The organism is Mesotoga sp. H07.pep.5.3 (genome assembly GCF_002752615.1).
In the GTDB taxonomy this organism is placed as follows: domain Bacteria; phylum Thermotogota; class Thermotogae; order Petrotogales; family Kosmotogaceae; genus Mesotoga; species Mesotoga prima.
In genome coordinates this window covers 173,015-386,103 of record NZ_AYTV01000025.1, presented here as the reverse complement: position 1 = coordinate 386,103, position 213,089 = coordinate 173,015, and the positions used below count along the sequence as shown (strand labels likewise).

At 44.6% G+C, this 213,089-nt stretch carries 185 protein-coding genes, 7 tRNA genes and 1 pseudogene (1 of these 193 cut by a window edge); 111 read left to right on the top strand and 82 right to left on the bottom strand.

What is annotated here, in order from left to right; genetic code table 11:
- Positions 1 to 189 precede the first annotated feature (189 nt).
- Genes V513_RS12890 through V513_RS12880 form a run of 3 tightly spaced genes read right to left on the bottom strand, consistent with a single transcriptional unit; the run spans position 190 to position 2,579 of the window.
- Positions 190 to 1,197 carry a M48 family metalloprotease gene (locus V513_RS12890; RefSeq protein WP_099773044.1) on the bottom strand — a complete coding sequence of 336 codons (1,008 nt, stop codon included), beginning with the start codon at positions 1,195 to 1,197 and terminating at the stop codon, positions 190 to 192.
- A 5-nt stretch (positions 1,198 to 1,202) separates the two neighbouring features.
- Positions 1,203 to 1,766, bottom strand: a complete 564-nt coding sequence (locus V513_RS12885) for a LemA family protein (RefSeq protein WP_006487112.1) — start codon at positions 1,764 to 1,766, stop codon at positions 1,203 to 1,205.
- 24 nt (positions 1,767 to 1,790) lie between these two features.
- The gene (locus V513_RS12880; protein WP_099773043.1) at positions 1,791 to 2,579 is read right to left on the bottom strand and encodes an HAD-IIA family hydrolase; all 789 of its coding nucleotides are present in this window, start codon (positions 2,577 to 2,579) and stop codon (positions 1,791 to 1,793) included.
- Positions 2,580 to 2,640: 61 nt separating this feature from the next.
- Here V513_RS12880 and V513_RS12875 point away from each other — a divergent pair, with 61 nt between their 5' ends.
- The 6 genes from V513_RS12875 (at position 2,641) to V513_RS12850 (ending at position 10,009) form a co-directional block, all read left to right on the top strand.
- Positions 2,641 to 4,242, top strand: coding sequence for a DUF2207 family protein (locus V513_RS12875; RefSeq protein ID WP_099773042.1), 1,602 nt, complete (start codon positions 2,641 to 2,643; stop codon positions 4,240 to 4,242).
- Positions 4,243 to 4,359: 117 nt separating this feature from the next.
- Positions 4,360 to 4,599, top strand: a complete 240-nt coding sequence (locus V513_RS12870) for a glutaredoxin family protein (protein ID WP_099773041.1) — start codon at positions 4,360 to 4,362, stop codon at positions 4,597 to 4,599.
- 114 nt (positions 4,600 to 4,713) lie between these two features.
- Positions 4,714 to 5,814 carry a galactokinase gene (galK, locus tag V513_RS12865; protein ID WP_099773040.1) on the top strand — a complete coding sequence of 367 codons (1,101 nt, stop codon included), beginning with the start codon at positions 4,714 to 4,716 and terminating at the stop codon, positions 5,812 to 5,814.
- 73 nt (positions 5,815 to 5,887) lie between these two features.
- Complete coding sequence (locus V513_RS12860) at positions 5,888 to 6,889, top strand: Gfo/Idh/MocA family protein (protein WP_099773039.1); 1,002 nt, start codon at positions 5,888 to 5,890, stop codon at positions 6,887 to 6,889.
- Between the two features lie 7 nt (positions 6,890 to 6,896).
- On the top strand, positions 6,897 to 8,039 hold the full coding sequence (locus V513_RS12855; protein WP_099773038.1) for a trans-sulfuration enzyme family protein: 1,143 nt from the start codon (positions 6,897 to 6,899) through the stop codon (positions 8,037 to 8,039).
- Positions 8,040 to 8,236: 197 nt separating this feature from the next.
- Positions 8,237 to 10,009, top strand: coding sequence for a glycoside hydrolase family 36 protein (locus V513_RS12850; protein ID WP_099773037.1), 1,773 nt, complete (start codon positions 8,237 to 8,239; stop codon positions 10,007 to 10,009).
- Positions 10,010 to 10,062: 53 nt separating this feature from the next.
- Here V513_RS12850 and V513_RS12845 read toward each other — a convergent pair whose 3' ends face one another.
- Both V513_RS12845 and V513_RS12840 read right to left on the bottom strand, forming a co-directional pair.
- Positions 10,063 to 12,087 carry a glycoside hydrolase family 13 protein gene (locus tag V513_RS12845; RefSeq protein ID WP_099773036.1) on the bottom strand — a complete coding sequence of 675 codons (2,025 nt, stop codon included), beginning with the start codon at positions 12,085 to 12,087 and terminating at the stop codon, positions 10,063 to 10,065.
- Positions 12,084 to 13,013: a DMT family transporter gene (locus V513_RS12840; protein ID WP_099773035.1), complete on the bottom strand. Its 930-nt coding sequence runs from the start codon at positions 13,011 to 13,013 to the stop codon at positions 12,084 to 12,086. The genes V513_RS12845 and V513_RS12840 overlap by 4 nt, the downstream gene beginning before the upstream one ends.
- Positions 13,014 to 13,133: 120 nt before the next feature.
- On the opposite strand from V513_RS12840, the gene V513_RS12835 reads away from it, so the two are divergent.
- Positions 13,134 to 15,602, top strand: a complete 2,469-nt coding sequence (locus V513_RS12835; protein ID WP_099773034.1) for a hypothetical protein — start codon at positions 13,134 to 13,136, stop codon at positions 15,600 to 15,602.
- On the opposite strand, the gene V513_RS12830 is transcribed toward V513_RS12835, so the two are convergent.
- Positions 15,591 to 17,840, bottom strand: coding sequence for a glycoside hydrolase family 31 protein (locus V513_RS12830; protein ID WP_099773033.1), 2,250 nt, complete (start codon positions 17,838 to 17,840; stop codon positions 15,591 to 15,593). The two genes, V513_RS12835 and V513_RS12830, sit on opposite strands and share 12 nt — an antisense overlap.
- A 90-nt stretch (positions 17,841 to 17,930) precedes the next feature.
- On the opposite strand from V513_RS12830, the gene V513_RS12825 reads away from it, so the two are divergent.
- The 4 genes from V513_RS12825 (at position 17,931) to V513_RS12810 (ending at position 19,583) form a co-directional block, all read left to right on the top strand.
- A complete protein-coding gene (locus V513_RS12825; protein ID WP_006487132.1) occupies positions 17,931 to 18,245 on the top strand; it encodes an SCP2 sterol-binding domain-containing protein in 315 nt (104 codons plus the stop codon).
- Positions 18,246 to 18,596, top strand: a complete 351-nt coding sequence (locus V513_RS12820; protein ID WP_099773032.1) for a hypothetical protein — start codon at positions 18,246 to 18,248, stop codon at positions 18,594 to 18,596.
- Positions 18,597 to 18,675: 79 nt separating this feature from the next.
- Complete coding sequence (locus V513_RS12815; RefSeq protein ID WP_099773031.1) at positions 18,676 to 19,317, top strand: lactate utilization protein; 642 nt, start codon at positions 18,676 to 18,678, stop codon at positions 19,315 to 19,317.
- The gene (locus V513_RS12810) at positions 19,314 to 19,583 is read left to right on the top strand and encodes an acylphosphatase (RefSeq protein WP_099773030.1); all 270 of its coding nucleotides are present in this window, start codon (positions 19,314 to 19,316) and stop codon (positions 19,581 to 19,583) included. Before V513_RS12815 ends, V513_RS12810 begins: the two co-directional genes overlap by 4 nt.
- A gap of 3 nt (positions 19,584 to 19,586) precedes the next feature.
- On the opposite strand, the gene V513_RS12805 is transcribed toward V513_RS12810, so the two are convergent.
- Positions 19,587 to 20,246 carry an HD domain-containing protein gene (locus tag V513_RS12805; RefSeq protein ID WP_099773029.1) on the bottom strand — a complete coding sequence of 220 codons (660 nt, stop codon included), beginning with the start codon at positions 20,244 to 20,246 and terminating at the stop codon, positions 19,587 to 19,589.
- Between the two features lie 97 nt (positions 20,247 to 20,343).
- Between V513_RS12805 and surE the strand changes: the two genes are divergently transcribed.
- The 7 genes from surE to V513_RS12770 all read left to right on the top strand — a co-directional run bounded on the left by surE (position 20,344) and on the right by V513_RS12770 (position 26,128).
- Positions 20,344 to 21,102 (top strand): 5'/3'-nucleotidase SurE, encoded by a 759-nt coding sequence (gene surE / locus V513_RS12800; RefSeq protein ID WP_099773028.1) that lies wholly within the window; start codon positions 20,344 to 20,346, stop codon positions 21,100 to 21,102.
- 2 nt (positions 21,103 to 21,104) lie between these two features.
- Positions 21,105 to 21,596 (top strand): peptide deformylase, encoded by a 492-nt coding sequence (gene def / locus V513_RS12795; protein WP_180274898.1) that lies wholly within the window; start codon positions 21,105 to 21,107, stop codon positions 21,594 to 21,596.
- The gene (gene fmt, locus V513_RS12790; protein WP_099773026.1) at positions 21,597 to 22,529 is read left to right on the top strand and encodes a methionyl-tRNA formyltransferase; all 933 of its coding nucleotides are present in this window, start codon (positions 21,597 to 21,599) and stop codon (positions 22,527 to 22,529) included. It abuts the gene before it with no gap.
- Between the two features lie 2 nt (positions 22,530 to 22,531).
- Positions 22,532 to 22,747 (top strand): heavy-metal-associated domain-containing protein, encoded by a 216-nt coding sequence (locus tag V513_RS12785; RefSeq protein WP_006487148.1) that lies wholly within the window; start codon positions 22,532 to 22,534, stop codon positions 22,745 to 22,747.
- 67 nt (positions 22,748 to 22,814) lie between these two features.
- A tRNA-Leu gene (locus V513_RS12780) sits at positions 22,815 to 22,903 on the top strand.
- A gap of 43 nt (positions 22,904 to 22,946) precedes the next feature.
- Complete coding sequence (locus V513_RS12775; protein WP_099773025.1) at positions 22,947 to 25,499, top strand: ATP-dependent DNA helicase; 2,553 nt, start codon at positions 22,947 to 22,949, stop codon at positions 25,497 to 25,499.
- On the top strand, positions 25,499 to 26,128 hold the full coding sequence (locus tag V513_RS12770; protein WP_099773024.1) for a ComF family protein: 630 nt from the start codon (positions 25,499 to 25,501) through the stop codon (positions 26,126 to 26,128). The genes V513_RS12775 and V513_RS12770 overlap by 1 nt, the downstream gene beginning before the upstream one ends.
- Positions 26,129 to 26,143: 15 nt before the next feature.
- Here V513_RS12770 and V513_RS12765 read toward each other — a convergent pair.
- Positions 26,144 to 26,218: transfer RNA gene (locus V513_RS12765), tRNA-Gln, on the bottom strand.
- A gap of 58 nt (positions 26,219 to 26,276) precedes the next feature.
- Between V513_RS12765 and V513_RS12760 the strand changes: the two genes are divergently transcribed.
- Positions 26,277 to 27,434: a glycosyltransferase family 4 protein gene (locus V513_RS12760; protein WP_099773023.1), complete on the top strand. Its 1,158-nt coding sequence runs from the start codon at positions 26,277 to 26,279 to the stop codon at positions 27,432 to 27,434.
- Here the strand turns inward: V513_RS12760 and V513_RS12755 are convergent.
- On the bottom strand, positions 27,418 to 28,428 hold the full coding sequence (locus V513_RS12755; protein WP_099773022.1) for a lysylphosphatidylglycerol synthase transmembrane domain-containing protein: 1,011 nt from the start codon (positions 28,426 to 28,428) through the stop codon (positions 27,418 to 27,420). The two genes, V513_RS12760 and V513_RS12755, sit on opposite strands and share 17 nt — an antisense overlap.
- Entirely contained in the window at positions 28,425 to 29,432 is a 1,008-nt protein-coding gene (locus V513_RS12750; protein WP_099773021.1) for a glycosyltransferase, read from the bottom strand. The genes V513_RS12755 and V513_RS12750 overlap by 4 nt, the downstream gene beginning before the upstream one ends.
- A gap of 495 nt (positions 29,433 to 29,927) precedes the next feature.
- Here V513_RS12750 and V513_RS12745 point away from each other — a divergent pair, with 495 nt between their 5' ends.
- On the top strand, positions 29,928 to 30,446 hold the full coding sequence (locus V513_RS12745; protein ID WP_099773020.1) for a nucleoside-triphosphatase: 519 nt from the start codon (positions 29,928 to 29,930) through the stop codon (positions 30,444 to 30,446).
- On the opposite strand, the gene V513_RS12740 is transcribed toward V513_RS12745, so the two are convergent.
- Together V513_RS12740 and V513_RS12735 are read right to left on the bottom strand one after the other, a co-directional pair.
- Positions 30,425 to 30,501, bottom strand: a tRNA-Cys gene (locus tag V513_RS12740). The genes V513_RS12745 and V513_RS12740 overlap by 22 nt on opposite strands.
- A 359-nt stretch (positions 30,502 to 30,860) precedes the next feature.
- Positions 30,861 to 32,147, bottom strand: coding sequence for a peroxiredoxin (locus tag V513_RS12735; protein WP_099773019.1), 1,287 nt, complete (start codon positions 32,145 to 32,147; stop codon positions 30,861 to 30,863).
- Between the two features lie 926 nt (positions 32,148 to 33,073).
- On the opposite strand from V513_RS12735, the gene V513_RS12725 reads away from it, so the two are divergent.
- From V513_RS12725 to V513_RS12700, 6 genes are all read left to right on the top strand, one after another.
- A tRNA-Asp gene (locus tag V513_RS12725) sits at positions 33,074 to 33,151 on the top strand.
- Positions 33,152 to 33,472: 321 nt separating this feature from the next.
- Positions 33,473 to 33,979 (top strand): crossover junction endodeoxyribonuclease RuvC, encoded by a 507-nt coding sequence (gene ruvC, locus V513_RS12720; RefSeq protein ID WP_006487163.1) that lies wholly within the window; start codon positions 33,473 to 33,475, stop codon positions 33,977 to 33,979.
- A complete protein-coding gene (locus tag V513_RS12715) occupies positions 33,976 to 38,214 on the top strand; it encodes a PolC-type DNA polymerase III (RefSeq protein WP_099773018.1) in 4,239 nt (1,412 codons plus the stop codon). The genes ruvC and V513_RS12715 overlap by 4 nt, the downstream gene beginning before the upstream one ends.
- Positions 38,215 to 38,222: 8 nt before the next feature.
- Positions 38,223 to 39,269: a hypothetical protein gene (locus V513_RS12710; RefSeq protein WP_099773017.1), complete on the top strand. Its 1,047-nt coding sequence runs from the start codon at positions 38,223 to 38,225 to the stop codon at positions 39,267 to 39,269.
- A 95-nt stretch (positions 39,270 to 39,364) separates the two neighbouring features.
- Entirely contained in the window at positions 39,365 to 40,711 is a 1,347-nt protein-coding gene (locus tag V513_RS12705) for an ATP-binding cassette domain-containing protein (RefSeq protein ID WP_099773016.1), read from the top strand.
- On the top strand, positions 40,702 to 41,706 hold the full coding sequence (locus V513_RS12700) for an alpha/beta hydrolase (protein ID WP_099773015.1): 1,005 nt from the start codon (positions 40,702 to 40,704) through the stop codon (positions 41,704 to 41,706). The genes V513_RS12705 and V513_RS12700 overlap by 10 nt, the downstream gene beginning before the upstream one ends.
- A 241-nt stretch (positions 41,707 to 41,947) precedes the next feature.
- Here V513_RS12700 and V513_RS12695 read toward each other — a convergent pair whose 3' ends face one another.
- Entirely contained in the window at positions 41,948 to 44,776 is a 2,829-nt protein-coding gene (locus V513_RS12695; protein ID WP_099773014.1) for an HD domain-containing phosphohydrolase, read from the bottom strand.
- Positions 44,777 to 44,937: 161 nt separating this feature from the next.
- Between V513_RS12695 and V513_RS12690 the strand changes: the two genes are divergently transcribed.
- Positions 44,938 to 46,131: an alpha/beta hydrolase family protein gene (locus V513_RS12690; protein WP_099773013.1), complete on the top strand. Its 1,194-nt coding sequence runs from the start codon at positions 44,938 to 44,940 to the stop codon at positions 46,129 to 46,131.
- Positions 46,132 to 46,677: 546 nt separating this feature from the next.
- On the opposite strand, the gene V513_RS12685 is transcribed toward V513_RS12690, so the two are convergent.
- The 7 genes from V513_RS12685 to V513_RS12660 form a co-directional block, all read right to left on the bottom strand.
- Positions 46,678 to 47,514, bottom strand: a complete 837-nt coding sequence (locus tag V513_RS12685) for an MBL fold metallo-hydrolase (protein ID WP_099773012.1) — start codon at positions 47,512 to 47,514, stop codon at positions 46,678 to 46,680.
- 627 nt (positions 47,515 to 48,141) lie between these two features.
- Positions 48,142 to 49,707 carry a tetratricopeptide repeat-containing diguanylate cyclase gene (locus V513_RS12680; RefSeq protein WP_099773011.1) on the bottom strand — a complete coding sequence of 522 codons (1,566 nt, stop codon included), beginning with the start codon at positions 49,705 to 49,707 and terminating at the stop codon, positions 48,142 to 48,144.
- Between the two features lie 14 nt (positions 49,708 to 49,721).
- Positions 49,722 to 50,912, bottom strand: coding sequence for a tetratricopeptide repeat-containing diguanylate cyclase (locus tag V513_RS12675; RefSeq protein WP_257212125.1), 1,191 nt, complete (start codon positions 50,910 to 50,912; stop codon positions 49,722 to 49,724).
- Positions 50,872 to 51,303, bottom strand: coding sequence for a tetratricopeptide repeat protein (locus V513_RS14290; RefSeq protein WP_257212124.1), 432 nt, complete (start codon positions 51,301 to 51,303; stop codon positions 50,872 to 50,874). Before V513_RS14290 ends, V513_RS12675 begins: the two co-directional genes overlap by 41 nt.
- A 100-nt stretch (positions 51,304 to 51,403) precedes the next feature.
- Entirely contained in the window at positions 51,404 to 51,739 is a 336-nt protein-coding gene (locus V513_RS12670; RefSeq protein ID WP_099773010.1) for a DUF4258 domain-containing protein, read from the bottom strand.
- Positions 51,740 to 51,777: 38 nt separating this feature from the next.
- Entirely contained in the window at positions 51,778 to 54,288 is a 2,511-nt protein-coding gene (locus V513_RS12665; RefSeq protein ID WP_099773009.1) for an alpha-amylase family glycosyl hydrolase, read from the bottom strand.
- Positions 54,289 to 54,307: 19 nt separating this feature from the next.
- A complete protein-coding gene (locus V513_RS12660; RefSeq protein ID WP_099773008.1) occupies positions 54,308 to 54,877 on the bottom strand; it encodes a 5' nucleotidase, NT5C type in 570 nt (189 codons plus the stop codon).
- 204 nt (positions 54,878 to 55,081) lie between these two features.
- Between V513_RS12660 and V513_RS12655 the strand changes: the two genes are divergently transcribed.
- From V513_RS12655 to V513_RS12640, 4 genes are all read left to right on the top strand, one after another.
- On the top strand, positions 55,082 to 55,750 hold the full coding sequence (locus V513_RS12655) for an ABC transporter ATP-binding protein (RefSeq protein ID WP_099773007.1): 669 nt from the start codon (positions 55,082 to 55,084) through the stop codon (positions 55,748 to 55,750).
- Positions 55,743 to 57,917: an ABC transporter permease gene (locus tag V513_RS12650; RefSeq protein ID WP_099773006.1), complete on the top strand. Its 2,175-nt coding sequence runs from the start codon at positions 55,743 to 55,745 to the stop codon at positions 57,915 to 57,917. Before V513_RS12655 ends, V513_RS12650 begins: the two co-directional genes overlap by 8 nt.
- An 8-nt stretch (positions 57,918 to 57,925) precedes the next feature.
- Positions 57,926 to 58,921, top strand: coding sequence for a P1 family peptidase (locus V513_RS12645; RefSeq protein ID WP_099773005.1), 996 nt, complete (start codon positions 57,926 to 57,928; stop codon positions 58,919 to 58,921).
- Between the two features lie 241 nt (positions 58,922 to 59,162).
- A complete protein-coding gene (locus V513_RS12640) occupies positions 59,163 to 60,431 on the top strand; it encodes an HD domain-containing phosphohydrolase (protein WP_257212123.1) in 1,269 nt (422 codons plus the stop codon).
- A 4-nt stretch (positions 60,432 to 60,435) separates the two neighbouring features.
- On the opposite strand, the gene V513_RS12635 is transcribed toward V513_RS12640, so the two are convergent.
- The 4 genes from V513_RS12635 to V513_RS12620 form a co-directional block, all read right to left on the bottom strand.
- Positions 60,436 to 60,801, bottom strand: a complete 366-nt coding sequence (locus V513_RS12635; protein WP_257212121.1) for a hypothetical protein — start codon at positions 60,799 to 60,801, stop codon at positions 60,436 to 60,438.
- A gap of 17 nt (positions 60,802 to 60,818) precedes the next feature.
- Positions 60,819 to 61,856, bottom strand: a complete 1,038-nt coding sequence (locus tag V513_RS12630) for an L-threonylcarbamoyladenylate synthase (RefSeq protein WP_006487187.1) — start codon at positions 61,854 to 61,856, stop codon at positions 60,819 to 60,821.
- Between the two features lie 14 nt (positions 61,857 to 61,870).
- On the bottom strand, positions 61,871 to 62,110 hold the full coding sequence (locus V513_RS12625) for a DUF2905 domain-containing protein (protein WP_006487207.1): 240 nt from the start codon (positions 62,108 to 62,110) through the stop codon (positions 61,871 to 61,873).
- A gap of 284 nt (positions 62,111 to 62,394) precedes the next feature.
- A complete protein-coding gene (locus V513_RS12620) occupies positions 62,395 to 62,853 on the bottom strand; it encodes a GNAT family N-acetyltransferase (protein ID WP_099773003.1) in 459 nt (152 codons plus the stop codon).
- 428 nt (positions 62,854 to 63,281) lie between these two features.
- On the opposite strand from V513_RS12620, the gene V513_RS12615 reads away from it, so the two are divergent.
- Together V513_RS12615 and V513_RS12610 are read left to right on the top strand one after the other, a co-directional pair.
- Positions 63,282 to 63,371, top strand: a tRNA-Ser gene (locus V513_RS12615).
- A gap of 15 nt (positions 63,372 to 63,386) precedes the next feature.
- Positions 63,387 to 63,463: transfer RNA gene (locus tag V513_RS12610), tRNA-Arg, on the top strand.
- Positions 63,464 to 63,474: 11 nt separating this feature from the next.
- On the opposite strand, the gene V513_RS12605 is transcribed toward V513_RS12610, so the two are convergent.
- The 10 genes from V513_RS12605 to V513_RS12555 all read right to left on the bottom strand — a co-directional run bounded on the left by V513_RS12605 (position 63,475) and on the right by V513_RS12555 (position 80,563).
- Positions 63,475 to 64,197, bottom strand: a complete 723-nt coding sequence (locus tag V513_RS12605; RefSeq protein ID WP_099773002.1) for a PH domain-containing protein — start codon at positions 64,195 to 64,197, stop codon at positions 63,475 to 63,477.
- A complete protein-coding gene (locus V513_RS12600) occupies positions 64,187 to 67,096 on the bottom strand; it encodes a UvrD-helicase domain-containing protein (RefSeq protein WP_099773001.1) in 2,910 nt (969 codons plus the stop codon). The genes V513_RS12605 and V513_RS12600 overlap by 11 nt, the downstream gene beginning before the upstream one ends.
- Entirely contained in the window at positions 67,089 to 70,166 is a 3,078-nt protein-coding gene (locus V513_RS12595) for a PD-(D/E)XK nuclease family protein (RefSeq protein ID WP_099773000.1), read from the bottom strand. Before V513_RS12595 ends, V513_RS12600 begins: the two co-directional genes overlap by 8 nt.
- Before the next feature lie 754 nt (positions 70,167 to 70,920).
- Positions 70,921 to 72,180 carry an MFS transporter gene (locus V513_RS12590; protein WP_099772999.1) on the bottom strand — a complete coding sequence of 420 codons (1,260 nt, stop codon included), beginning with the start codon at positions 72,178 to 72,180 and terminating at the stop codon, positions 70,921 to 70,923.
- 208 nt (positions 72,181 to 72,388) lie between these two features.
- Positions 72,389 to 73,753: a TRAP transporter large permease subunit gene (locus tag V513_RS12585; RefSeq protein WP_099772998.1), complete on the bottom strand. Its 1,365-nt coding sequence runs from the start codon at positions 73,751 to 73,753 to the stop codon at positions 72,389 to 72,391.
- A gap of 10 nt (positions 73,754 to 73,763) precedes the next feature.
- Complete coding sequence (locus tag V513_RS12580) at positions 73,764 to 74,831, bottom strand: succinylglutamate desuccinylase/aspartoacylase family protein (RefSeq protein WP_099772997.1); 1,068 nt, start codon at positions 74,829 to 74,831, stop codon at positions 73,764 to 73,766.
- 58 nt (positions 74,832 to 74,889) lie between these two features.
- Complete coding sequence (locus tag V513_RS12575) at positions 74,890 to 75,456, bottom strand: DUF6305 family protein (RefSeq protein WP_099772996.1); 567 nt, start codon at positions 75,454 to 75,456, stop codon at positions 74,890 to 74,892.
- A 23-nt stretch (positions 75,457 to 75,479) separates the two neighbouring features.
- A complete protein-coding gene (ggt, locus tag V513_RS12570) occupies positions 75,480 to 77,219 on the bottom strand; it encodes a gamma-glutamyltransferase (protein WP_099772995.1) in 1,740 nt (579 codons plus the stop codon).
- A 32-nt stretch (positions 77,220 to 77,251) separates the two neighbouring features.
- Positions 77,252 to 78,379, bottom strand: coding sequence for a succinylglutamate desuccinylase/aspartoacylase family protein (locus tag V513_RS12565; protein ID WP_099773057.1), 1,128 nt, complete (start codon positions 78,377 to 78,379; stop codon positions 77,252 to 77,254).
- 912 nt (positions 78,380 to 79,291) lie between these two features.
- The gene (locus V513_RS12555; protein WP_099772993.1) at positions 79,292 to 80,563 is read right to left on the bottom strand and encodes a fasciclin domain-containing protein; all 1,272 of its coding nucleotides are present in this window, start codon (positions 80,561 to 80,563) and stop codon (positions 79,292 to 79,294) included.
- Positions 80,564 to 81,093: 530 nt separating this feature from the next.
- Here V513_RS12555 and V513_RS12550 point away from each other — a divergent pair.
- The 11 genes from V513_RS12550 (at position 81,094) to V513_RS12500 (ending at position 96,266) form a co-directional block, all read left to right on the top strand.
- Positions 81,094 to 82,860, top strand: coding sequence for an ATPase (locus V513_RS12550; protein WP_099772992.1), 1,767 nt, complete (start codon positions 81,094 to 81,096; stop codon positions 82,858 to 82,860).
- A gap of 66 nt (positions 82,861 to 82,926) precedes the next feature.
- The gene (locus tag V513_RS12545; RefSeq protein WP_014731945.1) at positions 82,927 to 83,844 is read left to right on the top strand and encodes an ABC transporter ATP-binding protein; all 918 of its coding nucleotides are present in this window, start codon (positions 82,927 to 82,929) and stop codon (positions 83,842 to 83,844) included.
- Between the two features lie 9 nt (positions 83,845 to 83,853).
- On the top strand, positions 83,854 to 85,017 hold the full coding sequence (locus V513_RS12540) for an ABC transporter permease (protein ID WP_099772991.1): 1,164 nt from the start codon (positions 83,854 to 83,856) through the stop codon (positions 85,015 to 85,017).
- The gene (locus tag V513_RS12535; RefSeq protein WP_099772990.1) at positions 85,010 to 86,074 is read left to right on the top strand and encodes an ABC transporter permease; all 1,065 of its coding nucleotides are present in this window, start codon (positions 85,010 to 85,012) and stop codon (positions 86,072 to 86,074) included. Before V513_RS12540 ends, V513_RS12535 begins: the two co-directional genes overlap by 8 nt.
- 85 nt (positions 86,075 to 86,159) lie before the next feature.
- Positions 86,160 to 87,353, top strand: coding sequence for an FprA family A-type flavoprotein (locus V513_RS12530; protein WP_099772989.1), 1,194 nt, complete (start codon positions 86,160 to 86,162; stop codon positions 87,351 to 87,353).
- 613 nt (positions 87,354 to 87,966) lie between these two features.
- On the top strand, positions 87,967 to 88,830 hold the full coding sequence (locus tag V513_RS12525; protein ID WP_099772988.1) for a DUF4382 domain-containing protein: 864 nt from the start codon (positions 87,967 to 87,969) through the stop codon (positions 88,828 to 88,830).
- A 108-nt stretch (positions 88,831 to 88,938) separates the two neighbouring features.
- The gene (locus V513_RS12520; RefSeq protein ID WP_099772987.1) at positions 88,939 to 89,595 is read left to right on the top strand and encodes a hypothetical protein; all 657 of its coding nucleotides are present in this window, start codon (positions 88,939 to 88,941) and stop codon (positions 89,593 to 89,595) included.
- Positions 89,596 to 89,601: 6 nt separating this feature from the next.
- Positions 89,602 to 90,288, top strand: a complete 687-nt coding sequence (locus tag V513_RS12515) for a response regulator transcription factor (protein ID WP_099772986.1) — start codon at positions 89,602 to 89,604, stop codon at positions 90,286 to 90,288.
- Complete coding sequence (locus V513_RS12510) at positions 90,278 to 91,552, top strand: histidine kinase dimerization/phospho-acceptor domain-containing protein (RefSeq protein ID WP_099772985.1); 1,275 nt, start codon at positions 90,278 to 90,280, stop codon at positions 91,550 to 91,552. Before V513_RS12515 ends, V513_RS12510 begins: the two co-directional genes overlap by 11 nt.
- Before the next feature lie 103 nt (positions 91,553 to 91,655).
- Positions 91,656 to 92,774 carry an aminotransferase class I/II-fold pyridoxal phosphate-dependent enzyme gene (locus V513_RS12505; RefSeq protein ID WP_099772984.1) on the top strand — a complete coding sequence of 373 codons (1,119 nt, stop codon included), beginning with the start codon at positions 91,656 to 91,658 and terminating at the stop codon, positions 92,772 to 92,774.
- Positions 92,775 to 94,541: 1,767 nt separating this feature from the next.
- Positions 94,542 to 96,266, top strand: a complete 1,725-nt coding sequence (locus V513_RS12500) for an ABC transporter ATP-binding protein (RefSeq protein WP_006487248.1) — start codon at positions 94,542 to 94,544, stop codon at positions 96,264 to 96,266.
- A 423-nt stretch (positions 96,267 to 96,689) separates the two neighbouring features.
- Here V513_RS12500 and V513_RS12495 read toward each other — a convergent pair whose 3' ends face one another.
- Together V513_RS12495 and V513_RS12490 are read right to left on the bottom strand one after the other, a co-directional pair.
- A complete protein-coding gene (locus V513_RS12495) occupies positions 96,690 to 97,235 on the bottom strand; it encodes a hypothetical protein (RefSeq protein ID WP_014731954.1) in 546 nt (181 codons plus the stop codon).
- Between the two features lie 24 nt (positions 97,236 to 97,259).
- On the bottom strand, positions 97,260 to 98,453 hold the full coding sequence (locus V513_RS12490; RefSeq protein WP_099772983.1) for a hypothetical protein: 1,194 nt from the start codon (positions 98,451 to 98,453) through the stop codon (positions 97,260 to 97,262).
- Between the two features lie 172 nt (positions 98,454 to 98,625).
- Here V513_RS12490 and V513_RS12485 point away from each other — a divergent pair, with 172 nt between their 5' ends.
- The 3 genes from V513_RS12485 (at position 98,626) to V513_RS12475 (ending at position 102,763) form a co-directional block, all read left to right on the top strand.
- Positions 98,626 to 99,897 carry an MFS transporter gene (locus tag V513_RS12485; RefSeq protein WP_099772982.1) on the top strand — a complete coding sequence of 424 codons (1,272 nt, stop codon included), beginning with the start codon at positions 98,626 to 98,628 and terminating at the stop codon, positions 99,895 to 99,897.
- 53 nt (positions 99,898 to 99,950) lie between these two features.
- On the top strand, positions 99,951 to 100,907 hold the full coding sequence (locus V513_RS12480; RefSeq protein WP_257212120.1) for a phosphotransferase enzyme family protein: 957 nt from the start codon (positions 99,951 to 99,953) through the stop codon (positions 100,905 to 100,907).
- Between the two features lie 356 nt (positions 100,908 to 101,263).
- Positions 101,264 to 102,763: an aminotransferase-like domain-containing protein gene (locus V513_RS12475; RefSeq protein WP_099772981.1), complete on the top strand. Its 1,500-nt coding sequence runs from the start codon at positions 101,264 to 101,266 to the stop codon at positions 102,761 to 102,763.
- A 10-nt stretch (positions 102,764 to 102,773) separates the two neighbouring features.
- Here V513_RS12475 and V513_RS12470 read toward each other — a convergent pair whose 3' ends face one another.
- The 3 genes from V513_RS12470 to V513_RS12460 are packed head-to-tail and all read right to left on the bottom strand — an operon-like array spanning position 102,774 to position 104,907.
- Positions 102,774 to 103,868 (bottom strand): lysophospholipid acyltransferase family protein, encoded by a 1,095-nt coding sequence (locus V513_RS12470; protein WP_099773056.1) that lies wholly within the window; start codon positions 103,866 to 103,868, stop codon positions 102,774 to 102,776.
- A 4-nt stretch (positions 103,869 to 103,872) separates the two neighbouring features.
- On the bottom strand, positions 103,873 to 104,199 hold the full coding sequence (locus V513_RS12465) for a hypothetical protein (protein ID WP_099772980.1): 327 nt from the start codon (positions 104,197 to 104,199) through the stop codon (positions 103,873 to 103,875).
- 21 nt (positions 104,200 to 104,220) lie between these two features.
- The gene (locus V513_RS12460) at positions 104,221 to 104,907 is read right to left on the bottom strand and encodes an outer membrane protein assembly factor BamB family protein (protein ID WP_257212132.1); all 687 of its coding nucleotides are present in this window, start codon (positions 104,905 to 104,907) and stop codon (positions 104,221 to 104,223) included.
- Positions 104,908 to 105,366: 459 nt separating this feature from the next.
- Here V513_RS12460 and V513_RS12455 point away from each other — a divergent pair, with 459 nt between their 5' ends.
- Entirely contained in the window at positions 105,367 to 106,647 is a 1,281-nt protein-coding gene (locus V513_RS12455; protein ID WP_257212119.1) for an SLC13 family permease, read from the top strand.
- Between the two features lie 9 nt (positions 106,648 to 106,656).
- On the opposite strand, the gene V513_RS12450 is transcribed toward V513_RS12455, so the two are convergent.
- The 11 genes and pseudogenes from V513_RS12450 to V513_RS12400 all read right to left on the bottom strand — a co-directional run bounded on the left by V513_RS12450 (position 106,657) and on the right by V513_RS12400 (position 115,892).
- A complete protein-coding gene (locus V513_RS12450; RefSeq protein ID WP_006487263.1) occupies positions 106,657 to 107,100 on the bottom strand; it encodes a poly-gamma-glutamate biosynthesis protein PgsC/CapC in 444 nt (147 codons plus the stop codon).
- Positions 107,100 to 108,203, bottom strand: a complete 1,104-nt coding sequence (pgsB, locus tag V513_RS12445; protein ID WP_006487265.1) for a poly-gamma-glutamate synthase PgsB — start codon at positions 108,201 to 108,203, stop codon at positions 107,100 to 107,102. The genes V513_RS12450 and pgsB overlap by 1 nt, the downstream gene beginning before the upstream one ends.
- Positions 108,200 to 109,303 carry a poly-gamma-glutamate system protein gene (gene pgsW / locus V513_RS12440; protein ID WP_099772977.1) on the bottom strand — a complete coding sequence of 368 codons (1,104 nt, stop codon included), beginning with the start codon at positions 109,301 to 109,303 and terminating at the stop codon, positions 108,200 to 108,202. The genes pgsB and pgsW overlap by 4 nt, the downstream gene beginning before the upstream one ends.
- Positions 109,304 to 109,333: 30 nt before the next feature.
- Entirely contained in the window at positions 109,334 to 110,956 is a 1,623-nt protein-coding gene (locus V513_RS12435) for an OPT/YSL family transporter (RefSeq protein WP_014731958.1), read from the bottom strand.
- 95 nt (positions 110,957 to 111,051) lie between these two features.
- A pseudogene (locus V513_RS14385) lies at positions 111,052 to 111,318 on the bottom strand (hypothetical protein); the annotation flags it as partial.
- 387 nt (positions 111,319 to 111,705) lie between these two features.
- Positions 111,706 to 112,338, bottom strand: a complete 633-nt coding sequence (locus tag V513_RS12425; RefSeq protein ID WP_014731959.1) for a methionine ABC transporter permease — start codon at positions 112,336 to 112,338, stop codon at positions 111,706 to 111,708.
- Positions 112,338 to 113,327, bottom strand: coding sequence for a methionine ABC transporter ATP-binding protein (locus tag V513_RS12420; RefSeq protein ID WP_099772976.1), 990 nt, complete (start codon positions 113,325 to 113,327; stop codon positions 112,338 to 112,340). The genes V513_RS12425 and V513_RS12420 overlap by 1 nt, the downstream gene beginning before the upstream one ends.
- Before the next feature lie 11 nt (positions 113,328 to 113,338).
- Entirely contained in the window at positions 113,339 to 114,118 is a 780-nt protein-coding gene (locus V513_RS12415) for a MetQ/NlpA family ABC transporter substrate-binding protein (RefSeq protein ID WP_099772975.1), read from the bottom strand.
- A 249-nt stretch (positions 114,119 to 114,367) separates the two neighbouring features.
- The gene (locus V513_RS12410) at positions 114,368 to 114,742 is read right to left on the bottom strand and encodes a hypothetical protein (RefSeq protein WP_099772974.1); all 375 of its coding nucleotides are present in this window, start codon (positions 114,740 to 114,742) and stop codon (positions 114,368 to 114,370) included.
- A gap of 145 nt (positions 114,743 to 114,887) precedes the next feature.
- Positions 114,888 to 115,304: a secondary thiamine-phosphate synthase enzyme YjbQ gene (locus V513_RS12405; RefSeq protein ID WP_099772973.1), complete on the bottom strand. Its 417-nt coding sequence runs from the start codon at positions 115,302 to 115,304 to the stop codon at positions 114,888 to 114,890.
- 21 nt (positions 115,305 to 115,325) lie between these two features.
- Entirely contained in the window at positions 115,326 to 115,892 is a 567-nt protein-coding gene (locus V513_RS12400) for a methyltransferase family protein (protein WP_099772972.1), read from the bottom strand.
- A gap of 163 nt (positions 115,893 to 116,055) precedes the next feature.
- Between V513_RS12400 and V513_RS12395 the strand changes: the two genes are divergently transcribed.
- From V513_RS12395 to V513_RS12355, 9 genes are all read left to right on the top strand, one after another.
- On the top strand, positions 116,056 to 116,481 hold the full coding sequence (locus V513_RS12395) for a PPC domain-containing DNA-binding protein (protein ID WP_099772971.1): 426 nt from the start codon (positions 116,056 to 116,058) through the stop codon (positions 116,479 to 116,481).
- Positions 116,482 to 116,491: 10 nt separating this feature from the next.
- Positions 116,492 to 117,658, top strand: a complete 1,167-nt coding sequence (locus tag V513_RS12390) for a metallophosphoesterase family protein (RefSeq protein WP_099772970.1) — start codon at positions 116,492 to 116,494, stop codon at positions 117,656 to 117,658.
- Positions 117,655 to 120,492: an AAA family ATPase gene (locus tag V513_RS12385; RefSeq protein WP_099772969.1), complete on the top strand. Its 2,838-nt coding sequence runs from the start codon at positions 117,655 to 117,657 to the stop codon at positions 120,490 to 120,492. Before V513_RS12390 ends, V513_RS12385 begins: the two co-directional genes overlap by 4 nt.
- A gap of 16 nt (positions 120,493 to 120,508) precedes the next feature.
- Positions 120,509 to 121,867: an 8-oxoguanine deaminase gene (locus V513_RS12380; protein ID WP_099772968.1), complete on the top strand. Its 1,359-nt coding sequence runs from the start codon at positions 120,509 to 120,511 to the stop codon at positions 121,865 to 121,867.
- On the top strand, positions 121,867 to 122,178 hold the full coding sequence (locus V513_RS12375; RefSeq protein ID WP_099772967.1) for an antibiotic biosynthesis monooxygenase: 312 nt from the start codon (positions 121,867 to 121,869) through the stop codon (positions 122,176 to 122,178). Before V513_RS12380 ends, V513_RS12375 begins: the two co-directional genes overlap by 1 nt.
- Positions 122,179 to 122,214: 36 nt before the next feature.
- Positions 122,215 to 123,327: a M24 family metallopeptidase gene (locus V513_RS12370; RefSeq protein WP_099772966.1), complete on the top strand. Its 1,113-nt coding sequence runs from the start codon at positions 122,215 to 122,217 to the stop codon at positions 123,325 to 123,327.
- A 202-nt stretch (positions 123,328 to 123,529) separates the two neighbouring features.
- Complete coding sequence (gene smpB, locus V513_RS12365) at positions 123,530 to 123,973, top strand: SsrA-binding protein SmpB (protein ID WP_006487288.1); 444 nt, start codon at positions 123,530 to 123,532, stop codon at positions 123,971 to 123,973.
- 145 nt (positions 123,974 to 124,118) lie between these two features.
- Positions 124,119 to 124,682 (top strand): hypothetical protein, encoded by a 564-nt coding sequence (locus tag V513_RS12360; protein WP_006487289.1) that lies wholly within the window; start codon positions 124,119 to 124,121, stop codon positions 124,680 to 124,682.
- A gap of 21 nt (positions 124,683 to 124,703) precedes the next feature.
- Entirely contained in the window at positions 124,704 to 125,021 is a 318-nt protein-coding gene (locus V513_RS12355; RefSeq protein ID WP_099772965.1) for a hypothetical protein, read from the top strand.
- A gap of 26 nt (positions 125,022 to 125,047) precedes the next feature.
- Here the strand turns inward: V513_RS12355 and V513_RS12350 are convergent, their stop codons facing one another.
- The 15 genes from V513_RS12350 to V513_RS12280 all read right to left on the bottom strand — a co-directional run bounded on the left by V513_RS12350 (position 125,048) and on the right by V513_RS12280 (position 139,270).
- The gene (locus V513_RS12350; protein ID WP_099772964.1) at positions 125,048 to 126,130 is read right to left on the bottom strand and encodes an Ldh family oxidoreductase; all 1,083 of its coding nucleotides are present in this window, start codon (positions 126,128 to 126,130) and stop codon (positions 125,048 to 125,050) included.
- A gap of 2 nt (positions 126,131 to 126,132) precedes the next feature.
- Positions 126,133 to 127,236, bottom strand: a complete 1,104-nt coding sequence (locus V513_RS12345) for a M20 family metallopeptidase (RefSeq protein ID WP_099772963.1) — start codon at positions 127,234 to 127,236, stop codon at positions 126,133 to 126,135.
- Positions 127,233 to 128,408 (bottom strand): UxaA family hydrolase, encoded by a 1,176-nt coding sequence (locus V513_RS12340; protein ID WP_099772962.1) that lies wholly within the window; start codon positions 128,406 to 128,408, stop codon positions 127,233 to 127,235. The genes V513_RS12345 and V513_RS12340 overlap by 4 nt, the downstream gene beginning before the upstream one ends.
- A gap of 9 nt (positions 128,409 to 128,417) precedes the next feature.
- A complete protein-coding gene (locus V513_RS12335) occupies positions 128,418 to 128,717 on the bottom strand; it encodes a UxaA family hydrolase (RefSeq protein WP_099772961.1) in 300 nt (99 codons plus the stop codon).
- A 2-nt stretch (positions 128,718 to 128,719) separates the two neighbouring features.
- Positions 128,720 to 129,445: a GntR family transcriptional regulator gene (locus tag V513_RS12330; RefSeq protein WP_099772960.1), complete on the bottom strand. Its 726-nt coding sequence runs from the start codon at positions 129,443 to 129,445 to the stop codon at positions 128,720 to 128,722.
- Entirely contained in the window at positions 129,442 to 130,272 is an 831-nt protein-coding gene (locus V513_RS12325; protein ID WP_099772959.1) for a sugar phosphate isomerase/epimerase family protein, read from the bottom strand. Before V513_RS12325 ends, V513_RS12330 begins: the two co-directional genes overlap by 4 nt.
- Before the next feature lie 10 nt (positions 130,273 to 130,282).
- Positions 130,283 to 131,185: a phosphate acyltransferase gene (locus V513_RS12320; protein ID WP_099773054.1), complete on the bottom strand. Its 903-nt coding sequence runs from the start codon at positions 131,183 to 131,185 to the stop codon at positions 130,283 to 130,285.
- A gap of 10 nt (positions 131,186 to 131,195) precedes the next feature.
- The gene (buk, locus tag V513_RS12315) at positions 131,196 to 132,236 is read right to left on the bottom strand and encodes a butyrate kinase (RefSeq protein WP_099772958.1); all 1,041 of its coding nucleotides are present in this window, start codon (positions 132,234 to 132,236) and stop codon (positions 131,196 to 131,198) included.
- On the bottom strand, positions 132,233 to 133,486 hold the full coding sequence (locus V513_RS12310; protein ID WP_099772957.1) for a LeuA family protein: 1,254 nt from the start codon (positions 133,484 to 133,486) through the stop codon (positions 132,233 to 132,235). Before V513_RS12310 ends, buk begins: the two co-directional genes overlap by 4 nt.
- On the bottom strand, positions 133,467 to 134,732 hold the full coding sequence (locus V513_RS12305; protein ID WP_099772956.1) for a lactate racemase domain-containing protein: 1,266 nt from the start codon (positions 134,730 to 134,732) through the stop codon (positions 133,467 to 133,469). Before V513_RS12305 ends, V513_RS12310 begins: the two co-directional genes overlap by 20 nt.
- A 1-nt stretch (position 134,733) precedes the next feature.
- Entirely contained in the window at positions 134,734 to 135,450 is a 717-nt protein-coding gene (locus V513_RS12300) for an ABC transporter ATP-binding protein (RefSeq protein ID WP_099772955.1), read from the bottom strand.
- A 2-nt stretch (positions 135,451 to 135,452) separates the two neighbouring features.
- Entirely contained in the window at positions 135,453 to 136,211 is a 759-nt protein-coding gene (locus V513_RS12295) for an ABC transporter ATP-binding protein (RefSeq protein ID WP_099772954.1), read from the bottom strand.
- A gap of 12 nt (positions 136,212 to 136,223) precedes the next feature.
- On the bottom strand, positions 136,224 to 137,186 hold the full coding sequence (locus tag V513_RS12290; RefSeq protein WP_099772953.1) for a branched-chain amino acid ABC transporter permease: 963 nt from the start codon (positions 137,184 to 137,186) through the stop codon (positions 136,224 to 136,226).
- Positions 137,187 to 137,196: 10 nt separating this feature from the next.
- Positions 137,197 to 138,087, bottom strand: a complete 891-nt coding sequence (locus tag V513_RS12285; RefSeq protein WP_014731984.1) for a branched-chain amino acid ABC transporter permease — start codon at positions 138,085 to 138,087, stop codon at positions 137,197 to 137,199.
- Positions 138,088 to 138,151: 64 nt separating this feature from the next.
- Entirely contained in the window at positions 138,152 to 139,270 is a 1,119-nt protein-coding gene (locus tag V513_RS12280; RefSeq protein WP_014731985.1) for an ABC transporter substrate-binding protein, read from the bottom strand.
- 411 nt (positions 139,271 to 139,681) lie between these two features.
- Here V513_RS12280 and V513_RS12275 point away from each other — a divergent pair, with 411 nt between their 5' ends.
- The gene (locus V513_RS12275; protein ID WP_014731986.1) at positions 139,682 to 140,167 is read left to right on the top strand and encodes a hypothetical protein; all 486 of its coding nucleotides are present in this window, start codon (positions 139,682 to 139,684) and stop codon (positions 140,165 to 140,167) included.
- On the opposite strand, the gene V513_RS12270 is transcribed toward V513_RS12275, so the two are convergent.
- Entirely contained in the window at positions 140,168 to 140,899 is a 732-nt protein-coding gene (locus V513_RS12270) for an SPL family radical SAM protein (protein WP_014731987.1), read from the bottom strand.
- 113 nt (positions 140,900 to 141,012) lie between these two features.
- Between V513_RS12270 and V513_RS12265 the strand changes: the two genes are divergently transcribed.
- The 8 genes from V513_RS12265 to V513_RS12230 all read left to right on the top strand — a co-directional run bounded on the left by V513_RS12265 (position 141,013) and on the right by V513_RS12230 (position 152,128).
- Positions 141,013 to 141,390 (top strand): RidA family protein, encoded by a 378-nt coding sequence (locus V513_RS12265; RefSeq protein WP_006487325.1) that lies wholly within the window; start codon positions 141,013 to 141,015, stop codon positions 141,388 to 141,390.
- A 13-nt stretch (positions 141,391 to 141,403) separates the two neighbouring features.
- Positions 141,404 to 143,350 carry a threonine--tRNA ligase gene (gene thrS / locus V513_RS12260; protein WP_014731988.1) on the top strand — a complete coding sequence of 649 codons (1,947 nt, stop codon included), beginning with the start codon at positions 141,404 to 141,406 and terminating at the stop codon, positions 143,348 to 143,350.
- Positions 143,351 to 143,413: 63 nt separating this feature from the next.
- Positions 143,414 to 145,162 carry an adenine deaminase gene (ade, locus tag V513_RS12255; RefSeq protein ID WP_014731989.1) on the top strand — a complete coding sequence of 583 codons (1,749 nt, stop codon included), beginning with the start codon at positions 143,414 to 143,416 and terminating at the stop codon, positions 145,160 to 145,162.
- The gene (locus V513_RS12250) at positions 145,155 to 147,461 is read left to right on the top strand and encodes a xanthine dehydrogenase family protein molybdopterin-binding subunit (protein ID WP_099772951.1); all 2,307 of its coding nucleotides are present in this window, start codon (positions 145,155 to 145,157) and stop codon (positions 147,459 to 147,461) included. Before ade ends, V513_RS12250 begins: the two co-directional genes overlap by 8 nt.
- A 25-nt stretch (positions 147,462 to 147,486) precedes the next feature.
- On the top strand, positions 147,487 to 148,872 hold the full coding sequence (locus tag V513_RS12245) for a PLP-dependent cysteine synthase family protein (protein WP_099772950.1): 1,386 nt from the start codon (positions 147,487 to 147,489) through the stop codon (positions 148,870 to 148,872).
- Between the two features lie 169 nt (positions 148,873 to 149,041).
- Positions 149,042 to 150,352, top strand: coding sequence for an ABC transporter substrate-binding protein (locus tag V513_RS12240; protein WP_014731992.1), 1,311 nt, complete (start codon positions 149,042 to 149,044; stop codon positions 150,350 to 150,352).
- A gap of 60 nt (positions 150,353 to 150,412) precedes the next feature.
- Positions 150,413 to 151,279 (top strand): carbohydrate ABC transporter permease, encoded by an 867-nt coding sequence (locus V513_RS12235; protein WP_014731993.1) that lies wholly within the window; start codon positions 150,413 to 150,415, stop codon positions 151,277 to 151,279.
- Between the two features lie 9 nt (positions 151,280 to 151,288).
- The gene (locus tag V513_RS12230) at positions 151,289 to 152,128 is read left to right on the top strand and encodes a carbohydrate ABC transporter permease (RefSeq protein ID WP_006487334.1); all 840 of its coding nucleotides are present in this window, start codon (positions 151,289 to 151,291) and stop codon (positions 152,126 to 152,128) included.
- Positions 152,129 to 152,285: 157 nt separating this feature from the next.
- On the opposite strand, the gene V513_RS12225 is transcribed toward V513_RS12230, so the two are convergent.
- Positions 152,286 to 154,124: an LTA synthase family protein gene (locus tag V513_RS12225; protein ID WP_099772949.1), complete on the bottom strand. Its 1,839-nt coding sequence runs from the start codon at positions 154,122 to 154,124 to the stop codon at positions 152,286 to 152,288.
- A gap of 459 nt (positions 154,125 to 154,583) precedes the next feature.
- On the opposite strand from V513_RS12225, the gene V513_RS12215 reads away from it, so the two are divergent.
- From V513_RS12215 to V513_RS14375, 5 genes are all read left to right on the top strand, one after another.
- Complete coding sequence (locus V513_RS12215; protein WP_257212112.1) at positions 154,584 to 154,913, top strand: hypothetical protein; 330 nt, start codon at positions 154,584 to 154,586, stop codon at positions 154,911 to 154,913.
- A gap of 118 nt (positions 154,914 to 155,031) precedes the next feature.
- On the top strand, positions 155,032 to 155,184 hold the full coding sequence (locus V513_RS13915) for a hypothetical protein (protein WP_180274890.1): 153 nt from the start codon (positions 155,032 to 155,034) through the stop codon (positions 155,182 to 155,184).
- Between the two features lie 91 nt (positions 155,185 to 155,275).
- The gene (locus tag V513_RS12210) at positions 155,276 to 155,527 is read left to right on the top strand and encodes a hypothetical protein (protein ID WP_099772946.1); all 252 of its coding nucleotides are present in this window, start codon (positions 155,276 to 155,278) and stop codon (positions 155,525 to 155,527) included.
- Complete coding sequence (locus V513_RS14380) at positions 155,527 to 155,601, top strand: hypothetical protein (RefSeq protein ID WP_099773053.1); 75 nt, start codon at positions 155,527 to 155,529, stop codon at positions 155,599 to 155,601. Before V513_RS12210 ends, V513_RS14380 begins: the two co-directional genes overlap by 1 nt.
- 171 nt (positions 155,602 to 155,772) lie before the next feature.
- Positions 155,773 to 155,901: a diguanylate cyclase gene (locus tag V513_RS14375; protein WP_143752434.1), complete on the top strand. Its 129-nt coding sequence runs from the start codon at positions 155,773 to 155,775 to the stop codon at positions 155,899 to 155,901.
- Here V513_RS14375 and V513_RS12200 read toward each other — a convergent pair.
- The 5 genes from V513_RS12200 to V513_RS12180 all read right to left on the bottom strand — a co-directional run bounded on the left by V513_RS12200 (position 155,894) and on the right by V513_RS12180 (position 159,623).
- Complete coding sequence (locus V513_RS12200; RefSeq protein WP_014731997.1) at positions 155,894 to 156,322, bottom strand: hypothetical protein; 429 nt, start codon at positions 156,320 to 156,322, stop codon at positions 155,894 to 155,896. The two genes, V513_RS14375 and V513_RS12200, sit on opposite strands and share 8 nt — an antisense overlap.
- 242 nt (positions 156,323 to 156,564) lie before the next feature.
- Positions 156,565 to 157,068, bottom strand: coding sequence for a flavodoxin family protein (locus V513_RS12195; protein WP_014731998.1), 504 nt, complete (start codon positions 157,066 to 157,068; stop codon positions 156,565 to 156,567).
- A 42-nt stretch (positions 157,069 to 157,110) separates the two neighbouring features.
- Complete coding sequence (locus V513_RS12190; RefSeq protein ID WP_099772945.1) at positions 157,111 to 157,632, bottom strand: GNAT family N-acetyltransferase; 522 nt, start codon at positions 157,630 to 157,632, stop codon at positions 157,111 to 157,113.
- A 603-nt stretch (positions 157,633 to 158,235) separates the two neighbouring features.
- Positions 158,236 to 158,532 (bottom strand): hypothetical protein, encoded by a 297-nt coding sequence (locus tag V513_RS12185; protein WP_041928356.1) that lies wholly within the window; start codon positions 158,530 to 158,532, stop codon positions 158,236 to 158,238.
- Positions 158,533 to 158,699: 167 nt separating this feature from the next.
- The gene (locus V513_RS12180; protein ID WP_099772944.1) at positions 158,700 to 159,623 is read right to left on the bottom strand and encodes a GNAT family N-acetyltransferase; all 924 of its coding nucleotides are present in this window, start codon (positions 159,621 to 159,623) and stop codon (positions 158,700 to 158,702) included.
- A 267-nt stretch (positions 159,624 to 159,890) separates the two neighbouring features.
- On the opposite strand from V513_RS12180, the gene V513_RS12175 reads away from it, so the two are divergent.
- A complete protein-coding gene (locus V513_RS12175) occupies positions 159,891 to 160,532 on the top strand; it encodes a TIGR00153 family protein (protein ID WP_014732002.1) in 642 nt (213 codons plus the stop codon).
- On the opposite strand, the gene V513_RS12170 is transcribed toward V513_RS12175, so the two are convergent.
- The 4 genes from V513_RS12170 to V513_RS12155 all read right to left on the bottom strand — a co-directional run bounded on the left by V513_RS12170 (position 160,533) and on the right by V513_RS12155 (position 164,195).
- The gene (locus V513_RS12170) at positions 160,533 to 161,468 is read right to left on the bottom strand and encodes an inorganic phosphate transporter (RefSeq protein WP_099772943.1); all 936 of its coding nucleotides are present in this window, start codon (positions 161,466 to 161,468) and stop codon (positions 160,533 to 160,535) included.
- A 138-nt stretch (positions 161,469 to 161,606) separates the two neighbouring features.
- Positions 161,607 to 162,374, bottom strand: a complete 768-nt coding sequence (locus V513_RS12165; protein ID WP_257212111.1) for a metallophosphoesterase — start codon at positions 162,372 to 162,374, stop codon at positions 161,607 to 161,609.
- Between the two features lie 74 nt (positions 162,375 to 162,448).
- Entirely contained in the window at positions 162,449 to 163,606 is a 1,158-nt protein-coding gene (locus tag V513_RS12160; protein WP_099772941.1) for a glycosyltransferase, read from the bottom strand.
- Between the two features lies 1 nt (position 163,607).
- Positions 163,608 to 164,195 carry a glycerol-3-phosphate acyltransferase gene (locus V513_RS12155; RefSeq protein ID WP_099772940.1) on the bottom strand — a complete coding sequence of 196 codons (588 nt, stop codon included), beginning with the start codon at positions 164,193 to 164,195 and terminating at the stop codon, positions 163,608 to 163,610.
- Between the two features lie 208 nt (positions 164,196 to 164,403).
- On the opposite strand from V513_RS12155, the gene V513_RS12150 reads away from it, so the two are divergent.
- The 3 genes from V513_RS12150 to V513_RS12140 are packed head-to-tail and all read left to right on the top strand — an operon-like array spanning position 164,404 to position 167,266.
- Complete coding sequence (locus tag V513_RS12150) at positions 164,404 to 165,633, top strand: S41 family peptidase (protein WP_099772939.1); 1,230 nt, start codon at positions 164,404 to 164,406, stop codon at positions 165,631 to 165,633.
- Positions 165,634 to 166,752, top strand: coding sequence for a beta-aspartyl-peptidase (gene iadA, locus V513_RS12145; RefSeq protein ID WP_099772938.1), 1,119 nt, complete (start codon positions 165,634 to 165,636; stop codon positions 166,750 to 166,752).
- A 16-nt stretch (positions 166,753 to 166,768) separates the two neighbouring features.
- A complete protein-coding gene (locus tag V513_RS12140; protein ID WP_099772937.1) occupies positions 166,769 to 167,266 on the top strand; it encodes a flavodoxin family protein in 498 nt (165 codons plus the stop codon).
- Here V513_RS12140 and V513_RS12135 read toward each other — a convergent pair.
- Positions 167,159 to 167,812 (bottom strand): manganese efflux pump MntP, encoded by a 654-nt coding sequence (locus tag V513_RS12135; RefSeq protein ID WP_257212107.1) that lies wholly within the window; start codon positions 167,810 to 167,812, stop codon positions 167,159 to 167,161. The genes V513_RS12140 and V513_RS12135 overlap by 108 nt on opposite strands.
- Positions 167,813 to 168,410: 598 nt before the next feature.
- Here V513_RS12135 and V513_RS14285 point away from each other — a divergent pair.
- From V513_RS14285 to V513_RS12090, 7 genes are all read left to right on the top strand, one after another.
- Positions 168,411 to 168,545, top strand: a complete 135-nt coding sequence (locus V513_RS14285; RefSeq protein WP_257212106.1) for a hypothetical protein — start codon at positions 168,411 to 168,413, stop codon at positions 168,543 to 168,545.
- Positions 168,546 to 168,755: 210 nt separating this feature from the next.
- Entirely contained in the window at positions 168,756 to 169,583 is an 828-nt protein-coding gene (locus V513_RS12125) for an alpha/beta fold hydrolase (protein ID WP_099772935.1), read from the top strand.
- A gap of 2,223 nt (positions 169,584 to 171,806) precedes the next feature.
- Positions 171,807 to 172,757 carry a LacI family DNA-binding transcriptional regulator gene (locus tag V513_RS12110; RefSeq protein WP_014732013.1) on the top strand — a complete coding sequence of 317 codons (951 nt, stop codon included), beginning with the start codon at positions 171,807 to 171,809 and terminating at the stop codon, positions 172,755 to 172,757.
- Positions 172,758 to 172,773: 16 nt separating this feature from the next.
- Positions 172,774 to 173,991 carry an ABC transporter substrate-binding protein gene (locus V513_RS12105; RefSeq protein WP_014732014.1) on the top strand — a complete coding sequence of 406 codons (1,218 nt, stop codon included), beginning with the start codon at positions 172,774 to 172,776 and terminating at the stop codon, positions 173,989 to 173,991.
- 53 nt (positions 173,992 to 174,044) lie between these two features.
- Positions 174,045 to 174,917: a carbohydrate ABC transporter permease gene (locus V513_RS12100; protein WP_099772931.1), complete on the top strand. Its 873-nt coding sequence runs from the start codon at positions 174,045 to 174,047 to the stop codon at positions 174,915 to 174,917.
- A complete protein-coding gene (locus tag V513_RS12095) occupies positions 174,914 to 175,732 on the top strand; it encodes a carbohydrate ABC transporter permease (protein ID WP_099772930.1) in 819 nt (272 codons plus the stop codon). Before V513_RS12100 ends, V513_RS12095 begins: the two co-directional genes overlap by 4 nt.
- The gene (locus tag V513_RS12090) at positions 175,729 to 177,612 is read left to right on the top strand and encodes a beta-galactosidase (RefSeq protein WP_099772929.1); all 1,884 of its coding nucleotides are present in this window, start codon (positions 175,729 to 175,731) and stop codon (positions 177,610 to 177,612) included. The genes V513_RS12095 and V513_RS12090 overlap by 4 nt, the downstream gene beginning before the upstream one ends.
- Positions 177,613 to 177,851: 239 nt before the next feature.
- Here V513_RS12090 and V513_RS12085 read toward each other — a convergent pair whose 3' ends face one another.
- The 3 genes from V513_RS12085 to V513_RS12070 form a co-directional block, all read right to left on the bottom strand.
- Entirely contained in the window at positions 177,852 to 178,073 is a 222-nt protein-coding gene (locus V513_RS12085; RefSeq protein ID WP_099772928.1) for a hypothetical protein, read from the bottom strand.
- Between the two features lie 968 nt (positions 178,074 to 179,041).
- The gene (locus V513_RS12075; protein ID WP_099772927.1) at positions 179,042 to 180,028 is read right to left on the bottom strand and encodes a hypothetical protein; all 987 of its coding nucleotides are present in this window, start codon (positions 180,026 to 180,028) and stop codon (positions 179,042 to 179,044) included.
- A gap of 63 nt (positions 180,029 to 180,091) precedes the next feature.
- Positions 180,092 to 181,024 carry an NHL repeat-containing protein gene (locus tag V513_RS12070; protein ID WP_257212105.1) on the bottom strand — a complete coding sequence of 311 codons (933 nt, stop codon included), beginning with the start codon at positions 181,022 to 181,024 and terminating at the stop codon, positions 180,092 to 180,094.
- Positions 181,025 to 181,361: 337 nt separating this feature from the next.
- Here V513_RS12070 and V513_RS12065 point away from each other — a divergent pair, with 337 nt between their 5' ends.
- The 5 genes from V513_RS12065 to V513_RS12045 all read left to right on the top strand — a co-directional run bounded on the left by V513_RS12065 (position 181,362) and on the right by V513_RS12045 (position 185,585).
- Positions 181,362 to 182,504: a pyridoxal-phosphate-dependent aminotransferase family protein gene (locus V513_RS12065; protein WP_099772925.1), complete on the top strand. Its 1,143-nt coding sequence runs from the start codon at positions 181,362 to 181,364 to the stop codon at positions 182,502 to 182,504.
- The gene (locus tag V513_RS12060; protein ID WP_099772924.1) at positions 182,504 to 183,427 is read left to right on the top strand and encodes a hydroxyacid dehydrogenase; all 924 of its coding nucleotides are present in this window, start codon (positions 182,504 to 182,506) and stop codon (positions 183,425 to 183,427) included. Before V513_RS12065 ends, V513_RS12060 begins: the two co-directional genes overlap by 1 nt.
- A 32-nt stretch (positions 183,428 to 183,459) precedes the next feature.
- The gene (locus V513_RS12055) at positions 183,460 to 183,639 is read left to right on the top strand and encodes a ferredoxin (protein ID WP_006487411.1); all 180 of its coding nucleotides are present in this window, start codon (positions 183,460 to 183,462) and stop codon (positions 183,637 to 183,639) included.
- Positions 183,640 to 183,834: 195 nt separating this feature from the next.
- Positions 183,835 to 185,178, top strand: a complete 1,344-nt coding sequence (gene dnaA / locus V513_RS12050) for a chromosomal replication initiator protein DnaA (protein WP_099772923.1) — start codon at positions 183,835 to 183,837, stop codon at positions 185,176 to 185,178.
- A gap of 155 nt (positions 185,179 to 185,333) precedes the next feature.
- Positions 185,334 to 185,585, top strand: a complete 252-nt coding sequence (locus tag V513_RS12045) for a hypothetical protein (RefSeq protein WP_099772922.1) — start codon at positions 185,334 to 185,336, stop codon at positions 185,583 to 185,585.
- Between the two features lie 241 nt (positions 185,586 to 185,826).
- On the opposite strand, the gene V513_RS12040 is transcribed toward V513_RS12045, so the two are convergent.
- On the bottom strand, positions 185,827 to 186,306 hold the full coding sequence (locus V513_RS12040; RefSeq protein WP_099772921.1) for a hypothetical protein: 480 nt from the start codon (positions 186,304 to 186,306) through the stop codon (positions 185,827 to 185,829).
- A 186-nt stretch (positions 186,307 to 186,492) separates the two neighbouring features.
- On the opposite strand from V513_RS12040, the gene V513_RS12035 reads away from it, so the two are divergent.
- From V513_RS12035 to V513_RS11940, 20 genes are all read left to right on the top strand, one after another.
- Positions 186,493 to 187,479: a DUF1175 domain-containing protein gene (locus tag V513_RS12035; protein ID WP_099772920.1), complete on the top strand. Its 987-nt coding sequence runs from the start codon at positions 186,493 to 186,495 to the stop codon at positions 187,477 to 187,479.
- A 15-nt stretch (positions 187,480 to 187,494) separates the two neighbouring features.
- Positions 187,495 to 191,976, top strand: coding sequence for an MG2 domain-containing protein (locus V513_RS12030; protein ID WP_099772919.1), 4,482 nt, complete (start codon positions 187,495 to 187,497; stop codon positions 191,974 to 191,976).
- Complete coding sequence (locus V513_RS12025) at positions 191,973 to 192,530, top strand: hypothetical protein (RefSeq protein ID WP_099772918.1); 558 nt, start codon at positions 191,973 to 191,975, stop codon at positions 192,528 to 192,530. Before V513_RS12030 ends, V513_RS12025 begins: the two co-directional genes overlap by 4 nt.
- A complete protein-coding gene (locus V513_RS12020; RefSeq protein WP_099772917.1) occupies positions 192,514 to 194,310 on the top strand; it encodes a M3 family oligoendopeptidase in 1,797 nt (598 codons plus the stop codon). Before V513_RS12025 ends, V513_RS12020 begins: the two co-directional genes overlap by 17 nt.
- An 87-nt stretch (positions 194,311 to 194,397) precedes the next feature.
- A complete protein-coding gene (locus V513_RS12015) occupies positions 194,398 to 195,762 on the top strand; it encodes an MATE family efflux transporter (RefSeq protein ID WP_180274895.1) in 1,365 nt (454 codons plus the stop codon).
- 131 nt (positions 195,763 to 195,893) lie between these two features.
- Positions 195,894 to 197,351 (top strand): DNA polymerase III subunit gamma/tau, encoded by a 1,458-nt coding sequence (gene dnaX / locus V513_RS12010; RefSeq protein ID WP_099772916.1) that lies wholly within the window; start codon positions 195,894 to 195,896, stop codon positions 197,349 to 197,351.
- Between the two features lie 2 nt (positions 197,352 to 197,353).
- Entirely contained in the window at positions 197,354 to 197,719 is a 366-nt protein-coding gene (locus tag V513_RS12005) for a YbaB/EbfC family nucleoid-associated protein (RefSeq protein WP_099772915.1), read from the top strand.
- 12 nt (positions 197,720 to 197,731) lie between these two features.
- Complete coding sequence (gene gap / locus V513_RS12000) at positions 197,732 to 198,727, top strand: type I glyceraldehyde-3-phosphate dehydrogenase (protein ID WP_099772914.1); 996 nt, start codon at positions 197,732 to 197,734, stop codon at positions 198,725 to 198,727.
- Between the two features lie 61 nt (positions 198,728 to 198,788).
- The gene (gene tpiA / locus V513_RS11995) at positions 198,789 to 200,756 is read left to right on the top strand and encodes a triose-phosphate isomerase (protein WP_099772913.1); all 1,968 of its coding nucleotides are present in this window, start codon (positions 198,789 to 198,791) and stop codon (positions 200,754 to 200,756) included.
- 91 nt (positions 200,757 to 200,847) lie between these two features.
- Complete coding sequence (locus V513_RS11990) at positions 200,848 to 201,084, top strand: hypothetical protein (protein WP_006487445.1); 237 nt, start codon at positions 200,848 to 200,850, stop codon at positions 201,082 to 201,084.
- Positions 201,085 to 201,095: 11 nt separating this feature from the next.
- A complete protein-coding gene (zapA, locus tag V513_RS11985) occupies positions 201,096 to 201,377 on the top strand; it encodes a cell division protein ZapA (protein WP_006487448.1) in 282 nt (93 codons plus the stop codon).
- Positions 201,367 to 202,188: a glutamate racemase gene (gene murI / locus V513_RS11980; RefSeq protein ID WP_099772912.1), complete on the top strand. Its 822-nt coding sequence runs from the start codon at positions 201,367 to 201,369 to the stop codon at positions 202,186 to 202,188. Before zapA ends, murI begins: the two co-directional genes overlap by 11 nt.
- Before the next feature lies 1 nt (position 202,189).
- Positions 202,190 to 203,152: a gluconeogenesis factor YvcK family protein gene (locus V513_RS11975; RefSeq protein ID WP_099772911.1), complete on the top strand. Its 963-nt coding sequence runs from the start codon at positions 202,190 to 202,192 to the stop codon at positions 203,150 to 203,152.
- Complete coding sequence (gene whiA / locus V513_RS11970) at positions 203,149 to 204,075, top strand: DNA-binding protein WhiA (RefSeq protein WP_099772910.1); 927 nt, start codon at positions 203,149 to 203,151, stop codon at positions 204,073 to 204,075. The genes V513_RS11975 and whiA overlap by 4 nt, the downstream gene beginning before the upstream one ends.
- Positions 204,076 to 204,537, top strand: a complete 462-nt coding sequence (gene nrdR, locus V513_RS11965) for a transcriptional regulator NrdR (protein ID WP_099772909.1) — start codon at positions 204,076 to 204,078, stop codon at positions 204,535 to 204,537.
- Between the two features lie 17 nt (positions 204,538 to 204,554).
- Entirely contained in the window at positions 204,555 to 205,028 is a 474-nt protein-coding gene (greA, locus tag V513_RS11960) for a transcription elongation factor GreA (protein ID WP_099772908.1), read from the top strand.
- A 12-nt stretch (positions 205,029 to 205,040) separates the two neighbouring features.
- Positions 205,041 to 206,546, top strand: a complete 1,506-nt coding sequence (gene lysS / locus V513_RS11955) for a lysine--tRNA ligase (protein ID WP_099772907.1) — start codon at positions 205,041 to 205,043, stop codon at positions 206,544 to 206,546.
- A gap of 10 nt (positions 206,547 to 206,556) precedes the next feature.
- On the top strand, positions 206,557 to 207,018 hold the full coding sequence (locus V513_RS11950) for a GatB/YqeY domain-containing protein (RefSeq protein ID WP_180274894.1): 462 nt from the start codon (positions 206,557 to 206,559) through the stop codon (positions 207,016 to 207,018).
- The gene (locus tag V513_RS11945; RefSeq protein ID WP_099772905.1) at positions 207,015 to 208,385 is read left to right on the top strand and encodes a GlmL-related ornithine degradation protein; all 1,371 of its coding nucleotides are present in this window, start codon (positions 207,015 to 207,017) and stop codon (positions 208,383 to 208,385) included. The genes V513_RS11950 and V513_RS11945 overlap by 4 nt, the downstream gene beginning before the upstream one ends.
- Positions 208,386 to 208,456: 71 nt before the next feature.
- Positions 208,457 to 208,532, top strand: a tRNA-Gly gene (locus V513_RS11940).
- Between the two features lies 1 nt (position 208,533).
- On the opposite strand, the gene V513_RS11935 is transcribed toward V513_RS11940, so the two are convergent.
- Entirely contained in the window at positions 208,534 to 209,034 is a 501-nt protein-coding gene (locus tag V513_RS11935) for a dihydrofolate reductase family protein (RefSeq protein WP_014729960.1), read from the bottom strand.
- Between the two features lie 82 nt (positions 209,035 to 209,116).
- Here V513_RS11935 and V513_RS11930 point away from each other — a divergent pair, with 82 nt between their 5' ends.
- The 4 genes in view from V513_RS11930 to V513_RS11915 are tightly spaced (at most 5 nt apart) and all read left to right on the top strand, a layout consistent with a single transcriptional unit that may run on beyond the window.
- Positions 209,117 to 211,087, top strand: coding sequence for a hypothetical protein (locus tag V513_RS11930; RefSeq protein ID WP_099772904.1), 1,971 nt, complete (start codon positions 209,117 to 209,119; stop codon positions 211,085 to 211,087).
- Between the two features lies 1 nt (position 211,088).
- Entirely contained in the window at positions 211,089 to 211,766 is a 678-nt protein-coding gene (locus V513_RS11925; RefSeq protein WP_099772903.1) for a tRNA1(Val) (adenine(37)-N6)-methyltransferase, read from the top strand.
- A gap of 4 nt (positions 211,767 to 211,770) precedes the next feature.
- Complete coding sequence (gene tmk, locus V513_RS11920) at positions 211,771 to 212,400, top strand: dTMP kinase (RefSeq protein ID WP_099772902.1); 630 nt, start codon at positions 211,771 to 211,773, stop codon at positions 212,398 to 212,400.
- A gap of 5 nt (positions 212,401 to 212,405) precedes the next feature.
- Positions 212,406 to 213,089: the beginning of an ATP-dependent Clp protease ATP-binding subunit gene (locus V513_RS11915; protein WP_099772901.1), read on the top strand. Its footprint extends 1,806 nt past the window's final position; the window shows 684 of its 2,490 coding nt (coding positions 1-684); it begins with the start codon at positions 212,406 to 212,408; the stop codon falls past the right edge of the window.

Sequence of the window (213,089 nt, the reverse complement as noted above, 5' to 3'; positions counted from 1 at the left end):
TCATTCTTTTGAAACTCGCTGGATTGCTATCCATTTTTCAATGACCCTTCCTTCTCGCTCGTCTTTCCCGCTAACGCTAACTTCGCGTCAGCAATTCCTATACTACCAGTACCACTTCCTATTGTCAAGTTACAGGTTCGTTTCCTCTAACTCATCGCTTGAGTGAATTCATTGGAGAGTCATGGACGGTCAGATGTAGTCGGAGAGTTCATCCTCAATCTCTTTCAAAGATCTGTTTTCAAGGATTGAAATTCTCATTGCGATAGGAGGATGTGTACTCCACAAAGATGCAAAAAAGGAGCTCTTGTTGTTTATCCTTCTCTTCAAAGGATCGGAGATAAACAGATGAGCTGTTGCTACATTGGCGGTTTGAAGCTTCGCAGAACTGGTAACGATTTTTCTCAAAGCTCTGGAAAGTCCCGAGGGATTTCTGGTCAGCTCAACGGCCCGCGCATCTGCAAAGTACTCCCTCGTTCTAGATACCGCGAGGAGAGAAAGCCTTCCTATGAACGAGAATAACGCTCCTAGCCCTGCGACCGCGGCAAGAAAGGCGATTATCGCGAGGGCCGAATTGTCATTTTTCTTTGAGGAACGTTTTGTCCTTGATGTTGCACTGATCGCTCCAAATCTAAGATGAGCAATCAAAGCCCGAAAGGCTAGCGATTGAACGATAACCACTGCACCAAGAAGCGCGGAAATTAGAGTCATGAGTAAAATGTCTCTATTTACTATGTGGCTCAACTCGTGGCCGATTACACCGGAAGTCTCTTCACGATCAAGACTCTTCAAGAGACCTGTAGTCACACATACTACCGAGTTTTCCTGCTTCCTACCAGTGGCAAAAGCGTTGATCACTGAGTCGTCGTCTATCACGTAGATTTCGGGTGGCTTTGCCATTCCCGCCGCCAGGGAAAGTTCGTCAACAATATTTCTTAACTGCCGCTCTTCGGGATCGTCTGTTCTTGCTTCACGAGCCTTCACCGATTTAAGAACAATATCCTTTCCAGAAGAGAGCGAGATCAAAGTCTGTACGAGAGCAATGGCAAGAAAAACAAAAGTGAAGACAGGCAATATCCCAAATATCAGATCGATGATCAAACCGAAGGCAATCATCATAGCAAGGAAGACCATCACAAGGACGATGGTCTTCCTGACATTTTTCCTGCTTTCTTCGTAGAAATCTACGGTGAAAGACATAACTCTCAGAAGTTAATATCTACGTTGGGTGTTTCTCGTTCGGCTTCAGTAACTTCAAATAACGGAAACTGCTCAAACTTTCCTCCAAAGAAGCCTACGATGAGATTGTTAGGGAAGATCTCGATTTTTGTATTGAACTTGGTAGCAGAATCATTGAAGAACTGCCTTGCGTAAGAGATTTTGTTCTCCGTAGCAGTTAGTTCTTCCATCAGTTGTGAGACATTAGCGTTCGCCTTAAGATCAGGGTAGTTTTCGGCTATGGCAAGCAGTCTACCAAGCACACCGCCAAGTTCCTGCTCGGCCTTGATCCTATCTCCAACTCCTTGAGCGGACACGGCCTTTGCTCTTGCTTGAATTACTTTGTCCAGGGTTTCCTGCTCGAATTTCATGTAGCCCTTCACTGAGTTGACAAGGTTCGGAATCAGATCATGTCTTCTCTTGAGCTGAACATCGATCTGCGACCAAGCATTCTCTACTCTCTTCTTCAGGGTGACTAAATTGTTGTAAACCCCGATGAGCCAAAGAGCCAAGACAACAATAATTCCAATTACAATGAAAAGAATGACCATTCAACCACCTCCAACGTATGGCTATTATACAGTATTGCCTCTTTCAATTATCTCTATGATCGATCCAATGTTATTGACAACTTCGTAACTATGTGAATCAGGTACCATGTCCGCTGTTGTTTCTCCAGACAAAACGAGATATGTGTCTACCCCGGCACTAAGACCGCACTCGATGTCCGTGTAAATTCTATCTCCAATCATCACTGTTTCCTCCGGACCGTAGCCAAAGTCATCCATCACCATTTTCAGTATAGTCGGATCCGGCTTGCCTATAATGTTATCGGGCCGACGACCTGTGGAAGCTTCGAAAAGGCTCAAGAAGCTTCCAACATCAGGTACCGGTCCATCCTCCGTGGGGCAGTTGACATCTGGGTGAGTCGCTATGAAAGGAATGCCTTGCCTTATGAAGAGAGCAGCTTTCCGGATCCTCTCATAGTTTATTGTCGTATCGTATGCAAGAACTAATAACTCCGGGGAATTATCGTCTAAGTTCACTCCACTTTTTCTGAACATTTCCCTTACCGACGGCGTTGAGAGCAGAAATACTCTCTTATTTGGAAAATCTCGCTTCAAGAAGCTTATGGTAGCTTCGCCGGAGGTATAGACTTCGAAAAGAGTCCTATCAACTCCCAATTTGGTAAGTTTTCTGATATATTCTTCAGGTGTGCGTGATGAATTGTTGGTTAGAAACACGAGTTTGGAACCGAGACGATGAACAGCATTGGCAAATTCAAGACTGCCCTTAAGAAGTCCGTCGCCAAGGTAGAATGTTCCGTCCATATCCGAAACGAAGAGCCGTTTGTTTGTCAGCATCTCTTCCTCCATTTTTCAGGTTGTTTTCATAAGCAGAGTATAATACAAAGGGTGAGATGAAATGAAAAGGAAATTCGAAAGAAAGTACTTCTTTATAATATTCATGATAGTAAGCGGCTTCTTCATATTCATTGCCCTGGGTAACGGATTCTGGAGAGAATCTGCCCCTTACAAAATAGATTCAGTCGAGATAAATGCAAAGCTCGACGAACAAGGTGATCTTCACGTTGAAGAGCTTTCTGTTTACATACTTTCCCGCAATAATCGCACGGCATCCAAAAAACTACACCTATCTTACCCTTCGGTTCTGAAGTCTTATTCGGTTGAAATTCCTAATGATGCTGGATTTGTGAAAGAGATCTCCTCTTCTCCGGGAGGTTTTGACGCCAGGATCTTCCTTGAACAGGAAGTGAGTGAGTTTGTCATGAGTACCGAATACGTTATTTCGGGAGTCGTTGAGGTGGGTTCGGATATAGCTGTGTTAAGCTATAGATTCTGGGAACCGAATTCCGACGCTATGACAAGGGATATTTCTCTCGCTATGGAGCTTCCAGAAACGATAATTTCGAGACTTACAGAGGATGATATTTCTGTTAGACCATTTAAGGAAGCGAGTTTTGAAATCGAAGGAAACCTTGTCAAACTGCAAATGAAGTCGGTCCTTTCAAATGCTTCTGGCGAAATCAAGATCTCATTTCCGAAGAGCATTGCTAATACGATGCCAAATGCGGTCAATACAACTATAAGTAAAAGTGCATTGCGTAAGGAACATGAATCCGCTATGTTCCAGCAAGCCTTCCTTTCTGGTTTGATTGGCTTCCAAATAGCAGTTCCCTTCTTCGTGATCTTCTTCACATTCATACTTTTCGGGATCGAACCACAGGTGAAGTCTGAAATAGGCTACAGACTCTACGATGTGCCGGGTTACCTTCTCAATGCTGTAATCAAGAATCCCTTTCAGGAAATTGATCATAACGGGTTTCTATCTACGATTATGGAGATGCATAACAGTGGGGAGATACAGATTGGTGAGAACACAATTTCTCTCGAAACAAGTGAAAAAGGAATTCCGACACAGCAAAAATGGGCTTTGCAGACGCTGAAATCTCTTAGAAGAAATGAGGATGGATCGATAGAGATCCCTGATGCAGAGAGCGACGCCTTTTCGTTTGACGAGTTCAAAGAACAATACGGTTTCTGGCGGAAGCATGCTATGCGTGTGGTAAAGTCGGGGCGATTTTATGAGTATCTGGGTTCAACTGTAATGTCTGTGTTTTCTATCTTGTATCTAATAATATGGTCACTGATATTGAAATTCGTCTTTGGAAACTGGCAAGTTTATCTCTCCTTCCCCGACGAATCGCTGGCGATTTCAATAGTCCTTTACGCCGATTGGTGTCTCGGCTGGCTACTTCTCGTTCTTCCAAAGAATATTTTTGCTCGGTGGACGCCTTCTGGAAGGTTGTTCTACATGGAATGGAAAAAAACCGAGAAGGAGCTTCTTTCAAAACAGTCATGGACTAATGATGACATTGCAAAGCTAGTTGCTCTTGGTCACCTACAGGACCTTATTTCCAACAAGAAGAGAGTATCTGATCAACAGCTCACTTTGCTGCGCCAGCTACAAAGACTTGAGATGATTTTTAACAAGGTGAGACCTTGATTCCCACATTGAATTTGAGTTGATTAACCCGAAAGTGAACAGGGTTGACAATTGAAATTCTAATCCTTTATAATTAGTTTATGATACCCCTCGGGGGTAATGGAGGTGAAAAATCAAATGAACGCAAAGGTAACTGTGTATTCCACACCGTCTTGTCCTTGGTGTAAGAGAGCAAAGGACTATTTCAGAACCAATGGGATTCCTTTCAAGGACTACGATGTGAGCAAAGATAGAGCTAAAGCAGAAGAGATGGTAAAGAAGAGCGGACAGATGGGTGTTCCAGTCATAACTATTGGCAGTCAGGTAATAGTCGGGTTCGATAAGAATAGGATAGATAATTTGCTGGGAATCCACTAAGGTTAAATCATCAGACCATCTGCGGGCTTAGGCCCGCTTTGTTTTTTTACCGGGGTAGTGCTATTCTCTCAATATAGGACAAAAAGACATATGTGCGATGTTGGAGGTGTTGTGTTGAAGAGGTATTTTGTTGCGCCCGGTAGAGTTAATGTCATTGGTGAACACACCGACTATAACCAGGGATTCGTCATGCCTGTCGCGATTGACAAATATGTATTACTGTCGATTGAGCGGACAGACGAGAGCGTCATTGCTTTGAGTTCTGCTGGAAGGGAGCCAGTCTCATTTCGGGAGGAAAGCATAGAAAAGACCGGCGACTGGAGTGACTATCTAAAAGGAGTTTTCTGGGTTTTGAAGGATAACCTTGGTGTTGACTTTGGAGGGATGAAGATCAAAATCAGCTCTAGCATCCCTGAAGGTGCCGGCCTCTCAAGCTCAGCTGCTCTTGAAGTTGCTCTTATTCTAGCGTTGAATTCGGTGTATGAACTTAAACTGGGGGACAAAGAACTTTACAGTTTTGCTCAGCAGGCCGAAAATGAGTTTGTCGGTGTCCAGTGTGGAATTATGGATCAGTTTGCAGCCGTGATGGGGAAGAAGGACACGGCAATCTTCCTAGACACTCTCGAGATGCGCCACGAATATGTACCGTTAGAGCTCGGTGAATACACATTTGTCGTATTCGACTCCAAGGTTCATCATTCTCTCTCCAGTGGTAACTACAATACTCGAAGGGCCGAAGCAAATAAGGCTCTCGAAATACTCGGGAAGAACAGTTATCGAGAGGTCTCCATGATTGATCTCTTCCCTAACAGAGGTAAACTTGGTGATCTATACTACAGAAGAGCGCTACATGTTGTTTCTGAGAATATGAGGGTTCTAGAAGCCATGAAGATGATGTCGAACTCGAATTTCGAGAATCTCGGCCGAATATTGATTCAGTCCCACGAATCACTGGCTCTTGATTATGAAGTAACTTGCGAAGAGACTGATTTTATCGTTGACACTCTACGAGAAATTGGAGGTGTCTCCGGTGCAAGAATGATAGGAGCAGGATTCGGCGGTTCGGTACTCGCTTTATGTGAAAAGATTGAGATGAAAAAAATAGTTGAAGTCATGAAAATCAGATACAAAGAGAGATTTGGAATTGATCTCGACTCTTATGAAGTAAGACCATCAGATGGAGCGAGAGAAGTGGATGCCACCTTCTCGCTTTAGTATGTGTTTGGACAGTCGAGCAGAGAGTACTATTCCATCCATCTCTTTGTAGTTCTTTCTAAGGAGGAGTTGCATGAAAGTCAATTTGGGTATTGTGGGTGCCGGAATAGCATCTAGGGAGCTCCATCTGCCCGCGTTGAGAAGACTGACCGAGTTATTCAAGATTACGGCCGTGAACAGCAGGACTAGAAAAAAGGCTGAGGAATTTGCCAAAATAGCTGGTGGCGATGTTGAGGTCTTTGATTCGTATGAAGAAATGCTGAATTCTGATGTTGTGGACGCTGTTGTGCTTGCAGTTCCAATTGCTTTGAATCCACAAATGATTGAGGCGGCAAGAAAGGCAAACAAGCCGGTTATCTGTGAGAAGCCAGTAGCAGCCACTACTAAGGAAGCCATCCGATTGTTGCATCTTCCAGGTAATACTCCCATTTATATAGCGGAGAATTACAGGCATATCGAGGTTTACAGAAAGGCCGAAATACTTATCAAGGAGGGAAGACTTGGCAAGCCTCTGGCATTCAGCTGGTTGAAGTGGGTAGATTTCGGGCAGGACAACAAATACGTTCAGACTAAGTGGAGGCAGACGCCTCAGCACATCGGTGGATTCATCTCTGATGGAGGGGTACATGATGTGGCCGCGCTTCGCAAGATTCTTGGTAACGTTGAGGAAGTAAGCGGCTTTTCGGAGAAGAATTTCGACTATCTTGGTGCTGAAAACTCCGCGGTCTTCAATATGACTCTGGGTTCCAATGTGATTGGTAACTATTCCGTCGTCTATGGCGCCCCCGCTTCTCTAAATAGATTTGAAATAGTCTGCACAGAAGGAATAGTCCAAGTTGACAAAGACGAAGCTACTCTTGAGATATATTCCAGCGACAGGGAGAAACTCTTTCTTAATAAAACAGATGGTTTTGCCGAAGAGTTTACTGATTTTCACAGGGTGTTAGAGGGTCAGATTAACTCTCTGGGATCAGTTGAAGAGGCAGTTATGGATCTTGCCACCATAGAAGCGGGACTCATTTCCGCAAAAGAGAAGAGAGTTGTAAGAGTTGACTCTTTGCTAAACGAAAGCTGAGATATATATGCGGGGATTCAACACAAGAGCAATTCACGCTGGTGAAGAGAAAAAGATAAACGATGCGGTTAGCACACCCATCTTTCAAACATCTAACTTCTTGGCAGATGACGTGAAGTACATGGACGAAAGCTCGGAAGTTCTTTACACAAGGGTTGGAAATCCCTCTATTGGAGTCGTAGAAAGAAAGCTATCGGATCTGTTCGGCGGAACTGGCGGCGTCTTCTTCTCATCTGGAATGGGTGCCATAACTACTGTTTTTCTGTCCATTCTCAAATCCGGAATGAACCTGGTGATCTCGAGAAATATCTATGGAGGAACGCAAAGCCTTATCTCCGATCTGCCGGGAATGGGAATTGAGATAAGGAGATTTGATCATTCGCAAATGAAGGATCTGGAAGATCTTATTGACAATAAGACAGGCATTGTATATGTCGAGTCGATGTCGAATCCCGATTTGATGCTTTCAGACATTGAAGGAATAGCTCGTATTACGAGCGAAAAAGAAGCTCTTCTCGTGGTAGACAACACTTTCTTATCCCCGTATAATTTCAGGCCCCTCGAATACGGAGCAGACATAGATGTTCAGAGTCTGTCTAAGTATGTGAACGGCCATTCAGATGTCATTGCAGGGTTCGCCGCCTTCAAAGACTGTGAGCTGGAAAAAAGGGTAAGAAAGGCAATGATTAAACTGGGTACAAACGGAGCGCCGTTCGACGCTTTTTTGGTTGGCCGTGGAGTGAAAACTCTTGGTCCGCGCATGGAGTTGCACAACAGAAATGCAAGAGAAGTGGCTGTCTTTCTTTCGAACAGTCCAAAAGTACTTCGGGTTTCCTATCCTTCGTTGAAGGCAAGCCTACCGGCCTGTTTCTCTGAATGCAGGGGATTTGGAGGCGTAGTTTATCTCGAACTGGAAAGTTTGAGTGCAGCTAAATCGTTCATAAGAAGGAGCAAGTTGTTCCTTGAAGCTACGAGTCTTGCCGGTGTTGAGTCTCTTGCAACCATTCCTGTTTTGACAAGTCATGCCTCATTGTCTGCCGAGCAGCTTCGCGATGCAGGTCTCTTAGAAGGAGGCGTAAGACTCTCTGTTGGTATTGAGGATCTAGAGGATCTTCTGTCCGACCTAGATTTCGCTATGAAGGGAATTTAGTCGGTCTCGTTGCGACTTTTTGCGGGAAAGATCCGAAACTGAGAAAGAAAGGAACTGAGCGTGAGAAGAAGCAAAGAAAACTGAAAGATAGGAATAAGATTATAAACGGCTTTCCTTTTGAAGCTGCTGGTTAGACTGCGATTCAACTTACTTCTTCACCCGTCTATAATTGTCAACAAGCTGTGAGGTGATATGAAGTGCTGAAAATAAGGGTCTCTAGTATCGAGGAGTTCCTTCTGGCGGACAGAAAGGAATTCAAAATGGAGGCTGGCAATTTTGTTTATATATACGACTTCGAGAGACTTACCGATTCGACGGGGATTCTCCTCCAGATTTCAGTAGTGAATAGATCTGATGCTCCGAAGAAAGTCGGAAAGATAGATCTTCTTGAAATAGAGGACGTTAGCGAACCCGTATATTACAATGGTTGGCAATCATGGCTACCGTTCAAGGCTTACTGGGAACAACCGATTGTGGATCCTTTCGTTCAGTACGCCGATTCACACGAGATAAGTCTCTTCTCAGCAACACCAATTCCCGAAATCTTGAGGGAGGGAAGAAGACCGAGCGATTACTTCATTGCCACTGATGAGTTGGTTGTTGGATTCCTATCCAGCAGATTCTCGCATCAATACTTTCTCTGGAACGACGATCAGTGCGTCATCCGCGGCTCGGCAGATCTGTTTGGGGTTGAGCTAACTCCAGGTGAATCAGTTCAGCTAGAGAAGATGGTGATTTTTGTCAAAGACAGCTTGTGGAGTATGTTGGAGAATTATGCAAGTCTTATCAAGAAAAGCAACAAGGTTGAGTTCAACGATTTCAGCGGTGTCGGGTGGTGTAGTTGGTATCACTACTTCTCCGATATTACCTTCGAACAACTATCGAAGAATATTCGGCTGCTCGCGGAAATTAGAGATCGAGAGAAAATCGATTATAGACTGGTTCAGCTTGATGACGGATACCAGGAGGATATTGGTGATTGGCTCGAAACAAACTCCAAATTTCCTGAATTGAAGGAAATCGCTTCCGAAATAAGAAAGAGGAAATTTTCGGCGGGTCTCTGGATTGCACCGTTTTCTGCGTCTGAAACTTCGAAAGTCTTCAGGGAACATCAGGATTGGTTCGTGAGAAACGAAGACGGCTCACCGAGAATTGCCTACAGGAACTGGGGAAAGAAGATATTTTCCCTGGATACTACGAATCCCGAGGTGCTTGATCACCTGAGAGATTTGATTGTCTCGATAAGGAGATCTGGTTTTGATTATCTGAAGATTGACTTTCTTTTCGCCGGAGCCATTCCCGGAAGGAGATACAGAGAGGGCTGCGGTCCGATCGAGGCTTATAGAATAGGCATGAAGACTATAAGAGATGCCGCCGGAAAAGATTGCTTCATTCTTGGTTGTGGCGCGCCGCTTCTTCCTTCGGTAGGATTTGTGGATGGTATGAGGATTGGATCTGATACCTCTCCACAATGGAACGGTGAAGCTATGGATATCGGTATTCCCAGTGCAAGGTTTTCACTAAGAAATGCTTATACAAGAGCATTTATGCATAGAAGACTTTGGCTTAACGATCCCGACACGGTCATATTGAGAAAATGCGAAATGACTGAAGAAGAGAAGAGGATCTTTGCCTTGTCCGTGGGACTGCTTGATGGAATGATGATAAACAGCGACGATATGGAACTGGTAGATTCACAGGGGATCTCACTTCTAAAAGAAGCGATAATGCTAAAAGGAGGAGAACCTCGTGTCTTCCTTGACGGAATGAATAGTGTTTTTGCTACTTGCACTAGAAAGGCCAATTACTGCAATGTGACTTCACTTGTCAATCTTACTGACACGCCTAGACACTCAATAAAGCTCAAAGAGATGTATGAAAATTGGTCAGGGGTTAAGCCTCCGGTTAAGGAAGTCGAGCTTCCACCAAGGAGCATATGGATAGCAAAAAGTGATTCATGTGATATCTAGTACGAAAATTACATAAAGTCACAACGGGAAAATACCGCGAACTTCAAATGAAATCAATTATCGCTGTCTCTTGGAGTAAGAATCCACACCGTTAGGGGAGGGACTTTGATCTCCCCACCAAAAAATGAAATAGTCTCTCCAGTCAAGTATTCTGTGAATTCACCTTCCATCGAAGGGCTGAAGAATGCAGCCTCTCGTGAGGGATTGGTTATTACTATTACTTCGTCAGTGGCCTTCCATCTTCTAAAAGAGAAAACTGGTCCTTCAGCGGCAATGACCTCATACTCGCCAGTGCGGATCGATTCGTGCGATCTTCTAAGATCTAACAAAGCCTTATAGAAATCGTGAACATCATGATTCCAGCGCTCTTCATCCCAGATCATTGGCGCTCTGTTTTCAGGGTCACGACCTCCTTTCATTCCTATCTCATCTCCATAGTAGATCACTGGACTGCCAATGAACGTCATCTGGAGCGCCACAGCGACCTTCATAAGGTCGATCTGATTGAAAGCAAGAGTCAGGATTCTTTCGGTATCGTGACTGTTGAGAATATTCCATAGAGAATGAAGAGTCTGGGGCGGATAAGCATTCAGGTACAGATTTGTCATAGCAGCAAACTTAGCTGCGGAATTTCCGGCTCTGAACACGTATTCTACAACAGCATCCTTGAAAGGATAATTCATGACAGAATCGAAACTCTTACCTCTTAGCAGAGATCTAGCGTCACCCCAAAACTCAGCGACAAGTATCATCTCATCGTCTAAGCTCTTCAGAAGCGGTCTGAAAAAGTCGGTCCAGAATAGTGGGTCTACTTCTGTTGCGACGTCCAAACGCCAACCGCCAATTCCAGCGCAATCGTATTTCCTTACCAGTTTCTCAACGTATGATTGCCACTCTTTGTTAAGAGCGTTTATTTTCGGCATATATGCGTAGCCGTTCCACCCAACATATGTCATTGCCCTGTCCTGAACTTTTCTTATCGGAAAGCGTTTCACAAAATACCAGTCAACATAGGGAGATTCTTCTCCCCTTTCTCTTAGATCCTTAAAGGCGAAAAAGTCATATCCAGTGTGATTAAACACTCCGTCGAGAATGATTTTTACGTCGCTGTCATTGACAGCGGTTAGAAGTTCCTCGAAGAGCTGGTCGTCTCCGAAATTGTCATCGATTTTCAGATAGTCTTCGGTGTCATATTTATGGCTTGAGGGGCTCTCAAAAATGGGATTGAGGTATATTGCATCTACCCCCAGTTCAAGTAAGTGATCGAAATGATCCAAAATCCCTTTGAGATCGCCACCAAAGAAACCGTCTCCTCCAAGATTTGCGTAATCGGGATCGGCATTCCATTCCTGAACGTTTGGCGGATCATTTCTCGGGTCTCCATTGGCAAATCTCTCCGGGAATATCTGATAGTATATTGCTCCCTTTGACCAATCAGGGAGGTCGAAGTAGGAAATCGGAAGGCTCTCTTTCGAAAAACAGTAGGGAATTCGGGGCTTTCTGCAGAGTCCAAGAGAGTCGAGAAAGACAACTCCAGAATCGGTCTGTATTTCGAAGTAGTATTCAAGTTCTTCGACGCTTAATCTTTCTGTACGGTAGAAGCTCTGATTTCCAAAGTCCCGTAGATATTCAAGCGGGTAGCGTTCCCCAGCAATTACGATTTTGGCTTCAAAAGGGACATCGGTCGGAGCCGAGACTGCAAAATAGTATTCATCATGGTTTATCGGGTTTAAATAATCCCTGTCTCCAACACTGTGTCTGACAGAATCATGTAGGACCTCGAAATCCTCGACAATCATCACAGACATTTCCCTTTCATTCTCGTAAGATTTTTCATCGTTTCTTTCATCGGGGAAACTCGATTCCTCTGTGGTGAAATAGTAACGGTATCTACCAGGTTCAAGAGAAACCTCTGCTGTCCACCAATCGTTTTCCAGTCTCATCATTTCGAGTGTCATTGATTTTTCCACAACTACTACTGAAGGTGTGCTCTCCGATGTGGTCAAGAAAGATACTCCGCATCCTAATGTCATAACCGTTAAGAAAAGGATGATCATCATTTTCTTTACTAACATCATTTTGACTCCTCCCTTGTTTTTCTTCTCGCCAAGGCATTGGCACCCCAAACTCCCAGAAGAATTAGAGATATACCAATTACCTGAAGTGGACCGAATCTCTCACCTCTGAAGACAACTCCGGCTAAAAGAGATACGACAGTCGACAGATAAACGAATACCGTTGATCGCGACGCTTCAAGCTTAGAAAGCATGAAATTGATGAGGAAAAAGGCTCCGACAGATGACAAAGTGCCCAGATAAAGCGCTGCTATGGCAACCTGAGGTGTACCCAAGCCTAAAATGTAGAAAGAGAACTCTCCTTTTATCAAAGATGTTACCACAGCGATCAAAGTGAAAGAGATGAAACCCATAGTCATCATATGATATGTTATTTCCCATGCTTTAAACCTGACAGAAGCCTTTCTTGACAAAATATTGTAAAAGGCAGCTGAAACTGTGCTACCTAAGAGAATGATGGGTCCAAGGACACTGCCACCCGCTGAAAGACCCTTTCCGGCTGTTATCAGAACTATTCCCAGTAGCGCGGTCAAGACTGAGAACACTTGAGGAGCGGCAAGTCTTTCCTTAAGAAAGACCCTGGCGAATATCAGAACGAATATCGGAATTGTCGAAAGCAGGATACCAGCTTCGGACGATGTCGATAGTGAGACTCCAACGTTCTCGAAGATGAAGTACATGACCGGTTGAACAAGACTGAGCAAAAGCAAATCCTTGAAAACAGACTTGTATGGCCTTACTCTGATTACACCCAACGCTCTCAGGAGAGAAATCGTCACGAAAGCGACTGAAAACCGGTACGAAAGAAAGTACATCGGATTTGTGTATTCAAGAGCGTTTTTCGTAAACAAGAAGGAAAGACCAAATATCACCGAAGAACCAATGCCAGCAAAATAGGCCAGAAGTCTGTCCCTTTCTATCTCTGCCATAAAACACCTCAATCAATAATATCACCGGGAAAAACAAACCGGCAACCCGAGAACGTTGTCTGCTACACATAGTCTATAATAATAGTAGTTGTGCTTCGTTTTCAGAGGGCGGTGGCTTTTTTGTTCAGAAGATATTTCTTGATAACATTTCTCTTATTGTCGGCATTTCTTTCCGGGTATTCATTTAGGGATCTCGACTGGTTGAAGCATGAGTCCGATCACTTTGTATACTTGTACCATAAAGAAGTGGCTTCCTCTATTTTTCAGGTTGAGGCGTTGGCGGAAGATGCCTTTGATACTCTAAGTGAGTTGTTTGGTAATCCGTTTAAAGAGAAGATAACTGTGATCATCGGTGGCTATGAAGATCGTTCTAATGGGCTGGCAAATCCAGTTCTTGAATCGATTTATCTAATGACAGTTGGAATGGACTACCCATATAGAAACGACGGTTTTTGGCTGGAAGAGGTGATCACTCACGAACTGACTCACCTGTTTCAGATCACTTCGGTCACTGAGTTTGGAAACATACTGAGAAACTATGTCTCCAAAGCCTATTTGCCCAATGCACTTCAGCCTATGTGGCTTACTGAAGGCTTTGCTCAACTGGGAAGTGAACTAATCGGAGATCTTTACGAGTATGACTACAGGCGATTGCCTTTTCTGCTAGATCAATTAATGGAAAATGAGCCGTTTTCGGAGGAGACTGTAGTAACAGGGTTCAGCGGAATAGGCGGAGAGTCTTACTACAATTACGGCTATGCTTTTCTTTCTTATCTTTCCGAGACTTACGGAATCGAAAGTTTAATGGAACTTGTGAAAGTGAAGAGGGGACTTCTTGGTCTCACGGGGATAGAGCTTGCGATAAAGAAGGTATATGGAAAAAGCTATGAAGAGCTTAAAGGGGAGTTCATAGAATATCAATTCAAGAAATGGGAAACTGCGGAAATACCCTTCGTTTACGAATTCTCACGTGGCGTTGGCGAATTCGTCAATCATTTCAGACCAAAGATTTATGACGGGAAACTTTACTATCTTTCTCTTGATAGGCAGATGAAATGTTATTCTCTCAACATCGAAGGCGTTGAGATATTTAATTCTACAATGGAGATTGTGGATTTCGCAGTCTTTGAAAGCGAAATAGCGCTTATCCTCTTTGAAGAGGAGCAATCCGAAACCAGATTGTATTTCTTTAGGGAAGGCAAGTTAGAGAGAACAAGAACGGCTCATCTTCGTGAAATCGATTATTTGGGTAAGGATAGGCTTCTTGTTGTGAGAAACAATCTCGGCATTCCTTCGATAGAAATTCTTTCTTTGAGAACGGAAAGGGTAACCAGTATCTTCACGCCACTTGATCCTTCGACTCAAATTGACAATATAAGTGTATCTCGTGACGGCAGTTTAATTGCGTTCAGAATTAACAGTAAAGGCGACAAGTCACTGGCGATTTATAACTCAAGCACCGAAAAGCTCGGATTTTTCGACGTTACGAATGATTTCTCGATTGGTGGTTGGGCTTCCGAGGGATTTTTAATTTCTGTTAAGAACGAGTTCGGCAGCGATGTTTATGTTGTCACATCTGAAGGTGAGATGATCGGAAAGAGCTCCTTCACAAGATATGTTAGGGAACCAGTAATGATTGCAGACGGGGTGATTGCCGTAGGCCAGCTTCAGGGAAGGAAGCTGCTCTTCTCCTCCGACACAAAACCAACCGATTATAGTTTGGAGAGCGAAGAAATCAATTTGAGTCCTCCTCAAGAAATAGAGGGAGTCGTTTACAATGGCTTTTCAGACTGGAGATTCGTTTCGGTACTTCCCTTTAAGGGGATTTCGGTGCTATTTTCCGACCTAACTTTTCGCAACAAGCTTCTTGGAGGGGTGTCGTTCGACTTCGAGACGATGTTGCCCGGAATCAATCTTCAACTCTTCAGCGAAGACTATTTGCCGGTGGATTTCTCTCTGTCGCTCGAATATGTCAATCTTGAGCCGAAAGCCTTGTTAAACGTTTACAGGCGCTACAGGATTAATCCCAAGCTTTCTTTCGGTTGGAAAGCTTCGCTTGAGTATCCTTTGAGAATTGCCGGTTCCCTCAATGTGGCCCTTGAGGATTCCTCAGCACTGTACGGAGGTCAGGCCTCGCTCAATACACTGATAAATGTTCGTGACACACAGACGGCGACTTCTAATCTCGTAGATGTTGGAATAAACGTAGACTTCGATTGGAATAAGCACGGATTTACTATAGATTCGACAATTTACTCCAGAGTTACTTTCGGGGAAGAGCCTTCCATAGTCCCGGTGGAACTTTGGGGCTTTAGAGACGACACTAACATTGTAGTCGGCCTTTCCCTGGATTCGGATTATGTCATTTCGAGAAGGGGTCTCAATCTGATGAATCTTGTCCATTTCTCGGAGGAAGGTATTGGGGGAAAGATCGACTTTTTGATCGGTAGTCGGTTCTCCTGGAGAATAGCTATCTACAAGTTTGAAACAGCGTTTCTGTACGCTGCCTATCCCATGCACATAAGAGCAGGAATCATGCTTGAAAACACTAGACTGCTCCCTTATCTGGATTTTGAGCTAATATATTAGAAACTCACAACCATCCGGGGAATCTACAATCGATCTTTTATAAAGCTTTCTTCCATCGTGTATTTCGAACTCTATCCTTCTTTCTTCACACTTGAAGCTACCTTCTTGGGGTTTGACTTCGACCTTCATCCCGTTTGAAGTATTATCAACTATGATTGTTTTTAATGAATACTCGCCTCTCTTATATGCCTCTGTGAGGCCATCATCCTCATATAGGTAGAATTCGGCCCTATCTTTAACAAAGCCCAAGAACTTCAGAGTTTTCCAGGAGCCGCTTTTCACAAATTGCAGACCGTCCGTCATGGCAATGAGCGAGTCTTTCTTCAAAAAGTAAGGAATGATGTCGAGAGGTGCTTTTGCCCATGCATGACCGCTGTTGACCACTTTTCTGGTGTTGAGATCAAGCCACTCTTCGCCTGGAAGATAAACATGCCTTCCTTCGGAATTTCTTTGATAAACGGGAGCTACCATTATCGAAGGACCGATCATGAACTGGTCGTCGGCATTATACGTTTCGCTATCGCCGGGCCAAATCAGAGCGAGCGGTCTAAGCATAGTCATCTCCCCGTTTGCAGATTGTTTATGTACCGAATACAGGTATGGAAGAAGAGAATAGCGTAGCTCAATCGCTTCCCTTACAAGTTCCTCAACTTCCTTGTCGAAGGCCCAGGGTTCCTGATTCCTTGTCCCTATGGCGCTATGATTTCTGAAGAAAGGTAGAAAAGCCCCAAACTGAGTCCAACGAACTAGCAATTCTCCGGAGCAATCGTCACCGAACCCTCCGACATCGCATCCGGTAAAACAAACTCCTGCTAAGGAGATAGACTGAACCAGCCTAATCTCATTCAGAAGCTGCTCCCATTGACTTGCATTGTCACCAGTCCACAGGACTGCGTAACGTTGTATTCCAGGATACGAAGACCTGGTTATGTTGAAAGGTCTTAGATCAGACTTGCTCTTCCTGATTCCTTCGTATGCGGAACGAGCCATATTGAAGCCGTAGATATTTCTTACCTCTCTATGAGAATGAGTATTCCCATCGTCGTCCTTTTGAACGAAGTCTACTCCGTGATCGTAATACTTCTTCTTCGAAATAATCCTTCCAAAAAGGAATTCAGTTTCGATTCCAGAATCATGAAGCTCTTCGGCCATAAGCTTAAGTTCTAAAAGAGATTCCGGTGTATAAAAGATAGCAGGTTCGTTCATGTCGTTCCAGAATCCTGAGACTCCATTCTTTATAAGACGATCATAGTGTTGCCCCCACCACTCTCTTGCGGTAGAGTTTAGAAAATCTGGGAGCCTCGATTCTCCAGGCCAGACAGCAGCTCTAAATGGGCTACCGTCCTTTCTCAAACAGAACAAGTCTTTCTTCTGCCCTTCTTCGTAAATATCAAATCCGTCCTGAGCTTTGACCCCCGGATCGATTATTGCAACAGTCTTGATCCCCATGTTTGACAGCTTAGCCGTCAAGGAAGAAGGATTTGGGAAGCGATTTTTGTCCCACGTGAAGACCTTGAAATCATCCATGTAATCAATATCCAAATGAATTGCATCGCACGGAATGCGGCGTCTCCTAAAATTTTCAGCAATCTCTAAAACCGTTTCTTCGTTTGCATATGACCATCTAGACTGATGGTAACCTAAGGACCAGGCAGGAAACAACAATGGATTCCCTGTGAGCTTGAAGATGCGTCTAATTGTATCAGAAGGACTCCCAACGAAAATGAAAAGATCGAAACCGTCCCCCTCAATGCTTATTTTGATTGTGTCTCTATTTTCAAATCCAATGTCAAAACTCGAATAACCTGGATGGTCAAGAAAAAGAGCGAACTGCTCTTCGGGGGAAACAATGTGGAAAACGGGAAGAGATGAATACAGTCTCCTCTTTGATGGCGAGTGATCAGGTTCGTCGGTATTGTACATCTCAAAGATACTGCCTCTTTTGTTCAAAGGTCCCATTGTCTCTCCAAGCCCTAAGACAGCCTGGTTCTTCTGGAGCGTGATGTTCACGACATAACCGGCGTCATTCTCAGCGACACTCATCTCATTACCGGCTCTTGAAATAAATGTTCTAGCCTGTCCAAGATCTAATACGCCAAGAAGTTGACATGCACCCAGCTCGTCAAGTTCCTCTTCGGGTTCAATTATCACCGCGCCGCTCTTCAGCTTTGTCTTTCCCTCTCTCACAACACTGACCTTAACAACAGAATTCAAATAACGAAAGAAGCGTTTCTTCAATTCGTCACCCCCGGTTCTTAGAAATATCGTTCTCATTGTACAGCAAGATGGTAGACTTTGTATGTATTTTGGAAAGCTGGAGGTAGATCGATGACCGTAAGGGAGGCAGTCTGTAAGATAAAGAGCCTGAGAGCCGAAAGGCTTTCAGAAATCAGCGGCACATATATGTTTTTCATCGCGGGTGGGGAACCATCAAAATTTGCTGTCGAAATCTTGGATGGAAGACTTGAAGTGTACGAGGAAGACAAACCTTCAGATTGTTCCATAAGTACTGATCTTGAAACCTTCGAAGGAATTGTCGGAGGAGCTGTCAATCCTTTTGCTGCTTTTATGAGCGGAAAACTCAAGATTTCCGGAGATCTGACTTTCGCAATGAAATTGAACAAGCTGCTTGGGGGTGAATAGATGTCGGCTGAAGTGATGATACTTGCCTTTGAAGGCAAGAAAGCTTGTTTCTTACACGCGCTCCTAAATGCACTGGACATGTCTGAAAAGGGAATCGAAGTGTCTATCGTGATGGAGGGAGAATCACCCAGTCTCTTGAAGGAAATTGTAAACGAAACAGATGCTCTACATGGGCTTTACAGCGAGGCAAAGAGGAAAGGTTTGATCAAGGCCGTTTGTTATGGTTGTTCCAAGTTGATGGGTGTGCTTGAGATAGTTGAGAAGGAAGGTCTTCCCTTAAATGGAAGTATGAAGAACCATGTGCCTTTGGCTCCTTATGTAGAGAGGGGAGCGGAGATAATTACCTTTTAGTCTATTGAACGCAGCTGGCGCGTGATGCCGCTGAAGTATAGCAGATCAGAATAGTTTTTTCTTAGGAAAGGAGTCCTTTATGAGAAACAGTCTATGGTGTTGGAAAAACGAGAAACTCTCTGAAAGACTTGCGAAAGTTTTCGAGGGTAAGGCGATAAAATTCATGTACTTCCAGGATAGAGAGATGGTCGTAGATGCGGTTTCAAAGCTCGTCCCTGATGGAGCGACTGTGAGTGCGGGAGGTTCCCTTACTCTTATAGAAACTGGGGTATCCGACCTTCTGAAGTCTGGAAAGTACAACTTTCTTGATAGAGATTCTGTTTCTGGTAATGAGGAAAAGAAGAGGATCATGCTCAGCGCATTTGAGGCAGATTATTATTTCTGCAGTGCAAATGCCATTACTGAAAGTGGTGAGATACTTTTGCTTGATGGAAATGGTAACAGGGCTGCCGCTGTTACCTTCGGGCCCGACAAAGTGATTCTAATTGCTGGAGTTAACAAGGTAGTCAGCGATTTAGACGCGGGAATCAAGAGGATAAGATCAATAGCACCGATGAACGCTAAGAGATTGAATCTGCATACTCCCTGTGCTGAAAGTGGTCTCTGTACCGACTGCGACAGCGATGAAAGGATTTGTGAAATATACTCAATAATTGTTGATTCAAGAAGAAGACCCTGGAGATACACCATTATTCTGGTCGGTGAAGAACTGGGCTTATGAGGACAATAAGAATTAGAGTCTACGGACGCGTACAGGGAGTGGGCTTCAGATATTACGCCCTGTACACCGCCAGGTCTCTGGGCATAACTGGCTATGTCAGGAACGAACCCGATGGGAGCGTCGAGGTAGTTGGCTCTGGGAGAGATCCCGATATTGAGGCCCTTATTGAAAGCATTGATCGGGGCCCTAAGTATGCAAATGTAGCCAAGACGGAAACTGAAGAACTACCCTTCATGAGATTCGAGCACTTTGAAATCAGATACTGAAGTTCAGATCCCACCCCATTCTGAAAGAAACTGTTCCACGAATTGCACGACAAATCTGTAGCGGTTTTCTGCGATTTCCTTTGCGGTCTTTGTCCAGAAACTCTCCGGAGTTATTTTCAATATCTTCTCAAAGAAATGATTAATGGCAGTACTTGAGTACCCTTTGTATGAATCACCTGGCTTGAGCTTTGGTGAATGAAGAGGAGTTCCCGTTTTTCCCGAAAATGAAAAAACCCTTGCGACAGCAATAGCACCTATTGCATCGAGTCTATCGGCATCTTGCAGTATTTTTGCCGTCATGCTGGAAGGGTTTAATCCAGAGGAATATCGGTGTACCTTAATTGCTTCAGAGACTTCGAGAGTGAACTGAGATTCGAAGCCCATCTCATTCAGAAGCTGAAATGCATACTTCGCTCCGCTCTCTGCATGGTCCATTCCAGTGATATCCTCTTCGGGTCGTTTAATATCGTGAAGAAGTGCAGCAATGACTGCAATTTCGAGGTTTGCCCCTTCATGGATGGCTATTTCACTCGCACTTTCAGTAACTCGTAGAACATGAGAGATGTCATGAGCCGGGTCGTCGTAATTCTCAAAAGCCTTCTCGACAATGGCCAAAATTTCTTTTATATGCGGTATGCAATTGATGAGACGGTCAAACTCCACAGGATGCCCCCCTGAGTAAAAAAGAAAAGTTGCGACACATATTGTAAAATAAGTATACAAGATGATTAGTTCGAACAGTTTAGAGGAGGTACAAATATTGAATATCCTGGTTACAAATGACGATGGAATAATGTCGCCCGGAATTATAAAACTCGCGGAAGCGCTTTCAGAAGAACATGATGTTCTAGTTGTTGCTCCAGACGTTGAAAGAAGTGCAACTGGGCATGCAATAACAATCAGAACCCCGCTTTGGGCCAAGCAAGTAAGAGTTGGCAACAAAAACATCGGATATGCCATAAACGGTACGCCTGCCGATTGTGTCAAACTTGGACTTCTGGCAATTTCCGAAAAGAAGATCGATCTAGTCATCAGTGGTGTAAACAAGGGTCAGAACATGGGTGTAGATGTCCTTTATTCGGGAACGGTTTCGGGTGCTCTAGAAGGCGCCGTAATGGATACTCCATCGATTGCAGTTTCAAGTAGTGACTGGAGTAATCCGGAATTCGAGACAGCCGCAACGTTTATGGTAAGTTTTCTCAGAATCTTTGATGTTAAGATGATGCCAGACTTCACTGCGCTCAATATAAATGTCCCTTCTATCAAATCTGAGGAGCTCAAGGGTTGGAAGGTGACGAGACAGAGCAGAAGAAGATATAAGGACTATTTCGAAAAGAGAAAGGATCCATACGGAAATAACTACTACTGGATATTCGGAGAGGTAGTTGAAGATGAGTGCTCAACCGACTGTGATTATAATGCCGTAAAGTCTGGATTTGTGTCGATAACCCCTCTCCACGCAATAATGACAGATAATGATTACTTTGAGAAACTGAAAGAGATTTCAAGAGGGTGGTAAGAGTGACAGTGATTTACATAGGAAATCCTATATTGAGAGATGTTTCGGAGAAGGTAGAGGTATTCGATGATGAACTCAGACAGTTCGTGAAGGAATTAAGCAAGACAATGTATGTGGAAGACGGAGTTGGTCTTGCAGCACCGCAAGTAGCGATATCACAAAGGCTCTTCGTTTATGACCCCGGCGACGGACTAAGGGTTGTAGTAAATCCCGAGATCCTTTTTAGAAGCGATGAGAAGGTCAAAATAGAAGAAGGTTGTTTAAGCATACCCGGAATTTACGCAGATGTAGTCAGACCGGCCTCTGTTCGAATTCGTTATCAGGACGAGTATGGTCATTACCATGAAGACGACCTCACTGATTATCCCGCAAGAATAGTACAACACGAAACCGATCATCTGGACGGCATACTTTTCGTCGACTATCTCTCGTCAGCAAAAAGGGCAATCTTGAAACCCAAACTTGATCAGATAATTAAGGAAAGCGTTGGATAGATGAATATTGTCTTCATGGGTACGCCGGAGTTTGCTGCATCACATCTGAAAGCGCTTGTTGAGTCAGGTGTTAAGGTAACAGGTGTCTTTTCGCAACCGGACAGACCTAAAGGAAGGGGACGAAGAGTCTATCCTACTCCTGTGAAGTCAGTTGCAGAAATCTACGGATTGCCAGTCTTTCAACCCGAAAAAGTCAATTCTGGAGAAGGATTGGAAAAACTCAAAGAACTTTCTCCAGATCTAATAGTGGTTGTTGCGTACGGAAAGCTTCTCAAATCAAGTGTTATTGACCTTCCAACTTTAGGCTGTTTCAATGTCCACGCCTCACTCTTGCCGAAATACAGAGGAGCCGCTCCGATTCAAAGAGCAATCGAAAGCGGGGAAACGAGGACCGGTATAACCATATTCAAGATCGACGAAGGAATGGATACCGGTGAAATAGCTTTGAGGAGGGAGATCGAGATAGAGATTTCAGACAATTTTGGTTCCCTCTATGAAAAGCTTGAGAGACTCGGAAGGGAAGCTTTGCTTGATTTCTTGAAGATAGCTGAGGCCGGGAGAATCGAGCTTTCTGAACAGGAGGGAGCACCTTCCTACGCGCCAAAGGTCCAGGCTTCGGACCTGGTCATTTCGGATTTTTCGGATGCAGTTTATGTTTTGAACAAAGTGAGAGCTTATGATCCTCAACCTGGGGCAAGAACATCCCTTGACGGGAAGATGGTAAAGCTGTTTGGGGCAGTTTTTTCAGATCGAAGTTATGGAAAGAGCAGGGATGGAGAAATTGTGAAAGTGGAAGACCACGGTATGGTTTTAAGCTGTGGCACCGGAAATGTTATTATATCGTTAGTACAGTTACCCGGAAAGAGGCCGATGAGCCCTAAAGATGCGGTAAGTGGCCGGCTGATTCGTGAAGGGATGATTTTGGGGGGATAGAAATGCCCAGGGTGATCAGGCTATTTCAAATTAGGAACGAGATTACGGATTCTGATGCCGAACGAATTGTTTCGAGACTGAAGTCCCTCGACGGCATAACAAAGGCCCAGGTTGATGTCGCAAGCAGTGTCGTTGAGGTGGAATATGAGAACGCGATCATCGACAGATACATTATTCAGGAAGAGCTGTCCAAGCTCGGTTTTGATATGCTTATATAAACCATTCTCGCGATTTGCTTCTTGACAAAGGAATCCGGTCAAGTTATAATTTCTGACGTGTGACGTTGCCGAGGTGGTGGAATTGGCAGACACGCATGGTTGAGGTCCATGTGGGCAGTTTAGCCTATGCGGGTTCAAGTCCCGCCCTCGGCACCACAAAACCGGGTTTATAGCCCGGTTTTTTCTTTTGAGGTGCTGCTTGGGAGAAATTCTACTTGGTAAGGTTTTCAAAAGGAACAATGAAATTAAGATAGGCTTGAGGCGTCTCTTTGAGAGTGCTTCATTTGTTTCCATTAATGCAAAGGATCTTCCTTCCTTTTTTTCAGAAAGAGACGAAGACTGCCTCTTCATAGATGCTTCTGTAGAGGAGGTGTATCTAAGTGAGATTGCCGTAGATGAAAGGTTTTTGAATAGTTTCGTCTGCCAACCTGAATCCAGGGATCTTGAAAGCCGTATAGATAACTATATAAGAGTCATTAAGAAGTTGCCGATTGGACTCTCATCCTTAATCGAGAAAATCGTTCCTGATAGGGGACTTAGAAATTTTCTCCTTTTTGTGTTAAAGCAGAGTGAGAATGTCGATCCTTGGGAAGACTTCTTGCTTTCGGGGCTTACCAGGAGTGAAAGAAGAGAAAGCGGGAATTCCAGAATTGACATTAAGAAGGCAGTCAGGCTTGTCTTTAGTGAGGGAGGCCTTTTACAGGATTCAATGCAAGGGTATGAATTCAGGCAGGAGCAGTTCATGACCGCTCTCGAAATTGCTGAGTCTGTAGAAAAAGGTGGCAATCTCATGATTGAGGTTGGAACGGGGACTGGAAAGAGCATAGCATATCTTGCTCCAGTAGCATATGCTTGTGTTTCCAAGATGCATCAAGCGGTGATCTCGACTAGAACGAGAATCCTCCAGGATCAGCTGTTCAAAAAGGATGTGGAGGTTCTAAAGACCTTACCGAACCTCGATAATCTTAGAGTGTCCGTAATTAAGGGAAGGGAAAGATATCTATGTGTCAGAAAGCTATTTGAAGTTCTTAACATGGCTCTCAATAAGATGCTCGATGAGAGTTTGTCGAAAGAACTTGCCGGTGTGATTCTATGGTCAATGTTCACGAGAGAGGGAGATCTTGATTACTTACCTTTGAGTGATGATTTAAGGAGGATACTCTCGGGCAACAGGTTCGATTGCACCAGACGGCTCTGCCCTTTCTTCGAGATTTGTCCTTACTATGTTCAAAGGGAGAATGCAAAGAATTCCGATATTGTTATCACGAATCATTCATTCCTGTTCAGTGAAGCAAATATCCGGCTTTCCGATGGAGAACCGGAAGACGGCGAAAGTATTGGAACACTTCTACCGGCATTTAAATACCTTGTTGTGGATGAAGCTCACGAGCTTGAGTCTTCATTGACTCAGGCAATGAGTTACCGTTTTGAACCATATGAGCTAGCTAATACTGTTAAGAAACTGATAAGGCTGGTTAGAGATTGCTTTGGATTTCTCAAGAGGCATTTCAACGAGGATTTTTTAAGGAAGTTGTGGATTAAGCTTAAAGAAGCTGCAACTACTCTTGACAGGAAAATAAGACAGCTCGTGGTGGATCTGGATAGGGAACGTAATGGAGAGAAAACAATGTATTCTGGAAAAGGACTTGAAGCGCTTGTCTCAGCACTAACCGTAATCTCAGATATTCTTCAGGCGCATATCTATGTGGGCGGACAAACAGTACAAATGCTGGATGATGTTGAAGAAAGGGACTTGAAGATTGACGGCTTAGAATTTGAAGTTGCTAGGGTTCTGGCTGAAATAAAAGAATGGCTTAAGCAGATCGCGGGAATTACCGCTTCTAGAGATTCTAGGGTAGTTTTTGTGAACAGGAACGAACAATGCATTGAAAGCTTGAGTATAGTCTCTTCTCCAGTCGAAAACGATACTCTGATGTCCTCGATTTTCCCGGATGTGAGCGTAAAGATCTTCATATCTGCAACACTGTGGGTCTACAGCAGAGGTAGCGATGGTTTCAACTATGCGAGAAGAATACTCGGAGCCGGCGAAGAGACCGATGCCGTAAGGCTTGGAACCTCATTCGATTATACTCAGCAGCTGAGATTTTTCGTTCCCACAGACATTCCCGACTATCTGCCAAATTCCCTTCCATACATGCAAAGTGCATCGAAACTGACAAAAGACGTTTTGAAGATAGTCGGGGGAGGGTCCATGGTTCTCTTCACCTCTTACGAAGACATGAAATGGACTCTTTCGAAGATTCGAGGTGAACTTCACAACTTGTCTCTGAGAATCCAGGAAAGAGACGATAGCTTAACAACAATTCTTTCTGAACACAGGAATTCAGAGAAATCCGTAATATTTGGTGCCCGAGCATTTTGGGAGGGAATCGATCTCCCCGGAGAACAGCTGAAGCTGTTGATTGTCTACAAACTGCCTTTTGAAAGGCCGGACGAACCACTAATTGAAGCAAGAATCAAGCACTATGGAAAGCGGAGCTTTGCCGAAGGAATGAACAAGTATTACTATCCAAAAATGATAACTGCCTTCCGGCAGGGGCTTGGTAGACTTATAAGAACCAGGAACGATCGAGGCGTTGTAATCGTACTTGACAGGAGAATCATCGATCCGGCAAGAGTATATTCAAAGAAGTTGATTGCGTCTCTCCCTCCTGGAACGAATATTCAAGCGATAAACAGCAACCAGATACTTCGAGAGCTTAGAAGACTGAAGAAAGAGAGATGGCTGTGATGATGAAGAAGCTGATCTCTCATTTTTTCCCAAACCACTGTCTAGTGTGTGAAAAGGAGATAGATCCAGCCCAGTATTTGTGTGCAGACTGTCTTGGATCAATCAAGGGGCCAATCATGACTTCATTTGAGCTTAAATTTGTTGATTCGGCCTTTTCGTACTGGAAATATGAAAGTCCATTGAAGGAACTCATACGTGCCTATAAGTTTGAAGACAGACCCGGTATAGCCTCTCTCCTTTCAGAGATGCTCTTCGAAATGATTAATACGTTTTCTCCGTCCGCCGATGTGATAGTTCCTGTTCCCACTTCCATTCAAGCATTTGTCAAGAGAGGTTTTGACACAAATCTCAGAATTCTGAAAAGGCTTTCAAAGACTATTGACATAAGAATAGACAATGTGTTGACAATAGCAGGTAAGTCTATTCCTCAGTCAAGGCTTAAGATGGAAGATAGATTCCTGAATGTAAAGGATAAGTTCTATCTGAAGAGAAGTCCGAGGAGTACGTCAGTAATTCTTTTCGATGATGTCGTTACTACTGGCGCAACTGCAAGCCAGTGTGCTAGAGTTCTTAAAGAAGGCGGCGTTAAGGAAATCACTTTGCTGGCGATTGCCGGAGGGAAAAAATAAGGGCCTTGCGGCCCCTGGCTGGGAGAGGAGGACTCGAACCTCCATCGGCGGATCCAGAGTCCGCTGTCCTACCAATTGGACGATCTCCCAAGACAGTAAAGATTATAAAGCAGAAGGTAAGAGGTGTCAAGCCGTTTGGAGGCATAGGATGAACATAGCGATGTTCAGTGACACATATTCACCTCAGGTCAACGGGGTGGTGACCATGATCAAGATGCTTGAAGAGAATCTTCAGAAGAGAGGCCATAACGTATATATATTTACGGTTGACCACCCCGAAGCAGGCATCCAGGAGAATGTTTATCGTATACCATCTCTTAAATTTCCATGGGAAAAGCAACACCGAATAGGTTTGCCCACAAACTTCAAGGAACTAATAAAGATTGTGAAGAATCTTGAAATAGATATTATTCACTCGCACACGTCACTAATCGTTGGGTATCTGGCGAGTTATGTTCTAACGAATTTGCACATCCCAGGAGTAACGACCTATCACACAATGATGGAAGAGTACGTTCACTACATCCCATTCATGGAACCCATTCTGAGAGTTTACATCAGAGTTCAGGACAGAAGATTTTGCGACAAGAACAGGGCGGTAATTGCTCCTTCGATAAAAATCAAGAAGCTACTTCTTTCTTATGGAGTTTCGTCACATATAGAGGTTATTCCCAACGGTGTAGATCTTACTCCATTTAAGAGAAGCTTTGACAGAGAAGAGAAGAGAGCATTCAGGAAGAAGTACAAGATAAAAGATGACGATAAAGTGCTCATCTTTGTAGGAAGACTTGGAGAAGAGAAGAGCATAGACAAACTCATAGAGAATTTCGCAAGAATCTCCAAAGCTTTACCTGACTCCCATTTGTTGCTAGTTGGAGATGGTCCTCTGAAGGGTAAGCTGCAAGAATTAGCCAGAAGTCTGAGGGTCGGTGAGAAGGTCCACTTCACGGGATTCCTGAGATGGCCCGATGAGATATCATTAGCCTACAAAAGCAGCGATGCATTCATGATAGCTTCTCACACAGAGACCTTCGGTCTTGTTACCCTTGAAGCGATGGCCTCGGGATTGCCGGTCGTGGCATATAAGGACGATAGCATAGCAAATATGGTACTGGATGGAGAAAATGGCTTCATGTGCTCCTCGAAAGAGGAGTTATCGACTGCAGCTATCCAGATGCTAACTGATCATAATCTGAGAGAGAGGATGGCAAAACGCTCTGTTGAGATCTCAGAGAACTTCTCCGCTGAAGTTAATGTTGATAGAACATTGAACCTTTATGAAAGAGTGATCAAGAACGAGATCTAGATTTAAACCCTATTTCATGAGCGGAAAGTAATGCTCCGAAAATGATGTTAGCGTAGTAGCTGAAGAATCTCCAGATAAGAAGCGCAGCCCCTATCCCTGCGCCGAAAAAGGACTTGAAAAATAGCACATACCCACCTTCAGATACTCCACTCGCTCCTGGCGTTGGAATAAGAGAGACTACAAGGAACAAAATCAGTTGAACGGCCGAGATTTCGAGATAGTTTACAGTCGTTCCAATTGAAAGGGCGACAAAATACGGGATGGATATCATGCAAATCAGCTGGGCAAGGGTACTCAAGGACGCCGTAGTAAGGGCAAAGGGTCTCCTGACCAACTCCTTCATTGAAGAGTGAAAGAAGCGAAGCTCTCTCATTGCCTTCTCAGTTGACGATTCCTTCTCTTTTACTATTCTGATCTTGTAAAGAAAGCTGATCACAAAGTGGATGAGCTTATCAGTTAGTTTAGGACTGAGCGAAAATAGAACCAGTCCTACCAGGACTCCACTGTTCAGAGCAAATCCGAAAATAGATAGCACGGCGAGATTAGAAATCTTCTGTGAAACAAGCGGGTAAGCCTTGAAAACGGCTACACCTCCAAGCAATGTGATTACGGTTTGATAAATCAGAAATCTTGAAACGAGCATCGCGGTCGATTCACCTATCGAGATCCCTCTTCTCTGCATAAAGACTATCTGTGCCGGCTGTCCTCCCGAGGAGAAAGGCGTTATACCATTGAAAAATGCTCCAATAACCGTAATCTTTAAAAGAAATGAGAAGGAAATACTCAGATTTCGCATAGCTGAGAACACTTTAAGGGTGATTGCTTCGAATAACCATGTGCCGAACGTTAGACAGAATATCAGAAATATCCATCCGGGATGGGCAGCCGAAAGATAAGAAATCGATTTGCTGAAGTCGGTCGCAAAAAGAACTATCAGAATAATCAGCAAGCTGAGAGAAATTGCGATCATAGAGTTTCTAGTTGATTTTTTCATTTTTTCCTGTCAAGTACCTCTAGGTAGATGTTCTTAAGCTTCTGACCAATAATCGACAGATCCTTTTCCAGCGCAGTCCCCTTTCCACATGCCGATAGTTTCTTTCTAAGACTATCATTGTGAAGTAATCTATCTATGTTCTCCATGAACTCCTTGTTGTTCTTTGCCTTCAGACAGTTCTCTTCATGTTTCATCCAACCACTGTATACAGGTATATCTCTCAAAACGATCGGGGCTTCTGTAGCCAGGGCTTCTAGGACAACAATGCCTTCAGTCTCTTCATAGCTCGGGAAAAGAAAGACATCACATGCCGAATAAGGGCCGATAATCATCTCTTGCGGAATGAACCCGGGAAATTTCACATTGTCTGGAGGGTTCTTCAAAAGCTTTCGAATTTTGGCAGGCAGAAGACTGCTGATTTTTGCTCCGAACCAGTAGAAAACTAAATCAGTCCTCTTCTCAGCAATTTCGCAGAAATCTATTACTCCTTTCCTTTCGAAAGGGAGTCCAACTGAGACAATCAGGGGCTTTCGAATATTGTTTTCCAAAAGGAATTTCTCGGCCAGTACTATGTCCTTTGAAAATCTTGTATTATCGACGCCATTTGAAACGACTTTGATTGGGAGATCGATTCCATAACTCTTGATGAGATTTTTGGCATACTCCGTAGGTGAGATCAGAAAATCTGCTGATGAATAGAGCTTTATCAATCTTTTTTTCAGCCAGGGTGCGATCGCGTTTGACAGCGTGAACGAATTTCTAAAGTCCTCATAGGTTGTGTGTGTATGATAGATAACGGGAATGTTGGACTTCTTCGCTTTCTTAAGAATCCTCTCCGCTCCGGGCCCTACCGTGTTTATGTGAACAACGTCGAAACTGTCTTCCTCATTAGTTGTATACTCCACACCGACTTTCTCAAGGGCCGACATTTGGTGCTTCAAAGCGATTCCCACGCCTGACTTACTGAAGAGCTTCTTTCCTTCGGAATATAAAAGGACTCTCATTTCTACCTCCAGGACAGTTGTTAGTAGATCTTCGCAGTCGACTTTGACTAGAAAATGCCCGCTGAAATCTATAACAAGAAAGGATTGTCTACAAAAACGTCAAAAAGAAAATCTTGCTTCTTTCCTTATGTTAGAAAACAGTTCAGACATGAGTGGCCTTCTCACTCTCTTCAACGACTATTCTACCCTATCTAGAAATATTTATCACTTGAACTGCCTCCTATCAATGTTTGACACACCAATCAGAGTATCCGGGAAAACTGAGTCCCCTCCTTTGTTTTTCTTCAGGCTCAATTAACGGAAACTGAAAGAGCTTACAAGAGTCTAAATACTGGAAAATAACAATTAAGCGTTAAGTCATTGTCAGGAAATTGACTATCGTGGTCAATCAAATTATACTGAGTGAAGGAATACAAAAGCGAGTTGCTGTTTGCTGCAGAATATAAGATAACTGAGTTTTCTCAACTAACTGATTTTTCATATGGGGGAGTCACAATGAAATTCTTCATTACCGGAGAAAGGAATGTCGGAAAGAGTTATCTTGTGGAAAGAATAAAACCGGTCGTTAAGTATAGAGGCTTCGAAACACGTTTTGATAATGATCTGGAAAATCTATACATGAATTTCTACGAAGGGGACTCACTTCTTATAGGAACAAGGGAAAGCGGACGACTAAGAATTGTAGAAGAAGGGTTTTTATTTGCCACTAAGCTTCTGGGCTCGCTTGACATACCCAACGACAATCTCTTGATAATGGATGAGATTGGCTTTCTTGAAGAAGATTCTCCGGAGTTTCAGCAAGCGGTTGTCTCTTCTTTAAGACGTGCAAAGCATTGTCTTTGCATTTTAAGAATGGGTAACTTCTCATTTATTGACCACTTGAAGCGATCGATGGGAATCGGTAGCATTGAGCTTACTGCGGCAAACCGCGAGGACGTCTTCGGTAGGGTTGTAAGAGAGATAGAAAAAGAGAGGGCAAATCTACCCTCTCCTGGAGGCGACGAAGGGATTTGAACCCTTGAGTAGAGATTTTGCAGACCTCCGCCTTTGACCCCTTGGCTACGTCGCCCAACGAGAATTATTCTAGCATGTAAATGAGATCATTTCAACAAAAGGGCCGCTATTGGCGGCCCTCGGGGTGGAAAATTCTTCAGGAGGGAGGTTGGCTCCCTTAGTTCCTTGGGTCTGGAACCAACTCGCAACAGGACGCGGGGACATCCTTTGCAACTCAATGATATATCGTTATCTACCCAGAACCAAGTTCGAATTTATCCGACCTGAAACGAGCAAAGTGATTTAGCCCGCTTTTTCTACACTATGAACACCAATTTGAAAGTATGCTCTATTCTCTTGCATCCGTAATATCTGGAAATTGTCATGAAAGACAGAGTTCTTACGAACATTCTCTGCTGAATAAACAGGCATGAATCATTTGTCAAAAACGAATTCCCTGAACCAAATATAACTGGTAAGCCCGAAAGTGGGAATTCTGAACACCGGATGTATGGGAATCGAACCATCGCCCGCCTGAAGGACATAATCGTCAAGATACTCGATTCTACCTTCCTTCGAGATCAAGAACATGCCGTTCGACAACGGAGTGCTGTAAAGCTCCACCGCTGATTTATCGGCTATCAGGTGCAACCAGGAGTATTCGTCAAGAGAATCTGCAGAAGTGATTTCGTCGCCGGAGTAAAGCCATATGAGCTCAACTTCCGGTTTTGTGGAATACTCGTTCCAAGTGACAAGCTCGTTTAAAAGGCTTCTCAGCCTCTTCTCTTCTCTGCCGGTATCTTCGCAATCACCTGTAGCGCATGGAAATCCGCCGGCGAAAACTTCAAGCGGTGTCTTTGAAGTCACGACTACAATGATGGGATTTCCGAGATAATCTCTCATAGAAAAGCTCTTTCCGTGTACGTCTGTGGCTTCGAACAGAGGTGCGGCCGAACCTTTTTTCAACAGAGGCCTGTTCTGGGCATCTTCATCGACCTTCTCGAATGTGACTTTTCTGCCGTCCCTGCTGATCTCGCTAACTCTGTAGTTCTTATCGTTGATTCTTATGACGCTGGTCGCTTCGAAAAGCTCGTGATTCTTATGAACCATGTCTATAGTTCCATCTCTGTCTAGATCTATTCCGATGAACACTTCGTCTATCTTATTGGCCAGACCATCGGGCGCAGTAGGAAACAGGGCGATTTCGATCAGCTCTCCGTCGACTTCCAGCAAACCTTCTCTTCTACTCATGAGCAAGTAGTCGACTTCGACGCCTTCCTTTTTTGGAACGATTGCCTGAATCTCAATATCCTGGGTGATGTAGGAAGGGTTACCTTCGGAAATGTACTCAACCCTTAACTGATGACTGAATTTATAGGCGCGGCTTTCATTGATCACGGTCCCTCTATATTGTCCGCTTATCGGAATGTTGTTTAGAAAACAGCCGTCGTAATCGCTGTCGATCCAGAGGATCGGAGGCTCGACGTTCATGATCGCTATGTTGACAGTTGAATCTCCGATTGTGAACTGTCCATAGAAAATACGCTCATCTGCGATTGCGCTGACTCCTTCCGGTGGATAAACACTCATTTCGACATCGCTTCCGCTCGCGATGTATGTCCAGCCCATCCGTTCCGTAAGGTAACCGGACAGAGTACCGGCAAAAAGGATCGCCGACGAAATGGACAAAACGATAAGAAAGATAGTTACCTTTCTAGTCATACGAATCACCTCCTCAATTCATATGTCAAAGATCGGAGCAAAAACAACTTTCACTAACAGCTTCGGCTTCAAAATCATCTTCGATTTGGATGAAATAGAACATTATTGTGCATTTGTTGCAACTGGCCACGCAAAATCCTTCGCAGTCAATATCCATGTACGTCCAGTTACATGGACTTGCGTCAATCGAGTATTTGCATTCTCCGTAAGCGCTTGCATATACACTCAAAGGGTTGTTGTTTGCATCGTAATGATACGCCTCCGCCGAAACACAGCAGTTCATTGTGAAGGGAACTACGTCTCTACCATAACCTTCTGTCAGTGTGTAGCCATATGAGAAGTCTGTGTAAAGATAACAGTCACATTCATGCAGATTGCAGTAGGGTCCTTCACTCTTGTGATCACACGCCAGTTAATCCATATGTCAAAGCCGACAGGAATACGAAAGAAAAAATGAAGAAACACTTCTTCAACATCAGAACTCCCTCCTAGTAATTTAACGTATTGAAATAATATCACTATATATTTTATATAGAAAAATATTAATTAAGTAAATTAGATATGATAAGTACTAAGTATTCGCAATTAGCTGTCCTGTGTTACCTAAATCGCAGATTGTCACAGTAATATTGTAATATTACTGTGATTATTAAGAGAAGTACACGATAGAATGTAGTGTACGTGATATGTGTACGCATTGAATCATCAAAAGACATATGAGACCATATGTAGTTTTTCTCCAGAATTTGGTGGTAGCTCCCGGTGATGATAAGTTCTTCCATATTCTGGTTTGCTCTAGACTATTTACTACGGATCACTTCATTTGCCTGTAGTCATCACACGGTTTTCTATATGAACAGCAATATCATCATGGCATATCAGGCTATTGACAGATAGATTCGAGTAATGTAGAATCTTATCTGTTCGGGGACGTGGTGAAGTTTGGTTATCATGCCGGTCTGTCACACCGGTGGCCGCGAGTTCAAGTCTCGTCGTCCCCGCCAGAGAGAGTCCTAAGGGGCTCTCTTTTTAGTACATATTGGAAGCTTCAGACAATTCTCACACTCAAGATGACAAGCAAGTTCTTCCGGTCAATGTCTACTTAACTTCTTTCAGGTTGAGGACGGTTACAATATGTTCAGAGTGACTGTACTCGATACAGAGTCCTTGTGACTTAAAGATTAATTCCCGTCGGGTCGTTTTGACCATTGTCGTTGCTGTCAAGAATAGAAGCCTTTCAGACTTTTGACTTCTTTGAGCTGGACTTAGGGTGATGAGTGTTTTGTAATAGACTGGTTTCTACCGAGTTCTGGAGGTGTTCATAGTTGCCTGCCTGCGTTAGGGTTCTAGGTATCGATCCAGGTTTTGGAGCGGTTGGATATGGTGTAGTCGAGATGAGATCGTCGCGGATCGATCTAGTTTCATACGGAGCGATCAGAACTGAGCCGCAAGAACCTATACCTGACAGGCTTCTAAAGATTCATGATCGGCTTGAAGAACTTCTACTCGAGTTTCGCCCCGATGAATCTGCCGTCGAAGAACTTTTCTTCTTCAGAAATGTCACGACGGCGATTCAGGTGAGCGAGGCGAGGGGGGTTATACTTCTTGCAATGAGGAGACACGAAGTACCGATATTTGAATATACACCCCATCAAGTAAAACTTGCCGTTACTGGCTACGGAAGAGCCGAAAAGGGGCAGGTTCAGAGGACTTTGAAAACTTTCTTCCGAATGGAAGTTAACCCCAGGCCCGATGATGCGGCCGATGCGCTAGCAGTAGCTTGGTGTCACTTGACTTCAAGGAAATTCCCCGGAGGTGTTCGAAAGGCATGAAACTATTCATGAGAAATGTGGGACTCCCTTTATCAAGGCTTCTTTCGAAGACTTTGAGCATCGACTCATCTTTCGAGTGTGAAGGAATAGAGATTTCCGATATATCTGTGGACTGTAAATCTAAAGAGATCGAGTTAGCTTTCCAATGTGAGGTTAGCAACGAGATAAAGGAGTTTCTTGAATCTGTCTTTTGTGAGAAGGCTTCTCAACTTCTAGAGTCTTCCGTGACTCTTTCGTTTAAGTCTTTAGCCAGCGAGGATGAAATACCTGACGAAGACGCAATGAAAGTTACGGAGTCTCAGTTTAGAGAGATACTCCAGCTTACGAATGGTGCATCTTCTTATCTTAGATCCTCGGAGATGGAGTTCAAAGACAACAAAATAACTATCTCAGTTCACGACCAGTTCTCATTTCAACGAATCAGTTCTAAGAAGCATGACTTACGAAAGGCAATAGATAAGGTCTGCAAGAGAAGTATTCCTTTTGAGATAACACTGGACATTTCAGAGGATCAGGACTCAACACTTGAGGAAGTCTCTTTCAATAAAGGAGATGACCGAGAAACGGGGCTTTTGGAAGAAAGATCGGATTCAGTCTTGATGGGTAGATCGATTAGGGCAGTCTCTATGAAGATGAATGAAGTCCTCGGCAATGAAACTAATCTCGTTGTCAGCGGGAGGATCTTTAACCTCGAGTACAGGAATGGCAAGCTTTCGATTCTAACGTTCAATGTAACTGATTACACGGATTCCCTCACAGTCAAACTCATCGGTGAGAATGCGCGCTCTCTTTCCGAAAAGTTACGCGAAGGCGATGAGCTGACTATCAGGGGGAAGATGGAAACTGACAGCTGGATGAAAGAAGAGATTCTGATCCCGAGGGATATCGTTAGAACTAAACTGCCGAAACGCATGGACAATGCGCTAGAAAAGCGCGTCGAGCTGCACCTTCACACAAAAATGAGCTCTCTGGATTCTGTAGTAGATGTCAACGATTTGGTAAACACTCTAAAAGATTGGGGCCACGATGCCGCTGCGGTGACTGACCACGGTGTAGTTCAATCTATTCCGGAGTTCTACTTTGCAGCAAAAAAGAAGGGAATAAAACCGATCTTCGGGATGGAAGGTTACATGATAAAGGATTCGGAACAGATATCTATGAATCTGGAAAAAGAGAACTCATCTCTGGAAAGTGCGACCTTCATTGTGTTTGATCTTGAAACTACAGGTCTTAATCCGAAGGAAGACGAGATAATTGAAATCGGTGCAGTCAAGATGAGAGGCAACGAAATTCTCGAGACATTTTCTTCTTTTGTGAAACCTCAGAGAGAACTGTCGTCTCTTATAACAAGCCTAACGGGAATAACCGAAGACATGCTTTCCAGTGCGGGCTCAATCAAGCAAGTTCTTCCCGAATTCACGAAATTTGCTGAAGGAGGCATTCTAGTTGCACATAATTCATCTTTTGATTATGGTTTTATTCGCAACTCAGTGAAGAAATTCTTCGGAGGCGACTGGGAAATGCCATGCATCGATACCCTCGCCCTTGCAAAGAGCCTTTACAGAGCCAAGAGTTACTCTCTGGACAACGTGGTGAAGCGACTTAAACTGGGGCATTTTGATCACCACAGAGCTTATGAGGATGCTAAGGTTACGGCTGAGGTCCTTAAGAAATTTCTTCAGCAAGCTAAGAAGAGAGGAGTCGAGAAGGTTAACGAGTTGGAGAAACTGAGAAAGAACCAGAACCTCGACTCGCTTAAGCCTGTTCACATAAGTATTCTTTCAAAGAACAGGAAAGGTCTTGAAAATCTATACAAGTTGGTTACTGCATCGCATACCAAATACTTCTACATGAAGCCAAGGATACCTAAGAGCTTGCTTGCTGATTTCCGAGAGGGTCTTCTCATAGGTAGTGCTTGTATTTCGGGAGAGCTTTCGAAGGCATATATGGGCGGTGCGAGTGTAGATGAGCTCGAGGAAATCGCAAAGTTCTATGATTACATTGAAGTCATGCCGCTCGATAATATTGACACATCAGAGGGCGAGACAACTATGTCTAAAGAGACGCTGATAAAGATGTATCGAGAGTTCTATAAAGTTGGGAAAAAGCTAAATATACCAGTTGTGATGACCGGTGACGTCCATTTCATCAATCCATATGACGACATTTATAGAGCAGCGATAAACGCGGCCCAGGATTATGACAACTTCCAGAATCAACCTTCTCTTTATCTGCACACGACCGAAGAGATGCTTGGCAAGGCTCTGGAAATTTTTGAAGACGAGGGGATCGCTAAAGAAATCGTTGTTGATAATTCGAGATTCATCGCTTCAAAAATCGAAAACGTTGTCCCGATTGAGGGCAAGCTACACCCACCCGTAATCGAAGGTGCCGATGAAGAAGTAAGGAAGATGGCCATCGAAAATGCAGAAAGACTCTATGGGAAGCCTTTACCTGATATTGTAGAAAAGAGGCTGAACCGGGAGCTTGAGGCGATAATTGGTCACGGCTATGCCGTTCTGTATCTCATCGCGCAGAAAATGGTCAAGAAATCTAATGAGGATGGCTATGTGGTTGGTTCTAGAGGGTCGGTTGGTAGTTCGCTCGTGGCTAATGTTATCGGTATTACTGAGGTTAACCCTCTTCCACCACATTATCTATGCCCCGAGTGTGGTAAATCAGTATTCCCTGAAACCGATCTGGAATCCGGTTATGATCTACCCGCTATGAAGTGCCCTGGATGTGGAAATGAAATGTTGAAGAACGGTCAGAGCATACCATTCGAGACCTTTCTCGGATTCGAAGGAGACAAGGTTCCCGATATCGATCTTAACTTTTCCGGGGAGTATCAAGAGAAAGCCCATTCATTCATTGAAGAATTGTTTGGCAGAGACCATGTTTTCAGAGCAGGTACAATATCCACAGTTGCTGAGAGAACGGCTTTCGGTTTTGTCAGGGCTTATTCGGAGAAGAGCGGAAAAACTCTACGGAGAGCAGAGCAGGAGAGAATTGCCCGTGGAATAGTTGGAGTAAAGAGGACGACCGGACAGCATCCCGGTGGATTGATGATCGTTCCTAAGGACATGGATGTTCATAACTTTACCCCTGTGCAACATCCCGCAAACGACACAAAAAGCTCAATACTAACCACACATTTCGCATATGAAGTCATCCACGACGATTTGGTCAAAATAGATGCACTGGGACACGACGATCCCACCTTCATAAAAATGCTGAAGGACATCACAGGAGTGGATCCCGAGAAAATTCCGATGGACGATGAGGAAACCCTTGGAATTTTTTCCTCACTTAAGCCTCTTGGCTTGCGATTTCACGAGCTTGGAACGGATGTGGGGACACTTGGGATCCCTGAATTCGGTACTACCTTTGTTCGAAGCATGCTTTCAGATACGAGACCCTCTACTTTTGGCGAGCTTGTAAGGATATCAGGCCTCTCTCACGGAACTGATGTCTGGCTTAACAACGCGAAGGACATCATCACTTCGGGACAGGCTTCGTTGTCTCAGGTTATCGCCTGTAGGGACGACATCATGAATTATCTGATTGGCAAGGGGATGGAACCAAAAGAGGCCTTCAAGATTATGGAAAAGGTTAGAAAAGGGAAAGGTCTCACCAATGATGATGAAACAGAGGTAAGATCTTGTGGTGCTCCTGAATGGTTTTTGAATTCGTGTAAGAAGATCAAGTATCTCTTTCCCCGGGCACATGCCGCCGCTTACGTGAGCATGGGTTACAGAGTAGCTTACTTCAAGGTGCACTTTCCTCTCGCCTTCTACAGCACCTACTTTTCGATCAAGGGCGGGGAATTCGATATAGACATCTGTACTTCCGACATAAATTCAATCAAGAAAGAGATAGTTCGATTAAGATCCGATCAGGATAGAAATATCAAGGACAGAGCGAAGGAGACGCTTCTTGAAGTTGTAATGGAAATGAAACTGAGAGGATTTTCTTTTCTCAATGTGGATCTTATGAAGTCCAACCCTACGAGGTTCTTGATTGAGGGGAATTCACTCAGAATCCCCTTTAATAGGCTTCAAAACATGGGCGACAAAGCGGCAAGATCAGTTGAAGTTGAGAGAGAGAAAAGGCCGTTTTCATCGGTTGAGGATTTGATCCGAAGAACTGCTCTTAACAAGACAAGTGTTGAGATGTTAAGAAAATACGGAGCTTTGAAGAATTTGGCCGAGAAAGAACAGATCAGACTGTTCTGAGGACGAAAATGGATTTCAGAATAAGCGCTTCAGATTATGCAAAGCTGATCGACCTTTTTGGAAGAGTATCCGGTACTCTGGAACCCTCCTACAGATACTTTCAGATCTACTACAAGAGAGGACTGAAGTTTTTTGCTTCTGATGGTTGCATGAAGCTTGAGTTTTCCTCCGGCGTTGCTACCTCGCCTTTCAATGGAGTTTATACGGTACCGATCGATTACGCTCGAGCTTTGAAGAGTTCTGACCCAACCTCATTAATTAGCTTTTCTGCGGGTGAAGAAGACCTCGAGCTGAGGACGGCCTCAGAGACGCTTACTTTACAAAAGGCCCGCAGCAGCACTCTTCCGGCTATGGAAAGAAAGTTTGAGTTCTTCTCGCGTTTTCCCCTGAAGGAATTCAATAGTTCTTTGAACTTCGTTTCATCTGCGTCTGTTGAAGGAGAAACTGTCGAGATCTTCTCAAAGAAGAACGAGACTGTTCTTGCCGCATCGGCGGACAGAATGGTATTGGTTTCAGTTCTTGAATACGAGCCAAAAACCGAGTTCCGTTACTCTCTTCAATATGTAACCGTTAGGCATCTGGTGAAGGCCTTAGAGTTGCTCACATCGGAAGAACTCTATGCTGGAACAGGAATTTCCGAGCTGGGGCTGAAGATTGGTCCTCTATTGTTTTCAATATGTACTGATGAAGCAGATTTTTCCGAACCACCATCCTTCTTTTTCGGAGACATCGATGATGGAATTGACGTACAGAGAAAGGCCTTTCTTTCCGCTCTCAGAAAGATGACACGGTTATCAAAGCATGGATTTTCGGTTCTGATGATCTCCGACAAGGGCAAGCTAAAGTTCTTTCTGAAGGCCGGTGCTCTCCGTTATGAATGCGAGGTGTGTGATTTTGTTGGTGATGAATTCGTTGCGCAGGTAGATCCGAGAAGGCTGCAGTCTGTTATTTCAAGGATAAAAGATTCTAAGATTCGTCTGGTAACACGAAAGGGGAATCTGCTTATGGTGGGAAGGAAGAGCAAGATGTACCTTATGGTGCCCCTTATTAGATGATATGTGATATCCGCATCTGTTAGTATTGATATGACTGGATTCACTTATGTTCAGCGAAATTCAAGAAGGTACTTCAAAAGTCGGAGTTGAAAAATATGGGGATTCTTGAAACGAAAGGTCTTAGAAAAAACTTTGGTGAAAACAACGTCTTTAGGAACGCTGACATAGAGCTTGAAAGTGGGCAGCTTACAGTTCTTGGAGGGATTAACGGTTCCGGCAAATCTATTCTTGTAAAGACAATCAGCGGTGACATCCTGCCCGATTCTGGAAAGATAATATTTGAGGGCTCTCCAGTGGATTTGACATCGATCGCCGAGGCAAGACGTCTAGGCATAAGTGCCATTTATCAGGAGTACATGTTAGTTCCGGATCTCACGGTCGCTGAAAACATCTTACTTGGGAGTGACAAGTTCACGATTAGCAGAAGAAAGATGAACGATCAAGTCTCTCGTTTTCTTGAGCAGCTTGGCCTGGAGTTCGATCCTTCGTCGAAAGTCTCTTCTTTTTCATCTGATGATCAGGTTCTTCTCGAGTTTGCAGTTGCAGCGTTTTCCAGGCCGAAGGTTCTCATTTTGGATGACCTCTTTACTTTTGTACGTGGTGCAGCCCGGATGAAACTCCTTGAAATGATTGACTCATTTAAAAAAGGAGGAGTGGCCGTTCTAGTCACAACGTCCGATCCAGAAGTGATGATACTGGGCGATCGTCTATTCTTTATGGACTATTCTGGCATCAAACCTCTTCCACAGCAAACTAAGGAAAGTGATATATGGAAGCTGCTGGGTGTCTCACCTGAGTACTCAGTAGCACCAGTTGAAGGTGAACCGTTAATCGACATAGATAACCTGGCAGATACCGGGCTCGATCTGAGGTTGAAAAGGGGAGAGGTTCTCTGTATTTCCTGTGACAACGGAGTTTCGGTTAGAGAATTCACAAGGGCGCTTACAAGGCAGGACCCTTTCTCCGAGAACTCTGTGGCAATGCTTCGAGAAGCGAAGAACTTCTTTGAAAGATTCTCCTCCAGAGGTCATTCTAGCGAGGCCGAAAAATACTTCTCCTCAAATTTGAAGAACACTGGTCTTGTTTCGCAAATCATGTTGAAAAAGTCTCGTAAATTCACCTCAAATAGATCACTGAAAAAGAGTTTCATTTTAAACAAAGAAAGCTTGGTTTCCGTGAAGAGTTTTCTTGCTGGGTTGGGAAGAGCTCCCGGTTTCTCCGGTCTAATGCGCGAAGACGATACAAAACTTTCGCATTTGAGATTCGATGCTTGCGATCTCTTTATCTTTATTAGACCTTTAATGGGATTGGACCCAGTTTCGACGAGAGCCCTCGCAGAGGTTCTGCAGGAGATTGCTGACCGTTCCAAAGCCGCCGTGGTAATTTCCGACGAAATCATGAGCGGCAGGCTTTGCACAAGGATAATGAACAAATGCAAATGAACCCTGATTTCTCTTACGAGAAGAAGAAGATTGAGTTTTCCAGCGGGTACATTTTCAAAGGGAAACACTATAGATGTTCGATTATCAAGTATCCATCTCTCTACAGGAACAAGATCAGGGGAACAGAAAACGTTGAAATTTACAATTTCTCACCAAAAGAAAGAGCTGTAGGCTCGATAATCATTCTTCATGGACTGGGAACGGTAAATATCCCATTTTTGTTCTGGATGGGAAGCCATCTTGCAAGCGCCGGTTTGCAGGCTTCTGTGATGATCCTTCCGGGAAATTACACACGAACGGCAACCGGTTCAACCAGTGGAAAAGACTTCTTTTCTCCTGATCTCAGAAGGTTGATTGTTTTCTGGGAGCAGGCAGTTGTGGATACAATGACAACCATCGATCTCCTTCAACAAGAGAAACTCTGGTGGGATAACAACTGCCTTTTTGGTTACTGCCTAGGTGGAATGATCTCTACGATCGTAAACGCTATCGATCAAAGAATAAACGACATGATATTGATGACCGTTGGAGGTAATATTGCGAAAATAATATGGCAGTCACCGGTATTGAAATCAATTCGTAATTCACTTAGGAGCGGCTCGGGAAAGGAGGGCTATCTCAACGACGAAGCGAAGTTAAATGCTAGATTCGAAGAGGATGCTCGTGCAGTGAAGCTTATGAAAAGTGCAAACGAACTGATCGAGTCCGATCTTCATCCTTTGTTCAAGATAGATCCTCTCGCCTATGCCCGTTTCAGTGACAGAAAGAAAGTAACGATGATCGAGGCTTTTTTCGACAAAACTCTCCCCATAGAAACTAGAAAACAGCTTTGGGAAGCCTTCGGAAGACCAAAGAGGTATATTGTGCCTGTAGGACATGTATCCTGGTTTCCCTTTGAGTATGCTCTTGGTAAGTTCATACTCAAAGAACTGGGAATAAAGGAGGCCAGAAGAAACCTTAGGCTCTTGGAAAGTACTAAGCCAACTAATGAGTAGTCGCCAGGCAAATGGAAAACAATTTCTCTTCTTACTCAACTTTTGCTGACCAAAGCCGATACTTTTAATTAACCACTCTTGCCAAGCAGCGTGCGACTAAACTGTATTTTCCCTAAACTCTTCAACTGATTCAAGAGTAAACCTTCTGACTGGCAGTAGCACATGACCTATCTGTTGCTTCTTTTTCAGTCCATTCGGATAACCTACACACTCATTTTTTCGCCTTGGAGAAGACGAAAAATCAGTCTTGTTTCTCAGTATGACAGATTCCTTTCGAACAGCTAATCGAAATCTGTTTCTTTAGGCCCAAGAAACTTACAAAAGAATCTACAAGATTGGGATCGAACTGCTTTCCTGCGCACGTTCTTAGTTCTTCAACGGCCTCTTCAGAGGAAACGGGATGCTTATATGGTCTTCCGCTTAACATAACATCGTAAGCATCAATGATGGAGATTATTCTGGCGAGGAGTGGAATTGATTCACCCTTAAGACCCCTGGGATAACCTGAACCGTCCCACCACTCATGATGACTAAGAATTTCATCCGCTATCCCGATAAGTTCAGGTGAGGAAAGAGCTATCCTAAATCCAGCCTCCGGATGAGATTTAATCTTCTTCCATTCCTCGGCCGTTAAACTTCCGGCTTTGGTAAGGATCTCTTCGGGAACTGCAATCTTCCCAATATCATGGAGAGCGCCGAGGAGCAAGAGGTTGTCAAGTTCAGCTTCATTCAAACCGATAGACTTTCCGAAGTCTCTGCTTATTGTCTTAATTCTCTCATTGCGTTCTTCCGTTTCATAGCTCTTGTTGAGAAGACTCCTCTCAAGGACCTCAACTGTCTTGTTCCTCATCGATATGTTGTTCAAGAGCTTATCCCTGTACATCTTTTCTTCTGCCGACACAAGGGTTTCGCTGAAGTCCTGGTCGATGTCGGACTTGGTTCCTATACCAAAGGAGACACTGATTGGAAGGCTGAAACCAGTTACCTGATTCAAAGCCTTTTTAATCCTGTTAACCAGAGACTCTGCTGACTGAGCATCGGTTTGAGGAAGGAGCATTATGAATTCATCTCCTCCCCATCGAGCAATGATGTCGTCGGATCTTACAGAAGATTTAAGGCAGTCGGCAACCGCTTTCAAAAGTCGGTCGCCTTCGAGATGCCCGAAGGCATCGTTGACGATTTTCAGTCCATTTACATCGCCCATCACGATACTTATCGGCATCTGACGCTTCACGTTTAGCCTGTCTATCTCTTCCTCGAAGAATGATCTGTTGTACAGCGCGGTAAGCTGGTCGTGAAATGTCACATAATGAATCTCCCTGTCGGATCTGATTCTCCAAATCGCTTCAACCGCATGGGCCATCAAGGTCTCAACCATCTTGATTTCTTCCTGTTTCATTGGAGAATCATGGTAAGACACTAGGGCACCAATGCTTTTCATCGGAACAATTGAAACCGAGTCTTTACAGTCGGGAACAACTTTTCTTATAGATGAGCTTTCAATAAATGCGGATTTGCCAGTTTCAACGCAGTCTCTTAGTACCCCGCTCCTGAAAAGGTATCCCTGGACGGACGCCACCTCTCCTTGGCTTTCGAGTGTCACTAACTCCTGGTCATATAGGAGATATAGGCTGAACTTCTCCATGCCCAATATATTAACCGATGCATCGATTATTGAGTGATATATAGTGTCCTCTTCATTTGACTTCTCCATTTTGAGGGCGACAAAATGGAGTTTTGACACTTTGTCCTTTGTTCTTTCAAGTTCTTCCTTTGCCAGTTTCTCATCCGTAATGTCTCTAACTGCTCCACAGATCCCTTTAATTTTCGATCCTCCGCCACAGTACTTCGGCTTTGAAAACTCGCTAACCCATCTCAGAGCTCCGTCTCTTCTAATAATTCGGTACTCTATTTTTTCTTCTTTGCCCGACCCCACTTCTTCCAAATGCTGTTTGTAACAATCCAGATCTTCGGGATGAATTATAGTCTCCCAGTTGAATTCTCTAGGTTCCGGGAAATCAAGGCTGTATCCGCTAATCCTTTCGTATGATTCACTTCTCCAGATCTCAGGATCCTTTCCATCGCTCGGGAACTCAGTCTCGTAGTAGTAATCGGAAATCGTCTCCGACATCGATCTGTATCTTTCCATTGAAAGTGATAGCTGGGCTTTTACAGATCTTTCCTCTTCAAGCTTTGCACTCAGAGAAGCCGTCTTCTCCTTTACCTGTCTTCTCAGAGTTCTGTTCCAGAAGTACATTAAAATCAGCATCAGGAAAACAACGCTTGCCACGGGAATTGCGACGAAGAGCCAATAGAGCATATCACCGCTACTGTCTTCAGCATTAATATTGCCGAACCACTTGTTGAAGATCTGCCTGTATTCGCCCGTCGAAGAGATTATTGAGAGTCCTTCATTCAACAAAGAGAGCAGCTCGGAGTCACCCTGTTTCACGGCAAAACAGTATTCAAGACGTGTGACTGGATGTTCAGAAGCCATTACGTTCATCAGCGAGAGCTCTTCGATGAGAAATAATCCCTGAAGAGTATTCATAAGTACAGCATCGACCTCGCCGTTCTCAAGCATTCGCAATGCAATTTCAGGAGATTCAACCCTCACAACTTCGCTACCCACTCCCTCACTGGTTACAAGCTCATCCATCAAATCGCCCTTTTGCACTGACACCTTGGACTCTCTAAGATCACTTAAAGAAGAAAATCCCTCGGTTTGTTTGTTGTAAAAGATTGAACCATGAAGGATTGTGTGTGGATTGGAGAAATCTACGAGAAAACTTCTGCCTTCTGAGTAGTACATCCCCAGCAAACCGTCAATTTGACCGGATTCAAGTGCAGATCTAGCGCCTGCCCATGTTCTGAGTTCTATTTCAATCTCGAAATCGAGGGCCTTTGATATTGCCCGAATAATATCAACGTTGAAGCCAACGGGTATTCCTCTTTCGTTCTCATATTCGAAAGGCGGGTAATCGATATCGCCACTGAATATGTATTTCATCTGTCCAAACAAAGTCAGAGATAATACCATGAAGAAAACAATTGAAAATGCTTTTCTCATAACACACTCCCAGAAGAAGGCTATCTTCCTCAAAATTTACTATAACATTATGCGGCCTAAATCTGTGTGGAGAGACAAGAGTATTTGTCGACAAACGTTCGATCACACTGGGGTCTGTTTTGGCGCCACCAGTGTGTAATAATTGAAAAGAGGTGATTGTGTTGAGAAAAACTCATGGAAGTGTAGATATTGGTTTGATTATTGGATTATTCTCACTTGTGTTGATTGGTAGCCTTGCATACCTCTTTCCCACTTCGACGATTCCCGGCCCAGGTGGTAAGTACGAAGTCGGAGTCGAGATTATTGAGCTGGATGATAACAGCAGAATCGACCCATTTTCCGGCGGAGAAATGACCCGCAGGCTCGTGATTGATATATGGTATCCCTCGGATGATACGTTGGGTAAGAGAAGAAGCCCATGGTTCAGGAGCCATTCGCTTTTTGTGAACAGCCTCGCCGATAATTATAATCTTCCACCCATACTGTTTCAGCATTTGAGAGCCGTCAAAACTAATTCATTTATTGGCGCGGCTCCTTCGGCCGATGCAAATAATCTACCGGTAGTAATCTTATCTCCAGGGATGCCGGCTATAGTTCCCTTGTATTTTTCATTCGCGGAGTATTTGGCTAGCAGAGGTTTTGTCGTGGTAGGTATTGAGCATCCGTATGCCGCATCAGTCGTGGAATTTTCCGACGGTAGTCAGTTTCACTTCAGTAGAGATAGAGTGCTCGATCTTCCTGGAGCTGAGACATTTGAAGAAGGTGCCAGGCTTTCTATGGAGTTGATGGCTGATGATCTGTCTTTTGTAATAGACAGTTTGTCCAAATTGAACGAAAGTGAACATCAGCTGGCGGGTATATTTGATCTTGACAGAGTTGCTGCATTTGGTCACTCTGGAGGTGGCGGAGTTGTAAACTTTGCGTCATTTGATGGCAGTCGAATAAAGGCTTTGCTTTCATACGATCCAGCGCTTTTCATGCTCAATGACAATGAGATTGAAGAGGGTATTGGAATACCTTCACTTATTATTGAAACCGATGAGTGGAAATTCCGAGAAGAATCGGGAAGGATATCGGATCTGATTGAAAACAGTGTTTTTCCTCCCTTACATATAAAGATCTCCGAAGCCAGGCATCCGGATTTTGCAATGCTAGATCATCTGTCGCCGTTAGCTCATTTTCTTGACTTCACTGGTAGTTTTATGAAGAGCGGTGGCGAATACTATCTCTACGACATTATTCACAGCTTCCTCGAATATACATTTGGCAATTTGAGTGAAAGTGAATTACTGTCGAGACTTCTTCAAAGGGATGATGTGAGAGTATTCAAGGGGATCCATGAGATCCCTAGGTAATGTTTTCCTCTTTTAGCATCAAAGGTACGACTGAAATAGTGATTGCTGTATTCACTATCGTGCCCGTTGAGAGCATTCTGCTTAGAAGGAGAGAAGTCTCAGCGGCACGTTATTTGAGAGCCAAATTCCGCCGAAGAGTAAACTGTGTTCAAAAGAATTGTGGGACGTAATTTTGCATTTATTTCAATAAGACTTATATTGTCCTGGATCATTTGCGTAGTTAATTGAGGAGTCAAGCATTAGGCAAGGAGAGCTTCGGGCAATGTCAGGAGGTAGTTCTTCTTCTATTATGTTCCGCATAGCTTTGATACACGATCTCGGGGTCGATGACAACCGTCACTTTTCTTAGATTCACTCCCTGACAGGAGGTTACAAATACTGCTAGGAGAAGTCTCGGGAAGGCTGGCAAAAGGCCTGGATTGACTTCTCTCGAAGTCTTTACCAGAGGGCCTTTTGTTTGGTATCAGCTGAACAGATTGAGTATTATCTAAATTGAAAGAACGGAATGATTCGAGAGATCTTCTGTGATTCTTTGGGACATACAGTCTATATTTCCAATGAAAGACCATCATATGCGACAGCAATTCCGAAGCGAACGTAGAACTGTTCGAGTTCACTCTGCGTTGGATTAGGATAGTGGGAGAAGTGGTGCGCGTAAATCTTGGTTCTGTCGTCCATTATTCCGTTTCTTCTCATTGTTTCCACTGTCGAGACAACCTGTTCTGCAGTTTGATGATAGGGGAATGTGACCTCTTTCATGAATCCAAGGGTTGAATCTATCGCTACTAGATCCAAAGGAGAGTCCAAGAAACTCTTTATCAGTCTTAGTGAAAATTCATCTAAAGGGCCTGTATCTGTGGCATAGAAGAAGGATTTACCCTTCTTCTTAATCAAGAATAACAGAGCCTGTTCACCTTCCTTCACTTTGTGGACAGCGGGAATAGGTATCACGCTGTAATCGTTAAGCACAGTTTCTTTGTAAGCTTCTGCAATTAACAAAATAGTTTTGTCGGGATCAAAGTACACTGAATCCGAAATCAACGACAGAACAGTCGAATTCGCTAGCACACTCATCGGAGAAAGTCTTTCATAAGAAGCATTGTATCTGTCCATTCTGTAACCAAAGTTAGGCAGATATAGATGGTCTGAATGAGAATGAGTTATCAGAAGAGTTCTGACATTGAAAAGTGTGCTCCCGGTCTTTTGAGCGCCGGCCATAATGTTTGGCCCAAAATCAATCAACAGGTCATCATTAACAAGAACGGCCGAGGTCAAACGGAAGTTGTCTGGACCGGCCTCTCTGACCTTTCTGCAATTGTCGCAATCACAGAATACGTTCGGATGTCCTTCGTAAGCTGCAGTTCCAAGAAATAGGACTCTCATTTTTTCTCCTCCAAATTGGATGATTGTTGAAAATTATCATTGTGGATAAGTAACAAAAAGTCAATGCAGATTGGGGAAAAATCTTATCCCTGGCAAAAAAGCTTGCAATGTAAACACTCTTATGGAATCATCTGACTTTTCTTCGAATCAAGGGAGATTCTTTCCATAAAACTGGGCAAAGAAGACCCGCCAAAGGATCCCAGTATTTCTGGCTTCTCAATGCCCAGCATGGTCCTTCGAAATCGGTCGGCTTCAAAGAATAGCTTGAGCCTTACTTTATTACGCACTGTAGTTCCTGTCGGTCGTTGTCTTCATGGATTCTCTGCCTTTCAAATGGTATCTATATAACCAACGCTGACCAACCGTCGGCAGCTGAACAAATAATCAGAGCGAAGCGTCTCCAAGAGACTCCTCGATTCGTCTATGCAGAGTGACTAACCGATTTCATGGTAACTGGGGTTTTCAAAGAATCAAGTTCAGACTTTAGGAGATTCATGCACTTCTTTCTAAGTCGTTGAAACGCAAAACTCATTTTGATGAAACTTTCTGTCCCTCCTGCCCTATATCATGACATTTCATAAGCAGATTTCGCTTGACATCTCGCAAAGCAAAGTGCATTTCAGATCTTCAGCGGGACACGATCCTGTTCTTTCCTGTGTTCTTTGCTTCATACATCAAAGTATCAACTTCAAGCAAGAGATCATTAACCGATTCGTCACTCCATTCGGCAACTCCAATGCTAATGGTCACAGGTATTTCGTTAGTTCTCTTCAGTGACTCACTTATTCTCTGCGCAGTGGAAAAAGCTCCCTCAACTCCTGTTGAAGGAAGCAAAATAACGAATTCCTCTCCCCCATACCGAAAGGCATAATCAATCTTCCTGATACTGGATATAATAAGCGAGGAAAGAGATTCGAGAATTTCATCACCCTTCTGATGACCGAAAGTATCATTGATGACTTTAAAATCATCAATATCTAGCATGATTACGGATAACCTGTTGCCATATCTCTTGGCTCTATTGATCTCGTACTCAACTATTTCAAACATCTTCTTTTGATTCATCAGCCCAGTCAGCGAGTCGGTTTCAGCCCTTTCCTTCAACAACTGATTTGCCGATGAAAGCTGACTTTGCATTTCTAATAGTTCTTCGTTCTTTTGGACTATCAATCTGTTCGCTTCATCGAGTTGTCGATTTCTCTTTGCCATACTTTCGATTTCTTTGAGTTTTTGCATCGTGGAGAAGGATGATCGCAACTTTGCGACCATTCTCGCTTCCTCTTCTTTGAAAATCTCTGCGTTCAGCTTAGATATTTCTCTATGGGTTTCCAGAGCTCCTTCAACGTCACCTACAATCTCCTGTATCTCTGAAATGACTGTAAGTCTCTGAAGAATCTCCGATTTGTTGCCTTTTGATTTGTGATATTCGAGAGAAGTGTTAAGGGACTCTAGGGCCGAACCTAATTCACCAATAGCTCTGTAATAGTTCGCCTCATAACGGCAGACTTCTGCAAGAGAAAACTCATCTTCAATCTCGTTGGCAACCTCTCTAGCTCTTTTCAGAAGATAATGTGCTTCATCCTCTTTGCCCGTGTACGTATAAATATCAGCAAGATTCATGTAGCTGTTGGGTAGGTCACTTTTGAGTGAGTTCTCTTCTTTGAGCTCAATGGCCTTCTCGATAAATACCGCTCCTGAACCATCACCTTTAATATTCTCAACTGCGATTCCCTTGTTGTTGAGATATTTGGCGAGAGAGTGATTGTCATTATTTCTCTGAGAGAGATCGATAGCTTTATCAATATATTCGAGAGAAGTCTCGAATTCTCCCATTTTGAGGTATACGCCGGCAATGTTGTTATAGATCATAGGCAATCGTGAATCATCCCCAAGCTCATCAAAGACAGATATCGCGCTGGCAGCATACTCCAGAGCCTTCGAAAACTCGCCTGATTGACAGCTAATTCTTATCATTGAATTATAGACAAAGCCAAGTTCAGAACTGCATTGATTCCCGATTTTTTCCAACTCTCTGCCAACAATTTCAAACGCAATCTGGGTTTCTCCAGAATCAACGAGGGATCTCTGAATCCTTTTGAGAAGCGAAATTCTCGAATCAAACTCCGATTCATCTTTGGACAGATATTCTTCATACAAGTCTGCAAAACTCTTTTCCTGTTTTATATGATCCATCTCATCCACCCTTTTCAAGAAGTAGCCTGGCTTGTTTCCAATCTGTCCTTTCCCTTTGTTTTGGCTTCATAGAGTAGCTTATCCACAACGGCAATGTATTTGTCTGCCGACTCGCCATTCCACTCTCTTGCACCTGCACTGAATGAAACCGTTATCTCCAGTTCTTGGCGAAAGGATTCCTTCAACCTTGAATAGACTTCGGTTGCCTTGTCTAGATCAGCTAACGGCAGCAGAACGAGGAACTCTTCTCCTCCATACCTGAAGGCAAAATCATTTTTTCTAATAGAAGACTTGATGATTCTTCCAATTTCCGAAAGAACCTCATCACCCTTTAGATGACCATATGAGTCGTTCACGAATTTGAAGTTGTCCAGATCGATCATTATCATCGTAAGAGGAGTGCCGTATCTCTCTGCTCTTGCGATTTCGTTTTCCATTGTAGTCCGCATCTTTCTATGGTTAAGCAAACCGGTTAGCGAATCGGTTTCGGCCTGCCTTTCGAGAAGCTTATTGGTTTTCTCAAGCCTGCGTTTCATGTCATGCAGTTCGTTGTTCTTCTCTGAAATTTCTTCATTGACTTTTCTGAGTTCACTGTTCTGCTCAAGAAGAGAACGCATTTCTCTGAGGTTTTCTCTTGCTTCGAAAGATGACTCGAGTTGTGCTAATGAACGCGCTTGTTCTTCTTTGAATATTGTACGATTCAGTTCCGTTATCAGTTTGAATGTTTGCAAAGCTTCATTCGCATTACCCATTAACTCATGTATTGAAGAGATCTCATTCAGTACGTCTAGCAGCTCCGTATTGTTTCCGTTTTTTTGGTGATACTCGCTTACTCCTGTCAACAGCTCCAGTGCTGAGAAGAGCTCACCTTCGGCCTTCAAAAAGCGTGCCCTGTACTTCATTGTCTCTGTCAGAGCTCGCTCATCCCCGTTTTCCCTTGCCATAGTAGTTGCTCTTTGGAGTAATTCAGAGGCCTCTTTCTTCTTTCCCGAATCGTAATAGAGCTCTGCCAGATTCAAATAGCTGTTGGGCAATTCATCCTTCATGTTGTTCTTCTCTTTGATTAAAATCGCTTCTTCAAGATACGGAATTCCAGATTTACCAGTTTCCGAGTTCTCAAGAATCACCGCAATATTGTTCAAACAACAGGCTGTATTAGTCTCGTCACCATTTTTTTCTGGCCATTTGCAGCGCTTTGTTCGCATTCGAAAAAGCCTTATCATACTCTTTCATTTTGAAGTAGATCCCTGAGGTGTTAATCAAGACTCTGGTTAGCAATCCCTCTTCCTCTTTTTCTCTGCAGATTGTCTGAGCCCTTCTGGAATACTCGACTGCGCCCGCGAAATCTCCTACAAGCGCACTCAGTTTAATCATGGAGTTCAAAAGCACTGCCATTTCCAAAGAATCACAATTATCGAATCTTCTTATCTCCCTTTCAACGATTCCGTGGGCGGCAAGTGTATTTCCCTGATGATTAAGGCTGGAGATAGCTTTATTCAGATAAGTTATCTTTAGGGAAAGATCGCTTTCTGGAACCGACATGTATTCCGTCAGCAACTCAACAACTCTATCTTTGATTTCCGTATTGTCTTCCATCACTGTCTCCATTTCTTGTATTTCTCTGGATGTAAGTGCTTCTAATTATTCACGAGATAGAGCTAAAGCGCCTCCCTGAATATGGTAAGTGGAAGCTTAATCAAGGAATAAAGTCCGTATCTTCGTGATCATCATCATTCCAATATACCGTGATCACTTCAAAATTATTAAGCCTCTTTTCCAGTATAACCGTCATTTCATCGTCCGACACTTTCAGTCTGTTGTAGTTTGCTATCTGTACCCTTATGCCTTCTTCAAGGACTCTAATTACCCTATCCGTTTCGATTCCTCTTTCATCCATTCTTTGAACGGCATGCTGACTGAAAGAGATTTCCCGTTCCTCTTCTCTCTTTGCTACTTCATCTTTCTCGCTTAAACCTTTTATGAGAAATGCAACGACTATAACTGCAATAATCACCACTAAGGTGAAGAACATATCTGCCTCCAAGATGTTCTGCTCTGCGATTTTTAAATCTAGTCGCTTTCCCCTATCTTTAGCAGTATGTCATCCATTATATACGGATCCTCCTTACTACCGCCTCCGAAATGGTAGCTCTTAGGTTCTGGATAGATGTCCCGGTAAACGGCTTCGATACCATCGAAATCCCAGGTTGTTATGTATACTTTGAATCCATTTAGGCTTTCTGGTCTCCCGATGGTTTCACCGGGAATCCTTAGTACTACCTCGCTCTTCATTTTGTTTGTCTGTACAAGAGGAGTTGGAGATATTGCTGTGCCGAATGACTTGGGGCCGCTTCCTTCTGCAGAATACGCAACAATCGACCAACCGTTTGCAAAGATGAAATAATCCCAGTCAAGTCCGGCCGGCATAGTTGCATTCAAAAAAGGCAGGACCGTTGAACCAGTCTTGTGGGGATCATCGATGAATATCTGGAAAGTGACATGATCGAATCCGTTTTGTGGTCCCCACGTGTCAGTCAAATCCTTGATTCTCATGTTAAGAGAAAGCGATGCTCCTATCTGTCTCAATTCAACTCCCAACAGGTCCATCTGATTCTTGAAAGAGATATCCGTTGGATACTCGTATCTTCCCTCCGGTCCTTTGTCGTCTCCTTCTGGATCGGAAAGCGAAGACAAGAGCAGTTCCGGTATGTCGAGAACAACTGTATAGTCCTCACTGTAAATTGACTCCCTTTTCGTTCTTCCGTAAACTTTAAAGAGAATCGAGTGAATTCCAGGATCGAACTTCGATATGTCCCACTCGTAAGACCACTGTCCATCTTCGATTTCTATATCTTCGGCCTCCTCAATCCTTGCATCAAAGATTATCCTTGCAGAAGAAGCTCCTGAGGCAGTTCCTGTGATCGTATATGTCGAAGCAATCTTCTGAGCATATTCTAGATTTGCATTGAACTGGATTTCGGGGGAATCAACCGATTGATATTCCTCTGAAGCCATGCCAACATATACTGAGCGGGGATTCATTGTCATTAAGAGTTTTCCGTCCTTATCTACCGTATAGCTTTTCGAAAGCGAGTTGAAGGTGTAAACCGGCTGAATTACCTGACCCTCAGCCAAGCCTGACTCCATGTTTGCTAGAATCCGCCGCTCACCTGCAGTGTTCATTATGACGTAGATTTTTTCGTTGCCATGCTCCAGGCTGTAAGCAAAGATCCCGGGCCCATTGGGATCGGATTTCAGGACTTCAACTCTTCCGTATCTTAATGCAGGATGCTCAAGCCTGAGTTTGGCCAAATCGCTCGTGTACTTATATAACTCAGATTGCGTTTCAAAGTGGTTCAATCCGCCAGATTGGAAGCCGTCTTCAAACATTGCCTCTCTTGTTTCAACGAAGCCCTGTTCCGTACCGTAATACACAACTGGTATCCCAGGAACAGTGAAGATGAAGGCCAGCGCCTGCTTGAGGCTTGCTAATCCCGCTCCCTTAAGAAACCTCTCCATATCATGATTATCTATGAAGGTTAAGAGTCTAGTGTGGTTGAAATAACTCTGCCTTGTCTCGAGTCTGTACCCCAAATTGGCAGTAGGTTTTCCCTCCTTGAAAACACTTCGGAGCTCAATATTCAGCGGAAAATCGAGCATTGCATTCATGCCAGATTCGAAGAACTCCCCAATAACTCTTTCTCCAGTGTCTTCAAATGGGTCGCTTCTTACCCAGGCTTCACCAAATGTCAGGAAGTTCAATTTGCCGTTCTTGCTGGCGATTTCGTAAACACCAGACTCTCCATTCAAGAATTCCCTCCAGAATTCGTGGGGCACGTAGATCACGGTGTCTATTCTGAATCCATCGATGTCAGCCTCATCTATCCAGAAAGTATAAGAATCCTTCAACGCAGAGATTACTGAAGGGTTTTCCGTGTTCAAGTCATCGAGTCCCGACATCTGATAGTTGAACTTCTGATCCTGGTCGTTGAAATCAGATATGTCAGGTGTCCAGTGATATATGTTCTCGTCTCTGTGCTCCACAAAATTGTTCAGAGAGAAGGGGTATTGCTCCGGAGAATCCGATGGAATGCTTCCTGAATTCATTTCGAATTCGCCGTCCACGAATCTAAAATAGTCACCCACGTGATTAGGAACTATATCCTGTATTACTAGCAGACCTTTCTCATGGGCTTTTTCTACCAGCTCCTTATATAGAGCTATGTCGCCGAAATGTTCATCGATCCTTTTGAAATCTCTCGCCCAGTAACCGTGGTAGCCACCGTAGTTGACCCAAGGATTCCACCACTGGTTGGCAACGGGAGGCGTAATCCAGATTGCAGTCGCGCCGAGTCCTTTGATATAATCTAGCTTATCGATTATTCCCTTCAAGTCCCCACCATTGTATCTTGAGTTGTCACTACCAGCCTCTCCTAATCCCATGTCGTCGTTGGATGGGTCACCATTTGAAAACCGGTCAATCATTAAAAAATAGACTACTTGATCCTCCCAGACAGCTGACGAAAGGCAGATTGGTGTTACGAAAAGCATTAATAGAAGAGCGATGAATACTTTCTTCATACACTTAACCTCCTGAGTATTAGATCAAAACGCTATCGAGAAATTCGCCAAGGCTCTTGACCCGGAGTCTGTGGTCTATATGTCTGTTGTACGGCCAGTCCATTATGTATGTATTGATCCCGTGATCAAGTAGGTTCTCTATGTGATGAGGGGCGTCGTCGACCGCGAATTCAATGCCAAGTACTTCGCATAGTTCGCCCTTTCTTGAACTGACTATTACCGAAACTGGTTGACCAATCTCTTCCTGAATCCATCTTTGAGATTGGGTCTGAACATTTCTCCCTTTGGTGGGAAAGCGAGAAGTAATGAAGTAGACCTCATGCTGACCTTCGGCTATTAGTTCTCCTAATCTCCTAAGATCTTCATCGCTTGCGTATGAAGGTAGTGATTCGTAAAAGTTTGGTGTGTTTCTAATCCTTTCCCAGACCCTTTCTTCCATTTCAAGCGTCAAGTTGGGCACGCTTTTCCAGAAATCCCAGATCTTGACTTCGACTTCGATCGGTACTTCATCATACATTTCATGGGCAATTCTAAGAAATGCAAGATTGAAGTTTGTGAGAATATCATCTATGTCTATCATAATTTTCATCGCTTCACCTCCGCTTAGAAAAAGTATATATCATACAAGTGCCTCTTCTAGTAATCACCAAAGTACTCTTGCAACTTTAATCGTCAATACCTGCCGTTAATTTGTTTCGATTTGTTTCCGTTCATTCCGTATTCACCAAGCTTTGTCATCAAATGACGTTTGTGGGATAATCAAGACAAGGTCTTCTCTTAAGGAGGAAGAAGAATGTTCGAACTCAAGGAAGTCGCACTGATATATGAAACAAAGAAACAAGCTCTGGCAGCGCTAAAATCAACAAACCTAATTATAGAACAAGGAGAAGAGGTAGGAGTTTTCGGCCCTTCCGGTTCAGGAAAGTCTTCCCTTCTCTTCATCATGAGTACTCTGAAAGAGCCAAGTCGCGGCGAAGTTAAATATGAAGGTAAGGAAATCACCGCTCTTACTCCATCGGCAAAGGCGGAATTAAGGCGGAAGGAGTTTGGTTTTGTCTTTCAGGAACACTTCTTGATTAATCATTTAACTGTGAGAGAAAACATCCTGATCCCTATAAGAGATAAACGAAGAATCAAAAGGAGAGTCGAGGAGATTACTACTGCGCTTGGACTTGATGACTTGCTGAAGAGGTTTCCTTATGAACTCTCAGTGGGGCAGAGCCAAAGGGTAGCTGTAGCGAGAGCTTTGATAGGAAATCCTAAGGTCGTTTTTGCCGATGAACCGACCGCTTCACTCGACGATGAAAACGGTCGAAAAGTAATCAACCTGTTGAGATCTTACTGCTCGAAATCAGGAGCGACTCTAGTCTTGGTCTCTCACTCAGCGGAAATTATCGGTGATTTTAAGAGAAGGATCAAAGTTGAAAACGGGCAGGTATACGAGGATACTGTGAATGCTTAAGTACATTTGGCTTTATTTCAGGAGAAGGCCCGGGAGAATTCTAGTCTTCATATTTGTTGTTGCTTTAGGCGTCGCTGTAAGTATCGTTTTGAGCTCGATATTTCTCTCTTTTGGAGAGACCAGAAGCAGGATCTCGAAGATCAACGAAAACTGGATTACTGTGCAGTACCTTTCCGATACCGGTAGAAAAGAAGAGATCGATGACAGCCTCAAAGAGATTTTTGCAGACGTATCAGGCATTTCAGATGTAATCCAGGTGGATATCGCTTATCTTGGTTACAATCTTTTTGGAAGCGCAAGAGCGAATTTTCCTGTTTACGGAATAAAGCAAACCGACATTGCACGGATTTTGCAGCTGAGCCAGTCTTACATAGTAGACGGAAGGATTTTCTCCCCTAAAACAAATGAAATAATGGTTTCCGACTCGTTCTTAAAGGCCTCCGGAGTCGGTATAGGACTAGTGTACGAGGAGATCTTCGAGACGGCGAGCACAGGGCTGTATAATGTTGTTGCTGCACTTAAAGGCCCTTCGGTTTTTGGAATCGGTCCGTCCGAGATTTCAGGAGGAAAAGGGGCATATGGATTCATAGTGCTTTCGGAAAGAGGTTTTTCAATAGCGGTCGAAAGTGAGTTGAGGTCAAGAATAGCCGGTGAAGAACTCAAAGTAGGGGTTCAAGGTCCCATCTCTTCAAGAGAGAATATAGAAAGAAGTTATTCCGGTTACTACCTGGGAGTCCTCCTGTGCAATCTCTGCGTTGCTCTTGTGTTTATAATTGGACTTACAATGCTTAACTCGGTCAGCATTCGTGAAAGAAAAAAGGAATACGGTATTCTGGCCGCAATTGGCCATTCACCAGCGAGCCTCGGTGCGAGACTTTTCTTTGAATCCGTATACCAGTGTGCCGCCGGTTGGATTATTGGTCTCTTTGCGGGAAGGATTCTTGTTTCATATCTAGAGACTCGATTTTTCGAGCCCAACGGTCTGTTTGTCGGCGATATCTTTGTCTCTACGATATGGACACTAGTTATTCCAGCAGTAACTGTTGTATTCACTCAAGTTTTGATCGGGAGTCACCTGAGTCGAGATCTTGTGGGACTTCTAAAGAGCTCGGAAAAGAAGAAAGGGATACTAAAGAATAGATTTAAGAACATAAGTTTGCCGTGGCTTCGATTTCCGCTGAGAAGCGACGGCTATAGATCCCTATTTGTAAACATAATAGTTTTTGCCCTTCTCGTTACGCTTTTCGGATCATTGCTTTCCTCGCTTACCGATACTATCCGCGATAGTGGTCGGTTCTTCGATAGTTGTTCTTATGTCCAAACTACGGAAAGTGGTGATATTGAACTGCCAGAAGAGATTGTTTCCCGATCCAGGGCTGTACTTCCCGCTTCACTTTTAAACCTAGATGTGAAGCTTATCTTTGGAACCACAGAGATCTTCATTCCCGTTGTTTCATCGAAGGATTCAGAGCTTGTGCCGACACTTGTGGGAGGTACTTCAGAAAACGCATTCTATGTCAGCAAGGGCCTGTTCGATCTAATAAATAGCGGAGAGGTTAACGGCTATGGCAATTCTTCACCGGTTGTGCTTCCGTCCCTTTACGGTCTCTCCGGTATCGTTGTGGAAGAAGAAGTTGCTGCCGAGGGGCTATTGATTTTTCACGCTGGGGATGATCTGGTTGAGGAAATCAGGTTATTTGCTTCTGAAGCCGGTGTAGTTGAGGTTGTAGATCGTCGCTCATTCGAAGCTAAGATTCTCAAGGAGAGTCAGTTCATGAATCTCATAACCTCGATTATCATATATCTTCAATTCTTCGTAGTTGTCATTATTGCTATCGTCACTGTTACAAGGATAGTTCTGGGAAGACGAAAAGAGCTCGCTATTAGGAACATTATTGGTCAGGGAAGGGGTGAAATAGCTCTGCTGCTTTTCGGGGAGTTGATTTTAGTGCTATTTTCAGGAGCCACAATCGGGTTTCTCCTGGGAACAATGAGCTGGAGTATATTCGGGGCATTTTTCCTGTCTGGAGTGTACATTTCATCATTCGTGGCAGCTAAGGTTTTTCTTAGAATCTTTATAATGATACTAATTGTCTTGTTTTCTGGTCTTGCAATGGAAAGGTATCTGATATCCAGGCAGGATCCTTTGTCGATTATCGAAAGATAGGTGTAGAAATGAGGTTTAGAGAACTGGTTAGCCCACCCGATGCTTATGAGACAGGTCCGTTGAACAAGATTACTGATCTTGAAGGAATAGAGGTAGGACATTTCACTTTGATTGAAGACGCGCCAAGATGTTTGCGTACCGGCATAAGCGTCGTAAGGATTTCTGGGGTATATAGATCTCCGATTCCAGCGGCGTGCAGCGTTTTCAACGGTTATGGGAAATCGATGGGCCTTGTGCAGATAGAGGAGCTCGGGACTGTGGAGAGTGACATCTTTCTCACAAATACTCTGTCGATAGGGGCTGTCCAGCAAGGAGCAGCGAAACTAGCACTTGAAGACAATCCTGAAATGGCATCCTTAAATGTTGTTGTAATGGAGTGCAACGATGGGTTCCTCAGTGATATTCGCTCACTATCTATCAGAGAAGAGATGGTATCTAAAGCTGTAATGGATGCAAGAAAAGACTTTGCTCTTGGTAGTTGCGGAGCAGGAACTGGAATGATCTGTTTCGGGTATAAGGGGGGAATAGGATCTTCATCCAGGATTATTGAATTCGATGGGAGGAAGTACACCGTGGGGGCGATTGTCCTATCGAATTTCGGGAGATCTTCCGATCTTAGAATACCTTCGCTAGAGTTGTCTAACGACAGTGGTAGTTCAGCTCAAGGTGCCGGATCCCTGATCATGATTCTTGGCACCGACCTTCCCTTGATGCCCCATCAGCTGAAGCGGGTCTCGCGACATATGAGTCTTGCCATAGGTTTTCTTGGAGCTCCCGGACATCACGGAAGCGGTGATATCTCTCTTGCTTTCAGTACTGCGAGGGAGTACTCTTTGAGCGATCAGCGATTGATGAAAAATGAGAATACGATTAGCGAGATATTCAGGGCTTCCACATGGGCCTGCGTTGAGGCCATAGTTGATTCGATGCTTTCTTCCGACAGTATGACTGGCTTCAAAGGATCGGTCAAATCTTTGAAGAGCGCAGTGATTCGCAAACCTTGAAATTAATCTAGTTGAACTGTGTCGACCACTCTGCACGGTAACCTATTGATGTTAAGATTGAATATTCATTTATCGGGAGATGAAAATGAATGCTTAAAACTCGAGACCTAAAGTCGAAAGAAGTTCTGGAGAAGCGTTCGACAAGATTAGTTTCATGAATATCGATGGCTACCGTGATTTCTTATCGCTTTTAAGGAACGGAATTATTCTGTGTGAGTTGACATTCGAGGGACGCTGCAAAGTGATCGATGCAAATTCAGCTGCGCTTGAAACTGAAGGTCTTACGAGAGAAGCTGCCATTGGAATGGACCTTGAACACGTGTTTCCTCCGGCCCGGGAATTCAGTGTAATGGGCGGAGTTCGTAGAGTAAACGAAACGGGCATTCCACTTCACATTGGATCGAAACATAATCCAGAAACAAGAAGCGAGATTTGGAGAGATGTATCGATTTCCAGACTTTCTTCAAATGTTATCGCCATCGTCTACAATGACTTTGACGAATCATCTGAAGCGAGGAAGGACCTGAAGAAGAGCAAATTTGAGCTAGATAGGCTGTTTTCAAACCTTCCCGGGATTGCCTTCCGATGCAAGAACGACAAAGACTGGACTATGGAAGTTCTCAGTGAGGGATTGGTTGATCTTGCAGGCTATAGACCGGAAGAAATAATTGGAAACAAAAAACTGTCATATGCGGATCTCATCTTTTCGGAAGACAGAGAAAAAGTCTGGAAAAGTATACAGGAGTCTTTTACCAGAGACGATCATTATGAGATTGAGTATAGAATAGTGACCAAGTCAGGCATTGTCAAACACGTACTGGAAAGGGGGAAAGTAATCAAAAACCCAGCTGAAGATCAGTCGTTCGTAGAGGGTTTCATCTCCGATATAACGGATCTTAAGGCTGCAAAGATCGAGATCGAAGAAAGCAAAGAAAGACTCGAAAACACTTTCAAGAGTACTGTGAATGCTCTTTCGAAGATCACTGAAATCAGAGATCCTTATACCTCCGATCATCAAAGAAGAGTTGGACTCCTCGCTGAAGCAGTATCTAGAAAAATGGGACTTGAGAGAAAGCTTTGCGAAAACATCAGAATAAGCGGGCTCCTCCATGACATTGGTAAGCTTTGGATCCCTTCAGAGATTCTAAGTAAGCCAGGTAGACTCAATAAAATAGAAATGGAAATGATCAAGGAGCATCCACGACTTGGTTGTGAAGTATTAGGGGAGATCGAGTTCGGTTTCCCGATTGCAGAATATGTTATTCAACACCACGAAAGAATGGACGGTTCCGGTTATCCAAACCGATTGAAAGGTGAAGAAATATCTCTACCGGCAAGAATAATTGCCGTTTCAGATGTTGTGGAAGCAATTTCATCACATAGACCATACAGACCTGCTCTTGGACTGAATGTCGCAATAGAGGAAATCACATCCGGAGCCGGAACTCTTTACGATCCTTCCGTTACAAGGACTTGTGTTGATCTTCTGAAAAATGGTTTTTCCTTCTAGTAGATTACTGGGAGGGGATCGCCTCTATGATGTTTCTCTTTATAGAAAACAGGGGAATCCTTCTTCCTGTGACAAGAACCTGATACGTCCTTCCCACTTCTAGCATCCTGAAGACCTTAGACGCAGCATAAAAGCCCTGGCTTTCTGCGTTTCTCACTGTGAATTCCTCGCCTGACTCGGAGATTATTCTGTAGTCGGAATTTCCCGCGCTTGAATTGTCTATCTTTTTTATGACGGTAATCTCAGTCATCACTACCGCTTTGTCACCCCAGGTAAAGACCATAAAGAAGGCAAGCGCCACCAGTATTGTACCGAGTACTACAAAGATCTCTCCAGAAATATCTTTGAGTCTTCCTTTCAAACAAATCACTCTCCAACTTGCTACGTCTAAACTCTTTCGATTTTCCAGGCTGCTTTCCTGAGTCTATTCATTATTGCGAGACCGACTCCCGTTTCCGGGAAAGGCTCCGCTATAATTTGAGAGAAGCTCATGTTCTCCTTATTTCTGAGCTCTTTGAAGAGATTTGATGCGACTTCAAGAAGGTTACTTCTCGAACCGAGAACCACCTTCTTTACTTGAACGGGATAATAGTCCCGGAGCTCTTCGGAACAGAGCACAAGTGAGCTCTTCCTTCCGGCGATGATCCCCACTTTGCTGACTACCAAACCCAACTCGCCTTCCACAAGTATCAAAGGAATGTCAGGTGAGTAGTGACGATACTTCAAGCCAGGAGACAAAGGATCACCGAGATACTGCTCCCGGCCAGATGCAAAGCCCGGTATTTGTAGATCTGGAAGTACGCATTTGAGCTGATCTGGATCTATCGGCCCGGGTCTCAAAAGAACAGGTCTTTCCCTCGAAAGATCTATGATAGTCGATTCTAGACCGAAGACTGTCGACCCCGAAAGGATAATACAGCTGACTCTCCCATCCATGTCTTCTACAACATGTTCTTCTCTGGTTGGACTGGGCTTTCCCGACAAGTTGGCGCTGGGAGCAGCAACTGGGACACAAGAAAGCTCGATAAGCTTAGAAGCTACCGGATGAGACGGAAACCTGATGGCGACCGTGTCAAGCCCAGCCGTTACCGAGTCAGGGATTCTTTTTCTCTTCCTGAAAATGAGAGTTACTGGGCCTGGCCAAACAGTGTCCATCAAAGCTGAGTACTCGCTGAGATTCTGCAAAACAAGATCGGCGACCATTTCACGACTGGAAACATGAACAATCAGCGGATTGTCCTGCGGTCTTCCCTTTGCATGGTAGATTTTCGAAATTGCAGATTCATCTAGGGCGTTGGCGCCCAACCCGTATACCGTCTCCGTTGGGAAGACAACCAACTCACCTTCCCTGATAAATCTCGCTGCTTTTTTCAGTCTGAACTCATCCGGTTCCTCTGAATTTACTCTCAAATAAACTGTATTCATTCATCCTCCGTGATTCAAAAGAACTTGCTGATGAATTTCCAGAGCCACAACATTCCCGTAATACATACACTGACAATAAACCCCGAAGTGATTGGAAACCAGAACTCAAAACCATCTCGGCTTACATGAATATCTCCCGGAAGCCTTCCCAGACTGAGACCTGCCTTCCGGAAAATGAATAGGAGCAAAGCAATCGCCAGGCACAACAAGCCCACTTTCGCCAGGAGTTTCTCAAAAGCCTCCGGACTTATCACACGATCACCTTCCTCATAAATTATAAACTATTTCTTTGAGGCAAAATGAAAGGGTTTTGCCGAAGGAATCGCTCTTGAGAAGAGCGCAGGATAGATTGATTGTTGGGGTGGGATCAAGAAACAATCAGAGAAAGTCCACCACTTGATTTCATCGCCCACGGGTTTCCCCCGTTTTCTTTCTGGTAGAGTCAGCGTTATCGTCCTTTCAACTTCGGTGGTTCAAGTTTCCCTGCTTGACAATGAATATTGTCACTGCTTCGTTCATTTCGAATCTGCGGGTTATCTCAATCAAGTTTCATCATGAAGTCGGCTGCATCGGTTCTCTCTTGCCACCCCTGTTTCGCATAAAAGCCACGTCTATATGATTCTCTGTCTCTAATGTTTATCAGTCTGATACGACAGCAACCTCTTTCCCTCGCTTCATTTATGGCTCTTCTTAGAAGTTCACTGCCAAATCCCTTTCCTCGCCAGGCAGTCTTCACAAAAAGCTCGCCAACGTACCCTTCCGGCTTACCCATGAAAAGGTAAGGCAAGAAATGGACGCTCGTGTACCCGGTTAACTCGCCGCCTTCTTCCGAAATGAGAATTAGGTGATCATCTCTTTCAACACTCCATCTGATCATTTCCTTCACACTTTTCAGATAAATCTCTTCTTCAACATTCTTGGTTTTGAACCATCCGATATCAACTAATACCTCGTGTAGACCGGGAGCATCATTCTCTCTAATCTCTCTTATGATCATTCAGATCACGCCCTTTCACATTCCATGTCAAGCCCATTATTCCACAGACGATACTGCACAAACATTCAGTTAATCCTTATGTGGAGAATCCATTTCATCATCTAAAGTCAAGAGCAAGCACTGTGCAGATCTTGAAGAACGGAGAATCCGGGATTCTTTTCCAGCAAACTTCTATCCGATGATTGTGAATCAAATATCTTGAAAAAGAGATTTCTTACGGATACTCCTTTCTTCACTGCCCACTAATCGGGCCTTCTCTCAAGCCAAAAAACCTGAACTAACTCTTATCCGGGGTCGAGATCTTTTAAGAAGTAAGAGCAAATCTAAATGATCGTAAAAGGCTTAATCAGCCTTATTTGAAGAGGCTTGAGCCATCTAGCTTGTATTGACACGACCAGCGCACCATGATAGAATGAACTCTGTAGGGTGGAGAGATGGCCGAGAGGCCGAAGGCGCGTGCCTGCTAAGCACGTGAGGGTTTATACCCTCCGAGGGTTCGAATCCCTCTCTCTCCGCCATTATATTGATTATGGGTGCCCGTAGCTCAGCTGGATAGAGCGCTAGACTGCGGATCTGGAGGCCGGGCGTTCAAATCGCCCCGGGCACGCCATTAATCCTTTGCTATAGAACCATCTCTTTCAGTCTCTCCATAATTTCCTTGGGCTTTGAAATGCCGTAAATGCAGTTCCTTGGGTTAGCAACGAATTCTTTTTCGGTACTCACACTTCCGATAAACGCTCCACCTCGAACGTTCTGAGTACCAGTGTCGGCACTAAAGCCTCCCAATACGCCCCTGTCTCCCGAACCCATTCCAGACGATGTTACAGGTATCACATGACCTACTCCCAACATAAGTTCGAAGAAATTCCTTTTAAGCATCACGTTTGTGATGTGTCTGGCTACGATCATATGGGAATTCGCTCTGAACATTCCATAAGTTACCTCTACTCCCGCATCGCTGAGATTGTACTTGAAGGTAGTTCTATAGATCTCCACAAATACTATGCCAAGAAGCCCTGCTACGATGAAGAGCAGAACCGGACCGTTATCAAATAGGGGCTTCAAATCATTGTAAGTTTCTTCCGGGAATAAGTACCTAACGAGCCATCCAGAAGCGTTCAAGATTGCCGGCCAGAAGAACCAACCGAATTTTTTTCGCGAAAACGCAAGCAAAATGCCTGGAATCACGGTCAAGGCAATCCAGCTCACTATTAAGAACAGCCAGTTGTTTCCATCAATTCCAGAGAGGTCAAAATTGAGATAGAAAACGATTCCCAGTACGAAGTAGTAAGGGTAAATGAAGTATCTGATCATGAAAGAGCGACGCGTTGGTTTAAGATCCATTTTTACCGCCTCCGGCTTTTGAGATCATTTGAAGGAGCTCTTTCTCGAAGCTGTCAGAGTCTTCCAGCACTATCTTTTCGGTTTTCCCATCTCTGAGAAAGAGAAGAGTAGCTTCAGTGGGTGACAAGAGATCTTTAAGAATATACAGGTACAGGTTCATTTGAAAACGATACTTATTCATGAATCTCTTGTTCAGACTGGCAAACTTGAAATCTACTATCCTCCATTTTCCATCCTTCAAATATAGTTTATCAACTATTCCCATTAAAACGTACTTTCCGAATCCATGCTGGAAGTGAAATTCGCTGAAGACTCTTTCCGCCCCTTCTATTTCTTTTATCAGCGGATGAGCTACCAGAGTGGAAAGAACTTTTTTCACTTCAGACAGATCATATTCGTTGAAGTTAATCCTGTCAACTGAGACTGGCCTACCCCCGCTAAGAATTGATTCGAGAGTCGTGACTGAGCCGCACTTACTGATGACTCCCACCGGTTCAAGCAAGTAATGAGCAAGAAGGCCGATATCTGCGGCATTCTTTACAAGACCGGGGCTTCCAGCATATGATCGCGATTCCAGTTCAAATTCGTCGTCTGCAGTTATCGAAGTTGGAGAGAGGTATTTTATGTACGAAGAGTCTGTCAGAGGCAGTACCGAAGTGACTTCAGGTAACAAAGGTTCTTCAATGTAAACAGTCTCTTGAATGGATGGAAGATCGATTGGATAGAAGTGTTTTACTATCCCTTCAAAGGAAGCTTCAATCTTATCGCTTTCCGGTTGGAGCAAAGAACTGCATATCATCTTCGACCATGGTCGGGAGGAATCACCCCTACCATTTAGACTGATAATTATCATCTCACGTGCTCTTGAAAGAGCGACATAAAGAGTGCGCTTTTCTTCTTCATACTCCTTCTCCTCTTCTAGCGATGCCAAACTTCCGATCAGGCCTTCTTCTCTGTCAGGTTTACCTTTACTTATCAGAAAGCCTCCATCATGGAAGAAAAGTCGCCTGTCAGAGTTCTTCTTTTTCCAGAAAGTGTCACCTACAATCACGATTGGAAACTCCAGTCCCTTTGATTTGTGAACGGTGAGAATCTTCACACTGTCTGATTCCTCTGTTTCAAGAGCGGCTTCCGATTCATCGCTGGAATCTATAAAAGCCTTGATGTTCGAGGAGAGCTCGCGAAGCGAGCTGCCCATTCTATCCAGATCCTTCGCAAGCTCAAGAAGCTTTTTGACATTGGCGATCATTCTCTCTCCGGATTTCAGCGTGGCCAGCTTAGGCAAGTAATCTGTTTCTTCAACGAACTTCTCGAGGATTTCGCTCGGTGACAGAATGTACTTAAGTTTTCCGAATTTCTTGAGCAGATCTATTAAGTGCGCAAATCTGTCCTCTTTGCTTTCCATGAGGGCAAAGTACAGTGGCAAACGTCTGAGATCTCTTTTCGACCTTAGTGATAGGACTTCATCAAGAGAAGCCCCGAAAGCCGGCGAAAGCAAGAATGATACAAGATTGTTGTTGTCTAAGGGATCTACTAGGAGATCGAGCCATGACAGAGGTCCGGAGACCTCGGGCCGTTCGTAGAAGTTTCTGCTTCCAACGGTGTAGAAGGGAATATTCAATTTTTCCAGTGCATTCTCGTAGCTAGAGATCTTTGAAAAAGTCCTAAGAAGAATGGCGATATCACCGGGGACTATTCGCCGTTTCTCGTATTCACCGGTCTTTGTTTTGAAAACAAGCTCCTCTTCAATTAGGGCCCTTACGGATCTTGCGACCTCTCTCGAATCGTCAGATGATTCCGTTCGAATTATCCTCACTCTCGAAGACTCAATATCTCTTTGATATGGTAGAGACTCTATGTCTTCATCGTAAATCGAACGAAAAAACTCGTTTTCGAAATCCCTCTTCATTATCTTCCCAAAAAGCTTATTCTGAAAGGTAACAAGATCGGGATGTGAACGCCTGTTGATTCGTAGGTTTCTTAATTCGCCCCCGTTATTTTGAAAGCTTTTCATTGTCTTGTTGAATACCGATACGTCCGCACCGCGGAAACGATAGATAGACTGCTTCGAATCTCCAACAAAAAAGGCTCTATTCTTAGTCTCTTCCCGAAGGAGTCGAATGATCTCGCTTTGAAGCTCATCGGTGTCCTGGAATTCATCTACGAATATAAATTTGAAGCGGTCTCTATATTTCTCCTGGACTTCGGGCATCTTGAGAAGCAGATCCCTCGTTTCTGTGAGCAACTGATCGAAATCAAGGAACCCCGATCTTACAGTCCTGTCTCTGTAATCGGAAAGGATTTCGCTATAGGCTGCCGCAAAGGACTTCGAACCCTCGATGATTTCATCGTCACTTATGATTGAGTCACCTAAGAGACTTCCGACAGGAGATGGATTCAGTGCCAAAGAATGTCGTTTACTTGATATAGCTTCTTTCACAATTCTAAAAGCCTTGTCTAAACCCGTAAGCTGAATCAAAGGTTCCAGGCTTTCGAGGTTATCTTCGAAATATGTTCGTACAACCTTTTCTTCAAGCGTCGCTCTTCTCATTCCGCTTAGAATCTGGAAGCCCGGATCTATTCCAGCAAAAAGGGCAGACTCCCTCAATATCCTTTCGCAGAAGGAATGGATGGTGGAAATCCACGCATACGACATTTTGTTTCTTAAGGGTTTCCAGCTTCCGGGATGCCCGGAGGCTATTCTGTGATCGATTTCCGTTATTACTCGATCCTTCATTTCCCGTGCCGCCTTATTAGTGAAAGTAATCGCTACAACATTGTGAACATCAAGCCGCTCTCCGATTCTGAATGACCTATCGAAGACCGCGACGTACTCCTTAACCAGTGAAAACGTCTTTCCAGTGCCGGCAGAAGCGGTGACAAACATGTCTTTATTCATAGTCTTTTCCGCCTTCTCTCCAGGTTATGGACCTCTTTATCTCGGAGAATCTGCAGTTGTAGCACTTACTTGCAGACACTGTGAATGAGGGAGTGAACTCGCCAGAATAGATTCCCTCGTGTACTTCCTTTAGCCATTTTAGAAGATCAGACTCCTTCACAATCCTGTTGTCCTTTTTCTTACCCGCGAATTCCCAGACCTTGCCTCCTTCTGAAGAAATGGTTCTGAAGGCAGCTTTGTTCACGGTTTTTCCGGTCAAAGTCTTGAATACTCCTCCCGCAACATCAAGGCTTTCATCTTCGAGAAGTTTTTCGGCAACAAGCGAATAGAGGAGCAGCTGTCTTTCATCGCCGCTATCACCGCGCTTGTAGTCTATTAGATAGACAGAGGAACTGGATCTGTCGATATCGACTCTGTCGATCTTTCCCCTCAAGTAAAGGTTTTCGAGTAGCTTCACTGGCTCAGCTTCACCTATTCCGAAGGCCTTCTCAAAGGCGTATGGAATGAAATTGCCTCCCATGAAATTCGGTCTCTTCCCTTCCCTGACTGTTATGTACTCGTGAAGTATTTCGCTCAGGCGTTCAAATTCGAATCTGAACACGATATTGCTATCATGCATCAGGTGTCTCTTGATGTTCTCGGCAAGCGAATCCTGCCAGTCTCTATTCTTGCCCGAAAAGAAGTCCTTCAACACTGAATGAAAGATGTTGCCTTCATCAAGAGGCGTCAATTCAAAGACGTATTCAGGGGAAATATCCAGACCAACAACATAAGAAAGGAAGAAGGAAAACGGACAGTCATGGTAAGACTTCAGTCGTGAGAAGGAGAAGACGTTGCCGACAACTTCCTCTAAACGTCTTCTGTTCTGGACTGACCAACTGAAATCTCTTCTGAAGTTCGAGAGGATGGTATCTAGATTGTTCAAAGGGGGAAAGCTCTTCAGAAGATCCCACTTTTCGTTTAAGAAGAACTTAGCTGCGGAGATCTTCAACTCGGATTGGCTCATAGATGCCCGGAGTTCCGGAATGTATCCAGATCTTCTTCCCACCTTTCTTCCTTCTCTAGTGGTCTTACATCCCGAACTCTCCGCCACATTCTTCAGGTATGGAGAAGGTAGAATTGGTTCACCGTCGATCGTCGATTCAGGCAGAGAGAACCTCACTGATTCCTCAGCAGTAGAAATCGACAGATACAGGTTGAGCCTTTCGTGCGTTTCCTCATCAAGAAGAAGGTCCCTGGGTCTCGAATCTCCAAACTGCGTGAAACTGTACAAAGGATTCATTTCTACGTGCGGATAAGCACCGTCAACGAACCCAACGAAGACCTTCATTCTTTTCTTCGAAAAGCGCGAATTGATGAGTGACTGTATCTCAACCCTGTTTGACTTGTTCCTCGAAAGAGGAAACTTGTCATGCTTAAGCAGAAGCATTAGATATCTGTAGTATTCTTTTGGGGAAACAGAGGACTTCCCCATGAAATACAGAAGTCTCTCCAGGTAAGGTAGGGTATGTTCGAAAAACCTCTCTATTGCATCCATCTCTCTGTCTTTAACTTCACTCTCATACCCGGTTAAACTTTGGATCAGAGAAAGCTCTTTTTCCCAAGTAATGAACATTTTCCGATAATTACCGATATCTCGCTTACGCAGACTTCGAAAAGAGTCGAGGAGTCTGAAGATTCTTTGAACAGCCGGAACTACTTCGCTGTCAATTCTTTCGATCGTCTCATCAAGCTCCTCAGCCGCGCTCATTTCGAGCTCATCGTCGGCAAGGGAAATTATTGCATTTCTTCTTTCTTTCATGAGGTCAACGAGTCTTGAAAGCCGCTCTTCCCAGGAACTCCGTCTCTTTTCCAAGGAGAGCCACAGATTTGGTCTCTCGTAGATAATTCTTGACATAGCAGCGACGGATTCAATAAAACTTGAATCAACTTCTCCCCCATAGCCGCTGTCAGCCATAGCGATTATCTTCTCCGGTGGGAATCCCAGAACCGCCGTTTCAAGTGGCAAGATTAACCGTCTTATCGAGAGAGATGAGTGAAGCTCCTCGTCGCCTTCTATTCTGTGTGGAACACCGTATTCATTCAGTTTATCGGAAAGCAATTTGCTGTAAAGATTGAAGTCGGATGAGACAATCGAAATGTCACCTGGTTCGCAGGCGGAAATAAGAGATTCCTTCACAAATCTCGATACGCCTTCGACCTCGGCGAAGATGTCAGGATAGACCACAACACTCACCGAATCACAGTTCCGCTCTACTTTACCTGGAGAAAACAGGGCTTCTTTGAAGCCGTTCAAACTGCTTGAAGAAGGACTTTTCTCAAAGAATATCCTTTTGATTTCGAGATCTGTGCTGTTTTCGGCTATCTCATCGATCGTCTCAAGTATCGAATCTATGTTTGAAAAGAGACTTTCCTTGTCAGGTTCTTGAGTAATGGTAATAAAAACTTCCCTGTATGTTGGAATGACGGTCTTGAAAAAGATCTTCAGGGCCGGACTGAAATCATGAAACCCGTCGAGGAAAAGAGTGTCCCCGAATTCCTCGTTAATCAATTCATCCTTGTGCTCTTCAATCCTCGTATATGCGTCGAATGTGTCAAAGATGTTTCTCCTGGAGAATCTACTGTCAAGCTCGTTGTAAATTGACTCTAGAACGGAGGCTGCCTCGTCTTCCGTAGAGAATATCCTGTCGAACCCTCTATTCTCTTTTACATCGTGAATCATTTCAAGAAGGTATTCGACGAATACGGGCGAGTCGGCGAGTTCGCCCTTTCCCATTTGATCCAGAATGTCACCGATCTCCAACCTCATCAAATGATTCCCAACGTGTATAGAATTCGGATTCAGTCTACGGAAAACCTCTACGGCAAATTGGTCCATTGCGAGGAATCTCGAAGCCGGGATAGTACCCACTCGCGATATGAAATTCTCTCTAAAGTATCTTACGTGGTCGCCTGAAGGTCCCACGAAGAAGTAGGAGAACGGATCTCTCCAATGGACGGTCTCGAGTTCTCGAAGCAACCGCTCAGTCTTTGCTGAGGCTAAAGGACCTATGAATAGCGTAATCTTCATCTTACTCCTCCCACAAATTCGATTCTATCATCCGCTGAGTGATGTGGAAAATCGCTGATGATTTCTACGGAAAAACCTACACCTAGGCACCCACGAAGCCCGGAGGAAATGCACGAATTCTTTCGTTGCAAAGATAGTTAATTTTGAGAGTGTACGCAGATCATTTAGCCTCTTTGAATCAAATCTCAAATAAATTGTCATCGAAGGCGAAGTAGAACAAGTCATCAAGGCAAAGTTCGTCAGAAAAACAAACTCCTCTTTTAATCCTCAAAAGCCTCAAATGGAAGAAGAGACCTCTTGATTAACCTCTGTAGGAAGAGGTTTCGAGATCTAAAAATCGCGGCGGTTGAAATAGCCGCTAAAAATGGAATATAGACGACGCTCTCCCCCGCAACTCCGGCTTTTTCATAGTACGCAATCACTTGATTTCTTGGGTACCCTTCCAATTCAGAGTATGGGAATTTATCGGTACATATCATCTTCAATGAAAGATTACATTAATTTCATTCATCAGAGCTTCTTTTCGCAGGATCTCTGTTAAATGAAGCAATTATCTTCTGTCTTACATCATGTGGGATTATAGATCGGCACTTAAGGAAGATTTTCAGATACCGATTTCTTTCCCTAATCAGTACGGCTAATTCTTAACACTTCTGTAAGTTCTAGATTCTCCCCCTCACGAAGCAGAGAAAAAGAACGTACTGCTAGACATAATGCATATGCGAGGACTCCATGAATATTACATCTGTAGTAGTCAATCAGCCGTCTGTGAACTCTTCTCTTCGATGTTTTTCGTATTTTCTGGGGGATTCAGTTTGACGATAAAAAAGAGTACGAGCATCATCATTCCAGCAACAATTAATGCCATACCTACTCCGAGTCTGTCTGCAAGGAATCCAACTATGGGCGCTATTATTGCCACCAGAAGAGTCTTCAACTGAGATTCGACAGATAGACCTGATGCCATCGTTTTGTGGTCTATGTTGTCGCTTATGTAGCTTATATTGATTGGTCTTCTGAAATTCTCCAGAATGTAGAGCAGGAAGAATACTATCACCGCGATTACTTGAAGAGATACTATTTGAAATAACCCGCTCAGTATGACTAGTATCGCCCCGAATATATAAGAGTAATTCAGCGATTTCGCCTCGTTTCCCAGTTTTTTGCTCAACGTTCCGGCATTCTTCGACGCATAGCTTGTGGCGATGAAGATCACGAAATATACGACTCCTACGATTACGGAGGTTCTCTGCTCCGGACTGAAAGCAAGCATTATCGGAAGACCAAGGGCGAGAGCCTTTAGAATTGGCTGCAGATACTCCTTGATGACTTTGAAGAAAGCATCATACAATGACGAGTTGAGAACTCCTTTGAGTGCACTGGCACTTCTGAAAATCCCCAGGAAGGCTTTCAATGTTTCTCTTTTCTCCCCGGATTTCAGTTCACCGTCAAGTTCCTTGGGGTACATCATCAAATTCACGAGGTTTACGGCGTAGGGCAATACTGAGGCGAGAAAGACTATCTTGTAGCTACCTGTGTAAAATACAAGGAAGGCAGCTATCAAGGCGTTTATTGCTGAACCTAGTTGCGATGCGGCTCGCGTTGCACCATAGTAGTGAACCTTAATATCGGTCATATGATTGATTCTCAGGTACTCAAGTATCATTGCTTTGTGCGTTCCCGTACGGAAGGCTTCCCCAAAGGCGAAAGCTATCATTGCAACCATATATACGTAGAAGTTCGGAAAGAAGTAAAAGACTAAAAAAGAAGAAAGATAGGAGATCATCGAAAAAACCATGGACAATCTTCTTCCAAACAGATCAGCGAATATGCCAGTCGGGAGTTCTAGGAAGTTAGTCGCTACTTCTCGCACGGAGACAAGAGTACCGATTTGAAGGAAGGAAAGTCCCATTTCTCTGAAGAACAGAATAAGAAAAGGGTCGAAAAAGCGAAGATTCTTTAGGAAACCGTAAGCTGCGAATCTATAGAACTGCCCGTCCCGTTTTACTTCCAATTGAAATCCCTCCCGAAGAGTTCAATAGAGAAATTATACTCCAAGAAAACTCCCCGGGTCCGGTGATTTCACTTTATCAGGAATATTCTTAAGATTAGAGGGATAAGTATCATTGCGCTCATGACCCACTCCCACTTCTTTGCACTCTTGTACGCGTTATAAATAAGCACAGAAGATAAATAGACTGCTATTGCAATATACAAGTAGGTCAAGTTACTGACATCTCCTTTCTCTTGTCTACTAAGAGAAGAGCAACAGAAACGATTACAAGTCCAGCAATGAAGAAGGGATAGAAGAGCCAGCTGTTGGCGAACCTACCTACCTCGTTTGAGAATATTATGGTTAATGTGGCGAAAATCATTGTAATGAAAAAGGCAGGCATTGAACTGAGCCAGATCTTGAAGTAATTCTTCTCTCCGACGACATGGGCCGCAAATATCCCGGCAAGCGCAGTTGGGGGTACCATGTCACCGAGCCCCGCGAGGAGGGAGAGCGCCGAACAGACAACGATGTCGTTATTCCCGAGAAATGCAAGCAAGAACGGAACTCCCAGCACTGAGGCAGAACCATAGGAAGACACTGCACCGAAAGCAGGGATGCCAAGTGCAATACCAACCAAAAGCGCGCCTTGAGGAAGACCGTTGAGAAATCCCACAATTAAACCCCTCACGCCGTTCAGAGTCATAATCTGAATAAACATCCCGACTCCAATGAGAATCGAGAGTATACCGAGAGAGTTCTGAACCGCTGAAAGTGAGATCTTGAAAAGATTTCCCCTTGCTCCAGTCAATGATGCAACAATTGCCGATATCATGAAGATCAAGGGAAGACCAAGCGAAAAGCCCCAACTCACGTTTTCAAGTACCATGAGTATCACCATTATTATTAACGGAAGATACACCGCAAAGCCCTTTATTGGCTCCCTTTCTCTTGTTCTCACGAACTCTTGGAGATCGACGGGTTTAACCTGTCTAACTCCAATAATCAGAGAAGTGACAATTGCCAGCGGAAATGTCATCAGCAGAAGAGGGTTAGTGAAACCGATATATGGCATGTCGACACCCTGACCGATTATCATTGCAGGTAGATTTATTGGCGGGGCGATCATTCCATATATACCGCTCATTGCGATTATCGATCCCGCTCTCCTTTTGCTAAGCCCCAGGGTCTTCAGAACCGGGAAGGCGATAGCACCCGTTGTAAGAACCGTAGCTGTTGATGATCCAGTAATCATGCCAGCTATCATTATGAAGAAAGTCATTAGCACGAGAAGAAAAGTCGGTTTCTTGTGAAAGGCAATCGTCATGTTGCCTGCAATCGTGTCCAGGAGTCCCGACACCTTGATTGATTCCATGAAAATCATTGCCGAGCCAATCACAAGTATCGTGTCGATGTAACCGAATCCTCCTTCAACGAGATGCCTCAGAGGAAAGAACTCGCCGAAAGCGATTGAACCCGCAAGTGCTGAAAACATTAATGAAACTGATATTGGGATTTTTATTATTGCCAGACCCACGAAAGTTGCAAGCATTACCAAAAAATACCAGACTTCAGGTGTATAAATGGCTGTCACCCCCGGTCATTCAGTTCAAAAATGAGAATATTCCGTTTTGCATTACTTCTTCATAGGTAGGTAGGTTTTCGACCTCTACCGTTTCGCCAATCATCATTTCATATGCACTGAACAAGGATTTGATTATCTGAAGCTGAAGACCGACTCTGTGAGTCAATGGGTAATCGGGATCATCAATAACATCGTACTTGTCTCTCCAGTTATCCTGCCCGGGATTTGGAGTCTCTGAAAGGAATGAAAGCGAACCTGTTGCGTCACGGATCTCAAGGTGACTTAGGCCTCTAAAAGCTCTGTTCGATTCTTCGAGTTTCATAGATACTCCATAGTAAGCCTCGATTTCCATGATCGCCACTGCACCTATTTCCAGAGCATCGGGATGACAGACCAGCGTATAGGCCAAACTGCTACCGGATCGTTCATTCCCCTCGCTGTCTATATAACTGTCAGGTGTCCCGCTTTCATGCATATCTAGATTGAAGTCTACATTCTCAGTGTCTATCAGCTGGATAATTGCGTAAGCAAGCTGCTGCGTGGGATTACCATCTGCTACTCCCGGATACTGCCTGTTCAGATTTCTCGCCTCTGCTCCATCTTCAAGAGTGAAATCGGATTGTGCATGCTTGAAGATTTCTGGATCGGGTACTCCCTGATCCAAAGGATCAGTTCTTCTGTCTCCGTACACAAGAAATCGAGGACCGGATTTACCTTCTATAGCTATGAAATGGGGTGCGTGCCCTGTCTCATCTTTTATGGAGGCAGCGCTCAAATTTGAAAACGGGATCACTATCACCTTACCCTTCGTGACGATCACATTTTCTATGAAAACTATTGCTGCAGTTGTTCCCGAAATCTCCCTGGCATGAGTACCACCCATGAGAACAAACGTAGGGCCCTCCACTCCGCTGTCCATGAAATAAACCGGGGTGTCCATGTTTGTGTTTCTTATGGGAGAAAAATAATCCGACAACCAGCCGATATCAGTTACCCCGTAACCTGGACGGATATCGGGCCTCAAAAAAGTTCCAAATGCAGCAGAAGTAAATAAAAGAACGATGAAGAAAATTGCTTTGATTTTCATTAGTCTTCCTCCGATTAAAAATAAGGGGCGCAGGCTCGCGCCCCTTCCATTCATATTTCTATTTGCCGAAGTATTTGGCCAATACGTCTTTCAGATCAACTGTCTTTTCGAAAGTTGCCATAGGAACTTCGGCCTCCTCGCTCAGAGCCGTGAAGAAACCGTCCTGATCAGCGTCTGATTTTACAAAGTATGCGTCTGCAAAAGGTGCGAGTTCGGTGACTATTCTGTCGGAGGACGGACCCCTTCTAGATTCACCTTCAAGATTACAGACGACTACTTTGAGGCCGTTTTCTTTAGCCGCTTCAGCAAGAGACTTCACTCTCAGAATCTCGGCCTCAATGTCGATATTGGCTGCGCCGAGACCCTTGCCGCTTGCTCCAACAACCAACACAAGGGTCTTGAATTGAGAAATGTCGATAGAGTCAACGCTGAGAAGCTTTTCAAAAGTGTATTCGAGTTTAATCATCTTTGCAACGACAGTAAATTGAAGTGCGCCGGGAGACTGCCCTGCGGACGTAACCGCTACCGGTTCTTTGAGAATCAGTCCCTCTTCAGTTTCGTTAACCGCAAATCCGACAAACGCCACGCAAGTAATAATCAGCAAAGAAACTAGAAACCTTTTCAAATCACATCATCCTTTCAATAAAATCAAAATTCCGGTGCCGAAGCAGATCCGCCTCTTCTGATGGAGCCGGCTCCAATCATAAGACCGTTTTCTTCTACAGAAATAAGATTTGGGCCGCCAAAGAAAAGATCGGGGTATGAATATACATTCAGCTTATGTCCAAGAACCTTTTCGAGGAAATCAAGTGTAGTCTGCGGATAGCCTTCTTCAATTCTGAGATCCTTATAGGTTGTGTATCCTACGAATTTGGGTGTTCTTATCGCCTGATCGACAGGCATGTTGAAGTCTATAAGATCGACCGCGAGCTGAACCATGGTGGAGATTATTCTTCCGCCTCCAGGTGTGCCGATTACCCAGCGAACTTTTCCATCCTTCTGAATTACTGTCGGGCAGATAGTCGTCCTGGGTCTCATTCCACCTGTAAGGTTTATTACATCCCAATCTCTGTAAGACGAAGCGAAGTTGGCCATTTCATTGTTGAAGAAAAAGCCTTTGAAGTAAACACTTGTACCGAAGAAGCTTGAGATCGTCTGGGTCCAGGCTACGGCATTTCCGTCTTTGTCCACAATCGAGAAGTGAGTCGTTGATGGAGACTCTTCCACTCCGCTTTCGTTAGCTGCCACCGACTCTAAGGCACCCAGAAGAACCTCTTCATAAGTTGATCCATCTGCAAACGGATAGGCGTCTCCCTGATAGTCATAGTAGGAAGCTGGATCGAAAGCCTGTGACAGATCGATCGCCATGAATCTGGTTTTGGCATATTCTTTGCTCATAAAGGCCTCGTAAGGGAGATCGTAGAACTCCGGATCGCTTATGTAAGCTCTTCTATCCACATCTCCGAGGACCAGTGCCTGCTGAATAATATGGACTGCCAGAGGATCGTCCCAGGTCATAGCGGGAAGATTGTAGTTTTCGAGAGTGTTGAGAACCGCAATCATCTGCGGACCGGAAACTGGCGGGTGCGGAACATAGAAATCGTATCCCCTGTAAGTCCCGTGAAGCGGCTCTCTAACGATAGCCCTGTACATCTCGAGATCCGACTTCCTCATAAAACCGCCGTTCTCAATCATGAACTCTTCTATCTCATCTGCGAGGCTTCCCGTGTAGAATGTATCGATGCCTTCTTCTTTTATCCTTTCAAGAGTCTCTGCCAGCTGAGGATTCGTGAATGTAGATCCAACTTCCCAGACAAGGCCCTCGTTCAAGAAATCGAAGCCGTTCTCGAGAACTAGTTCGTACTTGTCGGAAGTTGTCTGAGCAAATGTTTCATCGACTATGAAACCATTTCTTGCAAGGTCTATTGCTGGCTGAATGAGATCCGCCAGAGGAAGTGTTGCTCCCAACAGCCAGGCTTCCTTAATTCCGGCAAGAACTCCGGGAACACAGGCTCCCTTTGGAGTATAATTTGCTTTGCTTAGGGTCAGTCCGAGCTCAGAGAGAGCTTCGTAAGAGGCAGCCATCGGAGCGGTGCTCCTAAAATCGATAGCGTACTTGCTTCCATCGGCCATCGTGATTACAGCATAGCCTTCACCGCCAAGACCAGATGCGTAAGGTTCGACTACTCCAAGTGCAAAACTAACAGCTATCGCTGCATCTACGGCATTTCCCCCCATTTCGAGAATCGTCGCGCCGACTTCGGCAGCATACTCGTCAACAGCTGCAACCATTCCGTTGCTTGACGCTACCGTCGGAGCCGTGATCGTGGCGAATGTCGCTGTGAAAACAAACGTAATAAGTGTTACAAGCAGCACTAGTTTCTTCATTCTTTCCCCTCCAATCTAGAAATGTCTGTTTCTCAAGAAACTGGATTAAGATACGTCCCCAGACCGTCAACCAGCCCTTCATAGGGTGGAACGTCAGAAAGAAATATTGTTCTCTCGGGGAACATCATATTCCAGGAGTCAAGAAGAACTCTGATGGTTGCAACGTGTCTCGCAACTCTCAGATCAAGTGGATAACCGCTTTCATCATATGGAGCAAAGAGCTTGCCGTCTTTTGAAGCCTGCAGATAGTACTTGTCGATTCCCTCAGTGACGAGTTCTTCAGTTGTCTTTCCCCTCAGTCTACCTTGAGAGGGGTTTGAGACTTCGAGAAGAACGACATATGCATCTGAATTGTCTCCGATCTCTCTGTGAGTCAATCCTCTCAGATTCACTGGAGATTCCTCAAGTCTAATGTCTATGCCCTCGATTTCAAGCATCATCTGAGTCATAATTGCCAGTTCGGCCGCTTCCTGATGAAAGACGATCGCATTGTTCACTGGATACTCGGGTGAGGACTCATGTAGATCGCAAACGAGATCGATGTCTTCTTCAAGAACGAGATTCATGATCGCTGCGGCCACTTTCTCTGTAGAGTAACCATTCTCCCTTCCGGGAAAGGTCCTGTTCAAATTGGAGACTTCTCCCCCTCCAAGGGTGGCTCCAGTTGGATGCAGATATATTGTCGGATCGGGCCACTGGGCGATTGGATTAGTTCTTCGAGAACCGAATCTGAAGACTCTTTCCGATCCGTCCGGTAATTCTATTGAGAAGAACTGGGGGGCTCCTTCCATAGCATCGTTGTGAGTGAATGCGCTGTGATTTGATCTAGGAATTACGTAAACTGTTCCCGAAAGAGCTGATACATTCTCGACGAAAACAACTGCAGCGAGCGTCCCGCCCGGCTCGTTTGGGTGAGTTCCCCCAAGAAGCAAAAACCTACCGCCCTCCTCGGCGCCCCTGATTATATAAACTTCGGTATCTAGCATAGTTCCTTCAATTGAAGGTAGCCATTCACTGAGCATTTTGATTTCTGTCACGCCTGAGCCGGGAATAATCGGGGGATCTTCCCACATGGCGGTAAACGAAAAGGCCGAAAGTATTACAACAACTGCAACTGAAGCGGTAAAAGCCAGGAATTTGAAATGTCTTTTCAAGCGCATCAATCCTTTCCACTCCGAGAGAAAACCTGATTAGCAATCCAAGCGATGATGATTGTAGGGTATTCGATACTTGATCAGGGATCCGGGAGACTTGTAAATGATGATACTACATAATAGTGATTATACTACTTTATCGTATTAAAGGTCGCCTTGGAGAATGTCAATCCGTTTCAAATGCAACGAATCGAAAAGTCTATACAACCAAACAAATTTGTGCAGAGAACCGTTTGGCATTCGCAAAACTCAGTCTCACAGCCCTCATGACGTGTTCACTGCGATCTTCGTTCGACACATTGGATTCATCCAGATAATGGGACCATTAGTTTTTGCTGAAAGCAAAACAGTGTAGGTCTCTCGCAAATTAACAGGTGTTTCAAATTAGATAGCTTGGGATTCTCGATTCTGGTTTTCATGACTTTTTTGTTCAGACTGCTTCTTGGCCCTTTGATTTTGAAATCTTCATGGTTTCGTTTCTCGCAGTAATTGTTATCAAATTTCTATGGGAAACAGTGAAGGAGTTTCCCCGAAGACGATCGATAGTTTCATCACACACTTTGCTTCCGATCTCTGTGACGTCGGTGAGCGCAGGTGCACTCTCTGCAAATTCGTAAGCATCAATTATGAGCTTGGATCTCTTGTTGCCTCCTTGGGAGCCGAGAATGCAGCTGTCCTCTCGGCCGTCGTGATGCCGGCATCATTTGTAGGGATGTCACCACGTGATCAACAGAAAGATTAAATATCGCAGCTTTTTAGCGGACTGATAATAGGGATTATGTTATTCTCAGTTGCTGACCACTTTGGAGGCGCACGAGGAAAGGTTCGTACTTTGGCCTTTGGTAGCATGTTTTCATCGAGGGTTTTGAGATCCCTTTTCAGAAAGATTGCGGATCGGAAATCTAAATCGCTAAAAAACTACTTCGTGACCAGAAGCGATTCAATTATGTGAATTACGCCATTGCTACATAGAATATCGCTTTCAACTATCGGAATGGAATTGACTAACAAGTCTTCTTTCATCTCGAAGTGCAACGGCTTTCCGATTAGAGAGAGGAGCGTGTTAGAGATCTTCAGTTCCGACAGCAGGTACTCATTCGGAAGAATGTGGTACTCGAGTACCTTTCTTAATTCATTTGCACTGTAGAGGAAGGCTTTATCGCTCTCTTTTAGCTCGAGAAAAGCTTCATTAGTCGGAGCAAAAACCGTTAAACGCTTATTTTCACTCAACTCACTGCAGATACCGGTTCTCTTCAAGAGTTCCGCCATAATATCTATTCCGTTTGCTTTCAGAGTCTCTTCAATCGTTGAAAGCTTGGTCCTTGAATCTTCGTGAAACATAACATGATCAACGATATTGATCATTCCGTTGCTGGCTTCGATGTCGCTCAGAATTACAACTGTTTTCTGGGGACCAATTCGCGGAGGAGTTGTGCCTAACACAATAGTTTCTCCAAGAAGCGATCTAATAGAGCCTCTCTCAAAGAGTTCTTCAACCGAGAAGGAACCTTCCACAATATGAAAAAGCAATATATCCCTCAGCCGTGCCGGATCTCTGAAAAGGTTCTCCATTGTCTCGGAAGGCAATCTGGCGAACGCGACGTCGCTGGGCATAAATACAGTGCACAAAGTTTCGCCTTTCAGAATGTCTATAACACCAGTTTTTTCGAGGGCAAAGACGGCCGTATCTAGAATACCAGTGTTTCTCATGACCTGAACAATATCCGGTTCTTCATGAGGAAAGATCACTGAATCTATGATGTGAATAATACCGTTCGTGGCTTCGATATCTCTTATTAAGATCGATGAACCGTCTACCTTGATTCCTCCCTTTGAATCTACAGAAAGGGTTTGACCCAGTAGTGTAACAAAGTTGGGTCGCTGGACGATCATGCTTGAAGAGAATTTGCCTTGAATTATATGATATTTAAGGACTCTCTGAAGACGAACCACGTCATTAATCAAATTCGCTCTGGTCAATTCAGGGAGCTTCATAAATGCGTCGTCAGTTGGCGCAAAAAATGTGAACGGCCCCTTTCCTGACAGTGTTTGATCTAACCCGGATAATTGAATGTAGCCAGCGACTATGCTCAACTCCTCAGTCTCATTTATCGTTTTGAGAATGTCTCCTTGTCCGAGTGAAATCACCGATGACAAAATCATAAACAGAAAGATGAGATTTCTCATCATAGCTCACCTCAGCTAAATTACCTCGAAAAGCATGGATCACATGAAAATTCTACAACTTGTGAAGACCTATCACGAGCAAGTATCGATGTCTAAATAAAAAACGGGAGGCGGGTAGCTAAAGCCCGTCTCCCCAGAGGACTGATAGGTTTTACTTCTTCGGTGTTTCTTTCTTTTCTTTCTTTACTTCTTTCTTTGCTTCTTTCTTCTTGTCCGCCATTCTGGACACCTCTTTTTTTTTGGCAGCTCCAGGCCGCACTATGTCAATTCTAGCACCGTTATCAGCTAGTTGCACCAAGTGTTCTAACAGCTATTCTGGCGAAAATTCTCTTCGTATTTTTTGGAGCATGCTTTATGAGATAACTAAGTATTGCTCGTTTTTCTGAGTGGATAGATGATTGATTCCTTTGAAATTCTTCCGAAAAAAGCTAGATCAAATAAACATGGGATTAGTGCGGATTACACGGTCGCGGAGGAAATTGCATTGCCTGCAAGTATAATATGTTTATGTCGGATCGAGGAGGTAAACATTTATGAGAAGTATTTTAATCAATGGTGAGGTGGCTTACAATGCTCCCTCCCAGATATTTAACAGTGTCACCTTCAGGGAAATTCTTGCCGAGCTGATCAATGACTCCGAAGAAAAGAAGAATTCGCTTTTGTCTCTTTTCGAACCCTTCTTAAGAAATACAGACACGATGGAGACTTCAAGAAAATACGATATCGACGGTATCGTCGAGCTTCTTCTTGCGTTGACGATAGATCCTATTGAGAAAATCGACGGCTCATCCTACTATTCGTTTCCCAAAATGAGCAACAAAAGGGAGCTCCTTGTGAGGTTTGTTGAAAGCCTGTTTTCCCTGTGGAGAAACAAGCACAGGTTCATAGTCAAGAGAGACGAATACACGCCAAACAGATTTGACAGGATCTTCAAGCAGATGGTCCTCGTAAGAACTAACACTGATCTAAAGAGCCTGGTACTGAGCCTCTACAGGCAGATTCTGATAAATGTATCGGACATCAGGCTCAAGATTCTCAGACAGGAGCCCGGCGGAGCCCAGGTGGGTTTCATCGTAGACAACCCCGAGGTAGATAAAAGAGCTAGGGTCCCCGGAGCAGACTGGTTGTACGGAATGGCCTGTGTTTGGAGCATTGTCTTCGAACCCCCGGTCATATTTTACACAAGGTCCAATAAGAGGCATGGGCTTTTCGAAGTCCGTGACAAACCAATTCTAAGCAAATTGAATATCCCGTCATCAAACGATTGGTTTCTCTTTCCAATTCACGTAGGTTCGAAACTAATCGACGTTGTTGTGAATAAGGAGTATCTTTCTCTTGCGGCCGGGCTCGGAAATCTCTTCGAGTTGGCCAGTTTTGATATCGTAAAAAACAAGAAGCCCGATGGAATATATATTTTAGGGATAGACAACTCATTCTTCGAAAAGAAAGAAGACTTCAACGGAGTCATATACAGGGAGGACGACGGCACCTACATTGGAATAGTGGGAGACGATCCTTCTATAGACTACTTCGGGTATATGAAAAAGATGATCCTCACTATTCATAATCTTCTTGTTATCGACGAAGGGAGACTGCCAGTTCACGGGGCCCTTGCACACATAAAGCTTAGGAATGGGAAAAAGGCCAACGTAATGCTTATCGGAGATAGCGGAGCAGGTAAATCAGAGACTCTCGACGCACTGAATAGACTTCATGCCGAAGTTTCTGAAGTCAACATATTGATTGACGACATGGGATCTTTAGATATTACCTCTTCGGGTTCTGTGATTGCCTACGGTACAGAAACGGGAGCCTTTGTTCGCCTAGATGATCTTCAACCCGGGTATGCGTACTCTACTATGGACCGTAGTATCTTCATGAATCCCAACGAGATCAATGCCCGGGTAATCGTTCCGTACTCAAACTACACCGACATCATCAAGCCCACGAAAGTTGACTACTTTCTGTATGCAAACAATTACGACGAAGACAAAGATAGCGATCTAAGAATCTTTAAAGACGCTGAGGAAGCGGCAGCGGTATTTTCGAATGGTGCAAGAATGGCTAAAGGGACGACCACCGAGAAAGGACTCACTTACAGCTATTTTGCAAACCCATTTGGCGCGATTCAACGGAGAGAAAGACATGAAGTGATAGCAGATCGCTATCTAAAAGCTATGATAGATTCAGGAGTAAGGGTCGGAGAAGTTAGGACCAGGCTAGGGATCCCCGGATATGAAATGGAAGGGCCATTAATGGCTGCTAAGGCATTACTCAAAGCAATAGACGAACAGAGCTGATCTGGTGAAAACATGAAATACAATACTTTTTCGTGATTGAGAGTTTACAAATGAGGGGTGGTAGAGTTGCCCAGGACTGTAGTTGAAGTGAAGGATTTGAAGAAGTATTACGGTGAAACTAAAGCAGTTGATGGAATCGAATTCGATCTGAGAGAAGGCGAAGTACTCGCCATTCTTGGACCGAACGGAGCAGGAAAAACCACAACAGTCGAGATGCTGGAAGGATTGAGAAAGCCAGATCATGGAACCATAGAATACTTCGAAGAAAGACTTCCTCCTTCAAGTGATAGAGTGAAGGAGGAAATTGGAGTTCAGCTCCAGTCTTCGAGTTTCTTTGAGTATCTTTCCGTGAAGGAGACTCTAGATCTCTTCAGAGGTCTTTACAGGAAAAGCATTCCTTCCAAGGATTTGATAAGAGAAGTCTCTTTGCAGGACAAAGAGAAGACGTACACCAAGAATCTCTCTGGAGGCCAGCTTCAGCGATTGGCAGTTGCGGTAGCACTGGTCAACGATCCTAGAGTGGTGTTTTTGGATGAACCTACGACCGGTCTCGATCCTCAAGCGAGAAGAATGTTATGGGAAACGATTTCGGTCCTCAAACAGCGTGGGAAAACGATAATTCTCACTACCCACTACATGGAAGAGGCCGAGAGATTGGCAGACAGGATTATGATAATGGATCAGGGCAAAATCATCGCCAGGGGAACGCTCTTTGAGTTAATAGATTCTATAGAAGTGGAGAACATAGTCACGTTTAGTGTGCGGGGAGATGGTCCTATTCCAAATGAGTTCCTTGAGATTGAAGGTCTTCAACACACAGAGAACCGCGAGTATTCGGTAACGACAAGGGATGTGGAGAGAACTCTTGGAAGGCTATTCGAGAGATCCAAGAGATTCGACTTGCTTCTGGATGATGTAACGATTAGAAAACCCAACCTTGAAGATGTATTCATAACGCTCACGGGCAAAAAACTGAGAGACTGAGGTGATTCCATGAGCAGGATATGGAATTTCACTTCAGGCCTTTTCAAAAGTGAAATAAGAGAGTTTCAGGTTATGTTCTGGAGTTTCATATTTCCTCTGATTCTCTATTTCATTTTGACTTCCGTGTTTGGTTCTCTCTATGGAGATGATACTCAGGGGATAAGTTTCAGAGTAGGAATCGTCAGGGAGGAATCCCTTTCAGGTCTTGGAATGATCCTCGACGAAGTTATAGAAGATATTTCCTCCGAGAATGGGCCCTTTGTCAAAAAGGAGTATGGATCAATAGATGAGGCGTTGATTGATCTCAAGGAAGGTAAGCAGGATATCGTTCTTGTCATTCCAGAAGGGACCAGCGCAAAAATTGCAAGCGCCGCTGTTGTTCAGACTGGAGAAGTCGCTCTGCGGGTTCATTATGTCAGCGGAAAGGATTCGTCTTCCATTGCTTCTAATGTCCTCTCTGAAATAATAAACGAAGTGAATCTGGAGATAAGACGTCAAAGTGGCGGAGAGTATGTCGACGTTGTTACTGAGGCGAAAACCGTTTCGGCGAGAGAAGAAAAACCTTTCGACTACAGGGAATACATCTTTCCGGGAGTAGCCTTGATGATGATCCTCTCGGTAGCTCTTTTCAACAGTCCAATAGGACTGATCCAATACAGGGTATCGGGTGTCAACAAGAAGCTCTACACAACGCCTTTGAAACCCTTCGAATACTTCGCGGGTCACTTCGCCAAGCTGATTTTCACGATGCTGATCTCTTTGACCTTACTGTATTTAATTGCGACTTTTGTATACAATGTGCGAGGTCCAATACTGGATATCAGATTCATTCTTACACTTCTCTTCTCAATGGTGGTAACGATTTCCTTCGGACTGATGATCGCATCTTTCTCCAAGAAGCTCTCCACTGTGACAGTTCTTGGGCAGACTTTATATCAGCTGATGATGTTCCTTGGTGGTCTTTACTTTCCCGTCTTTGATCTCCCGTGGGGAATTCGCTGGTTGGTGTACGCTCTACCAACAACCTATCTTGTCGAACTGAGCAGAAGGGTAATGGGATATCAGTTTGCACCGGTTTCTTTGTTCTGGCTGATCTTAGTGCCAATCATTTGGACAGCCTTTTCGACCGTAATTTTCGTAATCAACTTTAAGAAGGTGATGGGCTATGAGTAGGAACAGTCTTAAACCGGTATTCATTGCCTTTGCAAAGGAAGCTTTCAGGAACAGATTGGAAATCTTCTTTACACTCTTCTTCCCGATGATATTTCTCCTTCTGTTCGGATTCTTCTTCGGGGGGTCCGAGAGTTATCAAAAGGTTTCAGTTGGTCTGTATCAGACGGGACCATACGATATTTCCGCGGTTATTGAGGAAAGCGGAGCCTGGAATCTGCGTCTGTACGACGGGGAAACGGATATCGGGGAAGCTGTCAAGAATGGAGACATTCTTCTCGGTATGATATTCAACGGGGAGAAGATCACCTATCTTCATCAGGAAGGTAATCTAGAGCAGCAAAGCACTATCGAAATGGCTCGAGCAAGCATTTCGGCCGCAGTGGAAAAGGAAATCAACAACGCCAGGTCTTTCATAGTCGTGGAGAATATTCCCGAAACAGCCGGTAGAATTCGCGCAACAGACGCAGATTATACAATGTCAGGAGTAATAGCCATCTCACTTCTTTCGGCAGGGATGTTTTCTGTGATTAGTGTTTTTGGGAGATACCGTAAGAGGGGAGTCCTCGATAGATTCAAAATTACTCCTCTTAGGCCCTTCACTTTTGTCCTTGGCAGCACCCTTACTAGATTTCTTGTAAGTCTGGTTTCCATAGTTCTCATCTTGGTTGTCAGCAGACTGTTGTTCAGAACTACTTTTCAAATAGACTGGCTTCCGTTTCTAGTATCGATTCTGTCCTCGACTCTTGGAATGATGGCACTTGGTCTGTTTCTCACATTGTTGTTCAGAAATCCAGAGACTGCCGATACCGCCGCGAGTATATTGATGGTGATCATGGTTTTCCTTGCGGGAATCTATTTCCCACTCTCTTTCTTGCCCGACTATTTGAGAGTAATATCCATGTTCCTTCCAGTAAAATATGTGGCCGAGCTGATTAGGCATTCACTTGGAATTGAATTTGTGTCAACTTCATATTTCGTTATTACCAATCTTGTGCTTTTTCTAAGTGGTGTTGTACTGTTGTATTTCACCGGGAAGCGTTATCTTAGCGCTTCTTAGGTTTGATAGCGAGTATCTGTGTTTTCTGTAGGAAGAAAATAGGGATGAATACATGATTTAGAGTAACAGAAGGGAGGCTTTTTGAGTGAGTGATACAGTAAGAATTGCTGAAGGGATCTACTGGATAGGAGTTAACGATTTTGAGACTAACCTCTTCGAAGCGCTTTGGCCGCTTCCAAGAGGAGTATCTTACAACTCATACATTCTGATAGACGACAAGGTTGTCCTTATCGACACGGTTAAAGGTCCGTTCTTCTCAGATTTTCTCGACAAGATCAGGTCGCTTCTTCCCGAAGGAAGAAAGGTTGACTATCTTGTGGTCAACCATATGGAGCCAGATCACTCTGGATCGATAAAAGTTCTGAGGGAAGCCTTTCCAGAGATAAAGATAATCGGGAACGAAAAGACAAAGGGAATGTTGGATGCTTTTTACGGAGTGACTGACAACGTTGTAACCGTGAAAGATAGTGATGAGCTTGAGATAGGTTCAAAGACACTCCAGTTTCATATGACTCCTATGGTTCACTGGCCCGAGACAATGATGACTTTTGAGAAGACAACTGGACTACTTTTCTCGGGAGATGCATTTGGGGGTTTCGGAGCCCTCAACGGAGGAATCTTCGATGATGAAGTCGATGTGGACTACTTTGAGGATGAGGTTCTTAGATATTTTTCCAACATCGTTGGAAGATACAGTTCGATGGTCCAGAAGGCATTCGAAAAGCTTAAAAATGTAGATATAAAAGTCGTCTGCGCAACTCACGGACCTGTCTGGAGGAAAAATCCTTCAAGAATTATAGAGCTTTACGATCGCTGGAGCAAAGAGGAAACCGAAGAGGGAGTAGTTCTTGTTTACGGTTCGATGTATGGAAACACCCAGAAGATGATGGAGGCGGTAGCATCCGGATTGGTCAAGGGGGGCGTAGATAAGATCAGGGTCCACAATATCTCTACCACACATATATCTTTCATAATTAGAGATATCTGGAGATTTAGAGGTCTCGTATTGGGAAGCTGCACATACAATATGGAGCTCTTCCCTCCGATGAAACAACTGGTTAGTGCGATAGAGAACCGGATGATGAAGAACAGAAAGATCGGCGTATTTGGATCTTATACATGGAGCGGAGGAGCTCTCAAGGAGCTTCAAGAGTTCGCTTCGAAATCAAAATGCGATCAGGTCGGCCCGGTGATTGAGGCGAAGAGCTGTCCGACACAGGAGGATTTGGAGAAGTGTGTCGAACTTGGTTTGAACATGGCTTCCGCAATAAAGAAGTAGATCGAGTGGATTTGCAGTTATCAGTTAACCGGCTCAGGAGATCTCGCGGTCAATCTCATTTTGCTACACAAGACGATCCTTTTTAGTGAAGAATATTCGTCGAAGCCGACGATAACATTCAGTTTGGAGCCTCCTGAATTGCAGAGGCTCTTTCTTTTCTTCTGAGCTGTTACTGTTATTTGTCGCATTTTTGACCCAAACCGAGATATTTTCCCTTCGGTCTTCACATTTATTGCTCTGAAGTTCTTTGGTTATCAATCACAAATGAAGCCGGACGGTCGAAAATCTAGATTTACGAAGTCGAATCTTTTGAGGAGAATTTCTCGGATCTTCTTTTAATCTCTATCCCTGGAAACATTGGCAATACCAGTCGGGCTCATTTGGCATTCAAATCTCCAGATGATGTACTGCTTACAGACTAACTCAAATGAACTCGCCGCTTCCCATTATAAGGAATTTAGCAGTAGAAACTATTACGGATAATTATCTCCTTGTAAGCTTCTACTCAACGATGAATGATGATAGCAACGAAGTTGGCTGTCTGTTTAATCTCTCTTTAATTGGATGCGGGTTAAACTACGATGATCGAAAAAGTAGAGGGAGGTTGTGAATTATGAAAAAGCTTTCATTGTCCATCATACTATTGATTACACTTTTCTTTGCCGGGTGCATGGAGTTCCCCTCACAGGAACCTGACATAGGTACTGTAAGAGTCTTTCTTACCGATGCAGTAATTCCCGTAGAGGACATCGATTCCTTGATGGTAAGGATTGAGAGTATTTCACTTTACGGAGATGAAGATCAGCCGGTTGTTATTTCAGATACGCCTTTCGAAGTGGATATCGTCACTCTGGTCGGAGCAACGTACGAATTGCCCAATACAAGCAGCGTCTCAGGCATCTACAACCAGTTGAGAATGGAGGTCGGAGCCGCGACTTTGACTGCCAATGGTGAGATCTTCCCTGTTACTGTCAACTCAGGGTCGCTAAAGATAAACGATCTCGATTTGACGATTGATGAGAACGCAACTACAACAATTGTGCTTGATTTCGACTTATCTAAGTCCCTGATCATAAATGGACGTTGGGAAGATCTCAAGATTGAAGAGGACAACGGAGGTATCAATTCTCGCAAAGACAAGGTCCATATGACTCCTGTCCTTCATGTGCGCCACGGCAGCCTTTTTGACGTAACCGGAGTTGCCTCTTCAAGCATTTACCCTCTTCTCGTAGCGCTCTTTCCTGAGAATGGAGGCGAGGCACTTACAACGTTTACCCATGAGGACAATCCAATTTGGGATCAGGGAGAATTCAGGTTCTGCAAAGTCGTTTCGGGAGATTACAGGATAGAGTTCTTCGACAATTACACAGATGAAGGTTTTTCGATTGACGAGAGCGAGTCCAGATATCAGCCTTTGTTTGTGACAGTGGTGGATAGAGACGTAGATCTTGGTACAATTGTTCTTGTGGAGAAATAGGTTCTGTTGACGCTGCTCTTGAGATGACATAAGAGCCCTTCTTCTTCACTAGCGTGGCAAGGTGCAACGCGCAGAGTTTCTCGAAAAAGATGAGCATATGGAGGTTACATGAAGAAAATCGTCTGGATCTTGATAATAATATCTCTCTTTTTCTCCTCCAAGATTCTTTCTAACGTACTAATTGAGGGCGAGAGATCTTTGCTGGATTATCTAGTCGAGGGGAAGGCCCTGAATATGGCGGTTGATATCTCTCTGATTCAGAGTGTCCAAGAAAAGGTTCCAGGAGAGATTCAAGCGGTTTTTCTTCTACCCGAAGGGTCGGTAAGAGTCATTACCGATTCCCATTTTGTCACGCTTTCGGAAACCGGTGAGATTTATGAGATTTATGAGATCACTGGATCGGGTACCACTTTGAAAGTTGGAATCATAGATGCGCTTTCTCTCGTATCTGTTCAGACAAGAGAGAATGTATTTGGCATCTTCCTGGTGCAGGAAGAGAATTCTTACTTCTGGCATGTTGTGACCGGGACTAGGACCTTCAGGCTCGCAAGCAGTTTTGCCTCTACTCTTAGTATAAAGTCAAATGAGGAAGCACTGGAAGAGATAAACAAGGGGTTGCAGAGATCTGAGGAGGTAAGGGAAAATCAGCATCCTTCCGAAAAGCCGGGTAAACCAGAAGATCCCGGAAAACCGGAAGATCCTGGAAAGCCTGATGATCCAGGTCCGCCAAATACACCTCCGGGAAAAGAAAACGGAAAGAAATGATGTCCTATGAAGTTACTGGTAGTTGAAGATGAGAAAAAGCTTCTTGAGAATGTGGCTGCTTTCCTCGAACGCAAAGGATTCCTTGTAGATACTGCGCAGGATGCAGAAGATGGGCTGGATCTAGCGCTTGAGAGAAACTATGATTGCATAATTCTTGATGTGATCTTACCCGGAATGGGCGGATATGAATTCTGCCGCTTTCTCAGAGAAGAGATCGGCTCCGACGTACCAATAATCATCATCACTGCCCTTGGGGAAATTGACAGCAGGATCGAGGGTCTCAAGATAGGAGCGGATGATTACTTGCCGAAACCATTCGACCTGAGAGAGCTTGAGGCAAGAGTCAGAGCGCTTATCAGGCGGAACCAACTTAGAAGTGAGCCTGTAATTCGATATGGGCCGTTGACATACGATTCAAGGAGCGGTGTTTTTAGTTGTTCGAAGAAGGAACTGTCGCTTACTTCCAGAGAATCCTCGATCCTAGAGCTTTTTTTAAGGAATCCCGGAACGGTCTTTAGCAGAGAGGAAATTACAGACAAGATCTGGGAAACTGGATTCGAGTCTCGGAGCAATATTGTCGACGTTTACATTCGATACATCAGAAGGAAGCTAGAGGCTGCAGGAATTCTAGATATTATACAGACGGTACCGGGAAAGGGGTATGGGTTGAGGAGAATGCGGGATGACGGTTAAGTCGAAAATCACTCTACTGTACCTCTTTACTTATGGTAGTATAGTCGTTTCGCTTGGACTGACCGTTTTCTTCGTTCTTAAAAATCTCGAGATGCGCAGAATAGACAATCTCTTAATTTCCTTCCACAATGACATTGTCAATACTTACAAATACGCAGGCGAGGAGAACAGACTGTTGACTCTTGCCGGGGATGAAGATCTGGGGTTTGCCATTTACACTGATGAAGTTCCGATTGCCAGTTTCCGTGCCGAACCGGAGTTTTTTAAGGCAGTAACCGGAAGCGGAACTAAAGGAGATTACCGATTTAGATCTTCATTTGAGATAATTGAAGGAAAGGAAGAAAAGTTCGTGACTTTCTACGATTTGGATGAGTCTCAGAAATATCTCAGATTTGTTTTTGTGACGATCGTAATCTTCTCTCTTCTGACCCTTCTGATTGTTAGCGTACTCGGAATGGTGTTCACCAGAAAACTCATAAACCCTTTTGAAGAGGCAGGAAATCAGCTAGAGCGAATCAGCAGGAGTGGTCTGAAGAACTCTCGAGTCGAGCTTAGGAAGACCGGCGAAGAAGTTTCAAAACTTGAACGTGAGATCAACAAATCACTGATCAGAATCGAACAGTTGATAGAAGATGCGAAGCAGATGTCATCTAAGATTGCCCACGAGTTGCGTACACCGCTAGCAGTAATGAAAACAAATCTACAACTCTCTCTTACCAAGGATTTTTCTGAAGAGACAATGCGCGAAGCATTGAAATCGACTTTGGGAGAAGTTGATAAACTCATCCGATTGTCTGAAGATTATCTGCTTCTATCCCGCACTGAGAGTTCATTGCCGATCGAGAAAAATCTTATTGATCTCTCTCAGCTCTTGCTCCAGACAGTTGAAAAGATTTTAATGATTCATTCCGATAAAGATCTGGAAATCGATATTGCTCCAGATATAGTGATTAGAGCTTCCGGCTACATGCTGGAGCATGTGATCATCAATCTGCTCGACAACGCCTGCAGATACACAACCGACGGATCAGTAGAGGTCAAACTGATTTCCGATGAACATGGTTCCTTTCTCTCGATTTCGAACACGGGAAAAGCTATCGATTTCGTTGGAAGCGAAGAACTCGAGGAGGCCAAGCAAATTAAGGGGTACGGACTGGGCCTTCGGGTGGTCAGGTCAATCCTCAGGGCGCATGGTTTGAAGCTTGATTACACTCATCTGGATGGAAAGAATATCTTCGTGATTAATTTTCCCTTCGAAGAGTGAAGATTTAGCCTAAACTTACATTTTGATTGTAGCATTCTGTCGCGCCGTAGTCGCCTATATGGATTTCTTAGAAATGCTCATCGAATGGTGTAGGAGGTAGAGAATGAAGCTTAATGATTTCAAACTGGAAGTCTATTTTGGAAAGCATGAGTTTAGTGCGCCTTATCTTCTTGCACAGTCGGACTGCGAAGCCATGACAATTAAAGAATTGCTGCAAATGGCAGGGGAGAGCTCGTCCGAGTTTCTCGATACATGGCTTGGATACACTGAAGTTTCGGGCCATCCGATATTGAGAAAGGAGATCTCCCGCCTGTACTCGACTGTTGGAGAAGAGGATGTTCTTGTTCATTCCGGGGCGGAAGAGGCGATCTTCAACTTCATGAATGTTTTCCTTCAGAAAGGCGACCATGTGATCTGCCAGTTTCCAGTTTATCAGTCACTGTACGAAGTTGCCAACGCAATCGGATGTGAAGTGACCCGCTGGGAACTGAGAAGAATTGGGGAAGAATGGAGTTTTGATGTAGATGAACTGAAGGATCTTGTTCGCCCAGAAACTAAACTGGTTGTGATAAACAATCCTAATAACCCGACCGGATACCTTGTTTCTAACAGAGATCTGGCGAAGATCGCTTCCGTTACAGAAGAAAGGGGGATTTTCGTTTTCTCCGACGAGGTCTACAGAGGGCTTGAGCTTGATCAATCTATAGAAAAACAGAAGTCCTTTGCAGATATCTCCGACAACTCCCTTGCACTTGGCGTGATGTCAAAATCCTACGGATTGGCTGGCTTGAGAATCGGCTGGGTAGTATCTCACAACAAAAGTGTCCTGGAATCAATGACCAGATTCAAGCACTACACTACGATCTGCAACAGCGCACCGTCTGAATACCTCGCGAAGAAGGCCCTTCAAGTTGGCGATAAACTTCTTAAAAGAAATAGGGAGATTGTCTGTCAGAACTGGGAATATGCGGAACGCTTCTTCGGCAAGTATTCTTCATTGTTTAGTGTATCAAGACCTAAGGCCGGGCCAATTGCCTTTGTAGGGTTTCTCCGAGGAGACGTTGATCGCTTCTGCTCCGAGCTCCTTGACAATTCCGGAGTTCTGCTTCTTCCTGGATCGATGTATGATTACGAAGGCAGCTACTTCAGGATGGGATTCGGCCGAAAGAGCTTCGCTGAAGGGTTGGACCGGCTGGATGAGTTTCTGGAATCATTTGATTAATGATTATTCATTTAAGCGGCCACTGTCGTCTACGTGTGAATAATAGATCAGTTCGACAAAGCCAAAGGGATTGCAGATTCTCGGGCGAGATTCCTTAATCTGCCGGCAACAGCTAGACAGGTTGACTTTAACAATTTCTCGTGGTAAAATAATTATTAAAGACGCTTTCGGAGCGTCTTTTTTCTTTCCCCTATGATTCCAGATGAAACTCTGATCGCCGAACGGAGAGATGACCTCTTAGAGCCATCCAGCCGTTCTTGCTCTTTCAATCTATCCACTAGGCTTCGCGGAAAACGGGGAACCGACAGTTGATACAGCTGATAAAGTTCTTTTAATTCTAGTAACTTGGATCTGAAACTTTTAACTGTTCGCGCTTTTCGCGTAATGGATCGAGATCCTGGCCAAAGGCAAACCAGGATGACGTCAAGGGAGTAGGACTGTGATTCTGCGGAGCCTACCCCAATGAGCCTGCCCTGAAAATCTCTTATTTAGGGCTCCTGTTTGGGGTCCCCTGTTCAGGGGTTCTGTCTGGGGATCTTGTTCAGGGTCATCCCAAACTTGTTTCGGGATCTGGGTTTCGATCCTATCGATGCACGGATCCGAGGTTTTGACGAAGAACGGGTCCGCGATTTGGGCGAGAAGGACGGTTTTTCACAGCGTTCAGCGTCTCCTAGCAAGCGCACAGCGGCTTTCAGAGCACAAGATTCTGAATCAAGTTCAGAATGACGGGATGCGGCGTTTTTTTCGGAATAACCAAGGCTATCATTCCCGTCAGGACCTTTCAGAAGTTTCAACATTGTCATCCCGAACTTGTTTCGGGATGGTTTCGATCCTATCGAAGTACGGATCCGAGGTTTTGACGAAGTACGGGACCACGATCTTGGCCGGCCAACAAAGGACGGCTCTTTGCAGCGTTCAGCGTCTCCTAGCAAGCGCAAAGCGGCTTTCAGAGCACAAGATTCTGAATCAAGTTCAGAATGACGGGATGCGGCGTTTTTTTTCGGAATAACCAAGGCTATCATTCCCGTCAGGACCTTTCAGAAGTTTCAACATTGTCATCCCGAACTTGTTTCGGGATCTGGGTTTCGATCCTATCGAAGTACGGATCCGAGGTTTTGACGAAGTACGGGACCACGATCTTGGCCGGCCAACAAAGGACGGCTCTTTGCAGCGTTCAGCGTCTCCTAGCAAGCGCAAAGCGGCTTTCAGAGCACAAGATTCTGAATCAAGTTCAGAATGACGGGATGTGGCGTTGTTTTTCGGAATAACCAAGGCTATCATTCCCGTCAGGACCTTTCAGAAGTTTCCAACATTGTCATCCCGAACTTGTTTCGGGATCTGGGTTTCGATCCTATCGAAGTACGGATCCGAGGTTTTGACGAAGTACGTGACCACGATCTTGACCGGGCAACAAAGTCGGCCTCTCCTCATGCCGAAGACACATTGCGTCCGCCAATGTTCTTCGGCGTATCATTCCCAAATGTTATCAAGTGATCTTCGTGAAGCAGTTTTGTGCAGCTTCTGTCGAGATACAGTTGTCATTTTGCGGAATATCCTGATAATTTGTTAACATTGTAACGTGCCTTTTCCATTTTGGCAATTGTGCATTTCAGTTAGGTCAGACCAACGAGGTGGGAGCACGAGTTCAGAAGAAGGCTTTTTGTTTCATACTCGAGGAATTGACTTGATCGAGACTTGCAAAAGTAGAAAAGAAGGCGATATTTTCGAATGGCCTGTGAAACAACAGCCCGATGGGGGGGGAGAAATATGGAGAATGAAAAAAAGACAGTTCGCAGGTTTGTTTTCAAGTTGTTCAAGGTTTACTGGAAACGGGAACTGCTGGCTGCAGTTCTAGTCGGCGTGATGATTGCACTTGCAGTTGTCTTTCCGCTCTTGATAAGGCTGCTAATAGATGTAGTTATCCCTTCTGGCGACATGGACCTTCTCGTAAAGTACGTTTTGCTTGTCGTCGGGCTCTGGTTTGGAAGCTTGATATTTACTTATTTTGGCGAGGTGGTTTTTGAAACCACGGCCCTCATGGCAAAATCGGATTTGCGAAAGCAGTTGCTAGAAAAGATGTTTGTTCTTCCTTTCGACTTTTTCCACAAGAATAAAACCGGCGAGCTCGTATCGAGATTGATATCTGATCTGGAACTTGTAGGAACTGTTATAGCGCAGGTGTTCCCGATACTGTTATTGGGAGTCGTTCAAATAACGGCGATTCTAGCAATCATGTTTGCTTTTAACTGGAAATTGACTCTTTTGCCCCTAGGCTTCATCGTGTTTTCCTTTCTTGTGATAATGTTCTTCAATATTATGGTGGAGAAAAGGAGCAAGGTGGAGAGGGAAAAATTCGGCGAACTGGCAGGAGTCACAAGTAACATAATCGATAATATGAAACTGATCAGAATCGCTATGCCATTTGCCTGGGTCATGAATTTCTTCGATCGTTTTCAAGGAGACCATATTTATGCGGGCAAGAGGTTCATAAAGTCAATAAAAATCGCCGGTACACTCAAGACGTCGATAAACGGACTTATTTCCTTTTCACTGCTTGCCTATGGTGGTTACCTGGTAATGAAGGGTGAGATTACCGTAGGAATTCTGATGACTTTCTGGGCTTACGTTCAATCATTATTCAACCCTATTCAGCTGCTCATGCAGGTGAACATTCTTCTAAGGCAAAGCTGGGGAGGACTCCTAAGAACAATCGAGGTGCTGGAAGCTCCTGAAGAAGAAAGGAGCAACAGTAGTCCTAAGTTAGAAGATGTACGGAGCATTTCTTTAGAGAACATTGCGTTTGGCTATGGCAACAAGCAAATTCTAAAAGGTCTATCTCTTGAATTGAGGAAAGGGGAAATCACAACGCTGGTAGGCGAGAGCGGCGCCGGCAAAACCACTACTCTGAATATTCTTATGGGACTTCAAAAACCCCAGTCGGGAACCATTTACATAAATGGCGATCCGGTATCGAATTCTGCATTACTCAGACCCTATATAGGCTTTGTGGAGCAGACACCAACTTTATTTGAAAAATGTACTCTCCTGGAAAACATTACCCTGGGTAGATCGATTTCTAAAGCCAGTTTGGAAAACATCTTCGAAAGAACAAACCTGGACGTATTGCTGAGAAGATTCGAGAATGGACTCGACACATTAGTTGCAGACATTCAGCTTTCTGGCGGTGAGAGACAGTTGGTCGCGCTGGCCAGAGCACTGGTCTCGAATCCACGACTGCTGATTCTTGATGAGATCACGGCAAATATCGATTCAAAGACTGAAGAAATAATTCAGAATACTCTTTTGGGTCTGAGATCTGAAGGCATAATCGTGCTGATGGTTGCTCATAGATTATCAACGGTCCTACTGAGCGACAGAGTGGCGCTAATCAGTAATGGGGTTATTGTTGCAAGTGGAACTCACAACGAGCTGTTGAAGACCAGTTCCGAATACAAAAAGCTTTACTCGCTTCAGCTGATAAAAGATGAATAGAAGGATAATTGGTCAAGCACCGCTAGGTGCTTTGTGAAAGCCCCGGACTGAAAGATATCAGGCAGGCTTCATGGTGTGCGTTTCAAATGAGAAAAGATCGGGATGCGGGTGTAGCGCATGGCTCATGATGCCGCAGGGGAAAGGCATGAATACTGACTTTAACCCCCCGGACTACTCTTCCTGAAGTCGTCGAAGGCACCATGAAGGCATGGAAGAATCTCGGAACAGAGTCAAGGGAGAAAGATTGTTTCACCTTTTGTCCCCAATAACTTATCCTGGCGGCGTTTTTCCACATTACGATCTGATCTATCAAGGACGCACCCTTAAGTATATTTCGAGAATGCTCTTCGTGCTAATTGCAGCTTCAGACCCGCGATTTTCCAGTTCGAAGAGAACGAAGACGGGCCATTTAGCCCGTCTACACTAGAAATCAAAATTGTATCTTCCTGCCAGATGAAAGTGAGGAAAGAACGTCGAGTGTCTTGCCAGCTGATCTCCAAGGTTGAATCCCACATTTATGATTGAAGTTGCCAGCTCGAGACTGAAGTCGCTCATGTCGAAGCCTGCTCCGATGTGGGAGACTAGCGGAAGATACTTTATGTCTCGAGCTGCAAGGATGCTAGACAGTTCAGTCATCGCCGTTACCTTGAAGAAGACAGGCGGAAGAGAAGACGCGAGATCTTCGAGTCCCAGTTCGGCATAAAGTCCTATGAGTGATTGCGTGGGGTCAAGAGAATAGAATTCCATTTCCTCAAAGCCGAATCCGAAGACCGGAACATCTGCAATAATGCCTAAGACGGGTTTGCTAAACAACATCCAGCCTACCTGAGTCCTCCCGAAAAACTGGAGATCAAATTCCTTCGTCTGTCTGTTTTGGTTGAGAACAAACCCCATACCAACGGAGAAATGAGTGGCAACCAGTGCCGAGGCCATTCCCAGAATCAAAACAAATACTGCAATTCGTTTCACTATCACACCTCCTGTAGGTTCAAATCAATATCTCAGCCTTGCGGCAATTTCGCAATCAAGTAGTTCCTTATCTACCACCACTACTTTGCCGTCGTTGTTTACGACACTCCTTACGATCCACGGACCTACGTTTCTAACCTCTCTGCTGTCTTTGACTGCATGTGTATATACGAGCTCTCTCCCAAGCACGTACCCCCTCTTTCTCTCAGTTGGGTTAATGAAAAGGGTATCGATCCTTCTATCATTTGCTGCTTTAGAGACTTCTGTCCATCCTTCAACGTATTTCTCGAAATTCTCTTTCGCGTTGTGAAGAAATTCCCTTCGGATCTTTCGGCTCTCGCTCTCTATAAGCTTCGAGGCATCTTCCTGTAGCTGCTTCTCTTGATTAAGGGTTTTCTGGACGAAGACAGGGTATGCATAAGGCAATAATTGCCTCGCTTCGTTTTTGAACTTCTCCATAGTCTCGTTAAAGGAAGAAGAGTAATAGATGACTAGATAGTTAACATCTTTTGGAAGATCTTCGTCGTTCTTTATCAGTGAGGCAATCTTCTGAAGAAATCTTCGGTTCTCTTCTTCTTTTGCCCTGCCGACTTTCTCCGAAGCGTTGCCGTGGTACATCGCTCCTGAGGAAGGTGAGGGAGAGTATTCCTCTATATACTCCTGTTCCTTTTTCCTAATGAATTCATTTTCAATACTCTTTATTAACGAAAGCTTGTTGCCATCCATCGCATAGAAAGATGACTTCTCTCTCTCCAACGATACGATCAGGGCGTCTATGGACGAACTTGAAAGCCAGATCAACTGATCAAGATCAAAAGTCTTGCCTATGTATATCTCTTTCTCCGGTACCTGTGAAAGAGGGATGATGCTCAAGCCTTCTATCACCTCATCGGCTTTTACGTCTTCTCCCATGCGGAATTCAACGAAAATCGCCAATCCTCTTCGAAGTTCTTTTGTATTTCCCAAACCAGTAAGAACGGCTTCAACAATTCTTTGATTGATCTTTCCCATTCCAGATAACTTCTCGTCCTTTCTCAAATGCTCAAGGATGAATGACTTAACATGTCTTTCGGCATCGGCTCTTGTCATGTTTTCCATAGGGAAGTAGAATGTGAGAAGATAAGAGTCTGATCTTATTTCCGCCTCTACATTCAGGAGCTTTTCGAGTTCTTTTTCCATCTCAGCTCTTCGAAGAACGCGTGGTTTGAAATCATCCATTGAATCTGCCTCCTTCCATGCTTTCTGGTGGTTTGAAAGAACCTTAGGGCTCTACTGTCTAGAATACATTTGATCTAATCTTGGAACATCCATTCGTTCACATTGGCTGCGACCGTTTCAATTCAATTATAACCCCAGAAAATGTAGTACAATAGTCGCGGAGATGATTCGTTTGGCTAACAGTTTACTATGCTTGCTCCACTCTAGAATGGGGAGAGCCTTTCCGGCCTTAAAAGTTAAAAATTTCAGATACTTCTGGATCGGTCAACTCATATCTGTTATGGGAACATGGATGCAGACAGCTGCTCAGTCATGGCTTGTTCTGACAATTACCGATTCGCCGTTTTTGCTGGGACTCCTCGGAGTTGCTCAGTTTACTCCTGTGCTTCTATTTTCGCTACCTGCAGGAGTCTTCGTCGACCGATTTCCCAAAAGAAGTATCGTTCTGCTGACTCAGACGATCTCCATGATTCTGGCCTTGATTCTTGCAATTCTTGTATTCACAGATTCGGTTCAGTACTGGCATATATTTCTTCTCGCTCTTGGCCTAGGGATGGTAAAGACACTTGATATTCCTGCAAGACAGTCTTTCATGATTGAACTTGTGGGACGTGATGTTGTGCTGAACGCAGTCGCGTTGAACTCAACAGTAATGAATCTGGGAAGAGTAGTGGGCCCGGCGGTTGCCGGGGTCGTTATGGCTCTGGTTGGAGCAGGCTGGTGTTTTCTGGTTAACGGTGTGACTTTCCTGGCTGTGATCTTTGGATTATTGAAGATAGACGTTGAACCTGTAATAAAAAAGCGACCTAAGGGAACCGTGATACCGGATATCAAGGAAGGGCTAGTTTACCTGTTTAGTAAGCCGATACTGACTACGACAACCCTCATTCTGGCTATTGTGAGTACCTTTGGCATGAATTACAGCGTCCTAATCCCTGTTTTCGCGAGAAATCAGCTTGGTCTTGACGCGCAAGGATATGGTCTTTTGATGTCCGCTCTGGGAGTAGGATCCATGCTTGGTGCGCTAATTGTTGCAAGCAGCAGTTCAAGAGGGCCGAATAGAGTTCGACTCTTTGTCGTTCCGTTCATCACATCATTGCTTTTTATGATTATGGCATTCAACAGATCCTATGCCTTTTCGGCTTTGCTGATTGGCTTGATGGGATTTGCGAATATCTTCTTTACAACAACTGCTAACAGTCTTATGCAAATAAATTCCGATAATGAGTTTAGGGGAAGAGTTATGAGCGTATATTCGCTCGTCTTCGCAGGGTCAACACCTATCGGGAACATGTTTGTGGGTTCGATTGCCGACAAGGCCGGTGGAGGCAGCGCTTTCTTCTGGGCCGGCGTTGTAACTTTTTTTCTTGTGGCGGCTACGATTATCGCTCACAAAATAAGGAAGAGATCAGTAAGGGTGAAACCGGAGCAACATCCTGACTGAAGAATCAACCAGAAATGTTGTATAATCTCAATGTTTATATCCGGGGTGATAACATGTCGAGTATTCCCTTCTCCCGGATTTCCAGGTTCTGGGGGCTAAAGAGGAAAATCGTACTTGAAAAAAAGACTAACGCTAGAGCTTTCATTGTGAGGTCTGGCAGTATTTTTTACGTATTGAAGAGGAGGGTCGCATCTCTTCCTTCTAGATCTTGCCAGACTGAGCTTCTTAAATACCTTGTCCAGAGTGGGCTTCCCGTTTCTGCGCCTATTCCCTCGGGAAGTGGTGAGTTCGAGGTGAAGATTGGGAAATATGTATATTCGCTGTTTCCATACATAGAAGGCGAAAAGGCCGATTCCAACATTTCCAATGCCACGCCCGAAATGGCGGAGGAGCTAGGAATCTTCACCGGGAGGCTTCACAGAGTTCTTAAAGAAGCAGAAGGGAGTTTCTTCGAAAGAACTAATCTGCTGAAATCCCTGACCTCTGCAATTAGGTATTTCAACTCGACCGGATCTTTCTTTTCAAGATCAGATATGGAAATGATAGAAGAGTTTTTCACAGATTTCTACAAACTCTATTACAAGCTTCCGGTCCAGATAATCCATGGCGACTATCATCCAGGCAACATAATAGTGCACGAAGGAAAGGTTTCTGGGATAATAGACTTTGATTGCGCGACCAGAGAAGTGAAAGCGCTGGATCTCGCTTATCTTATTCACAGTGTCTTTGCAGAGTTTTCAAGAATGGGTTCACCTTCACTCTTCCTCTACCTGCTTCCTCACTTGCTTGAAGGCTATTGCCTTGAGAACACTCTTTCTTTTGACGAACGGGAGAGCTTGGGTTATCTTCTTGCTGCTATCTCAATAATTCAGATACACTATTTTTCGGCAAACGGACTTTCTGACGAAGCGAATTTTGCATCGACGGTTTTCAGATGGATTTACCTGAACAACCATCGAATAAAGGAAAAGTCCGGACTGGTTCTAACGCGTTCCAAAAAGGCAGTCTGAAGATTTATCGGATAGTGAAAGCCCCTCCATGTTTTCTTGTCTCTCTTGTTCTTACCCGTTTAACAATTGCCTCCATATATGTCATCCTTTCTGCATTGTCTTATCGGATAATTCGTTGATTGTAACGAAGTATCTGCGATCAAATCGACTATAGTTGTAATTCCTCCTAAAGAGAAACCGCATAAGAAGAAATGGAACGATCCATTCGCTCCAAGTGTCTCGAAAGCGATCTCCCTAGGATTCTCAATAATACAAGCACTCATTGACGGATTCATTCTGGTTCGCTTCAATTATTCTTAACTGGTATGGTGCTATCGAAGTTATGGCATATAATCCGTTTATAGGAGGCGGACTATATGATTGGGTTGAAAATTGTGATCGACAGGAACTCCGAAGTCCCTTTTTTCAAGCAGTTAGTTGATCAACTGAGAACGGCAGTAATAAGAAGAGAGATACCTGAGGGGACACGACTCCCTTCCGAACGGGAGCTTTCGAAGCTGCTGAGGCTGAACAGAAGTGTTGTTGTAAAGGCTTACAATGAACTGAAGCTGGACGGACTTCTGGTTTCGAAAACGGGCAGTGGAACATACGTAATTTCGGCCCATCCGCAAAAAAAGGTATTCGACATGATTTCCTGGGGAGAACAACTCAACTCATGGGCTACCCTTCCGGCCGGTCCGGCAAGATGGGTAAACCTTCTCAAAAATCTGTCGGATGGTTGCATACGTCTAGATACAGGTGTGCCTCACGTAGGCGCCGATCAGGTTGATCTGATGAAGGAGATACTTGGAAACCTAACCGATGAGGAACTGATCACTACACTGAATTATCCTTCGCTAAGGGGCCACCCGGAACTCATCAAGTATCTTTGCCTGAGAATGAACAGCTCTGGACTTCACATAAACTCGAGGAACATGCTGATCACTGTGGGCACCGAAGAAGCTATCTATTTGTTATTCTCGGCTCTAGCGAGACCAGGAGAGACGATAGTCATCGAAAACCCGACCTACGTTAACGTAATCAACATCTCGAGAATGTTTCAGCACAGAGTTATCCCTGTAGAGAGGAACTCGGAGGGTTTGAATCTTTCTACACTGGAGAACGTGTTAAATAGAAGCCGGGTAAAATTCATATACACTATGAGCTGCTCGCACAACCCGACAGGGGCAAACATGCCCGAAAGGAAAAAGGAAGCCCTCGTCAAACTCTCAGAGCAGTATTCGGTTCCCATAATCGACGACACTGTGTTTTCCGAAATCCAGTACGATCTTCCTGCACCCAAATCACTCAAGTACTACGACACCCATAACTGTGTTATCGAGATCGGCGGCATTTCTAAGGCCTACGCGCCAGGGCTCAGGATAGGCTGGATAATCGCCGATGAAGCACTGATCGAAAGGCTGATCGAGCCCGTAAGGATGATCTCACTTGGAGTCCCGAATTTCAGTCAGCTGGTTGCAGCCAAGATGCTTTCAACAGGAGAGTATGACGCTTTCCTGAAAAGATATCTAGAACTGTGCCTCAAGAAAAGGGAGACTACGAAAAGAGCTTGTTATAGACATCTTCCTGGTTACATAAGAGTGAACGAGGCTCAGGGGGGCAACTTTTTCTGGCTAGAACTGCCGGGTTCTATGGACGGCTGGAAGCTTGCGGAAGAAGGAATTGAACAGGGTGTTGCCGTCGCTCCCGGGAGTCTCTTCACGTTCGATTCGAGTGGCAGGAGTTTCGTGCGCCTCAACCCTCTGGGGGTTCCGCATGATCAAATCGAAGAGGGAATAAGCCGGCTTTCGAGAGCAATCGAGTCTATTTCAAAGAGAGATAATCGTGAGGAAGGGACGGTTTCAGTGGTAGTTTAGAGTTCGAGACTCAGGAACCATGTGGATGGGAGAAATACCTGTGTGCCCAGAAGAGAAGTAGCGAAGAGCTCCCGGTCATCAGTCTCACGATGGAATGCTCGTAATTGAATTCGGTTATTCTCTTCAAGAAATTCGAGAGACCTCTAATCTTGGGAAGAAGATAACTTCTCTCTCCTATCCGCAATTCTCTGCTGTTCATGGAGACTCTTCCTGCATAACTGGTTTTGGCGCCACTGCCAATTTCCATCTCCGTAACAGTCCCCTCGCCCACTTCGATTCCTCCGTTTAGGGCAATATGTTCAGCGAGAATTTCTCGCTGGATCCCGATGATCTCTGGAACTGTCCTTCCCGAGACAAGTCCATAATCGTCTACAGTCAAGGATGTTCCGCATTTATCACAGATCGCTGAATCTCCTGAGGCTTTGACCGTCTGAAATTCACCACACTTTTCGCAGAACCAGATGATCTTCTCTATCCCTTCTGCTTTGTTCCTGCCCTTGAACATAACCTTCTTCTCTTCCTGCCATCTCCAGTCAGAAGCTTCAGAAAGGAAATCTAGCGCTTCTTTCCCGGCAAAGGACTTGAACTCCACTTCTATCCTTCCCCATCTATGATGATCCGCCCACCTTGGCTTTGTAAGGTATGCCCCACTCATTCTAGCAGCGACAACCGGTACATCGAGCCTCTCCAAGAACCTGTCTGTTCCAGGCGGAACCTCGCCAAACTCGCCATCCCACGTTACAGAACCCTCCGGCATCAGGCCAAGAACTCCACCGTTGCTCACGACCTCAATCATCTTTCTCATGGCGGGGATATCGGGGACACCCTTCCTTTTCTGAATTGTTCCCGCCGCCCTCAAAATCGGTCCCGAAAAAGGGTTGTCGAAATTTCCAGCGGCCACAGCCCATACTATTGGGAAGCTCGTAAGGGCCTCGATCAAAACGGCGTCGATGAAGTAAGCATGATTGCCAATCAGAATAAACGGAGGTCTGGGCAACTTTTCCATGCCTATTCCATAGAGATTGTATCTCTTAATGAAGGGGACCCTGAGAATCGGTCTCAGCGCTCTCCAGATTAGCTTGTCTCCAGGGAGTCTTCTCTTCATCGGATCACACACCTACTTTTCTTCCGGATCTGCTTTGATCGCATCCGTATTGCGGCCAAGAACCCGAAGGGGAAGAGCCCGTCTTCAGCGCGCCCAGTCTACTCCTACCACCAATATCGTTCGAAGTAACGGCATAATACAGTACGCCTTCCTCACTCGTTACAGGTGAACCCAGGCTGTCTTTTCCTATGTATTCGGATGACTCAATCTGCCCAAAAGAGTTCAGTTGGAAGATCTTTGCCTCGCCACGTACGATCACATAAATATTACCATTGGAAGAAGAAATCGGAGTCGCCACTATTTCATCTTCAAGCTCCGTGCTCCATATCAAAGATCCTTCACTGGATATTGCCTACCACTGTCCATAGAACGCACGGGCGAAGATCAACCCCTTATCTCCAACTACCAGACTAGCCGCAATCGCTGAATTTTCAGGATTTTCTGCTATCTGAAGGTTCCACTTCTCGGAACCGTCTACCGGATCAAAGACATAAAGGTGACCATCATGGTATGTACTGTGAACGGTCCGCTCTTCACCTATTGCCGGACTGGAATAGAAGCCGGAAGATATAGTCTCAGTCTCATTTCTCCAGAGAAACTCCCGACCCTTAAGTGCAAAGATGTAGTTTGAATCACTCCCCCGGGTTGTCATTGTGCAAAAAAAGACTGTTTTGTCTATTCCGACTAAAGACTTCGACCAGATCTCTCGTCCGGTTTCGAAGTTCCAGAGTTCCTTCTCGCCTGAAGAGATGCAGTAGAGAACACCGCCATATATTCCAAAATACACGTTGCCAAAGGCATCGAAAGAGGGACTTACCCTGACTGTGGTGGCTCCCGCTTCCTCTGTTCCTCCAAATGACCAATGAAGTACACCTTCACTCGAAAGTTTCATTTGTCTTCTCGAAGTAGTTCCAATATGTTGGTCACCCTCACTGTTAATGGATGCGTCACTGCTGAACCATTCACCGCTGACTGACTTCAAAGCGAAGAGTGTTCTGTGGGATTCTAGACTTGAGGTGAACGAGAATGTTGTGTCCATAGTGTTCACGAAAATCTCTCCATTTCTACCGATTACTGGGCCGCTGAACCGAAAAGACCCATCCACTCCGGAATAAAAACAGCCCAAAACAAGGAAGAGCGAGATGTGGGGCAGATCGTAATTGCTTCCAAAACAACACCTCATTGCTTGTAAGCGTCATTTAGCGAATATCTTGTATCAATCATAACTCATTCATCTCTCGAAACGAAGGTTCTTTTGGGTCCCTCTTAGATTCCAGTTTCGCAGTGTAAACTTCGAGTTGGCGATCGAATCATTTTCCGCTCAGCGTCGATCGTGATTATCCACAGCACTGAATACAAGTCGAGCGAATCATGTCATCCATATTAGAGATATCTTTCTTCAAGACCTAGGGAAAGTGCCATAATATCTTCATCGTCGGGCCAACCAAAGGTTGCACGCCCCTTTATTTGTTGAGTTTTTTGAGATACAATGGGACTTATGGACAGGATCTTCATTGTAGTTTATTTCATATTGACTTTCATATTTATTGTGCTTTCAAAGAGACGGAGGGTACTGATCGCCTTTACCGCAGGTATGATGCTTGTGGCCCTCAAGGTCTCCGAGAGTATGAGAATCGAAACAATTTCTCAGTTCGTGGACTTCAACGCCATATTTCTTCTAATAGGAATGATGGTTATTGTTGCTGTAATTAAATCGACGGGATTCTTTCAGTATGTGGCAGTCAGGACTTTGAAGGCGACAAAAGGTAACATCCTTTTGCTATCGGTGCTATTTTCCGCTCTTATAGCGGCCTTTTCAATGGTTTTGGACAATGTGACTACGATGATCATGTTCATGCCCATCATTTTCTTTGTCGCAGATACTGCAGGATTCAATCCTTTTGGATTCACGGCTGTTATGATTCTCGCTTCAAATATCGGGGGGTGTATGACCCTTGTTGGCGATCCTCCAAACATTATCATAGGTAACGCATCGAAGATTCCATTCTTGACCTTCACCAGTCTTGTGTTTATTCCGCTTGTACTGACATATATAGTTCTAATGCTAATCTCGCGATTCAAAATTCTAAGGGGTCTTTCATCTATTTCGGACAAGAAAGATGAGATTCAAGGACTTAAGCTGGACGGAGTAATAACCAACAGAAAGTTGATGTATGTCAGTCTGGGCACATTGATAGTTGTTGTCATTGGATTTGCAGTTCATAGCATTGTAGATATCGAAATGTCACTATTTGCGGTTTTGGGAGCTGCATTTCTGCTTTTGTATACCGGAAAGGACTTTGAATCGGTGGCAAATGAAGTCGACTGGAACGCCATTCTCTTCTTCATCGGGCTCTTTTCACTTGCATATTCTCTTGAAAGCACGGGAATAACAAGTGAACTTTCCGATCTTGCGTTAGGTCTTTCCAGCAACCCCGCAGTTCTTTCTATGCTTATACTCTGGGTCAGTGGAATGATCGCAATGGTGACTGGCGCCATTCCCGTGGTCACGATATTCATTCCGATTGTTGCTGAACTCTCTGTTCACTATCCGCTTCAATATGATCTCTGGATTGCACTTGCTTTGGGAGCAAACCTCGGTGGGAATGGAACAGTAACCGGCCATCTTGCAAATGTGATGTGCTTTGAGATGGTCAACAAAGAGTACGGAAATACGCACAGTTTTCTCGATTTCATGAAGATCGGATTCCCCTCTTCCGTTATCTCTCTGGCAATCTCGAGTTTGTTTCTGATTATTAGGCTCGTTATCTTCGGATAACTATGACTGCTAGATAACCATTACTGTCCTTATCAATGTATCGATCAGCCAAAGGAGCAGTGTTACGAAGGCCAGTGAAAGAGAAGTCTTTATAATTCCTTGCCTGTAGAAGTCATTAGCGATGAGCCCCGGAACAATCGTGCCGATTACGGTTGAAAACAGCTCGACTGGAAGATTGGGCATCAGAAAGGTATCCAGAGAGAGTTTGACGAAAACACCTAGAACAATGCCAAGAGCCATCCTCTTTCTGCCGTAGAGAATCAGATATCTCTGGAGAAGATTCAGGATGAGAAATGTAACAAGGCCGACCGCCCAGGTGTATAGAAGCCTCAACGGTTGTTCCATAAAAATGAAAAGATAGACTGGAGTCACAAGTCCACCTGCAGACAATCCCGTCACCCACCAGAATGCAGTACTTATAACTATTCCAATCGAAAACAAAGCCGGACTCATTAAATCTCCTCCAGACCGTTCAGCCAGTTTACCAGGCCACGAATATTACCGAATCCAAACACAAGCTCGCTTCCGTCTAAAAGCGAATCCAGTTGACTCGGATCATCTAGCTTCTCTACGTTCTTGCTGTTTAAAATCCTTCTTGGAAGGGGTCCTTTAACTATTGTTCTATCGAAACTCCTGATCATCGTTTCGAAAATTGCAGCCCTATCGGGCCTATCATCTCTGGAATTGAAGAACCCGATAATCTCTTTCTCTGGAAAGTCTCGCATCACTTTTTCCAGAAGAAGAGAAGTAGAGTGTAGATCGTTTGCAGCAAAGGCGTTTGCAAGAATGGCATTTCCCATTTTACCTCCGAGCTTCAAGTACCGGAAGGTTCCCACATCGGGCAGAACCTCTTTCATTCCCTCGATAGCCAGCGATCTGTCAAGCCCGAGAAGCTCTGCAGCTTTGATTGTGATCGACAGATTTTCGTCATGGGGTATGAATTTGAACCCAGAGAGGTATTCTGTTGACGTAGCCGCAACAATCAATTTTGTTTCGATTTTCTCGCAGGTCTTCCTAACTTTTTCATAGGCTTCGGGCGACACACTTCCTACGATACAGGCCTTTCCCGGCGCAATTGATAAAGAAAGAACACTGGCCGTTTCTTCTTCAGTGCTTCCTATCTCTTCGATGTGATCTGGGAACGTGTTAGTTATTACCGTGATGTCTGCATCGAGTATTCTTCCGCTTGCCAGCTGCATCTCGGGTTTTATGGCCATGCATTCGACAACGAGTGCGTCACATTTGTCGCGCCGGGATTTTCTGAGCGCGAGAAACTGCTCCTGTATGTTTGCGGGGCCATGGCGAATTATCTCTACGTGTTTCCCCTCTGGAGTAATCCACAGAGGCACAGTCCCTGTGGTCTTTCCAAGAACCCTAAACCCGTTGGCTTTTAGCGCGCCATGGATTAACCGCACGGTTTCACTCTTCCCTCTAGTTCCGTTTACCTGAACGACGAACTTGAGCCGCGCCCTACGCTTTCTAGATATTATGTTTTCAGCCAACAGGGCTGAAAGAAGAATCAAAAGTGCAGTTCCTGCAAGAATTATGTTGTTCATTGATGAATCACCCGTCCCACAACGATACAGAGAACCATCAGGCTCAGAAAGACGATTATTAGAGGCAAAGAGAAACTATCAACAAAAAAGACGCCGCTTTCTCCTGGTTCGGGAAATGGGACTGGATCAATGGGAATTCCGTTATCCAGAGCAAGATCTCTGATATTTAGGAGATGGATCACCGGTACTCCGAGTTCGGCAAACTCAAAGATCAGTCCTCTTTCATCGCCCTCTGGTATCGAACTGAACGCTGTAAGCAAACCGTTATCGAGACTTGTCGCAATAAGTGAATTGCCGAAATTCGGCGCTGCACCACCCACGTTTACGAAAACAGAAGGAAGCCCTTCGGCCTCCTGGATATAGATCTCCAGACGTTTGTCTATGCTTTCTTGAAGAGATTCTTCGTAGATGAAAGTCTTGCCGGAAGACAGAGCGATATCGGTCATTAGTTCGCGCGCGCCCGGAAAAAACATCCCGCTCGCTGTATCGTAGTTGCCTCCAAGTGAGACGGCAACGAGACTATCTCTGAGCAGGCCGACTTCTACGAGGCGATTCAGCATATGGACGAATGTGAACTCCGGGTGAGTTGCACCGTGTTCAGAGGCACCTATCGAGTAGATCACAAACGGTTGGAGCTCCAATGTCTCACAGGCACAAAGCGTCGCAAGTAGAAGAGACGGAAAGGAGCCGCTTGCACCGATAGCTACCGGATCACCTTTCTCAAGATTCAGTTGTTTGAAGAACTTAACCATAAGCGCCGCAAAATCTGGGTTCGTTGAAGTTCTCTTAGCCTGAAGATTGCCGAGAGTAGTTGTAATTTCGGTAAATTCGGGACCTATAAGGCCTGTCAAGTTAGGGTCGACTGAGGGATCGATTTCTATACCAAGTGATTCACGAAATCTGGAAAGTTCTTCTATTGATGAAGCCATTAGGCGAGCCGCGGCAACCTGATCCGCGAAATACGGGGACTCTATTCTTTGTCTTGACTGACCAACCAGAAAAAAACCTAACACCCCGATCATTGCGCCGAGTAGCAACCACTTCAAAGAAATATTGGCTCGGCTATAAGGGACTGTGAGTAAAACATGAGAACTCTTCAAAACAACTCCTCAAACATATCGACGAAAATGTCAACTTCCTGTAAGCACTCTGATAATCGCAAGAACCACCCCTGTAATCCCTTCTCCTCCAAGAAGACCAGACGATATGACCAGACCGTTCTCTTTCGACTTCGGATTGAGCTTTACGGAGATAAGACTTATCATGCCTCCCAAAAAAGCGGCAGACGATATCTCCATGGGAAGATACATTCCAATTCCCAGGGTCATCCCGGGGAGTCCAATCAGATAAATCAGTATTCCAATCATAAGACCGAAGAAGAAAGCCGGAGTATTGGGAAGACCACCGACCATTGTGGAAACGGCATACGCTTGTGGTGCGGGAAGCTCCGTTCCTGGGCCCATTGTACCATAGGCCCTGAACATAATAAACAGGACAACAACCGACACAACTGCACCGATTACTCCACCGACCGTCTCGGCTATAATCTGAGCTTTGGGATCAGTTTTCAAGAGGTAGCCGGACTTGAAATCGTTGAGTACATCTCCCGCGAGTCCGCAAGCCACTGCGACAACTCCGGCGACGAGGAAGGCCTCAATGGTGCCGATATCTGACACTACCTTTACCCCTAAGAGAATTATTATTCCGAAGACCTCCATCGGATTGATACCAGACTGCCCAGTAATCGAAGCGGCCATTGCCGTTGTAAGCCAAACTCCAACAATCGTAAGGAGAGATGGAATTAGCGTCATTTCCGTCAATGTTGTCAGAAATACGGCAACCACGGCAAAAAAGATAGGAGCGAGTATCAGTTGCCTTCCTAACCTTCCCTTTTCACGCTTCTGCGATTTCCCATATATCTCCTTTGCTCGAGGGAGGATTCCCTTTATAAGAATTCCCAGTCCAGTTCCAACCATTAGCCCTATTCCTAGGCTGTCTTTGAACGCAGCGGCAGTAGCGACATCTTCAAACCAGCCAAGAGCGACTCCTACGGGGATAATTAAGAAGTAGCTAAGAACCGCTCCGAGAAACCAAACACCGGTAAATAGGGGACCGATTATATAACCAATTCCAACTGCCATGGGCGAGATCCATGTGCCGAAGAAGATGTTTTTCGAATAGAGCCATGCAGAAGACCAGGCAGCCGGGATCCAGCCCAACCCGTCTCTTATAGCGACGAAGACTGCAGCAATTCCCATTGTGGAGAAGAGATACTTTGCTTTCCTTCCTCCCTCGTCACCGGCAACGACCGTTTCATATGATGCCACACCCATGGGAAAAGGCAGCTTCTCTTTCTCCACGAAATGCTGTCGGATAAGCGAAGTGAATACGACACCCAAAACAGTTCCGGATAAGGTGACGATCAACAACGAAAGAAAACCCACTTCAGACGTCTCTTCAAGGATCCAGATTCCGGGAATCGTAAAAGCCAGACCACCAGCTACCATTGCTCCCGACGACATTGCGGTGTGCGTAACGTTTATCTCGTTCAGATTGGTTCTTCCAAGCGCCTTCAATATTGCGAGGGACATTACCGCAACGAATATTGTTGGCCAGGGAAGGGCACCCATCCTCAAGGCGACATACATGGAACTGGTCGTGATTACTACCGAACCAAACCCTCCGATTACAAGGCTTCTAATAGTCAGCTGTTTTGAACTACCCTTTTCCAGCGACAATCCACCGTTTTTCACGCTCTGTCCCTCCTGTAAATCGATATGAGCAACACTCGGTCAAGTCTTCCATTCATATCAAGTCTCTTTACGATATAGATGACGGCTAACCGCGGTTACAGTCCAGAACGATCAGTCGGATCTATTCCAAAGCAATTTGGCCACTCAAACGCAATCCTTCTCAAGATTTCGCTCTGGAATTTAAACCGAGCGTTTTTGTGATCGCTGTGATGTTCGAGAAATATGCGGAATTTCGAAAATAAGTCTCCTCCGGAAATCTCGTAACTGGCTTCATCCCGGATGCTGTCCTCTGCTCTGGTGTAAACGAATCCTTCGATGAGTTTGTATTTTTCTCTTGAAGTTATCCACGGTATGGCCTCAAATTTCTCCGATTTATCGCCACAAAACTAGTCGTAATTAAGTATAAGGGTCTTCGATTCGCATCCACGCGTATTTCGAGACGTCTTCAGTTATCTCTTCTCTTTCAGCTTCACAGTTTGCCAACTCGTCAGGGAAGGAGTCTCCTTCACAGAAGGCGGCAATTCCGGTATCTGTATCGTGATACGCTAACATCGTACTCTAGACGGTCAATCTCCATCAAATTGACTCGCGTATCGATGTCGATCGGTAGTCTCTTCATTGTTGTACTCTTTTCAGTAGACTTCTGTTTTCGAGCAGTTTCTTCGCCCGATACCAGTTTACAACATCCTGGCCTGAGCACGAAAGATGCAATTTTAATCTAGAAATCTTCTGAAATATTTGAACCAGAGTTATTTTCGTAATCTTTTTGCCAGCTTGCCTCCAGTGAACTGAAGAAGCTGGCTGATTGCCACGAGAACGATAACGGCGTAAAGAACCACGTCCCACTGAAACCTGTAGTAACCGTAGTTGATTGCCAGCTGACCCAGCCCACCGGCGCCTACGGCCCCCGCTATTGCCGTGTAGGTGACGAGATTGATCAGCAGTACGGTTACGTTTCCAATTTGATCGGGCAGCGTTTCCGGAATCAAAACCCTTGTGACCATCTGCCATCTATTGAGTCCCATCGAGTTCGATGAATCGATGATTCCAGAGGGAACGCCGTTGAAGGAATTCTCCGAAAGCCTTGCCATAAATGGGATAGCAGCAATCGTCAGATTGAATATTGCTGCGTTCGGCCCGATTATCGTTCCCATGACTCGTTTAGTAACGGGAATCAAAAGCAAAACAAGAATAATGAACGGAATCGATCTAAAAATGTTCACCAAGAGATCTAACAAAGCGTAAAGCCCTTTAAGCCCACGAGACCTCGAACACAGGTACAATCCCACCCCGAGGGGAATGCCAAGAAAAGTAGCGAGAAATCCCGAGAGAAGTAGCATGTAAAGAGTTTCAAGAGTTGCGTTAAAAATCTGAGATAGCATCAGCATACCTCCTCAAGGAAGAATACGGATTCCCTTAGCTTTTCGACGAAGAGATCCTGTTTCTCGCCCTCGACACCGATAATTAGAGTTCCAAAGGGACCGTTCTTGAATTCTTCTATCTTTCCGTAGAGGATATTTATCATCACATCGTTCTCTTTTGCGATTTTCCAGAGAACGGGTTCATGGGTCCGTGTACCCCAGAAAAGAACTCTAAGGATCTTCTTGTTAGCCGAAAGTAAACCTTTCTCTAGTTCCAGGGGCTTACCGAAGTCACTCACTTCATTGTTTTCTATCTTGACGAAGAACTCATGGGTTGGTCCGAAGAAGTCCAGCTTTCCATTCTGCAGATATGCAACTCTGTCGCAAGTTCTCTTGATAACATCCATATCATGAGTAACAACGACAAAAGTGATGCCGTGTTTCTCATTGAGACTTACGACGAGATCTAGAAGTCTGCCGGTCGTCTTTGGATCGAGAGCCGAGGTGGGCTCATCGAGAAGAATCATCTTTGGATCCATAACGAGAGCGCGAGCGATTGCGGCTCTCTGCTGTTCGCCCCCAGATAACTGCGAAGGATAGGCTCTCAGTCTGTGTTCCAGGCCAAGCTCTGTAGCTATATTCATTACTCTCTCTTCTATCTCTTTCTTTGAGACACCTTGAATCTTCAGAGGAAAGGCAATGTTCTGATATAAAGTCCTGTACCGATAAAGATTGAAGCTCTGAAAGACTACGCCAATCTTCTTTCTTACATTTCGCACTTCGCTCTCTTTGAGTCCAACGATGTCAAGACCGTCGAAGAATATCGATCCGCTATCGACAGGCTGCAGGAGGTTGAGGGTTCGGAGCAGAGAAGTTTTCCCTGCTCCGGACAACCCCACGATTCCCACTATTTCTTCCTCTTCGACCGACAAACTCACATCATCGAGGATCTTTCTCTTTCCCGATTTGTCTTCAAAAGATAGATTTAGCTTTTCGACCCTTAGAATCAAAACACTGCGCCTCAAAAGACCGGTACTACGGCACCATCGTACTTTTCATTAATGAAGTCTCTGACCTTTTCCGTTGTCAGGGCGTCGATTAGTGCCTTCAGCCACGCTTCGTCTTTGTCGACTTCACGAATGGCTATTATGTTTGCATAAGGAGATTCGGCTCCTTCAATGAATTCCGCGTCCGTAACTGCGTTGAGGTTGATAGTAAGGGCGTAGTTCGTGTTGATAACGGCTCCGACAACCGTTTTATCGTCTGTGTAGACTCTGGGAATGAATCCAGCCTCAATCTCTACGAAAGTTAGCTGCTTTGGATTCTCTTTTATATCAAGAACTGTCGACTCCAGCTTCGTAGGATCTTTTAGCTCTATAAGTCCGTTGTTGTGAAGAAGAATAAGTGCGCGGCCTTCATTAGTTGGATCATTCGGAAGGGCGATCTTGTCGCCCGGAGCCAGCTCCGAAAGAGGTTTCTTCAAGAAGAACCCCATCGGTTCGACGTGAATAGCCTTGGCAGAAACCAGTCCCTTTATTCCCCTCTGAGAAGTGAAGGACACAAGGTAAGGAACATGCTGGAAATAATTGGCATCAAGCTCGCCGGTTGAAAGGGCAATGTTCGGAAGCACATAGTCGTTGAACACAACTATCTCGAGATCGAAGCCTTTTTCAGCGAGGTCGGCTTTTATAGCCTCAAGGATCTCCGCATGGGGGACGGGTGAAGCACCTATCCTGATCTTCGTCGTACCGAACGCAAACAACACTCCTAGTAGAACCAGTAACACAAACAGTTTCTTCATACAAATCCCTCCTGAATATAAAAAAAGGGCGTCTCTCTTGAGACGCCCCGCTTCTATTTTCTCAGGTACAGCTAAGCACCCGAAGAAACAAGGGCGTTGCCGTACATCATCATAGCTATTCTGTTTTTTCCTCTGTCGAGATTTATCTCCATAATTCAAACCTCATGAATTGTTTAGCTGATTATAGCCTAATGACTCTTTCCAAAGCAAGTCGTTATTGTAAAGAAATAGATCATTATATTTCTCGAATCAACTAGCCTCGTTATCAGTACAAATCTTCAAGTAGCGCTCTCCATTATCCTTATCCTTATAACTGACTTTCAGAAGCCTGCAACTGGTTGTCTTCGGATCCTTGCATATAAAGAAAGTGAATGAGAGATCCTTAGCTTTCCCCTTCAGTAACTCCATCTTCAATGTTGTAAGAAGACTTTCTAGACGTTTCTCTTCGTTCTGGCCATACATTCTTGCGTTCTCGTCAGTTTTCACCATTTCATTCCATAGATTCTTAGTAATCACAACGGGCAGCTTTATCCCCACTTGCTTTGCAAAAGATGTAACATCGACCGAACCTTCGTTCAAAAACTTAAAAGAACGAGAATCCAGTGATGCCTCTCTGATGCTCATCTATAGCACCTCCATATGAATGTTACTATTACCATAACATTCATGCTGGAGTCTCGCAAAGCCAAACAGAAGATACTGAAGCTCTCTGGAGCTGTTTAGGCCTGTTTATCTGATAATGCCTCCAAAAACCGTTGAACCTGAGCTCTTAATCACCGATTATTTTTATCAGAACTCTCTTTCGCCTTTTGCCATCTAGCTCGTAGTAGAAAACCTGCTCCCATGGCCCAAAGTCAAGCTTTCCATCAGTTACTGCTATGACAACTTCTCTCCCCATTACCGTTCTCTTCAAATGAGCATCTGCATTATCCTCGAATCCGTTGTGCTCGTACTGAGAATATGGTTTTTCCGGGGCGAGTCTTTCGAGCCACCTTTCGAAATCCTGATGGAGTCCCGACTCATTGTCGTTTATAAACACGCTTGCCGTAATATGCATCGCATTTACCAGCACAAGTCCCTCTCGGATCCCGCTTTCCAAAAGCGCGCCTTCCACATCGTCTGTGATATTGATTATCTCTCGTCTCATCTTTGTGTTGAAGAAAAGCTCCTTTCTGTAAGACTTCAATTCTTTCACCTCCCGATTGGTTCAGAACAGATAGGGAATCAAACGCCAGGTCTTTTTGCAGTACTCTCTGTATTCTTCTCCAAATATAATTTTCAGATTCCTCTCCTCTACGGAGATTCTGTAAAGAATTCCGGTTGTTGGAAGGACAAAAGCAAGGATTGAACTCAACGGATAGTTGAAGACCAGAGAAAGCCCCAGAAAACCTACGATCTCGGCTGCATAGGCCGGATGACGAATGACCTTGTAGAACCTGTCGGTTCTCAGTTTCTGATCTGGAAGCGCGCCAACATCAATTGCGAAGGCGGGGCCCAGTTGTCTCACTACGAAGAAACGGATTACGACGGCGAAGATCATCATTCCCACTCCTATCCATCTATGAGGAAGGAAAGTCATGAGAAAGACCTCCTTCGAACGGCCATCGACTGCAATCGCACCAAACATGCCCGAAAGAACAAAGGCAAGCATGATGTATTTTGATCGCTTCTCCTGGAGTCTCTCGCTGATCTTCCTGTTGTGAAGGAAGAAGAGATAGATATCGAATCCAACCCAGAAAAAGAGAACGATGAAGAAAAGCAACTGACCAGACATAATTGGACCTCCAGGCGAAAACAATACTTTTCAATTCTATCATCGGGAGTGACGAAGGAGAGACATTTTTAAGCCTTCGGGGGAAGACCATGTGAGGTTCATCGATTGTGAGTTCGGTAAGATGAAAAAGATGTAGTAAAATCGTAATATAGGTGGTGATTTGATGATTTTTGCAAGAGATGAGAGTGTACTGCTCTTTCGATTCGAAGATGGAGAGGATTTCATAGACGCTTTCGTTCGGACACTTTCCGATAATGGGCTCCATTCGCTTATAATCGTTAGCGGAATCGGTATGTTGAGAGACTTCACGATCGGTTGGTTCAACTCGGTTTCTAAACAATACGAGAAGGAACTTGTCACAGTTCCTCATGAACTTCTCCACATATCGGGTAATGTCTCTCTCAAGGGAGGTAAACCCTTTCCGCATCTTCATGTAACGCTTTCCGGTCCCTCAAGAAATGCAGTTGGAGGTCACCTATTCGGTGGGACCGTATGCAACACGACTGAGCTCTTCGCAATCATGACCGGAACACTGAAACTTTTCAGAGATGCCGGCAGCGAGACATCAAAGCTGGAATTCAGAAAGTGAGCTCGCTGATTTGAGATTCCTCCACTGTTCAGACATTCATCTGGGGAGAAGGCCCATCGGCTCGCCCAACAGCCCCTATTCTTATACAAGATACGAAGACTACTTCGATGCCTTTGAATTTGTGGTTGACTGGGCAGTAGCTCACAAAATCGACGCCTTCTTCATTACCGGTGATCTATTTGACAAGAGAGAAATAAATCCAGACACCCTTGCACGGACACAAAGTATTCTCTTCCGACTTAAAGAGAGTGAAATAAGGGTTCTGGCGATAGAGGGAAACCATGACAAGAGCTTCAACGTTAACGAATCCTGGCTCAGATTTCTTCACGAAACGGCGTACCTTGAATTGCTTTCTCCAGTTCAAGGGGATAACGATATACTCTTTCCCTACGTTGAGATCAGCGGGTTCAAAGTCTATGGTCTCGGGTACCCGGGCTTTTTGGCAGAGGAAATGATTTCGAAAGTCGCGAGTATCTTGAGTGGAAGAAACAACATAGTGCTTGTCCACACTGCGCCCGGTAACGATAGCTTTATTCCAGGGCTAGTTACGCCCGAAGCACTGAATATCCTTCGATCGAAAGTGATCTATGCAGGGGGAGGACATCTTCATTCGCAGCTCGCTTTTCCTGCGGATGATCCGTTCTTCTTTGTCCCCGGATCTCTTGAATACTGGGATGTCTGGGAAAACGATAGAAAAGGCTTCTACGTTTTCGATACGGAGAAAGAGTCAGCCGATTTCCACGACTCACATCGGAGGGAAAGGCAGGAGTTCTCGGTTCAAGTGGACGAAAACGAAAGACTTTCAGATTTCATAGAAAACCATGAAATTCATCAAGGTGCAATAGTTTTGGTGACTGTTTCGGGACGCGGCGATTTCAATGTTGATCAGGGGAGCCTTGAAAGAGAGATAGAGTCTTGCGGGGCCCTCAAGGCATTCGTGAAAGTCAGGAGAACTGATCGCGATATAACTCTGGACGACTATAAATCAATGAGCGCGAGAGACATCGAAAGAGAAGTGATAATGAGTTCAAAAGAGTGGAAGGAGATTGGGGCTAAGGGAGAGGAACTGGTAGCCATAATCGATAAAATGAAACACTTTCAAGAAGAAGGGAGATACGATCTCTTCAAAGACTCTGTCGATTCCTTCCTGGAAAGAATTATCGGTGATGTGCCTTGAGAATAACTTCGATCGATCTCGAGAACTTCCGAAGTCATTCCAGGTATTCCGGAACCTTCGAAAAGGGAATAAACCTGATTCTTGGAAGAAACGGTTCCGGTAAGTCATCTATCATAGAAGCGATAGGACTCGCGCTTTTCGGAGGAGGTTTGCGTGACAGGCAGGAGGACGCCGTTAGATGGAATGAAAGAAGGGCCAGGATCAAGGTAGCCTTTCTTGCAGATGATGGACTCGAATATGTTGTTGAAAAGGTTTTTGGTAATGCATCAAACCACGAGCTTTATCAGGGAGAGCTCCTGGTAGCTCGAGGAAGGGAAAACGTCATAGAGAAGATAAGGACCATCTGCGGTCTTCAGGGTGACATTTCGAGGACCTTTGAAAATGTTATAGTGGCTTTCCAGAACAAGATAGCCGACCAATTTCTCGGCAGCCCCGCAGTCAGAAGGGACTACTTCAACAGGGTCTTCCAGGTTGATCTCTACAGAAAAATATCGACGGACTTCATGAGAAGCTACGTGAGCGATTTAAGAAGCGAAGACGAGTTCCTCCGAAGAGAGATTGCCATTCTTGACAGTCAACTGGAAAGAAAAGAAGAAGTTAAGAAACGGATGGCACAGCTCTTGAAGGACCTTTCGCTTACAAAGAAGGAACTGGATACGCTAAGAGATACTCTTACAAAGATTAGAAGCGAAAAAACCGTTCTTGAAGAAGTCTCCAGAGAACTCGCCTCTCGAAAAAGCAGCCTTGAAAGAGAACTTGTCTCTCTGAAAGACGCTTCGGGCAATCTAAAGAACAATCTGAAACAAAGAGAGAGAGCTGAGAGGGCGAAGGAAATCGTCGACGAATCAAGGGAGGCCCATGATCTATATGAAAAGTTTCTTAGGGAGGAAAACATCCTCAATACTGAAAAGAGGAGATTGGAAGGTCTGGCTGAAGAATCTTCGAGAATCGGCAGGAAGGTCTCAGAATTTGAGATCGAGATCACCCGATTGACGGAGTCGCTTTCGAACAAAAACAACAGACTCAGAGAGATTGATGAGCGTTTTGAAAAGCAGAAGATGGAACGCAGTGGGCTAATTAGAGAGAAAGAAGCCGCCGAGCTAGAGTTGGGAAACAAGAGAAGGGCTTACGAACTCAGTCTTTCGAAGAAGAAAGCTTTCAAAGTGATCTATGAACAATATAGAGAAAATGAGAGACGCATCAATGCGCTTGAGGATCTATGGGCAAGCGTCCAAAATTTGGAGAGCGCCGATGAGCTCAACTTACTTCTGAAAAAGATAGATGAAGAGATAGAGAAGACAAATCGGGAAGTCCTGGTCCTAGAAAGACTGAACGAGGCAAAAACGACAAAATCTGCGCAAAAAAAGGCACTGAAGGAGTATGAGGGTTCCCTTGCCGAAGGTATCTGCCCGTTGTTGAACGAGAAGTGCCGTAACATTGAAAACAGAGAAGACTATGGAGGATACATAGCGGAATTAATTAAAGGACTTGAAGAAGGCGAAAGAGAGCTTTTGAAAGAGATAAAAAAAGTTGGGGATAGTCCATCTAGGCTGAACGAGCTCCTGGGGGAAAAGACTCTGACCCTAAAAGCGATTGAAGAAAGAGCGAAAAAAGAAAGTGAGAAGTCGAGGATTGAAGAAGAGAAGAGCAAACTGATGAAAACTCATAAAAAACTCATTCTAGAGCTTTCATCGATTTCGGGTGTTCCTGCCGAAGTCGAACAAATGAGTGAAGAAATCGAGAAGGAGATCCGTGAAGCTTCGACAGAACTAGAGCTTCAAAATAAGCAGGTCTCTTCGCTTTCCGATCAGATAAAGAGAATCGATTCTCAGATCGAAGAACTGATTATCGGCAGGAAAATACTGGACGAAGAGAAGAAGGAAACCGAAAAAGCCATTACCTCCCGCAGGACTGAGACAGCTGATTTGAGAAGCTCATTAGAAGAATATGCAAAGGAACTCGACAAGCTTCCGGAATTCAACACGCGAATCGAAGAAACGCGAAGAGCAATGGCCTTGAACAAGACCGGTTATGAGAACTACAACAGGTTTGCGACCCTAGCAGGCTATCTTGAAGAGTATGCTTCGCTTTGTAAAAGCTCGCTTGAAAAGTGCAGAAATACGTCTCTTTCGATTTCAAAGATTAGAAAAGAGTATAGCTCCCTCCAGAGGGCCTTCGATTCAGAACGATTCGAGCAGCTTAGAATTGAAGAGAAAGCTGTGGAAGAGAAATACAATCTGAAACGAGATGAGACAGTATCCATCGATCGAGATCTCCTGTCGGCAAAAACCGATCTTAGAAACCTTGCCGACATCGAAAAACAGAAGAAAACAAGGCAAAAAACGATAGAGAAGATAGGCAAAAAGGTCGAACTTGCGGAAAAGATAAGAGAGAATCTCAATCTCACGGGAGAGAGAATCACAGCCGGCTTTCGCGATGCAATCGAAAGGAAGGCTACTTTAGACTACATGAGAATATCCGGTATGGAGGAGACTATAAGATGGAACGAAGACTACGAGGTCTCTGTCAAAGCACCTGAATATGAAGGTGGAAGCGTCAGAAGTTTCTCTAATCTTTCGGGGGGTGAACAGGTTCTCGTCTCACTCTGTTTGCGGGCAGCTATGACCGGCATCCTAAGCGGAGCAAGATTTGCCGTTTTCGACGAGCCGACTTCAAACCTTGACAGAGAGAGGAAAGAGCTTCTTGCCCACTCTCTAAGAGAATTATTCGGGGAGCTAGATCAATCTATAATAGTTACTCATGACGATGTCTTTTCTGAGATGGCGCAAAAAGTTATAAGGCTCGACCCCGCTAATGAATTGGAGACACAGTAAATCGGAGGTGCGTTCTTTGAAGACAATACTGAAAAACATCGACTATCTCGTGACCATGAACGAAAGAAGAGACGAACTTAAAGATGCATTTGTTGTTGTCCAGGACGGTGTTATAACAGATGTGGGAACTGGGATCCCTTCTCCTGGGGATATAGAGATAGACCTTTCCGGTAGAATCATTCTGCCGGGTTTCGTCAACACTCATCATCATTTTTATCAGTCACTCTTTCGCAGTGTGAAGGAAGTCGCATCGGCGAAGTTGTTTGACTGGCTTGTCTTCCTTTATGAGCGGTGGAAGAACCTCGATAATGAAGCGATATACGTGAGCAGTAAAGTGGCGATTTACGAAATGATGATGTCTGGGGTTACAACCACAACCGACATGTTGTACCTTCACCCGAAGGGAAGAAATGAGTTCATCGACAGCGAAATAGAGGCGGCACTTGGTACCGGCGTGAGGTTTCATCCCACGAGAGGTTCGATGTCTCTCTCAAAGAAAGATGGGGGGCTGCCCCCTGACTCGGTCGTCCAGAGCGAAAGAGAGATAATTGAAGATTCAGTTAGGCTTATAGAGAAGTATCACGACAGAGGAAAAAACGCTATGCTCCGGATAGCGCTGGCACCCTGTTCTCCTTTCTCAGTTACAGAGGAATCAATGATCAGAACTGCAGAGCTGGCCGAGAAATTTGACGTTCTTCTTCATACGCATCTGGCGGAGACTCGCGATGAAGACGACTTCTGCATACAGAAAAAGGGGCTGAGACCTGTCGAATTCATGGAGAAGGTTGGTTGGTTGAACAGGCGCAGCTGGTTCGCACATCTTGTATGGCTAAGCGATGAGGACATTAGAAAACTCTCTGAAAACGACTGCGGAATGGCACACTGTCCTTCATCCAATATGAGGCTCGGGTCGGGAATCGCCCGTGTGAAAGAGATGAAGGAAGCTGGAATGAGAATAAGTCTTGCCGTCGACGGCAGCTCCTCGAACGACACGGGAAACATGCTTCTCGAAATTAGAAATGCTCTGATGCTTCAAAGGGTTTTGAAAGGTGCCGATGCTCTCACTCCCAGAGATGTTCTTGAATTCGCGACTCTTGGAGGAGCCCGGGTATTGAGAATGGATGATTTCATAGGATCGGTCGAGGTTGGAAAATCGGCGGACCTTGCTGCCTTTAGACTTGATACTCTGTCTATGGCAGGCGGACTCTCCGATCCTGTTTCATCTCTTGTTCTCTGTGATCCGCACAAAAGCAACATGGTCATGGTAAATGGGAAGATCCGTGTCCAGAACGGAAGGGTAATCGATAGTGAACTTCCAGGTTTGATAAAGAGACACAACGAGATATCTTCGAAGCTGATTGGAGGGGAGTACTGATGATCGTTACAGTAGTTGATATTCAAGTCAAGAGTGAGTTTGTTGATGAATTCATAGAAGCCACTCGTGAAAATCATAAGAAGTCTGTAAGTGAGCCGGGTAATTTGAGATTCGACTTCCTTCAGGATAAAGCAGATCCATCCCATTTTCTTCTCTATGAAGCCTATGAGTCCGAGGAAGCAGCTGCAAATCACAAGAGGACAGATCATTACAAGCGATGGAAGGAAAGAGTTGAAGAGTACATGGAGAGACCACGCAGGGGAACTCAAACAAGAGTAATAGAACCTGAGAAGCTTAGAGACTGGAAATGATCTCTGTTGCAGTCTGAGTTCGGGAGGGAGGTTTCAATGCTGATAGAAGAATTCAGAGGAAGAATTGATGGTCTTAGAGAAAAGATATCTATTAGAGGAGCCGGCGCTTTTCTGATAAGCAAGTGCTGCAATTTCTCGTGGATAACTTTTGGAGCCAGGAGTCATATTACTCTAAATTCTACGGAAGGCGAGGCATCGGTTCTAGTAACACTTGACAGGGTTTACATTATCACGAACAATATTGAAAAGCAAAGGATACAGGAAGTCGAATTTCACGAGGAGCTTCTGGGTGAGTTTGGATTTCTTGAGTACAACTGGTTTGAGCCTTATGGTGAGAAGAGGTTAATCGACAACCTGCTAAAAGGAAAGCTTCTCTCCGATACCGGAAGGTATGACAGCGAATACGTTGACCTAACAGAAATGCGCACAGTCCTTAGTGTTTCTGAGATAGAAACCTACAGAGCTCTCGGAAGAGATTGTGATGATATCTTTTCTTCAATTATTCCGGGTTTGAACAGGAACATGACCGAGCTCGAAGTTCAAGGTCTATTCTATGAAGCTATGTCAAAGAGAGATATCGAACCAATACTGACGCTTGTCTTTTCCGAGGACAGTTCTCTAAGTTACAGACACAACCTATCTCGAAACGTCAAACTTGACAGGAGAGGATTTGTGAGCATCTGTGCCAGAAGGCGCGGGCTAATTGTTTCGTCCAGCAGATCGTTTATGTTCGAGCCTGTGGAGGAGATCAGCCTTCAGCACGAACGCAACTGTTTTGTGGATGCTGTTGCAATTGATTCTTCAAAGCCGGGAGAGAGTCTTTCCAATGTCTTTGAGAAGCTTGTGGAGGCCTACGAACACGTTGGCAGGGGAGGGGAATGGAAGCTTCATCATCAGGGCGGAGTAGCTGGCTATCTGCCGAGAGAAGTGCACGGGAATCTCAAGAGCGATTTTATTCTCAAGAGGGGAAATGCCGTCGCATGGAATCCCACAATAAGGGGAACTAAGTCCGAAGACACGGTATTGATTGGAGATCTTGGAGATAACAACATTTCGTTCCCCCAGACCAGTTCCTGGCCGGAACTGAAGTACGAATTCGACGGCTCGACGGTGAGAAGACCGGCGATCCTCTTGGTTGACAAGGTTTGACTTCCAGTGTGACAACTTTTTTCACAATTGACTTGAAGTCTTTCAATTTGAAACGGGAAAAGAGGTTAGAATTCTCTGGGCATGGTTTTCTCTTGAAAAACAGAGTGGACCATATAAAGGGATCTTCTGAAGATCCCTTTTTTAAAATTGTCGGGCCCTCGTGCTAAAATAAATTCCGTTCAGCAAGAACGGAGGGGTACTTATGAAGACGGTTGTTACTAATAAGAAGGCGCGTTTCCAGTATCACCTTATGGATTCGTATGAGGCGGGAATTGAGCTCGTAGGAACCGAAGTGAAATCGCTGCGTCTCGGTGGAGCATCTCTGATTGATGCGTACTGCAAGATCGAAAGCGGCGAGATATTTCTAGTTGACTGTAATATTAGTCAGTACACTCACGGCAATGTCTGGAATCATGAACCGCGTAGAAAGAGAAGGTTACTGATGCACAGAAAGGAAATTCTCAGACTCGATCAGAAGACAAAGGAAAAGGGACTAACCATTATCCCTTTGAAAATATACTTCAATGATAAAGGGAAGGCAAAGGTCGAAATCTGTCTTGCAAAGGGAAAGAGGCTATTCGATAAGAGAGAAGACATAGCAAAGAGAGATGTCGAGAGAAGAATGAGGCAGCAGGCAGATCTGTGATGGATGAAGGTCTCTGTACGTCTTTTTTCTTCCGAATAGAGCAGTAATAATGGCTTTGAACCTCAGTAGTGTTGTGGTATAATCAATCTGTCTTATACTGCGAATAACGCCAATAGCTTTGCAATAATTAAGGGGAGGTGTATTTATGAAGAAAGTCGCTTTAGTAGCTTTGCTCCTTTTTGCGGTCTCACTGGGTTTCTCTACGCCTAAAGCGCTTATAGGTGGTGCTTTTGGGATTAATGCCACTAATCCAGTTTATCAGCCCGAGAGATGGGGTGCCGGTGCCTTTGATCTCTCTCTTCAGCTTCCGTTCACTGATAAGATTGGGGCCATGCTGAGTGCTCAGGCTGCAATCAGGTATCCAAGCAATAAGATAGGGCTTTTCAACGCCGACATTTATTTCCAGATCTTCGAGACACTCAATCTCAAGGCGAGGCTGCTTGTAAGTGTGGGTTCCGTTCAGGATTCCAACTTTGGAGAACAGAGTTGGGAGATCGGAATTCTCGATCTCGGAGCGCCACATCTTGCCATCGGTGGCGGATTCCAGGTTATGACACCAATTTCTGACAAGGTTATCTTAAACGGATTTGCAAGGGGCTATAGGGTAAAGGATTACCAGACCCGCCAGGAAGGAGATTTCCCGGGTGGAGATTACTGGCCACTTCCTGAGTTCTTCTCAGTAGGACTTGGAGTGCTATACGAGTTCTGATCAGGGGCTAAAGATACTTATTTGAGAAAGTTTATTCTGGTTGTCTTTGTTCTACTTTTTTCTATCGTTTGTTTAGCGGCAACGGGTTACGACAAGTTTTTGCATTATTCTGTAAGTTATTCCGCCTATGGCCTTTCAAGTTATTTTTTGGGTGACATAGGCGGTTTTGTTTTCTCCGCCTCTCTTGGGATGGGAAAAGAAATCTGGGATTGGTTTTCCGGGAAAGGTACGGCAGAGTACGGAGACCTGATAGCCGATTTTGCAGGAATAATCTCTGCTTACAGTCTCGCCAAGCGTCTTCCGTTCAGACCCTTGCTAGTATTCGTATTCGTGTTCTAGAATTTAAGCAGCTCTGAAATCTCGCTCTAGTCCAGTAACTCAACCGGAATAGATAGAGCGTGTTTTTTCGCAAGTGATACAAGCGAGTCTCTTGTCTTCTGATCTAAATCTATGCCCGAAGTCACAGCTCTCTCTCTTGCCATAGCCTCTTTCTCTCCATGGTAGTAGATTTTGTGGTGACCGTCGGCCTTCTTGCTTGAAATGACCCCATCCACGATGTGTTCGATATGTTCTATAAGGGAAGATCGATCACCAAAGAGCTCTAGGCTGAAGCATCCGAAGAAGTGAGAGACACCTGCTTGAGAGCCGGAATAAGTTTCGGCACTCCATTTACCCATAGAGAGACCGGCAGACAGGAGATCGACAAGAAGAGCCATACCATAGCCCTTGTGACCACCAAAATCCTCTTCGGATCCGCCCAAAGGAAGAATGCCTCCGGGGTTTCGATTGTTGAAGTTGTTCAGAACCCTTCTCGGAGAGGTTGTGTTTCTACCTGTTTCATCCACTGCCCAGCCGTTTGGAATATCTCTTTCCAGCCTATCGTAAACCTCCAATTTTCCCCTGGTCACAACGCTAGTAGCCATATCCAGTATGAAATCCTTTTTCACCCCAGGAATTGCTACTGAAAAGGGATTTGTGCCAAGAACAGCCTCCTTCCCGTAAGTTGGAACGACGAGGGGATAGCTGTTGGTCATCGCTATTCCTATCATCTTTTCTGAAAGCGCCTTTTCGGAATAATAGGCTGAGATGCCATAGTGATTTGAGTTTCTAACTGAAACAAGACCAATCATCGATTCTTTCGCTTTTCTTATTGCAAGATCCATCGCGTAGTTGGAAACACATTGTCCTGGACCGCCGTTACCGTCAATTGTCGCCGAAACTGGAGTATCATGTACTATTGATGGCTTGGAATCGAGCAGGATATTTCCGTTATCTCTTTCCTTTATATATCTGCTAAGTCTTGCGACACCGTGTGAAGGAATGCCACGTAAATCAGCTTCCAACAACACGTCCACTATTTCATGAGCGCCCTCTCTGTCGAAATCCTCGGCAAGAAGGATTTCTTCGCAGAGCTTCCTTAGGTTTTCATATGCTACGGGTCTACCCATAATTATCTTGTCCTTTCAAAGTAGTTCCTTGCTACTTCTACATACAGCGCGCGGGCCTTATGAACTTCTTCAAGTTCAACATACTCATTTGATCTGTGTGCCATCGATGGGCTTCCGGGACCCAGTATTATTGTCTCAATCCCCTGCGATGCAGTGAAGGCGCCATCAGTAAAATAGGTCATCGTGAGCTCTTCTGCGTTCATAGCCTTCTTTTGAAGCACTTCTTTAACGGATTCTGTGAGATTGCCGGAAGAGCAGAAAGACTCCCTGCTGAGTAATACGATTCGCTCTGATTGATTGTATTTGCTTAGAACGCGATCCACCAGAGAGACAACTTCTGAAGAATCGGTGTTCCCTTCAAAACGAATATCGATAACACATTCGGCCTCGTCAGGAACGGTATTTTCTTTTGATCCGCCTCGAATCATGTTTAAACTCTCCGTAAGTCCTTCGATTCTACCGAGTTCATGGGAGAGCTCAGTGTAGCAACTGAAAAGCCTCGTAACGGCGTTGATTCCGCTTTGCGGTTGCGAACCGTGCGCTGACCTGCCTTTGAATTTCAGTTTAAGCCAGAGCGCCCCCTTTTCACCGGTCGCTAGTCTCAAGGAGGTAGGCTCCCCAATGATTACGCCTGAAACGTCAAAGGGTTGATGCTCGAGAAAATGGCGTATCCCGGAGCAGCCGACTTCTTCATCACACGTCGCGACGAGCGCAACATTCCCAGAGAAATCGCTGTCTTCAGAAAGATCTATTAAAGCGACAGTAAGGGCACTTAATCCACCCTTCATGTCTGTCGAGCCCCTGGCAAACAACTTACCGTCCACAAGTTTAGGCCTAAAGGGATCCGAGTCCCAGTTTGATCCAGCCGGGACTACGTCCATGTGACCTGACAGGAGAAGGTAAGGTAAGGCCGGGTCTCTTTGAAGTCTTGCGACAACATTTGAACGATTCTCTGCGACTTTCTGTATCTCAATATCAACGTCCCTGTCGACAAGCACTCTCTGGAGAATCTCAACGGCTCGATCTTCGTTGCCAGGAGGATTTGTTGTATTTGTGCTGCAAAGATCTAGCAGAAGCTTTTCAAGTTCCTTATCGCTCAATTTCATAATTTGATTCCCACATTCCAGATCGAGTAATCGTCCTGTCCCTGAACCTCTGCTTTTGTCAGTTCACCGTTTGCAATCCTTAATACAAGATCGAACAACTTCCTTCCGCTCTCTTCCAGAGTCTCCTCCCCATAGATGATCGCGCTGCAGTCGAAGTCGATATTGTCACTCATCTTTTTTGCGGTCTGACGGTTTCCAGTAATCTTTATGACCGGGGCTATCGCGTGGCCGGTAGGGGTCCCCTGCCCTGTTGTGAAGAGCACGACTGTTGCTCCGCCCGCCACCATACCAGTAACGGATTCAACGTCATATCCTGGAGTGTCCATAAGATAAAGACCGGGTTCAGCATCAACTGTCTCACCATACTCTTTTACATCAACAATGGGGACTTTACCTCCCTTTATCATGGCTCCGAGAGACTTTTCTTCGAGAGTAGTCAAACCTCCCCTGACATTTCCGGGAGAGATGTTGTTAGGAACGTTCTCTTTGTCAACTACATCACGACCATTCTTGAGACTTTCGTCAATCATTCTCTGGAGCATTTTGGTGAACCGCTGCTTCATGGATTCATCAGACATTCTTTCGAAGAGCAAGTGCTCCGCGCCTACAAGTTCAGTGGTTTCAGATAGTATTACCCTTCCTTTCTTTTCAGCCAAAATGTCGGCGACCTGGCCTACCACAGGATTGGCGGAAAGACCTGATGAGAAGTCAGACCCCCCGCACTCCATTCCCAGTATGAGCGATGACAGTGGGAGTTCCTTGCGTTCGATTCTTGAAGCTTCCTTCACCATATCCTTTACAATCGCTATTCCTCTTTCTATTGCTTCAACGGTTCCATAGTCCTGGATCATGATTAGCTCGGCAGGTTTGCCATGGTCTTGAATTATGTCTCTAAGCTCGTGAGGAGAGACTCTCTCACATCCTAGTCCGACTACGAGAACGGCGGCTATGTTCGGGTTCAGAGCAGTATTTATCAATGCCCTTCTGGTCTGTTTGAAATCGTCGCCAAGTTGTGCGCAGCCTTGGTTATGGCTTGCCACAACCGATCCGGGAACTGCGGACGAAATTCTTCTTGCAACATTTGCCGAGCAGAGAACACTTGGCAGAACTAAAACGTGGTTCCTGACCCCTGTACTTCCATCACTTCTTAGGTACCCCTTGAAAGTCTCCATGGTTTCGGCTTAAACCCGTTCACCTACCTCTTTGATCTCGGTTCTTTCACTAGCAACATTATGGATGTGAACATGCTGGCCAGTAGCTATATCTGAAGTTGCTACACCTATTTTGTTGTCGTATTTGATTATTCTCTCTTTCTTTCTGATGTCTCTAACGGCTACTTTGTGTCCGGAAGGAATTTCTTCCTTTGCAACTATCGTTTCCACTTGAGAGGTGCCCTTCACCTGGATCTCTTCGCCTTTAGCGACTGTCTCAAGCACCGTGGCGACATTGTCATTAACAGATAGCATGATGGCCTGTTTCATCGTTAATCCTCCAATTCAACAAAGCTTCCTCTAGCAGCATATTCAACGTTGTTTGATCCTAGAATAGAACAAATCATACCCATTGAATGTATCAAATGAGTTTCCAGTGCGTTCGAGGCCTTTTCCAGGTCTCCCTCGAGAATTCCTTGAGCGATATTGAAGTGTTCCTCCATTTCGCAGATAATCCAATCCTTCTGTTGTTCAAGAAGATAGTACTTTATAACGTTACGCATTCTCGTAATAAGAATCGAAATTTTGGACATCATTTCAATCAGGTATTCATTGTTGCAGTTGCTCAAAATCTCTCTGTGCAACCTATAATCTATGTCATATGGGACGTTATTCTTTGTTTCTTCCGGTTCCGCAAGATGTTTCCGCATTCTCACTATTAGGTTAGATATCGTTTCCCTATCGATGCGAAAAATCGATTCACTCAACGCAAGCTTCTCCAGCACAAGTCTTATTGGGAAAAGCTTCCTCACATCCTCTTCAAGAATCTCCTTAACGTAGAAACTCTTTGCAATTCCAGGTGCTACCAAACCGTCTTCCTTTAGTCTGTGGAGAGCCCCCCTAACTGGAGTTGAAGAAACTCCGTAGATTCTCTTCAGACGCTCTATCGTAAGCCTCGAACCTGGGGGAATTTCCAGCTCTACTATGCTGTTTCTGATCGATCTGTAAAGTTGGTATTGGATTCCATGAAAATGGTTTGTGTCTGCCGATCTATTCAAAGCGATCCCTCCTTGAGAAGAGACAACTCTCTCAAAAAGATTCTGGTCTCATTCAGGGTTTCAATCTGATCTTCATCGCAGAAGACCTCTACACTGAAGTTTCTTCTGTACCCGGATTGTGTCAACAAGTTAAGGAATTTGTGAAAATCTATTGTTCCCTGCCCAAGAGGTTTGTGATTGGAATCGGCAAGGTGAACGTGTTTCACTAATCCAATATTCGAGCTCACAAATAAAGGATCCGCCTCTTCATCAAAATGGTCCGAATCGACGAGAATACCATAACTGCTAAGCCCTCTCGTCTCGAAGAAATCGGCGGCTTCTTGACAGTTGTTCAGAATCGGGCAGACCACCTTCCGGAGAGGTTCAATTAAAACTGAAAGCCCTTCGAGTTCATTCTTAAAGAAAGTATCGATCTCTGTAAGAGACTCGGCCAGCCGGTCGAGGGACTTCTGAAGGCCGTCCGACCATATAACACCTCTCAGTCTTCCGATATTTAGATCTACGCCCAGTTCATAAGCCTTTCTCGCCGCAGACTTGAATGAATCGACAGCTCTTCTTCTCTCATTGATATCGATATGATTCAGATAGAGACCGGCCGTTCCTGCCATTTCCCCGGTGCAGAGAAATATGCATTTTGCGGAGTGCTCCCTCTCCAGACGTTTGACCTTCTCAATGTCTACTTTGCCTGGATCGGCAATCATAAGTTCAAAGGATCTGAACCCGGCTTCGACTAACGCCGGAATCGTTTCTTCAAGCCTCCCCGTCAGGCCGGTAACCTTTGCGCCGGCCGGAATATCGTCATTGGCTACCATAAAACTCACTGCCATAAAGCTCACCTCATCCCGCTGCGCTGACAATTGCCATAGAAAGAGACGCCATTTTCGCAAATTCGTCGTCGCTTCTCGAAGTGAGAACGACTGGAAATCCCGTTCCAATAAGAAGACCAGCAGTTCTCGATTTGCCCAGATGGACAAGTCCCTTTATAAGATTTGCCGCCGATTCGAGATTTGAACAGACTAGAATATCGGCATCCCCTCCCACTTCCGACTGGATCCCTTTATTTAGGGCCGCCTCCTTTTTCAGAGCCGTATCGAGAGGCATTGGTCCGTCCACAAGACATTCTCCAAACTCACCCCTCTCGGCCATTTTCGAAAGTGCGGCCGCTTCAATGAGATCTCTATTAGTTACCGATATTCTCTCGTTGATACCAATCACTGCAATCTTAGGACACTTCAGGCCTATCGATCTCGCAAAACCTGCCGCGTTTCGAAGTATCTCAGCTTTTTCTCTCAGATCAGGAGCTACGTTTACCGTTCCATCCGTTATGAAGAGTAGTTTTGGGTGGTCTGGAATCTCCATACAGGATATATGGCTTATCAACCTACCGGCAGTCTTTACATTTTCGCTCCTGAATAAAGTTCTTAGAAACACCGCCGTATTAATGTTTCCCTTCATCAAGACGGCTTGCGTTTCCCCATTTACCGAGGCTGCCGCTCGTGATGCGTTTTCCTCTTCCGTCTCACCTTCAACTATTTCAACCTCCTTCAAGAATTCTGCTGGTGTAATCTCGCTTATCTTTTCAAAACTACCGTACATAGTCACTTCGATGTTGCTGTTCGATTCGGCGACCGACCTTAATGCTTCAACGGTTGATTTATCATGTGGTTGAACGCAGAGTATCCTTATTTTTTTGTCTAGATCTTTTACTTTATGCATAAAAACGGAAAGGGAACTAATCATCTCTTTCACCTCAGTAATCCAGAGCATCTTCAGATCCGTTAATGATTCTATAGACTCCTTCAGCGAGGCTTTCCATCTCGTATTCGCCAGGGAAGAGAAGAACTCTGAATCCCTTGAGTTTGGAAAGAAGCCTCTCCCTTACGTAATCACATTTCACCACGCCGCCTGTCAAGGCAAGAGCATCTGGAAATCCATCAAAAACTGCTAGAAGGCTGTAAGAATACTTGGCGATATTATAGATATATGCTTCTAGAGGGGCGCTGTCGATTTCTTCTTTCATTACCCTTCTTGCTATACTTTCGACGTCGCGCATTCCGTAGTGAGAGAATAGTCCTCCCCGGTGAGTTAGGTAGTCCAGATAGTCATCCCTCTCTCGAGCAAACTCCGCCAGTTCATGGGAGGGTAATGCGCCGGCTCTTTCCACAGAAAAGGGTCCCTCTTTATCGCTATTATAGAGATCGACCATCCTCCCATTCGAATGAGCGCTCACCGAGGATCCACCTCCAAGATGAGCAACTATAAGCTTGGCATCTTCATAACTCTTGCCCAGTTTTGTCGCTGCTTTTCTCGCAACAGCCTTCATGTTCAGCGCGTGCGAAAGTGAATTTCTTCTTATTTCGTTTATTCCCGTGTATCTCGCCCACTCGGCCAGTTCATCAACACTTATCGGGTCAACGGTGAACGATTGGATTCCAAACTCCTCGGCCATTTCTGATGCTATGACTACTGCTGTGTTTGCCGGGTGTATTCCCTGGAGTCCGCGCCTGGCATCATCAACCATCTCTTTATTAACCCTATATACGCCTGACTCGAGAGGTTTCAGCCGACCGCCCCGTGCTGCGACGGCGGCTAAATCGGAAGGTCTCACCCCGTTTAAATCAAGTTCCTTTACAATCTGTCGCTTCCTTATTGTATACTGATCGGGAAAGAGAGGAAGATCAAGCATGTCGTCATCAAGTGGAATAGTCTTTTTGAATACTTCTTCAGTATCCCTGAAGACCGCAACCTTGGTTGATGTGGACCCCGGATTTATTACAAGAATCAGGCTCATTTCATGAAGTCTCCCACTATCCTCTTGAATTCATCGATCTCAAGAACCGTGTTTCTAATCCGGCCTTCTTTTCGAACGATTTCCGTCAGCTCTTCAATTTGATCTTCACTTGCCTCTATTCCAAGTCTCTTCAGCCAGTATTTTATGCTTGCCTGGCCGCTGAAGGCACCAAGTTTGACCTGTATTTCTCCCATACCGACCAACGAAGGCAGGTACGGAGTCATTGCTGCATTTATTCCCGCTTCATTCAACTTGTCTATTGCATCGACTACAATGCCTGATTCAACCCAGAAAAGGCGTTTGCCTACGACGGGTTTGTTGTTTGCGACCTGAATTTTCGAGATATCCTCAACCAGTCTTGAAGTGTAGCCGATTTTCGAGAGATCAATACCGGTATCTATGCCCATTAGCAGCTTAAGACCGGCAGCCACTTCCTCGGTGGCCACGTTTCCGGTTCTTTCGCCAAGTCCGTTTATTGAGCTATGAATACCCGATACACCGGCTCTTACGGCGGCAAAGACAGATCCCATTGCAAGACCAAATTCGTTGTGTACGTGGAATTCAAAGGGAATATCGGGAATAGCCTTTCTCAGTTCAGTGAAGATGAACTCGATAGCGAACGGTGAAGCGACACCAAAACTATCTACGAAGACCATGCTTTCTGGCTTCGCCTGCTTCGCCACTTCTGTGAATATCTTCAGAACGTAGTCGAGTGAAGATCTTGTCGCATCCCATCCCATGAAAGTAGGTTTCATGCCCTGTTCCTTTGCGTAAAGTATTGCCGAAACTACTCTGTCCACGAGCTTTTCGGGGGAGACTCCATACACGAGTTCATTGTCATAAGGATTCACTGCGTGCTCAATAACCACACGGGTAGCTCCACAATCAAGAGACTCATCTATGTCCTTTTTCAAAGACCTTGCAAAGGGAACAATCTCTGAGTCGAGCTTCATATCGACTAGCCTTCTTATTGCTCTCTTGTTCTCATCCGATATAATCGGCATTCCCACCTCTATGGATTTGACACCTAGATCGTTAAGTGCAATCCCTATTCTTACCCTCTGATCCTCGTTCCATGTAAGGCCACAGGTTTGTTCACCGTCTCTGAGAGTGACATCGTGTATGTAGATACTGTCTTTTGCGTCTTTTCCCCTTATTTTGTTTTCGTAGTTTAGCGGGCAGACCCAACGGGAATCGTCGAAGTAAGGCGTCCCGTTTAGTTTCATGTACTCAAGGTCTTTTGGTTTCATGATATACCTCCTCAGTAGTTATTTCTGGCAGCACGAGTGAGTTCTGAAGGACAGAAACACTCTTGCCGGGACAAATCAATCGGTCAACTACAGATTGAATATCTGAATTTACTCGTAATCCTAGCTCATCAAATTCCTCAGCAAACTTTGTGTCGCTGACAATGTGAACCTTCTTCTTCTGCAGTACTTTTTTTACGGCGTAAGCCGCTACATAAGCGAGTGGATCTTCGGTAGTTATCATATCGAGTTTCTCTAGAATTTCATTTGCCTCAAGTTTCAAGAGAGACGCGAAAAGGGGATGGTCTCCAAAACCCTCGTCAAGTGAAGAAACCATAACGATATCCCCGCCGTCTTTGGTTATTAAGTCCGACGTGTACAGAGCCTTGCCGCATTGCCAGAAATCAGTTACAGAAGGAAAAGAAGAAATGACCGTAACATCTGTCCTTTCGCGATACTGCCGAAGAAGCTGCTTTCTCGCGAGCTCTACCCCTTTTCTGAGGGCTAGCACGTGGTTCCCCGCAACGGTCCCGGCAATCGATCCGTTAATATCGTAGTAGAAATTTATAATGAAATCAAGCCCCACTCGACTTCCGGTTTCGTCTATCAGCTCTCTGAATTCGTTTTCAAATACTCCCACGTCTGCCTTGCTTTTCAATATTGCCATTCTGTGAGATTTAAAGACACTCTCATATGAGGCGACTCCCGGAAGGACTATCTTTGCCCCTCCCGACCAACCGGAGAATCTGTGAGGAACAATGGAACCTATTCCAACTGTGAGGTCGGCCTCTATAGCTTCATTAACTTGAATCGGTACCTCAAGAAACTCCCCGAAATCTTTCATCTTGGCAGTCTCTTCGGCTCTATGCTGAACGATCCTTGTATCTGAAGAGAAAACTCCGAACTTTTCTTGAAGCTCTTCGGGTTTCATCTGCCTGTGGGTTCCGGTAGCGACAAGGAGAGAAACTTTGTCCCACGAAATTCCGCGACTTTCGAAGAGTTTTCTTAGAAGGTGCAGAGTTTCCAGTACGGGTGAATGCCTCGTGTGGTCTTCCACAATAAACACGATACTTTTTGCTGACTCCGCGAGACTAATAAGTGGAGCAGTGCCGATCGACATTGAAATCGATTCGGTCAAGGAGCTTCCGGCTTCAGCCGGCTCAGCGGAAATCGCGGGAAGTATTACTTGACCCGCGGGCACTTCCAACCTGACTCTTCTCCCTTCTCTGTAATCTAAAGAAATCTCCATCTTACTTGCCACCAAAGTACATTTCGCGGATTCGCTCGTCGCTTTTCACTTCGTCAACCGAGCCTTCAAGTTTTATTTGACCTTGAGAGACTATGTAGACTCTGTCGCTCATTGGAAGTGAAAGCTTTGCGTTCTGTTCGACTATCAGCATCGTAAGGCCAGTATCCTTGACAAATTTCTTCAGGGTCTCGAATATTCTTTTGACGATTACCGGCGCGAGACCCATGGATGGTTCGTCGATCATCATAATTACCGGATCGGACACGATCGCTCTTCCTATAGCAAGCATTTGCTGCTCACCTCCGGAAAGAGTACCTGCCATCTGGTTCTTTCTAGATTTGAGCTCGGAAAAGAGTTCATAAACTCTCTCAATGTTTGGACGAGCCTTAGAAAGCCCGATTCTGGTGGCGGCGACTTCGAGGTTCTCTTGCACGGAGAGCTCCGCGAAAACCTGTCTTCCTTCCGGAACGTGAATAACTCCAAGTCTAGTAATCTTGTGGGGCGCAAGATGCTGGATCTCCTCGCCGTTCAGTAGAATTTTGCTGCCGGGTTCAGAACTGACCAGTCCAGAGATGCTCTTCAAGAGAGTTGTCTTTCCCGCTCCGTTTGGGCCTAGCACGGAAACAACTTCTCCTTTCATCACCTTAATAGATACTCTTCTGAGAGCAGGAACTTCATTATAGGAGACGGATAGGTCTCTCGTTTCAAGCAAAGTCATAATTAATCCTCCCCCAGATAAGCTTTGAGAACAAGCGGATCTTTTTCTATAACATCAAACGTACCTTTGGCGATTATCTGGCCAAAGTTCAGAACATATACCCAGTCAGCCACAGCCTTGATGAAGTCCATAGTATGTTCCACGAGCAGAGTCGTTATACCTTTCTCTTTGAGAATCATCATCAGGTTCATTATCACTTTGAACTCATCTCTAGTCATTCCTGCGGCAGGTTCGTCGAGGAAAATCAGCTGAGGTTCCAGAGCTAAAGCTCTCGCAATCTCTAGACAACGCCGTAATCCATATGCCATGCCCTTCGGGGAATCATAAGCATTATCCTCAAGACCCACGAGCTTCAAAAGTTCCATGGCCTTTTCTTTGTTCTCTTTTTCTTCCTTTCTGAAACTCGGAGTTCCTAGAACTACGCTCAAAGGGCCGGATTTGTAGAAAGACTTTCTGGCAACAAGTACGTTCTCAATCACTGAGAGATTCTCGAAGAGTCGAATCTTCTGGAAGGTTCTCGCAATACCCAACCTGCTAATCCTGTTTACTTCCATCCCCGTTATGTCCTGATCCTTGAAATATACCTTTCCACTTGTGATAGGGTGTACTCCCGTTACAACATTAATGAACGTTGTTTTGCCAGAGCCGTTGGGACCGATTAAAGCTGTGATCTCGCCTTCGGGAATCCCTATTGACAGATCATTGTTAGCCACAACTCCTCCGAATCTCTTGGTCATATTTTCGGTTCTGAGAATGTCCATTTTCACCCCACCTTACAACGTCTTTGTGTTGTTTCTCTTTATCCTGAAAACCTTTCTGAATAAGCTTTCTAGGATAGGGCCAAGTCCCATAGGCATAAATATTACGATGACAATCACTATTAGAGAAGTGACCATTAGATAGTAATTCTCCCAGCCTCCAAATCTCAGGAACTCTGGAAGAAGCGTAAGACCTATTCCGCCAACAACTCCACCACTCATGTGTCTAAGACCGCCCACGACGGCCATGGCGACGAAATTTGACGATTCAAAAAAGGTGAATGGTTCGGGTGAGAGAAAACCGGCTAGATGAGCATACAGTGCTCCCGCCAGTCCTGCTAATCCTGCAGAAAAACCAAAAGCTGCGATCTTGAGCTTTTTCGTAGATATTCCACAAGTCTCGGTAGCAACGTCATCATCATTCATAGCCAGCATAGCTCTACCAAAGTGCGAGTGTTTTATGCGGAACATAATGAAAACTGAAATGAGCAATAACCCTCCAAATATCCAAAAGACCTGCCCAAAGGATAGCATCTCGCCTCCAAACGAATAGAATGGAATTCCAAAGAATCCGTAAGGACCACCTGTGATTGGCGTTAAGTTTATTACCAGCATCCAGACTATCTGGCCGAATGCAATGGTTACAAGAGATAAGAAAAAGGCCTTGAGTTTGAATGATGGAATACTCAACAGGAATCCAGCAATAACGCTAATCACTATACCGGCAATTACGCCGACAACAATCGGCATCCCAAGCTTGACCGTGAAATAAGCGGAGGAGTAGGCACCAATGGCATAGAAACCGGCCTGCCCTAGTGAGATTTGACCAGCGAACCCTGTGAGAAAAACTAATCCAGTGGCAAGAATCGCATGAATTAACGCTCTGTTCATAAGGTAAAGATGGTACGAGTTCTTCACAAAGAGTGGGAACAGTATTATTAGTAGAATTGCTCCTATAACGAAAATCGTCTTCTTCATCTTGTGCCCCCTATATCTTCTTTCTCTTCCAGTTGAATATCCCGGAAGGTTTCAGTATCAGAACGGCTACAAGAACCGAGAAGGAAATTACGTCTCTATATGTTGAAGAGATATAGAGGGTCGAGAAGTTTTCGAGTAAACCAAGAGATATTCCTCCGAGTATCGTTCCATAAGGGTTTGTCAATCCGCCCAGTACCGCCGACGCAAAACCTTTGACCCCTATAGAACCTCCTCCAAGTTCGAGGGAGACAAAGTAAATAGGCGCAAGGAGTATTCCGGCAATTCCCACGACGACTGTCGCCAGAATGAAGGATAGAGAGGTCGTTACCTTCACGTCGATTCCCATGAGAGCTGCCGCTTCTCTATTTTGAGCAGCTGCACGGAATGATTTTCCAATAAGCGTTTTGTTAAGTATAAAATAGATGAAAACCATAAGAATTGCAATTACAAGATAGATGTTCAAGTAGAGAGAGGGAATTCTTATGCCACCGAGTGAAATGAAGTCGTTGCTTCCTCCGAATACCGGCGGGAAGGGTTTTGGTAGAGCCCCATAAGTGACAATTATAAAGTTGAGCCAAAAAGTGCACAGCATAAGTGTGGCAACGACGAATTCGAGACGCCCACCGCCCCTCTTTCTGATTGGCTCATAAATGAATATTCTGAGCCCCAGTCCATATAGCCCTATGATGGCAATAGACAAAACGAAAGAGATGAAAAAACCCAGGTTCAGCTGAGTGTAGAAACTGTAGAACAGATAGGCTCCCAACATCGCTGACGAGATGTTGGCGAAGTTTATTCTTGAGATCGTCAGCCAGAGGAAAACCACGCCGAGTCCTACGAGTCCATATGTGGCACCGATCGAAGCCCCCGAAACTATGTTTTGGAGAATGTCTTGAAGCATCACTCACACTCCTTATAGGGAAGTAAACGGGAGGTAGGCAGGACGCCCCCTCCCGCAAAGAGGCTTAGTACAACTTAGTGATTATCTGCCAGTCTTTTCCGTCGAACTGGGAGATTAGACAGACGTTTGTGAAGTTGTGGTGTTCGTCGCACTTGAGTTCGCCCTGAACACCAACGATGTTCGCTTCATTCGCAAGGTATTCAGCAAGCTTAGTACCGTCTGTTCCAACATTCTTGAGTGCATCTGCCAGAAGGTACATTCCGTCATAGTAAGCCTGTCCAGGGTCGCTTGGTTCCTTGCCATCCCATCTGGCCTTATAGGCTTCAACAAATGCTTGAACTGCAGGATCGGGATCTATTGGATTGAATCCCTGAACGGAGTATACACCAATCGCTGCTTCCGGTGCTAGATCTGTGAACGCAGGAACGCCCCATGCAGAGAACCCAATTATGGGGACATCGATCTGCAACTGTCTGAGTTGATTTACTGTTACAGCAGCCTCAGATTCGTGTGTAAGTCCTATCAATCCATCGAACCCGGCGTTCTTTAGTTTCAGAAGCTGACCAGTTGCATCCTTGTCGCCTTCCTTGATCTGCTCCATTGCGACTATTTCGATTCCATACTTGGGGAACTCCTCTTTAGCAACATCGAGAGCAGCGAGACAATAGTCAGTCGAGCCATAGATAACTCCGGGCTTCTCAATGCCCAACTCTTCTACTGCATATTTTACGAGCTGAATGACTTTGACTTTGTCGTCGGCTCTGAGTCTGAAGAGAAAGTCGTTGGGAATCACCGAATATCTGAATGAAGGGGAAGTCGCTCCGACAAGCATTGGAACCTTCGCCTGCTGTGCTAGTTGATGAACACCAATGACTGAACTGCTCATGTTCGGTCCAAAGACGGCCACTACCTTATCCTGGAAAAGTGCTCTCCTGATAACATTTGCGGCCGTGCTCGGATTTGCCGCATCGTCATACACAACCATTTCGAGCATGTCGCCATTGATTCCTCCAGCGGCATTGATCTCTTCGAGTGCCAACTGCGCGCCCATTTTGATGTAGTCACCAAGAATAGAACCCAGTCCTGTGAATGGCGCCACAAGAGCAACCTTAATCGTTGAACCCAGCGCCGCAACCCCGATTAGCAAGACAATCGCGACTACGAGTAACCTGTTTAGCCTCATCCAAAACACCTCCATGTGCGGGACAGTAATAATTCCGCCCCGTTCTTTTAGAAGAAAGATTAATAAACGATTAACGTGATGCGTTATACATTATGCAAAGTATAGCATTCCTTGAGTCGATATCTTAACTCGATCATAGCCCTTGAGGATCAAATGAATTGAATTATTCTAGATTATCTTTCTCTACTTTGACTTCTCGCAACAATAAGGCATTCTTCAGGACAAGTGTGGAACGTTATTTGCACAGACTGTTTTGCTTACGGGTCATGTGTGAGCCACTGTGTTCAATGACGATTATCCTTGATGTTATTACCATTGGAGAGACCGACTTCTTTCTTTGCCTTTGCATCCATGGGTTATAATTGTTTTCGAAACTGGGCTTTGCACTGAAGGTTTCTGGGGGTGTTGTTTGTGAGAGCAGTTCAAATGGTTTGTCTTTTCCTTTTCGTCATCACATTTTCTCTATTGGTTGCCGTGGAAATCGATCTGGGCGTGGGTGCTGATATAACCCAGTCAGATGAGACGAGCCTAAGTTGTGCGCGGCTTTCTCTTCTAGCCAGTGTTGGTCCGTTATCTATCGATCTGCCGATTGCGCAGATTTGGCCTTCAGAAAGAAGACTTGAGCTTGCCGATCCCATGTTAAGTTATGCAGGCTTGAACCTGAAACTTCCGATAACCGTTCTTTACATGAAGGCCGGTTTGGGAGTTCAGTTAAAGGGTTTAATAGATCTAGTCGGAGGAAGTATCGAAGGATGGGACGTCCCAGCGAGAGTTAGAGCTGGTTTAGGCCTATCGGATTCTGGCCTCTTTCTTGAAGGTGGAGTAAATCTCGATTTCACACCTTCTCTCGAATCGATGAGTTTCTTCCCTTACATAGCGGCAGGATTTGTTTTCTAGCTAGATCAGGTGAAGGTGTTTTCTGAATTCTTTTTCAACCTCTTGAAATGTATATTTCTCAAGCCAGGATTGCCAGCCGAATTTCAAGAAGATATTCTTTACCTGAAAGGAGTAGTTCAGAGGATCCAGATGGACTTCTTCGACTCTTTTTGATAGTTCAAGTGCAACTCTTGTCGCGTTCATAGGAAGAACAGGTCCTACAAAGGCTCCCGTCTGAATTCCGTTATCTCTTAAGAGATCGATTGTCTCGAGTCTCTCTTCAAAGGAAGAAGAACCCGGTTCAAGAACCTTCCTCACATCTTCTCTATCCGTTGTTATCGTTACTAAAACTTTCGCTTCGCCTTCCGCGGTCTGGAGCAAGTCGAGGTCTCTCCTTATCAAAGCGGATTTCGTCATCAAGTAGACGGGAACCCTGTGAGAGACGAGAATTCTCAGTATTGCTCTTGTGATTTCGTATCTCTTTTCGAGTTGCTGATAAGGATCGCAGGTTGTACTGAGAAAAACTGGCCGCTTGGGATGTCTGATAATTTCTCTTTTCAGAAGAGATGTGAGGTTTTTTCTGACTCTCACATCTCTTCCCCATACTCCTCCGTAGTCCTTGAAAGAGCCTATGAATTTTGCAAAGCAGTATATGCATCCGACGCTGCATCCAACGTAAGGATTGATAGTGAAATCTGTTAATGGAATATTAGACTTTGTTAATGCCCTTCTTGCAAGTATTTCTTCCACCATACACTTATAGATTCTACATGTTTTCTTCTCGATAAACGATTTCCGTTAAGTGCATATCGCGCGACTTCATCCATTCTCAAGTGATATAATTAACGGAAATGGGAGGTGTTACTGTGTTGAGGGTTATCAATACTGACAAGGCGCCGGCAGCAGTTGGTCCTTATTCTCAGGCAGTTGCGGCGGGAGGTTTTCTCTTTGTTTCTGGACAGATTCCCCTCAACCCGTTGACTGGCGAAATGGTGACGGATTTTGAAGAAGCTTGTAAACAGTCACTTGATAACTTATTCTCGGTAGTCGCCGCCGGCGGGTCGAGCCCAGATAATATCGTAAAGGTCAACGTTTACGTAAGGGATATGGGTAAGTTTTCGATTCTAAATGAGATCTACGCTACTTACTTTAAGGGTCACAAACCTGCCAGAGCCGTAGTAGAGGTCTCCAACCTGCCAAAAAACGCGCCGGTAGAAATCGAGGCTGTAGCGATTATACCGTAATCAGGAGGATAAAATGGCAATTTCGATAAAACTGCCCGATGGTTCGATAAAGGAATACGAATCAGGGATAACACCGGCGGAGATTGCAAAGGGTATTTCCGAGGGACTTGCAAGACGTGCTTTTGGAGCGATTGTCGACGAAGAACTTTGGGATCTTGAACGGCCTATCGAAAAAGACGCTTCGGTCAAGCTTGTCTTGGACAAAGATCCCGAGTCATCTCGTTTCTTCAGACACACTATGTCCCATATACTAGCCCAGGCGATAATGAGATTGTATGGCAAGGAGAAAGTCAAGCTAGCAATCGGGCCAACCATAGAAAATGGGTTTTATTACGACATAGATCTTGGCGAGACGAGAATCACAGAAGAGGATTTACCGAAGATTGAATCGGAGATGAGCAAGATAATTAAGGAAGATCTCCCGGTTGAGAGATTCGAACTGCCTGTATCAGAAGCCATTGAACTTATGAAGAGAGAAGATCAGCCTTATAAAGTCCAGCTGATCGAGGATCTGGTTAAGGACACCGGTGCTGAAAAGGTTACTTTCTACAAACAGGGCGAATTTGTTGACCTCTGCAGGGGTCCTCACGTTTCTTCGACTGGTAAGGTAAAGTATTTCAAGCTTACATCCGTTTCCGGTGCGTACTGGAGGGGCGACGAGAACAACAAGATGCTTCAGAGGGTTTACGGCACTGCCTTCGCAAAAAAGAGTGATCTCGAAGACTATCTGAGGATGATAGAAGAGGCGAAGAAGAGAGATCACAGGAAGCTTGGCCCGGCGCTTGGTCTCTTCACAATCAATTACGAATATGCTCCGGGTATGCCTGTTTTTTTGCCTAAAGGAACGGAGATGCTTAATCAACTGCTTCAGTTTTCGAGAGAGAAGCATGTTGAAGATGGTTACAGGGAAGTTAGCACCCCTCAGATTATGTCTGATGCGCTTTGGAGAACATCTGGTCACTGGGATCATTACAGGGACAACATGTATTTCACGGAGAAAGAAGATCAGCAGTTCGCTGTCAAACCAATGAATTGCCCCGGGCACATAATCGTATACAAGTCCTCATCGGTAAGCTATCGTGATCTTCCGATGAAACTGTTTGAATTCGGAAAGGTACATAGATATGAGAGATCCGGTGTCTTGCACGGGTTGTTCAGAGTCAGAGGATTTGTTCAGGATGATGCTCACATATTCTGTACACGTGAGCAGATTCAACAGGAGATAATGGGAGTAATCGATTTCGTTCAGAAAATATACTCCCCATTCAACTTCGAGTATAGAGCAGAGCTTTCGACGAGACCCGAAGATTACATGGGCGAAGTCGAGCTGTGGGATATCGCCACAAAGGCACTTGAAGATTCACTTTTAGCAAAGAAAATGGAGTTTAAGGTAAATGAAGGTGATGGAGCTTTCTATGGTCCTAAGATCGATTATCATATAAAGGATTCGCTTGGTAGGGAATGGCAGTGTGCTACAATTCAGCTTGATTTCATGATGCCCGAGCGTTTTGGGATCAAGTATGTTGGACCCGATAACGAAGAGTATCAGCCCGTCATGATTCACAGGGCGATATTCGGCTCCGTTGAGAGGTTCATGGGTATTTTGATTGAGCATTTTGCCGGAGCTTTTCCCGCTTGGCTTGCTCCTACCCAGGTTTCAGTGATCCCAATAGCCGACAGGCATGCAGAATATGCGGAATCGGTTGCGGCCGAATTAAAGTCCAGAGGTTTCAGGGTTGAAGTCGATGATCGCCAGAAGTCAACTAACTACAAGATCCGTGAGGCTCAGCTGATGAAAGTACCTTATATGATCATCGTTGGAGACAGAGAGAAAGAAGACGGGACCATATCGGTAAGGCTGAGAAGTGAGAAGGATCTGGGTTCAATTGCTTTGCAGGAATTCATGGATAAGCTTTCGCAAGAAGTCAACATGAGAAGCGCAACAAGCATTTTCGAGTGATTACAAGACCCCTGCACCTCGGGGGTCTTGCTTTCGTAGCTTAAAAGTCCTTGAAGGGGGGCGATTGGAACGAATATCATCGACATAATACCGGTCGCACGTGGCGACAGACCGGCAGATGTTCTTCTTAAGAACTGCAAGATCGTGAACGTTTTCAGCGGGGAGATAGAAGAGGCAAACCTAGCTCTTTTCAAGAAGCGCATTGCTGGAATCGGTGACTACGAAGATGGACTCGAGGTCATAGATCTTGAAGGTTCTTATGTGGTCCCAGGTCTTATCGATGCTCACCTTCACATCGAATCATCCATGGTTTCACCGGTCGAGTTTTCGAAGACAATCCTAGCAAGAGGCACAACCACAGCGATAGCCGATCCTCATGAAATTGCAAATGTAATGGGTCTTTCCGGGATAGAATACATGATCAAGTCCACAGAGGGAGTTCCTGTGAATCTCTACATCATGATCCCCTCCGCCGTCCCCGCATCAGCCATGGAAACGTCGGGGGCAAGGATCAGCGTAATGGATATGATAGGTTTTGTGGAGAAATTCCAGAACAGAGTTCTTGGACTGGGTGAAGTGATGAACTTCCCGGATGTCATAAACGGTGATCGGGATTCAATAGCGAAGATTGAGTTGATTCGACACAAGTACAAAAAGATAGACGGTCACATTCCTGGAGTTTTGGGTAAGCCTCTAAATGCCTACATATGTGCTTTTGTAAGGTCGGAACATGAGTGCACCTACGTTGAGGAAGCGAGAGAAAAACTTTCCAGAGGTATGCAGATACTTATCAGAGAGGGAAGTGTAGAGCGAAATCTCGTTGCTCTTCTCCCTCTAATAAACGAGAAGACTTATCCCTTCGTATCATTTTGTACCGACGACAAGCATCCCGACGACATTATCAGAGAGGGCCATATAGACTACAATATTCGGAAGGCCATAGAGCACGGTATAGATCCAATAATCGCCATAAGAGCAGCCACGATAAACACTGCAAGACATTACAATTTGAGATCGATGGGTGCTATTGCTCCCGGGTACAAGGCCGACCTCGTAGTAGTGGACAATCTAGAGTCCTTCAATCCGAGAATCGTTTTCAAAGATTCTAGAATAGTAGCAAGAGATGGAAGACTGGTCACTGATGTCATCTCAAAGAGTTTTCCACAGGAAAGGACGAATACATTCAAGTGCCAGAAGATTTGTGAGGATGACTTAAGAGTTAAGGCTGAGGGAAGAAAAATCAGAGTAATAGAGCTTCTTGGAAGCGAGGTACTCACCGGTGGCACAATAGCTGACGCAAAAATTGAGAATGGATGTGTTGTCAGCGATGTCGATAGTGACGTCTTGAAACTGGCCTCCGTCTGTCGCTATTGCGAAGGTAAGTCTATGTCAGTTGCGTTTGCAAAGGGCTCCGGGCTAAAGAAGGGGGCAGTAGCAACTTCTGTTGGACATGATTCGCACAATCTTGGTGTATTGGGAGTGAATGATTCCGATATGGTCTGTGCGGCAAACAGAGTGATAGAAATGGGTGGAGGGTTGGTTTCCGTCGTTGACGGTAAGATAACATCCGAGCTTCCTTTGAAAATTGCAGGCCTGATGTCGGATCTTACCAGTAGGGAAGTCGCAGAAAGATTAACAGAATTGAAAGAAGCTACAAAGATTATGGGTAGCACTTTACCCGATCTCTTCATGACGCTTTCTTTTGTGCAGCTTTCAGTTATCCCCAAGCTGAAGCTGACGAATCTCGGCCTTGTCGACGTTGAAAAAAATGATTTCGTCACGCTATTCGTTGAGGAGGGTGAAGATGCCTGAAAGACACGAGAAGGTGGTCGGCAAAAAAATCAACAGAGTCGACGCTCGCGAGAAGGTGAGTGGCAGAGCAAAGTTCGCAGCAGATGTGTCTTTTGATAGACAGGTAAACTGCGCTCTTGTTATTGCAAAGAAAGCACACGGAGTTCTGAAGAGTATTGATGCTTCTTCCGCAAAAAAGATTCCCGGTGTCGAGGGTGTTTTCACCTGGAGAGACGTTCCCGGGGAAAACCAGCTTGGCGATGTGATAAAGGATATGCCTTGTCTAGTCAAGGAGGGCGAAAGAGTAAGATTTTACGGTGATGTAGTGGCTGTAGTCGCTGCAAGCAGCAAGAAGATAGCCGAGGAAGCCGCCGAGCTGGTAAATGTTGAGATCGAAGAGCTCAAACCGGTTCTAACAATAGAAGAGGCAATGAAGGACGAAATCGTTATTCATGGTAAGTCCAATATAGGTGTTTCAAGAAGAATTCGTAAAGGAAATGCCTCGAAGTTTTTTGAGAATTCAGAGCACATTTTCGAAGGCGAGTTCTACGCCCACTATCAGGAGCAGGCTTATATGGAGACCCAGGGAGTAATAGTGGTGCCCGACATTGACTACGGGTTCACTGTTTACGGAACAATGCAGTGTCCTTACTATGTGCAAGGGGCCGTGTCGAATGTCCTGGGCATTCCTATGAGCCGAGTAAGAGTTATTCAAACCGAAACCGGCGGTGCATTTGGAGGAAAAGAGGACATTCCTTCTTATGTCGCTTCATATGCAGCCATAGTAGCCAATAACCTTCGAAGGCCGGCGAAATTGATTTATTCAAGAGAAATAGACATCCAGACAACTTCGAAGCGTCATCCCATAAAATCTCACTACAAAGTTGCCCTTGAAGGAAAGAAAATCAAAGCGATGACGATAGAGGCATACATGGATATGGGAGCGTATGCAACCCTTACTCCGATAGTTATCTTCAGAACGCTTGTTCATGCGGCCGGAGCTTACGAAATAGAAAATGTTGACGTCGATGTGTACGCAGTGTATACAAACAAAGTTCCTCCGGGAGCCTTCAGAGGTTTCGGTTCTCCTCAAGTTCTCTTTGCGGTTGAGAGCATGTTGGATGATATTGCTGTCCAGATGGGATTCGACCCAATGGAGTTCAGAGAAATTAACACTCTTAGACCGGGTTCTAGGACCTCTACCGATCATCTGTTAGTTAATAGCGTTGGTGCTCCGGAGACGCTTTCAAGAGTTAAGAAGGCTTCGAAATGGAAGGAACTTGTGAAAGAGACGGAGGAATTCAATAAGTCTAGTGAAGAAGTCAAAAGAGGGGTTGGTCTCTCTCACATCTTCTATGGGGTCAGCCTCGGTGCAGGAGGTCAGGCTCTCGACAAGTCCGGCGCACACGTGCTGATAGACAGGGATGGTTCTGTCGAAGTGAGAATTGGTGGGACGGAAATGGGTCAGGGAGCCAAGACGGTGATCTCAATTATCGCGGCGGAAGAACTGGGGCAGAGTATGGACAAGATTGTTGTTCATCAACCTGATACCGCCTTCGTTCCGGACAGCGGGCCTACAGTAGCATCGAGAACTACCATTTACTCCGGAAACGCGGTGAAAAGCGCCTGTGCTTCTCTGCGGGAGAGATTGGCCTCTGTGTTCTGTGAACTCACTGGTTGCCGACTCTCATCTGTGAGATTTGAAGATGGTTGTGTTTATGGCGAAAATGAAAATAAGTTGTCATTCGATGAAGTAGTCGAACATGCCTACAAGAAAAATGTGAAACTTTTCGAAACAGGCTGGTATGAGACGCCTAAACTGAAATTCGATATGGACAACGGAATCGGGGAGGCGTACGTCACCTACTCATATGCAAGCCAGGTCGTTCAGGTCGAGGTCGATCTGGCGACAGGCTACAGCAAAGTTATCAAAGCTTTCACAGCCCATGACGTCGGTAGATCGGTCAATCCTGAAGGAGTGGTTGGCCAAATTCAAGGCGGTTTTGCGCAGGGGATGGGATACGCAATATTCGAGGACATGAAGCAAAAGGACGGAAAGATCATCTCCGATAATTTCAACACTTACATTATTCCGACTGTCCACGAACTTCCAAAAGAACTGGTCATTGATGTTGTGGAGGATCCCTTTCCAGAAGGTCCTTACGGTGCGAAGGGGATAGGAGAGCCTTCGCTGATGCCGGTACCCGGCGCAGTTGCCAATGCTATTTCTATGGCAATAGGAAAGCGTGTTAGAAGGATTCCGGTTACCCCAGAATATGTGCTTCAGCTCTTAGAAAATGGGTCGTCTTTACAAGAATAGTTGTTGGTAAACAAGGAGGATTAGCATGGGTAAGTTCGTACTCGGTCCAACATTCGAGGAGATGTTGCATCCAGAGAAGATCGATAGAAAAACCAGAGAGATTGCATGGAAGATGAGAAAGGAAGATCCCCTGGATCCGATAAACCTTTACAACATTTCCTGGAGAGATATCGATAACAGGATCTACTATTTTGTTCTTCCAAAGGAGTTCACTGGAGTAGATGCGAATATCGTTGTACTGTATGGGAAAGACTTCCCAACTGGAAGTCACAAGGTAGGAGCAACGTATTCGATTTTGATGGAAAAAGTGTTGAGAGGAGAAGTGGATCCTACTTACCATACTCTGGTTTGGCCATCTACTGGCAACTATGGAATCGGTGGTGCATGGGTCGGCTGTAGAATGAAGTTTGACTCTGTGGTTATTCTTCCCGAAGAAATGTCGGCGGAGAGATTCAACATCATTAAAGAGTACGGAGCTAGAGTATTCGCAACTCCAGGGTGCGAGTCAAACGTGAAAGAAATCTACGATAAGGCGAAGGAACTTAAAGCGGCTAATCCGGAAAAAGTACGGGTGCTCAATCAGTTCGATGAGCTCGGTAATTATAGATTTCATTACTACGTAACTGGAAATACGATTCTGGAAATGATGGACGAACTCGGGCTTGGCAACGGAAGAGTTTCGGCAGTAGTGGCAACGGTGGGTTCGGCAGGAACTATTGCATGTGGGGACAGAATAAAGGAAGTGTATCCCGAAGTTAAAATCGTTGCTGGAGAACCTGTGCAATGTCCGACTCTATCACTTAACGGTTATGGAGGTCACGACATTCAGGGGATCGGGGATAAACACGTCACATGGATTCACAATGTAATGAACAACGATGCAGTTGTTGCGCTTGACGATATCGAGTGTAAGAAACTTCTTCAGGTAATGACGGACGAAGAAGGTAAGAAGTTCCTGAAAGAGTTTCTTAAAGCAAACGATGTCGATACAATGGCCGACATTTTCGGCATTTCAGGAGTAGCGAACATTGTCGGTGCGATAAAGATGGCGAAGTACTACAAAATGAGCAACAAAGACAACATCGTGACTATTGCGACTGATAACATCGACCGCTACCACTCTGTGATGGAAAACATGTCCAAAACCTATGGTGAACTCACCAGGGATGAAGCCAGGCACAGATTTGAATCATATGTTCTTGGTGCAAAGACAGACTGGATATTCGAGGGGACTATGGATAATAGATTGAGATGGCACAACCTAAAGTACTATACTTGGGTTGAGCAACAGGGAAGGTCTGTTGAAGAGTTGAACAAGACAATGTCACAGGACTTCTGGAAGGCAGAAAGCGGAAAGATTGAAGAGATTGACGAGCTCCTTCTCGATTATCGCGTAAGGAACAAAGAATAATTAGTATGACTATTTGTTTTGTTTTTTGTAAGCTTTATTGTACAATGAAAATACGGTGGTACTGACGAAGAGAAAACTGCCTACCTTTTTCGGGGGCGGTTTTTTTCTTTGTGTAACTGAGAAGTTGCTTCAGCTCTAGATTCTATCCCAATTTATGGAGGTGATTCTTTTGAAAAAGTTTCTTCTTGTTTCGGTCGTTTTGATGTTCTCACTTATTCTCTCAGCAACTACTATCCAGTTCTGGCATGCAATGGGTGGGTGGAGAATCGATTTCCTGCAGTCGCAGGCAGATGCGTTCATGGAGTTACACCCCGACATTGAAGTCGAAGTTCAGTACACCGGAAGCTACAGAGATACTCTTAACAAAATGATCGCAGCTGTGCAGGCTGGGACAGCTCCTCACGTGGTTCAGGTATTCGAAATCGGAACTCAGATGATGATCGACGGCGAAGTTGCAATCCCCATTGAAGAGATGATGGAGGCCGACCCGACATTTGATATCGGAAAGTTCATGCCACAGGTTCTCAACTATTACCGGGTAAATGGCAAACTCTATTCGATGCCGTTCAATTCATCAAACGCAATCGTTTTCTACAACAAGTCGCTCTTTGAAAAGGCCGGTCTAGATCCGCATGATCCTCCGACTACTTTTGAAGATTTCATCGAAGTGGCCAGGAAGCTGACCATAAAGGACTCGGCTGGAAACGTGGAGCAGGCAGGATTTACCGTATCTCTCAATTCATGGTTCTTTGAGCAACTACTGGCGGCACAGGACGCCCCGCTAATTGATCAGAACAATGGCAGAACCGGAAGACCCACGAAGGCGGTCTTCAATACTCCTGAAGGTCTGGCAATCTTCGAGTGGTGGAATACCATGTCGCAGGAAGGTACAATGATAAACACGAAGTTTGAAGACTGGACCGCTGCAAGAAACCTGTTTATTTCGCAAAAAGCGGCAATGTTGATGACTTCCACTTCGGATGTTGCCCTGATGATGGAATCCGCCGAGACGAATGGTTTTGAGCTTGGTAGTGTCTTTTTGCCAAGACCCTCTGATTCGAAAGCTGGAGGAGCTATCATAGGCGGTGGAAGTCTGTGGCTGATCGATGGCCATCCAGACGAAGAAACCAAGGCTGCCTGGGAGTTTATCAAGTTCATGGCTAGCACCGAGCAGCAGATTGAATGGCACAAAGCCACTGGATACTTCCCGGTTAGAAAGGATTCCGTTGAGAAACTCGTTGCCAGCGGGTATTACGGTGATTACCCCGATCACCTGACAGCGCTTTTACAACTTTTGCTTTCAGTCCAGAGTTACAACACTAACGGAGCAATAACTGGAGCATTCCCTGAGATAAGAACCGTGGTAACAACCGCGATTGAAAAGATGATCGCTAAAGAAATGACTCCTTCCGAGGCGCTGAAGTACGCTGAAGATGGAGCAACTCAAGCAATTCGCGACTATAACGAAGCCAATTACTAATGTTCTTTTATTGGTCGGAGCGGGCGATCAGCCCGCTCCGCTTGATGCTGGAGGTGTAGAATGCGAAAGTGGTTACCATACCTTCTGCTGGTACCTACCTTTCTGATTATCGTTTTATTCATTTATTATCCTGCAGTAGAAGCATTTAGAATGAGTCTCTACAGGGTATCTACTTTTGGTAACAAAACGACATTTGTGGGAATCCAGAATTACATAAACCTTTTCAACAATGAGCAGTACATTTCCTCAGTGAAACTAACTGTCATCTATGTCGGGCTTTCTGTTACATTATCAATTTTCCTTGGTTTCATAATCGCTATGCTCCTCACTCAGAACGTTCCAGGAACGAAACTTTACAGGACCTTTCTCTTCGCGCCCTATGCTATTTCGCCGGCGATAGCCGGCACCCTTTGGACCTTCCTTTTGAACCCGGTTGTTGGCCACGTAAACTATGTATTCATGAAACTATTCGGACTTCAGGTTGAATGGTTAACGTCAAAGCCTTACGCGTTCTACGCGTTGATCTTTGCGACAGTGTGGAAGATCTTGCCTTTCAATATGATCTTCTATATTGCAAGTATTCAGAACGTCTCGGGAGACCTTCTTGAAGCAGCAACTCTTGATGGAGCAGGGGTCATGAAAAAGACCTGGAGAATCATATTTCCTTTAGTTTCACCAATAACATTCTATTTGGTCATTATGAACATTGTCAGCACGATGTTCACGTCGTTTGCAATAGTCGATGTAATGACGAAGGGCGGTCCTGGAGGTTACACGACAAATATGATATATAGGCTTTATCTTGACGCATTCACTTATCAGAAAAGAGGACCCGCCTCGGCGCAAAGCGTAATAATGTTCATGATAATGGTCGTAGTCACAATAGTCTACTTCACCGTTGCGGAAAGACGAGTTCACTATCAATGAGGTGTAGTCATGAAGAAGTCCACTAGGAAGTTAGTTAATACAATAATCATAGAGATAATATTGATCACAGTATCTTTCATATTCATTATGCCCGTTATTTTGGCCATAACTATGAGCCTTCAGCCGCCTCAAAGCGTCTTTTCATTTCCACCGAAGTTTTTCCCTACGGCCTTTCACATCCAGAATTACTTCGATGCTTTCAAGACAGTTCCTTTTGCGCGTTTACTTCTGAACAGTGCAATTGTATCGCTTGCGATTACTCTTGGGAAACTCGTTACTGGAACACTTGCGGGATATGCCTTTTCGAACTTCAGATTTGCAGGAAGAGGGCTCGCCTTCGGGTTTCTCTTTGCAACTCTATTCTTGCCTGCGGAGACGATAATGATCGTCCCCTTGTTCTCCTTAATGAATAAATTTGGATGGGTGAATACATACTGGGCCCTCACCATACCTTTCATGGCGAGTGCAACAAACACTTTCTTGATGAGACAGCAATTCATGACTATCCCCCTTTCTCTTGAGGATGCGGCAAGAATTGATGGAGCCGGACCAATCAAATACTTTCTAAAAATTCTCTTGCCTCTTTCAAAATCGATCATTGCAGGCTCCGCGATCATAAACTTTGTTTATTCATGGAACATTTATCTCTGGCCGCTGATAGTTACGATGGAGGACAAGATGAAAACAGTGCAGATCGGAGTCAAGATGCTTATCGATGCTGAGTCGGCGAACAACTGGGGAATCATCATGGCCGGTACGATGGTAGCGGTGATTCCGACCCTTGTAGTCTTCTTTCTTTTGCAGAATCTCTTTGTGAAAAGCCTTGTAGGAACTGGTCTCAAGGAGTAGCTCAATTCTTGAAAGGGAAGCCTGGTTAGAATGACTAGAGAAAACCTGCTACGGAGCATATTGAATTCGGATGAGAATTGTTTTGAAGCTGACCCACTGACGATTTATTTGGCTACATAACCTGAATGTAAGATTGCTTGGGTTTAACCTTCCAGAATCAATTATCTCTTTCGTTGCTAACACCCATTAGATTTGAAATAGAGTTATTTAGTATCAAATATTTCGAAGCCTGTATCTGCTGTATAGAATCTTTGTAACCGTCCAAGCAGCTGTACGGGGTAATCATTTTACTTGTTCTTCTCTCAACTGCTTCACTGTTATCGAGAATTCCGTCGCTGGACATTATGAAAATCCTGTTATTGTCTATGAATGATCCTTCGGGAACGTAATGAGTGAATGCGGCAAATCCCGACGACGAATTAAGAAGATCTCGACCGAACAGTATTCCGCTCTTTTCTACGATCCCGATGAGATTAAGCAGTGTGGGAAAGAAATCAATTTGACCGCCTGGTTTGGAGTTCAGAACCTTGAGATTAGAATTAGGAATATGAAATAAGAGTGGAATGTTCATAGCGTGTACGAAATCGTACTCACAGGCGAGAAGCTCACTCAATATATCTTTGTTTTCTTTGTTGAAAGGATATAGCCCTGCGTGATCTCCATAAAGAGCAATGAGTGAACTGTCGTAAAGGCCGGCCTCTTTGAGTCCTTCAATGAATTCGCCTAATGCAGCATCGGTATAGTGTACCGATTGAATGTAGTTCCCGAAAAGAGTGCCCTCATGTTCTGGAAGGAGTTCAATTGCTCTCAGTTCCTCAGGTATTTCATAAGGATTATGGCTTGTAAGCGTTACTATGAATGCGAAGAAAGGCTCTTCGATTTCTCTTAGGTGTCCCAGTGTCTGTTTGAAAAGAGAAGAATCGCTCAAACCAAAACCAATAATCTCATCGTTTTCCATATCCTCCAGGCTGATGAAATCGTCAAATCCCAATGAAGGATAAATCTTCTCGCGATTCCAGAACCAACCATTATTGCCGTGAAAGGCAACCGAAAAATAACCTTTGGATTTCAGAAGCGACGGCAAAGCGTAAAAGCTATTCTCTTCCCGAGTCTGATAAACTGAAACATCACCAAGTGCATGCATTGAATTGAGAACTACAAATTCGCAATCAGAGGTGTTCCCTGCTCCAACCTGTTGATAGATTTCATCGAAATAGATCGAATCACTCGAAACCAACCGGTTAAGATTAGGTGTTATCTCCTGGTCGTTGTAAACGAAGTTGACAAGAAAGTCCTGAAACGATTCGAGCTGAATAACAATGATGTTTCTATCTTTCGCAACGGAAAAATATTTACCCCGCTCAGCCATTTTATTCACGTAGCCATTATAAGAGACTGTTTCGTCAACAGTTATCCCCCCATCGACTCCCGGAATCACCCTAACAAGATCAAACATATGGTAGGCAAAGACTCCATATCTGTTGAAGACAAAGTAAGATTGGAGGCTTTCCGAGGAAAACGGTATTAAAAGGCTAATGAGTAAGACAAAGGCAATAATTCTGTCCGGGTAGGTTGGTTTCCTTATGGGTGTTTCGTCCTGTCTAGATTGCTTCTTTCTCAGGTATAGTCCAACAGGTATGAGATCAATGATAAAGACAAAACTTATTGGATGGAGAACATAGACTATGCTTTCACTTATTGCACCGACGTGACCGACATGCACAAGCTCCTTGACCGAAGGGAGAAACCCGAAGTACTGGAAGTATAAAAAATCTACAAAGAGTATGCATGAAATAATGCAATATAAGAGAAAAAACTTGCCATTGAATACATTCCAGAACAAGAGCAATAGGAATGCCATCCATGCAATAGTCCCGAGCAACACTGACAGCCTTGCTAGCTCAGCGGTGTAGCCGTAAAATACAAGAGATTTTAGTAAAATCAAAACGACGATTATGGTGATGCTTTTCGTTGTCCATTGATAGGTCTTTTTCACAATGATCTCATCCTAAACATTTATACGAGCAACTAAATTATACTAACTCGAAACGTATCGTTCAACCAGAGTGTTTCCCTTGTTTCGTACAGCGTTGTACTCCTCAGAACTAGATAGAAGGAAGAACAAATGTATAGCAAGAGCGATTTCTATGTTGATATGTCGACTCTGTGATTCCTTTTCTGAAGCCAGAGAGACCAAGAGGATAGAACCTGTTGTCTTTGTGATACATGAAGAAATTACGCAGAAAAAGTTTAAGAAATTGAGGAACTCGACCGCTTGTTCCATGGTCTTGATGAATAGGATCTCGATTTTGAAGGACTCTCGTCGATCATCGGCGTGGGAATCGTCTTTGCTCATCTATAGATCATGGGATGGAGAGGCTTGTAAATTTCGCTTTTAGGCAGCAAAATTCTGAGAAAGAACGAAATTTCGTAGGTCATGCCGAAAGGAGCGGAGATGCTTCGGCTAAGATCGTATTTAGTGGATTTGGAAAGACATTTGGCGAAAGATAGACATCGCAACTTCTTCCTTTCAAATGATATGGCAATTACTGAAAACTCACCTGTTGGCCTTTGCTTCGAAGACATTTATTCGGGTTCCGTGTTCCTCAATAGAGGAGCCAGGGAATCGGGGTTGAGAGTTTCCGATTCCGTCTCTTACCCTGGGGGAGAGAGCTTTGTTGAGTTTATGAAGTCTGAGAATTTCGAGAGATGTTTCATGAGTATGGTTATCGATAACGACGAGAAGGTTTCAGGTTTGGATGTGCGAAATTCTTTGTTGAAATAACGGATAGAGGATGACGAATAAAGAACCTTGGGAGAACAGGAAAAAGATTAGAAAACTCCAATAACTCGCTCTTGATCTTTCAAAGGCCTCAAGTGAAGAACATGTCTGTGATCTGATCGTGGATGCTAAGAAAATTCTGGAGTTCGATATGCCCGGTCTTGATATTGTAGAGCTTGAAAACCTTGTTGTTAAGAGAGTAACCGAACCAGTTTCTGACAACGGTGAAGTCCGCTACACCAAAGAGAAGGGAGTAGGCGGCAGGACTTTATGAGAAGGCAAGACGCCAGTCTTTCCAGATACTTCGAAGGGCAGGGAGGCAAAACCGAGAAGTAGCAAATACAGATCGGCTCTCAGCAAATCTGTTGGAAGATACGGGGGTCTTCCAAACGATATCCACAGAGCCGGATGAATTTAGTAGTGAAGCCATTGAGCTGGCGGAAGTTCTTATAGTCCATGCTGCAGAAGCAATCAACAGAATAAGAAACAGATTCGAGATGACAAGGATAACTTTTAACGACCCTCTCACGGGAGCACTTGGCAGGTATGGACTAAAGAAGTTTTCGGTAGCAGAAATCGAGAGAGCGAAAAGAAACCTCTCCAACTTTCATTCATAATGATGGGTGTAGACGGGTTTAAGAAGTTAAATGACTCTTCCGGTCGTGTCTGTGGTGACTCTGTGCTTTCTTAGCTTGCTGAATCTGTTAAGAAGATCATTAGAAGCAGTGAACGAATAGTCTGGTGGGGAGGCGGTGAATTCTTAATTATCCTTACCGGAGTATCCCTCGAAGATGCCAGGCCGATGGGGGAAAGAATACTTGATAAGCCGAGAGAAATCTGCCAAGAAAAGCCGTAAACAGCGGTGAGCATAGGAATAACACATTTGCCAGAAAACGACCATAGTGTCGACAAAACGATACATCGAGCCGACAGTGTGCTGTGCGCGGCAAAGAATAGCGGCAAAAACTGTGTCGATATTTTTCCTAAATAGCAGGAACGGTTTTTACAATTGTAAACCTGCCCGTCTGGTCTCTTTCCAAATAGACAGAGAGCCGTATGTCTTTTATCCAGCTACCTTCTCTTGAACCCAAAGAATTCCATAAGCAGCTATCGATATCGGTTGGCTTAACCGAGATGGAAGCAAGCAGAACTGTATAGTTGCCTGTCCCCTCGAAAACTATTATGTCCTCAATCAAATATCCGGTAAGCCTTGACTCTTCTGGAAGCGAACGATCTTCAAAGCCTTTCAAGTAATCACTTAGCAAGGAGCTACCGATTTCCTTTGCAGTAACCTCTTTAGCAAACTCGCTTTCAACAGAAGAATGAAACAAAGTGTCCCCAAAGAAAAGCACCGTGCCGAGCAAGGCTGCTTGCAGAAGAATGGCCAGGTAGATCCATCTGTAATCTTCCATTAGAATCAACTCCCACATACCATGAAAAAAGACCTCACGCAGATTATACCGTATTTCTTTGGCATATCAGAACTTCCGTGAACAATTGGAAGGCGAATAAAGTGGTCGACAGAACGTGGAATCGCACCGCTAGATTAATCTAATTTTTACACTCTCAAAAAAGACAAATCATCAGTTTTGAAAAGGAAAGCTCTTGCCTCGCTTTAAAGACAAGAGCCATCTTTAGTAACTCTCATTTCATACTAGGACAGGGATTTCAGGACCTGTCTGGCCCAGTTTGCACTTGCGTTGGCTGCGTACTTTACGCCGGAACCTATTGGATCGTAGAAATCTATGGCACCGACAATTTTGTTTTCCGAAAGCTTGCTCATCAACTCCTGGAAAACTATTCCCATTAGGCCCTCATGGGTACAAAATAGAGCGATGTTTTTATTGGAAAGCTTAGTTTTTCTAATGAAGCTTTCGACTGGCGGTGCGTAGCTCATTGCCCAAACCGGTGAACCAATAAAAATTAGGTCGTAACTGTCGGGATCAAGCAAAAAAGGTTCAAGATCCGGCACGGGGTCCATACTAACACTCTCCCCTTCCCAAATGTACTTCACTTTTCTTCCGCCACTTTTTTCTACCGGTTTTAGCTCGAGAAGATCGGCATTGGTTTCGCCTGCAATTGATTCGGCAATTGACTTAGTACTTTCGTCATGAGAGTAATAAACAACTAGAACGTTCTTTCCATTTTCTACAGACATAAATCAGACCTCCAATTAATATCCGACTATTATTATCTATATTTATTCTCTCACATTTGACGTTGTTTTCATAGAACTATAGGGTGTCTTCGACTGATCTTGAGCAAAACGCATTTCTGCATACTTTGTCTTGAATCCCATCTTTTTATAGAGAAACCTTGCGGGGTTATTCTCTTCAACATGCAGAGCAATATCGCCGTTGCATGTTCTCTTTATCTGTTTGATCAGTTTTTTGCCGATGCCTATGCCTCTGGCTTCTCTGTCAACCGCGATGTAAACGAGTATGTGTTCTGGTATATACTCCTTCATCCCCGTGTCGTTTACTACAGAAGCACCAAGAATCCTCTCTCCATGTCTTGCAATAAGAACAAAGCCACCTTTACCCGCTTCGTTCGAGAAGGCATATTCAATGGATCTCCAAATTGCTTTTCTATCGTCACCGTACTCTTCAAGGTGAGTATGAAGGAAGTCCACGATTCTGTCGATTCCGATTTCCTTCTCGGCAGTTTCCATGTTCTCAAATCGATCAATAGTGATCTTCTCGTTTTTGGTTAGCAGCTTCAAAAAAACACCTCCGTTTGAAATAGTTATTCGTTTGTATATCTAATATAATTATACCATCGTGAATTGTTAACAACTGTAAAAGCTTATTATAGCGATCTCAACTATTTCGGCTGAAAAGGGATTACGGGAGGTGACTTAACAAAACCTTTGCCTTCATTAGAATACAAGCCAGTTAAACTACCGTCGGACTTTCTCTCTCAAGCCCTATTCAATGAGATATCTCCTCAGGAGAACTAATCATCGCAGAATCTCTTCAACTTCTCGTTTACCTCTTCCTTGTTGCATCTCAGCCCTGGCTCACAAACACCTGCGATCTCCCATGGCATTATTACCTGTCCTTCTTCCTCTTCGGAAATCTGATCATCGTACCGGAATCACTGAACTATTTCGCGAGCCGTCCGCTCGTTCACGCTCAGTAACCGCTTACCGCTCATCTACCGTAGCTGCGTTTCCATGTACATCTACTATTCTGTCTTCCTTGTTTACCCTGGGTTCAATCATCTCGTGAAGAAGAAGAAAGATCTTTGCCTGTCTAGCCTTTTCTCTTAGTCCGGATCTATGATTTCTAACGTGTAGTTGACTCAAGTTCAGTTTTTTTGAAATTTATTTGTTGCCCAGTGCTGCGCAAGAATACTCAATCATTGTCTGCTGGTGTTCCGAGAGTCCGGTGTACTTCCTTTCATGCATGAGAATAGAGTGAAAGGGCGAAACACGGTTTCTAGATCTGTGTTCTTTCGCTGCCATTTCGGCGTCCATAAGAACTTCATCGGGATTTCCAAAGATCGCTCCCTTCTTAAAAGACATTTCACATGTCAAACAGACATAGTCGGTGTTTAGAACTTTACAAGCGGCCTTCAATTCCTCATTGCTGCTTTCCCAGAGAAGTTCGGATGATTCCATGAACTCACCTCCCGCTTGAGAGTGTGATAGATAATGATGACAGAGTGCAAACAAGAGAAGTGTGTGTTCGATCATAAGTAAATATGCAATTCACTCGTTTATCACAATACCTTGACGCCTTTGGGCCGTCAGACAATGGTAGGTGAACAGGAGTTGATAACTATCGTTTATATTTCCAGTGCGAGAACTCTTCTCTTTAGCCGAAATTTGAATCCGGCTTCTTCATAGATCTTCTTTGCCGAGGTTCTGTCAGACGTCACCGATAGAATTGCCCGTGTCTTGCCCAGTTTCTTAAGGTATGTAAGAGAAGTCGCCAAAAGGGCTCTCGCCACGCCCTTTCCTCTCCACTCTTGTACCACAAAGATTTCCTCAGTGTAGCACTTATCACTGTTTTGAGCATCGGGATAAATCATTACACTTCCTGCAATGTTTCCTCCGGCATCGATGGCGGCAATTATTACGCCTTCTCGTCTCCATTCGGCTCTACTGAAGAAGTAATTGAGATACTTGTATTCTAGTGGGGAATCGGGAAAGCATATCTGCTCAACCCTGAGATACTGCAAAATCTCCGGCTCTCTTCTGAGTTTCAGCTTTGCGATATTCAAACCTTCAGGAAGACTATGAGAAGAGATCTCTTCACTGAGATCCTTCTTCATGTAAATAAAGTCGATCCAGTGAGTGAATCCTACAGAGGAAAAGAAATCACTCTTAGTCTTCTCGGTGTCGGCAATTTTTACACATATTCGCTTCCCTGCGGCCGGAAAGAAGCCCTTCGTGAATTCGATAATCAAAGGAATCGAAGCTTTGTAAAGGGCAGACATTAGATCCGGATCTGCGAAGTGCTCGAGTATTATTTCGAGCCAAATGTGATGAAAGAACTCTCTTGAGAAATTCTGCCGGGCGAAGAATCTTGAGAATCCCAGAACCCTTCCATTATCGACTGCCAGAAGAATATTCTTTCTTCCGTTCAGCAAGGGATTTCTGAAATCGTCAGCTGTGAATTTCTCGGCATCCGGATGGTTTCTTTCGTAATCTAACTGAATGTCTAACATCCTTTGCTTGAAGTCCTTTGAATAGCCCTGAATTTTCACTTATGAACCTCCGCTTGAATGATCTCAAAATGGATAAAGTGCCACTTCTCATACTTATTAACAATCATCACTGATCAAACATCATCATCTTATCAAGTTACCCCGGATAACTCTGGGATAAAAGTGGCATAATATATAAATAATAGAATCTACTAGAGTTTGTCAAGCGTTGCACAGAAAATCAAGTTCTTAGGGTGTGATGAAGTGAGGGAAAACAGAGACTCTAGTGGATTTGCAAGTATCTTGAAGCCCGGAGGTGGACCACTAATGTTTTTTGGTAAGAAAGAAGTGGCGATTATTCAACTTTTCCACGAGCACCTGGATTTCATCTCAAAGACTCTGGAGAACCTTGAAAAGGTCTTTCTTGCCATTGAGAGTGAGGATTCTATGTCGATAGAGATTTACGCGGAAGAGGTAAGAAAAATGGAATCGGCTGCAGATGCAAAGAGGCGCGAGATGGAAAATTCCATGTATCAAGGGGCCTTCCTCCCCAATTTTCGTGGAGATTTTCTCGGCCTTGCAGAAACGTTCGATAAGGTGGCTAATGAAGCGGAAAATGTCGTTGACCAGATAATACTGCAACATCTCTCGGTACCTCCAGAGCTCAGGAATGATCTGCTAAAACAGGCTCAGCTGGCAATTAAAACATATGAAGTATCGAAGGAGGCAGCCCTAAACCTCTTTCAGGAGTTGAGTGTAGCCGAGGAGATGATAAAAGAAACGGAACGTCTCGAGAACGTTGAGGACAGCCACGAGCGGGCACTTATAAAAAGGATCTTTGAAATGGATCTCACACTTGCCGAGAAGAGGCAGCTGCGGGAACTGGTTCTTTCGATTGGTGATATAGCTAATTATTCGGAGGATTGCTCCGACCGTATGGAAATCATCGTTCTAAAGAGAAGAGTCTAGTTAGAAGAGCCCCTTAACGGCATTGGCAATCAAATAAAGCCCAAGGGATACGAATCCGGCGATCAACGGAGTTTGTAACCATCCTAGAGCGATATTTCGTAGGATCTTGAAGTTAATGTCGCTGGAACCTCTTGCAAGGCCTGCACCAATTACTGCACCAACTATTGCCTGAGAAGTTGAAACTGGAACTCCTATTACAGCAAAAACCCACACAGTTATCGCTTGGGAAAGCACGGCTATCACAGCGGAGAAATGATCGAGCAACGTAATCTGCTTTCCGACAGTGAGCATAACTCTCTTGCTGAATGTCAGGACGCCAAGGGCAATACTTAGTCCACCGACTAGCGCGGCGGTTTCGTAGGGAATTATGCCTGCTAACGGGCCGGTGACGTTAGCGACGTTGTTTGCACCAAGAGCATATGAGCCGTACGCACCTATAATCAGTGCTCCAATCTTAAGTGAAAGATCCTGAGCCTGTATTGTCTTTATTCTTCTGAATAGAATCGCAGATAACTTGTAGAGAAAGAATGAACCAATGGCTGCCCCTATAGGGGTGGCTATCCAGCAGATGACTACTTTAGTTAGAACCGACCAGTCAACTGTTGAGTTTAGGATCCCTATCCCCAGAATTGCCCCCATCATTGCTTGGGAGGAAGAGGAAGGGATTCCCAGATATGTCATTATTGTCATTGAAAGAGCCGCTCCAATTGTGCTTACAGAAGCAGTTAGAAGTGTCTGACTGCTAACACTGGAGATTGTTTCCAGTCCCCTGGAACCCTCCAGGAGCGCACCAATAACTATGAAGATAGCAGAGAGCACCACCGCGACGCGGTATTTTACGAGACCTGAAGTAACCGCTGTTCCATATACGTTTGCAGCGTCATTCGCACCCAAAGCCCAGCCGAAAACAACAGCAGGTATTATCGCAAAAAACATAATAGCCTCCAACAGGAGAATGGAAATTTGATTGATTATATCACGGCCGTTAATAGATTCGAAGCCGCTTTGGGGATTTGATTAAAGATCAAAGTCGGCAGAAATACGGATAAGAAAGATTTATTGGAGCTGACACTACTAGAACTCAATGAAGACAAGTTCCGGTAGACTTGCGAGTCTGCCAGGAAACCAGCCGCCAACTCCTCGAGTTACAAAGACCTTTGTCCCATTGATCTGATAGAGACCTCTGAAGAAATCTCCGCTGAAGCGTCTTGTGCTCTTAAGAATGGCTTCAGTTAACCAGGGGATGTAGAACTGACCGCCGTGAGTATGCCCAGCAAGAACGAGGTCAAAATCCTTCAAAACGTCTTCGCGTTCTTCAAGAAGATTTGGAGCGTGAACCATCAGTATCTTGAGATCGTAGTCATCTTCCGGAAGAAACTTTGTCCATGAGAAGTAGTGATGTGAAGGAGTTCCCGTTAGTCCCAGTTTCTTATCTGAGATCTGAATTTTAGCTGAGTTTGCATGAACAACATTTATTCCTACTTCCTCATACACTTTCTGCATCGTAGTCGTTTCCGACTCTTCCCAGTTGCCATAAACTGCGTATACAGGCGCAATTGCTGTAAGTTCGGATAGAAAGCTCTCCATGTATTCCATATCCGTGTACGGAGCCAGAACATCTCCGCCAAAAAGAATCAAATCGACTCCCTCATCCGCGAACTTCTCGAGAATACGATCGTGGAGCGGCTTTTTCGTCCATATATGAATATCGGCAAAAAAGGCGATCTTCACTGAGGGGTCATCGGAAAAAGTAAGCCTCTCAACCGTCAAAATGTTAGGTTCGATTAAAAACACATAGGCAATAACGCAAGCAAAAACCAACCAGAATTTCCAATGCTTCAAGAGAAACCTTCCCCAAACAGTTTTGTCGTGCGTTAACATTTTACATTATTGTTGGGCCGTACCGATCTGTTTCACTAAATAAATCGTGATTTCTTCTTTACAAGGGCCCTACCTTTCCATTTCGTACATCCAAAGAAGTGAAAGATAATCGATAGATAGCCAATGATAGATGAGATCGTTGCGATAAGCGGATATAAAACGACAACTAAAGGCGAAAGACCGAACTTCGCACTTGCGAGAAACCAGAAGATTATTGAAAACAACACGCTAACCGTTGAGGAAATGCCAATTGTAGGTGAAGTAACCGCACTGGAAATGAATAGAATTAACATTACCAAAGGGAAAAGGTTTATCGTAAGTATCCATGTCCAAACAAAAATCGCCGGAATCAAGCGATATTCGAATAGGGCGAAGTAGTTCTTGAGAAAACCTACACAAGCATCTTTGAAACTCTCATACATTTTGCACTCAACAAGGTCTGAGGCATTGTAAAGCCTCCACTTCATTCCTGCCTTCTTAATCAGCTTTCCAAGAGAAAGGTCATCTACTCCATGGTCTCTTACGGACTCATGTCCACCAATAGAACAATATGACTTCTTCCTGAACATCATGAATTGCCCACAGGTGACAGAAAGTGCTCGAAACTTGGTTCTGTAGGCTAAGGCCAAGGGGAAAATCGACAATATGCTGTGCACCATGAAGGGCACCGTCAACAATTCTCCCAAGGTATCGGTTCTTTCTTTGACTACCGCCGAAAGCAAATCCAGATCTTCTATCTGCATTGCTTTGACTGCAAAGGAGACAGTCGACGGCGAGTGCACAGTATCCGCATCTGTAAAAAAGAGGATCTCCCCCTTTGCTTCCATTGAAAGTTGATTGCATGCCCAGTGTTTACCAAGCCAACCCTTGGGCAACGCCTTCACTTTGATTATTCTTAAATTGTCGGAATTCTTTGCCAGTGATTGCAGGATTTCCATCGTCCTGTCGGAAGAGCAGTCTTCAAGCACTATTACCTCGATATTGCTGTAGTCCTGGTTAAGGAGAGACGTAACACATGCAAAGATATTCTTCTCCTCATTTCTGGCGGGGATCAAAATGGAAACCATTGGTCCAGGAATGGCTTTCTTTAAGCGACTCATTCTCTTAATCACGAAAAGATTTGAAAGAGTAATTACTAGCATGATTCCGAGAAAGACAGAAATCGAGATAGACTGAGATTGAAGAAAGCCCATCTCACTTCCCTCCAAAAAACTTTAGCTTTATTGGAAAGACCAACTGATCTCTGTGCTTGAAGGCAAGTAGAGAAGTATTGAGTATCCATGTCAGGGTAAGAACCAAATTTCTTTGAACAAGTAGAAGTGCAAGAAGGCCAAACATGCTTAGAATGACCTTCCAACCATCTGTGCTGGGTACCAGAATAAACGTAAAAAACAACATTAACACACCGATTATCGTCGGCCCGACCCACAAGGTCAATCCTGACCAAATACCGAAAGAAACCGCGACTGCCTTTCCTCCTTTCATTCCCAGGAATGGGGAAAAGGCGTGTCCCAAGACGGGCGAAATCGCGACAGGGACAAGTCCTAGGCCTGAAATATCCCCAATAGAGCACGCTAGCAATACAGGAAGATACCCCTTAGAATAGTCAAGTGCCATCGCAATCAACCCCAGAATAATGCCTGCGCCTCTAATTACATTTGATGAGCCGGGATTGCCGTCGGCGATTTCCGATATTCTCTTACCGGTAGTTTTCTCATAGAGGATTTTTGAGTACATTATTGATCCGGAAAGAAAGCCCAAAGCTGTCCACAAAAGAAACATGATCCAATCCTCCTATGTAAAAAACGCAAGACTCCCCTTTCCGTTCGCCCTCACTGGACATTATGCAAAGCTGACCGCTACCGAAGCTTCATATTAGGATTATACAGAATCTCCGCTCCATAATTCGATAGTAAAATTCATCTTTGCTGGTACCGACAGAACTTCAGTCGATGGTACAATCTCATCGAAACTTGAAAGGATGGTGAAGATGAAGCGAATCCAGTTTATAGGTATCATTTTGATCATGTGGACAGCCACATTTTCAGTACAGAATCTCGCTGATCTCTCTTCCGAAGACTGGAGAGAGGATATCGAGTACCTTGAAGAAAGGCTGATAAGCATTCATCCCAATCCCTTCTTCAGGATAGATCGGGGGGTCTTTCAAGCTTCGATTGAAGCCCTTGAGCAAGGTCTTGATGAGTTGTCATGGTACGAAATTTACACAAGACTGACGGAAATCGTTGCGTCGATTGGAGACGGACATACGGTTGTCTATCCTCAAGGCAGTTCCACGCTCTATCCGATATATACTTACTGGTTCAGTGACGGTCTCTACGTAATTGCTACATCGGAGAGTGAACAGAGACTTCTTAATTCGAAAGTCCTCGAAATATCCGGCATGAAAGTTGATGATGCTTTGAAAGCCCTTAGAAGAGTTGTGTCTCACGACAACGAATGGGGTTTCATGAATTCTCACTCTGACTATTTGAACAAACCCGAGATCATGATGGGTCTTGGACTTGCCGACAAAGAAGGGAATCTGCTTCTTAAGATCGAAAACAACGGAGTTGTCAATGAAGTACTCGTTGAGCCTCAGAATACTGGATTCCAGTGGGTTCAGAAGAGAATAGAAGAAATCGACAGAACTTACATTGGAAGGAAGTACTGGTATCAGTATTACCCTGACTCAAAGATACTGCATTTCCATTACGCGTCATGTGGCTCAGAAAAAGGAAATCCGTTCATTTTTTTCAACTTCGAAATGTTTCTTTTTACATGGACCAATGCAGTAGACAAATTCGTTATTGATCTTAGAGGAAACGGAGGAGGTAGCTCAGTCATTCTGGAACCCTTCATCCTAAGAATGATGATAGATTGGAGGCTGAACAGAACGGGAAAGTTTTTTGTTCTAATCGATCGTGGAACCTTCTCTTCGGCAGTTCTCAATGCCATTTCTCTGAAAAAGCGCACAAATGCGATCTTTGTGGGAGAACCAACGGGAGGCAGTCCGAGGCATTATGGTGAAGTGAAGAGATTCGTCTTACCCAACTCCGGAATATCTGTAAGTTGTTCAAGCACTTACTGGAGAACAACTTCCGATACATCACCGGCTTTCATGCCAGATATCATTGCTATTAGATCTTTTGAGGACTACTACTATATGCGAGATCTGGCAATGGAGGCAGTTGAATTCTATAGAATTGAAAAGGAGGAATAAATGATCACGCTGTTCAAAAACGTTGAAGTATTCACACCGAAGCCTCTTGGAAAAAAGGATATTCTTGTTTCGGGTGAAAGGATCTTAGAGATAGATGAGCGAATTGATGAGTCTGCAATAGTTTCATTGAATGGAAGAGTTCTTGATCTTTCCGATGCATACGCAGTTCCCGGATTTGTTGATGGCCACGTCCATCTTATCGGTGGAGGGGGAGAAGGAGGCTTTTCAACTAGAACCCCAGAAGGTAGCTCGAAGCAGTTTCTCGAAGTCGGTACTACTACCATAGTCGGCCTATTAGGTACAGACGGTATTACGAGAGATCACATATCTCTCCTTGCAAAGGCCAGAGACGTTCAAAACGATGGACTGAACGCGTTCATGCTTACCGGTTCATACAGGTATCCGTTAAAGACGATTACCGGAGACATCATGAGGGACATAGTCCTGATACCGGAAATCATTGGCGTTGGCGAAGTCGCGATCTCCGATCATAGAAGCAGTAATCTGAGCGCCAAAGAATTGCAGAGATTTGCAATGGATGCTCGAGTTGCCGGAATGCTCTCAGGCAAGGCAGGAGTTGTTGTTCTACATCTTGGAGATGGTCAGGAGAAGTTGAAGCCCCTCTATGAAGCTATTTCAGATGGTACCCTCAGTCCAACTCAGTTGATTCCAACTCATATCTGTCGTACTGAAGAGCTCCTTTCTCAGGGCATTGACTGGGTGAGCAGCAAGGGTGGCTATATAGACATAACTGCAAATGAGGATAACACACACCTGGTTCTAAGCGATATTTACAGAAGAAAGATCAGATTCGACAGAATTTGCGTATCATCTGACGGGCTTGGTTCACTTCCGAAGTTCGACAGCGAGAAGAACCTCGTGGGAATAAAACCAGCACCGGTCGACACTCTTATGAAAAGCTTCATAAAGCTTATAAGTGAAGAAGGACTTCCAATTGATGAGGCTCTCAGACCCTTCACGATTAATCCTGCCAGATTCTTCCATCTTGCAGAAAATGGGATAGGAACACTGAAGAAGGGCGGCATCGCCAGTATTGTTTTTCTTCACAGAGATCTTAGCATCGACCATGTTGTTTCTAACGGCCGGTTGTTAGTGTAGAAGGAGGCTCATCAGAATGGAATTTGCCGCAGTGTATTACAGTAGATCGGGTTCCACCAGAGCTATCGCAGAAAGCTTTGCAGGTTCTTGCGGTGCAAAGCTCTTTAAACTAGAGGATCTGAAACCCAGGAAATCTGTTTCTGGGTTCTCCGCTCTTCTGGGTTTAGGAAGCGCTTTGAAAGAGCCACTGCCCGATGTAAGAAGTTTCGACTTGATTGTTCTTTTCACTCCGATTTTTGCGTGGCATCCTTCACCTCAGATGAATACATTCGTAAGGAATGGAGATTTGAAAGGTAAGCATGTCTATCTTGTGGGAGTTGGAGCCGGTGAGAGCAATGTTAAAGCTCTCGAGAGGTTCAGAAAAGAAGTTGAAAAGGCGGGAGCAAAAGTGTTGGGTTCAAAGAACCTAAAAGGACTTCAAATTATGCAGGATATCAAAGAGGTAGAGCCGAAGCTTTTGGAGAGCGGCAGTCAGTTGGTTGGCACTATTGAGAGGGCTTTCAAAGAGACCTAGAACAGATGCTCCAGAAGTATCTTGGTGCCGATTGCTATCAGCACTGTTCCCCCCCACTGCCTCCATAGCTCTGCCGAGTTTCTGGCAGATCCTTTGACCTCCTCTTACTCCGATTGCCGAAAGCGAAGCGGTGATCACCCCAGTCATTTTAGCAGTCTCTATAACTGGTTTTTCTACAAACTCATAGGCACTACCTACGGCTAATGCATCTATCGATGTGGCGACTGAGAGAGAGATCAGAGTCAGCCCTTTGGTTCGATCCTTGCAAATTTCCTCTCCCTGGTTTTCAAAAGACTCGTAGAGCATTCTCCCTCCAATTATTGCTAGCAGAATGAATGCTATCCAGTGATCAAAATCCACAATGAAATCTCTGAAGCATGCTACCGGCAAGAATCCAATGAGCGGCATACCAAACTGAAAGAAACCAAAATGGAAAGATACCCTGAAAACATGCCTTCCTGTCACGCCAGGAAGAGATATTCCTGTACAAATCGAAACGGCGAATGCATCTAATGCAAGACCCGTAGCAACTAGCAGATTCTCCATTTAGAGCTCCCGTAGTAAGACTAACTAGATAGTGGCATATCGTCACCAGAAAAATCTGTGCTGCGGATTAGGCGACTTGTCGGCTCTGATCGAATCTTTTGAGGGCTCCAGTAATCTCACAAACAGAAAATCCCATCCAAAGACTTGCAGTATGTGGAAAGCGATTTGACGACGCCTAATCTGGAGGTTGGAACTGAGGGGAGAGAGTGTTATCATAAGAAGGAATACAATGATATCAAGGTGATGCATCATTAGTAATAACCTACGGCAGACGAAATCTGGCTAAAGAGATGAGCATGAAGAAGATGCTTTGCGGATTGGATCTGCAATTAAAGGATTTATCTTTTTTTTTGAGCATCTTTCAGTTGTCTAAGAGACAGGATCAAATCCGCCGGACAATCCACGAGCAAAGGCGGAAATTTACTTCCGTTTTTCCTATAGACCTGTATCTGCCTGTGATTCCGGTCTTCACATCGAAGGCTCAGATTCCGAACTTCAGCCCAGAGTAAAGATAAAGAGACAGAGTTCTAAGGTTCTGAATGATGATGAAATGATCGACCACTACAAAAAGCTTTCGGAAGGACTTGGAGGACAAGCGGTGGCACATTATGGGAACGCAATCTTGCTTATCCTGGACGTCGATCAGAAACGTTGGCTGATGGATGACACGATGGAAGAGACGTTTTACCTTGTGAGTAGGCCTCACCCTGCAAGAGTAGAGAGTTTTCCTTAGAATTCGCTCTCTATAGATATTCAGATGGCTAAGTACTTTGCTGATGCTACCGATGAAGAAAGGCCCGTTCTAGATAATTGTTTAAATGGTCTCAGGGATTTTTTCGCGAAGCAATCAGTTCATTTGGTGATCGGCATTTTGATCAGCAATGTCGCAATCCCACACTTCATGGCATGTCACTAAACGGCAGAATTTCGAAAGGAGAATAAAATGGCTTATAGAACAATCAATGGAGTTAAGCTTTATTATGAGATCAGAGGCAATGAAGAGGGGGAAGAAGCCGTCGCCTTTTTCAACGGAGTCATGGCTTCAGTAAACAGCTGGTCGCTTCAGGCACGTGTGTTTGAGAGATTTGGCTACAGGGTTCTTCTACACGACTTCAAGGGGCAGCTTCTCTCGGAGAAACCGGAAGGTCCCTACACATTCAAAGAACATGCGGAAGAGGCAAGACTTCTCATGAAGGAACTGGGAATCGAAAAGGTGCATTTGATAGGCACTTCATACGGTGGAGAAGTGGCCCTCAGATTTGCAATAGATTTTCCAGAAGCCGTTAAATCGATTTCGATCATCGATTCGGTAAGTGAGCTCGACGAAGTTCTCAAGCTTTTTGTTGGAGGCTGGAAGGATGCAGCGAAAGCTGGAGATCCGAGGAAGTTCTTCTGGAACATGGTACCGACAATCTATGGTGATTCATTCATTAGAAAGAACTTTAAGATGCTCGAAGAGAGAGCGATGGCCCTTGAAAAAGCCAGTTCCGATTACTTTGAAGGGCAGATTGCCCTATACGAAACTTTCTTAGGGGACGTTTGCATGACCGACCTTCTTGAAAGAATTAGCTGTCGGACACTTGTAGTATGTGGGGAAGAGGATATACTTAAGCCCAAAAAGTTCTCCAAGATCATAGCAGATAGAATCCAGAAGTCCGAGTTCGCAATTATTCCTGATAGCGGTCATGTGACAATATTTGAGAAGCCGGATGTGCTTAACAGCTTGCTTCTTGGATTCATCATGAAGAATTCTAATCTACATGTACAGTAGGTCGCGGGATTTCGCTCGTAGATCTTTCTGACAGACCTGACATCATTAGTGTCACTAAATGAGTTTATTCAGGCACGTTGCAATAGAGATTAACAGGTACTACTTTCACACCAGAATGCAGTCCCAGTTGAGTTACCTTCTTTACCTTATCTGGAGTAGTTCCAACAGATTTCGCGAGTTCTGAAGACGTATCTTCATCATTGAGTTTTTGTGAGATCAGATCGAATAAATTTATTGGTCTCCTCCTTTGAACATTCTGTAACATCTACTTCATTATACTTCTTAATCTCAAAAAGTAAGATCATAAACGAGACTCAATCTAATGAACGAAATATCTATGTTCATTTGCTGTTTCGTCTAAATCTTTTCGATCGAAAGTTGCAATCATTTGTGAAGCGTTGGTTCAGGAAGAAAGAGATCGTATTCTGAACGCCCACCTGGCTTAGAATAATGTAAATCAGGAAAAACCGTACTAGAAAATCGCACTCCAAACATGGTGGGCCTGTATTGAAGAAGAGTGTAAAAAGCAAATTTCAGGTCTGTCTTATTATTCGTTACCGTTTTGGGAGTCGTTCTGCAGCTATTACTTTCTAGAAGGCCTTCTGAGGCTTTTGCCAAGTTCAATTATTACACATTGCAGACTAACCTGATCGTTTCGATAGTTACCTTTCTGAATATTGTATCTGACTGGAAAGGCTGGAAATCACACAAAGTCGGTTAACTATTGCGAATCGTAAACGGTGACTCAGTTCTCTGGATAACCGTTACATGCGTATTTACCTCCTCCTATCCGGTTACATCAGCCGAAGGGAGTGGCTCTAATTGCAGACACTCTCGTTCACTGTGTTACTCCACTCGGTGGAATCATAAACCGGGTGCTAATTTAGGAGAGATGCTCCCATAAGTTTTTCTACCCCCTGTTGCAACTTCTTCAACCTTCTGGATACGCAGCCGTGTCTGTCGGTCGCAATGCATTAAGCGGTTTCTATCCATACTGGTTCTTGAATCCATCTGCCGAATACCATGCGAGGATTGGTTCATATACCAATCTAATGATCTTCATCCTGCCAGTGGGGACGATCTTCGTAGCAATTGATTATGCGATTTCGATTCATTTTTCGCCGAGGAACAAGTTCATGTAAATCATTTACATTGGGTTAGAACATGAAATCACTTCCCCGGGAATATCAATCAGTACTTGCGCTACCTGATATAGAAAAAGAGGGGCTTTGCCTTCCTTTTCGAAACTGGACTCCAGTCTCAGCGATTGGCGAAGTTTCTTTGATGACCCTTGTCTTTGTCGGGCGATTCATCCTCTTGAGATTGCCGTCTCTCAGCCAATGCCAAAGCATCTGCCCTTCGTTTGGAAACAACTCACTCACTTTGACTTCATCTTCATCAACAAAACCCGCCACTCTTAAGAGATAGGCTGACCGTTTCTCTTTCCTCTGAACTGCTGCCCTACGGCATAAACAAGAGTCGATGCCAAGAGAAGCTCAAGTCCTGGTGGGACAGTTTTCTTTATCCCTGTGCTCCCCCTATTCAAATAGCAAATTATCCTGCAACCCAAACTTTGAAGGTCCCCTGGACTACAGCTCTGGCCATTACGCAAGGAAATCTGCAACCCCAACTATCCAAAATGCTTGTATGGAGTTGACTCAAAGAGAAAGAATTTCTCATGGATACAAACTCTTCTTGTAAATCAGCAGCTTTACGGAAGATTTCCAGCAACTTCTCTGATCCTTTCTTGTTCAAAGACAGCAACGATTCGCTTCTATCATGATCGGACCGTGCAGAGGGTTAGCTTCGTCTGATAATCGGTTCGCCTTCAGGCATCCAAACGATCTTCTGGATCGTCTCTCGAGATTATCTTAGGAATTTGCCATATCGACAACTGCCTTCGCTCAGACTCACCAGGCTTTCAAGGTGAACAAGCAAGAAACTCAAGAAATTAAGGCATGGAGCACTGAAAGCTAAAACTGCGGAAATCCTGCTTCTTTCATAAAAATCAATTCAGCAAGAAAGTCCAGATTTCTTCCTAACGCCAATGAAAAATCATCACTCACGTCGTTTTCTTGCATCTAAGAAAGAAAATCGCCTTCATTCGATCCAGATCCCCCCTCTTTCATCCGGATCAGGAGTATACGGGTTTAATCAACCGAATAATCGGATGTATAATGTTAACGTTAACTGTTAACGTTAACAAGCAGAGGAGGATCGTTTGTGAAAAGGGCCACCTTGCGAGAAGTAGCAAAAAAAGCCGGGACATCCATGATGACAGTATCTAGAGTGATCAACTCTAAGGATTCGGTACGCGATGAAACCAGAAATAGAGTCCTAAGAGCAATAAGTGAGCTGGGCTATGAGCCTCACAAAGATGCGAGAATTCTCAGGGGTGGAAAGACTGGCAGAATTGGGATAGTGGTCTCCGATATCAGGAACCCATTCTATTCACAGGTGGTTGGAGATCTCGAAGACCTTGCTGAAGAGAACAATATGGCCATTATTGTTTCAGACACAAGCAAGAAGCTTAATCAGGAGAGAAAGGCTATAAAGTCGCTTCTGGACATAAAGGTTGATGCAATCCTGGTGGCTCCTGAGGGATATGAGAGCTCTCACTTAATTGATGTGATTAATTCGGGAACAGAAGTAGTTTCCTTCGGCGTTCATTTCGAAAACGACGAAATTTCGGAGGTTTCCATCGATGAAATCACAGGTGCGGCGAAGGCAGGAGCTTATCTCAAGAGTGTTGGAATTAGCGATGTTGTAATGATGATGGGGAATCCTCGCAAGTTTACTACAAGAGGAAGAATGGAAGGGTTTATGAGAGGTTTTGGACATGTGCCTGAAGACAGAGTGATATATTGTGAGGTTGATTGGAAGGCATCTTGTGCAACTGTTAGTGAAATGCAGAGACTTCCTCAGGCTTTCTTTTGCTACAACGACATGATGGCTCTGGGAGTGATGAAGGCATTGGAAGAAAGGGGAGTAGAACTAGGAAGTGAAGTTAAGGTTATTGGCTATGACGATGTTTATATGGCCGAAATTGCTGGCATAACAACTTTAAGAATTCCGATTCGTAGCATGGTGAAAGAAGCTTTCAAGACAATATTGGGAGACGAGGTAAGAAAAATGGTCTTTACACCGGAATTCATACGACGCAAGAGCGCGTAAACAGGAGGTGGCGAAAGTGAAAAGAGTTTTGTTGGTCATTCTGTTCGTTTCGGTGGCTCTGGTAGGCTTAGGGATTCAACAACTGGTTGTGAATTCCTATATGTCTGACCCGGAACCGAAGAGAGTTTTTGAGGAACTTGTACAACAGTTCGAATCAATGTACCCGGACTTTGAGGTAACCGTGAACACGTTTGCACATGAGGATTTCAAAGTGCTTCTCAGAACATGGCTTACTTCATCCAATCCGCCTGACGTTGTCACCTGGTTTGCTGGTGAAAGAATGAGATATTTTGCCAGCAAGGATCTTCTCGAACCAATTGGTGATATCTTTGAGAATGGATTTGAAGCAGATTTTCCAAAGGCATTTGTTAGCGCTTCTAGTTACGAAGATCGTATTTATTTCCTACCTCAATCATGGTACTGGTGGGGTGTGTACTATAGAAAATCCGTTTTCGAAGAACTAGGGATCACCGTACCCCTGACTTGGAAGCAATTTCTGGACGTCTGTGAGACATTGAAGGCAAATGACATGATCCCTATAACCATTGGGACAAAGTATCTATGGACTGCCGCCGGGGTCTTTGATTACCTGAACATGAGAGTTAACGGAATCGATTACGCTCTAAAGCTGACAAACGGAGAAATCCCATATACTGACGATGGGATGAAGGCGGTTTTCGAGTACTGGAAACAGCTTGTAGAAAACGGTTATTTCATTGAGGATGCAACATCCTACACATGGCAGGAAGCTGCCACCTATCTCTTCACAGGAGAAGCAGGCATGTACCTGATGGGGCAGTTCATAAAGGATGTTGCTCCACCTGATGTGAAGGATGATCTTGACTTCTTCAGGTTCCCTATTATTGATGGTAATCTTGGTCTTTACGAAGACACACCAATCGACGGCTTCATGATGCCGGCAAATGCCAAGAACAAAGAGGCAGGCAAGACATTCCTCAAATTCATCGCTTCGAAGGAAGCGCAAGAATACTTTGCCACGGAACTTGGAAGATTGGCTGCCAATAAGCATGTTCCCGCACCGGACGACCATGCTAAGAAAGGCCTGGAAATGATACTTTCATCTGACGGAGTAATGCAGTTCTACGATCGGGATACCGATCCAGAAATGGCTAATGCAGGTATGAACGGCTTTGTGGAATTCATGACCTTCCCTTCCAGACTCGATACGATTCTAAAGAATCTCGAAGCCGAACGAAACAGAATCTACAAATAAGGCTTTCTGTACAGGGTGGGTCGACAGGACCCACCCTTCATTTGGAGGAAATAATGAGAAGCAAGAGATGGGTTCCATGGGCTTTCCTTGCCCTTCCTCTTACGATGTATTCTATATGGGTCATATATCCATTGATCAGTACGCTTCTTCTCAGCTTCACCAGCTGGGACGGGGTCTCGATGTCCAAAGATATTATTGGCCTGGACAACTTCAGAGAATTGTTCAGAGACCCATATTTCATTGTTTCCTTGATCAACAATATTAAGTGGCTGATTGGATTTGCGGTGGTATGCGTACCTGCGGGCCTGGGGATTGCTCTTCTTCTAGACCAGAACTTTCGGGGAAACAAGCTTTACAAGACACTTGTCTATCTTCCTATGACCCTTTCGTTCGTTGTCATTGGACAGATCTGGTCCTGGATTCTCGAGCCAAAAAGCGGCGTTTTGAACAGTTTTTTGGCGTTGCTGGGATTCAAAGGTGTTTCGTGGTTGAGCGACCCCTCCATAGTAACCTACTCTCTGATAATGGCAGCGTCTTGGAGGCAGATTTCTTACGCTATGGTTCTTTTTCTTGCCGGGCTTAAGGGAGTTCCGAGGGAACTAGTTGAAGCTGCCACGGTTGATGGCGCTGGTCCTTGGAAGAGATTCTGGAACGTCGTGCTTCCGATGCTCAAGCCCGCGACCGTTGTGGCCGTTACGGTAAGCGTTATCGATTCTCTCAGAGCTTTCGATATTGTCTATGTTCTGACACGCGGCGGACCTTTCTACTCATCATCTGTGATGGCGAACTACATGTACATTAAGGCATTCAACAATTACAGGATGGGCTACGGATCATCAATTGCAACTATTCAGTTCTTGATTACTCTGGTATTCATTGTGGTATATATGCGGAATGTGTTGAAAAAGGAGGTCGGAAGCGAATGAAGAAGACCCTTTTCTACATATTCGCCACCCTCCTGGTGCTAGTCTGGCTAATGCCTTTTGTCATAACGATGTTTACTTCAGTGAAGAGCATGGATGAACTCATGATGGGAAGAAGATGGTGGGAACCACCTAAAGAACTAAGATTCGAGAATTACGCAACTGCTTGGCAGGACGCCAATATGGGCAGATACTTTATGAATACATTTATAATTACGGTGCCTTCCGTTCTTGGCGCGCTGTTTCTTTCCAGTCTGGGCGCATTTGCATTGGCATGGTACGATTTCAGACTTTCCAAAACTATTTTGATGACTTTTGTGGGCGGCATGCTTATTCCGTTTCAGATGCTCTTGATACCGGTATATCGTATGTCGATCTCTTTCGGAATCTACGATAGCTATATCGGTGTTATTCTCTTTCATATTGCATTTCAGCTTGGTTTCTGCACTTTCTTTTTGAGGAACTTCATGAAGACAATTCCTGCAAGTATATTCGACGCTGCAATGATTGACGGAGCCGGTCACTTCTTGATATACAGAAGAATCGTTTTGCCTCTCGTAGTACCTGCTATGGCAGCTTTGGGAATTCTCGAGTTCACATGGATATGGAACGACTATCTTTGGTCTCTAATACTGATACAAAGCGACAGATTCAAGCCTGTTACCTTAGGTCTTGTAAATCTTCAGGGTCAGTGGATTACGAGCTGGAATGTTATGGCTGCCGGGTCTATAATTGCAGCAGTCGTCCCTCTGGTAGTATTTCTTCTTTTCCAGAGGTACTTCATAGAAGGACTTACAGTTGGGAGTGTTAAGGGATGAATTGGTTTGGAGCGGCTTATTATCCGGAGCACTGGCCTCGTGAGCGTTGGAAAAAAGACGTAAGAACAATGGGAGAAATCGGGATCAACGTAGTACGGATAGGAGAATTCTCCTGGAGCGTAATCGAGAGAAAACGAGGCGAAATTGATTTTTCCGTTCTCGATGAAGCGGTTGATCTTCTCGATTCAGAAGGAATAAAAGTGATTATGGGAACTCCTACCTGTACGCCTCCACCCTGGCTAACGAAAGAGTTCCCTGAGATACTTCAGAAGGATGTCAACGGACTCGTCATAGCAAGTGGCAGTAGAAGGCATTACTGTTTCAACTCGAAGATCTATCGTGAGGAGACATCAAGAATAGTCGAAGCTTTTGCCGATCACTTTGGCAACGATCCGAGGATAGTTGCATGGCAAATCGATAATGAATTTGGATGTCACAATTCTACAGTCTGCTTTTGCGAGGATTGTGCGGTTGCATTCAGGGATTGGCTGAAGAAAAAGTATGGTTCAATCGATAAGCTTAACAAAGCTTGGGGAACGGTTTTTTGGAGTCAGATTTTCAATGACTGGGAAGAGATAGAACCGCCGAGAAGGACTCTTACTTCGCCAAACCCTTCCCTGGTACTAGATTATAGGAGATTTTCCTCTGATTCTGCGATAGACTATCATAATCTGCAGAGGGAGATCATCATGAGAAAGAGCGAAGCACCTATAACCCACAATCTTATGGTGAACTTTACGGAGATAGACTATAAGAAGCTTTCAGACTCTATCGACTTCGTATCATGGGACAACTACATTGTAGGGGATTACGATCCAGATCTTCAAGCTCTCAACCATGATCTGATGCGCTCCCTCAAGAAACAGCCCTTTCTTGTCATGGAACAACAGCCAGGAAGGGTTAACTGGCGCGCTGTGAATCCTTCATACGAAAGCAGTCAGCTGTCATTTTGGGTAAAGCAGTCTTTTGCACACGGTGCATTCGGATCGCTGATCTTCAGATTCAGGCAACTGCCTTTTGGTTCAGAGCAATTTCATACTGGATTAATCGACTATGATGGTGAACCCACTGAACGTGCACAAGCTTTTTCAAAAGCTATAGAAAAATTAACAGACTGGAGTGTTGTTGTTCCACAAAGAGAAGCGGCGATTTACATTGACTATGAGAATTTTTGGATAAATGATACGGACAATTTGAACAACAAATTCGATTTGTTGATAGACGGAATTTTGCCGGTCTATAAGTCAGTTAGAAGTCTTGGTTATAGCGTGGATTTCGTTTTTCCCGGCGATTCATTGGAAGGGTATTTACTGGCTTTCGTTCCTTCAAGTTTCAAACTTGAACGATGCTTCGTCGAAGAGCTGAGGAAGTTTAAAGGGGATATTTTCTTCACGGCTCTTACGGATCAAAAAGATGGGCGCAATTTCATCAAGAAGACCGAAGAAAGTTTTATCACTGAACTAATGGGTCTTAGAGTCGTTGATGCAGGAGGAATTGAGACGAAAGTAGAGATATCTTTTGCCGACCATGTTTTCAATGGCTCCTTTGTCGTAGAGAAAATTCTCCCGAGCGAAGATTGTGAGGTACTTGCCGTCTATCTAAATGGGCCTTTTACTAATCATCCTGCTCTAATAAAGAGAGCGAACATGTATTACTTGAGCACAGTTCCTGAAATCGTGTCTTTCCAAACTCTTCTTATTGAAGCCGGAATAGAAAGAAAAGCAAGTGGGCCTGGAAGAGTTATTAAGGGCGAATCTAACACGATTCTTCAAAATCCTTTTCCACATAGCATAACAATGGAAGTCGGTGGGAAGGACTACACTCTTAACGAGTACGAGGTCAGGAGAGTCCAAACTGGCTTATCTAAGAATAATCGATGAGTTCCTTCATGTTTTGGAAAGTAAATTCGCGCGACCCAACTGTGACATGGCCACTACAGGAAGAACTGATACTTCTGAGCCCCGTTTATTATTGAAGAACTCTTTCTCGCAAATTCTTAGTCTGCTCATGCCCACAACAACACAGTAATTTGCCTTTCATCCGACAATTGCGCGAAAAACAAACCAACATTTAAGATTGAAACACAGCATGGTTCAGATAGAACCCCTTCTCATGGGTTCTATTCATCAATGACAGGGCAGCCAATTTTGACCGGCGTTTCTAGCAATTCTATTTCAGAAGCTGCGGCGTTTGCACCTATGTCTACCCCAGAATCGATTTCCCAGGATTCTAGATCTGTAAAATCGAATATTGCGCCGTTGTGAGAAACCAGCCGCCTAGGTTCTTCAATGCCGTTGAATCTTGAGAGTTGCTCTCGAGTGAAGACAAGCAGACCTACCAAATATCCTTCTCGACTTCGGCGGTTCCATGTGGAGAGTCTGCGAGTATGTCTCTAGTCAGTTCTCGTCCGGCACCATGGGGTTGACCCTGATGATAACCGTTTCTCCAAAGAGCAAGCTCGATCACGTGGTAAACGTTCCCTTCTACTGCAACATATGCTTTTTCGCCGTCATGACCTTTCGTTCTTCAAGCTCGTCATTTGTTGTTCCAAGTATTGCTATCGGTTCAACGCCCGAAATTTTGCGAACACCTTGCGGAGAGTCTTTGCATTACTCGGATGTCAGTTCGCTCCAAGCGAGATGCATCCCGGCCTGGTGAGAATCGTTCTGCCACCTGTTTAGTCGGGAAAGGTCATAGCCCTTGCCTCATATGTTCCGAGTTCATCGAGAGCTACTACGGGTGCTCCGGCCGATTCTAGGCCACCCGTCTTATTTTCCTTGTGTGGGGAAGTACTTTCAGCTCGCAAGTAAATGCCTGCACCGAAGAATAAAGAGCCATGTGGTTGCCGGTAGACCAAAGTCTCAAGGGCTGTAAATCGAAAAATGAACAACGAATTGTAACATGAGCGGGATTGTTTGACTTGACGTTGGATCTCGATAGGGCTGTAGAAGTGAATACTGGGCTGAGCTCAGAAAATGTAGAAAGGTGAAGATCTTCGCGAAAAATATCCGTGGATCTCCCAAAAACCGATATTCCGGAAATCAGAGCACCGGCAGTATCAACGCAAGAACAAATCTATCCTTCTCATATAAACCTCCTTCTCACCTTGACAGATCCGTAGATCGCTTCCGTAAACAAAATTCTCACCTGAACCTTTCGGAAGCTTGCATGATTTTTGGAAGTTCTGCAGATTGAGGGAAATGGTGTTTGCAAAGGAAAGCGCATACATCCTGGATCAATCGATACTGCTTTACCTCAAAACTTACACAAAAAAACAGAGGGCCCTTGTGGGCCCTCTGTGGTTGTTTATCAGTAGTAGATAAGTTCTAGAAGTAGATAAAACGCGTTTATAGTTTCGTATTGCTCGTCTATCTCCCAGTAGTAAAGATCGAAGGTACCGTCTTCATAAACTTCAAATTGCGCATATACTTCGGCGGGAATCCCACCTAGGTCAAATGTTCCGTAGAATTCAACTATATCGAGATCGTCAGTTGAAACGAAGTAGTCCCAATGTGGTTCGTAGAAGAAGCCATCGAATGCTTCACCCAGGGTCATCCAGTTGTAGTAAACATCGAAATAGGAGTTTTTGACTTCGGTGATCTTGGAGTCCATTATCGAAGCAAGCAGCGAGTCGATAGCTGCATCGTCCTGAGAGACATCGTCTATTCCCAGATACTCAATGTCGAAAGTACGTTCATCCAAGTTCACGGTGAATTGGAAAACCGTTTCTACAGTTTCATCTTCCTCGTAAAGAAAGCCAATGTACTCAACGACATCCTGATTGTCGGCGGTAACGAAGTAATCCCAGCTCCCATCTGAGAAATAGGTGCTGAAAGACTCGCCGATTATCTTGTCGGGATAATCGTAAAAATAGCCGTCCTTAACTACTGAGATTGCGACGTCTGCCCGCTCAGGCAGGAAGATCTTTTCCAGGAACGCGAACTGATTACTGTTATCCTGAGGAACACCGTTGATCTCCCAGTAATTCATTATGAAGGTTGAATCCTCTTCTTTGACTGAGAAGCGCATCTTTACCGTTGCCGCTTCACCATTTTCATCAAGATAGTTGCCGCTGAACTCGACAATGTTTTCGGTTCCCTCTTTAGAATATTTCCACCTGGGCATTTCAAAGAACGCTTCAAATGATTCACCGATCAAATTGTCTGGAAAGTTATTGAAAGTTCCCTCTGTGACAATGCTTATGAACCTTGCACTATCCTGAGGCAATAGCCGTTGCGCAAGTGCAATACTTGAAACCGACAATACCAACAACAATAGAATAGTGAACTTTTTCATAAAACTAACCTCCTTTATTTTCTCGCTTTTCTCACGTTGAATCTGTTCTACTTCAATCTTCCATCAGTAAGAAATGCCGAACCTCTGGATCCTGTTGCCCGATTGCTCAAGCACAAACACTGAGCCATCATCACTGAAATAGAGGTCAATCGGTCTCGTGAACAAACCGTGTGCTGTTCCTGAACCTCCCCACTCGAAAAGGAAGCTGCCTTTCGGGTCAAGAACAACAACCATATTATTCATTTTATTTATGTAGTGAAGATTACCAGAGCTATCGATTGTTGACCCTCCGGGTTGCCCCCATTTTCCGCTATAACCGGAGCCCCATTCAGCAACAAAGTTTCCCTCGGGATCATACTTCTGAATTCTTCTCACTATATAGTCCGAGATGTATATGTATCCATTGTTGTCAACACTGAGACCAGATACTGTTGCAAGATTCCCGGGATTCATTGCATCAAACATCCCGACTTTCGCTCCCACAGTAAGTATAAGTGTTCCTTCATTGTCGAATACCTGAACTCTTTGATTGAACGCATCACCAACGTATATACGATCAGATCTGTCGATTGCAAGATACATCGGTCCATCGAACTGACCGGGTTCCGGTCCCTTGCCTCCCCAAGATTTAACAAACTTGTTCTTGCTTGAAAACTTCTGTACTCTTCCATTCTGAGAATCCGCCACGTAGATGAAACCCTTTGAATCTACAACTATATCGTGAGGAAAGAGAAACTCTCCGTTTTCGCTGCCATAGCTTCCAAATGAGGTTTTGTATTTGCCGTTTTTGTCGAATACCTGAATTCTGTGGTTCAAAGTGTCAGCAACGTAGACTAAATCCTTTCCGTCAACGAAAATCCCTTGCGGATCGCTGAATTGACCATTCTTAGTTCCCTGAACTCCCCAAGACTTTTGGAAAATTGCAGAAGAACAAAACGATGGAACGGAAACAAGAAGTGCCAAAAGCAAAAGGACAAAATTCTTCAAAGACTTCACCCCTTCAAGCTTTTTATTTGCTTGTCTGATATTAGCACTCGAAGTATCAGAAATCTGTCGTTCTTATACAGTCGTTTCAAAAAATGTCTGAGGAGCATGGCGAATTGCAGCACAAGATTGATAGAGGAGCAAAACAAAGCAAAAAAGTGATGGGATGCTTTTAAGAGCAACTAAAGACTTAATTTGAGAATACAGGGCGTTGTCAGGGAGGCCGCAGTGCTCTAAACTATAGATGAGCCGCAGTTCCCCTCATAAGTAATCTTTTGTGGTCAATTTTATGATGGAGCGTTGAGTATAGAAACCCATTACAAACCAGATTGGATTGGAGGTGGCCCAATTGGCAAAGATGATCAAGAAGAACTACTTACTTGCACCAGGTCCGACGCCGGTTCCTATCGACGTTCTGCTTGAGGGTGCAAAGGATACGATTCATCACAGAACTCCGCAGTTCAATAAGATCTTTGAAAATGCGGTAAACGGCACGAAGGAGGTTTTCAAGACACAAAACGATCTCTTTATTCTTGCTTCTTCCGGTACGGGAGCGATGGAAATGGCCGTTGCGAACATAGTCAATCCCGGAGAGAAGTTAATAGTCTGTAGCGTTGGAAAGTTTGGCGAGAGATGGGTTGAACTTGCGAAGACTTTTCGTGCGGAGATAGTCTTGGTTGAAAGAGATTATGGAGACTTCTACACCCCGGAAATGGTTGAAAGAGCCCTGAATGAAAACCCCGATGCAGTTGCAGTTCTTACAACCCTTAGCGAGACGTCTACTGGAACAGTAATGGATATCGAAGGCATAAGTAAAGTTGTGAAGAAAGCAGGCAAACTCATCGCAGTAGATGGCATTAGTGGTTTAGTTGCCGAACGTTTGCTTACCGATGACTGGGGGCTTGATATAGTTGTATCTGGCTCTCAAAAGGGTTTTATGCTACCTCCTGGACTGGCTTTCATATCGTTCAGTAAAGAAGCTATCGAAAAGTCCAAGAACGTTAGTTCTACCAGTTTTTACTTCAACCTGAAGAAATACTTGAAGGATCCTATTCCATGGACGCCAGCTGTCAACCTGATCTATCAGCAGAGTCTTACCGTAAAAATGCTTCTCGAAGAAGGAATGGAAAACGTGTGGGCGAGACACGAACTAATGGGAAAGGCAACAAGAGAAGCCATAAAAGCCATGGGGCTGGAGCTTTTCTCCAAGAGGCCGGGAAATGTGCTTACTTCTGTCAAGGTGCCTGAAGGTGTCGACGGAGGCAAAATAGTCTCCATAATGAGAGACGAATATGGAGTAACGATAGCCGGCGGACAGGGTTCGATGAAAGGAAATATCTTCAGGATAGCCCACCTCGGGTATATGTCGGACTACGATATCATTATTGCCCTGACATCTCTTGAGAAAGTCCTCAGAAGGCTAGGGTTTAAGGTGGAGTACGGAACCGGAGCAAGAGTTGCTATGGAGATTTTCGAGAAGGAGGGCGCTTGATGCTTAGACTACATGTCAACGATCCTCTCGACAGGGATGCAATGAAGATCCTTGAGGACAGCAAGCTGTTCGAGATAACTGCTGAGCATCTAGATAAAGATGAGTTGCTGAAGAAGATGCCCGAAATAGAGATCTTGGTCGTGAGAAGTGCAACGAAGGTAACCTCTGAGGTGATCGATGCCGGAAAGAAGCTAAAGTTGATTGCAAGGGCCGGAGTTGGACTGGACAATGTTGACTTTGAGGCTGCGAAAAGGCACAACATAATGGTTAGAAACACACCTGGAGCCAACGCCATCTCGGTGGCCGAACTCACTTTCGGTTTGCTTCTCAGCCTTGTAAGGCACATTCCAAGAGGTACGTACGGCATCAAGGAAGGAAAGTGGGAAAAGACGGAAATGAAAGGTACAGAGATATTCGGCAAGACGATTGGCCTTATAGGATTTGGGGCAATAGGCCGAGAAGTCGCGAAGAGGGCTATTGCTTTTGGAATGAATGTCTGTGCTTACGATCCATTTGTAAAGGAAACTGAGATGAAAATTGAACTTGTTTCCTCACTGGATTCTCTATTCAGTAAATCAGATGTCATCTCGCTCCACATTCCTTTAACAGCCGAAACGAAACACATTGTTGGCGAAAAAGAGATCTCAGCGATGAAAGACGGCGTTATCATCATTAACGCAAGCCGAGGCGGAACAATTGATGAGCAGGCCCTATATAACGGGTTGGTTTCTGGAAAGGTTTCCGGAGCTGCCCTGGATGTTTTTGAAGTAGAGCCCCCTTCTGACGAACTTAGAAGGAAATTGATCGGGTTGGGCAATGTGATATGTGTCCCTCATGTTGGAGCAAGCACGACTGAAGGTCAGAAAAGGGTTGGCCTTGAAATGGCCAAGATTATCGTAGAAGAATGTAAGAGCATGCTATAATTCACATGATTTTTCTGGTGGAGGTGTAAACGTTGAAGGTTTACGTGGACAAAGATACTTGTATTGGATGTGGAGTTTGCGAGGGAATCTGTCCCGAGGTTTTCAAAATGAATGATGATGGAAAGGCCGAGGTTATTGTTCCCGAGACGGAAGCGGCTTGTGCTCAGGATGCTGCAGACTCCTGTCCAGTTCAGGCAATAAAAGTAGAATAGTTTCCAATTCTTAACGTTCACATGTAGGGGCAGACAAATGATCTGCCCCTTTCTATAGTGGAACACAAAATTTGTCTATTTTTTCTGAGTGTTAAGTCTGGTATAGTAGTAATTGCTTCGGAAAAACTTATTATTCGATATTTCCTATTTTGCGGTTCGCTTCAGGGTTAGAGCTATTATCCCGTGGAGGTCGTTGTGTCTAATTCTATTATAAGCACTCTGAAGAAGAAGGTCTCAAAGAAAACGTGGGACAACTGGTTCTCCACATTTGAGTTGAAGGTAGTCGAAGATGAAAGAGTCGTTTTCTCGGTCGCTAACCTGTTCATCAAGGACTGGCTTCAGACAAAATATGGAGCTGTTATTTCCGATTCTATAGCCGAGATTCTCGGCAGACGAGTCGCTTTTGAAATTGTGTACAAGAACAAGGAGACTCCCTCTGTAGATTCGACCAGCGACCAGATATCCGGTTCTCTGTTGAAGAGAAAGCCTCTGATGATTTCAAATCTAAATCCAGAGTATACGTTCAGTAATTTCGTTGTGGGAAGTGAAAACAAAGCCCTCTATGAAGTGGCTCTGGACGTAACCCAGAATCCGGGGAAGTATAATCCCTTCTTTGTTTATGGGGGAGTGGGATTGGGAAAGACTCATCTTCTGCAGGCGATAGCTCAGGAGACCATGAACAACTTTCCTGACAAGAAGGTTCTCTACATAACAAGCGAACAGTTCATGAACGACATGATTCAGTCGATAAAAGAGAACAACATTCAGAAGTTCAGAGATCATTACAGGAAGAAATCCGATATCCTTCTGATAGACGATATTCAGTTTCTAATAGGCAAGAAAGGTGTCCAGAATGAGTTTTTCCACTCCTTCAATGAACTTCACGATTCGGGGAAACAGTTGATAATCTGCTCCGACAGAAATCCCGAGGAGTTAGAGACATTCCACAGCAGGCTTAAGTCAAGGTTCCAGATGGGAATGCTGATGTCAATTCAAGAACCCCGTCCATCAACTAGGTTTCATATTGCCAAGCAGCTTGCTCAAAGGGAATCCGTCTCTCTCCCGGATGATGTTGCCAAAGTTCTCGCGGACAACATCGATGGTAACCTTAGAAGATTGCGTGGAGCAATTATAAAACTGATTGTACACAGTAGTGTCTTTAGATCACAGATAGATCTATCTCTGGCAACCCAGATTCTCCAGTCTTTCACTGGCTCGATAAACGTTCCAGCATTCCAGAGGCCGATTGACCAGATCTACTCCGCGATTGAGAAGACGATGAAGGTTACTAAGAAAGAAATCGAATCTGGGAGCAGGAGCAAGGACATTGTTCTTGCGAGGCAGTTAACTATGTACATTCTGAAGAACCATTTTGGTAAGCAAGTAACTGAAATAGCGCGTGAAACCGGAAAACAGCACTCAACGGTGATACACTCACTGAAGAAGATCGACAAGAGTGTGATGATGGGCAAGGGAGCAACAAAACTCCTGTACGACGATGTCATCGGGATAATAACTTCAAATTCGGCCGCTGTATAAAATTTCGTTAGGCTGCCAGATCTCTTTCTACTTTTCTTGTCTAAGCGCAACTAATCTGGACACTCTTAATCTGAATATTTCTTTGCGGAAAATTCCACCATTCTTCGTCAATAGATAATAAATTCAGTGAAATTTACTTAGTCTGGAAGGTAAAAATGAAATATGCAGTTAGTTTCTTGCTATTTTTGATATCTGCAGCTACGATCATCGGGACAATTTCCGACTGGCTGGCAAGCGGGCCTCGAGAATCGATGAATGAGATATCAGGAGCATTCCCGAACGTGGCTTATGGAGTGTTTGCCGTAAGTGAAGGATGTATAAGTCTGGAGGTGATAGTTTCCAGTAGAAAGATAATAGAAATACGAATACTCAAGAATCAATCAGACAGGTATGACATAAGAGCTTAAAAAACTGTGGATAGAATACTTGAAGCGCAGAGTCCCGACACTGATTTGTTTCTGGAGCCACAACCCCAAGCGGGTCTATCGTTGCGGCGGTCAAAAACGCACTAGATGAGGCTTCTTCATTTGCCAAATAATGGTGCATCTATCGCTACAGTTTTCGATGTATGCCGCTAACAGTCGCAGAGCAAAATGAGATTCAGCGGTGGAGCCGTAATTTTCGAGAGCCTTTTTGTAAGCTTGAATCTTACATCTCTGCCGGTTCGAAAAGGCTCAGTATCGGATTGTTTCTTTCCCCACAGATCTGCCAATGATTATCTCTTCCCGATAACAGAATACTTCCCTCTCCGATGTCAGAATACCTCTTTCCTTCGTAAGAATACTCGAGTGAAAAAGAGACCGTCATGGTTGCTTCCGAAGAATCTCTAAGGGTTTCTTCAGAGTGCAGTTCTATACTTATGTCTTCGTAGAGCTCGAAGAAGTCCGAGTAGAAAGAGGCAAGGCTGTCCTTCGGAAGAACTCTGCCGGAGGGATTACCCGGAGTAGCCACCCACACCTCTTCTGAGTAGAGTTCAATAATGCTGTCTTCCTTGGCTCTGTTTATTTCGCGCTCCAGTTTGGTTAGGACACTCTCTGGTGTGGCCAGCACATAGTTAATGCATCCGGAAGTAAGGATAGATAATGAAATCAGCGAAAGCAAAAGAAAGATGAAATTTCTTCTCGACAAAGCTTCACCCCCAGGTTAATCTTCTCCTCATATGATAGCAGATCGACAGGCCTAACTATCCTATGTTCTTAGAATCGTATGAATTAGAGATCTGTAAGATGAACTTGTGGAGAGTCGAACAAAATCATCACTCGGAAGTCTTACAGGTGGTAAGCTAGTCTAGCGGTTTTGTGGGGAGATTCATCTATGAGAATGAACATTGCTTATCTTTTCCTGGTAATCTTGACTACTGTTGTTATATCTGCAACCTTTCTGAACTTCAAAGACGACTACTCGAATATAAGAGTGCAGACGTCAGATATAAGAAGGGGTGAGTCTTTTTTGATCTCAGTCCCCAAATCCACATATGAAAGATCTACTCTTTCATATGTAAGGGGTGCAACACTAGAAAGTTTCTACAGCGATTCTGATCTCGTGTCATATTCTTTCTGCGCTGATGACAAGAATGCGGTCATTGTTGTTGATTTCAAGGGCCTGTTCAGAGCTAGCAAAACCCTTTCTTTAGAGTTCAATGATTTCATTGACAGTAATTCCGACGGTTTCCCTGATAAACTGGTGCTTGACTATGAAGACGCTGAGAACTTCAGAGCATGGTTTGTGAACATTGCTGCCTACCAGGTTATTGAGTTCTCAAATAACTGGAAATCCGAAGAAAGAGATTGTAGCGGGCTGATCAGATTCGCCGCCAGAGAAGCTCTTAAGACGCACGACGAAGAGTGGTTTTCCGAGACAGCAGTAGACTATGATCTGTGGCGTGAGAAGACTGGAATTGATCTGCGAAAGATTCCGGACGTTGGAGAGTATAACTACCCAGATATCCCGATACTGAGAAACAGAATCTTCATAAGCAACGACGGAGCCTTCACTTACTTTGCCGATGCTTACAACCTGGTTCGTAGTAGTATGGTGTTTAAGGGTAGGGATCTGAGAGCAGCAAGACCTGGCGACGTAATTTTCTTCCATCATCCTTCGCCGTCAACCTTTCATTCAATGATCTTCACCGGTGATGGCCTCATATACCATACTGGACCCCTTTCCGAAACCGATTCCGGTGTCTTGAAACTCTGGAGTATGGATGATTACGTAAGAACTATGCCTTACCAATGGCAACCAATATATTCTAACGAAAACTATCTAGGGGTATACGCTTTCAAGTTTCTGCCCCAGAAGTGATGGAGGGTGAACGCTATGAGAAAGGTATGTGTGCTTCTTCTAATTCTTCTTTTAGCAGGGTTAACAGCGATTGCATTTGAGATTCAGCGATATGGATACGAGCTGAGCTCTTCATTCGTGGAGTTCTATTCGCTTGATAATCTTCCAAGTGTCTACACCGATGACAAGGATTCTTTCATCGACATCAAGATCTACGATCTAGACGAGGAAGACCTTACTGGAGCGATAACAATTGGTGATATAAGAGTTTCGGGAGATCCTCTATATGCTTTAAGGCAGACAGTTAAGGAGAAACAGAGAATCTACTTGCCAAGAGAAGAACTCATGGGTCTAAGATTAATAGTTGTTTCATCGCAGTCCGGTACCGCAAAGCTAATGACGAGTTTCCGCATGGTTGGAGCCCAGTTGCTCGCTCATGAAGATGGAGCGATGTTGAGGCTCTGGAAGAAAGATGATGGGAGCTTCGTAGATCACTTCTCGCTTTACAGACTCAGTGATGGGGAGCTGCTGGGGCAATCTGAAGAGGGAGTTTTCGTCTTCGATTACCTTCCTAAAACCGAAGAGGCAATACTTGTTCAGTCTTCCGAGGGATCGATTCTATGGAGGCCAGGGGAGTACGATTACTATTTCTCTTCCAGGCACATCTCTTTGACGTTTACAGACAGACCGGCTTACAAAGCTGGAGAGGTAGTTAACTTCAGATCCTTCATCAGAGAAGTGACTCCATCAGGTTATAAGATACCGGAAATAGATTTTGTCGAAATCGAGATAGTCGATCCTTTGAACAGAGGAGTTTACGCCGAAACTCTGGAGCCAGACGATCTGGGATCAGTTGTCGGTAGTTTCCGAACATACTCCGAAATAACCAGAGGCTCTTACAGAATAATCGTTCGATGGGGTGAAAACGAGGATTACTACTACTTTCAGATTGCAGATTATAAAAAGCCTACTTTTTTTACACTGGCAGAACCCACAACCAGTGCCTTCAAAAAAGGAGAGCCTGTCACAATTGATGTCTCGTCGGAATACTACTTTGGAGACCCGGTCTCTCTTGGAAAGGTAGATTACACGATTTACAAAGGCACTCAATACATTGACAATGGCTCTGCAAGACTGGATGGTTCGGGAAAGACCGTAATAGGATACACTGGGGAGCTTGAAAGCGGAGCCTACTACGCGATAGTGACTGTGTCAGATGACACAGGTATGCAGTCACGGAGTGTGGTTGATTTCAAAATTGTACAGGGAAGTTTCGATTTCATAGTGGATTATAGATTCACCGAAAACGAGGCGCTTGTAACAATTGAAACCAGGTTGAATGACGATACTCCGATCTCTAAGCAATTCGAGATAAAGGCCTGGTACGAGGAATCGGTAATTCTAATGGATAAAGGCGAACACGTTGAAAAGAATCTAAAAATAAACGTATACAAGAGTGAACTATCGACCGATAGCGGAGGAAAGGCAGATCTATCGATCGATCTTAGGCAAGTTCCTCCAGATACGGTAGTGTACTTCGAAATAAATGGTTCACCTTCAGGGGAACCAGAAATTGTAAATACCTACTCAGTTTATACCGGTGGTTACTATGACTATTACGGGTCGATTCTAATCGATTCGGTGAAATCTGCGGAGCCAGGGTCTAGTGCAGAAGTGGTCTTCTACACAACGTCACCGATGGATCTGTGGATTATTTCTGATTTTTCGGGAGAGTTCAGTCAATTCCCATTCAGTTCGACTGAAGGAAAGAACACGGTTTATATAGAAGTACCCGAAGGGTATGCCTACGATAATTTCATGTTCTTCATCGTCGGATACAAGGACTATCAGATTATCCAATCAGGCCTGATCGAAGTCCAAACGTCTTCAAGAGAGCTATCAATAGAGACTCTCACTCAGGAAAGGTACAGTCCCGGTGATACGGTGAATATGAAAATCCAGGTTACCGATGCCGAAGGCAAACCAGCCGAAGTTGGGCTTACCGTTTCCGTTGTATCCCAGGCAATGTTATCCATATTTGAAGGGGACTACGATCAGTGGAAGGGATCGTTAGGCAGTCCTTTCAACAGAGGGTTTAACACAATCAGCATTAATGATCTCTACTATTCCGCCTACCCATCTATCGCAAAACTCGGAGATTTGCTTGAATCACAACCGCCGGCCGCAGAGTCCAAAGTTACGGGAGGTGCTCCGCTCGGCATGGGCGATCTAGGTGAAGATGAAAAGAGCCTTACCTCTGATGTAAGGGCAAGAAAGCTATTCAGTGATAGCGCCTTCTGGTCCACCGGAACTTTCACAGATGAGAACGGTCAGGCAGAATTATCTTTTGTAGTGCCTGAAGATCTCGATACCTGGACAGTAAGGGCTTTATCTTCCAGTACGAACGGTGATTTTAGCTACAGTAAATCGAGTTTCGAGACATGGAAACCAATGACGGTCAGCAGTTTTCTTCCAGAGTTTCTTATTGCTGGAGACACCGTAAGCCTTGTCTTCTCTGTTAAGAATAACCTTGATTCAACCATACCTGTAATCACCGGCTTCTATCTCGGCGAAGAAGTAATAGAGGAAAAGGGTTCTTCAATAAAAGCATTTGAGAGCCGTTCTTTCAGCTACGAGGTCAGTGTACAGGATCTCTTGTCCTCTGAGAAAGATCAGAAGCTCAAAGTGAAGTTTGTCGTCAAGGGAAGCCACGGCTCAGACGGAGTCGAATACGAGATTCCCATAAAGCCCAGGTTTTCTTACTCTCGATTCGGTACCCTTGATTTCCTTGAAGGGAACAAGACTCTCGAATTCTCAGAAAACTCTGCAGGAACGATTACGATTTCTTCCACTATTGATCCTATTCTTCTGGAGGCGGTCAGGTATTTGGTAGATTACCCTTACGGGTGTGTTGAGCAAACGATGAGCAGACTGCTTCCCGCACTAGCAGCTTCTCAGCTATTGGAAGAAGCGGATACTGCTTTCATCAACAAGGTCTCAAGAGTGGTAAGTGAAGGACTTGAGAGGTTATATGGGTATCAACATTATGATGGAGGCTGGGGCTGGTGGAAGGACGATAACTCCACGCCATTCATGACCGCGTATGTGATGCTGGGTTTATATCTCGCTACAGAGAACGGTTATGTTATCAATAAAGATGTGGTATCTATGGGCTATTCTGAGATGAAGGCTCTCTACAAGGAAGATCCAGATCCCTTCCTTCAATACGTGATAGTTCTCTTCAGCAGAAAGTTGAGGGATCCCGTAGGTTCTGTCGTCGATTTCAAAGGTGACGTTCCTTCCATAATTCTGACTTCGCTGGCCTACGAAGCGTTGAACATGGACGACAAGGCTGCGGATCTTATTGAAGAAGCGATGAAATACGTAGATCTGGATGCAGACGATGTGATTTCCGGGGCCAGTTTTGATTATTTCTTCGACGATATAGTTACCTTGTCTCTGCTTCTGAAGGCTTCGGTAGATCTGGAGATGCCTTCGGAGAAAATCTTTGAGATTTCGAAGAGACTTCTGAAGATGGGTAACGGAAGCTACTGGTATAGAACATCGTCAACGGCGCTAGCAATTCTGTCTCTGTCTTCCGTAAGTAGCTCGCTTTCGGAAAACGCCCAAGTAGAAGTTTCATTGACCGACGGAGAAGTTCTTTATAGCGGTAGGCTTTCTGAATCAATTACAATCCCATTTTGCGAAGAGAACGTAATTGTCGAAAGCTCAGAAATGGTAGCTGTCTCAGTAAATGGTGAGAAAGCAGTGGCAGCTGAGGAGATAGAACCTGAAAACTTGGGTTTGATCGTCAGCAGAGTTCTGAGAAGGAAGCTCGCCGTTCCTATGGATGACACTCATGTTCTTACAACACCGCAGATTGATTCACCATACGTTGTTTCGTCCATTAAGACCCTATCACCGGATGAAGTTGGTTCTCTCGAAATAAATGTATCAAAGACGGTTGAAAACATGCAGATTTCAATCAAAGACGGAGAGCTGCTTCTTGGAGAATACGGATTGGGTCTTAAGGTGTATGAAGGCGATGTTCTTGGAATCAGCAACGGCGAAATAATTATCAGAGCCTTTGAAGAGAGCTACTATGATGAACCGACAGTCGAAATCTATTCAGTTAGACTCGGTACCCCAGGTTCTCTTACCGCTGGTGAAACAATAGTCTCTGAGGTTCACATTAAGATTCCGGAAGACGTTCCGTACGTGGTTGTCGAAGATATGCTGCCAGCAACCGGAATATCCGTTGAGGAGAATCTAGAAGCAGACGTGCTCGGGTACACGAAGTTCTATTACTTCGACTACTACTGGTGGGGCTACACATTCAAAGACGCAAGATACGACCGAATTGCCTTCTTCTTTAGGGAAGGAGGAGAGTTTGTTACCAAAAACAGCTGGAGGATACTCACCAGTGGTGAATTCATAATTCCACCGGTTCAAGCATGGGCAATGTACGATTCTGATTACCGGGCAAATACCGAATCTATAGTGCTGGTTATCGAATGAAATCTCTGACATTGGTGGCATTTCTATTTTTTGGAATGACAGTTTTTTGCTTCACAAGCACATTCGTTTCATGGGAAATGCCGGAGCTTGAAGAATACAGAAGTCTTCTTGAAAGGTTGGTTGGCAAACCCGTCACGGGAACTTACCGCTTAATAATCGCTTCATCGACAGGAGAGTTCATGGAACTCTCCGGCCTAGGTTATTGGTTCATTGCAGCTGCAGAAGATAGCACGATCTTTGTTCAGCCTCTGAGTTTGGTTCCGAATTTAACGCAAACGGTTGCTCACGAAATGTGCCATCTCTTTCTCAGGCAGTATCGATTGCCCTACTGGTTAGAAGAAGGAATAGTGTGTTGCGTAACGGGGGAATGGATTGGTCGAAAAGAGCCGATACTCGACCGGGTGGAAAGCCTGGATTATTCAGAGATGGATTTCATGACTTACAGATCTTACAGCTTCAGCTGCTGGGTAGAAGTCTCGAGAATTCTAAGAGAAAGAACGTTCGGCGAACTGGTTGTTGCATTTGGAGAAGGGGTTGATGAGCAGGTTGAGTAAACGGGAGATAATAGAATGGGATTTGACAAGGCTTTACACTTCGGTTGATGACGAGACTATTTTTGAAGACATCAAGACCGTCTTAAGAGAAAAGGATGAACTCGTCAGAGATTACAAGGGAAGGATTTTTGCTGAAAGAATTACTTCTTATGAACTGAGGGGGTTGCTTGAAAAATCGGAGTCTCTTCTGGATCGTGCCGGCAAGCTGTCGATGTTTGCTTATCTAAATCATTCTGTTTTAACAGCAGATTCAGCGACTCAAAAACTAGTTCGTAAAATGGACGATCTAGAGGCGGCGCTTGAAAGTGGACTGATGTTTATTAAGCTTGAACTGGCACGAGTTTCAGACGACTTCTTTTCAGAGTTGAATGAATGTGATGAGTTGAAGAACTACAGACACTATTTCAATCTTGTTCGAGCGCTGAGAGACCATCAGTTATCGGAACCCGAGGAAGACATAATAGTAAGGAAAGACATTACGGGGAAAATGGCTATGCTGAATCTCTTTGACGAGTTTACCTCGACTTTTGAATACAGAATCTTTATTGATGGAGAAGAGAAGGTCCTTACCGAAAGCGAAGTCGAGAATCTAAGAAGCCATGGAAATGAAGGGATAAGGAAAAAGGCATTTGAAAGCCTCTTCAGAAAAACAGAGGAAAATAGTGTTATTCTGACGAACATCTACAACTCCCTCGCCAAGGACTGGGATCTTGACGCAAGCAAAAGGCACTTCTCCTCTCCAATTTCAATGAGGAACATTGAAAACGAGGTTTCAGACGAGTCCGTTCAGAATCTTATAGACGCGACTACGCAAGGTTATTCTATCGTGCAAGATTACTACCGTTTGAAGGCCCGTATCATGAACAAGGAAATCCTTCTTCACAGCGACATCTACGCACCGCTTGCAGATTCGAGAGATATATTCAGCTGGCAGGAAGCGAGAAATATGATACTTGAAGTAATGGAGAATTTTGATTCCCAAAGTGGACGAATTATTTCCGGTTTTTTCGATGGTGAATATATTCATGGATCGATAATTCCTGGAAAACGTAGTGGCGCATTTTGTTATTACGCCTCACCTGAAGTCCACCCCTATGTCCTTGTGAATTTTGGCGGGAAAACTAGCGATGTTTTGACGTTGGCACATGAGCTTGGTCACGGCTTGCATGGTGTGCTTTCTTCAAAACAGACTCATCTTAACTACGAGACGCCTCTCACCATGGCTGAAACCGCTTCGATTTTTTCGGAGATGCTTATGACTGATTTTCTTCTAGACAATATTAGTGGAAGGGTGGAAAAACTTTCGCTTATCTCAAAAAGAATTGAAGAGATACTGGCCTCGACGGCGAGACAAAATATGTTCACAAGATTTGAGATGGCTGCCCACAATATTATCTCTAGGGAGTTTCTTTCGTTCAAAGAACTGTCTGATCTGTACTTTGAAGAACTAAAGCTGATGTTTGCAGATACTATAGTATTTCTTCCTGAAAGTAAATTTGAATGGGCTCGCATACCACATATCTTTCACACGCCTTTTTATTGTTATGCCTACAACTTCGCTCAGTTGCTGGTTATCTCACTTTACAGGATGTACCTTGAGGACGGGGATGTGTTCAAGCGAAGGTATATACGACTGCTGGAGAGCGGTGGTTCGGACTCATCGGAGATTCTGCTGAAATCAGTTGGAATAGATATTTCCGAGCCTTACTTTTGGGAAAATGGACTTCACTTCATCCAGGAGAATTTTCTGGAAAGATTGCGGGACATAATCGATTCCTGATAGTATATATAGGTTATAATTCCTGTGTTCTGATGGATAGAATTTTTCTTTTTGCGTCTCTTTTCAAGGGTAACATAGGGGGCATAAATGGCAAGAGATCTTACTCAGGGCAACATTCTGAAAAATCTTCTCGTGATGTCTGTTCCTACAATGATTGGATTCAGCGCACAAATGGTCTACGACATAGTGGATATTTTCTGGATAGGTCGAATCTCCGGTGAAGCCATTGCGGGAGTCACCATCTTCACTACTCTCTTCTGGATTGTAGACATTCTTAATTCAATTATCGGTCAGAGCTCTATTTCGTTGATTTCACAGAGCTTTGGAAAGAAGGATTTAGAAAGGACAAACAGGGCGATAGAACAGACCATTACTTTCAAGTTCATAGTTGCGTTGATTTCCGCACTGTTAGTTGCTGCATTTCTGAAACCTTCTCTAGGTTTTTTCAGCAACGATCCGACAGTAATAACAGCAGCTCTAGATTACGGTTATATCCGGTTGTTCTTCCTACCGATGATGTTCTCATCTTACTCCGTTAATACGGCTTTAAGATGCATAGGCGACGCGAAGAGTCCCATGTACATAATGATGATGGCTAGCGCCCTCAATCTAGTACTCGATCCGATTCTGATGTTTAGTCACATTCCCGGAACGTCGATTCCTGGTTTTGGACTGGGGGTCTTCGGCGCGGCGGTCGCAACTGTCATAGCACAGACCGCATCGTTTCTACTTGGCTTTTTTATTCTTTTCTCGGGCAAAGAGGGAGTCAAACCGAAGCTATCGAGGCTTTTCCGCCTCGATAGGCACATTGACAGGAAGCTTCTAACTATTGGGCTTCCAACGGGACTGGAAGGTTTCTTCAGAAATCTTGCCGCCGTTGTGGTTCTGAAATTCGTGGCACTGTACGGCACAACTGCCGTTGCGGCTGTAGGAGTAGCGGGAAGATTGTTTGGACTTGCATTCATGCCTCTTGTGGGACTTAACATGGGGGGTTCTGCGATGGTCGGGCAAAATTTAGGAGCAGATGATGTTGGCAGAGCGAGAGCGACTGCAAAAACGGCGGGATTAATTGGATTCTTCATTATGTTCTTCTTCGCTCTGATTGCGTTTTTTGGTGGAGAGTTCGTCATTGGAATCTTCAATGATGATCCAGAGATAATTTCATATGGCGCGAGCTTTCTGAAGTATGGTGCTCTTGGAATTTCAGTGCTGGCCTATGGCTTCGGTCTCTCCTCAGTTTTCGGGGGATCGGGTTACAACTTTCCATTCGTAGTGGGCAGCGTTGTCTCCAGATGGCTGATTCAGGTTCCTATCCTGATAGTTTTCGTAGCGTTCATGAAAGCTAGCATAGTCTGGGTTTGGCTTTCATATGTTTTTTCCGATATCGCAGAGGCAACTGTAATGATTTTTTACTATCTGAGGGGAAAATGGGTAACAAGGAGAGTCTCCTAGTCGCGAATGCTATAATCCTCCTGTCTAGAAAAGTTAGTTAAACTTTTCACTTTATTTTTCACAGTATTCTCATTTCGTGCCCAAACAAATTTCAGGCGATCTGCTATAATTCAGATGAACGGGTGATTAAGATGTCTGAAGTTTTGTATAGAAAATATAGGCCAAGAAATTTCAATGAGTTAGTCGGTCAGGATCAGGTAAAAGAGATTCTGGGAAAGGCGATAGAGAAGAACAAGCTTTCCCACGCATACATATTCTCGGGGTCAAGAGGTACTGGAAAAACGACTAGCGCTCGTATTCTTGCGAAGATGCTTAACTGTCTTTCGGAAGGATCGGAAAAACCTTGTGGAGTTTGCGATTCTTGTAAAGCAATCGACTCTTCTTCGCATATGGATGTTGTAGAACTTGATGCCGCTTCTTATAGAGGCATAGACGAGATACGAAAGATCCGAGATGCGGTTTCTTACAGACCGGTAATGGGGAAATTCAAAGTCTACATTATAGATGAATTTCACATGCTTACCAGAGAGGCATTCAACGCTCTTCTTAAGACTCTTGAAGAACCGCCCGACAGGGTGGTTTTCATCCTGGCAACAACTAATCTCGAGAAAGTTCCGGAAACGATTCTTTCCCGCTGTCAGATCTTTTACTTCAAACCTTTGAGGGAAGAAGACATAGTGACTTATCTTGAGAGAATTGCGAGAGCCGAAGAGCTTCAATACGACGAAAAGGCTTTGAGATACATTTCCAAGGCGGCACACGGAGGAATGCGAGACGCTGTAAATCTTATGGAGAGGGTAATCGCATACTCTGGTAACGTTAAGGAAGAGGCAGCTAGAACCGCTCTGGGGATCCTGCCCGAAGAGGTAATAGAGGAGTTTCTCCAGGCGTTTTCATCGGGAAACCCATCTTCAGTACTTGAGATTTCCGAAAAAATCCAGTCTGGAGGCTTCACACACGAAGTATTTCTTGAACAGGCGATTGATGCGGTCAAGGAACGACTTGTTGAGCAACCCAGTGACGATTGTTTCAGGCTGCTTTCGGCTCTTTGGGAAACAAATAAAGAGTTAAAGTATGCCGAAGACAAACAGACAACATTTGAAGTTATGGTCCTCCTTAAGGGCGGTTTCGGAAAACAGAATGGCGAAGGTACGCGAGAATTTGAAGCATCTCCGATCGCTGTTGACGAAAATAGTGAGAAGCCTGAAAAGCTTGAGGTTTCAGTCACCGAAGAAAGTGAAGAGATCTCATTATTCATCGAACATCTTAGAAAGAACAATTATACATTGTTGTGGACTTTGATTAGTCTGGCGGAAATCAGGAAGGGGAATCGAATCGAGGACTTAATAATAGAACCAGATAGCGAATTCTCAAGTGAGCTTCTGAAGGAAAGAATGGAATCGATCAACAAAATCGCTGAAGATATTATCGGCAAACGATTCGTTCTCTCTTACAAAGCGGCTGGAGAAGAGGCCCTTGAAAGCCTCGACAGAGATTCAAGAGAGTATTTTGAATCGGTAATTACAGGCCTGGGGCTTAAGAATGATATAGAGAATGGAAGAATAAAGATAGAGCTTGAGGAGGAATAACTATGGCGAAGAAATTCAGGGGCCTCGGAGGACGAAACTACGGAGGTTCAAGGAAAGGTTCCAATATGGGCGACCTTCTTAAACAGGCGCAGAAGGCGCAAGAAGAGATGGAAAATCTTGAGGATAGTTTCAAGTCGATTGAAGTTACCGCTTCTGCAGGTGGCGGTGCAATAAACGTAGTTGCAACGTGTGACTATCGCATCAAATCCATTGAGGTAGAGCCAGAAATAAGAGAAGAGGATTTTGAAATCGTTCAAGATTTGATAATCGCGGGGATAAACGAGGCGTTAGCTGAAGTAACAAAGAAGAGAGAAGAGGAAACAGCGAGAATAACAGGTGAGTTCAATCTACCGGACAACATACTTTAGGAGGTGTAACGAATGCACAAAGTAGGGATCAATGGTTTTGGAAGAATCGGAAGACTTGTCTTTAGAGAGATGGTGAAGCGCGGGGAGTTCGATGTTGTTGCGATCAACGACTTGACAGATGCCGCCACTCTTGCTCATCTTCTTAAATACGACTCTGTTCACGGAAGGTTCAAAGGCTCAGTAGAAGCTAAGGAAGGAGCTATTGTAGTTAATGGAAAAGAAGTGAAAGTATTTGCTGAAAAGAATCCTGCAAATCTTCCCTGGAAGGATCTTGGCGTCGAGCTCGTCATAGAAGCCACAGGTGTTTTCAGAAGCAGAGAGAAGACAATGCCTCATGTTGATGCTGGAGCGAAGAAGGTCTTGATTACTGCCCCCGCAAAGGGCGAAGTAGACGCCACAATCGTGCTCGGTGTCAATGATGAGGTTCTTAAACCAGAGATGAAGATTGTTTCCAATGCTTCCTGTACAACTAATTCAATAGCACCGATAATAAAGATTCTGAACGACAATTTTGGAATTGAAAAGGGCTATCTTACGACTGTACACGCATATACCAATGACCAGAGAATTCTAGATCTTCCTCACAGTGATTTAAGAAGAGCCAGGACGGCCGCTGCCAACACAATTCCTACATCAACCGGTGCAGCCAAGGCTGTAGGGTTGGTTATCCCAGAATTAAAAGGTAAACTCGATGGAATGGCTATGAGAGTTCCCGTTACCGATGGTTCAATAACCGATCTGACGGTCGTTCTCAAAAAGGACACTACAGCTAAAGAAGTAAATGAACTTGTGAAGAAGGCTGCAGAAAACGAACTGAAAGGAATAGTTGAATTCACCGAAGAGGAGCTTGTCTCTTCTGACATAGTTGGAACGACTGTTTCCGCGATATTCGATAGTAAACTGACGGCCGTAATGGGTAACCTTGTAAAGGTTTGTTCGTGGTATGACAATGAATACGGTTACTCGTGCAGAGTTGTTGATCTTGCGAAGAAAATGATGGAAATGTAAGTCTGAGTTTTGTCGACGGGGCCCTGAGGCCCCGTTTTATTGAGGAGAGGAGGATTAAGAAATGTCTAAGACATTGACTCTTAAGGATATCGATCTAGCTGGAAAAAGGGTTCTTGTAAGAGTTGATTTTAACGTACCTCTAGATAAAGAGACGGGTGAGGTGAGTGACGATACCAGAATCGTCGCAGCATTGCCTACTATCAATGAGATTATCGAAAGAGGGGGCAAGGCGATTCTCGTTTCTCATCTGGGTAGACCCAAAGGGAAGAGAGATCCGAAGTACTCTCTCGAAAAAGTCGCCGAGAGGCTTCAGTCATTGATCGGTAAACCCGTTACTTTCGTCCCGGACTGTATAGGAGAAGAGGTTGAGAAGGCCGTTTCAAAAATGAACAATGGTGACATTCTTCTTCTGGAGAATGTCAGATTCTACTCTGAAGAAGAGAAGAACGATCCGGACTTTTCGAGGAGACTCTCATCTATTGCAGATATTCACGTCAACGATGCTTTCGGCACGGCTCATAGAGGCCACGCCTCAAACGTGGGAGTTGCCCGCTATTTGACCAGTGTCCCCGGCTTCCTCATGCAGAAAGAGATAGAAATGCTTGGGATGGCAATTGAGAATCCCGAACACCCCTACGTGGTCATTCTTGGAGGAGCGAAAGTCTCAGACAAGATTGGAGTGATCACCAATCTTCTGGAGAAGGCAGATAGGATCCTAATCGGGGGCGCAATGATGTTCACGTTCCTAAAGGCCCAGGGAAAGAGTGTTGGAGACTCTCTCGTAGAAGAGGACAAGATCGATCTTGCAAGAGAGATTCTTCAGAAGGCCAGGGACAGGAACGTTGAATTTGTTCTTCCCGTCGACACGGTAGTCGCGAAGGAGATTGCAGCCGGTAGTGAATCGAAAGTAGTCGATCTTGAAGAAGGCGTCCCCGCTGGTTGGAAGGGTCTTGACATAGGTCCATCAACAATAGAACTCTTCAATAAGAAACTGAGCGATGCTAAAACAGTCGTCTGGAATGGACCCATGGGAGTCTTCGAGATCGACGACTTTGCTAAAGGGACGGAGTCGATTGCGAAAACGCTGGCTTCGCTCAATGATGCGGTTACGATAATTGGCGGTGGGGATAGTGCGGCGGCTATAAACAAGTTTGGACTTGCTGAAAAGGTCTCCCATGTTTCAACGGGGGGCGGCGCATCGCTAGAGATGCTCGAAGGTAAGGAAATGCCCGGGATAAAAAGCCTTTCGATTGAGGCTGGTAAAAAAAAACGTAGATTGATGGTCGCGGGAAACTGGAAGATGAACAAGTCTCCTAATGAAGCTCGAATGTTTGCAGGCTTCCTCGCATCGTCAATCGGTAATGAAAATGCGGTGGATGTTGTTGTCTTTCCAACAAGTCTCTCGGTTGCAGGGGTGGCCGATATTCTAAAGGACACTTCGATCAAAGTCGGAGTACAGAATATCTATCCAGCCGACAGTGGAGCCTTCACAGGAGAGATCTCGGCATCGATGCTGTCAGATCTTGCTGTTGAATATGTTCTGGTTGGTCACTCTGAACGCAGGCACATTTTCGGTGAAACATGCGAGCTGACTGGTGAGAAGATTAAGTCAGTCTTGAAGCATGGCCTCACACCGGTTTTCTGTGTTGGTGAGACTCTTGAAGAAAGAGAAGCCGGCAGAATGAAGGAGGTACTGGAAACCCAGATTAGAAAGGGCTTTTCCGGTCTTGGAAAGAGCGATCTAGAGCGTATAATAATCGCTTATGAGCCAGTTTGGGCAATCGGAACTGGCGTGGTTGCTTCGCCAGAACAGGCCGATGAAGCGATGAAGTTTATCAGAGATCTAATTGCGTCTCTTTATGGTGTTGATTTGTCAGAGAGTGTTCGGATTCTCTATGGTGGAAGTATCAAGCCAGAAAACTTTGAATCACTCATTTTAATGAAGAACATTGACGGTGGTTTAGTTGGGGGCGCAAGCCTTCAGGAAAGCTTTGTACAGCTGGTTGCAATAGCTGAAAATCACGCTTGACAACTGCGAAATGATGGCCGCCCCCTCGTGGGCGGCTACTACTTTTCTTCTTCTTCAAGGTGTTATAATCTCACAATAGGGGGTGTAGTTCTTGGAACGTTATCAGGAGCTCGAACTTGTCGTGGACAAAATGGTGGAGGAATTCACCCGACTCAGAAAGGAAAACGAACAGCTCTGGAATCAGCTCGAGACGTCACAGAAAAAAGTCGAAGAATCTGAGCTAAGAATCCGGGAGCTTGAGCTCCGCCTTGAGAGTGAATCAAGAACAATCTCTTCACTGATAAAAAGAGTCAGAGGCAGCCTCGTTGAAGACAGTAAAAAAGTATAAGGAGTCCAGCTATGAAGCGTTCAGTCTCTCTAGATCTCGGAGGAAGGAAGTACACTTTTCTTACTAGTGATCCGCAAGAACTCGTGGATCAGGTTTTTTCAAAGATAGGCGAGCTATATGATTCACTGAAGAATAATGAAGAGGAAATCGGCTATGAAAAAATACTGGTCGGGATTTCTGTCAACCTTGCACACGACCTTGTGAGAAGTCAGAATGAACTGCTTAGGCTAAAGGCGAAATACGAAGAGGTTCTTTCAGAATACTTCCAGGGACGTGACGAGGTTGAGAAGTAGATTAAGAATTGGAGTTTTTGATTCCGGAATAGGTGGCCTCACTGTTCTTAAAAGGCTCGTGGAGACGTTACCCGAAGGAGTGAGTTTTCATTATTTTGCCGATACTGCAAGAGTTCCTTACGGTTCAAAGCCAGTAGAGACACTAAGAAGATATGTAAGAGAAATATTCGATCTCTTTGCTCACTTGAATGTCGATGCAATAGTAACGGCCTGTAACACTTCTGATTCGATACTTACGCAAAGTGATAAAGCAGAGCTCGGTGTTCCGTACTTCAGCATAATTGATCCTACAGTTAGAGGAATCGGCGAGTCGGCTCCCGATAATTCAACGGTGGCCATAATCGCAACTGAAAACACGGTAAAGAAGTCTCTTTACCTCAGAAAGCTATTTCGCTATGAAAGCTTCAGTAAGATAGTTCAAAAAGCTTGCCCACTCTTCGTGCCGTTGATCGAAGAGGGTATCTGGGAAGGTGAGATTGTCGACTCGATCGTCAAGTATTATTTGAATGACTTTGCTGAGATTGAGCCAGACTTCATGATTCTCGGATGCACTCACTACCCTTTCATAAAGAACTCGATTGAGAGGTTTTTGCCTCCAAAAACCAAGGTTGTCGATCCATCCGAGTATATTGTGAGGGACGTAGCTGACTGGGCTACGATTTTGTCGCCTGAACCTTCGACGGTTGATTATTACGTAAGTGGCAACACCAAAATCTTTCAGGATATTCTAAAGAGATATCTCGGAAGATTCGAGAATGTGAAGGGTGTTGATCTGAACGTTACAGGGATAAATGTGAGGGGAAGAGTTTAGGATGAGCAAGATAGTTCTTGTCGGAGGTGGGACCGGGCTCTCGACTTTCGCTCGAGTGATCAAGGATTTCGTTACTTCTCTTACTCTGATTGTGGCTGTAACAGATGACGGGGGGAGTTCCGGAATATTGAGAGAGGCTTTAGGAATGCCTCCGCCCGGTGATGTAAGAAACAATATTATCGCGCTAGCCGATGATGAAGAGCTGTTGACTAAGGTGTTTTCTCACAGGTTCAATGCCCCGGCGATGAACGGTCATTCACTCGGAAACATAATTATCGCTGGTCTCATGGAGATGTGTGGAGGTTTTTCCGAGGCAGTTTTGACTGCTTCCAGAATGCTTAAGATCAAAGGCATTGTCCTGCCCGTGGCGGAGGATCTCGTTAATCTCGTGGGTGAGCTTGACGATGGGACAATTGTCAAGGGAGAATCCCGAGTATCGGCAGCTGGAAAGAGGCTAAGAAAAGTCTCTCTTGACAGAGCGTGCGAAGCTCTTCCAGAGGTGAGCGACTCGCTGGTTTCGGCAGATACGATAATTATCGGTCCCGGTAGTCTCTTTACAAGCGTTGTACCTAACTTCCTTGTTTCCGGTGTAAAGGAGGCGCTGAAGAGATCTCAAGCGAGAAAGATCTATGTCTGTAACATCATGACTCAACCGGGTGAAACGGATGATTTTTCACTGGCAAATCACGTACAAATCGCAGAGAGTTATTGTGGGGTAGAATTCGATCTTATTTTCTGGACTGAGATCGGGGGTGTTGCATCGTCGGTTTTGAGCAGTTATGAAGAGAAAGGCTCACGTCCGGTCGAAAATGACATGATTTCGGATGGGAGGGTTAAGGTAATAACCGGAGCGACTACCGAGTTTATAGACGATGGAAGAAGACGCCCTGTACTTAGGCACTCTCGAGCCGGTATAATTTCGATTCTTCATGAATTAGGCTTGTTGGGAGAGGAAGGAATTTGAGCTATGCCGACAAACTCAAAGAAGAGTTATGTCATCTTCCGCTCGATGATCAGGCGGAATGTAGAGCCGAGTATCTTGGCTTCGTTAAATCAAGGGGGACTTTGAGATTAAGGGGGAACACCTCATTCTTGGTAATTCCTCTCACGTCAATTACAAGTTTGAAGAGGCTGTTTCAGGTTTCAAAGAGACTTTCTATTCCAATTTTCGAAACCCAGGTAATCGAAGAAGTCAGATTAAATAGGAAACGCGGCGGAGAATTGAGTTATCTCTATGGAGAAGTTGAAGAATTTCTTCGGAGGAATGGAATATCTGTCCGAGATGATTCGATTCCACGACCTGTCAGGGAGGATCCGGTCTATTTCGGAGCCTTTCTTAGAGGCCTTTATCTGGCCGGTGGATCGGTAGTTGATCCTTCGAAGGAGTATCATCTTGAGATTACTCTCGATACAACCGAAGCATTTGTGAATTCGGTGAAACAGTATGTTTCTGAGAACTTCAACATAAAAGTTGGTGTAGTGAAGGTCAGGGACAAATTCAAAGCATATGTGAAGTCCTCGATGGATATCATCGAGCTACTTTCCCTGATGGGTGGAAAGAAGACCGTCACAAGGCTTTCCAGCGCTATAGAAGTGAGAAAGATCAGGAGTGATGTTAGTAGAACCCTGAACTTCTTGACAGCAAATGCAAATAAGTCCGGACAGGCCATGGCAAAACACGTCAAGGCCATCAGAATTGTCGACAGGAAGCTTGGAATAGAAAACCTGGAAGAGGACCTTCAACAGGTTGCCATTCTACGTCTGGAGAACGAGGATCTCAGTTTGAGAGAGCTTGGCGAAATCATGAATCCACCGATGAGCAAGTCAGCAGTATATAATAGGTTGAAAAAACTAATGGCGCTGGCCGAAGAGCTAGGAGATAAATAAATGAAATGTCCATTTTGTGGTGGAGATTCTACGAGGGTTCTGGATTCAAGACCAACCGATGAAAACACTTCGATTCGGAGAAGAAGAGAGTGTGAGAAATGTGGTGCTAGATTCACGACATACGAGAGATATGAAAGACTTCCCTTTTTGGTGGTAAAGAAAGACGGACGGAGAGAGAAGTTCAGCAGGGAGAAACTCTTGAATGGACTGCTAAGAGCCTCTGAGAAGAGGCCAATATCTGTTGATACAGTTAATGAAATCGTTGATTCCGTTGAAAACGAAGTCGTGAAGTCCGGGAAACATGAAGTTGTTTCAAGCGAGATTGGTGAGATGGTGATGACTAAACTCAAGTCTCTGGACAGGGTTGCGTATGTTAGATTCGCATCTGTTTACAAGGAATTTAGAGATATAGACCATTTCATGGATATAATTGAGGAACTCAGAGACGACAGAAATCGTTGAATGGAGGGATCCAGGTCGTGAAGAAGAAAGTGATCTATCTTACGCAAGAAGGCTTCAACGGAATGAAAGAGGAACTAGAAAGCCTCAGGAAAAAGCTAATGTACGATATTGCTGAAAGGATTAAGGAAGCCAGGGAACTGGGCGATCTCAGCGAAAACAGCGAATACGATGAGGCCAAGAATGAGCAGGGAAGAATCGACAGCAGAATAAAACAGCTGGAAGAGATTCTCAACAATGCCGAGATCATTGAGGACGACGGCGACCTCAGCACTGTGAAGTTGGGTTATGTTGTGGAGTTACAGAATATAGATACTAATGAAAAATCTCAGTTCAGAATCGTTAATGCTCAGGAAGCAAACATATTTGAAGGGAAGATCTCTTCCGATTCTCCTATTGGCCGCGGAGTGTTGACGCACAAAGTCAATGAGGTGGTAAGGGTTAAGACTCCTGCGGGTTGGGCGAAATACAAGATTCTTACCATCGGAAAGTGATGGGGGTATCTAATGAGTGAAGAAACACGTAGACAGAGAATCGAAGAGATAAATCAGATGCGTCAGGAGGGTATTGAACCGTACCCGTATAGCTTTGATAAGACGCACTGGGCAGGTCAGATCAAGAGCGAGTTCGCCTATCTTCAAAATTCGGAAACGAAGGAAGATACAGTTCTGAGTACGGCCGGGAGAGTTGTCGCCTTGAGAAATCACGGAAAATCGAGCTTCTTTGTTTTGAGGGATAACTCTGACAGAATCCAGGCATACATCAGGCTTGACGGAGTGGGAGCGGAGAGCTTCGAGGTTTTCAAGAAATACGTTAATATTGGTGATTTTGTCGGCGTAAAGGGATTTCCCTTCAAGACCCACACGGGAGAGATATCCGTTTTTGTTAAGGAGTTCGAAATACTCTCCAAGTCTATCAGGATGATGCCGGAGAAGTGGCACGGTGTAAAGGACAAGGAGATAATCTACAGGCAAAGATACGTAGAGATGCTTTCAAGTGACGACGCGCTGAAGAGATTCAAGATTCGTTCCGAGCTGTTCCGGCTGGTCAGAGAATTTCTTCAGTCCAAGGATTTTGTTGAAGTGGACACTCCAATGCTCCATTATTTGACCGGGGGTGCGTCAGCGAGACCATTCAAGACTCATATCAACGTCTTCGAGTCGGATATGTACTTGAGGATAGCGGAAGAGCTCTTCCTCAAAAGGTATCTGGTCGGAGGATTTGAGAGAATCTTTGAAATCGGGAAAAACTTCCGAAACGAAGGTGTCTCATACAAGCATCATCCTGAGTTTACGATGATGGAATTGTACTGGGCTTACGCGGACTACAACGACATAATGAACATCACCGAAGAGATGATAAATTTCGTGGTCCGTGAGATCACTGGCTCGGAGATTATTTCATACCAGGGTAAAGAGATCGATTTTTCAAGGCCTTGGCGCAGAGTGAAGATGGCAGATTTTATCAAGGAGAATCTAGGTGTTGATATCCTGGAGGACTCAGATGATAGAATGATGACCGTCCTTAAGAAACACAACACAGAACCGGAGATTAAAGAGAGAGGCCATTTAATTGAAAAGTTGTGGGATTTGGTTGAGCATAATCTTGTGAATCCCACCTTTGTTACCGAACACCCGGTAATTATTTCTCCGCTTTCAAAGGTGCACAGAGAAGACTCAAGAGTAACAGAGAGATTTGAACTGATAATAAGCTCGATGGAAATGGCTAATGCTTTCAGTGAGTTGAATGATCCCATAGAGCAGTACAACCGTTTCCTTCATCAGGCGGGTTTAAGGGATATAGGTGATGAGGAAGCTCAAATGATGGATCATGACTTCATCAGAGCCCTCGAATACGGTATGCCCCCTACGGGTGGGCTTGGAGTAGGTTGGGACAGGATAATTATGCTGGTTACTGATTCCCCATCGATAAGGGATATAATTCCCTTTCCACTTGTAAGACCTATCTCCTTTGAGGAAGAAGAAGCATTAGAGATAAGCGATGAACAGTAGAGGTGATTTGATGACTCTTTATGATCGCATTCAGCAGGATATGAAAGAAGCAATGAAGGCAAGAGACTCTCTCAAGACCAATACGCTGAGAAGTGTGATCTCGTCGGTAAAGATGTATCTTGCCTCTTCTGAAGAAGCTAGATCGGGTGAGCTAACGGATGAGATTGTGATCGGCCTTGTAAGAAAAGAGGCGAAAAAACGTGAAGAGTCCATCGAAGCGTACAGAAAGGCAGAAAGAAACGATTTAGTACAAAGTGAATCCGAAGAGCTCGAAATACTTAAGAGTTATCTTCCTGAAGAAATGAGTCCTGATGAAATAAGAGCAGTAGCACTAAAGACAATCGAGGATTTGAAGGCAAACAACCCCTCCGATTTGGGAAAGGTTATGAGGGAACTGATGGTTAGATTGAAGGGGAGAGTGGATGGGAAACTTGTCAACAAGATTGTCAGGGAGCTTTTGGAGAGTAGATGAAAGTCGAGTTCTTGACTGCAGAAATCGGGAGCACTACGACAGTGCTCTCTGCTTTTTCATGTGACGCTTCTGGATCGATGAGATTTGTGGGACAGGGTGAGTCCTATACGACCGTAAATGAGAACGATGTCACAATCGGCATCGACAATGCTTTGAGAAACCTGAAGAGATCTCTAGGCTGCGATAACCTCGAATGGAGTGTCTTCCTAGCATCATCAAGCGCTGCTGGTGGTTTGAGAATGACGGTTCATGGACTGGTGTACGACATGACCGTAAAGGCGGCAAGAGAAGCTGCCCTGGGAGCTGGCGGAGTGATAAAGCTGGTAACAGCCGGCAAATTGAGTGGGAGAGATCTAAAGAAGATTGAGGCAGCCAATCCAAAGCTTATACTTCTTGCAGGTGGGGTGGATTACGGCGAAAAAGAGACTGTGGTACATAACGCCGAGATTCTTAGAGAGCTTGATCAGAATATTCCAATAATATTCGCTGGGAATGTTGCTGCTGCCGATGACGTTCTAGAAATAATCTCGACTAACGGGAGAGACGTCCATATTGTCGACAATGTCTATCCACGAATAGACGAGCTAAACGTCGAACCAACGAGACAAGTGATTCGTGAAGTCTTCTCCAAAAATATCGTCAATGGTCCCGGGATGGAAAAGGTCTATTCGGTTATTGACAAACCGATAATACCGACTCCCGCGGCCGTTATGCTGGCGACGGAACTCTTTTCCCAAGTTAATGACGACGTTATTGTGGTAGATATCGGGGGAGCAACTACCGATGTCGATTCCGTTACAGACGGAGATCCCGAAATAGCGTCGATCTTGCTGGCTCCCGAGCCAAGATCGAAGAGAACGGTTGAAGGTGATCTTGGAATCTATGTAAACGCCAGTCATGTAATAGAGCAAATCGGAAGAGATGAACTGGGGAAAGAGTTTCCCGACCTTGAGAACATCCTTCGAAACCTAACTCCTTATCCAAAGAATGATCGTGATGAGGCTTTCTCCTTGAGATTGGCCGCATACTGTTTCGAGACCTCTATCCGAAGACACGCAGGAATCATAAAACAGCTCTATGGTCCGACTGGTAGAACCGAAGTTGCTTATGGGAAGGATCTGACCGCCGTGAAATCGGTGATCGGCACCGGGGGAATCCTTAGTAGATCGAAATTCTCTTCGAAGATCATGAAGATCATACGGACTCTCTCCGCGAAACACGAAAAAGAGTTGTTGCCCAAATCCAGTGTAAGATTATTCCGGGACAGAAATTACATATTTGGCGCAGTTGGTCTGATTTCGACCGTCGATTTACCTTCTGCTAGAGATCTTGTTGAGAGCTCTCTTGAAGAGTTAGACATAACTTGAATTCGGTGCTCGATTAATCCGTAAGGCCAGATTGACAAGCGTTTCCTCGGGGTGATAGAATCTCCATGAATGCGGGTGTAGCTCAGTTGGTAGAGCATCAGCTTCCCAAGCTGAGGGTCGCGGGTTCGAGTCCCGTCGCCCGCTCCAATTATTTGACTTCGTATACGGTTAGAATTGCTTCCCCGAGTTTTCGAAACTCCTTTAGGCTGAGATCTAGGTCGCGTTCCATTGTTTCTCCCAACCCGGCGATGCCCGTTCTTATAATCGGTTCAAAAGTAATGTGGAGTTCATTGACCAGGCCCAAATCCGCAAAGTGATCGAAAGTCTCGGCGCCGCCAATCAAGCACACCTCATCGTGCCCCTTTTTCTCCAAATCTTCGAGAAGTTCTTTTGGGGTTGAGGATGTGAAGATGAGGTTTTCGGATGGTCTATAATAGTCTGGATTTCTCGTCAATACGATGTTGAGCCTGTCAGGAAGGGCCCTCCCGATAGCTTCGTGGGTCTTCCTCCCCATTATCACTATGCCGACACTTGAGGTCAGGGATTTGAAGTACCTTTTGTCTTCTCTCGATGTCCACTCTGTCTTATCGTCTTCTGATAATGAGATCTTTCCATTCAACGTACTTGCAAAAACCGCAATGACTTTCACTTTGAGCACCTCCCAGTTGACGATGTCCAATGATCTTCATTTTATCTTTTTTTGACTCTCCGAACAATGCCAGAGAGTCAGTTTGATCAAGATATGTTATTCTTCTTTAGATGGGAGAGTGAAAGAGATTAAGAGGATTGCCTGGAGAGTCTTGATTTTCGCTATGCTTCTCATGTTGATTTCTTGTAGTAACAGCACAAATTACGCGGTCTCGATAAAGCAGATTGACTGTGAAGGTTCAACCTGTAATTTGAGGCTGGAGATTTCCGAAGACGGGTTAAGTCTTCCGGAATTCCTTATCACTTTGGATCGCCCTCCAATCGACGGAAGTGATGGAATTAGAATCAAAGGAACAGAGATTTCTTTAGATCTGAAGGAGGCGGGGAGCCACACGATTTTTGTCACTTTGGTCGATGGAAAGAGATTCTTAAGCACCCCGGTTTCCAAAGAAGTAATTATAAATCTGAATCCTCCCGATGCACCTGATCTCACTTGGAGCCTTTCTCAAGGTGAGCTCAAACTGTCTCTTCGAAGCGATAGTTCCGATTCGGTCACTGACTATCGCATTCTTGTCAACAACGTCTTGCACAGCTCGACCCAAGGAACATTCTCATTTCCCGTTGAGCGGGATGCCCACTATGTTATTCAGGCCTTTTCGGTGGCTGGCAATATAAGATCCGACCCCTCAATTCTTGATCTCAAGCTTTCGGAAGATTTTGCCCCCGAAGTAGAACTTACTTCTGTGCTTCCTTTTACGAATGGCGCAGTCGATATTACTGTCGTCGATGACTGGGATAGAACAAACGATCTTTCTATAAAGGCCTTCCTTGAGGAAAGTAACATTCTTTTGCTTTTTGATGGAAACAGGTTGATTCCTGAGATACCCCTTCCCGAGGGTATAAATACACTTGTTGTTCGGGTCGCCGATTCATCGGGAAACGTGACCGAGTTAAAGAGGGAGCTGAAAACAGTCCGAAAGACCTCGGTTGAAATTCCTGAACTGTACATTGAGGAAGGCACTATTAGGAACGCAAGATGGACGACGCCAAAGGGAATGGTTGAACTTCAGAGATACATTGAAGGCGAATGGATAACTCTGTCCAGCCACAGTTCGGAAGAGGAGTCATCAATAATCGCAAAGGACAGCATTTCTGAAAAAGGCGATCTTTACCGAATTGTTGTCAACTCTGATAGTGAGAAATTACTGCCTTCAATTCCGGTTTTTGCAAAGGAAAGTCTGTTTAGGAGATTCAGCACGGAGTTTATATCGTCCTTTCTCGGAATGGATGCCCTGCTAGTTGGCGGGAATACCTACAGATTTTACGGAAACATCGTCGTTCGAGACAACACTGTCATGAGAGTTGAATCGGGCACGTCTCTGACGATTCCCCGAGGAAACACTCTGCTAGTCAGCGGTGTTCTTGATCTGGAAGGCTGGAAGGATAGAATAAAAGTGAATCCCGGCGGTTCCTCGGGAACAATTGAAGTAACAAATAACGGAGTTCTCATTGCCAGGAGCGTAGATTTCAATAATTCCACTGTATCGATTGAAAATGCTGCAGTTGCTGTGTTTGAGGACTGCACGCTGTCAGGAGATCTGAAGATTAGTGGAGCCAGAACGGTTCAAATATACAACAGCCATTTCAGCGGAGATATGGAGATCGAGAACGTTAGAGAGCTGCTGATTCATCAAAGCGATTTTTCGGGAAGCAGTCTGGTTTTGAGTGGTTTGGGTAGGGTTTCGCTTTCTAGAAGCTCTTTACGATTCCATTCTCTCGAGATAGTAGATTCGAGGCTTGAAGCGTATGAATCGCTTTTCGAAGCTGAAGGTTTGTTTGTTCAAAAGACATCTCATCTGTTGCAGACAAGAGGTGCCTTGATAGAAACTGAAATCACCGTTTCCGGTGCATCATCTATCCATATCGAAGAACCCAATTTGACCGGAGCAGTCAAGATAGAGCTCAGAGACCTTTCAAGGCTGAGTCTGCAGAAGGATTTCGAAGGATCGATCGAGATTGTTTCGGATGAGAAGTCGGCAATAAAGGTATTTTGAAATGGGAAAGAAGTTTCGCGATTTTGATCCTTACGTTCTAGAGGCTTTTGATTTCGATTTCTCTTCTAAACACGCACGCATCAATCATGGGACGGTTTTGCTATCCTGGTTCGTTGAACCCCCCAAAGGTTCGAGAAAAGTGCTTGAACTGGGTGCAGGCAGCGGAGTGATTTCCATTTATTTGGCCAAAACCTTCGGACTTGAAGTGACGGGAGTCGAAGTTGATAGAGAATTACACACAGTTGCGACAAAGAATGCTTCACTGAACGGAGTTGAAAATCTCACAAGATTTGTGAACTGCGACATAGATGATTATGCGGCAAACAACAGGGGAGAGGTATTCGATATGGTAGTCTCGAATCCTCCTCATTTTCTTCATTCCGGTGTAGAAAGTCCCGATGGCAAAAGAAATAGGGCGAGGAGAATCGACCCTGAACTGGCTATGGTCTTCGCCTCCGCAACAAGTAAGTTGCTCAAAAATAGAGGAGCTTTTTTCTTTTTACTCCATCCGAGGGATCTAACGAAGTGGGTCCGCCTGCTTGAGGATTTGAAGCTTGGAATCCATAAAATGCGTTTCGCACATGGGTCGATGGAAGGACAGGCACAGTTGGTATTAGTGAGTGGGAGAAAGAGTTCATCTTCTGAAATCGTTGTAGAACCTCCCATAAGGATGAGGTGAAGTTATGTTCATCAGTGTAGAAGGAATTGATGGATGTGGTAAGACGACTCAGATAAAACTTTTAGCGGAGTATTTGAGTCAATTAGATGTAGAATTCATAATTGTCAGGGAACCCGGAGGAACAAAGGCCGGTGAAGAGATAAGGGACATACTTCTCCATAAGGAGTATCATTTGTTCTCTGAGTCTGAGCTTCTACTCTTTATGGCGGCACGTGCACAGATAGTTAGGGAGGTCATAAGGCCCGAGCTTGAGAAAGGCAAAACGGTGATTGCTGATAGATTCATGGATTCATCAGTTGCCTATCAGGGAGTGGGTAGACGACTGGGTAGAGAAATAGTTCAAGCTATGAACGCATTCGCGGTAGGGGGAACCGTTCCCGATATTACCTTGTACATTGATGTACCGACCGATGTAGCTATTTCTCGGATGAGAAAAGAAAAGAAAAATGATAAAATAGAGATGGAGAATTTAGATTTCTTCGAAAGAGTGAGAAAAGGATATGAGAAACTGATGGTAGAGAATCGTGAGAGATTTGTTCGGATAGATGGAAAACAATCTGAAGAGAAAGTTCAGACTGATATCAGGAAGTCGTTGTCGGTTTTGTTTGATAAGAAAAATCAAAATGGGAGGTGACTGAAATGTACTTCGACAAGTTTTCTGAAGGTGCTGCGCAGGTCTTCGTGACAGCCCAGGACGAGGCGAGAAGTCTCGGCCACCCTTATGTTGGAACTGAACACCTCCTTCTGGCGATCATTAAAGTAGAAAATGAGCAGACAACTAGGATTCTGAGAAACTACTCGATTACATACGAGAGAATCTCCAGAGAAGTCACTTCGATGGTTGGGACTAACGTTCATCAATCTGTAGTAGGTGCCCCGCAAATGACTCCCAGAGCACGTAGAGTCATTGAGCTGGCAAATGATGAATCTAAGATGCTGGGGCAAGACAAGATTGATGTAGAACACATAATGCTCGGAATCGTTCGCGAAGGAGAGGGCATAGCTGCCCATATATTGAAACAGATGGGAGTCAACTTATCTCAGCTGAGAAGGGAGATCATTGAGAACATAACAGGGGACTGGGAAGAAGGTGGAGAACAGCCCGAGAATGTTTTTGCTCAACAGAGTTCCACAATGAGCTCCGCCATTAAGCAACTTGAAGGTTTTGGCATCGATCTCACTGCCATGGCAAAGGCGGGTAAACTTGATCCGATAGTTGGCAGGGAGATCGAAAGGCAGAGATTGATGGAGGTTCTATCAAGGAGAAAGAAGAACAACCCTGTCTTGATCGGTGAGCCCGGTGTTGGGAAGACCGCTATTGTT

Excerpts from the sequence above, each read along its gene's own strand:
- V513_RS12150 (WP_099772939.1), top strand. The coding sequence starts at position 164,404 with ATGAAGCGAATCCAGTTTATAGGTATCATTTTGATCATGTGGACAGCC.
- V513_RS12175 (WP_014732002.1), top strand. The coding sequence starts at position 159,891 with ATGTTTTTTGGTAAGAAAGAAGTGGCGATTATTCAACTTTTCCACGAG.
- V513_RS12645 (WP_099773005.1), top strand. The coding sequence starts at position 57,926 with ATGAGGTTTAGAGAACTGGTTAGCCCACCCGATGCTTATGAGACAGGT.
- nrdR (WP_099772909.1), top strand. The coding sequence starts at position 204,076 with ATGAAATGTCCATTTTGTGGTGGAGATTCTACGAGGGTTCTGGATTCA.
- V513_RS12285 (WP_014731984.1), bottom strand. The coding sequence starts at position 138,087 with ATGCTTCAAGACATTCTCCAAAACATAGTTTCGGGGGCTTCGATCGGT.
- V513_RS12855 (WP_099773038.1), top strand. The coding sequence starts at position 6,897 with ATGCGGGGATTCAACACAAGAGCAATTCACGCTGGTGAAGAGAAAAAG.
- tpiA (WP_099772913.1), top strand. The coding sequence starts at position 198,789 with ATGTCTAAGACATTGACTCTTAAGGATATCGATCTAGCTGGAAAAAGG.
- V513_RS12870 (WP_099773041.1), top strand. The coding sequence starts at position 4,360 with ATGAACGCAAAGGTAACTGTGTATTCCACACCGTCTTGTCCTTGGTGT.
- V513_RS12370 (WP_099772966.1), top strand. The coding sequence starts at position 122,215 with ATGCTGATAGAAGAATTCAGAGGAAGAATTGATGGTCTTAGAGAAAAG.
- ggt (WP_099772995.1), bottom strand. The coding sequence starts at position 77,219 with ATGAAGAAACTAGTGCTGCTTGTAACACTTATTACGTTTGTTTTCACA.
- V513_RS12325 (WP_099772959.1), bottom strand. The coding sequence starts at position 130,272 with ATGGCAGTGAGTTTTATGGTAGCCAATGACGATATTCCGGCCGGCGCA.
- V513_RS12125 (WP_099772935.1), top strand. The coding sequence starts at position 168,756 with ATGGCTTATAGAACAATCAATGGAGTTAAGCTTTATTATGAGATCAGA.
- V513_RS12270 (WP_014731987.1), bottom strand. The coding sequence starts at position 140,899 with ATGGTGGAAGAAATACTTGCAAGAAGGGCATTAACAAAGTCTAATATT.
- V513_RS12550 (WP_099772992.1), top strand. The coding sequence starts at position 81,094 with ATGAGAAGTATTTTAATCAATGGTGAGGTGGCTTACAATGCTCCCTCC.
- V513_RS12400 (WP_099772972.1), bottom strand. The coding sequence starts at position 115,892 with ATGTCTGGTCAGTTGCTTTTCTTCATCGTTCTCTTTTTCTGGGTTGGA.
- V513_RS14290 (WP_257212124.1), bottom strand. The coding sequence starts at position 51,303 with ATGGAAGACAATACGGAAATCAAAGATAGAGTTGTTGAGTTGCTGACG.
- V513_RS12505 (WP_099772984.1), top strand. The coding sequence starts at position 91,656 with ATGAAGCTTAATGATTTCAAACTGGAAGTCTATTTTGGAAAGCATGAG.
- V513_RS12840 (WP_099773035.1), bottom strand. The coding sequence starts at position 13,013 with ATGGCAGAGATAGAAAGGGACAGACTTCTGGCCTATTTTGCTGGCATT.
- V513_RS12300 (WP_099772955.1), bottom strand. The coding sequence starts at position 135,450 with ATGACTTTGCTTGAAACGAGAGACCTATCCGTCTCCTATAATGAAGTT.
- V513_RS12350 (WP_099772964.1), bottom strand. The coding sequence starts at position 126,130 with ATGGGTAGACCCGTAGCATATGAAAACCTAAGGAAGCTCTGCGAAGAA.
- gap (WP_099772914.1), top strand. The coding sequence starts at position 197,732 with ATGCACAAAGTAGGGATCAATGGTTTTGGAAGAATCGGAAGACTTGTC.
- V513_RS12620 (WP_099773003.1), bottom strand. The coding sequence starts at position 62,853 with ATGATCATAAGAGAGATTAGAGAGAATGATGCTCCCGGTCTACACGAG.
- V513_RS12200 (WP_014731997.1), bottom strand. The coding sequence starts at position 156,322 with ATGGAAGATTACAGATGGATCTACCTGGCCATTCTTCTGCAAGCAGCC.
- V513_RS12650 (WP_099773006.1), top strand. The coding sequence starts at position 55,743 with ATGCTTAAGTACATTTGGCTTTATTTCAGGAGAAGGCCCGGGAGAATT.
- V513_RS12770 (WP_099773024.1), top strand. The coding sequence starts at position 25,499 with ATGATGAAGAAGCTGATCTCTCATTTTTTCCCAAACCACTGTCTAGTG.
- V513_RS12885 (WP_006487112.1), bottom strand. The coding sequence starts at position 1,766 with ATGGTCATTCTTTTCATTGTAATTGGAATTATTGTTGTCTTGGCTCTT.
- V513_RS12670 (WP_099773010.1), bottom strand. The coding sequence starts at position 51,739 with ATGTTCTTCACCTTAGTGGTGATTATTGCAGTTATAGTCGTTGCATTT.
- V513_RS12580 (WP_099772997.1), bottom strand. The coding sequence starts at position 74,831 with ATGAAAATCAAAGCAATTTTCTTCATCGTTCTTTTATTTACTTCTGCT.
- V513_RS12250 (WP_099772951.1), top strand. The coding sequence starts at position 145,155 with ATGCCTGAAAGACACGAGAAGGTGGTCGGCAAAAAAATCAACAGAGTC.
- V513_RS12760 (WP_099773023.1), top strand. The coding sequence starts at position 26,277 with ATGAACATAGCGATGTTCAGTGACACATATTCACCTCAGGTCAACGGG.
- V513_RS12520 (WP_099772987.1), top strand. The coding sequence starts at position 88,939 with ATGAAGAAAATCGTCTGGATCTTGATAATAATATCTCTCTTTTTCTCC.
- V513_RS12655 (WP_099773007.1), top strand. The coding sequence starts at position 55,082 with ATGTTCGAACTCAAGGAAGTCGCACTGATATATGAAACAAAGAAACAA.
- V513_RS12605 (WP_099773002.1), bottom strand. The coding sequence starts at position 64,197 with ATGGATCTTAAACCAACGCGTCGCTCTTTCATGATCAGATACTTCATT.
- V513_RS12045 (WP_099772922.1), top strand. The coding sequence starts at position 185,334 with ATGAAATATGCAGTTAGTTTCTTGCTATTTTTGATATCTGCAGCTACG.
- V513_RS12335 (WP_099772961.1), bottom strand. The coding sequence starts at position 128,717 with ATGAAACAGGCCATCATGCTATCTGTTAATGACAATGTCGCCACGGTG.
- V513_RS12630 (WP_006487187.1), bottom strand. The coding sequence starts at position 61,856 with ATGAATACAGTTTATTTGAGAGTAAATTCAGAGGAACCGGATGAGTTC.
- V513_RS12810 (WP_099773030.1), top strand. The coding sequence starts at position 19,314 with ATGAGGACAATAAGAATTAGAGTCTACGGACGCGTACAGGGAGTGGGC.
- V513_RS12060 (WP_099772924.1), top strand. The coding sequence starts at position 182,504 with ATGCTTAGACTACATGTCAACGATCCTCTCGACAGGGATGCAATGAAG.
- V513_RS12005 (WP_099772915.1), top strand. The coding sequence starts at position 197,354 with ATGGCGAAGAAATTCAGGGGCCTCGGAGGACGAAACTACGGAGGTTCA.
- V513_RS12320 (WP_099773054.1), bottom strand. The coding sequence starts at position 131,185 with ATGATTAGTTCCCTTTCCGTTTTTATGCATAAAGTAAAAGATCTAGAC.
- V513_RS12555 (WP_099772993.1), bottom strand. The coding sequence starts at position 80,563 with ATGATGAGAAATCTCATCTTTCTGTTTATGATTTTGTCATCGGTGATT.
- V513_RS12450 (WP_006487263.1), bottom strand. The coding sequence starts at position 107,100 with ATGAGTCCGGCTTTGTTTTCGATTGGAATAGTTATAAGTACTGCATTC.
- lysS (WP_099772907.1), top strand. The coding sequence starts at position 205,041 with ATGAGTGAAGAAACACGTAGACAGAGAATCGAAGAGATAAATCAGATG.
- V513_RS12345 (WP_099772963.1), bottom strand. The coding sequence starts at position 127,236 with ATGAAATTGAGCGATAAGGAACTTGAAAAGCTTCTGCTAGATCTTTGC.
- V513_RS11950 (WP_180274894.1), top strand. The coding sequence starts at position 206,557 with ATGACTCTTTATGATCGCATTCAGCAGGATATGAAAGAAGCAATGAAG.
- V513_RS12170 (WP_099772943.1), bottom strand. The coding sequence starts at position 161,468 with ATGTTTTTTGCGATAATACCTGCTGTTGTTTTCGGCTGGGCTTTGGGT.
- V513_RS12815 (WP_099773031.1), top strand. The coding sequence starts at position 18,676 with ATGAGAAACAGTCTATGGTGTTGGAAAAACGAGAAACTCTCTGAAAGA.
- V513_RS12595 (WP_099773000.1), bottom strand. The coding sequence starts at position 70,166 with ATGAAGATTACGCTATTCATAGGTCCTTTAGCCTCAGCAAAGACTGAG.
- V513_RS12880 (WP_099773043.1), bottom strand. The coding sequence starts at position 2,579 with ATGCTGACAAACAAACGGCTCTTCGTTTCGGATATGGACGGAACATTC.
- V513_RS12490 (WP_099772983.1), bottom strand. The coding sequence starts at position 98,453 with ATGGATGATTTCAAACCACGCGTTCTTCGAAGAGCTGAGATGGAAAAA.
- V513_RS12295 (WP_099772954.1), bottom strand. The coding sequence starts at position 136,211 with ATGGACATTCTCAGAACCGAAAATATGACCAAGAGATTCGGAGGAGTT.
- V513_RS12660 (WP_099773008.1), bottom strand. The coding sequence starts at position 54,877 with ATGAAAATTATGATAGACATAGATGATATTCTCACAAACTTCAATCTT.
- V513_RS12375 (WP_099772967.1), top strand. The coding sequence starts at position 121,867 with ATGATCGTTACAGTAGTTGATATTCAAGTCAAGAGTGAGTTTGTTGAT.
- V513_RS12535 (WP_099772990.1), top strand. The coding sequence starts at position 85,010 with ATGAGTAGGAACAGTCTTAAACCGGTATTCATTGCCTTTGCAAAGGAA.
- V513_RS12090 (WP_099772929.1), top strand. The coding sequence starts at position 175,729 with ATGAATTGGTTTGGAGCGGCTTATTATCCGGAGCACTGGCCTCGTGAG.
- V513_RS12475 (WP_099772981.1), top strand. The coding sequence starts at position 101,264 with ATGATTGGGTTGAAAATTGTGATCGACAGGAACTCCGAAGTCCCTTTT.
- V513_RS11925 (WP_099772903.1), top strand. The coding sequence starts at position 211,089 with ATGGGAAAGAAGTTTCGCGATTTTGATCCTTACGTTCTAGAGGCTTTT.
- V513_RS12245 (WP_099772950.1), top strand. The coding sequence starts at position 147,487 with ATGGGTAAGTTCGTACTCGGTCCAACATTCGAGGAGATGTTGCATCCA.
- V513_RS12305 (WP_099772956.1), bottom strand. The coding sequence starts at position 134,732 with ATGGAGATTTCTTTAGATTACAGAGAAGGGAGAAGAGTCAGGTTGGAA.
- V513_RS12735 (WP_099773019.1), bottom strand. The coding sequence starts at position 32,147 with ATGACTAGAAAGGTAACTATCTTTCTTATCGTTTTGTCCATTTCGTCG.
- V513_RS12470 (WP_099773056.1), bottom strand. The coding sequence starts at position 103,868 with ATGAAGAGAAGACTCCCTGGAGACAAGCTAATCTGGAGAGCGCTGAGA.
- pgsB (WP_006487265.1), bottom strand. The coding sequence starts at position 108,203 with ATGAACAACATAATTCTTGCAGGAACTGCACTTTTGATTCTTCTTTCA.
- V513_RS12035 (WP_099772920.1), top strand. The coding sequence starts at position 186,493 with ATGAGAATGAACATTGCTTATCTTTTCCTGGTAATCTTGACTACTGTT.
- V513_RS12705 (WP_099773016.1), top strand. The coding sequence starts at position 39,365 with ATGGGGATTCTTGAAACGAAAGGTCTTAGAAAAAACTTTGGTGAAAAC.
- V513_RS12785 (WP_006487148.1), top strand. The coding sequence starts at position 22,532 with ATGCCCAGGGTGATCAGGCTATTTCAAATTAGGAACGAGATTACGGAT.
- V513_RS12140 (WP_099772937.1), top strand. The coding sequence starts at position 166,769 with ATGGAATTTGCCGCAGTGTATTACAGTAGATCGGGTTCCACCAGAGCT.
- V513_RS12510 (WP_099772985.1), top strand. The coding sequence starts at position 90,278 with ATGACGGTTAAGTCGAAAATCACTCTACTGTACCTCTTTACTTATGGT.
- V513_RS12845 (WP_099773036.1), bottom strand. The coding sequence starts at position 12,087 with ATGATGTTAGTAAAGAAAATGATGATCATCCTTTTCTTAACGGTTATG.
- V513_RS12500 (WP_006487248.1), top strand. The coding sequence starts at position 94,542 with ATGGAGAATGAAAAAAAGACAGTTCGCAGGTTTGTTTTCAAGTTGTTC.
- zapA (WP_006487448.1), top strand. The coding sequence starts at position 201,096 with ATGAAGCGTTCAGTCTCTCTAGATCTCGGAGGAAGGAAGTACACTTTT.
- V513_RS12075 (WP_099772927.1), bottom strand. The coding sequence starts at position 180,028 with ATGAAAAAGTTCACTATTCTATTGTTGTTGGTATTGTCGGTTTCAAGT.
- smpB (WP_006487288.1), top strand. The coding sequence starts at position 123,530 with ATGAAGACGGTTGTTACTAATAAGAAGGCGCGTTTCCAGTATCACCTT.
- V513_RS12185 (WP_041928356.1), bottom strand. The coding sequence starts at position 158,532 with ATGGAATCATCCGAACTTCTCTGGGAAAGCAGCAATGAGGAATTGAAG.
- V513_RS12715 (WP_099773018.1), top strand. The coding sequence starts at position 33,976 with ATGAAACTATTCATGAGAAATGTGGGACTCCCTTTATCAAGGCTTCTT.
- V513_RS12215 (WP_257212112.1), top strand. The coding sequence starts at position 154,584 with ATGCTTCGGCTAAGATCGTATTTAGTGGATTTGGAAAGACATTTGGCG.
- V513_RS12340 (WP_099772962.1), bottom strand. The coding sequence starts at position 128,408 with ATGGAGACTTTCAAGGGGTACCTAAGAAGTGATGGAAGTACAGGGGTC.
- V513_RS12030 (WP_099772919.1), top strand. The coding sequence starts at position 187,495 with ATGAGAAAGGTATGTGTGCTTCTTCTAATTCTTCTTTTAGCAGGGTTA.
- fmt (WP_099773026.1), top strand. The coding sequence starts at position 21,597 with ATGAATATTGTCTTCATGGGTACGCCGGAGTTTGCTGCATCACATCTG.
- V513_RS12820 (WP_099773032.1), top strand. The coding sequence starts at position 18,246 with ATGTCGGCTGAAGTGATGATACTTGCCTTTGAAGGCAAGAAAGCTTGT.
- V513_RS12540 (WP_099772991.1), top strand. The coding sequence starts at position 83,854 with ATGAGCAGGATATGGAATTTCACTTCAGGCCTTTTCAAAAGTGAAATA.
- V513_RS11975 (WP_099772911.1), top strand. The coding sequence starts at position 202,190 with ATGAGCAAGATAGTTCTTGTCGGAGGTGGGACCGGGCTCTCGACTTTC.
- V513_RS12280 (WP_014731985.1), bottom strand. The coding sequence starts at position 139,270 with ATGAGGCTAAACAGGTTACTCGTAGTCGCGATTGTCTTGCTAATCGGG.
- V513_RS12480 (WP_257212120.1), top strand. The coding sequence starts at position 99,951 with ATGTCGAGTATTCCCTTCTCCCGGATTTCCAGGTTCTGGGGGCTAAAG.
- V513_RS12310 (WP_099772957.1), bottom strand. The coding sequence starts at position 133,486 with ATGAAACCAAAAGACCTTGAGTACATGAAACTAAACGGGACGCCTTAC.
- V513_RS12890 (WP_099773044.1), bottom strand. The coding sequence starts at position 1,197 with ATGTCTTTCACCGTAGATTTCTACGAAGAAAGCAGGAAAAATGTCAGG.
- V513_RS12680 (WP_099773011.1), bottom strand. The coding sequence starts at position 49,707 with ATGGATCATATAAAACAGGAAAAGAGTTTTGCAGACTTGTATGAAGAA.
- V513_RS12600 (WP_099773001.1), bottom strand. The coding sequence starts at position 67,096 with ATGAATAAAGACATGTTTGTCACCGCTTCTGCCGGCACTGGAAAGACG.
- thrS (WP_014731988.1), top strand. The coding sequence starts at position 141,404 with ATGGCAATTTCGATAAAACTGCCCGATGGTTCGATAAAGGAATACGAA.
- V513_RS12020 (WP_099772917.1), top strand. The coding sequence starts at position 192,514 with ATGAGCAGGTTGAGTAAACGGGAGATAATAGAATGGGATTTGACAAGG.
- V513_RS12235 (WP_014731993.1), top strand. The coding sequence starts at position 150,413 with ATGCGAAAGTGGTTACCATACCTTCTGCTGGTACCTACCTTTCTGATT.
- V513_RS12460 (WP_257212132.1), bottom strand. The coding sequence starts at position 104,907 with ATGGACACAACATTCTCGTTCACCTCAAGTCTAGAATCCCACAGAACA.
- V513_RS12745 (WP_099773020.1), top strand. The coding sequence starts at position 29,928 with ATGAAATTCTTCATTACCGGAGAAAGGAATGTCGGAAAGAGTTATCTT.
- V513_RS12755 (WP_099773022.1), bottom strand. The coding sequence starts at position 28,428 with ATGAAAAAATCAACTAGAAACTCTATGATCGCAATTTCTCTCAGCTTG.
- V513_RS12135 (WP_257212107.1), bottom strand. The coding sequence starts at position 167,812 with ATGGAGAATCTGCTAGTTGCTACGGGTCTTGCATTAGATGCATTCGCC.
- V513_RS12415 (WP_099772975.1), bottom strand. The coding sequence starts at position 114,118 with ATGAAGAAACTGTTTGTGTTACTGGTTCTACTAGGAGTGTTGTTTGCG.
- buk (WP_099772958.1), bottom strand. The coding sequence starts at position 132,236 with ATGAGCCTGATTCTTGTAATAAATCCGGGGTCCACATCAACCAAGGTT.
- V513_RS12665 (WP_099773009.1), bottom strand. The coding sequence starts at position 54,288 with ATGAAGAAAGTATTCATCGCTCTTCTATTAATGCTTTTCGTAACACCA.
- V513_RS12290 (WP_099772953.1), bottom strand. The coding sequence starts at position 137,186 with ATGAAGAAGACGATTTTCGTTATAGGAGCAATTCTACTAATAATACTG.
- V513_RS12195 (WP_014731998.1), bottom strand. The coding sequence starts at position 157,068 with ATGTCTGTAGAAAATGGAAAGAACGTTCTAGTTGTTTATTACTCTCAT.
- V513_RS12395 (WP_099772971.1), top strand. The coding sequence starts at position 116,056 with ATGATTTTTGCAAGAGATGAGAGTGTACTGCTCTTTCGATTCGAAGAT.
- V513_RS12025 (WP_099772918.1), top strand. The coding sequence starts at position 191,973 with ATGAAATCTCTGACATTGGTGGCATTTCTATTTTTTGGAATGACAGTT.
- V513_RS12700 (WP_099773015.1), top strand. The coding sequence starts at position 40,702 with ATGCAAATGAACCCTGATTTCTCTTACGAGAAGAAGAAGATTGAGTTT.
- V513_RS12230 (WP_006487334.1), top strand. The coding sequence starts at position 151,289 with ATGAAGAAGTCCACTAGGAAGTTAGTTAATACAATAATCATAGAGATA.
- V513_RS12155 (WP_099772940.1), bottom strand. The coding sequence starts at position 164,195 with ATGTTTCTTTTGTGGACAGCTTTGGGCTTTCTTTCCGGATCAATAATG.
- tmk (WP_099772902.1), top strand. The coding sequence starts at position 211,771 with ATGTTCATCAGTGTAGAAGGAATTGATGGATGTGGTAAGACGACTCAG.
- V513_RS12410 (WP_099772974.1), bottom strand. The coding sequence starts at position 114,742 with ATGAGCATCAGAGAGGCATCACTGGATTCTCGTTCTTTTAAGTTTTTG.
- V513_RS12095 (WP_099772930.1), top strand. The coding sequence starts at position 174,914 with ATGAAGAAGACCCTTTTCTACATATTCGCCACCCTCCTGGTGCTAGTC.
- V513_RS12750 (WP_099773021.1), bottom strand. The coding sequence starts at position 29,432 with ATGAGAGTCCTTTTATATTCCGAAGGAAAGAAGCTCTTCAGTAAGTCA.
- dnaX (WP_099772916.1), top strand. The coding sequence starts at position 195,894 with ATGTCTGAAGTTTTGTATAGAAAATATAGGCCAAGAAATTTCAATGAG.
- V513_RS12710 (WP_099773017.1), top strand. The coding sequence starts at position 38,223 with ATGGATTTCAGAATAAGCGCTTCAGATTATGCAAAGCTGATCGACCTT.
- V513_RS12515 (WP_099772986.1), top strand. The coding sequence starts at position 89,602 with ATGAAGTTACTGGTAGTTGAAGATGAGAAAAAGCTTCTTGAGAATGTG.
- V513_RS12695 (WP_099773014.1), bottom strand. The coding sequence starts at position 44,776 with ATGAGAAAAGCATTTTCAATTGTTTTCTTCATGGTATTATCTCTGACT.
- V513_RS12160 (WP_099772941.1), bottom strand. The coding sequence starts at position 163,606 with ATGGGCTTTCTTCAATCTCAGTCTATCTCGATTTCTGTCTTTCTCGGA.
- V513_RS12455 (WP_257212119.1), top strand. The coding sequence starts at position 105,367 with ATGGACAGGATCTTCATTGTAGTTTATTTCATATTGACTTTCATATTT.
- V513_RS12100 (WP_099772931.1), top strand. The coding sequence starts at position 174,045 with ATGAGAAGCAAGAGATGGGTTCCATGGGCTTTCCTTGCCCTTCCTCTT.
- V513_RS12675 (WP_257212125.1), bottom strand. The coding sequence starts at position 50,912 with ATGCGAACAAAGCGCTGCAAATGGCCAGAAAAAAATGGTGACGAGACT.
- V513_RS12875 (WP_099773042.1), top strand. The coding sequence starts at position 2,641 with ATGAAAAGGAAATTCGAAAGAAAGTACTTCTTTATAATATTCATGATA.
- V513_RS12825 (WP_006487132.1), top strand. The coding sequence starts at position 17,931 with ATGACCGTAAGGGAGGCAGTCTGTAAGATAAAGAGCCTGAGAGCCGAA.
- iadA (WP_099772938.1), top strand. The coding sequence starts at position 165,634 with ATGATCACGCTGTTCAAAAACGTTGAAGTATTCACACCGAAGCCTCTT.
- V513_RS12860 (WP_099773039.1), top strand. The coding sequence starts at position 5,888 with ATGAAAGTCAATTTGGGTATTGTGGGTGCCGGAATAGCATCTAGGGAG.
- V513_RS12360 (WP_006487289.1), top strand. The coding sequence starts at position 124,119 with ATGAAGAAAGTCGCTTTAGTAGCTTTGCTCCTTTTTGCGGTCTCACTG.
- V513_RS11945 (WP_099772905.1), top strand. The coding sequence starts at position 207,015 with ATGAAAGTCGAGTTCTTGACTGCAGAAATCGGGAGCACTACGACAGTG.
- V513_RS12565 (WP_099773057.1), bottom strand. The coding sequence starts at position 78,379 with ATGCGCTTGAAAAGACATTTCAAATTCCTGGCTTTTACCGCTTCAGTT.
- V513_RS12685 (WP_099773012.1), bottom strand. The coding sequence starts at position 47,514 with ATGAGAGTCCTATTTCTTGGAACTGCAGCTTACGAAGGACATCCGAAC.
- V513_RS12015 (WP_180274895.1), top strand. The coding sequence starts at position 194,398 with ATGGCAAGAGATCTTACTCAGGGCAACATTCTGAAAAATCTTCTCGTG.
- V513_RS12425 (WP_014731959.1), bottom strand. The coding sequence starts at position 112,338 with ATGCTATCTCAGATTTTTAACGCAACTCTTGAAACTCTTTACATGCTA.
- V513_RS12525 (WP_099772988.1), top strand. The coding sequence starts at position 87,967 with ATGAAAAAGCTTTCATTGTCCATCATACTATTGATTACACTTTTCTTT.